The 230,686-nt window shown below is 52.0% G+C and carries 105 protein-coding genes (2 of these 105 running past the window's edge); 76 read left to right on the forward strand and 29 right to left on the reverse strand.

The window, feature by feature from the left end:
- Positions 1-295 carry the 5' portion of a glycoside hydrolase family 11 protein gene (locus B5D63_RS24715; RefSeq protein WP_078671550.1) on the reverse strand. 464 nt of this gene lie to the left of the window's left edge, so only the first 295 of its 759 coding nucleotides appear in the window; it begins with the start codon at positions 293-295; its stop codon lies beyond the left edge, outside the window.
- Positions 296-672: 377 nt separating this feature from the next.
- Here B5D63_RS24715 and B5D63_RS24720 point away from each other — a divergent pair, with 377 nt between their 5' ends.
- From B5D63_RS24720 to B5D63_RS24750, 7 genes are all read left to right on the forward strand, one after another.
- Positions 673-2,625, forward strand: coding sequence for a family 43 glycosylhydrolase (locus tag B5D63_RS24720; protein WP_235021622.1), 1,953 nt, complete (start codon positions 673-675; stop codon positions 2,623-2,625).
- A 94-nt stretch (positions 2,626-2,719) separates the two neighbouring features.
- Entirely contained in the window at positions 2,720-4,639 is a 1,920-nt protein-coding gene (locus tag B5D63_RS24725) for an alpha/beta hydrolase-fold protein (protein WP_078671552.1), read from the forward strand.
- A gap of 405 nt (positions 4,640-5,044) precedes the next feature.
- Positions 5,045-8,182, forward strand: a complete 3,138-nt coding sequence (locus B5D63_RS24730; protein ID WP_200817094.1) for a SusC/RagA family TonB-linked outer membrane protein — start codon at positions 5,045-5,047, stop codon at positions 8,180-8,182.
- A gap of 11 nt (positions 8,183-8,193) precedes the next feature.
- Positions 8,194-10,071 (forward strand): RagB/SusD family nutrient uptake outer membrane protein, encoded by a 1,878-nt coding sequence (locus B5D63_RS24735; protein WP_200817095.1) that lies wholly within the window; start codon positions 8,194-8,196, stop codon positions 10,069-10,071.
- Positions 10,072-10,126: 55 nt separating this feature from the next.
- Complete coding sequence (locus B5D63_RS24740; protein WP_078671815.1) at positions 10,127-12,937, forward strand: SusC/RagA family TonB-linked outer membrane protein; 2,811 nt, start codon at positions 10,127-10,129, stop codon at positions 12,935-12,937.
- A 31-nt stretch (positions 12,938-12,968) separates the two neighbouring features.
- Positions 12,969-14,738, forward strand: coding sequence for a RagB/SusD family nutrient uptake outer membrane protein (locus B5D63_RS24745; protein ID WP_078671554.1), 1,770 nt, complete (start codon positions 12,969-12,971; stop codon positions 14,736-14,738).
- A 52-nt stretch (positions 14,739-14,790) separates the two neighbouring features.
- Entirely contained in the window at positions 14,791-15,741 is a 951-nt protein-coding gene (locus B5D63_RS24750) for a DUF5627 domain-containing protein (RefSeq protein WP_078671555.1), read from the forward strand.
- An 81-nt stretch (positions 15,742-15,822) separates the two neighbouring features.
- Here the strand turns inward: B5D63_RS24750 and B5D63_RS24755 are convergent, their stop codons facing one another.
- Positions 15,823-19,935, reverse strand: a complete 4,113-nt coding sequence (locus B5D63_RS24755; protein WP_078671556.1) for a hybrid sensor histidine kinase/response regulator transcription factor — start codon at positions 19,933-19,935, stop codon at positions 15,823-15,825.
- 278 nt (positions 19,936-20,213) lie between these two features.
- On the opposite strand from B5D63_RS24755, the gene B5D63_RS24760 reads away from it, so the two are divergent.
- On the forward strand, positions 20,214-23,120 hold the full coding sequence (locus B5D63_RS24760; RefSeq protein ID WP_078671557.1) for a family 43 glycosylhydrolase: 2,907 nt from the start codon (positions 20,214-20,216) through the stop codon (positions 23,118-23,120).
- A gap of 35 nt (positions 23,121-23,155) precedes the next feature.
- Positions 23,156-24,256, forward strand: a complete 1,101-nt coding sequence (locus B5D63_RS24765) for an endo-1,4-beta-xylanase (RefSeq protein ID WP_078671558.1) — start codon at positions 23,156-23,158, stop codon at positions 24,254-24,256.
- 35 nt (positions 24,257-24,291) lie between these two features.
- Here the strand turns inward: B5D63_RS24765 and B5D63_RS24770 are convergent, their stop codons facing one another.
- Positions 24,292-25,293 carry a beta-ketoacyl-ACP synthase III gene (locus tag B5D63_RS24770; protein WP_078671559.1) on the reverse strand — a complete coding sequence of 334 codons (1,002 nt, stop codon included), beginning with the start codon at positions 25,291-25,293 and terminating at the stop codon, positions 24,292-24,294.
- A 202-nt stretch (positions 25,294-25,495) separates the two neighbouring features.
- On the opposite strand from B5D63_RS24770, the gene B5D63_RS24775 reads away from it, so the two are divergent.
- From B5D63_RS24775 to B5D63_RS24790, 4 genes are all read left to right on the forward strand, one after another.
- Positions 25,496-26,941 carry a hypothetical protein gene (locus B5D63_RS24775; protein WP_143313075.1) on the forward strand — a complete coding sequence of 482 codons (1,446 nt, stop codon included), beginning with the start codon at positions 25,496-25,498 and terminating at the stop codon, positions 26,939-26,941.
- Positions 26,942-27,112: 171 nt separating this feature from the next.
- A complete protein-coding gene (locus B5D63_RS24780; RefSeq protein WP_078671561.1) occupies positions 27,113-27,691 on the forward strand; it encodes a methyltransferase family protein in 579 nt (192 codons plus the stop codon).
- Positions 27,692-27,847: 156 nt separating this feature from the next.
- The gene (locus tag B5D63_RS24785) at positions 27,848-28,999 is read left to right on the forward strand and encodes a M23 family metallopeptidase (protein WP_078671562.1); all 1,152 of its coding nucleotides are present in this window, start codon (positions 27,848-27,850) and stop codon (positions 28,997-28,999) included.
- 468 nt (positions 29,000-29,467) lie between these two features.
- The gene (locus B5D63_RS24790) at positions 29,468-30,673 is read left to right on the forward strand and encodes an autotransporter outer membrane beta-barrel domain-containing protein (protein WP_078671563.1); all 1,206 of its coding nucleotides are present in this window, start codon (positions 29,468-29,470) and stop codon (positions 30,671-30,673) included.
- 228 nt (positions 30,674-30,901) lie between these two features.
- Here B5D63_RS24790 and B5D63_RS24795 read toward each other — a convergent pair whose 3' ends face one another.
- The 8 genes from B5D63_RS24795 to B5D63_RS24830 all read right to left on the reverse strand — a co-directional run bounded on the left by B5D63_RS24795 (position 30,902) and on the right by B5D63_RS24830 (position 41,402).
- Positions 30,902-34,621, reverse strand: a complete 3,720-nt coding sequence (locus tag B5D63_RS24795) for a glycosyltransferase family 2 protein (protein WP_078671564.1) — start codon at positions 34,619-34,621, stop codon at positions 30,902-30,904.
- Positions 34,618-35,955, reverse strand: coding sequence for a glycoside hydrolase family 2 TIM barrel-domain containing protein (locus B5D63_RS24800; protein WP_200817096.1), 1,338 nt, complete (start codon positions 35,953-35,955; stop codon positions 34,618-34,620). Before B5D63_RS24800 ends, B5D63_RS24795 begins: the two co-directional genes overlap by 4 nt.
- 86 nt (positions 35,956-36,041) lie before the next feature.
- The gene (locus B5D63_RS24805) at positions 36,042-36,536 is read right to left on the reverse strand and encodes a damage-inducible protein DinB (protein WP_078671565.1); all 495 of its coding nucleotides are present in this window, start codon (positions 36,534-36,536) and stop codon (positions 36,042-36,044) included.
- 220 nt (positions 36,537-36,756) lie between these two features.
- Positions 36,757-37,509 carry a hypothetical protein gene (locus tag B5D63_RS24810; protein ID WP_078671566.1) on the reverse strand — a complete coding sequence of 251 codons (753 nt, stop codon included), beginning with the start codon at positions 37,507-37,509 and terminating at the stop codon, positions 36,757-36,759.
- Positions 37,510-37,557: 48 nt separating this feature from the next.
- Positions 37,558-39,177, reverse strand: coding sequence for a DUF4139 domain-containing protein (locus B5D63_RS24815; protein WP_078671567.1), 1,620 nt, complete (start codon positions 39,175-39,177; stop codon positions 37,558-37,560).
- A gap of 65 nt (positions 39,178-39,242) precedes the next feature.
- Positions 39,243-39,794: a hypothetical protein gene (locus B5D63_RS24820; protein ID WP_078671568.1), complete on the reverse strand. Its 552-nt coding sequence runs from the start codon at positions 39,792-39,794 to the stop codon at positions 39,243-39,245.
- 31 nt (positions 39,795-39,825) lie between these two features.
- Positions 39,826-40,512, reverse strand: coding sequence for a hypothetical protein (locus tag B5D63_RS24825; RefSeq protein ID WP_078671569.1), 687 nt, complete (start codon positions 40,510-40,512; stop codon positions 39,826-39,828).
- 131 nt (positions 40,513-40,643) lie between these two features.
- Positions 40,644-41,402, reverse strand: coding sequence for a hypothetical protein (locus tag B5D63_RS24830; protein WP_143313076.1), 759 nt, complete (start codon positions 41,400-41,402; stop codon positions 40,644-40,646).
- 248 nt (positions 41,403-41,650) lie between these two features.
- Between B5D63_RS24830 and B5D63_RS24835 the strand changes: the two genes are divergently transcribed.
- The 11 genes from B5D63_RS24835 (at position 41,651) to B5D63_RS24885 (ending at position 94,666) form a co-directional block, all read left to right on the forward strand.
- Positions 41,651-41,857, forward strand: a complete 207-nt coding sequence (locus B5D63_RS24835) for a helix-turn-helix transcriptional regulator (RefSeq protein ID WP_078671571.1) — start codon at positions 41,651-41,653, stop codon at positions 41,855-41,857.
- A gap of 1,040 nt (positions 41,858-42,897) precedes the next feature.
- Complete coding sequence (gene sbnA, locus B5D63_RS24840; RefSeq protein ID WP_078671572.1) at positions 42,898-43,863, forward strand: 2,3-diaminopropionate biosynthesis protein SbnA; 966 nt, start codon at positions 42,898-42,900, stop codon at positions 43,861-43,863.
- Between the two features lie 5 nt (positions 43,864-43,868).
- Positions 43,869-44,837, forward strand: coding sequence for a 2,3-diaminopropionate biosynthesis protein SbnB (sbnB, locus tag B5D63_RS24845; protein WP_078671573.1), 969 nt, complete (start codon positions 43,869-43,871; stop codon positions 44,835-44,837).
- Positions 44,838-45,098: 261 nt separating this feature from the next.
- Positions 45,099-46,715, forward strand: coding sequence for an MBL fold metallo-hydrolase (locus B5D63_RS24850; protein WP_078671574.1), 1,617 nt, complete (start codon positions 45,099-45,101; stop codon positions 46,713-46,715).
- Positions 46,716-46,819: 104 nt separating this feature from the next.
- Entirely contained in the window at positions 46,820-61,258 is a 14,439-nt protein-coding gene (locus B5D63_RS24855) for a hybrid non-ribosomal peptide synthetase/type I polyketide synthase (RefSeq protein WP_078671575.1), read from the forward strand.
- A 34-nt stretch (positions 61,259-61,292) separates the two neighbouring features.
- On the forward strand, positions 61,293-67,877 hold the full coding sequence (locus tag B5D63_RS24860; RefSeq protein ID WP_078671576.1) for a non-ribosomal peptide synthetase: 6,585 nt from the start codon (positions 61,293-61,295) through the stop codon (positions 67,875-67,877).
- A gap of 23 nt (positions 67,878-67,900) precedes the next feature.
- A complete protein-coding gene (locus B5D63_RS24865) occupies positions 67,901-88,810 on the forward strand; it encodes a non-ribosomal peptide synthetase (RefSeq protein ID WP_078671577.1) in 20,910 nt (6,969 codons plus the stop codon).
- 87 nt (positions 88,811-88,897) lie between these two features.
- Entirely contained in the window at positions 88,898-90,565 is a 1,668-nt protein-coding gene (locus tag B5D63_RS24870; protein WP_078671578.1) for a cyclic peptide export ABC transporter, read from the forward strand.
- A gap of 25 nt (positions 90,566-90,590) precedes the next feature.
- On the forward strand, positions 90,591-91,301 hold the full coding sequence (locus B5D63_RS24875; protein ID WP_078671579.1) for a thioesterase II family protein: 711 nt from the start codon (positions 90,591-90,593) through the stop codon (positions 91,299-91,301).
- A 20-nt stretch (positions 91,302-91,321) separates the two neighbouring features.
- Positions 91,322-93,799, forward strand: coding sequence for an outer membrane beta-barrel family protein (locus B5D63_RS24880; RefSeq protein ID WP_078671580.1), 2,478 nt, complete (start codon positions 91,322-91,324; stop codon positions 93,797-93,799).
- Positions 93,800-93,829: 30 nt separating this feature from the next.
- The gene (locus B5D63_RS24885; protein WP_078671581.1) at positions 93,830-94,666 is read left to right on the forward strand and encodes a hypothetical protein; all 837 of its coding nucleotides are present in this window, start codon (positions 93,830-93,832) and stop codon (positions 94,664-94,666) included.
- Between the two features lie 191 nt (positions 94,667-94,857).
- Here the strand turns inward: B5D63_RS24885 and B5D63_RS24890 are convergent, their stop codons facing one another.
- Complete coding sequence (locus B5D63_RS24890) at positions 94,858-95,103, reverse strand: hypothetical protein (protein ID WP_078671582.1); 246 nt, start codon at positions 95,101-95,103, stop codon at positions 94,858-94,860.
- 208 nt (positions 95,104-95,311) lie between these two features.
- Here B5D63_RS24890 and B5D63_RS24895 point away from each other — a divergent pair, with 208 nt between their 5' ends.
- Together B5D63_RS24895 and B5D63_RS24900 are read left to right on the forward strand one after the other, a co-directional pair.
- The gene (locus B5D63_RS24895; protein ID WP_078671583.1) at positions 95,312-95,635 is read left to right on the forward strand and encodes an antibiotic biosynthesis monooxygenase; all 324 of its coding nucleotides are present in this window, start codon (positions 95,312-95,314) and stop codon (positions 95,633-95,635) included.
- A gap of 170 nt (positions 95,636-95,805) precedes the next feature.
- Entirely contained in the window at positions 95,806-96,186 is a 381-nt protein-coding gene (locus tag B5D63_RS24900) for a VOC family protein (RefSeq protein ID WP_078671584.1), read from the forward strand.
- A gap of 173 nt (positions 96,187-96,359) precedes the next feature.
- On the opposite strand, the gene B5D63_RS24905 is transcribed toward B5D63_RS24900, so the two are convergent.
- On the reverse strand, positions 96,360-97,118 hold the full coding sequence (locus B5D63_RS24905) for a basic secretory protein-like protein (RefSeq protein ID WP_078671585.1): 759 nt from the start codon (positions 97,116-97,118) through the stop codon (positions 96,360-96,362).
- A gap of 130 nt (positions 97,119-97,248) precedes the next feature.
- Between B5D63_RS24905 and B5D63_RS35500 the strand changes: the two genes are divergently transcribed.
- Positions 97,249-97,497, forward strand: coding sequence for a helix-turn-helix domain-containing protein (locus B5D63_RS35500; RefSeq protein WP_235021623.1), 249 nt, complete (start codon positions 97,249-97,251; stop codon positions 97,495-97,497).
- Here B5D63_RS35500 and B5D63_RS24915 read toward each other — a convergent pair.
- Positions 97,489-98,865: a B12-binding domain-containing radical SAM protein gene (locus tag B5D63_RS24915; protein WP_078671587.1), complete on the reverse strand. Its 1,377-nt coding sequence runs from the start codon at positions 98,863-98,865 to the stop codon at positions 97,489-97,491. The genes B5D63_RS35500 and B5D63_RS24915 overlap by 9 nt on opposite strands.
- Before the next feature lie 349 nt (positions 98,866-99,214).
- Between B5D63_RS24915 and B5D63_RS24920 the strand changes: the two genes are divergently transcribed.
- Entirely contained in the window at positions 99,215-100,297 is a 1,083-nt protein-coding gene (locus B5D63_RS24920) for a hypothetical protein (protein ID WP_078671588.1), read from the forward strand.
- Positions 100,298-100,411: 114 nt separating this feature from the next.
- On the opposite strand, the gene B5D63_RS24925 is transcribed toward B5D63_RS24920, so the two are convergent.
- The 3 genes from B5D63_RS24925 to B5D63_RS24935 form a co-directional block, all read right to left on the reverse strand.
- Positions 100,412-101,089 (reverse strand): hypothetical protein, encoded by a 678-nt coding sequence (locus tag B5D63_RS24925; protein WP_143313078.1) that lies wholly within the window; start codon positions 101,087-101,089, stop codon positions 100,412-100,414.
- Positions 101,002-101,367 (reverse strand): hypothetical protein, encoded by a 366-nt coding sequence (locus B5D63_RS35140; protein ID WP_159456148.1) that lies wholly within the window; start codon positions 101,365-101,367, stop codon positions 101,002-101,004. Before B5D63_RS35140 ends, B5D63_RS24925 begins: the two co-directional genes overlap by 88 nt.
- Before the next feature lie 124 nt (positions 101,368-101,491).
- On the reverse strand, positions 101,492-103,849 hold the full coding sequence (locus B5D63_RS24935; RefSeq protein WP_078671591.1) for a metallophosphoesterase: 2,358 nt from the start codon (positions 103,847-103,849) through the stop codon (positions 101,492-101,494).
- Positions 103,850-104,080: 231 nt separating this feature from the next.
- Here B5D63_RS24935 and B5D63_RS24940 point away from each other — a divergent pair, with 231 nt between their 5' ends.
- From B5D63_RS24940 to B5D63_RS24955, 4 genes are all read left to right on the forward strand, one after another.
- Positions 104,081-105,910, forward strand: coding sequence for a cytochrome c peroxidase (locus B5D63_RS24940; protein ID WP_078671592.1), 1,830 nt, complete (start codon positions 104,081-104,083; stop codon positions 105,908-105,910).
- A 60-nt stretch (positions 105,911-105,970) separates the two neighbouring features.
- Positions 105,971-107,554 (forward strand): hypothetical protein, encoded by a 1,584-nt coding sequence (locus B5D63_RS24945; protein WP_078671593.1) that lies wholly within the window; start codon positions 105,971-105,973, stop codon positions 107,552-107,554.
- Between the two features lie 363 nt (positions 107,555-107,917).
- Entirely contained in the window at positions 107,918-108,250 is a 333-nt protein-coding gene (locus B5D63_RS24950) for a hypothetical protein (RefSeq protein WP_078671594.1), read from the forward strand.
- A gap of 175 nt (positions 108,251-108,425) precedes the next feature.
- Positions 108,426-111,479 carry a sensor histidine kinase gene (locus B5D63_RS24955; protein WP_078671595.1) on the forward strand — a complete coding sequence of 1,018 codons (3,054 nt, stop codon included), beginning with the start codon at positions 108,426-108,428 and terminating at the stop codon, positions 111,477-111,479.
- Here B5D63_RS24955 and B5D63_RS24960 read toward each other — a convergent pair.
- The gene (locus B5D63_RS24960; protein WP_078671596.1) at positions 111,442-112,107 is read right to left on the reverse strand and encodes a response regulator; all 666 of its coding nucleotides are present in this window, start codon (positions 112,105-112,107) and stop codon (positions 111,442-111,444) included. The two genes, B5D63_RS24955 and B5D63_RS24960, sit on opposite strands and share 38 nt — an antisense overlap.
- A 563-nt stretch (positions 112,108-112,670) precedes the next feature.
- Here B5D63_RS24960 and B5D63_RS34755 point away from each other — a divergent pair.
- From B5D63_RS34755 to B5D63_RS25065, 3 genes are read left to right on the forward strand one after another with little or no spacing between them, the layout of a single operon-like run.
- The gene (locus B5D63_RS34755; RefSeq protein WP_159456150.1) at positions 112,671-137,369 is read left to right on the forward strand and encodes a DUF8202 domain-containing protein; all 24,699 of its coding nucleotides are present in this window, start codon (positions 112,671-112,673) and stop codon (positions 137,367-137,369) included.
- Positions 137,370-137,406: 37 nt separating this feature from the next.
- The gene (locus B5D63_RS25060; protein WP_078671597.1) at positions 137,407-138,408 is read left to right on the forward strand and encodes a PorP/SprF family type IX secretion system membrane protein; all 1,002 of its coding nucleotides are present in this window, start codon (positions 137,407-137,409) and stop codon (positions 138,406-138,408) included.
- Between the two features lie 20 nt (positions 138,409-138,428).
- Entirely contained in the window at positions 138,429-140,264 is a 1,836-nt protein-coding gene (locus tag B5D63_RS25065; RefSeq protein ID WP_078671598.1) for an OmpA family protein, read from the forward strand.
- Positions 140,265-140,336: 72 nt separating this feature from the next.
- On the opposite strand, the gene B5D63_RS25070 is transcribed toward B5D63_RS25065, so the two are convergent.
- Both B5D63_RS25070 and B5D63_RS25075 read right to left on the reverse strand, forming a co-directional pair.
- Positions 140,337-140,867, reverse strand: a complete 531-nt coding sequence (locus tag B5D63_RS25070; RefSeq protein ID WP_078671599.1) for a Crp/Fnr family transcriptional regulator — start codon at positions 140,865-140,867, stop codon at positions 140,337-140,339.
- Between the two features lie 10 nt (positions 140,868-140,877).
- Positions 140,878-141,261: a nuclear transport factor 2 family protein gene (locus B5D63_RS25075; RefSeq protein WP_078671600.1), complete on the reverse strand. Its 384-nt coding sequence runs from the start codon at positions 141,259-141,261 to the stop codon at positions 140,878-140,880.
- Positions 141,262-141,458: 197 nt separating this feature from the next.
- On the opposite strand from B5D63_RS25075, the gene B5D63_RS25080 reads away from it, so the two are divergent.
- Positions 141,459-142,601, forward strand: a complete 1,143-nt coding sequence (locus B5D63_RS25080) for an alkene reductase (RefSeq protein WP_078671601.1) — start codon at positions 141,459-141,461, stop codon at positions 142,599-142,601.
- A gap of 8 nt (positions 142,602-142,609) precedes the next feature.
- On the opposite strand, the gene B5D63_RS25085 is transcribed toward B5D63_RS25080, so the two are convergent.
- Positions 142,610-143,554 carry a hypothetical protein gene (locus tag B5D63_RS25085; RefSeq protein WP_078671602.1) on the reverse strand — a complete coding sequence of 315 codons (945 nt, stop codon included), beginning with the start codon at positions 143,552-143,554 and terminating at the stop codon, positions 142,610-142,612.
- Between the two features lie 22 nt (positions 143,555-143,576).
- Positions 143,577-144,266 carry a hypothetical protein gene (locus B5D63_RS25090; RefSeq protein WP_078671603.1) on the reverse strand — a complete coding sequence of 230 codons (690 nt, stop codon included), beginning with the start codon at positions 144,264-144,266 and terminating at the stop codon, positions 143,577-143,579.
- A 461-nt stretch (positions 144,267-144,727) separates the two neighbouring features.
- Here B5D63_RS25090 and B5D63_RS25095 point away from each other — a divergent pair, with 461 nt between their 5' ends.
- The 8 genes from B5D63_RS25095 (at position 144,728) to B5D63_RS25130 (ending at position 162,271) form a co-directional block, all read left to right on the forward strand.
- Complete coding sequence (locus tag B5D63_RS25095; RefSeq protein ID WP_159456151.1) at positions 144,728-151,438, forward strand: type I polyketide synthase; 6,711 nt, start codon at positions 144,728-144,730, stop codon at positions 151,436-151,438.
- A 220-nt stretch (positions 151,439-151,658) separates the two neighbouring features.
- Positions 151,659-154,862 (forward strand): zinc-dependent metalloprotease, encoded by a 3,204-nt coding sequence (locus B5D63_RS25100; protein WP_078671605.1) that lies wholly within the window; start codon positions 151,659-151,661, stop codon positions 154,860-154,862.
- A 95-nt stretch (positions 154,863-154,957) separates the two neighbouring features.
- Positions 154,958-155,785: an AraC family transcriptional regulator gene (locus tag B5D63_RS25105; protein ID WP_200817097.1), complete on the forward strand. Its 828-nt coding sequence runs from the start codon at positions 154,958-154,960 to the stop codon at positions 155,783-155,785.
- An 83-nt stretch (positions 155,786-155,868) separates the two neighbouring features.
- Complete coding sequence (locus B5D63_RS25110) at positions 155,869-156,978, forward strand: agmatine deiminase family protein (protein WP_143313080.1); 1,110 nt, start codon at positions 155,869-155,871, stop codon at positions 156,976-156,978.
- Between the two features lie 207 nt (positions 156,979-157,185).
- Complete coding sequence (locus B5D63_RS25115; RefSeq protein ID WP_078671608.1) at positions 157,186-157,581, forward strand: barstar family protein; 396 nt, start codon at positions 157,186-157,188, stop codon at positions 157,579-157,581.
- 144 nt (positions 157,582-157,725) lie between these two features.
- Complete coding sequence (locus tag B5D63_RS25120) at positions 157,726-158,685, forward strand: peroxiredoxin family protein (protein WP_159456152.1); 960 nt, start codon at positions 157,726-157,728, stop codon at positions 158,683-158,685.
- 26 nt (positions 158,686-158,711) lie between these two features.
- Positions 158,712-159,500, forward strand: coding sequence for a hypothetical protein (locus tag B5D63_RS25125; RefSeq protein ID WP_078671610.1), 789 nt, complete (start codon positions 158,712-158,714; stop codon positions 159,498-159,500).
- A 5-nt stretch (positions 159,501-159,505) separates the two neighbouring features.
- The gene (locus tag B5D63_RS25130; protein ID WP_143313081.1) at positions 159,506-162,271 is read left to right on the forward strand and encodes a TonB-dependent receptor; all 2,766 of its coding nucleotides are present in this window, start codon (positions 159,506-159,508) and stop codon (positions 162,269-162,271) included.
- 61 nt (positions 162,272-162,332) lie between these two features.
- Here B5D63_RS25130 and B5D63_RS25135 read toward each other — a convergent pair whose 3' ends face one another.
- Positions 162,333-163,304: a phosphatidylinositol-specific phospholipase C gene (locus B5D63_RS25135; protein WP_078671612.1), complete on the reverse strand. Its 972-nt coding sequence runs from the start codon at positions 163,302-163,304 to the stop codon at positions 162,333-162,335.
- Between the two features lie 310 nt (positions 163,305-163,614).
- On the opposite strand from B5D63_RS25135, the gene B5D63_RS25140 reads away from it, so the two are divergent.
- Complete coding sequence (locus B5D63_RS25140) at positions 163,615-165,783, forward strand: DNA/RNA non-specific endonuclease (RefSeq protein ID WP_078671613.1); 2,169 nt, start codon at positions 163,615-163,617, stop codon at positions 165,781-165,783.
- A gap of 50 nt (positions 165,784-165,833) precedes the next feature.
- Here B5D63_RS25140 and B5D63_RS25145 read toward each other — a convergent pair whose 3' ends face one another.
- Complete coding sequence (locus B5D63_RS25145) at positions 165,834-166,721, reverse strand: helix-turn-helix domain-containing protein (protein WP_078671614.1); 888 nt, start codon at positions 166,719-166,721, stop codon at positions 165,834-165,836.
- Between the two features lie 213 nt (positions 166,722-166,934).
- Between B5D63_RS25145 and B5D63_RS25150 the strand changes: the two genes are divergently transcribed.
- The 20 genes from B5D63_RS25150 (at position 166,935) to B5D63_RS25240 (ending at position 200,908) form a co-directional block, all read left to right on the forward strand.
- Entirely contained in the window at positions 166,935-167,945 is a 1,011-nt protein-coding gene (locus B5D63_RS25150) for a zinc-binding alcohol dehydrogenase family protein (protein ID WP_078671818.1), read from the forward strand.
- Positions 167,946-168,161: 216 nt separating this feature from the next.
- Positions 168,162-168,362: a hypothetical protein gene (locus B5D63_RS34760; protein ID WP_143313082.1), complete on the forward strand. Its 201-nt coding sequence runs from the start codon at positions 168,162-168,164 to the stop codon at positions 168,360-168,362.
- 127 nt (positions 168,363-168,489) lie between these two features.
- Positions 168,490-171,648 carry a SusC/RagA family TonB-linked outer membrane protein gene (locus B5D63_RS25155; protein WP_078671615.1) on the forward strand — a complete coding sequence of 1,053 codons (3,159 nt, stop codon included), beginning with the start codon at positions 168,490-168,492 and terminating at the stop codon, positions 171,646-171,648.
- A 26-nt stretch (positions 171,649-171,674) separates the two neighbouring features.
- Complete coding sequence (locus B5D63_RS25160) at positions 171,675-173,246, forward strand: RagB/SusD family nutrient uptake outer membrane protein (protein WP_078671616.1); 1,572 nt, start codon at positions 171,675-171,677, stop codon at positions 173,244-173,246.
- Between the two features lie 18 nt (positions 173,247-173,264).
- On the forward strand, positions 173,265-174,479 hold the full coding sequence (locus B5D63_RS25165) for a glycan-binding surface protein (RefSeq protein WP_143313083.1): 1,215 nt from the start codon (positions 173,265-173,267) through the stop codon (positions 174,477-174,479).
- A 24-nt stretch (positions 174,480-174,503) separates the two neighbouring features.
- Positions 174,504-176,591 (forward strand): beta-galactosidase, encoded by a 2,088-nt coding sequence (locus B5D63_RS25170; protein WP_078671618.1) that lies wholly within the window; start codon positions 174,504-174,506, stop codon positions 176,589-176,591.
- 85 nt (positions 176,592-176,676) lie between these two features.
- Complete coding sequence (locus tag B5D63_RS25175; protein ID WP_235021624.1) at positions 176,677-178,191, forward strand: GH39 family glycosyl hydrolase; 1,515 nt, start codon at positions 176,677-176,679, stop codon at positions 178,189-178,191.
- 10 nt (positions 178,192-178,201) lie between these two features.
- Positions 178,202-180,049, forward strand: a complete 1,848-nt coding sequence (locus B5D63_RS25180) for a cellulase family glycosylhydrolase (RefSeq protein WP_078671620.1) — start codon at positions 178,202-178,204, stop codon at positions 180,047-180,049.
- Between the two features lie 95 nt (positions 180,050-180,144).
- Complete coding sequence (locus B5D63_RS25185) at positions 180,145-181,677, forward strand: alpha-N-arabinofuranosidase (protein ID WP_078671621.1); 1,533 nt, start codon at positions 180,145-180,147, stop codon at positions 181,675-181,677.
- A gap of 85 nt (positions 181,678-181,762) precedes the next feature.
- A complete protein-coding gene (locus B5D63_RS25190) occupies positions 181,763-183,412 on the forward strand; it encodes a ribulokinase (protein ID WP_078671622.1) in 1,650 nt (549 codons plus the stop codon).
- A gap of 1 nt (position 183,413) precedes the next feature.
- Entirely contained in the window at positions 183,414-184,118 is a 705-nt protein-coding gene (araD, locus tag B5D63_RS25195; RefSeq protein ID WP_078671623.1) for an L-ribulose-5-phosphate 4-epimerase AraD, read from the forward strand.
- Positions 184,119-184,128: 10 nt separating this feature from the next.
- Positions 184,129-185,604: an L-arabinose isomerase gene (gene araA, locus B5D63_RS25200; RefSeq protein ID WP_078671624.1), complete on the forward strand. Its 1,476-nt coding sequence runs from the start codon at positions 184,129-184,131 to the stop codon at positions 185,602-185,604.
- 18 nt (positions 185,605-185,622) lie between these two features.
- Positions 185,623-187,305: a sodium:solute symporter family transporter gene (locus B5D63_RS25205; protein ID WP_078671625.1), complete on the forward strand. Its 1,683-nt coding sequence runs from the start codon at positions 185,623-185,625 to the stop codon at positions 187,303-187,305.
- Positions 187,306-187,357: 52 nt separating this feature from the next.
- Positions 187,358-188,074 carry an NUDIX hydrolase gene (locus B5D63_RS25210; RefSeq protein WP_078671626.1) on the forward strand — a complete coding sequence of 239 codons (717 nt, stop codon included), beginning with the start codon at positions 187,358-187,360 and terminating at the stop codon, positions 188,072-188,074.
- Between the two features lie 331 nt (positions 188,075-188,405).
- Positions 188,406-190,052, forward strand: a complete 1,647-nt coding sequence (locus B5D63_RS25215) for an alpha-L-fucosidase (RefSeq protein ID WP_078671627.1) — start codon at positions 188,406-188,408, stop codon at positions 190,050-190,052.
- 247 nt (positions 190,053-190,299) lie between these two features.
- Positions 190,300-193,155, forward strand: coding sequence for a TIM-barrel domain-containing protein (locus tag B5D63_RS25220; protein WP_078671628.1), 2,856 nt, complete (start codon positions 190,300-190,302; stop codon positions 193,153-193,155).
- A gap of 42 nt (positions 193,156-193,197) precedes the next feature.
- Positions 193,198-196,320 carry a SusC/RagA family TonB-linked outer membrane protein gene (locus tag B5D63_RS25225; RefSeq protein ID WP_078671629.1) on the forward strand — a complete coding sequence of 1,041 codons (3,123 nt, stop codon included), beginning with the start codon at positions 193,198-193,200 and terminating at the stop codon, positions 196,318-196,320.
- Between the two features lie 17 nt (positions 196,321-196,337).
- A complete protein-coding gene (locus tag B5D63_RS25230) occupies positions 196,338-197,930 on the forward strand; it encodes a RagB/SusD family nutrient uptake outer membrane protein (RefSeq protein WP_078671630.1) in 1,593 nt (530 codons plus the stop codon).
- A 23-nt stretch (positions 197,931-197,953) separates the two neighbouring features.
- A complete protein-coding gene (locus B5D63_RS25235; protein WP_143313084.1) occupies positions 197,954-198,826 on the forward strand; it encodes a hypothetical protein in 873 nt (290 codons plus the stop codon).
- Between the two features lie 222 nt (positions 198,827-199,048).
- Positions 199,049-200,908 carry a sialate O-acetylesterase gene (locus B5D63_RS25240; protein ID WP_235021625.1) on the forward strand — a complete coding sequence of 620 codons (1,860 nt, stop codon included), beginning with the start codon at positions 199,049-199,051 and terminating at the stop codon, positions 200,906-200,908.
- Between the two features lie 3 nt (positions 200,909-200,911).
- Here B5D63_RS25240 and B5D63_RS25245 read toward each other — a convergent pair whose 3' ends face one another.
- Positions 200,912-204,997, reverse strand: coding sequence for a hybrid sensor histidine kinase/response regulator transcription factor (locus tag B5D63_RS25245; protein WP_159456153.1), 4,086 nt, complete (start codon positions 204,995-204,997; stop codon positions 200,912-200,914).
- A gap of 251 nt (positions 204,998-205,248) precedes the next feature.
- Here B5D63_RS25245 and B5D63_RS25250 point away from each other — a divergent pair, with 251 nt between their 5' ends.
- The 9 genes from B5D63_RS25250 (at position 205,249) to B5D63_RS25290 (ending at position 220,384) form a co-directional block, all read left to right on the forward strand.
- Positions 205,249-207,243, forward strand: a complete 1,995-nt coding sequence (locus B5D63_RS25250) for an alpha-L-arabinofuranosidase C-terminal domain-containing protein (protein WP_078671634.1) — start codon at positions 205,249-205,251, stop codon at positions 207,241-207,243.
- 138 nt (positions 207,244-207,381) lie between these two features.
- Entirely contained in the window at positions 207,382-210,513 is a 3,132-nt protein-coding gene (locus B5D63_RS25255) for a SusC/RagA family TonB-linked outer membrane protein (RefSeq protein ID WP_078671635.1), read from the forward strand.
- A gap of 18 nt (positions 210,514-210,531) precedes the next feature.
- Positions 210,532-212,352 (forward strand): RagB/SusD family nutrient uptake outer membrane protein, encoded by a 1,821-nt coding sequence (locus B5D63_RS25260; protein ID WP_078671636.1) that lies wholly within the window; start codon positions 210,532-210,534, stop codon positions 212,350-212,352.
- Positions 212,353-212,435: 83 nt separating this feature from the next.
- Entirely contained in the window at positions 212,436-214,985 is a 2,550-nt protein-coding gene (locus tag B5D63_RS25265; RefSeq protein ID WP_078671637.1) for a hypothetical protein, read from the forward strand.
- A gap of 52 nt (positions 214,986-215,037) precedes the next feature.
- Positions 215,038-216,255, forward strand: coding sequence for a glycoside hydrolase family 27 protein (locus B5D63_RS25270; protein ID WP_078671638.1), 1,218 nt, complete (start codon positions 215,038-215,040; stop codon positions 216,253-216,255).
- A gap of 90 nt (positions 216,256-216,345) precedes the next feature.
- Positions 216,346-217,224, forward strand: a complete 879-nt coding sequence (locus B5D63_RS25275) for an aldo/keto reductase (protein WP_078671639.1) — start codon at positions 216,346-216,348, stop codon at positions 217,222-217,224.
- 10 nt (positions 217,225-217,234) lie between these two features.
- Positions 217,235-218,407 (forward strand): enolase C-terminal domain-like protein, encoded by a 1,173-nt coding sequence (locus B5D63_RS25280; RefSeq protein ID WP_078671640.1) that lies wholly within the window; start codon positions 217,235-217,237, stop codon positions 218,405-218,407.
- Between the two features lie 16 nt (positions 218,408-218,423).
- A complete protein-coding gene (locus tag B5D63_RS25285) occupies positions 218,424-219,974 on the forward strand; it encodes an SLC5 family protein (protein ID WP_078671641.1) in 1,551 nt (516 codons plus the stop codon).
- A complete protein-coding gene (locus B5D63_RS25290) occupies positions 219,974-220,384 on the forward strand; it encodes an L-rhamnose mutarotase (RefSeq protein WP_235021626.1) in 411 nt (136 codons plus the stop codon). The genes B5D63_RS25285 and B5D63_RS25290 overlap by 1 nt, the downstream gene beginning before the upstream one ends.
- On the opposite strand, the gene B5D63_RS25295 is transcribed toward B5D63_RS25290, so the two are convergent.
- Entirely contained in the window at positions 220,371-221,255 is an 885-nt protein-coding gene (locus B5D63_RS25295) for a helix-turn-helix domain-containing protein (RefSeq protein ID WP_159456154.1), read from the reverse strand. The two genes, B5D63_RS25290 and B5D63_RS25295, sit on opposite strands and share 14 nt — an antisense overlap.
- Before the next feature lie 186 nt (positions 221,256-221,441).
- Between B5D63_RS25295 and B5D63_RS25300 the strand changes: the two genes are divergently transcribed.
- Positions 221,442-223,724, forward strand: a complete 2,283-nt coding sequence (locus tag B5D63_RS25300; RefSeq protein ID WP_078671644.1) for a hypothetical protein — start codon at positions 221,442-221,444, stop codon at positions 223,722-223,724.
- 114 nt (positions 223,725-223,838) lie between these two features.
- A complete protein-coding gene (locus tag B5D63_RS25305; protein WP_078671645.1) occupies positions 223,839-224,234 on the forward strand; it encodes a DUF4240 domain-containing protein in 396 nt (131 codons plus the stop codon).
- Between the two features lie 37 nt (positions 224,235-224,271).
- Here the strand turns inward: B5D63_RS25305 and B5D63_RS25310 are convergent, their stop codons facing one another.
- The 3 genes from B5D63_RS25310 to B5D63_RS25320 form a co-directional block, all read right to left on the reverse strand.
- Entirely contained in the window at positions 224,272-225,978 is a 1,707-nt protein-coding gene (locus tag B5D63_RS25310; RefSeq protein ID WP_078671646.1) for a RagB/SusD family nutrient uptake outer membrane protein, read from the reverse strand.
- A 24-nt stretch (positions 225,979-226,002) separates the two neighbouring features.
- A complete protein-coding gene (locus tag B5D63_RS25315; RefSeq protein WP_078671647.1) occupies positions 226,003-229,128 on the reverse strand; it encodes a SusC/RagA family TonB-linked outer membrane protein in 3,126 nt (1,041 codons plus the stop codon).
- Positions 229,129-229,356: 228 nt separating this feature from the next.
- Positions 229,357-230,686: the 3' portion of a glycoside hydrolase family 95 protein gene (locus tag B5D63_RS25320; RefSeq protein WP_078671648.1), read on the reverse strand. It continues 1,166 nt past the right edge of the window; the window shows 1,330 of its 2,496 coding nt (coding positions 1,167-2,496); the start codon falls outside the window, past its right edge — the gene reads right to left on this strand; it ends in the stop codon at positions 229,357-229,359.

The raw sequence follows: 230,686 nt of genomic DNA on the forward strand, positions 1-230,686 counted from the left end.
TGCCATTAAATCCGTTCCAGTTAACGCTGTAGTTGCCTCCCGGGCCGTTTGCGTAATTAACAATACCGGTAGCGCCATCACTTTTCCAAAGCGACCAAAAGAAGCCGTTATGTGTGCCCGATTGGTAGGATTCGGTCTTGGCTTTGGAATGGCGCTCATTACCAGCTACCCCGGTCTGGGTCTCCGCCTCTTTTTTGCAGCTTGTTAAAATTGCGGCAGCTGCGAGTACAATAATTGCTGCAGTGCTAAAAGTAACCATCCCGGTTACGCTTGTTAGTGGGTTTTGTTTTTTCATATCGTGGTTATTTTGTTAGAGAAGCAAAAAAAACATATTTCAAAATGGAACTATGCTAATAATCTCCAAATCTGTTGCACAAATGTTCATATGCTGTGCCTATGCTCCAAAACGTCACATTATTCATTGAAAGCATTGAGATTTCCACAGTATGGGAAAGGGCTTCCTGGGGTGTACCTGTCCATCCATGCGAAGGTTGGTCCTCTGGTATTTAACCGGGAGCGTTTGGGCCTGTTATGGTCCCGGACAAGACATTTTTACGCTTCATTTCAACATTTGTGGCAGTCTGCTGAAGGGGACAGGGGTATCTTGTCGTCACAAAATTTGTTTACCAAATGTTTTTAAGACCTGTTGCTTTTGTCTTTGTATGTTTAAATTTGATAATACAAAACGGCCTTGCCCGACAAAGTTACCCGGCACGGCAAGCCAATCCCGAACCCGTGGCGGATGCCGGCACTGCAAGTATTTACCCGGGGGTAAATACTTATGTCAATCCGGTGTTGCCTGGCGATCACCCGGACCCAACGTTGCTAAAAGTGGGTAATGACTTCTATCACTGCGGTTCCTCTTTCCATTTTAACCCCTATCTCCCCATCTATCATTCCAAAGACCTGGTACACTGGAAAGTGATTGCCCGCGTTTTGACGCCCTCCAATACGGGTATGGTCACGGACCGTCCGGGGACAGGCGTATGGCAGGGGGCCCTCACGTATTTTTACGGTTCTTATTGGATCTATTTTTCTTCACATGGACAATGGTTTGCGAAGGCGCCCTCACCGGCAGGGCCATGGTCCGCTCCGGTGCGGGTACAGGAAAATGTTCGTACTGGTCCGCTTGGTTATGATAACTCTATTTTTGTTGACGATGATGGAAAACCCTATATGTTGATTAAAAATGGCCAGAAAGTAAACAGGATACAGGCACTTGGTCAGGACGGCCAACTCACTGATTCTGTGATCAATCTGGACTGGATAAATGCCGGGTTACAGTACAGTTGGGCGGAAGGCCCTGTTATGTGCAAGCGTAATGGATATTATTATTATTTCCCTGCGGGCGACGTGTCCGGCGGTCAGTACGTTTTGCGGACAACAGCACTAACGGCAGATTCCTCTAAGTGGGAACGACTGGGCGATTTTTTCAAACCCATTACAGACCCGAATAATGTTTTCCCTCGCCCCAATCATATTTCGGCGCCTGTGCAGCTGGCGGATGGTACCTGGTGGACATTAGGTCAAAGCTATGAAAAGCATGGCGACGACGACTGGTCCGGTATGGGCCGGCAAACCTCCCTTTATCGTGTAGTCTGGGAAGGGGACCGCCCCTGGGGGGAGGCGCCGGTTAGCGGGCCTGTGGCAAAACCCGCACTGGATAATAATAACACACCCTGGCGTAGTGTGCATACGGATCGTTTTGACAGCGACAGTCTCGGCCCCTGGTGGCATTTCTTAACACAACCCGCCGCCGCAGCCTATTCGCTGGCACAGCGCAAAGGGTGGGTCCGCCTATCTCCTGATAGTGCCGGCGCACACCTGCTGCAAAAGGAAACAGACCATTATTATACGGCCGTTACCCGGGTAAGTGTGGTTTCCCCTGTTCCGGAGGCGCATGGCGGTATTTGTCTTACCAACGGAAAACAAAGTGTGGTTGCCCGTCTTTATTATGATCATGGCAATAGCCCGCGTATTGTATTGCAATTGGATACTGCACTGCGGGAAATGCCATATCACAAAGGAAAAGATGTGTGGCTGAAACTGGAACGGTTCGGGCACCGGTTGACCGGCTTCTTTAGCACCGATGGCAAACATTGGCAACAGGTTGGTCCGCCGGTGAATGCAACGCCTGTCGATAAAGCGCAGCCTGATTTTAACAGCTGGGTGGGGACCAGCGTCGGTTTATTTGCGGAAAAAGGCCCGGTCGACTTCCGTTTTTTTGTTTGTAAAGATGGATTCTCCCGACTGCCTGCGGTGGGAAGCAGCAATTATTACGGCATCAGCAAAATAAAACACGGGGACGAAATGACAGTTACCAATTCTTCTGTACACGGTGGATGGCTGATGATATCGGGTGTGGATTTTGGCGCTGCAGGTGAAGCAAAGACCGTTGAAATAGCGGCCAGTGCTATCAAAGGCGGCAAATTGGAGCTGTTCACCGACGACCTGGAGAGGGGCCGGCAAATCGCTGTGGTGCAGGTGAAGCCAGGAGGAAACAGGTTGCATACGGGCAGTTTGCGCCAGGTAACCGGGCAGCATGATCTTTTTATCCGGTTTCCCACCGGCTCCGCCGGAGATGTCATCATTCAAAACATCCGCTTGTTAAGAGCAGAAAAATAACAGGCTACCACCCGTTTTTGCTTTAATTGAGCAGATGATTATTTTATTTGTTTGAATGACATTTATTATTTTAACAACAGAAAAATTCCACGATATGAAAACTACAGTACTTGGTTTTTCCCTTTTTCTATTATTTACCATGCCGGCTTTTACACAAAACATGGTTGAACATGCAACGCCCGGTTTTGACACCCCGCGTGCAGCTATACCGCATGGCAGGATTGATACTGTCAGGTATAACTCCACAACAGTAGGTAACCAGCGCAAGGCATTGATATATACGCCCCCCGGATTTTCAAGACAGAAGAAATACCCGGTGCTATACCTGCTGCATGGCATTGGTGGCGACGAAAAGGAATGGTTAAACGGTGGCTCGCCCCAGGTGATCCTGGACAACCTGTATGCCGAAGGGAAAATTAAGCCTATGATCGTTGTTATGCCCAACGGCAGGGCTATGAAGGACGACAGGGCCATCGGTAACATCATGACGCCCGACAAAGTGCAGGCATTTGCTACTTTTGAAAAAGATCTGTTACATGATCTCATTCCCTATATACAAAAGAACTACCACGTGTATTCCGACAGGGACCACCGGGCCATTGCAGGACTGTCGATGGGAGGTGGGCAGTCACTGAATTTTGGCCTCGGTAACCTGGATAAGTTCGCCTGGATAGGTGGTTTTTCATCTGCCCCTAATACAAAAACACCGGAAGAGCTGGTGCCCGATCCCGTAGCAGCAAAACAGCAAATAAAGCTGCTGTGGATTTCCTGTGGCGCCAGTGACAGATTAGTTACCTTCAGCAGACGTACCCATGAATACCTGCAGAAAAACGATGTACCACATATTTATTATATAGAGCCGGGCGTACACGATTTTAAGGTGTGGAAGAACGGTCTGTATATGTTTTCCCAACTGATCTTTAAACCGGTGGATACCGCCACATTCTCAAAATATCCGGTGGCGGGCATGCCTGCTGAAACCAACGTGCGTACTGCGGGATATCCGCAGATATTGCCGGACCACCGCGTGATCTTCCGCGTAAAGGCGCCGGAAGCGCAGAAAGTGCAGGTCGACCTGGGCCGCAGGTACGACATGATGAAAGACACCGGCGGTTTATGGACGGTGATAACAGATTCCGTCAGCGAAGGGTTCCATTATTATTCACTGCTGATTGACGGCATGGCAATAGCAGATCCTGCCAGTAAAACTTTTTATGGCATGGGCAGAATGGCAAGCGGTATTGAAATACCCCTTACCGGCGATAACTATTATGCGTTAAGAGATGTACCGCACGGGGATATCCGTGTCAGCAAATATTTCTCGAAGGTCACCCGCTCCTGGCGGCAGTTGTATATCTATACACCTCCTGGCTATGATGTAAATACAAGTGGAAAATATCCTGTGCTTTATATTTTACACGGCGGCGGCGAAGATGAAACCGGCTGGGCCACACAAGGCAAGGCTGACCTGATCATGGACAACCTGATTGCTGCCAAAAAAGCCGAACCAATGCTGGTCGTGATGCCGGATGCTAACGTAGGCGGCGCTGCTTTCGATGAGTCCGGGCTGAAAACATTCGAGTCGGAGCTGAAGGATGTTATCATTCCCCTGGTAGAAAAAAAATTCCGTGTTGAAACCGTAGCGGCCAAAAGGGCATTGGCCGGTTTATCCATGGGAGGCATCCATACACTTTATACCGGTATCAGGAACACAGAACTGTTTTCCAGCCTGGGGGTATTCAGCTCCGGCTGGATACAACCCCGGCAGGGCGGTATTGCAGCAGCCCAGTACGATTTTATGGGCGCTAACGCAGCCATGATCAATAACAAACTGAAAGTACTGTGGATTGCAATGGGGGGAAAAGAAGATATTGCCTATAAGAACTGCCAGCTGATGCTGGCAAAACTGGATGAGCTAAATATCAAACATACTTATACCGAATATCCCGGTGGCCATACCTGGCCGGTATGGAGAAATAACCTGTTCAATTTTGCGCAGCAGCTCTTTAAATAATGGTAGTACAGGACATTAATATATACGGGAGGATATGCTGTTTATCGGTTATTTAAACATTATTGCTATCCTTTTGGAGATTCGTAGCATTGATATATACGTCTCTATTGTAGATTCGACTGTTGTTTTTTTAATTTCAATGTCTTCTGACTGATCTTCGACTGTTACGTTATGAAAAAAATTCCACTTAAACGTTAAATGATTACTTATGAAATTTCAATGCGCCCGGGTACCACGTCCCGCATCAACCAATATCAGTTTCATTCCTGACCAGGTAGTATCCACATCTCTGTAACGATACTGTCTTTTATAGCATTGTGATTTTTCTTGCCGGTATCCCGGCGTGACGGCCTTTTACCGGCTGTCAGGACCCGTATTGCCCTAACATTAAATATTCTGAATTCCATGTTTAAAATGATTCTTTCGCAGATGTCATGGAAATGGCTGGCAGTGACGGCGCTAACGCTGTTGGCTGTACCCTGCTATTCACCATTACAGGCCCAGGATGCAGGTGTGGTCCGGGGAGTAGTACTGGATGATAAAAAGACGCCCATCCCGGGTACAACGATACTGGTAAAGGAAACGAAGGTCAGTACCAGTACTGACGGTGATGGTAAGTTTCTTATTCATGTTCCTTCTGGCAAACAAGTGCTCGTTTTTAGTTACATAGGAAAAGTCACCCAGGAAGTAAATATCCAAAACCGACCGGAAATAACTGTTACCATGAAAGGCAAGGTGGTTGGTCTGGAAGATGTGGTAGTGGTGGGGTATGGCCGTCAGAAGCAGGCCAGTGTAGTCGCTGCTGTCTCGCAAACCTCCGGCAAGGTGCTCGAACGGGCGGGCGGCGTATCAAATATCGGTGCTGCCCTCACCGGAAATGTGCCCGGGTTGATTACCGCCCAAAGTACCGGCCTGCCCGGTGAGGAAGATCCTCAGCTGATTGTCCGCGGCCTCAGTACCTGGAATAACAGCAACCCACTGATACTGGTGGATGGGGTGGAACGTCCTATGAACAGCGTGGATATTGGCTCTGTAGAAACCGTAACAGTATTGAAAGATGCTTCGGCAACCGCTGTATTTGGTTCACGGGGCGCCAACGGCGTTATCCTTATTACTACCAAACGAGGAAAAACAGGTAAGGCAGCTATCCGTGCAACGATCAACACAACGCTGAAAGCTCCTTCTAAACTGCCCGGCAAGGTAGATTCCTATAACGCCCTGCGTACCGTCAATGAAGCGATCGAGTACGAGCTGGCATTAAAGCCCGAAAGCTGGAACAACTATTACCCTCAGGCTATTTTGGATAAGTACCGGTATCCGGCTAACCTGGAAGAAGCAGAACGTTATCCGAATGTAGACTGGGCGAAGACCTTATTCAGAAATTACGCGATGTCACAAAATGCCAATGTGAATATCAGCGGCGGAACACATTTTGTCAAATACTTCACCAGTGCGGATTTTCTGCATGAAGGCGATCTTTTCAAAATTTATGATAACAGGCGCGGATATAAACCCGGTTTCGGCTTTAACCGCCTCAATGTCCGGTCCAACCTGGATTTCCAATTAACGCCTTCCACACTCTTTAAAGTAAATCTTGCCGGCTCATATGGCGTAAGGAAAAGCCCGTGGGGGTTTTCAGGAAATCAGTACGGATCGTGGATTGATGCCTATACCACTGCGCCGGACGTATTCCTGCCGGTATATGCCGACGGCTCCTGGGGATATTATGCACCTAATGAAGGAAGGGCGGAGAATTCGGCGAGAAGCCTGGCAGTGGGCGGTATTCAATATCAGACCACTACCCGCATTACCACCGATTTTACTGTTGAACAAAGTCTCGATATGCTCCTCCGTGGACTGAAGTTTAACGGCACGCTTTCTATGGATAATACTTTTGTGGAAAGTAACAGAGGCGTAAATGATCTTTATAATGATGTGCAACGGAAATGGATTGATCCGGCTACAGGAAATGTGTTTTACAGAAGCGCCTTCGACGGCGTTACTAATTTCGATTTCCAGGAAGGGGCAAAATGGTCGCCCGCGGCCGGTGCTGTGACCGATAACCAGCGCAGGTTATTCTACCAGTTGCAGCTGAATTATGCCAGGACAATTGCGAAAAAACATAACGTAACTGCCATGGGGCTGCTGAATCGTAATGTTACAGCTTATGGCAGCATGATACCCTCGTACCGGGAAGACTGGGTATTCCGCACCACTTATACCTACAACGACAAGTATACATTTGAATACAATGGCGCCTATAATGGCTCCGAGAAATTTGCGCCCAGGTACCGCTTTGCCTTTTTCTCATCCGGTGGCGTGAACTGGATCGTATCCAATGAGAAATTTATGAGGAACATCCCGTTCCTGGACCTGTTGAAGGTCCGTGCTTCTTACGGGCAAACAGGTTTTGATAACGTGGCGGGGCGTTTCTTATACCTTACTGACTGGGCATATGGAGGTCAGGCACGGCTGGGTACCTCTGGTGAAGGCGCTGAGCGAAGCCCGTACAACTGGTACCGGGAGGCTACTGTCGGTAATCCCAATGTGCAATGGGAGCAGGCGGAAAAAATCAATGTGGGTACCGACTTTGAATTATTTAACGGATTTATAAAAGGTAAGGCTGATTTCTTCCAGGATAAACGCTCTAAAATATTATTGGCCAACCGTTCTTCTGTACCTTCCTATTACGGCGCCACGCCACCGGTGGCTAATCTGGGCAGGGTAAACTCCCAGGGATATGAACTGGAACTGCATTTCAACTACCAGGCATCCAAACAAACCCGTGTTTGGGCCGATCTGAATATGACCCATACAAAAAATAAAGTCATCGAGGCGGATAACCCTGCATTGCTGCCGGCTTATCAAAAATCAGAAGGCATGCAGATCGGTCAGGCTTATTCTTACGTGAGCCAGGGATTTTATAACACGTGGGATGAGTTGTACGGGAGCACTATGCATAATACCAACGATAATCAGAAGTTGCCGGGAAACTACTATCTCGTGGACTACAATGGCGATGGGGTGATTGATGCACGGGATAATATCCCTTACGGGCATAGCGGTTGGCCTGCCAATACCTATAACGCCACTTTGGGCGCAGACTGGAAAGGGTTGAGTGTCTTTGTGCAATTCTATGCTGCCAACAATGTCACCCGCCAGGTGGTTTTTAACAGCCTGTCGTCCCAGGGACACACTGTCTATAATGAAGGTACTTACTGGTCAAAGAACAACACCGGTGCAGACGTGCCAATGCCCCGCTGGTTGTCAACACCGGCAGATTATTACCGGGGGACGCAATATATGTTTGATGGTTCCTACGTGCGATTAAAGAACGCTGAAATTGCCTATACGTTTAATACAGGGTTTATCAAACGAACGGGGCTTGAATCGCTGAGAGTATATCTCAATGGTAATAACCTGGCGGCCTGGAGCAAAATGCCGGATGACCGCGAGTCGAACTTTGCCGGCACCGGTTGGGCATCGCAAGGAGCATATCCTACTGTAAAACGTTATAATCTCGGCGCCAATTTAACCTTCTAAACATGACCGTTGTGAATAAATATATAAAGCTGTTATGGGCCACCTTTGGTTTAACTGTCCTTCTTGGCCTGGCATCCTGTACAAAGTTCCTCGACAGGGAACCTCAATCTGTCGTATCGGCAGATAATGCCTTTAAAACCTTCATCGGTTTCCAGGGGTATACGGAAGAACTCTATCATTGTATACCGGATTTTACCAACGCCTATTGGACAAATTCCTGGAACTGGGGCGAAGACGAAATCCAATCGACCTCGCGCGATTTTCACTTCATTATAAAAATAGATAACGGTGATTTTTGGGGTTGGCAGTCGCAGTTTGACGGCTGGCAGGCAGGTTGGATGGACCGGAACAATACCAGCACGAATGACGACCGCTTTGCAAAATCACTGTGGAAGCTGGGCTGGTATGGTATTCGTAAAGCCAACATGGGCCTCGAAAACCTCCATAATCTCACCGATGCCACCCAGGAAGAAAAAGACCTGATCAAAGGCCAGTTGTTGTTTTTCCGGGGATGGTTTCATTTTATGTTCATTCAGTATTTCGGTGGCCTGCCTTATATAGATAAAGTACTTCCGGGCGATCAGAAGTTAACACTGCCCCGGCTCAAATACAGTGAATGTGCAGATAGAGCAGCCGCCGATTTCGCTGAGGCGGCAAAACTATTGCCGGTGAACTGGGATAATACGACCGCCGGTAAAAGGACGCTGGGAAAAAATCAGTTGCGCATTAATAAGATCATGGCGCTGGGTTACCTGGGCAAAAATTATCTGTGGGCAGGAAGTCCCCTGATGAACTATGTATCTACCGGCAGTAAAACATATAACGCAACCTATTGCCGGAAGGCGGCAGAGGCCTTTGGTGAACTATTGCAACGCTGTGAGTCGGGCGACGCGCCTTATAGCCTCGTGGATTTTTCAAAGTATTATACTAATTTCTATAGCGTGGGCCAGAACTGGTTAATGCCGGGAGGCACGGAGGCTATTTTCCGCGGCCCTTACTACGGCGCCCATGGTTCTACCTATGGCACCGCCAAACAGTATGGCTCCGCTTTGCTGACAGGGGAAACCATCACCTTTGCGCCAACTGCCAACTATGTAGACTACTATGGCATGGCTAACGGGCTACCCATTAAAGACATCACACAGGCAGATCCGGAATCGGGTTACGACCCGGCATACCCCTGGAAGGGCAGGGACCCCCGTTTTTATAATGATATCGTGTTCGACGGTGTGAAATGTGTGCAAGGCGCCACCACGGATGAAAACAACCGCTATGCGAACCTTTACACCGGTGGCAGTTACCGCGATGTCAGCAGCGCCAGCCGGTCCGGTTATTTGCTCCGCAAGTTTGTACCCATGACTGCCAATAGATTTGATAACGGCTGGAGTTATGATAAGGCGCTCAATATCCATCTGCCCTACATGCGCCTGTCAGACGTGTATCTGATGTATGCAGAAGCGGCAGCTGAAGGGTATGGTTCTGCCGCGGGAAAGTCCGGAACTTATAACAAAACGGCATTAGACGCCATCAATACGATCCGCGACAGGGCGGGAGCAGGACATGTGGCTGTACGCTTTACCGCCACGCTGGACGAATTTATGAGCGAAGTCCGGCGCGAACGGGCAGTGGAACTCTCATTTGAAGGCCATCGCTTTAATGATCTGAGAAGATGGCTGTTGCTGATACAGCGACCGTATACCCTGAAAAAATCAGTGAATTTTGATCGGTCGCCAACATTCAGTACGGCCGATCCGAGGAATAATAAGGTGCTCAACTTACGTGAAGCCGTGATCCTGGAGCGGAGGTATTCAGAGAAACACTATTGGCTGCCGCTGAAAAATGCCGATGTAAATATGTATCTGGAGTTTCAACAAAACCCCGGTTGGTAAAATGCGCAGCTCCTGCTTGTATCGTTTCCGCTAATTACAAAAATTCATGTACCAGATGAAAGCATTCATAACCGCTATTGTATTGACAGGCCTCGTGCAGCTGGCACAGGCACAGGATACTACAGGCACCGTTATCTCAAATGTTCCTGACAGCAATACTGCGCAGGCAGCATTCCGCAGCGTGAATAGAAATGAACTGCCAGGTGGTATTTCAGTGGTGGACGTAGCATCACAAATGACACAAAACTATATGAACTACAGCCTCGAAAATATGGAGTGCTGGGCCAATGGGTTTAATGGCAATAGTATGTGGGGGATGGGAACTTACCTGCTCCTGATCGACGGAGTGCCCCGCGATGCCACTAATGTATTGCCCGCAGAAATAGACCAGGTTTCTTTTCTCAAAGGGGTAAATGCAGTAGCGTTATATGGCAGCCGGGCCGCGAAAGGCGTGATATATATTACTACCAAAAGAGGAAAACCCGGTAATCAGCGGATAGCTGTGAGAGCAAATGGGGGAATCACGGTCCCTAAAGGATACCCCGAATACCTGGGATCAGCCGAGTATATGACGCTCTACAATGAAGCACGCCGCAATGACGGGCTTGCAGACCTGTATACCCCTGAAACTATTGACGGATATGCCTCCGGCAAAAATAAATACAGGTACCCCGACGTAGATTATTATTCAGATGAATACCTCAGAAAGTTCTTTAGCCGTTACGATGTAACGGCGGAGATATCCGGTGGAAATAATAAGGCCCGCTATTATACCAATATCGGTTATCAGACTTCCGGATCGTTGCTTAATTTTGGGGAGGCTCGCCAAAATGGAAAATCGGACCGCCTCAATCTGCGCGGTAACGTAAACGTCGACCTGAATGATTATATTTCCTGTAACATAGATGCCGGCGCCATCTTTTATACCGGAAGAGGCGTAAATACCGATTATTGGAGCAGTGCGGCCACCTTGCGCCCTTATCGTTTTGCGCCGCTTATTCCCATAGACATGCTACGGCAGGATGATGAGGCATCCAATGTACTGGTGAAAAACAGTAACCATATTATTGACGGGAAGTATTTGCTGGGCGGCACGCAGCTGGACCAGACCAACCCTTTTGCCGCTATCTATGCCGGTGGCAACAATCGGTATATAAGCCGGCAATTCCTGTTTAATACCGGTGTGAATGCAGACCTCAGGAATTTGCTGAAAGGTCTTTCCTTCCACGCTACATTTGCCGTGGATTATAATACCTCCTATAACCTTGCCTATAATAATAGTTACGCCGTATATGCGCCAGCGTGGAACAGGTCTTCCGGTATGGATGTCATCAGCAGCCTTACCCAATATGGACAGGATGCGACGTCCGGCGTACAGAACGTGAGCAACAGCTGGTACCGTCAAACTATCGCTGCCACGGGTCAGTTCAATTATCTGAATACTATCGGCGGTAAGCATCATCTCTCTGCTGTTTTGCTGGTAAATGGTTTTCAGCAGTCCGAATCTGCCGTTTATCACCGCACCAGTAATGCTAACCTGGGTTTGCAACTGGGCTATGATTTCAACAATACCTATTACGTTGATATGAGCAGTGCTATGGTCCATAGTGCGAAACTGCCGGAAGGAAACCGGAGTGCTTTTTCCCCGACCGTGTCGCTCGGCTGGCGAATCAGTAATGCACCCTTCCTGCGGAGCATATCAGTGATCGATAATCTTCGTTTGACTGCTTCCGCAGGGGTGTTGCACACTGACCTGGATATTTTATCCTACTATCTGTACCAGGGGGCCTATACAACCCAGGGGAGCTGGTTTGGCTGGAAAGACGGTACCGGTGTGCAGGCCACCGAGTCGCGCCGGGGAGCTAACCCTGATCTGCGTTTCCCTAAGAGAGAAGAATTCAGCATCGGCCTGGATGGTTCTTTCTTTCATCAGTTAATAAAACTGAACGGTAATTTTTTTATCAATAAAATCACCGGCAACATTATACAGCCGGATGTACTTTATCCTTCCTACTTTGCCACCGGGTTCCCGTTATCCTCTTTCATACCCTATATCAATTATAATGATGATAAGCGGGTGGGCTTTGACTTCAACCTCAGTTTCCATAATAAGTTGAGGGAGGTCAGTTATTCCATTGGCCTGGTAGGCAGTTATTACAAAAGTATAGCCACGAAACGCGCAGAATTATATGCTGACGATTATCAGCGCCGCCAGGGAAAACCGCTGGATGCTATATGGGGATTAAAAAACCTGGGGTTTTTCCGTGATGAGAATGATATTAAAAATTCTCCTGCCCAGGCTTTTGGCCAGGTAAAACCGGGTGATATCAAATATAAAGACCAAAATGGGGACGGCGTCATTGATGCCCGTGATGAAGTGTACCTGGGCCGTGCCGGCTGGTCTGGTTCTCCGCTTACGCTGGGCATAAATCTGGGCGCCAGGTGGAGGAATTTCTCCTTTATGGCACTGGGTGTGGGCCGCTTTGGTGCATACAGTATGAAGAATAATTCCTGGTTTTGGGTTGCAGGAGAAAACAAATATTCTGCTATCGTAAGAGACCGATGGACACCGGAGACCCCGGAATCCGCCAAATATCCCCGTCTGACTACGCTCTCCAGCGACAATAATTTCCGTAATTCAGATTTCTGGTTGTATAAAACCAATCGCATAGGCCTGGAGAAAGTACAGATTTCTTATGATATGAGCGGTTTGCTGGGTAAGAAGAAAGTGGTAAAGGAAATGGGAGTATACGTCAGTGCTTTTAACCTGTTAACGATATCGGCAGAACGAAAAGTGCTCGAAATGAATGTAGGCAGCGCTCCGCAGACACGCCTGTATAATCTGGGTATAAAGGGTTCCTTTTAATCTTTTATTCGCATAATTAAGTTCCCGTTTTATGAAAACAAATATTGTTATTTTGCTGGCCTGTCTATTAATGGTGGCTGGTTGCAAAGATCTGCTGTTGCCGGAAATTGAAAATATCCGGGACCTGGATTCAAATAAATATCCTCCCAATGACGCTGCACTGCCATTTGGCGTATTGCTCAACGGCTATAACCGGATACCCACCAATTCCTGGTCATTTAATGATGTAGCCACCGATGACGCGGTGACCAATGACCAGGGTAATGGTTTCCTGAAAATAGCGAACGGGCAGTGGACGGCCAATAACAATCCGTTGAGCCAGTGGACCAATGCATATGCGGCTATCCAGTACCTTAACATTGTATTGCGGGACGTGGACACAGTACGTTGGGTGTCGGATCCTGTAGTAAGTAAATTATTTGCCATGCGGATAAAAGGGGAGGCCGCCGGTTTGCGCGCCCTTTTCTATTATTATCTGCTGCAGGCCCACGCCGGCGTGTCTGAAAGCGGTATTGTGCTGGGGGTGCCCCTTATTACCGCAGTGCAGGGGCCTAATGCTGATTTCAATACACCCAGGGCCACTTTTGAAGCTTGTATGAAGCAAATTTACAGTGACCTGTCGATGGCGGATGATTTGCTTCCGCTGGATTACGAAAATATTACAAGTGCCGCATTCATTCCTGCTAAGTACGGCACTATTACCAAAGAGCAGTATGACCGCGCTTTTGGCTCCGCTTTCCGGGGATTTTTCACGGGGCGGATAGCAAAGGCTATCCGGTCAAAGGCCGCATTACTGGCTGCCAGCCCGGCTTTTAATACAGGTAACACTAATAGCTGGGCCGATGCGGCCGACTACGCGGCAGAAGTACTTTATCTGAAAGGAGGCGTAAGCGCTTTGGCTCCCAATGGCCTTACCTGGTACGCCAATGCCAGTGAAATTGCCGGTCTCGCTGATGGCGCCAACCCCGCTGAAATACTCTGGAGGAACAATTACGGCGATAACCGCGACCTGGAGCAGGCTAATTATCCACCGGGATTGTTTGGTAACGGACGCATCAATCCAACACAAAACCTGGTAGACGCTTTCCCTATGGCTAACGGTCTGCCTGTTACCAATGCCGGTAGCGGTTATGATGCAACAAACCCATACGCCAACAGGGACCCGCGGTTGCGCATGTTCATTTTAGTGAATGGTGGTACCGCCGGCCCGAATAATACAGTCATCAGTACTGCCGCAGACGGTGGTACAAATGATGGGATCAACATAGTGGAAACATCCACCAGGACCGGTTATTATCTCCGCAAACTATTGCGGCAGGATGTGAACCTGAATCCTAATTCCACCAACAACCAGCGGCACTACAAACCACATATCCGGTATACAGAAATTTTTCTCAACTACGCAGAGGCGGCCAATGAAGCCTGGGGGCCATTAGGAGCCGGCAGGTATGGATTCTCCGCCTATGACGTGATCAGGGCAATCCGTAAAAGAGCTGGTGTGGGCACTACCAATGGCGATACCTGGCTCGAAGAAGCAAAAGGCAGTAAAGACCGGATGAGAGACCTGATCAGGAACGAGCGGAGAATAGAATTGTGCTTTGAAGGGTTTCGCTTTTGGGACCTGCGCCGCTGGAAAGTTAATCTTGGTGAAACAGCCAGGGGGGTGAGCATAAAAAATAACGTTCCCGCGGTGATAAATGTGGAGCCCCGGCAGTTCCGGCCTTTCATGGTTTATGGTCCCATACCTTATGGAGAAATACTGAAGTTTGGCGCGCTGGAACAAAACAAAGGCTGGCGCTAATGAAAAGCAGGTCAGGCGATCATTTTTAATTGATTTTTTGAAAACAGCAAAGATGAAAAAGTTTTTAATGCCCGTGATATTACTGCTGCTCGCAGCATGTAACAAAAACGTAACGTTTCCCGACTATCCCTATCAAACGGTATACTTCGCTTATCAATACCCTGTACGCACCATTACGTTTGGAGAAGATATCTTTAGCACAGAACTGGACAACCAGCGAAAATGTAAAATTATGGCGGCCACAGGGGGTGTTTATTACAGTAAAAACGACGTGAGCATCGGTATTGCAGTAGATAATTCCCTGTTGGGAAACGGGTTGCTGTTTGGCGCCGGAAAAGATGAAATTCTGCCAATGCCCGCCAAGTATTATTCACTGGCAGACAACAAAATTATAATCCCCAGGGGGAGTCTGGCCGGTGGCGTGGAAGTGCAGTTGGCCGACACCTTTTTTAATGATCCAAAGGCAATTAAGAATACCTATGTTATTCCGTTACGTATAACCGGTAAGTCGGGCGCAGATTCTGTCCTGAGCGGCAAGGATTTTATCCTGTATGCCGTCAAATACGTGAATACCTGGCATGGTAACTACTTGCGCAGGGGGAAAGATGTAGTGTCAGGAAGCGTACATCAAACCATCATACGGCATAGGGAGTATGTGGAGAAAGATGAGGTAAATATGCTAAGTACGAGGTCCATGAAAGAACTGGAGTTTCCGGTAGTATACAAAGACAAAGACGGCAATAACATCAACTGTACGTTGCTGCTCACCTTTCATGATGGCGGAAAATGTACAGTTTCTTCAGCAACTGTCAATATCAGTGCTGCCGGGGATGGACAATTTGTAAAGAGGGGAGAGAAAAACAGCTGGGGAAACAAAGATCGTGATGCGCTTTACCTCACATACCGGGTTACCCTGCCCGGCATGCAGGTGTCTTCATCGGACACGCTGGTACTCAGGGACCGGTCTGTCACCATGGAGACATTTACGCCTGTGAGTAAATAATTTTTCATTTCGCCTGTCCGCATTGACGCCAATGCCCCAAAACAGCCCCATGGTAAGCAGGGGCTTGTTTTTACCGTATCATTACTCAAGAGCTTCATCTCTTTGCATCTTTGCCATAAATTCGGAAGGCAACAGATTGTATTTTGCCTTGAATGATTTGGCGAAATAGTTAGGCGTGGAAAAGCCTACCTGGTAGGCAATTTCAGCAATGGTCAGATCACTTTTTTTCATCAGCATGGCTGCTTTTTCCAGCCGGTAAGACCGGATATATTCTACCGGGGTCTGACCGGTTAGATCCAATAATTTATTGTATAGCGAACTCCGGCTCATTCCTAATTCTTTGCTCAGGCTCTCCACCGAAAGTTGGGAATCTGTCAGGTTTTCTTCCAGGTGGGCCGCGATACGCACCATGAGCTTTTCTTCCGCCGATACCTTCTCAATTTCAGGCGATAGTAATTTTATTTGTTTAGTATACGTTTTTTTCAGGGTGTAGTTAAGATGCAGGAGGTTTCTGATCTTGGCATGGAGTATTTCGAAGTTAAATGGTTTGGTGATATAGTCATTGGCGCCTGTTGCCAGTCCTGCGATCTGTTGGACCTCATGGGTGAGTGCGGTGAGCAATATGACGGGGATATGATTGGTTCTTTTATCCGACTTTAACTTCTGCAATAAGCTGATACCATCCATTTGCGGCATGGTGATATCGCTGACAATCAGATGCGGATGCTGTAACAAGGCTTTTTGCCAGCCGTCTTTTCCATTATTGGCTTCTATTATTTTGTAGCTCCTGCAAAGGTTATCTTTAAGATAGAACCTGAAATCGTCATTGTCTTCCACGATGAGCACAACAGACTTTTCCTGGTTATCCGGCGATTCCTCGCTGGCCTCTGATGTGGCTGCTTCCTGTTCCTGCAGCATTACTTCAGGAACGGATACCTCAGATGGCTCCTGTTTTACCGGACTTTCTGCCGCAGCCTTTAATGGTAGTTCTATGATAAAAGTTGCGCCCTGTCCCGGTTCGCTGTCTACTTCAATTGTACCGCCATGTATTGTTACAAATTCTTTCGTAATAGATAAGCCTATACCGATTCCCTGATTTAATATGGAGGAAACGGTATTCGTCTGAAAGAAATGTTCGAAGATCCGGTCTTTTTTATCTTTGGGGATGCCGATGCCGGTATCTTTTACTGTTATTTGGACCCATTGCCGGCAGGTAACTTCCTCTTTTTTCAACAGCTGTAGCGTTACGGTGACCGCGCCTTTTTCTGAAGTAAACTTAAAGGCATTGGAAAGCAAATTGAAAAGAATACGTTCTGTTTTATCATGGTCAAATAGAACATTGAGTACTACCGGGGCACTGATAAAGCTAAATTGTATGTTTTTCCTTTCAGCAAAATCGCGGAAAGAGTCTGTGACCTCTCTCACAAAAGCTACAAAGTCTCCTGCTGTCGGCTGTAGTTTCAGTTCATGTTCTTCCATTCTCCTGAAATCCAGTAATTGGTTGACCAGGTTAAGCAACCGCCTGGAGTTTCTTTTGATCATGTTTAGCCTGTCGAGGCGTGGGCCGGCTTTTTCTCCGCTAATGAGCTGTTCCACGGGGCCCATGATCAGTGAAATGGGCGTCCTGAAATCGTGACTGAGGTTGGTGAGGAATTTAATTTTAAGCCGGTCGATGTCCTGCAGTCTTTTTACTTCCATCCTTTCCTGTTCCAGCACAAATTTTTTCCTTATCCGCTTAATCCCTAGGTAACGGCTATATAGCAATAGCAGGCAAATGGCACAACCATATAAGACGTATGCATAAATAGTACGCCAAAAAGGCGGGCGGACGTGGATTTTTATTGTGGTGTCCCGGCTGCTCCAGATTCCATCGTTGTTAGCGGCTTTGACATGGAAGGTATATTCTCCGGGATCAAGGTTCGTATAGGCTGCACTGTTGGCAGTGCCGGTATAGTTCCAGTCTTTATCAAATCCATCGAGTTTGTAGGCGTAATGGTTTTCTGTGGGAAGCGTGTAGTTGAGTGCCACAAAACTGAGGACAAAGTTTTGTTTGTAGGCCAGGCGGATGTTGTCGGCTACAGCGATATGTGCTGTGATGGGGCCATCCTCATCAGGAAGTATCGATTTGTTGGACACCTTTAAATCCGTGAGCAGCACACGCGGAGCATGTTTATTGAGGGTAAGATCAGAGGGCGTAAAGTAATTAATGCCCTCCAGCCCGCCGAACATCAGGTCTCCGTCAGACAAGCGTATCCCGGAGTTATGAACGAAGTTGTTATTTTGGACGCCGTTATAGCGCGTATAGTTTCTGAACTTTCTGGATTCAACATGAAAACTGCTGATGCCCATATTGGTACTTAGCCAGATGATACCACTGTTATCTTCCAGGATTTTATAAATAGTCACGTTTTGCAGGCCGTCTTTTTCGGAGAAATTGACAAACCGCTGTTGTGTTTTATCAAAAAAACTCAGGCCGCCAAAAGTGCCTGCCCACATACGGCCTTTACTGTCGCAAAGCAATGTTTGCACTTTATCACTGGGCAACAGGCTGTTGCTCTGGGTATAGATCTTCCACTGACCGGTACCCGGATGATAAACGCCGACGCCGCCTCCATGGGTGCCAATCCAGATATTGCCTGCTGTATCTTCCTCAATAGCCCTGATATATCCGTTAAACGGCAGCTTTTTCTCGTTGGGCTTTGCGGGGTCCGGATGAGGTGTATGCCTGGTAACAATCTGCTCATTTTTGAGGACGTTCAGCCCTTCTCCGTTGGTGCCAACCCAAACGTAGCCTTTACTGTCTTCCTTTATGCAAAAAATATCATTGGCGCCGGGATGCTCTCTCCCTGCAACTTTTGTAAGGTATTTATAGCTGCGGGTAACACCGTTTATGATGAGCAAACCCAATGCATAAGTGCCTATGTATAATTTTTTGTCGTGGGTGTACTGGAGTGCCATAATGGCCACTTTATTGCCCGTTACCGGAAGCGGGATGTCAATGGGATGGACTTTCCCCGTTTGGCGGTTGAATTCAAACATACCTCCGCCATCAGTGGCCACAAAAACGTTGCCTTCGCTGTTTTCCGCAAAGGCGGTGACAATGGACGACTGACGGCTATTTTCATGGAAGGCGCTACCCGGTTTGAAATTAAAGAGGTGCAGATTCCTGTCATATTTATTGATCCCACCTCTGAAAGTGCCTAGCCAATAAATACCCTGTTGGTCGTTATAGATACATCTTATGGATTGATTGGTTAGACTATAGATGTTTTCATCGGAGGGAAGATAATGATCAACGGTGCTTGTCCGGGTATTTAGCACCATAAGCCCTTCTTCGGTGCCAATCCATAGCTGGTGGTCTTTGTCTGGCCTGATGCAGTTGATTAATTTATTGTGCAGGAGCGGGATAGCATGATATGGGGCCATGCTGGCGCCATTGGGTTGCAGCGTATACAATCCTGTAGCGGTGCCTATCCAGATCTGCCCGTCACTGTCGCCTGTAATTGCCTTGATCTCGTTATCCTGGGCTGTACACCCGGTTTTGTTGTTGGCTATTCGTTTTATGGCACCGGTGGAGGGCGCATATCGGTACAGGCCATGAGCCGTACCAATCCAGATTTGTTGTTTGCGGTCAATAAAAAGGCAGCGGGGGGTAAGCTTTGTCTCCTGGTTTTCTTCTCCTGCTATCAGGTTAATTTGGGAAATATGGCGGCTGCCAGGTGTTAGCTTAAATAAATGTTCGAACTGTGCGATCCATATGTTACCGGACGTATCGCTGGAGATATCCAGTATTACCGCGTTTGGTGGCAATTGGGGGGCATCTGCGTGCAGGGGGAAGTGAACGAAGGCGTCCTTTTTACGGTCGTATAAGCTAAGACCACCGCCGCTGGTGCCTATCCAGAGGTTGCCGGCTTCGTCTTCATGGAGTGCCAGTATCTCATTGGCTCTCAGGCTGGAAGCGTCATCCGGATGGTGCCGGTAAACAGTAAAGTGTGTACCGTCAAATTTATTTAAACCATCATCGGTAGCAAACCACATCAAACCATAATGGTCTTTCGTGATGGCATTCACCCCATTGGATACCAATCCGTCTTTAGCGGTAAGCGAAGTAAAGTTGAGGTGTCCGGTTTGGGTCCAGCCGGTTTTAGCGAGGCATAGTAAACAGCACAGGAACGTAAATGTATATTTACACATATGGAGCGGTCATTAAAGCAAGATATTGGTTGAATGATAATAACGTGGTTCTTTGTACCTCAATTTAAGTATTGTAATGAAATTTATAAACATCATGATACTAAATTGCCTGAATACACTGGTATTGGACTATAATAATTGTAAAAAAGACATTTTTCACATCAATTTCAACAAATGAGCTATCCGGAAAGTACCGGCCCCTGTATTTTTGTTTCCATGCAGTTTTATCCGGAATCAATTACGGGTAATGCTAATATGACTGAATAACGGCTTTAAAAATGTATAAGAAATTTTTCGTTATAGCGCTCCTGTTCTTTTGTAGTGCTTCGCTTTATGCGCAGCAGTCCGATAATGAAGACGGGACCTATACCAATCCGGTTATCTGGTCCGACTTTCCGGACAACGACGTAATCCGCGTGGGAGATACATATTATATGGTAGCTACCTCCATGTATTTTTTTCCCGGTGTGCCGCTGCTGCAGTCGAAAGATCTGGTGAACTGGACGTATGCAGCCAATGCGGTGCCGCGGTTCAGGCAGCACCCCTTTTATGATCTGAAAGGCGGAAACAGATATGGGAGAGGGCAGTGGGCCAGCAGTATCCGCTACCACAACGGAAAGTTCTACATACTTTTCATGACACTGGACGAAGGTGGTTTTTTGTGCACCGCCACAAAGGCAGAGGGCCCCTGGGAGATACGAAAGCTGGTAAGGCCCTACTATGACCCCGGGTTGTTTTTTGATGAGGATGGGCGCATCTACATTGCTCACGGTTATTCTAAACTGTCTGTGACAGAAGTGGATGCTAACCTCGCTCCTGTCGGCAGGGACAGTATCGTGTTTGATAAGGTGCAAAGGCCGGGGCTGGAGGGGTCGCATGTCTATAAGGTAAACGGGTACTATTATATTTATGCTACCTATGGTGGTGGAGATGGTTACCAGGTTTGCCTCCGGTCAAAAAATATATATGGCCCATATGAGGAAAAAACTGTGCTGAAAGACGATATGAACCTCTATGGTAAAGGTGTTCATCAGGGAGCGCTGGTCGAAACGTCCCAGGGGGAATGGTGGAGTATTATCTTTCAGGACAGGGGAGGGGTGGGAAGAGTGCCGACTTTGCAGCCGGTGCAGTGGATAGATGGCTGGCCGGTCCCGGGGAAAAATGGAAGGGCAGTGGTAACCCATGTTAAACCACGTACCGGATCAGTTACCCCGGTACAAATGCTTCCCTGCAGTGATGAGTTTGGTGATGACAGGCTTGGCATGCAATGGGCCTGGAACCATAATCCTGACGACAGCGCGTGGTCTTTAAGTAAGCGGAAAGGTTATCTGCGGCTCACTACTGTCAGCGTTGCCGCTGATTTGTTTCATGCACGGAATTCACTTACACAACGGATATTTGGACCCTTCTCCGAAGCTACCGCAGCATTCGATATCAGCGGAATGAAAGCCGGCGATGTGGCCGGACTTGCTGTTTTGCAGTTGCCTTATGCCTTTATCGGCGTGAGCGCTGGCGCGCCGGTAAAGTTTATTGTGATGGAGCGTGCCGGCAGCAGGAAAGACAGTGTTGCCATAGGACAGCAAAAAAGGGTGTTCTTCAGGGCTTCCGTTAATACTGTGAAAAATCTGGCTTACTTCTCCTATAGCTTCGATAACAGGACATATATCCCCCTGGGCGATACGCTGAATATGCAGTTTGACCTGAAGATGTTTACTGGTAACCGGTTTACACTGTTTAATTACGCCACGCTTAAAAGCGGCGGTTGTGTCGATGTGGACTGGTTTCACATGGATACCCGGAAGGGGGCCCCCAATCTTTTTAAGGCATCCTCCCGCATTGCTGCGGAAATGTATGATGACATTTACGGCGCACGAGTGGCTCCCGGAAAGGATGGAAGCGAGCCGGGGCAGCAGGAGGTAACCCATTTGACAGCCGGTTCATGGGTACGCTTTAACCAGGTAGATTTTGAAAAAGGATATCCATACCTGTTATTGCGGGTGACACCCCGCGGAGGGCGTATAAACGTGTATCTCGATAGTGATTCATTGCATCCCTATGCTACGGTGGCCGTGCCCGAACAGCCGTTGCTGAACTACACGACGGTGAGCGTACCTGTAAAGCCAGTTGCCGGCAGACACCGGCTGACATTTACCTTTGCGGGAGAAACGCCATCCACCGCCCGTTTCAACTGGTTTACCTTCACAGATGACAGCCAGCAAACGTATACATCGCCTCCGTTGATATCACATATCTATACCGCGGACCCGTCTGCGCATCTCTTTAACGGAAAAATATATATCTATCCCTCGCATGATACTGCTACTGAGACGAAGGAAAGTGATAATGGGGACCATTTCCAGATGGAGGACTACCATGTTTTTTCCATGGACTCCATCGGCGGGAAAATAACAGACCATGGGATTGCGCTCCGGGTGCATGACGTGCCATGGGCGTCGAAACAGTTGTGGGCACCGGATGCAGCATTTTCGAAAGGAACATACTATTTGTATTTCCCAGCGAAGGATAAAGAAGGGGTATTCAAAATAGGCGTTGCTTCTTCAAAACAGCCGACCGGCCCTTTTGTGGCCGAAAAAGAGCCGATGGCAGGAAGTTATAGCATTGATCCCTGCGTGTTCAGGGACGACGATGGTTCTTTTTATTTGTACTTTGGCGGTATTTGGGGAGGACAATTACAGCACTGGGATAATAACCGCTATGACGCCACAGCAACGCTGCGGAAAAAAAATGAAGTGGCTATCCTTCCCCGGGTGGCAAAACTTGCCCCGGATATGAAAAGCCTGGAAAGCGCTCCGTTGACTATAAAAATTACAGACAGTACCGGCCGGCTATACCTTGAACAGGAGAACGACAAACGCTTTTTTGAGGCGGCCTGGATGCACAAATACAACGGCAAATATTACTTCTCTTATTCAACCGGCGATACACACAATATCGTTTATGCGATCGGAGACAGCCCCTATGGCCCCTTTACCTACCAGGGCGTTATCCTGAAACCGGTTGGCGGCTGGACCAACCATCATTCGATTATTCAAATCGGACATAAATGGTATTTATTTTATCATGATACGCAGCTGTCGGGTAAAACGCACCTGAGAAACGTGAAGGTAATGGAGTTGAAGTATAATAGCGATGGTACTATCCAGACGTTAAGCGCATTCAGATAACCCATTTCGTAAATTATTAAAGAACCAGGCAATATATGAAGTACATCCGCCATGTTATTATTTTTTTGCTGACCGTCGCCATAAGTTTTTCCTGTGTGGCTTACCGGGCTCATTCCTTTGCCGGGCCGGAGGTACGGGGACTAAAAGATTATTACAAGGACTATTTTCCTATAGGCGTGGCCGTTTCAGCGCGTGCGCTGCACACTGAGGAAGCAGGATTGGTGGTCCGGCAGTTTAATAGTATTACCCCGGAGAATGCTATGAAAATGGGCGTGATTCACCCGGACGAGCAGCTGTATAACTGGAGGGAGGCTGATGCTGTCGCAGCTTTTGCCAGCCGTAACGGAATGAAGCTCAGGGGGCATACCTTAGTCTGGCATAATCAGGCCCCGGGATGGATTTTTAAGGGAGCCAACGGACAGCAGGTGTCCAAAGACGTGTTGTTACAGCGCCTGAAACAACACATTACAACTGTTGTAAAGAGATATAAGGGCATCGTATATGCCTGGGATGTAGCCAATGAAGTGATCAGTGACCGTAAGGAAGAGTTTTACCGGAATTCACTGTGGTACCGGATCTGTGGCGAAGAATACATAGAGAAGGCATTTCAGTGGGCCCATGAAGCAGACCCTGATGCGTTGTTGTTTTATAATGATTACAATGAGATAAACACCGTAAAGCGGGAAAAAATTATCCATATGCTCAATGGCCTTATCAGCAAAGGGGTACCGGTCCATGGAGTGGGGTTGCAGGCGCATTGGGCCGTAAATGAACCATCAGCAGAACAGCTGGATAAAACGATGGCAGATTTTGCAAAACTGGGGCTGAAAATACAAATTACTGAATTTGATATTTCCGTGTACCATAAGGAACATGAGATGAGGGAACGCGAGGCGGGCGACAGCGCTACGGCGTTTACCGCAGCAAAGGAGCGGCAACAGCTCGAGCAGTACCGCCAGTGTTTTGCATCTTTTCGCAAGTATCGTGATGTCCTGACAGGTGTAACGTTTTGGAATATCTCCGACCGGTATAGCTGGCTGGACAACTTTCCGGTGCGTGGCAGAAAAGACTATCCATTATTATTCGACAGGGAGCTGCAACCCAAGAAAGCGTTTTGGGCGGTCGTTAAATTTTGAAATCACCTGGTAACGGCAGGCCTCTCCTGTAGATACTAGCCCTGACCATCATAGCCCCAGACCATATACAATGCTCCCCAGGTGAACCCGGCGCCGAAAGCGGCAAGCAACAGGCGGTCCCCTTTCCTCAGGCGCGACTCGTAGTCCCACAGGCACAAAGGAATTGTACCGGAGGTGGTGTTCCCGTAGCGGTCAACGTTTCGCATTATTTTTTCAGCGGGAAAAGACAGTATTTCTGCGGTACGGTCAATAATCCGCTGATTAGCCTGATGGGGTACCAGCCAGGTGATGTCTTGTGCTGACAGGTTGTTTTTTACCATCGTATGGGTGATGGCCTCCGTCAGGTGTAATACTGCATAATCAAAGATAGCTTTGCCATCCATGTAGAGATAATGTTCCTGGTTATTGACCGTAGCTGTAGAGGAGGGCCAGCGCGAACCTCCGGCTTTTACATAGAGCAGGTCGGCGCCGCTGCCGTCTGTACGAAGGAAACAGTGTTGAATCCCGCTGTCCGCGGGGCCGGGCTCCAGCAACACACCACCTCCGCCATCGGCAAACAGACAAGTGGTGATACGGTCCTGGCCCCCGATAATACTGCTCATTTTATCTGCTCCCAGTACCAGCACGTAACGGTATATTTGCTGCTCTATATACCGGGATGCAATATCCAGCGCGGAGAGAAAACCGCTGCATGCCCCATTGATGTCGATAGCCCAGGCTTTGCTGGCGCCGATTTCACGGGCAACAATATTGCTGGTGGAAGGCGTGATCATATCCGGCGTGGCTGTGGCCAGTACAATGGCATCCAGTTCTGATGGCTGTATGCCGCGTTTACGGCAAATTTCAAGGGCTGCCTGCACGCATATGGCAGAAGTACCGACGCCTTCCTCCCGGATATGCCGTCGCTCGTTAACGCCAAGATATTTGGGAATCCATCCGGATGGGATATCCATTTTTTGTTCCAGCTCTTCGTTGTGAACGATATGTGGCGGTACATATCCGCCGACTGCTGTGACAACCGCATTGCACTTTTTCATAGTCAGGATTTTTAAGATAGTAAAAAGGGGTAACAATTAGTATGTCTAACAAAATGGATATGGACGGTAACTTGTTCAAAGTTATCAACAGCTGCTGAAGTGGCACGGCATATTTCAACTGCTGTCTAAAGTGCATGGTGTGACTATAGCTTCGCAAGACGCCTGTTGTTTCCCTATTTTTTAATGTCTAATATTTGTGACCATGTCTCTTGAAAATTATTCATTGTCCGCGCTTGCGCAGGAATTATCCGCTCTCAGAAAAAAGGACAGTTATCATCCGGACATGGATGCAGCTGCTGTGTTCAACCGGTATTCCCCGGGGAGTTTACAGCAGCTGATGCAGGGCATGTCGGAGATCACCGCCTCCTTTTATGGTCTGCTACTTCAGCAGGCAGTTGCATTGGAGGGGCCTGATATGGCGGAAGCCCTTTCTTCTTCACTGATTTATACGCTGGGAAAAAACAAGGCCGGCAGAATAATGGAGATGCATCCTTTGCTGGATCGGGATGCCAGAGGCACCATCGAAATTGTTATTGCTGCCATCTTTACCGCCAGCCCTGAATTTAATTTTGAAGTCGATAGCTTCACGGCAACTGAAGTGGCTTTCACTATCCGCGGAACAGACCGTTATCATCGGATTAGTCGGCAGCTGCAGATAACCCATCTCCTGAAATGGCCGGTGATACTGCCGTTCCTGGAAGGGATACGCGATGTGGTTGCACCCGGCTGGAAGGTGGCAACGCTTGCATCTGCGGTAGATGAGAATAGCAACTGTGATTATGTTTTCAGGATATACCAGGAGGCAGCTGCGCCGGCAGAGGACATTCAGACAGGCATGCGACCTCCCTTTTTCCGGTTGCCCGCAGCCGCTCTGGTGACCAGGGGGAAATATCTCGAGGTGGACCTTGGGCCTGCCGGTGATTTTCAGGATAGTCAGTTTGTTACAATGATCCAGCAATGCCTGTCGGCCGAAGCGTGGAATGCCTGCCGCCTGTATCCTACGGGGACAGACCAGTATATGCTGGCAGAGCGGTTCAGGTGCATGCGCATCGGCAACTTTTTGGCAGATACATCTTTAAAAGCGGTACTCCATACACAGGAAGTCAGTAAAAGAAAGCGGAAAAGTATTATACGTATTTTGGATAATAGGGGAGATATGATCTACCAGGTGCTTTTCGATTATTACATGTGGAATGAAGCGGACTTTAAAAATAAATTTACTTTCCTGAAAAGTGAAGGAAAACCAGCGCCGGGAGAATCATTGCCGCTTCCTGTTATCAGCCGTATTTCTTTTGACAATGCCTGGCATTATATGTCCCGGCTGGCTCCTGTAGATGAAATACATTGCCTTGGCCATTTCGGGGGGTATCCCTGCGTGCCGGCGTTGTTTCTGTTCCGGTTATTACACCTGGAAGCGGAAAAATGGATAAAGGACGTGCTGGGAGAGCTGCCGGAAACCAGGCTGGTGGTAGATAGCGTTGCTGTTCATCCCTCGCGTATTATGCCCGCCGGTGTGCCATATGACATTGTAACCACTGTACATCAGTTGTCAGATAATATACTGCAATTTGTGTATGACGTCACGCAGGCGGATGGACCTGGTACCAGGTTCTGCTGCGTGGTATTGGATATCAGGTTGCAGCGGTAAGCCGGTGCGTTTTATCGGGGCTGCAGTCTTTCCGGCATCAGGACCATATCCGCGTCTGCTGGAGTAAATTTTGAGCCATTAAGCCGAAGAGTAACATCTCTTGGAATTGTCTGAATTTAGTATATTTAAGGGTACTGTGTCATTTTAGGAACAGCAATTAAGAATAGTAATATGAGTCAATATATTAAAATTGGACTTAAAGTATTATGGTTGATTGTTTTGACTTACTGGTTCATTTCGGGGCTTATTGCCAAAAAGGCCGAACATCAGGAACCTTTTATTAAACGATTTGTTCAATACTGGCTGCCGTTAATTATTGCCATGTTGTTTTTAGGGCCAGGAGAGTGGTTTGGACGTAGCTGGTTAAGGGAGAATTTTATTGAACATTCTGATCTGGTTGGGACCATTGGACTTTCTATTTCCGTAATTGGCGCAATAATAGCTTGCGCATCCCGATATAAACTTGGCAGGAATTGGAGTTTATCGGTACAAAAAAAAGAAGACCATCAATTAATACAAGACGGAATTTATAGAATTGTCCGGCATCCGATTTATACAGGACTATTGTTACTATTTATCGGAAATGCATTAATTGTTGGTGACTACAGAGCGATAATAGCTGTATTAATAGTTTTTGTATCGTTATGGTTAAAGCTCAAAAAGGAAGAGAAATTGCTGATCGAAATTTTTGGAACGAAATATACGGAATACCAAAATCGCACAAAGGCAATTATCCCATATTTATTATAATAAAAAATGACGAATTCGCATGATCTTTATGATCAGTTCTACAGGTGTTCCGGCTAAAAAATCATTGATACAGCATGAACGGCTGTAGGTGTGAGAGCGATCCAAAATATCTATCAGTAAGGGTTAAGGCTAATAGCCCATCTAAAAAAAAAGAGCATGGCAATAGTCAAAAGATGGTTCTGCTTCTTCATAATCATTGCCGTAGGCATTGAACCGTGTTTTAGCCAGGAATACAGGCAATCTATCGATATGCGTACTTCTTTTGTACCTGGCACGGTAATGATAAACGGAAAACCTATTGTTTACTATGAGCTTCATTTGACTAATTTTTCAAATGATTCCATAAGCCTGGAAAAGATGGAAGTATTGGAGGGTGTTGATTCTTCGGTTGTTGTTTCCTTTGACAAGGATGACCTGATGAACAGGCTTAGCAGGCTGGGATTACAATTGAAGGATAAAGAAAATATAATTGCGCCGGGTAATTCAAGGGTAGTCTATCTTGAATGGCAAAGTGATAAAACGGATGTGCGACTGATGCATCGTCTTAGTTTCGTATTATCTCAGGGTCATAAAAAGCAAACATTTTCAGTTCAGGGCGCAGGCATTAACTTGTCTGAGAAGCCACGAATAGCGCTTGGAGCGCCTTTACGGGGCGGCCCATGGGTGGCGGTTTACGATCCTTCCTGGGGCCGCGGGCATCGCAGGGTCATTTATACTGTTGATGGGAAGGCCCGGATTCCGGGACGTTTTGCCATCGATTTCATCAAGCTTGATACGTTGGGACGGTATGCGAATGGAGACAATAATCTGGTGAAAAACTGGTACAGCTATGGGGAGGAGGTGCTTGCAGTGAGTGATGGCGTTATTTCAGCAACCAGAGATGATTTTCGGGAAAGCAGCACTTTGTCGAATCATCCTGAATACCCGGCTGGGAAAGCAACAGGAAACTACATTTCCTTAGATATAGGAGATAGCTGCATCGCATTTTACGAACATCTGAAACCAGGAAGCATCAAAGTGGTGCCCGGGCAACGGGTAAAAAAAGGAGATGTCATTGCAGTGGTCGGGTTTACAGGTCAGACTACCGGTCCACATCTTCACTTCCATCTGGCAGACCAGCATTCAGCGCTGGGTGCGGAGGGGATACCTTTTGAATTTGAACGTTTTACGGTTCTGGGCGCATATATTGATTTCGGTAAGTTTGGAAAGGAGCGCTGGACAACCGTAAGAGATGATTCCCCATTGATAATTACAGCAGAGCGCCCTGCACCAAATTCCGTAATAAAATTCGACGTGGAAGATAATTGATAAGCGTACATGCGACATGTTTAGTACCCCTCTCTTACCCCCTGAATAAACCCTCATGATGACTGTAAAACAGCAACATAAACTGCACATCGGACTATTTGACAACCCCTGGATTTTAAGAATCGTTTTAAAGAATTGGTTATCCCAAGATGTTGACTGTAACGTAGTGATTGATGCCGGTAATGTTTTAAGCCGGCTGATAAAGTGAAATGTAGATCTGTGCTTTCAAACAGGTGCGTCAATTCCGGCAGACACAGTTGCCTGGTTTCCATAGCGGAGTAGTTTTCGGCAAAAATAGTATCCGCTACTGCGTTGTGGTTTCAATGGAATGAGATCTTCTCTTGAAAGTATTTTATCTTTGTCTCATCAACGTCCGGCAGATTGAACGTTTAACCCGTGATCCCTATCGCCAATACTACGATATGCCAGACAAATCATGTGTACCCGTATCTAATAAATTATTTTGTCATGAAGAAAGAAACACTATTTACCCTTATCTGCTGTTGCGGACTGGGCGCTGTTGCTCAAGCCCAGGATTTACAGACTGTCACCAACGCCGGCAATACCACTAACCGGTTTATTCAAATTACCGGTGCCAACGGTCTACCAGCCACCGGTGCTGGCCTGGAGTTATATGCAAACCCTGCTAACGCCACCGGGTATCTGAAAGCATATAACCGTGGCGCCGGCGTTCCCGGGCTCCTGAAGATCCAGGACAGTGGGGGAGATACCCACATCAATCCGGCAGGCGGTAATGTGGGTATCGGGACCACCACCCCCGCAGCCAGACTGGATGTTGCGGGGAATATAAAGGTCTCCGACGGAATGCAGACCATCAACCTGGTCAATGGAACTAATACCGCGCCGTACAACCTTTCACTGGGCTTAAATGATGACGGCGTTAACTTCTCCAATAATTCAGCTACCAGGGGCTTTAAGTTTAACAATGCAAACGGAAACCTCTTCCTGGTCAACAGCAGGGGAAATATGGGTATTGGCACACTGACTCCGATGAATGGCACGAATAACCTGGGACTGCATATCAGTAAGGGCAACCATTCCACGATTGTGTTGGGAGAGCCGGCCGATGGCTATGGCGGCTTTGTACAAACTTCCGACTCCAGGCACAGGGTATTCATCGGGGCCAACGCATATGACGATGTCGCCAGCAGCTGGCGGACGGTACAAGCCGGAAAAGGAATAGCAGGAATAAGCATCGTGGCCGACGAAGGCGGGTGGGGCACTTCTATAGACTTTTTTACAGATACCGGCTCAACATTTACCAAAAGCATGACGATACTGGGCAACGGGAACGTGGGTATTGGCACCGTTACGCCAGGAGCCTGTAAACTGGCGGTAGACGGCTTAATAGGCGCCCGCAGGGTAAAAGTGACACAGGGAGCATGGGCAGATTTTGTATTTCACCCGGAGTATAAACTCCCTTCTCTCCGGGAAGTAGAGCTGTTCATCAACCAACATCAGCACCTGCCCGATATACCGGCTGAAAAAGAAGTAGTACAGGACGGCCTCGACCTCGGCGACATGAATAAAAAACTCCTGCAGAAAATTGAAGAACTTACCCTCTACATGATCGAAGAACACAAAAAGAACCAGCAACAGGAGCAACTGATCCGACAACTGCAAGAGGAAATAAAACAGTTGAAAAATAAGTAATATAGCAGTGAGGCATTGAACAATCAACTTTACATCGGCCGGCACCCTGTATCTCCGCTTCGGCATCCCCTGTTACTTTTTTCATCTCAGCGGGTCGTTGCAGATACGTTCATACTGGCGGGTGCTCAGGCAGGCGTTCCTGGCAATTTCGTGCCGGACTGCGTCAGGCCGCAGATACCGGCATAGAACTTCCGTTACTGAAAATAGCAAGTAATGGCTGATATATCCTCAATAAAGCGGTGTATTCAGCGTAGTTATACCAGTGACCACGCTACTATCGCGCGCGGCCTCCAGGTAAAGCCGGTATTGCATTGGCTTGTCGGGGACCGTCAGCGTGAAAGATGCGCCTTTCCCAACGGGTTGCAGGTGGAAGGGATTGCCGTAGCGGTCTGTCTGCACAAGGTACCATTCAAACTGCAGCTGGTCTTTACCCGGGTCTGCAAACCGCCAGCCGGCGCCGGTGCTTACGAGTGCGTGATAGGTGAGCCGGCTGCCGGGCAACGTTGTACGGGAGGGCCGGAGTATTTTCACTTTGGGCAGCGATGGCAATGCAGAGCGCTGGCTCCATAGGCCCGAGAGCTGCTCCCAGGCTGGTTTATGGCGGCCACGATGATCGATAAGGCCGTCGAATGTAACATAATCGCGGGTCTCCAGGTCCTGCCACGTGGTGATGAATGCGGGTACCGGTGACAGCGCAGCATAAGAGGCTACCGGTATTTTGCTGATGAAGCAGGGTACATTTCCGGAAAGAAGAGCTGCGAGACCGGTGGTATCGCCGATGGTCTCTATGCCGAATGCGTCGATGGCGGGTAGTTGCTGCCGGAGCCAGGGTAGCAGGGGGGCGGTGGCTGATTGAAAAAGAACGTCTGTTGTCACCGGTCGGGACGGATCGGTGGCTTTGATAGCCCTGGCAAGTCCTTCCAGCCAGCGCAGGTAACGTTGCTGCTGATAGAGCAAAGCCGGCTTAAAGTGATATTGCCCCAGTTGCTGCCATGCGTTATTGCCGATCTGCCATGCGGTGATGACGGTGTCGTTGCGGCGCCTGGCGATGTTACGGAGGATATCCCGCTGCGCCCGCGCGAGCATGACGCTGTCCTTGTCCATATCCGTGACGTCGGGCAGCCAGAACCCGTAATGTATGTGAATACCGTGGCTACGGGCTTCCGAAAGCACGTTCCTGTCATATACGCCCGGACCGTAACGGCGGATGGTGTTTACGCCCAGCTGCTGCATTTGCTGAAGGTCATGGGCCGTTTCCCGGCGCGTAAGGGCGTACCGGTTTCTGAACCAGTCTTCTCCTTTCTGATAGCGCAGTCCGCGGAGGTTGTCCGGCAGCGGATGGTGTGGGACCGGAGCAACGGTCGCTGCACCCGCGATGGCTGTAACATTAAGGGCTGCCGGTCCCCGCAGCCGCGGAAAACTGTCCAGTACTGCCAGCAGTTGTCCGGGTTGACGAATAGACCAGTCGAGGTACCGTGCGGTGTCTCCTTTCACGACATTGACATCGTGCCCGGTATTGAAAAACACCTGTGCATGGACTTCAGGGAAACGGTTGCTGATAGCCAGGAAGGCATCGCTGAACCAGCGTGCCTGGTCGCCGGCATCGGAAGCGGAGCCCATTTCTGCTATCATCACGGGCAGGCCTGAACGGAAAAGCGGTAGCTGGTGAAAAGGCTGGTATAATGCCTCGAAGGAATACCATGCACCACCTCCATGTGCAGGGCCATAGTTGAGGGCGGTAACACCTATCCAATCTACGAATTCCTTGCCGGGAAAATATTTTTCAGCGTTGGAGGCTTTCCATGGGCTCCATACCCATACGGCGTTTATGGCGCCGCGGCGAAGGAACAGTGTATGCACATACCGCCAGGCGCGGCCGTATTCTTCGGGTGTATTGCCACCAGTGGGCGACCATGGGTAAGCAGGATTGTCCGGTTCATGCGCGAAGCGTAAAAACAGCGGCCGGTTCAATGCTTTCACCTGGTCTGCGAACTGTTCGAGGTAACTGTCAAAAATACCGGTGGGTATCAGCGACATTACTTTGCGTTCCTGCTGCACTTGACCAGCGTTATGGGTAAAGCGGGAGGTCCAGGGTTCCCAGGTAACCATGGGAATAGAACCGCTGTTGTAAATTGCTGTCAGAGAGTCCGGCAGGAGGTGGTCCTGTCCGTCGCCCCACGCAATATACAGCGAGGTAATCTGCGTGCGCGGGAGCCCTTCGCCGGATGGGTTGTATGCGCCGGTATAGAAAACGTCCTGTCTTGAGGGTAGTACGCTTACGGGAGCTTGTCGCCGTCCGGCGGTAAAGTACCAGCTCAGCACGATGACAACCAGCAGCAACGGGAGGCCGAGTTTACGGATACCGGTGTACAGGTGCAGGTGCCGGAATATCCAGAATTGTCTTTTCAGAAATAGTGGTAGCGTCAGGATTGTTTTCACCCATCCGTATCGTGCCGGTATTTTCTTCAGCTGGAGACTGGCCATGATGTTGAATACCATAATGAGACAGTTGATGCCTGCAATGCCAGCCATAAAAAGCGAATAAGGGTTCCAGTCATGAGATAACCCATATATGATTGCGGCCAGCGAAATGACCAGTATGACTATGTTGGGTAGGTTCAGCCGCCAGTCGTCCGGCCCGGAGTCGTCTTTCGGGGTGGGGAGGTACGGTACTCTTTTGCGCGCAATAGTGTATATGAGGCCGAGCAGGTAGATCCACCAGGTGCCGATAAACAGCAGGCCGCCTACCACGTGGAAGCCGCGTTCCGTCTCCTCCATTACCCAGCGTTGCACGTAATGCCGAATGAGGATGATGGACGCGATGGCAGGGAAGGCGAGCAACGAAAACTGCACCAGGTCCGCCCGGAAAGGAATGTACCCGGTGACCAGCGACAGCACGGGCACGAGGAAATTAATGAGAAAAACAACTCCGGATAGATAATGCAGGGGGATGGTGCCGTAATGCAGACGTTGCAGCCAGGTAAACTGTCGGAACAGCCGCGGATAAGTGGTCACCAGCAGCTCGAAGGTGCCTCTCGCCCATTTCAGCTGCTGCGCATAGTACGCCGAAAGGGTATTGGGTACCAGCCCGCGGGTAAGCACGGCAGGCACGTAGATAGATTTCCATCCTTTGGCATGCAGGTGCATGGCAGTATGCATGTCTTCCGCCAGCCCGCTGGCGTGTCCGCCGATGGAGTCCAGGGCGGCTCTCCGAAAGGTGCAGTTGGCGCCGATGGCCAGCACGGTGCCGTAGCTGTTCATGGTGGACATAATAGGTCCGTAAAACTGAAATGTTTGCTGGGCGGCGCCTTTGGCGATAAGGTTGTCGCCGAGGTTGCTGTATGCCTGTACGATCTGCACGAAGCCGATTCCGGGATCGTTGAAATGATGTACTACGGCATCCAGGAAATCCGGCGCCGGCACATGGTCCGGGTCCATCACCACACAAAGCTCTCCCGTGGCGTATTGCAGGGCATTGTTGATATTACCGGCTTTGGCATCCTTGCGGTTGGTACGGGTCACATGCCGCACGCCGAGGCGTGCACACACTTCGCGGAGATACGGGTCGTTCGCTTCGTCGCATAGCCAGGCGGTATGCGGGTAGGTCATGGCCCTGATGGCGGTAAGCGTGTTAACGATCATGTCATACGGTTCGCCCGGGAAGTAGGTGGTGAGTACATCTACCGTGAAGGGATGCTGCGGTGGCGGCGAAGGAGGGATGCGGATAGCGGCGTAATGATACCATTCATGCAGAATGGTCAGGCAGTTAAAGGTGATGGCTGCCATCAGCACCCAATATAGCGGGGCGTAACCGATTTGCGTGCGCCGGAACAGCACGGTGAGCAGCACACCGATGCTGACGGTACCCAGCAGGATCATCAGCCTGAGGGTAAACAGTTCCCGCCGTGACGGCGGTGTGACCGGTGCCGGTTGTTCCTTTTCTCTCATGGCGCGACTACATAAAAGGGTGTATTGGTGGAAGCGAAATTGCCGTATGCATCATATACGGTCACGAATATACGATAAGGTCCTTCCCGCAGGGGGGCACGGAAGCGGGCGCCGGTGCCCTCATGGGAAAGCAAAAGGCTGTCCGCTGCCGGCGGCTTCACTTTGTTCACATCGCTGCGGAAACGGATGAACCAATCCTCCGGCAGCACTTCCCATGTAAACCGGAGGGAGTCGTTACCAGGATTTTCCAGCAAAAGATTGGCGGAATGGACGGTGCCGGGCGGCAGCAAAATATTGTCCCTCGCACCCTTGCCATCCAGCAGCATATACCGTAATGCAGGCGCTTTATGCGCAGGGAGCCGCCCCGTCCAGATATATTGCATGGTCTGCACGGTGGCGGAAGCGGCGCCGTTTTCGGCGAACAGGCTGAACCAGGTATGCGTCACTTCCTGCTTCTGGCCCCAGTAGAATACACAGGCCCCCAGGAAGCGCGGATCATCTACCGGCATATAAGCTGTATAACGTTTAAGATATTGTTCCGCTTTTTTATTGCTGGTATTTTCAATGGGAGCGCCCCACGCGGCGGTTTCGGCTTCCCAGGGTCCGTTGATGCCCCATTCGGTGATCAGGAACGGGCCATCCCAGAACCAGGAGAATGACCGCAGCTCCTGGCGAAGGTGGTGCAGGTCTCCAAATATGTTTAGCGAGATAAGGTCCAGTTGCGGCACTTTCCAGCGGATGTTGTAAATATTGCGCCGGTTAAAATTAATGAGGGTGGTGGTCACAGGATGATCCGGATCGTGCGTATGGATGATGTCCACCAGGCGGTTAAAGGTTTTGTAAAACGGGCGGTAACGGGGCCTGTAGGGAAAATCCACTTCGTTGCCGAGGCACCACATTAGCAGGGCAGGATGGTTTTTGTACCGTTCCACCACCCGCTCGTAAGCCAGGTATAGTGCGGAAACGGCGGCGGTATCCCGGTAGTATGCAAGGGATTCGCTGCTAGGGATGTGTAAACCGGCGATGACAGCGATGCCCGCTGCCTGTGCGCTGTCCAGCAATGCACCGATCTGCACGGTATCCCAGGTACGGACAGTGTTGCCGCCCGCTGCCTGCAATGCCTGCAGCTGTCCGTCGCCTGCCGCGCCTTTGACGATAAAGGGCTGTCCATTCCTGAAAATAGTATACCGGTCTCCGGATTTTCCAATGTAAACTTTGCGTGGAGCAGAAGGGGAGGGCGTCTGCCGGCAGGCCGCCATCGTACAACCCAGCAGAGCCAGGACAATAAAACCGAAATACACAGGAGTATGGCGTGTCTGTAGGCGTTGTATCATTCGGAGCACATCGGACTACCTAAATATAGTGAAATCTTTTTAAAGTCCGTTGATCGGACTACCAGGCACGCCTGTCGGAAATGATATCAGGCATCGGAACGGAAGCGAAGCTTTATTTTCTCCAGTTGCCGCTTGTGCCGCAGGATGTGCACAATAGCGTGCTCGGTCATTTGCTCGATGTCGTACACCTGCCCCCAGCGCGCCTTTATCTTTAGTGAATCGTCAAATTGTTCCAGTTCATTATCCTCAATGGAACTAAAAACCTTTTCAGTATAGGCGAAAACGTTGGTCAGGTCGTGCACATATGCTTCGATGGTCTGATGAAAGACTTTGCTTTTTGTTTCAACAGTATGTCCTTTCAACCGGTCGATACTGGTAGCATAGTTAAAGCCGGAGCTTACCACGTGGGTTAAAATGGTCTGCACAGACCTGCAGTTTTCGTCCGCTGTTACAGGGTCGGTGATGACCGTCAACATGCCGTCCGGAATGTCTTCAATCACCGCTTTAAAGTCTGAGATCGCCTGCTCGTATATATCAAGCAATGCTCCCACTGCGCCTGGTCGGTATGGTTTGTTTATCATGGTCTGGCAGGATAGTGGCTACCCGGCAAGGGCGCCTGGTTGTCGATAAATCTAAATATACATCATACGGCGGGATAAAAACACGAAGCTGCCTCATAAATAACGAGGCAGCTTCGCAGGCTTTGCAGTGTATCCCCGGGCGTTAGTGTACGTACTTCAATGGCCCTGGCAGTGTTTTATGATACCCGGCCGGGGCATATGCCGGATCGGCTCATACCCGTCAGTTGGCGGGCTTCTTCTTTATCTGGTGGAGATCTTCAATTATTTCAACACTTCTTGCATCCCCGATAAGGGCTTTATATGCGCTCTCCAATTTACGGGGCCAGCTATCTTCCACCTTAGATTCGTCGTTTAAACAGGCATACAATTCCTCTTCGGAAATGCCTATCTGCTGTGCCATATCTGTGATCGTAATACGCTTCCCGACAGCAAGTCCGTGATTTCTGATCCAGACTACCGTACTTTTAAGATGATTCCGATTGTTTTCCAGCTCGATGGTATCTATCTGTGGTTGGTAGGTGGACAATAATCTTCCTGTCAGATCATCCGGTATCGGTTCTTTTTGATTCAGGTAACGATATAGCTGGTCCCGGGTAAGCCCGGTCTTATCGGCTATGTCTTCCGGTGTAATGGTTATCCCCCTGGTTTCTCCAATCATTTTAAGGTAAAAGATGGTAGCTTCCAGGGACTTTCGTTTACTTTCTTCCGTGTTTACCTCATCTTCCTCCGGATCGGGAACCGCCACTTCCTCTGTGACTTGAAACATCACCATTTTGGGAGCATAGGCCGACCGGATGTTGGATAGAAAATCTTCGGGCATCTGCTCTTTGCCTTCCAGGTAACGCTGTAATTGATCTTCAGGAATGTTAATTCTTTCGGCTATTTCCTTTAAGGTGATAGTACGGCCTTTCGCTGTTCCTGCCACCTGTATGGAGTCGATCAATGATGATAAAGCGATGTTAATGTTATTCATTATCCGAAATTTTGTGGAAGTTAAACCAGGGGGTATTTCGTCCGGAAACTACTCCCGTACGTAGATCTGGTAAGTGTATTGAAAAGACTTTTTCTGCCCGGGTGCCACTTCCTGCTCGAAGTTCAGCGTCCGGTTGGGGTTCTCTTCATGTTTGTTCTCCGTGTTAAGGAATTGTTCGTAGGCGATGGTGGCGGATACAGGGGTACCCCAGATATTTTTTTGCACCTGCATGTTCACCGGTTTGGACTTGCTGTTATGAATGGTGACGGTTCCCCTGACGGTGGCTAAGGCGTATTTGTAGCCGTTGCTGTTTGTTTTCGCTTGTTTTTTAAGCGATATTATTTTTTCCTTTTCGAGGATGAGTATGTCCGGTGAAGAAGTGATGAACACCGGTGTGGATGCGCCTTTAGGCGTAAACTTCAATACGTCCTGCCCGGCCGGCTTTTGGGTGTTCTTTTGCAGTACTATCATGGAGCCGGAAGAGAAGGGACTTTCTGTATTATTGTATACCTCTACAAAATGATCCACCTTGTTCGGTTTCGTAGTGCCTTCTCCGGTAGTGGTGTCCTCATCGTCTGTTGTGTATGTTTCCTCTGCGCCTGCGCGGTAAGTGTTGAGCGTGGAAGGGGGCAGCACTGATTTGTAAAAGTGTTTTATCCTGACAGGCCTGCTGAAGATAGGGAAATGCGCTCTTTCTCCTTTTTTCAGGCTGATGTTTTTAAGCGAATAGAAATACAGATCTTCACTTTCCGCTGCGGAGAGGTTTTGCGGGGTAAACGTTTCTGCCATTATATTTTTTTCGTTCCGGGCATACCGTGACTCCATTATCTGGGAAACATTGCTGTACTGGTCGTCTGCCTGCGAAAGATGGGTGGCTCCGGAAAAGTGGAGGAGGGTAGCCAGTTTCGTAGCTTCTGAGAAATTAGGGACGCCGGCCACCACTTCTATATCGGTGTTGGCGATGTCTTCCACATTATTGCTGAGCTCGGCCTGGAGGTTGAGGGTAGCCTCTGTTTCGGAAGTCAGCAGCAATTGATAGACCGGCGTCCAGGCAAAGCCGTTTTGCAGATACATCACTTCGAATGTCTGTACGCCGCTTTTAGCAAAATGCACGGTCACTACCGGTTTTTGCACCGCAATATGGGCGGCTACGGTACGATTGGGCTTGTCTTCGAAGCTGAGGCTTCTGATAGTGCTGGGTGGTATGCTAATCCATTTACCCTCCATCTTTAAAAGCAGGGCGGGAGCATCAGCGGTAAAGATCCGGTCAAAGTTGTATTGTCCCTGGTAAGACGCCGTCAGTTGCATTTGCTGCAATTGCAGTTTGCTGTTGATTTCTTCGGGCAGTTCAAAGTCTTCCACCACGCCTTTGTAGATGTCGTTGTAGATGGTGACCAGCGTGATGGCGCGGCCTTTATTGGCGTGCAGCAGTTCCGGGAAGGTGTTGGCTTTACGTTCCTTGATTTCTGTCAGCTCTTCTAAACGGCTGCTGACCTGTGTAACGGGATTGCTGATGCCGGCGAACCAATAGGTGCCGAACAGCGCCTGTGGGAGATTGGTAAGACGGTAGCCGCTGTCGGTCACCCGTGCTTTTATTTCTTTGATTACAAAGGATTGTCCGTTTTTAAAGACGGACAATGATTTAATGTTGGGGGTCTCCTGTGCCATGGCAATGTTGCTTATAAGTACAAATAAAACAGATGGGTATAACTTCATGTTTATCGGAAATTTAGTTATTTAGGTAAAAGTGGTGACACGCTGTACGGGTCATCGGGTTGATAAGGACGGGTGAACCCGGTCTGGTGCATAAAACGAAAAAGGACGATCAGGTTGGCAAACGGCAGCAACAGCAGTTCGTATCGTTTGAGAGAAATGGCCATGGGGACCACCGCCAGCAAAAAGACGGCTATCAGGGCAATGAGTAACCACATTTTGACACTATTGCCGCAAACGAAAGCCACGCTTTGTTTCGAGACTTTATCCTCCGATAATTTTTGATGCAGCGTCTCTATAAACCGGCGGTAAGCAACCAGCTGCTCGTTCTTTACGCGCACTGCTTTGAGCTGTATATCGATACTGCTGATGGAAAGGACATTACTTTTTCCCTGAAAGAAAACGATGCATTTGCAATTGTTGCCGTTGGCCAACAGGTGTACTTTTTTGACTGCGGTATAGTCGAAATGCCGGACTGTTTCCTGTTCTTTGTTTTTCGTAAGAACAACGATCTGGCTTGGTTCCAGTGTGATGGTAAACTGTTGGCTGAAGCGGGAAAACTGATAAGTCATTTGTGTTTTTTATCAATGTCGGGTTGGGTTATTAACGTGTTCTGCGTGTGAGCGTAATGTATTTGCTGTCGTAGAGCAGCCGCAATTGCTGCGTATCGAAATCGGCTGTCAGAAAAAGACCATATTCCGGTATCAGGACATCGGTACCGTATATCGTCCACCGGTATCTTCGGGCTTTCCGGCTTTCGTCGCTTTCCGGCTGTGAATTTTTTGAGGTGATGTTTTTCATGTATGCTATCTCCGCGGTGTCTTTGCCAAACGTCAATACCAGGTAATGGCCGGTGTCAATAGGAGCGGCGTAGCTGTTGCCAGGAAGGAAGCCGGCCGGTGGCGGTGTTAATTGCTCAAACAGGATGTTTTTGTTTTTAACGCTTGTCAGTGCATGCGGCCCTGGTTGCAGGGTGGCCCATGCTGCACAGGAGGGCGGCAATCCGGCTATTGACAATCGGTTATGCTTTTTTTGATATTTAAAATATTGCCAGTCGTTATAGATCAGCGTGTTACTGAGAGCTGCGTTTTGCTGTTCGGTGATAAGCGTATAAGTACAGAGGCCGGCCTTGCCCGCATCAAAGCGCAGTACATAGTAAGTCCGCTCATGGCGGCCACCGTCTATCGTTTTGACGTGTAACCCGGCAGTCGCCATCCGGTACACATTGCCTTCCTGCGCCGCGGCAGTCGCAGCGGAAAGCATAAAAGCACCGAAAAAAATTTGTTTCATATAAAACGGTTTTAAGTCGACCCGCCTGAATGGAACAAAAATAAACTGTGGCGGGGTAAATGTAACTACCTGTTTCCCGGTATATATAGAGCAGGACAGGGGTGCCGCGTCTTCTGTTTGTTGCCAGTTATTTACAGCTTCGGCGGATAAAAGATCCGGATATCTTTTGACGGCCTGAAAAACGATGCAGGTAGCTGCTGCAGGATAACTTCAGTAGCCTGGTAACATACTTTTGCACCATCTGTCGTTTCTATGCAGATCATCAGGGCGGCGCCGGGTATTTTTTGAAGGCAGGTAAAGGGAGGCAGGCAAAAGGGCGGCAGTTCACGACTGTACCAGATCGTCGTCTTGCGGATAAGGCCGTCCGTGCATGAAGGAGGGTAGGTGTAATAGATCACCGCTTTGCTGGTGGCGTATCCTGCAATCGTCAGCGTGTCTGCTGCGAAGCTTATGCGGCCAATTCCCGGGCCGTTGTATTCGTTGGGGTTGTCCCACTCTCCGGAACGTTTGATGGCGGTGGTCGCCGTACTGTCAATCTTTTCTCCCGGCAGGTACACATTTGTTTTTAACTGGATGTCGTAACTGAGTGGGAGACCTTGCTGACCATCGATTTGAAGCAGCATTCGCCGTTCATGCCAGATAAGCCAGGTGGTTGCCTGCCCGTCGCCCCTGTTTTGTGTGGCCCGTAAATAGTCGGCGCTGTAGATGACTGTCAGGGAGGGCGTCGGCGTTTTACTGCCGGCTGTTTTTTCAGACGATGTCAGGGTTATCTTGTATGCCTGCAGAGAATCCGGTGGGAGCTGCGCCCGCGACAAATGGGCGGCCATACACAAATAAAGAACGATGCCGTATCGTATGATGGTTTTGAACGTATTGTTTTTCGTAAACATGAAGCAAATATAGGAATGGTAAAAACCAGACGCATCCCTGAATGCAGGTATATTATCCTCATCGTCGAAAAAAATTCTTTTTTTTGTAAAGTTTACTTTACATTTAGACAATTGAACTATACTAAACTAAGCCTTTGCGGGTGTTACTACCCGTCTGACCAGCATTAATCTTTGCTGGTGATCGTATTGGCACTGGCTAACATTATCCGTTACGCAAGGCTGTATATTTTTATGGCATAACTGACCCAATGAAGAACACAATTAAGGTAGAACGTGCCCGGCATGATCTTTCGCAAGCGGCATTAGCCGGGAAAGTTAATGTGTCACGGCAGACTATCCATTCCATAGAGATAGGGAAGTTTATTCCGTCAAGTCTGCTGGCACTAAAGATCGCTGCGGTCTTTAATGTTAAGGTGGAAGAAATCTTCCTGCTGGAAGCGGACGACTGGAAGTGACTGCTTTGTGTCCGGCCGTTCCTCAAAAGAACTGCTGTATTTTCCGCAGCGCAATGTGGTGCGGCAGCAGTGATGTATTGTTCGGTTTCCTATTATTCTTATAAACGTAAATAGTACCGCAGTAGCAGCCTGCTGATGGACAACAATTTTAAAAACATGCCGGCAGCATACAGTGAAGTAATATTTCATGGTATTTGCTGAAAGGGCCGACATTACTGGTTTTTTTGGTCGTTTCCGTATGTTACGGGAAAAATAATTTTTTATTTTTTCTTGATAAGACTTTTTGTCGTTTGAGAATTATTCGTTTACTTTACTCTACCAACGAATACATTTCTATCACGAACTGAAAAGTATTTACGACAAACAAGAAAAAGTTGTTTCCACCACAACTGAATTCTTTGAACCCTATTTAATTGCTTATTTATTGGTCCCATGAACGTTTAGAAACTAATAGGAGATACGGGCAGCGAAGTTTATACCCTTTTGTGTAAATGGGTTTGTCGGTAATCCTTAAAACCTGTTTAGAACGACCCTAAATCAAGTTGCAAAGCTTGGTTTATCATTTGTATTGTCGGAAAGAGAGCTTTTCCACAAAGGGATTTAAGAAAAAACTGCGCGTCTGGTTTTTCCAACCGGTGTAACTGCTGTTTCACCGGAGGATCTGCTATTCATGCCTGCTAATAAGCTAAAAACGGAAAGTCGTGTTAATATAGCTATCGCTACCCTACAATTGTCACACCGGGGAGTAAATTGCATGCATAGCATATGCAGTTGAGGGCAGTTTAACAGCACGCCTTTTGGTATTCGTCGTTAAGATTGTTGCGCCCGGATTTCCCTTTATATGAATTTAAATAACTGTCACACACCTGCACGGAGAATTTTTCTTCCCTGCGGTGTAGCGTCGGTTTTGTGTCAACTAAAGTTTAAGAAAATAATAAGAAAACGCAAACTATATATAAAACAACAACGGATAGATGAATGGAGAACACTTTGTTATCCTGTGTGCCATTGGAATAAACCAATTTGAAACCTAAGAGTATATGTTAGCTTCCCTCCAAAAAATCAGCGGCCTGATCGGAAATACCCCGGTTGTAGAACTTAACATGCCCGGTATTTCCCTTTTTACAAAACTGGAATACAGAAATTATTCCGGCAGCATCAAAGACAGAGCTGCCCTCAGTATTCTCTCCAACGCCATCCGAAATGGTAAAGTAAACAGCGAAACACTGATCGTTGAATCCAGCTCTGGTAATTTCGCCATCGCACTGGCACGGATCTGTAAAGACCTGGGTCTGTCGTTTATCCCTGTTATCGATCCCAACATCAATCGTGAAAACGAAGCGATGTTACGCCTGTTCACCGACAAAGTGGTGAAAGTCGAAAAAGAAGACAGCACGGGAGGGTACCTCCTCACCAGGATCGAAACGGTAAAAGCGCTGTGCGCCCAGCATCCCAACAGTTTCTGGACTAACCAGTACGACAATCCCGACAATTTCAAAGGGTATTATAATACCCTCGGAAAGGAAATTTGCGACAGGTTTGATCGGCTTGACTACATGTTTATTGCAGTAAGCTCCTGCGGCACCATCAGCGGCATCTCCCAGAAAGTAAAGGAGAAGTTCCCGGACGTTACCATCGTCGCAGTCGATATTGAAGGCTCGGTTATTTTTAACATCCCTCCGCAGAAAAGATATGTTTCCGGCCTCGGCTCCAGCAAAGTTCCCTCCATTTTAGAACACGCTATCATCGACGAGGTAATGATCGTATCCCACGAAGAACTGGTAACCGGTTGCCACGAACTGGTGAAAGAACAGAACATATTCGCAGGCGCCTCCTCTGGCGCAGTGTATGCGGCCATCAAAAACTATTTTAGCTCACATGCTGTTCAGGGTACGCCTGTAACGCTTTTCTGTTGTGCGGATCGCGGAGATTCATATGTCAACAACGTATACGACAGAAAATGGGTGAATAATATGATGGAAAAGCTGTCTAAAATAAAAGCATAATAAACATGTACTATTTAAGTAAATCTGACCTGTTACAACTGGGTGTTAAATGGGAAGAAATGATCGAAAAGATCCGCGAAACCGTTTACACCCTGAAGGATGGAGACTTCGCCCAACCCATCAAACCATATCTGAGATATCGTGACCTCACTAACCGTATCATTGCCATGCCGGCATTTGTGGGCGGTAAAGTTTCTTTTTCAGGTATAAAGTGGATCGCCAGCTTCCCCGATAATATCAAAAAGAATATTCCACGGGCCAACTCTGTGACCATATTGAACGAAGCAGATACCGGTATCCCCGCCTGTATCATCAACACCAGTCATGTCAGCGCCGTTCGTACCGCCGCGGTAACAGGACTGGTAGTGAAAGAATACCTGCAGCGCAATCAGCAGAAAAAATTAAGCGTGGGCATCATTGGTTTCGGCCCCATCGGACAACAACACCTGGACATGGTCAGCACCTTGCTGGGCGACCGGTTGGACTATGTCAATATCTACGATCTGAATCCGCTTGACAACGCACTGGTCCCCGCTCACCTGAAAGAGAAAGTAAACATCGTTAAGACCTGGGAAGAAGCTTTCGAGAACGCGGATATCCTGATGACCTGTACTGTATCTAAAAAACCATATATCAATAAAGTACCTAAAAAAGGCTCGCTGCAGTTGAATATTTCCCTGAGAGATTATGTACCTGAGTTCATCAATTACACAAATCATATCGTGGTAGACGACTGGGAAGAGGTATGCCGGGAGAATACAGACATCGAAGTGATGCACAAAACACAGGGCCTGACTAAAGAAGGCACCCTCTCCCTGGTAGATATCATCTGCGAAGAAAGGCTGCGGCACACAGGTACGGAAGAAGTGGTCATGTTTAATCCTATGGGAATGGCTGTCTTTGATATTGCCACTGCTGTCTATTTTTATGAGAAGGCAAAAGCAGATGGCGTTGGCACCGTGCTCGCCGACTAACAACCTTTGCTCACCACCAGATCATGGTTCTTTTGGTTAAAGAGTCTGGATGTATGCAGGAAACAATTTTTTATCCGGTGACGGCTGGTATGGGTGGAACTTGCCAGTCTTCCGGAATAATCGGATCCTCCTGTAGCATTCATGATACACAAGTGTTTCCGCCGGGGGAAGCTTGGTTTTTACGTCGTGGTAAAAACTGCTGTACCCTGGAGGGAACACTTTTATGATCCTTCTTTTTTGTAAATACGAAACTTAATCATCATGAATGGCAATAAATTTTACTTAAAGCCTAACGTCGTAATAGAACCGCTGTTTGACAGATGGTACGCCTGGAGCCACCTGATTTCACCTGCTACCGCCGCTATGAACGTAGTCGGCCGGCATCTTAATATCATGGACTCCTTTATCATGGAACCCTCCGTGCATGCGGAAGCAGTGCTCAACCCCAAAATGAAGGGTGGCCCTTTCATGGATATACCGGTTGACCGTGTAGACGAAGTGAATGCCCTGTATGAAAAAACCATGAAACAACAGGACACTTCGCTGAAATTCGCCAAGGCGGTGAAAGAGCTGGACCGCTTACTGGAAACGGAAGGAAAAGGGATGGGCATGGAAACGCTGTATGAAAAAGTACCTCCCATTCTCAAAGGATATGTCGAACTGTTTTACGACCGGAATAACAACGCGGATTTTCGCTTTTTTGAAGCGCTCCTGTATAAAAGCCGGTTCTATAACAAGACTTCTCAGAGCATTGCCTTATGGGTAACGGAAAACGACCATCGTCCTTTCTGCCTGAGCACTCCCCGGCTGGATGAACCCGGCGTACTGCACCTGGAAATTCCTTTCGATCATGCGGGGATCGATGAACTGGCGAAGATGAAACGCAGCCCGCAAAGCCTGGAATATATAAAAACCTTGTTAGGGATAGCCCCGGCAGACGAGGCCCTCTTCGATACATTTTTTACCACCACACCACCGCCCGTTTATAAGAAATATACCGGGGATAAAATCCGTATGCGCTACTTCGGGCATGCCTGCATCCTGGTGGAAACAAAAGACGTGAGCATCCTCGTAGATCCCCTGATCAGCTACTATGGCTACGATACGGATATCGAACATTTTTCTGATGCCGATCTTCCGGATGTTATTGATTACGTGCTGATCACCCACAACCACCAGGACCACATCCTGTTCGAAACATTGCTGCCGCTCCGTCACAAGATCAAACACCTGATCGTGCCCCGTACCAACTCCGGCCAGCTGGAAAACCCCGACCTAAGGCTAATGTTCAGCAATATCGGGTTCCACCAGGTAGAAGCCATCGAGGAAATGGAAACGATCACGTTTACCAACACCACCATCACAGGATTACCTTTCACCGGAGAGCACAGCGATCTCAATATCTTGTCCAAAGCCTGTTACCTGGTACAGATCAGTGGCTTTAAACTGTTGTTCCTGGCCGATTCCCGCATCAGCGAGCCGGCGCTGTACAAACATATTCATGACAGCATCGGCGATGTGGATGTGATGTTCCTCGGCATGGAGTGCGACGGTGCGCCATTGACCTGGTTATACGGACCGCTCATGACGAAGAAGATTACCCGCGAGCAGGACAGCAGCCGCCGGCTGGCAGGTTCTGATTGCGTGAAAGGAATGTCGCTGGTAGAAATCTTTAATCCCCGGGAGGTATACGTATATGCAATGGGAATGGAGCCATGGCTGGAATTTATCAGCAGTATCAAATATACCGACGCCTCTAATCCCATCATCCAGTCCAATAAACTGGTGAAGATGTGCGAGGAGAAAGGAATGATCGCCGAACGCCTGTTTGGTGAAAAAGAACTGCTGTACGAACGGAAGTATGCGGCCGCAGAATAAGCATTATTAGCCTATGCCGGTATAAGCAAGGATGTAGTCAGGTGGCAGTCCCATCTTACTACAGGGTAAACTATTGTTATTACTGAACAAATAAGCGAGCACAAATGAGAAACGAGCTGTCCCTGAAGACCCTGCCAGCGCTGCTGATAAATCAGAAAGACCAACACGATAAAGGCGTGAGTTTTATCGTGGCAGCCAACAGGACCAATTTTCTATCCTATCATCAGTTGTATCACAATGCACTGCAATTGCTTGGATACTTGCAACATAAAGGATTGAAGCCCGGTGATGAACTGGTGTTGCAGCTGGACGACAGCCAGCAGTTTATTCAGTATTTCTGGGCCTGTATTTTAGGTGGGATCATACCTGTACCGGTATCGGTGACGCACTACAGCGAAAACGCCCGGAAACTGTATAAAATCAGGGGTTATCTGAAGAACCCCTATATGATCACCACGCCGGAACATTACGAAAAACTCTCTAAACAGGACTACAGCGACGGTGCTGCCGACAGGACTTTTTATGACCAGGTATTGTTCCTGCACGAAAATAAAGAGAACCTGCCGGCGGGCATTCCAGTGGACATCACTCCGGACGATATCGCTTTCCTGCAGTTTTCATCCGGCTCTACCGGTAACCCCAAAGGCGTTGAGCTCCGGCATCGGAACCTGATCGCCAACACCTTCGCGGTATTGGAGGCTTATGAATGCACCCACGATGATATCTTTTTAAGCTGGATGCCCCTCACGCACGATCTCGGATTAATTGGTTATCATATTAATCCGTTGGCGGCGGGTATACAGCAATACATCATGCCTACTGACCTGTTTATCAGGCATCCGTTGCTATGGCTGCAAAAGGCTTCTGATTATCGTGTTACTATTACCTGCTCTCCCAATTTCGGGTATAAATACTATCTCAATCATTTTTCGGATGAGAAAGGCGAAACGCTGGACCTTTCTTCCGTACGGATCATATTAAACGGTGCTGAGCCCATTTCAGCCAACCTGGCGCGGACTTTCAACGAACGCCTGGCGAAGTACCGGCTCGACCCGATGGCCATGCGTGCCGTGTATGGCCTGGCGGAAGCCACGCTGGAGGTCACTTTCCCAAAGATCGGCGTTCCTTTCAAAAGCGTCTTTGTAAAAAGAAGCGCGTTGACCATCGGTAAACGTATCAACGGCAAGTCGTTGCTGCAAAAAGCCGGAGCAGACACGCTGGAAGTGGTGGCCGTGGGCACGGTGATAGGAGACTTCGAGTTGCGGATCGTCAACGAAAAGGGCGTTCCGCTGGAGCCCGGGCATGCCGGTATCATCTGGGTGAAAAGCGCCTGTGTGGCCGGCCGTTATTACAATAACGACGCTGCCAGCGCCAATACTTTCAGAGACGGATGGCTGAATACCGGTGATACCGGTTTTGTACTGGATGATGTGCTGTACATCATGGGCAGGGTGAAGGATATTATTTTCGTTAATGGCGGAAACGTATATCCGCACGATATAGAACATACGCTGGAAACGCTCGATGAAATCGATACCGGCAAAGTAGTAGCCTGCGGCATCCCGGATGAAGTCAGCGGATCGGAATCCATCGTCGTTTTTGTCGTACACAAAATGTCGGCAGAGAAATTTTTGCCGATGATCTCACTGGTGAAGAGGACCGTGGCTTCCCGGTTAGGGCTGGAAGTAAAACAGGTGATCCCGGTGAGAAAGATATTCAAAACCACCAGTGGGAAAGTGAGGAGGCATCTTTTTGTAGAAGAATATATCAAAGGTACTTACAAAGATGCGATAGAAGAGATAGCTGCGGCGGAAAAGGCCGCTGCTGCAGAAGAAGTAGCAGCAACGCGTACAGAAGCCGCGGAAACTACCGTCAACGCGCATACGTTGTCGCTGCTGAAAGTATGGCTGGAATCCTGGCTGAAACAGCAGCTGCACATAACCCCCGCAGCACTGTCTGCCCAAAGGACTTTTGCGGAATACGGTCTTACTTCCATACTGGCGGTGCAGCTGGCCGCCGACCTGGAAACGTTTCTGCAAACGCCGGTAGAAAACACCGTCGTGTTCAATTATCCTACCGTACAGGCGCTGGCTGCCCATTTTGCCGCGAGAACGCTTCCTCAGCAGGAAAATAACGACACCCCGCAATCATCCGGATTGGCGGGCAACCAGGTGGCGGTGGTCGGTATAGGCTGCCGTTTCCCGGGTAATGTCAACTCCCCGGAAACAATGTGGGCGTTGCTGCAATCCTCGCGGGATGCGGTGAGCGTAGTACCGGAAGACCGGTGGGACATATCCGCCTTTTTCGACAGCGCAGAAGATGCGCCGGGAAAGATGTATACCCGACACGGCGGCTTTATTGACCAGGTGGACCAGTTTGATCCGCTGTTTTTTGGAATTTCACCAAGGGAAGCGGCTGCCATGGACCCACAGCAACGACTGTTGCTGGAAGTTTGCTGGGAAGCACTGGAACATGCCGGGATAGCGCCATCTGCATTAAGAGGTACGGACAGCGGCATTTTTGTGGGGATGAGTACCGACGATTATCAGCAGGTGATCCGTGACAACAGCGACGTTACTTACTATGAAGACGCCTTTACCGGCCTCGGAATAGAAAGAAGCATCGCTGCCGGCAGGATCGCTTACCTGCTGGATTTTCACGGCCCGGCGCTGCAGCTGGACACAGCGTGCTCGTCGTCCTTGCTGAGCATATACCAGGCGGCCCAGAGCCTGTTGCGTAAAGAGTGTTCGCTGGCGCTGGCCGGTGGTGTGAACCTGATGTTGTCGCCGGACACGACGATTAAGTTGTGCCGCATGAAAGCACTTTCTCCGACGGGAAAATGCCAGACCTTCGATGATAACGCAGACGGCTATGTGAGAGGGGAAGGGGCCGGCGTAGTGGTGTTAAAGCGCCTGGAAGATGCGCTGGCAGCCGGTGATCATATCCTGGCCGTGATAAAGGGAGGCGCCGTTAACCATGACGGGCAAAGCAACGGTCTTACCGCTCCTAATGGCATTGCGCAGCAGCAACTGATAACAAAAGCTTTGAAAGATGCCGCCGTAGCGGCAGACAGCATACAATACGTAGAAACGCATGGCACCGGCACCCGCCTGGGTGACCCGGTGGAAGTACTGGCGCTGAACGCGGTGTATGGCAGCTCCCGCAAAAAGGAACAGCCTTTGCTGCTGGGCGCTCTCAAGTCCAATATCGGGCACCTGGAAGCGGCGGCAGGCATCGCCGGGTTTATTAAAACAGTGCTAAGCCTGCAACACCGCCAGATTCCGGCCAGTCTGCATTTTAATACCCCCAACCGGTTTATTCCCTGGAAAGAGATGTCCGTGAAGGTGGCGGACGCCCCTATGCCGTGGCATTCCCCGGCATCTCCGCGCAGGGCGGCCGTCAGCGCTTTCGGTCTGAGTGGTACCAACGTACACCTGATACTGGAAGAAGCGCCCGCGGTAACGGTACAGGAAGAAAGGCAGTCGCCCGCCTATCCTTTACTGTTATCAGCCAGAACGCCTGCCGCCCTGGATGCGATGATAGCCCGTTATATCGCTTTCCTGCCGCAGACAGGGGCTTCCACCGGCGCTATCGCCCGCAGCATGGCCATCGGCCGCGATGCGTATACCTACCGGTTTGCATGGCAGGCGGTGTCCAACGAAGATGCAGCCCGTCAGCTACAGGCTTATGCCGCCGGCAGGGGAGAGCACAGCGTTTGCACCGGCGATACATTACAGGCGCCACGCAAAATGGCCTGGCTGTTCACCGGTCAGGGCGCCCAGTACTGGAACATGGGCAGGGAGTTGTATGACAACAACGACGTGTTCAGACGTGTGATAGATGACTGTGACGCTTTCCTGAAAAAGAGCTGGCCATTCTCTCTGACAGACCTGCTCTATAAAAAGAATAAAGAAGAAGCCAATACCCTGTTGCGGCAGACTGTTTTCACCCAGCCGGCTTTGTACGCGGTGGAATGCGCGCTGGCAGAAGTGTGGCGCTCGTGGGGCATTGTACCCGATATGGTGCTGGGGCACAGCGCCGGCGAATACGCTGCAGCCTATGCTGCCGGTGTGTTCAGCCTGTATGATGGCCTGGCGCTGATTACAGCCAGGGCGGCGCTGATGAATGCCGTGACGGAAGAAGGCGGCATGGCAGTGGTGTTTGCGTCGGCCGCTGTAGTGACCGCCGCGATTCAGCCATACGGCAGCGACTTGTCTGTTGCAGCGATCAACGGGCCGGAGCTGACAGTGATCTCCGGGAAAAAGGAAGCGCTTCGCAGGGTGATGCAGTCCCTGAAACAGACAGGCGTGGGCAGCCGCGAAATGCAGGTGTCGCACGCTTTTCACTCTCCCCTGATGGAGCCGGTACTGGAGGCGTTCCTGCCTATCGCCTCCGGGGTGAAATATCATGCGCCGTCCATTCCGCTGGTATCCAATGTCACCGGCGCTATCGCCGGTAAAGAGGTGACGGAAGCGGCCTACTGGTGCCGGCATATCGTCGCGCCGGTGCTGTTTGCACAAGGCATTCAAACGATACAGGCCGCCGGTGAGTTCAGCCTGATGGAGATGGGCCCTCAGCCCAGCCTGCTGTCTATGGCCCAGCTGACGCTGAAGTACCCGGAAGAACATTTGTTGCCCGTGATGAGAGAAGGCCGCTCGTCCTGGACCACGATGCTCAACGCCCTGATAGCATTATATGTAAAAGGAATTACGATTAACTGGTCCGCGTTTTACGCCGCCAGCACCCCTCATAAAGCGATCCTTCCCGGCTATCCGTTCCAGCGTCAGCGCTACTGGATAGAGAAAAAGACCCGTCAGCCGAAAGAAAGTTTACCTGCCCGGGAGGAAATAACCATCCCTAAAAACAACGACATGAGTCAGAACAACCACTTACTTCCCAATAGTGCCGGGTATATCGCCGATTACCTCGCCGCTAATCTCCGCCGGCTGCTGAAGATGTCGCCTTCGGAAGTGCTGAATGTCCGTGAGCCCTTCCTGACACAGGGAGCAGATTCACTGATCATGGCCAGCCTGGTGAGGAAAATAGAGAATGAGTACGGGTTGAGTTTTTCGATGCGACTGATCTTCGAAGAACTTACTTCTATCCAGCTGATGGCGGAATACATCGCGGCCAACGCCACGGTATTTGTTACCGCCGGTGATGCCGCAGCGGCTACAGTGCCTGAAGCAGCTCCGGCAGCTGTGCAGGCGCCCTTGCCCTTACAGCCATTACCTGTACAGTCATTGCCCGCGCAGCCGTTCCTGCCGCAGGTACCGGCGCCGGGAGGATACAACGTGTTCCAGGATACTTTCCAGCTGATGCAGCAGCAACTGAATGTGATTGCACAACAGTTCCAATGGATGTCGCAGGGGATGCAGCCGGCGATCTCCAACGGCAACGGTCATGCTGCTAACGGTCATCACGCTGCTCCGCCGCCGGTATCCAACGGCAGTACGACCGCCCCGGCCAATACCGTGCCCGCTGCTCCTAAAAAGGGCGCTTCTATTTTCCCGAAAATAGAAACCAGTCCGGGACAAAAATATTCACCGGAGCAACAGGCCTATCTCGACGCTTTCATAAAAAAATATACCACCAAAACGAAGACCTCCAAAGCGCTCACCGAGAAGTACCGTCCGGTACTGGCAGACAACCGCGTGTCGGCAGGGTTTAAGTTCGCAACCAAACAACTGGTGTATCCTATTGTGGCAGCTTCTTCCCTCGGATCTAAAATGACGGACGTGGACGGCAACGAATATGTGGACCTGACCATGGGATTTGGGGTGAACTTATTAGGTCACCGTCCGGAAATCGTGACGGCAGCCATCCATAAACAGCTGGAAAAAGGTTACCAGCTGGGGCCACAGACCTATCTTGCCGGAGAAGTCGCCACCCGCATCGCTGCACTCACCGGGATGGAAAGGGTGAGCTTCCATAACTCCGGTACCGAAGCCGTCATGTCTGCCATGCGGCTGGCGCGTACCACTACCGGCAAAAAGAAGATCGCCATTTTCCTCGGTTCCTATCACGGCTATTTCGATGGTACGCTGGCCATGGTGGAAGATATTGAACACGATCATAACGGCATTCCCATCGCCCCGGGCGTTATTCCCAACATGGTGGCCGACGTGCTGGTGTTTGACTACCTCAATCCCAATGTGGTGGAACAGATCCGCGCACATGCCCACGAACTGGCCGCCGTACTGGTGGAGCCGGTGCAGAGCAGAAGGCCCGGGTATCAGCCCAAAGCATTATTACAGGAGCTGCGTGCCATGACGGAACAGGAAAAAATCATCCTCATCTTCGATGAAATGATTACCGGCTTCCGTATCCATCCGGGTGGGGTACAGGCACATTTTGGTATCCGTGCGGACATGGCCACCTATGGCAAGATTGCCGGCGGCGGCATGCCGATAGGTATCATTGCCGGGAAAGACTGGTGTATGCAGGCCTTTGACGGTGGACTGTGGAGCTATGACGACGCAGACTCTTACCCAAGGGCGGAAACGACGTTCCTCGCCGGTACCTTCTGTAAACATCCGCTGAGCATGGTGGCTTCGCTGGCCGTTTTAGGTGAACTGGAAAGACAGGGGCCCGCTCTGCAGGAAAAGCTGAACGCCCGCACCAGCCGCCTGATCAGCAACATCACCAAACTCTTCGACGAAAACAAGGTCCCCATCAAAGTGAACAACTTCGGCTCCCTGTTTTATTTCTCAATCTCCGGCAACATGGACCTGTTCTTCTACCACCTGCTGGAAAAAGGCGTGTACATCTGGGAAGGAAAGACCTGTTTCCTTTCCGCTGCACACACGGATGAAGATGTCGACTTTATAGAAAAATGTTTCAGAGACAGCGTAACAGAACTACAACAGGCGGGGTTCTTACCGAAAGTCGCCCCCGCTAAAAAAAATACAGCGCCGGTAGCAGACACTGTGTTGAATGTACTGCCGACGGTGATTGAAAAACAACAGCTGCCTTCCCGTATCCCGCTGTCCTTCAGCCAGGAACGTTTATGGTTCATCGACCAGCTGGAAGGCAGCGTGCAGTATAACCTGCCGGCCATCGTGAGACTGAAAGGCAGACTGGACAAAGAAGCGCTGGCAGCTGCTTTGCAGACCATCGTGGACCGCCATGAGATACTAAGGACCAATATCGACCAGGAAGAAGGACATGCTTACCAGCGGATACAGGAAGTAGTCAACTGGCAGATGACAGTCGTGGACGATCCTTTATACCAGGACAACGCCGCCGCTTTACAGGCGTATATCGCCGGGCTGGTGAACACACCTTTTAACCTGTCTGAAGACAATATGCTGCGGGCGCACCTGATCCGTATTTCAGATGCAGAAAGTGTGCTGGTGCTCACCATTCATCATATTGTTTTTGACGACTCCTCTGCGCACATCTTTTTCCTGGAACTGATAGAAATTTACAATGCCCGGCTGGCCGGCCGCCAGCCGATGTTACCGGCATTAAAAATTCAATACGCGGATTTTGCCGTGTGGCAGCGCCGCTTTCTCCAGGGACCGCTGGTAGCACAGAAACTGGCTTACTGGAAAAAGAAACTGGATGGCGTTACGCTGTTGCAGCTGCCTACAGATTTCGAAAGGCCGGTAGTAAAAAGTACAAGAGGCGCGGTGATTACCATGCAGCTTGACAAGGGGTTATCTGCACAGGTAAAACAACTGGGCCGGCAGCAGGGCGTTACCCTGTTCACCACCCTGCTGACCGCCTTAAAAGTATTGATGTACCGCTACAGCGGGCAGGAAGACATCTGTATCGGATGCGCTACCGCCGGCAGGGCGCAGGTGGAACTCGAACCGTTGCTGGGCTTTTTTGTCAATACCCTCGCCCTGCGCAGCAACCTGAGTGGCAATCCTTCTTTTGCCACTGCACTGAAAGAAGTTCAAAATACACTGTTTGATGCCCACGACAACCAGGAGGTACCTTTTGAGAAAGTGGTGAGTGAAGTGATGGGAGAGCGGGACATCCGGAAAAATCCTTTGTTCCAGGTGATGTTCACCCTGCAGAATATTCCGCTGATGTCGGAACTGCGCCTGGGTGAAGCCACAATGACGCCGGAGCCGGTGATCCGCAGTACCAGCCTGTTCGACATCTTCTGGACGGTAGAAGAAAGACCGGAAGGGATTGCCCTCGAAGTGGAATATTGCATCGACTTATTCCAGGAGGCGACCATCCGGAGAATGATGCATCACTATACGGCGTTGCTGGAAGCAGCAGTGCAACATCCGGCAACAGCCATCGGGGAACTGAAGATGCTGAGCGCAGCAGAAACCCATCAGCTGCTGGTGACGTTCAATGACAACGTGGTGCCTTACCCTGTCAATAAAACCATTACGACGCTGTTCGAAGAACAGGTGGCAAAAGCGCCGGACGCCATCGCCCTGTCTTTCGGAGAGCAACAACTTACTTACCGCGAGCTGGAAGAGCAGTCCAACCGTGTTGCGCACTATCTCCGCAAGCAGGGCGTGAAAGAGGGCGTGATGGTGCCGCTGTGTATGGAGCGTTCCATACACCTGATCGTGAGCATTCTCGGCATCCTGAAAGCCGGCGGCGCTTATGTGCCGGTAGACCCGGCCTACCCGCGGGACCGCATCGCTTATATGCTGCAGGACACAGGCAGCAAGCTGGTGGTGACCACCACCGATCAGCAGGCATTGCTGGCGGTGGAAGCGGAACACGCCACACTGATCTTCGTAGACAATATCCTCGACCTGCTCGCCGCCATGCCGGCATATCCGCTGGGTGTAAAGACAAACCCGGATTCACTGGCATATGTTATTTATACCTCCGGTTCTACAGGCCGCCCCAAAGGTACCATGGTGATTCACCGCAATGTGACCAGCCTGGCGCGGGGCGGCAACTTCGTAGCGCTGAGCGCCGAAGATACACTGTTGTCTACCGGTTCTCCTTCCTTTGACGCTACCACCATCGAATACTGGGGCATGTTACTGAACGGAGGACAGCTGGTGCTGTGCCCGGAGAAAAAGCTGCTGGACAACCAGCTGCTGAAACAGGAGATCCGCCATCGTGGCGTCACTAAAATGTGGTTTACCGCCAGCTGGTTCAATCAGCTGGTAGACGACGATATTACCATTTTTGAAGGATTGACCGCTGTGATGGCAGGAGGCGAAAAGCTATCGGAAGAGCATATACGTAAATTCCGGGCCGCCTACCCTGCCACCCAGGTCATTAACGGTTACGGTCCTACGGAGAATACCACTTTCTCCCTTACCTGGAACATTACTGCGGTAGTGCCGGGAAAAAGTATTCCTATCGGCCGGCCACTGGCCAACCGCACTGCCTATGTGCTGGACAGCGCCATGCAGCTGCTGCCGGTAGGTACGCCGGGCGAGCTGTATGTAGGCGGCGATGGCGTTTCCCGCGGCTACCTGAACCAGCCCGAGCTGACAGCGGAAAAATTTGTGACCGATCCGTTCAGCGAGCAACGGGGCGCCCGTTTGTACCGTACCGGCGACCGCGCCCGCTGGCTGCCGGATGGAACGGTGGAATATCTGGGACGTATAGACGACCAGATCAAAATGCGTGGTTACAGGATAGAGCCCGGAGAAATAGAAAGAGCGCTGAACAACGTGGAGGCGGTAGCCGCCAGTTGTGTGGTGGTGAAAGACCAGCAGGGCGCTGAAAAAAGACTGGTGAGCTACTATGTGCCCGACCAGCAGGCCGTGCTACGTACCGAACAGGAGCTGTACCTGCAACAGGTGGCCACCTGGAAAGAACTGTACGAAACGGCCTATAGTAAAGCGGATGAAGTAAAAGACCTGGATGAAGAATTTAACATCACCGGCTGGAACGACAGCTTCACAGGAGAAGCGATACCGGCAGAGAACATGCGCGCATGGCTGGACGATATTACCAACGTAATATTGGCCACCAACCCGCGGAACGTACTGGAAATAGGCTCCGGTACCGGCCTGATCTACTTTCAGCTGGCCGGTCATATCGAAAAATATATCGGTACCGATTTCTCGCACGTATCTATGCGGCAGCTGCAGCACCATATCGACAAAGGGCTGCGCCGCTATCCCGAAACAACCCTACATATATGCGCCGCCCATGAGGTGACGCTGGCAGAAGGTGAAGCCGTGGATACCGTGATTTTAAACTCCATCGTGCAATACTTCCCCGGCGCGCAATATATGGCCGATGTAGTGGCCAACGCCATCGCGCTGCTGAAAGGCAAGGGGCATATCGTGATCGGGGATGTGAGAGACCTCCGTTTGCTGCCTTCTTTCAAACGCAGGCTGCAACTGGATAAGCTGCAAAGCAAGACCAGCCTCCGGGAATTCGAATGGACGGTAGACCAGGAAGTATGGAAGGAAGAAGAGCTGTGTTTTTCACCCGCCTGGTTCTTCCAGCTGCAATCACTGTACCCGGAGATCACCCATGTGGATATTCAATGGAAACAGGGAGACTATATTAATGAGCTGACACTCTACCGCTACACGGTGGTGTTATCGATAGATGTGGAAAAACCGGTATTACAGCCACAATGGCAATCATGGGATGAAATGGCAGACAAAGACAGTATCTTGTCCCGGTTATCTGCCGGTCACCCCCGGATTGCACTGCAACGGGTGCCCAATCCCAGGTTATGGAAGGAAAGACTGCTGGAGCAGGCACTGGCTGCCGGTAATATCAACCAGGTAGGCGATCTGGCGGATTATATCCTGACGCCCGATAACGAGACCAAAGCAGTGAACGAACTGCTGGCCGCGGCTAAAGCTGCAGGTTATCACCCCCGTTTCCTGCTGAATGAAGATCCGTTTACCATTAACCTGCTGCTGGAACAGACACCGTTCAACGGTTTTGTGGAGCCTTCCTACAGCAAAGCCGCCGGATATACGGACGGGGTGAAAACCAATATTCCGCTGTTCCCCGATATCTGCGAAGTGCTGGAAAAAGATATCCGGGCGCAGCTGCAGCAACGTTTACCGGAATACATGTTGCCTTCCGCTTTCGTAGCGTTACAGCTATTGCCGCTGACCAGCAATGGTAAGGTAGACCGCCGGTTTTTGACCGAATGGGAATTCATCCAGCGCAAGCGTTTACTGAATTATCAGGCCCCCGTAACCGCTACAGAGCAACAACTGGCGGATATCTGGCAACCGCTGCTGGGACTGGAGCGTATCGGTACGCTGGACAACTTCTTTGAGCTGGGCGGGCATTCGCTGCTGGCCACCCGTGTGGTGTCTGCTATCCGGAAAGAGATGGAAGCGGAGCTGACGGTAAAAGACTTTTTCCTGCATCCCACTATTGCCTCATTAGCCGCCTACCTGCAGCTGCAGCAGAAAGGACTGCTGCTGCCAGCGCTCCTTGCTGCAGAAAGACCGGCAAAAATGCCGTTGTCCTTCAGCCAGGAACGCCTGTGGTTTATTGACCAGCTCGAAGGCAGCGTGTCTTATCACATGCCGGTGGTATTACGACTGAAAGGGGTGGCAGATAAGGCTGCGCTGGGTTTTGCGATCGCACAGATCGTACATCGTCATGAATCGCTGCGGACCGTCATCCGGCAGGAGCAGGGCAAACCTTATCAGCAGATTTTAGATAAAGAACAGTGGCAGCTGACCATCGTGGAAGATGCTGCTTTTAGCGGGGACCCCGCTGCGCTACAGGCATATATTACCGGTCTGGTATACAAGCCTTTCGATCTGGCCAACGATTTTATGCTGCGGGCGCACCTGTTGCAGGTGTCTGAAGAAGAACACGTGTTGGTGCTGGTTATGCATCATATTTCTTCCGATGGCTGGTCTGTATCGATATTGATCAACGAACTCATTGCATTGTACCGTGGGCACAGCACCGGCAGCGCGGCGCATTTACCTGCGCTGGACATCCAGTATGCAGATTATGCGATCTGGCAGCGTACGCACCTGGAAGGCGCTGCGTTGAAAAAACGCCTGGTGTACTGGCAGGAAAAACTGTCGGGCGTAACCGTGTTGCAGCTGCCGACGGATTATTCGCGTCCCCCGGTACAGAGTACCCGCGGCGCCATCAGCCGGTTCCGGTTGGATAAGGAACTGCGAGACCAGCTGCAGCTGTTATCGCGGCAGCAGGGCACCACGCTGTTTATGACATTGCTGACGGCCTTTAAAGTGCTCTTGTACCGCTATAGCGGTCAGGATGACATCTGCGTGGGTACTTCCATTGCCGGCAGAACGCAACAGGAAGCGGAGAGCCTGATCGGCTTCTTCGTAAACACCCTGGCGCTGCGCAGTGACCTGAGCGGCGATCCTACCTTCATCACGCTGCTGCAACAGGTAAAAGAAACCACCCTCGACGCCTACGACCACCAGGACGCGCCTTTCGAAAAAATAGTGGAGCTGGTGGAAAAAGAAAGGGACATGAGCAGAACAGCCTTGTTCCAGGTGATGTTTGAGCTGTTTAACATGCCGGACGCCCCCGATCTGAAGTTAGGCGAATTACATATTGCGCAGGAAGAGATACCACATACCGTTACCTTGTTTGATCTCAGCTGCTGCATGCAGGAAGATGCGGACGGATTAAGCGGTTATATTGAATACTGCGTGGACCTGTTTACGGAAGACAGTGTCCGCCGGCTGGTGAAACACTTCGAGCAGTTGCTGCAGTTTATTGTGCAGCTGCCTGCGGCGCATATTGGCTCTATTCCCATGTTACGACAGGAAGAAGAGCAACAGTTGCTGGTTGACTTTAATAATACCGTGGTAGCTTTCCCGCAGGACAAAACCTTTGTGGACCTCTTCGTATTCCAGGCGGCCATCAGCCCCGATGCGCCGGCTGTCATCGCAGGGGATACCGTACTGAGCTATAAAATGCTGGACGAACGTTCTAACCAGCTGGCGCATTACCTGAAAGGAGAGGGCATCACCGGAAACGCCATGGTGCCTGTTTGCCTGGAACGCTCCGCTGACATGCTCGTCGCCATACTGGGCGTCCTGAAATCCGGTGCGGCCTATGTGCCTGTTGACCCTGAGTACCCGGCTGCCAGAATAGCCTTTATACTGGATGACTGCGACGCATCGCTGATGATAAGCAGTACCTACAGCAGTGAAAAGCTACGGGACATCACCGTGCTGAATACTTTCCTGGTAGACGGCGATGCGGCCACGCTGGACGCCCAGCCGGTGACGCCGTTGTTCACCGCGCCGGCGCCTAACGACCTCGCCTACGTTATTTATACCTCCGGGTCCACCGGTAAGCCCAAAGGGGTGATGGTGGAGCATGCCGGTATGCTGAATCACTTGTTTGCCAAAGTAAATGATTTGAAGATGGATGCCGCTACCATCATGGCTTATACGGCGTCTTATACTTTTGATATTTCCGTATGGCAGATGTTTGCCGCTTTGCTGAGCGGTGGACGTACCGTTGTATACACTGAAGCGCAGGTCCATCAGCCGGCAGCGTTGCTGCGTAGCCTTAGCGCCGACGGCGTTACCGTGCTGGAACTGGTGCCTTCTTACCTGGCCGCGTTACTGATGGAAGACAGCAAGGCGCCGCTGGACAGCCTGCAGTACCTGCTGGTGACCGGTGAACCGGTGAGCCAGGCGTTGCTGTCGAAATGGTTTAACCATGAAGCCTACGGCACTATCCCTGTGGTAAACGCCTACGGGCCAACCGAAGCATCGGATGATATTACCCACCACTTTATGTATGCAACGCCTGCACGCAACAATGTGCCGCTGGGCAAACCTATACAAAACCTCCGCATATACATTCTGGACACCGCCAGGCAGTTATGCCCCGTTGGCGTGGCCGGAGAGATATGCGTTTCGGGGGTAGGCGTGTCCAGGGGCTACCTGAATGATCCTGAAAAGACAGCGGCTAAGTTTATCAAAGACCCCTTCCATGCAGACGGCGCGATACGCATGTACTGCACCGGAGACCTCGGAAGATGGTTGCCGGATGGCAGCATTGAGATGCTGGGAAGGATAGATGAACAGGTGAAAATACGCGGATACCGGATTGAGCTGGGTGAAATTGAAAACGCGCTGCAACAGTCTCCCGGCGTAAAAGGAGCCGTGGTGCTGGCCAAAGGAGACCACGATAAACGGCTGGTAGGATATATCACCACCAATGGAGACTTCGACCGTGATGCGCTGGTCATGCATCTGAAAGACCGTTTGCCGGATTATATGGTCCCTGAACAAATCATTGTGCTGGACCGCATCCCGCTGACGCCAAACGGGAAAGTGGACAAAAAGGCCCTGCCCGAGGCTGCTACGCTGGCATCACAGGTGGAGTACGAAGCCCCCGGGAATGAAACAGAACAGGTGTTGGAAGACATCTGCCGGAAATTACTCGAAACAGAACGGGTAGGCATCAACGACAATCTTTTTGTCCTGGGTATGCACTCTTTGCTGGTGATGCGTTTATCCGCGGCCGTACAGGAACAATTCGGACTGCATATCTCCGTGAGGACATTCTTCAAACTAACCACCATTAAAACGCTGGCAGCCTACATAAAGGTAAGCCAGGCGGCCGTGCCGGAAACGTCTGAAGGATTGCAGGAAATGAGGTTGTAAAGGCTTTTTTCTCATTATTTAACACATTAAGTATATGCCGGGTTTTAATTTGTCGGAGGTCGTCCTGATACTGGAACAGGCACAGGACCTGGGAATAGGCCTCTCCCTCGATGGAGACGAGCTGTTACTGAAGACAGCGCAGCAAAAACCATTTGCACCGTCTTTTCTGCAAACGCTGAAAGAAAACAAGACGCAGCTGGTAGCCTACTTTAAAGCATCCGCCGCCGCCGCGGCCACAGCCCCTGCTACTGAAAAGATCCGGGTGGCAGAAAGACCTGCCGGCTCCAGGATACCACTTTCGTTTAGCCAGGAGCGTTTGTGGTTTATCGACGCGCTGGAGGGTTCGGTGCAGTATCATGTGCCTGCGGTTTTAAAACTGAAGGGCACCGTCGATACAGCAGCACTGGAGCAGGCGCTGCGCACTATTGTGGACCGGCACGAAGTATTACGTACAGTGATCGGCGCCGATGAAGACGGGACATGGCAGCAGTCCGTACCCGGCAACAACTGGCGGCTGGACATCATAGACGGCGCCGGCGATGCCGGCGATACCGCTGCCTTGCAGGCCCGCATAGCGGCGCTGATCCATCAACCATTTGATCTTGCCACTGATTATATGCTGCGTGCCCACCTGGTCACGCTCCGGAAGGAAGAAGCGATACTGGTGCTCACCATGCACCATATCGCCTCCGACGGATGGTCGTCTTCCATTCTCGTCCATGAGCTGATGGAAGGTTACAGCGCTTTTACCAAAAAACGCGATCCCCGCTATACGCCACTGGACATCCAATATGCGGACTACGCCATCTGGCAGCGTAAGTACCTGTCCGGCGCCACCCTGGAACAAAAGATCGACCACTGGAAAAATAAATTACAGGACGTTACGATGGCCGAAATTCCTGCGGACTTCGAACGCCCTGCCACCGGCAGCACGCACGGCGCATTTGTGGTGTTCAACATAGCGGGCGCACTGGCAGCCGCGTTACGGCAACTGGCACAGCAGGAAGGAGCTACCCTGTATATGGTGCTGCTGGCTGCGTTTAAAGTACTGGTACACCGCTACAGCGGACAAGAGGATATCTGCGTGGGCGGCGCCGTTGCAGGAAGAACACGCACAGAGCTGGAACCGCTGATCGGCTTTTTTGTCAATACCCTCGCGTTACGTACAGACCTTGGCGGGAACCCTTCTTTCCAGTCTGTACTGCAACGGGTGAAAAATACCCTGCTGGATGCGTTTGAATATGAAGACGCCCCCTTTGAAAAAGTAGTGGAGGCAGTCGTGAAAGAGCGCGACAGGAACAGGAACCCGCTGTTCCAGTCCGTGTTTGTATTACAGAACGTGCCGGCTGTCCCCGAATGGCGTATAGGCGACGTCGTGATCACCGAAGAACCGGTCATCCGTAATGCCAGCCTGTTTGACCTGACCTGGATAGCGGAAGAGCGCGGCGAGGAGATCAGTATCTACCTGGAATACAGCACAGACCTGTTTCGGGAAAACACCATCCGGAAGCTGTTCTCCCACTATGAAACGCTGCTGGCGGCCATCGTGAAAGACCCGGCGCAGGCCATCGGGCAGCTGGAGATGCTGGCAGCCCATGAAAAACAGCAATTGCTGACAGACTTCAACGCTACGGCTTTTCCCTATCCCGCGGAGAAAACAATCACCGCTTTATTCGATGAACAGGTGACACAGACGCCGGAGGCTATCGCACTGGCCTTCGGAGAAACGCAACTCACATACGCGCAGTTACAGGCACAATCAGATAAACTGGCCGCATACCTGCAAAGCAAAGGCGTAAAAGCGGAAACGATGGTGCCGCTCTGCATGGAACGTTCCGCACAGCTGATCGTCAGCATACTGGCCATTCTCAAAGCCGGTGGCGCCTATGTGCCGGTAGATCCGGCCTATCCGCGCGACCGTATCCGGTTTATGCTGGAAGATACGCGCCCGGTGATCATACTGACAGAAAGCGCGCAATTACCCGCCTTGCGGGAACATGTACCCGCCATAGAGATGGTATGCGTGGACCAGCTCATGGAGACACTGGCGGATGCACCGGCGCCGGTAACATCTGCCAACCCCGGATCACTCGCATATATTATCTATACTTCCGGCTCTACCGGTCAACCGAAAGGTGTGATGGTTACCCATCGTAACGTCACCAGCCTGGCCCGTGGCGGCAATTTCATGACGCTAAACGCCGAAGATGTGTTACTGTCCACCGGTTCCCCTTCCTTCGACGCTACCACCATCGAATACTGGGGTATGCTGCTGAACGGCGGACAACTGGTATTGTGCCCGGAGAAACACCTGCTCGATAATCCATTACTGAAGCAGGAGATACGCCGCAGAGGAGTTACGAAGATGTGGTTTACCGCCAGTTGGTTCAACCAGCTGGTAGACGATGATATCGCCATCTTTGAAGGGTTGAACGCGCTGATGGTAGGCGGAGAGAAACTATCGGAAGAGCATATACGGAAATTCAGAGAAGCCTATCCTGCCACGGCCATTATTAACGGCTACGGTCCTACGGAGAATACCACTTTCTCCCTCACCTGGCATATCACCGCGGTGGAGCCGGGCATAAATATCCCTATCGGGCGCCCGTTGGGCAACCGTACGGCTTACGTCCTTAGCGCGGAAGGGCAGCTACAGCCCGCAGGCGTAGCGGGCGAGCTGTATGTGGGAGGCGACGGCGTGTCCCGCGGATACCTGAACCAGCCCGGGCTGACCGCTCAGAAGTTTATACCGGACCCTTTCAGCAGCGCTCCCGGCGCAAGGTTATACCGCACCGGAGACCTCGCCTGCTGGCTGCCGGATGGCGCCGTGGCTTACCTGGGCCGTATCGATGATCAGGTGAAAATACACGGTCACCGTATTGAACCGGGTGAGATCGAAAGCGTGCTGTTGCAGCATCCCGGCGTCAAACAGGCGGTGGTACTCATGCAGGTGAAAGCTACCGGTGATAAATACCTCGCAGGATATATCGTGCCGCAGCGGGCTTTTGATAAAGCCGCACTCGCCGACTACCTCAAAGGCAGGCTGCCGGCCTATATGGTCCCTGCTCAACTGGTAGTCCTGGATAAAATGCCGCTTACCTCCAATGGAAAGGCGGACAAGAAGGCGCTGCGGGCGTTGACAGACGATAACACGGAGACACAGGTCTACACTGCGCCGGTGAATGAAACAGAACAACAACTGGTGACCATATGGGAAAGATTTTTACAAAAGCAACAGATCAGCACCACCGCTAACTTTTTTGAGCTGGGAGGCCACTCCCTGCTGGCGTCGCGGGTGGTGACCGCTATCCGTAACACGCTGGGAGTGGAACTGAGCATTACCCGGTTCTTCCGGTATCCCACCGTTTCGAAACTGGCGGCGCATCTGACAGGTAAAGCAAAGGAGAGTGGATGGCCCGCGATCGTTGCCGGAAAAAGACCCCCCAGGATACCGCTGGCTTTCAGCCAGGAACGGTTGTGGTTCATTGACCAGATGAATGGCACCTTGGCTTATCACGTACCGTTGGCGGTCCGGCTGAAAGGAACGCTGGACGAAGCCGGCTTGTCGTTCGCGCTGCAAACCATCGTGGACAGGCATGAAGCGCTACGTACCGTCATACGGCAGGAGCATGGTGTGCCTTACCAGCAACTGCTGGAGGTGGACGGATGGGAACTTGCAAAGATTTCCGGAAATAAGTTCAGCACCCCCGAAGCGTTGCAGGCTCATTTGATAGAACTGGTCAACACACCGTTCGACCTGGCGGAAGATTACATGCTACGTGCCAGCCTGGTGCGCCTGTCGGTCGATGAACACATCCTGCTGATCACCGTGCATCACATCGCCTGCGATGGTTGGTCTGTTACCATCATGGTGAATGATATCGCCGAATTATATAATGCTTACATAGAGAAACGGCCCGCCGCGCTGGCGCCGCTACCGCTGCAGTTTGCAGACTATGCCGTATGGCAGCGAAGCCTCGCGGAGAATGAACGCCTGCAAAAACAGTTGTCCTATTGGGAACAACAACTGAACGGTGTGGAAGTGCTGCAACTGCCGACCGATTTCTCCAGGCCGGCCATACAGAGCACCAAAGGCGCCGTACAGCGGTTTGCCCTGGACGCCGCCTTGTCGGAACAGCTCCGTCAGTTCTCCCTGCAACAGGATGTAACCCTCTTTATGACGCTGCTGGCAGCCTTTAAGGTATTGCTGTACCGCTACAGCGGGCAGGAAGATATCTGCGTGGGTTCTTCCATCGCCGGCAGAACACAGGAGGAAGTGACAGGCCTGGTGGGTTTCTTTGTCAATACGCTGGCGCTGCGCAGTGACCTGAGCCGGCAACCTACGTTCCTGACGCTGCTGCAGCAGGTGAAACAAACCACGCTGGCGGCCTATGACCACCAGGAAGTGCCTTTCGAGAAAGTGGTAGAGGCGGTGAATACAGACCGCGACCTTAGCAGGACCCCGCTGTTCCAGGTGCTGTTCGAATTGCAGAACACGCCGGCAGTGGACCAGGTGCAACTGGGAGCGCTCGATGTAACGAGAGAAGACCTGAAATATAATACGGCACAGTTTGACCTGGTAGTGTCCATGGAAGAAGGGCCCGACGGGTTGACGGGCTTTGTGGAATACGGTACCGAGATTTTCCGGGAAGAAACCATCACACAGCTGATGACACATTTCAGTCAGCTGCTGGCGACCGTCCTCTCGTTACCGGATACACGCATTAACAAGTTACCGCTGCTCACGGAGGCCGAAAGGCATCAGCAGCTGGTGACCTTTAACAACACTACGGTAGATTTTCCTCACAATAGCACATTAATCGATCTGATCACGTTGCAGGCGCAATGTACACCGGCTGCGCCGGCCCTGGCAATGGGAGACGAGGTTATTTCCTATGCCTCGCTGGAAGAGCGCTCCAACCAACTCGCGCACTACCTGCGGGAGATGGGGGTGAACGACACCTCGCTGGTGCCTGTTTGTTTAGACCGCTCTCCGGAGATGGTCATCGCCATCCTCAGTATTATGAAAGCTGGCGGCGCGTATCTGCCCATAGACCCCGGGTACCCGGAAGACAGGGTGGCTTACATGCTGCAGGACAGTAAAGCGAAGATGGTGATCAGCCGCAGCGCTGACAAACAAAAACCGGCGCAGGCCGCGGCGGTGCGCATTATTTCCCTCGACGAAGAAGCCGCTGTTATCAGCGGGTATCCGACAACTGCTTTGGCAGCATTGCCAGTGCCTTCCCAACTGGCCTATGTGATCTATACTTCCGGCTCCACCGGTCTGCCGAAAGGGGCTATGATAGAACATGCCGGCATGTTGAATCACCTGTATGCCAAAGTAAACGACCTTCGGATGGATGCCACCGCCATCGTGGCTTTCACCGCTGCCTTTACTTTCGATATTTCTGTATGGCAGATGTTTTCCGCGCTGTTGTGCGGCGGTTATACGATCATCTATCCGACAGATACCATCTTACAGCCTGTGTCGCTGATGCAGGCGGTAGAGAAAGATAAGGTGACGATCCTCGAAGTAGTACCTTCTTATCTCTCCGCGATATTAGCTACCGTGAAAGGCGTATCGCTCCGGCAACTGAAATACCTGCTGGTAACCGGCGAAACATTGCCCCGCCAACTGGTGGCGGAATGGTTTCAACACGAAGCGAACCGTACTATCCCTGTGGTAAACGCCTACGGACCTACAGAAGCCTCCGACGATATTACCCATCACGTTATGTATGAAGCACCGGAGCAGGGCAATGTGCCGCTTGGCAAGCCCATACAGAACCTGCAGATATACGTGCTGGACGCCTCTATGCAGCTTTGTCCCATCGGTGTTGCCGGGGAGATCTGCGTGTCAGGCATTGGCGTGGGCCGTGGTTATCTCAACCGGCCGGAACTGACAGCCGAAAAATTTGTACACGATCCCTTCCGTGAAGAAGACGGCGTGCGCATGTACCGCACGGGAGACCTGGGCAAATGGCTGCCGGACGGCACGGTCGTACACCTGGGAAGAATAGACGACCAGGTGAAAGTCCGTGGCTACCGTATCGAGCTGGGAGAAATAGAACGAGTGATAGAGAAAAGCGGAATGGTGAAACAGGTGGTCGTTATCACAAAAGCAGATCAATACCAGCAACTGCAACTGGTGGGTTATGTGGTAGGGCAGGAGCATTTCGACAAGGATGAACTGCTGGGGTACCTGAAAACAAAACTCCCTGAATACATGGTGCCGGTGCAGTGGGTGATGTTAACGGAAATGCCGCTTTCCGCCAACGGAAAAATCAACAGGAAAGCGCTGCCGGAAACAGAGATGGCCGCCACGTCAGCAGATCTGTACGTCGCCCCCACGAATGAACTGGAAGAAAAACTGGCGGACATCTGCGCCAGGCTGCTGGAAGTACAACGGGTAAGCATATACGACAATCTCTTTGAAATTGGTATGCACTCGCTGCTGATCATGCGCCTCGCCGCCACCGTTCATGAAGACTTCGGGTTGCAGGTATCTGTACGGACCTTCTTCCAGCTGACGACCATCGCCGCATTGGCCAAATACATCGGTGTCAATAAAACGCCGGTGGCCGCCCCGACTGCCAAACAGAAAAAAATTATTCTATAATCCTATTTTTTAAACCATTCACGATGTTTGATTTTAATCTCAACGAAATAATTGATCTGTTAAACGAGGCCCACGATAGCGGAATAAAAGTTTCCTTCGAAGATGATAACTTATTGGTGGAGGCTGACGAAGATAAAGAGATCGATGCCGGCTTTCTGGATAGATTGAGAAATAATAAACACTCCCTGATAGCCTATTTCAAGAAACATAAGTCCGGTACGCAGGAGAAACATTTCTCCGGCAGTATACGTGACGCCCGTAATAATGACGACGGCCCGGTTCCTTTGTCCTTCAGCCAGGACCGCTTATGGTTTATCCATCAGCTGGAGGGCAGCGTGCAATACCACATCCCGGCGGCGTTGCGGCTGAAGGGCAAACTGGACGTTGAAGCACTGAACTTTGCATTACGCACCGTAGTAAACCGGCACGAGGTATTGCGTACCGTGATATACCAGGCTGACGGCAACGTCTGGCAGCGGGTATTGGAAAAAGACCAATGGGCGCTGGACAGGATCGATGGCACCTCCGGCTATGAAGACCCCGAGGTATTGCAGGCGTATATGGACGAACTGGTACAGATACCATTTGACCTGTTCCATGACCATATGCTGCGCGCCCACCTGATACAGCTGGCGCCGGAGGAATTTTTGCTGGTGCTGGTGATGCACCACATCGCTTCCGATGGCTGGTCTACCGCCATCCTCGTGAATGAGCTGAATGAGGCGTACACCGCTGCTGCCGCCAAACGTGAACCTGTCCTGGAACCACTGGATGTTCAGTTTGCCGACTACGCCGTATGGCAGCGTAAATACCTCGCCGGCGATATGCTGGACAAGCAGCTGTCCTACTGGAAAAAACAGCTGGATGGCGCGTCTTTGTTAAATCTTCCCACTGACTATGAGCGTCCGGCGGTAAAAAGCACCCGCGGCGCTTTGGTGGCTTTTCATATTCCGCAGCAACTGACGGCGGCGCTGGAAAAGCTGTCGCAGGAACAGGGCGCTACCTTGTACATGACATTGCTGGCGGCCTTTAAGGTATTGCTGTACCGTTACAGCGGCCAGGAAGATATCAGCATCGGCGGCGTGGTGGCCGGCAGGATGCGGACAGAAATGGAGCGGCTGATCGGTTTCTTTGTCAATACCCTGGTGCTGCGTACGCATCTGGACGGTAACCCGGATTTTATCACGTTGCTGCAGCAGGTGAAAAATACCCTGCTGGATGCTTACGAACACCAGGAAGTGCCTTTTGAAAAAGTGGTGGAAGCCGTGATGGGAGAGCGGGACATCAGTAAGAACCCGTTGTTCCAGGTGGTTTTTGTATTGCAGAACGTGCCGCCTACCAAAGAGCTGAAAATGGGAGAGGTGGTGATGCAGGACGAAAAGATTATGCGTACCACCAGCCTGTTTGACCTTTCCTGGTCCATGGAGCAAGGTCCCGACGGCATCGATGTGGAAGTGGAATATTATACCGATATCTTCACCGAAGCGACCATTCAACGAATGGTGGCGCATTTCCAGTTGTTGCTGCAAGCTGCCGTGGATAACCCGGCGCAACCTATCGGTATGCTGAATATGCTCAGCGAAGCAGAAAAAGATCAGCTGCAGGTATCGTTTAATGACACCGCTACTTTATATCCTTCCGCAGAAAGCGTTGTGTCTATCTTTGAAGGGCAGGTGGCGTTTTCACCGGAAGCGCCGGCCGTAACGTTCGGAAAACGTACGCTTACCTACCGGGAACTGGATGAACAGGCCAACCAGGTGGCCAACTACCTGGCGGAGCAGGGCATTCAGCCGGGCAATACCATCGCCTTGCTGTCGAGGCGCGGGATAGAGATGATCGTCGCTATCTGGGGAATCCTGAAAAGCGGCAACGCCTATGCGCCCTTTCATACCGGTTACCCGGCAGACCGTTTGCACGGCATGATGGAAGATGCCGGTATCACCACCTTGCTGTACACCAGCAGGGAGTTGTTTGTTTCTTCCGGGATGGGGGAATTTACAACAGGACTGGACATCGCCGCAGCGCGCAACAGCGCTGTAACGCCGACGGGCATACGGACCAGCAGCGACGCCTGCATCAACGTGATGTATACTTCCGGTACTACCGGTCGCCCCAAAGGGATCGCCATCACCAATAAAAATATTATCAACCTGGCCTTCGACCGTGGTGCCACTTCCGTGCTGCCCGGCGACCGGCTGCTGCAATGCTCCAACTATGCGTTCGACGGCTCCACCTTCGACATCTACAGTGCGCTGCTCAACGGCGCCTGCCTCTGTATGGTGGAAGATGATGCGGCCATAGATGTGTTTGAATTATCCAGGATCATCGCTGCGGAGAAAATCAGCATCGCCCTTTTCCCCACCGCTTTGTTCCACAACTTTATCGATAACCAGCCCCTGGGCCTGAAGACCATGCGGAAAATTCTGTTTGGCGGTGAAAAGGCCTCGCTGCCGCATTTGGAAAAAGCGCTGGCGGTACTGGGACAAGGGAAGCTCGTTAACATGTACGGCCCTACGGAGGTGACCGTGGCCGCCACCTGTTACGAAGTCAATGACGTGGCCGGAAAACTGTCCGTTCCCATTGGTACGCCGATGTCCAATGCCCGTATCCGCATCCTGGATGAAAACCGGCAGCTGGTGCCGCTGGGCGTAAGTGGCGAAATTTATGTAGGCGGCGACGGTGTATCCCTGGGGTATGTCAACAGGGAAGACCTGACCGCGGAAAAATATGTCACGCTCGATGACGCACCGGGCCGCTGGTACCGTACCGGCGATAAAGGCCGCTGGCTGCCGGATGGCACAATCGCCTACGCCGGCAGGATCGACGACCAGGTGAAAATCCGCGGTTACCGCATCGAGCCGGGTGAAATAGAACGCGCGCTGAACAACCTGCCGGAGGTGGGTGACAGCTGCGTAGTGGTAAAACAACAGCATACCGGCGAAAAAAGACTGGTCAGCTATTTTGTTCCCGAACAGGAAACGCTGCAACAAAAAGAGTATGAACTATCGCAGCTGCAGATCGCCAGCTGGCGCGCCCTGTACGACACCGCCTACAGCAAAACAGACGAGATAGAAGACCTGGACGAAGAGTTCAACATTACCGGCTGGAACGACAGCTTCACCAGCGGTCCTATCCCGGCAGAAAACATGCAGCAATGGGTAGACGATATCACGCGCCTGATCATCGGCCTGCAACCGAAGCGGGTACTGGAGATCGGCTCTGGTACAGGGTTGATCTATTACCCTATTGCCGATCACATAGAACGATACATTGGTACTGACTTCTCCCGGGTATCTGTAGAACAGATCCTGCGCCGCATCGCCAAAGGCGAGCGCCGTTACCCGGATACGGAAATGAAACTCTGTGCCGCACATGAAATTATCCTGGATGAAAAGGAAGAGATCGACCTGGTGATCTTAAACTCCATCGTACAGTATTTCCCGGGAGCCGCTTATATGACCGATGTGCTGGCGAAAGCCATCACGTTGCTGAAAGGTAAAGGCCGCATTGTGGTGGGCGACGTCCGCGACCTGCGCCTGCTGCCTTCTTTCAAACGCCGACTGCAGCTGGATAAACTGCATGACAAGACCAGCGTCCGGGAGTTTGAATGGAGCGTGGACCAGGAAGTGCTGAAAGAAGAGGAACTGTGTTTTTCTCCTGCCTATTTCTATCATTTGCAGACCCGCTTCCCGGAAATTACCAACGTGGAGATTGTATGGAAACAAGGAGATTATATTAATGAGTTGAGCCTTTACCGTTATACGGTCATCCTGCACGTGGGTATTGAAAAGCCTGTATTACAGCCCGACTGGCAGCCGTGGGACGCCATTGCGGACAAAAGTACCATCATTGACCAGATCACGAACCGTATCCCGGTAATTGCCTTGCAGGACGTGCCGGGCCATCGGGTATGGAGGGAGAGAATGCTGGACCATGCGCTGAAAAATAACCTGTGCAACAACGTAGGCGACTTGTCTGACTACATCGGCGCCCCGGACAAGGTGACACATACGGTGAATGAAATACTGGACGAAGCTGCAGCTGCCGGCTACAGCTACCGTTTTTTGCTGGATGAAGATCCGCTGAAAGTAAACCTGCTGATAGAACGCGACCGCTTTGACGGTTTCGTGGAGCAATCCTACAGTAACAGTATCAGTTTCGCCGATACGGTGAAAACCAACGTGCCGCTGTTCTCCGACATTTGTGAATCGCTGCAGAAAAATATCAAACAGCAGTTGCTGGACCGCCTGCCGGATTACATGGTGCCGGCGGACTTCGTTGCACTGCAGAAATTGCCGCTCACCGGCAACGGTAAGGTAGACCGTAAGTTTCTCGCCGCCTGGGAAGACATTCAACGGAAACGGTTGATCAATTATGTAGCCCCCACCAACGCCACAGAGCTGCATCTGGCTGGTATCTGGCAGCATCTGCTGGGCGTGGAGCGTGTAGGCATTGAAGATAACTTCTTTGAACTGGGTGGTCACTCCCTGCTGGCGACCCGCGTGGTGGCTGCTGTCCGTAAAGACATGGACGTGGAGCTGACCGTGAAGGACTTTTTCATATATCCTACCATCGCTTTGCTGGCGGTGTACCTGCAGCAACAGGAAAAAGGCTCACACCTGCCACCGCTGACTGCCGGCCCGAGACCCGCCAATATCCCGCTGTCTTTCAGCCAGGAGCGGTTGTGGTTCATTGATCAGCTGCAGGGCACCGTGCCTTATCATATGCCGGTGATACTGCGTCTGCATGGTAACCTCGATGTACAGGGACTGGAGTTTGCGCTGCGTAACATTGTGAATGGCCATGAAGTATTGCGTACGGTTATCGCACCCAAAGACGGTATTGCATGGCAGCACGTGATGGACAAAGACCAATGGCAACTGGCCCTGGTGCCGCAGTCCCCCGAACTGTCTGATGAAGCTACCCTGAAACAATTGCTGAGCGGCCTGGCAGATATGCCTTTTGACCTGTGCCGGGACCATATGCTGAGAGCGCACCTGGTCACCTTGTCGGCGCAGGAGCATCTGCTGTTGCTCACCATCCACCATATTGCCTGCGATGGCTGGTCTATCTCCATACTGGTGAAAGAACTGGTGGAACTGTACCGTGCCTACGCGGAAAAACGCGCTCCCATCCTGGAAAAACCGGAGATCCAGTACGCAGACTACGCCCTCTGGCAACGTAACAGTTTTGACGGCGCCGTCCTCGATGAAAAGATGAAGTACTGGAAGCAGCAGCTGAACAACGTGCTGCCACTGGACCTGCCTACAGATTATGCCCGTCCTGCCGTACAGCAGTTCAATGGCGCTATCAGCTGGTTCCATATCGATCAGCAGCTGACGGACCAGTTGCAGCAGCTGTCCAGGGAGCAAGGCGTTACGCTGTTTATGACCCTGCTCACCGCCTTTAAAGTATTGCTGCAGCGCTATAGTGGCCAGGACGATATTTGTGTAGGTTCACCGGTATCCGGCAGAACGCAGCAGGAAACGGAAGGTCTGATTGGCTTCTTCCTGAATACCGTAGCGTTAAGAGCGGACCTCAGCGATAATCCTTCCTTCCTCTCCCTGTTGCAACAGGTGAAAAACACTACGCTGGATGCCTATGAGCATCAGCAGGTGCCGTTTGAGAAAATTGTGGAAGAGGTGGTGAAGGACCGCGATATGAGCCGCAGTCCGTTGTACCAGGCGATGTTTGTTTTACAGAACACGCCGCCGGTGCCGGAACTTTTGTTGGGTGATCTGCACCTGGCCTACGAAGAAGTGCCACACAAAACCACCTTGTGCGACATCACCATGTCCCTGGAAGAACAGCCCGATGGTATCCGCGGTTATGCTGAGTATTGCACCGATTTGTTTAGTGCCGGACGGATCAAACAGATGATGAAACACTTCGAGCAGCTGTTACGTGCTATCGTAGCAGCGCCGGCCAGCGAAATCAACACACTGCGTATCACCACACCGGCGGAAGAAGAGCAGCTGCTGAGCGCTTTTAACGACCGGATAGCGGACTACCCGAGGAATAAAACCATCATCGACCTTTTCGACAGACAGGTGCTGCTCACACCGGAAGCGGTGGCGGTAGTGTTTGAGTCTGTAGAGATCACCTACGGTCAACTGAATAGCCGGGCCAATCAGCTGGCACATTACCTGAGGAAGCTGGGCGTCCGGGAAGATACACTGGTGCCGGTGTTCCTGGAGCGGAGCGAACAGATGATCATCGCCATGCTGGGTATCCTGAAAGCCGGCGGCGCTTACGTGCCCATCGATCCGGAATATCCACAGGAGAGGGTCCGCTTTATGCTGACGGATACCGCAGCACAGTATGTGGTGAGCAATAAAGAAAGCGCCCATTTGCTGGAAGGATTAACCTCTGCCACAATAGTATCCCTGGACGGTGATCAGCATATCCTGGAAGGATTCCCCGAACATAACCCTGAAAGTTTTGTACAGCCGCATCACCTGGCTTATGTTATCTATACCTCCGGTTCTACCGGTCAGCCGAAAGGTGTGCTGCTGGAGCACTACAACGTAGTGCGGCTGTTTGAGACCGATACGCCGTTGTATGACTTTAACAGCAGCGACGTATGGACACTGTTCCACTCTATCTGTTTCGACTTTTCCGTATGGGAGATGTATGGCGCCTTGTTCTATGGCGGCCGCCTCGTCATCGTCTCCAAACAGGTGGCGAAAGACGCTTCTCTCTTCGGACAGCTGCTGTTGTCAGAAGGGGTGACAGTGCTCAACCAGACGCCTGCTGCCTTCTATGTGTTACAGGAATACCTGGTGGCCAATGCGCCGTCGGTACCGGTGCGGTATGTTATTTTCGGCGGAGAGGCGTTGAACCCGGCCATGATCCGGCCGTGGAAAGAGGCGTATCCGCACTGCAGAACGATCAATATGTATGGCATCACCGAAACAACGGTGCATGTGACCTACCAGGAGATCGGTGTTGAACATTTGCAGAGCAGCAGCAGTATCATTGGTACGGCTATCCCGACGCTGGGCCTTTATATTTTAGACGCTAACAGGAGCCTGTCGCCCGTAGGCGTGCCGGGAGAACTGTATGTGTCCGGCGCCGGGCTGGCGAGAGGGTATCTCAACCGCGAAGCTTTAACGGCAGAACGTTTTCTGCCGAACCCATTCAGCCGGGAAGGGGACTATAGCCGGTTATATAAAACCGGTGACCAGGCCCGCTGGCTGGCGGACGGCAATATTGAATACCTGGGACGTATAGACCAGCAGGTGAAGATACGCGGATACCGTATAGAGCTGGGAGAGATTGAAAATGTGCTGCTGCAGAGTGGATTTATAAAACAGGCGGTGGTAGTGGCGGCCAACGACAGCGCCGGTAGTAAGATACTGGCCGCGTACGTCGTTTCGGAAGAACGTTTCGACCGTGATCGGGTGATCGCTGCGCTGAAAGAGCGATTGCCGGATTACATGGTGCCTGCCCTGTTTATCACTTTAGACAAAATGCCGTTGACCTCCAACGGGAAGATCGACAGGAAAGCATTACCGGATGTGCACCAGGGCGCTCCGGCTGGCAGTGAATATGTAGCTCCCCGCAATGACATGGAGCAGTTGCTTGCCGATGTATGGCAGGAATTGCTGCAGGTACCACGGGTAGGGGTATACGATAATTTCTTTGAACTGGGAGGCCACTCCCTGCTGTCAATGCGTATGGTGGCAGTGCTGCGGAAAAAAATAGCCGTGGAACTAACGGTAAGGTCTATATTCCTTTACCCGGTGATTGACCAGCTGGCGGCTTTCTTACAGGGAGAAACCAGTCAAACCGCCGTGCCGGGAATAAAAGCCGTAAAAAGACCGGCGCGCATACCGCTTTCCTTTGCTCAGGAACGTCTCTGGTTCATTGACCAGCTGGAAGGCAGCGTGCAGTACCACGTACCGGCCGTATTACGCCTGCGTGGCTCACTGGATGTTACCGCTTTGTCCACCGCCCTGCGCAGTGTGGTCAACCGGCATGAGATATTAAGGACCGTGATCCGGCAAAATGACGGCCGCGGTTATCAGTACATCCTGGACCAGGACAACTGGACATTAAACATCACTGATCTGCCCGTCTATAAAGACAACCCTGCTGCACTGCAGGACTTTATTAAAAAGATAACGGACGCACCGTTCGATCTGTCTGCTGATCATATGCTGCGGGCGGACCTGGTGGTGCAGGGGCCCGATGAACATATCCTTATCATCACCACCCACCACATCGCTTCTGACGCCTGGTCTACCGGTATCCTGGTGAAAGAGCTGGTGGCGTTTTATATGGCCGCATCTGCCGGTACGGAGGCACATCTGGAGAAGATGGCCATCCAGTATGCGGATTATGCCATCTGGCAGCGTACCTATATCACTGGTGATATACTGGACAAACAACTGGCTTACTGGAAAGAGAACCTGACGGGCATCACGCCGTTGAACCTGCCCCTGGACTATCCAAGGCCTCCGGTGAGAAGCACAAGGGGAGGCGCTGTCAGCTTCCAGCTACCTGCTGAACTGACGGCGCAGCTGCACCAGTTCAGCCGCCAGGAAAGTGTGAGCCTGTTCATGACGTTGTTCTCCGCGTTCAACGTGATGCTGTACCGTTACAGCGGACAGGAAGATATCTGCGTAGGCAGCCCGGTCGCCGGCAGAACGCAGCAGGAAGTGGAAGGCCTCATCGGCTTTTTCATCAACATGCTGGCGCTGCGGGTAGACCTGAGCCGGCATCCTTCTTTCCGCGCCCTCCTGCAACAGGTAAAACAAACGACGCTGAATGCCTTTGAACACCAGGAAGTGCCATTTGAAAAGATCGTAGACCAGGTGGTAGTGGATAATGACAGAAGCCACCGGCCGGTGTTCCAGGTAGTATTTGGTTTGCAGAACAACGTGAACCAGCCGGATCTTCAGTTTGGTGATATTGTTTTATCCGAGGAAACAGTAGCGCATACTTCCGCCAAATTTGACCTGGTATTTAGCATGGACGAAGATGAAGACGGACTGAATGGTACCGTGGTGTATTGTGCGGACCTGTTTACCGAAGCCACGGTAAAACGGATGGTAGGCCATTTCCAGCAGTTGTTGCAGGCGGTGGTGGTGTCGCCGGACCAGCAGATAGGGTTGTTGCCGATGCTTACTTCCGGAGAGGAACAGCAATTGTTGACCGTAAAAGGAAACTACGAGAAGGAATATACGCAGCAGATCACTTTTGTAGATCTGTTTGAGGCGCAGGCGAACCGTTCACCGGACGCGATAGCGGTAGCTTTTGAAAATACGGTCCTCACTTACCGCGAACTGAATGAGCGTGCGAATTGTCTTGCCCATTACTTAAAGAGCAGACGGGTGAAAGCGGGCACGCTGGTGCCGGTTTGCATGGAACGCTCACTGGACATGATGGTGAGCATCATGGGTATCCTGAAGGCCGGTGGCGCCTATGTACCGGTTGAACCCGATTTTCCGGAAGACCGTATCCGGTTTATGCTGGAAGATACCGATGCGTCTAATATCATTACCCTCAGCAAATACGTAGACAGGGTACAGGCAGGTGCCGCGGATATTATTTTACTGGATGATGATTGGAACGATATCAAGGTCAACGGAAAAGACAATATACCCGGCGCTACCCGGGCGGACCATCCTGTTTATGTGATTTATACATCGGGCAGTACCGGCCAGCCGAAAGGCGTGGTGGTCACCCACGGCAATCTGGCCGACTACATCGGGGGGCTGACGAGTGCGTTGCCTGTGAAAGAATGTCATTCTTTCGGGCTCATGTCCAGCATGGCAACCGACCTTGGCAACACCGTGATTTTTGGTGCGCTGGCCAATGGCGGCGCACTGCATATCTTCTCTAAAGAGATGGCGCAGGATACCACGCTATTGTATAACTATCTGGATGAACATCCGATAGACTGCATCAAGATAGTGCCTTCCCACTGGAAAGCGCTGTGTTTGCAGGATAGGTTACTGATACCGGAGAAGCTGCTGATCTTCGGCGGCGAAGCGCTGGAATCGGCAGTAGTAGCGTCGATCTACGAAACAGGTACGGCCTGTACGGTGGTTAACCACTACGGGCCTACGGAAACGACGATCGGCAAACTGCTGCACGTCGTTGACAGGAACGCTGCTTACGGTGAAAGTATCCCGGTAGGTAAACCTTTCTCCGCCACACAGGTATATGTGCTCAGCCAGGAGCTGCAGCTATGCCCGGTAGGTGTTCCCGGCGCCCTGTATATTGGCGGGGAGGGCGTTGCCAGCGGATATCTGAATAACGAAGAACTCACCGCTGCAAAGTTCATCGCAGATCCATTTGCCCCGGGTACGAATAAACGTTTGTATAGCACCGGCGATATGGTGAAATACCTGCCGGACGGTAATATCCTCTTCATGGGCCGCGTGGACGACCAGGTGAAAATACGCGGTTACCGTATAGAGCTGGGTGAGATAGAACGAGCGCTGAACAACTGCGCTACCGTGAAACAGGCGGTGGTCGTCGTGAAAAAAGATCATCTCGATAACAAACGGCTGGTAGCGTATGTAGTGGCAGAAGCGGAAGTGGAGGTAGATAAGGAAGATATATTACAACAGCTGACAGCCCACTTACCGGAATACATGGTACCATCCCTGTTGATGGTGCTGGATTATTTCCCCCTGCTGGCCAATGGCAAGGTAGACAAGAAAGCGTTGCCCGAAGCGGATGGCAGCAGCCTGCAGACAGATACCTATGTTGCTCCGCGAAATGAAGTGGAACGCACATTGGCCGGTATCTGGGAAGCACTGCTGGGTGTGGAAAGAGTAGGTATCAATGACAATTTCTTCGCTTTAGGCGGTGACTCTATCATCACCATACAGGTAGTGAGCAGGGTGAGGAGAGCCGGTTATGAGTTACAGGTCGGTGACCTGTTCGACTATCAGACCATCGCCATGTTGTACGCGGTAATGTCTGCCCGTAAAGGTGCGGCTACCGCCGTGTCTGCGGACCAGGAGATACAAAGCGGCAGCTGTGGTTTGTTACCGGTGCAGCAATGGTACTTTGAAAAAGAAGGCGCTACGCCTTCCCACTTTAACCAGAGCATGTTGCTGAAAATAGACAAGCGTATTCCTTCGTCTACCTTGTCTGCCGCTATTATGCAACTGGTACAGTACCATGACAGCCTCCGTTTCAAATACACGCACGGCGTCAATGGATGGGAGCAGACATACGGCACAGCAGAGGCGATGCTGAACATCGTGAACCTGCAGGCAGAATCTATGCAGGAATTCCCGGAAATGATGGTGACTTATGGCAACGGCTATCAGCGCAGCGTGGATGTTACCAAAGGTAACTGTATCAGCGCTGTCCTGTTCCTGACGCCTGCCGGCGATGCGCATAACCGCTTGCTGCTGGCGATCCATCACCTCGTGGTAGATGGCGTGTCATGGCGTATCCTGCTGGAAGACCTGGAACGGCTGATCGACGGCTTGTATAATAATGAGCCGGTATCATTGGGTAAAAAGAGCAGTTCCTACCGCCAATGGTATGACGCACTGGTGAAATACAGCCAGACCGACCGGCTGTTGAAACAAGCGGACTACTGGTCCGGCATGGTGCAGCAATACCGGCCGTTGCCGGTGGACAAAGCTTTTGACGGCGTGCTGCGTATAAAAGATATGGAGCACTACCAGGTGAAGCTGACACCGCTCGTTACGCAGCAGCTGTTACACGAAGTACCTGCTGCCTACCGCACGGAGATAAACGACGTGTTGCTGAGTGCTTTAGCCCTTGCCCTGAACAGCTGGGCCGGCGGCGCCGTACTCATCGGCCTGGAAGGGCATGGCAGGGAAGATATCGACAGAAGTGTGAACGTAGGCGATACCGTAGGTTGGTTTACCAGCCTGTACCCGGTATTGTTACCCGGTCACACGACAGGCGACGCCGGGATGTTATTACGCAACATGAAAGAACAGCTGCGCCAGATTCCGGACAAAGGAATTGGTTTTGGCATATTGAAATACCTCAACAAGCTGGCGGGGCTGCAGGGCGGTGATCCCTGGGATATCACCTTTAACTACCTCGGGCAGTTTGACGCCGTGACCAGCGGCGGCAGATGGTTCTCCGTTACCGACGAACCTGCCGGCGCGGAAACAGGCGATGATTACACCGTGCGCCGTAAGATTGCGGTGAACAGTATGGTGACCGGCGGCGAGCTGGTGCTGGACTGGAGTTTTAGCAGTCAACACTACAACAGCAATACTATTACTACGCTGGCGCAGCAATATATTGCACAACTGGAAATAATCATCGGACATGCTGTAGCGCAGGCAGCACAACAGCCGCTGCTGACGCCGTCAGACTACGGTTTGGGCGGCCTGGTGAGCAATACGGAGCTGGACCGCTTCCTGGACATGCCGATGGCCGGCGGCGCTAAACGCCGTGAGGAAATTACGGCGATGTACCGGCTGAGCGGCCTGCAGGAAGGGATGTTGTTCCATGGGTTGTACGATAACGCGGTGGACGCCTATACGGAGCAGTTTACCTACTTGCTGCATCAGACAGACATCAACGCATTCATAGAGACCTGGGAGTACCTGCTGCAAAGACATACTATTTTACGCAGCGCCTTCTATCATGATGCTTTCCATGTGCCGGTACAATGTGTGTACCGTTATGTGCAGCTGCCGGTGACGCAGCTGGACTATCGTCATCTGGATGCGGCAGCCCAGGAAGCAGCATGGACGGCCCACGAGGCGGAAGTGTTGCAGCAGCCTTTCGATTTTACAGCGCCGCCGCTGATGAAGATGAGCCTGATACGTTTGCAGGACGACACCTGGCGCATGGTATGGACCTACCATCACCTGTTGCTCGATGGCTGGTCAATGCCCGTGTTGCTGGAAGAACTGCTGCGGACATACGAGGCGCTGGCATCCGGAAAACAACCGGAAGAAGCGGCCACAGATCACTACGAGGAATATATCCGCTATCTTGACCGCCGAGATAAAGACGAAGAAAGTGCCTACTGGCGCGGATATCTCGCTGACGTCAGCAATAGCACTTTGTTGCCTTTCATCAGCAGTACAGACAGGACAAAGGCTGAAGGGCGCTATAAAACGACGCCGGTAGTGCTGGATGCTACCCAGACAAGACTTATTACCGCGTATGCACAGCAACAGCGCCTTACGGTCAATACCCTGATGCAGGGCGTGTGGGGGTACCTGTTATATCGTTATACCGGTAACCAGCACGTCGCTTATGGCGCTATCGTATCCGGCCGCCCGGATGATATGCCGGGTATCGAAAGAAAGGTGGGCATGTACATCAACACCCTGCCGGTGCATATCGCCGTGACGCCAGAACAGCCGGTCACCGACTGGCTGCGCGATATACAGGCGGCACAGGTACATAGCCGCAAGCACCAATACACCCCGCTGCGCGATAGTCAACGTTACACCGGCGTTACGGGAGACCTGTTTGATACGCTGATGGTATACGAGAATTATCCCGTAGACGAAGAGACGCTCTCTTATCCGTGGAAACTGCAGATAGAACAACTGCACGTAGAAGAACATACGAACTACCCATTGAGCATTACGATCGGGGTGGGACAGGAGATCACTATCCTGTTGCAGCACAATACCGCCCTGTTGTCTCCTGTTTATATCACACAGATCAGTGAGCACTTTAAACAGGTGCTGGAATATATTGTCCGGAACCCGGCCGCAAAAACTGCCGACATCGTGCTGTTGAATAACGAAGAGCAGGACCGGATAGCCGTTACGTTTAACAAGGCGGCCCAACCGCAAACAACGACGGGCAAATCTGCTATCGACCTGTTTAAAGAGCGGGTGGCGCTGGCGCCGCAGCAGACGGCTGTTGTGTTTGAGACGCAGGGCCTCACCTACCAGGAACTGGACAAACGCTCCGATCAGCTGGCACTGTACCTTGTCAGCAAAGGCGTACAGAAAGAGACGCTGGTACCTGTTTGCGTGGAACGCTCCCTGGAGATGGTCATTGCCATACTGGCCATCCTGAAAGCAGGTGGCGGCTATCTCCCGATAGACCCCTCTTATCCTGCGGGACGTATCAGCTACCTGCTGGAAGACAGCCGCGCTACCATGATGATCAGCAGTGCGGAGGTAGCAGGCCGTCTGGACATACCCGCTCATATCCATGTCATTAAAACGGACGAAGACCAGGCAGCGATTGCAGGCCAGCCCGGTATCAGCCTCAGCACCATGCCGGCACCGGACGATCTCGCCTATGTGATCTATACCTCCGGCAGTACCGGTCAGCCGAAAGGCGTAATGATCGAACATAAAGGCCTGGTCAACCTGGCGCTGAACATGGAAACGGTGCTGTCATTAAGACCTGGCATCCGGGTACTGCAGTTCTCCGCTTTCGGTTTCGACGCCTCCTGCTTCGAGATCTTCAGCACGCTGCTGAGCGGTGGCTGCCTGGTGATCCCGCACAAAGAAGACCTGCTGTCGGCTGACAGATTTGGGGAGATGGTGCGTCAACATGCCGTGGAGCTGCTGTTGCTGCCTCCGTCTTACCAGCACACTATCCGTGAGGAGCTGGGTACCATCAAAACAATAATATCCGGTGGCGAAGCGCTGAACCGCGAAGACACCAGGTATTTCCAATCCAAAGGTATCCGCGTGTTTAACGCATATGGCCCTACGGAAAACAGCGTCATTACCACGATCACGGACAGCCCGTTGCAGGGTGACACCGTGGTGATCGGCAAACCGCTGGCCAACGGGCAGGTATATATCCTGGACGCGCAGGGCGAACTTTGCCCCGTAGGCGTAGCCGGCGAAATCTGCGCTGGCGGCGTTGGTGTGGCGCGCGGTTACCTGTATCGCCCGGCACTCACGACAGAGAAATTTATCCCCGATCATTTCAGCGAACAGCCGGGCGCCCGCCTGTACCGCACCGGTGACCTCGGTCGCTGGCTGCCGGACGGCAATATCGAATACCTGGGCAGGATCGACGACCAGGTGAAGATCCGTGGTTATCGTATAGAGCCGGGTGAAATTGAAAATGCCCTGCTGCAAAGCGGCTTCGTCAGCCAGGCCGTAGTACTGGTGAAAACGGACGATAACGGCCATAAACGTTTAGTCGCCTATGTGGTACCACAGGGCGCCTTCGACAAGGAACCGCTGTTAACTTCGCTGAAAGACAAGCTGCCGCCTTATATGGTGCCTTCCTTACTGGTGCCATTGGAAAAAATACCGGTCACCGCCAACGGAAAGGTAGACAAGGCCGCATTGCCTGAACCTTATACAACGGCCACCCATACCCGCGCCGTTTTAAATGGCGAAGTGGAACAGACGCTGGCCGTTATCTGGGAAGAATTGCTGGGTGTGAAGAACATCGGCAGAAATGATAACTTCTTTGAACTGGGCGGCGATTCCATTATCACCATCCAGGTGGTAGGCAGGGCTAAACGTTTTGGTTATGACCTGAAACCGAAAGACCTGTTCGTGCACCAGACCATCGCAGGACTGGCCGCGTCGCTGGCCTCCGGCAAGGAGAAAGCCGTTCGCGGAGAACAGGGCATACTCACCGGCAACAGCGGCCTAACGCCTATCCAGCAGTGGTACCTCGAAGAAGAAACCATCGCGAAACACTTTATTCAACAGTTGTTTGTCGGTATAGATAAACAAATCAGCGATACCGTATTAAACACTGCCGTACAACAATTGCTGCTTCGCCATGACAGCCTTCGATTTACGTATACCCGTAAAGGTGGGCAATGGCAACAGCACTACGGCAGCTACGCCGGCGCGCTGGACGTGGTGGACCTGCGGGAGGTGGCGACCAAAGATTACGCCGCTGTTCTGGCGGCCCACTGCGACCGCTACCAGGCTTCTTTGAAACCCGAAGAAGGTATCCTGTTGCGCGCCGTATTGTTTTTAACACCTGTATCGGAAGCCGCCAACCGCCTGCTGATCATCGGTCACCACCTGGCGGTGGATGGCGTGTCCTGGCAGATTATGCAGGACGACCTGGAGCTCCTGCTGGACCAGCTGCAAAATAATGAACCGGTAACGCCGGCGTTGAAGACCAGCTCCTACCGGGAATGGCATCAGGCGCTGGTAGCATACGGTCAGCGTAAACAGCTGTTGCAGCAGCGCGACTACTGGCTGGACATCGCGCAGCAATACCAGCCGCTGAAGGTGGACAAAACTTACCATGGCGAGTTGACCGGCAATGATATGGCCACGCATGAAATGCACCTGGACGCCGCCCTGACGCAGCTCCTGCTGCAGGAGGCACCGAAGGCCTATCATACCGAAATCAACGATGTGCTGCTGGCCGCCCTGTCGGCCGCGTTGTATGCCTGGAACGGCGCCGGCGTGGTAGTCGGCCTGGAAGGCCACGGCCGTGAGGACATCGCCGCCAGCATCGATATCAGTAATACGGTGGGATGGTTTACCAGCCTGTATCCCGTAGGACTCAACAACAGTGTTCATACAACACCGGGCGCTTTACTGAAAGCAGTCAAAGAACAACTGAGACAGCTGCCCGATAAAGGCATCGGCTACGGCGTGCTAAAATATATCAATAAGGAAGAAGCCTTACAAGGCAAAGATCCATGGGATATTACGTTTAACTACCTCGGACAGGTGGATGCTGCCAGGAGAAACAGCAAATGGTTCAGCACTGTGCCTGAAGCTGCAGGAACGGGCAGCACCACGGATGTGAAAATCCGCCATAAGATCGCTGTCAACGGCGCGGTGGAAAACGGAGAGCTGATCCTTTACTGGAGCTACAGCACCCATCATTATAACAGCAGCACCATACAGGAGCTGGTGAACAACTACCAGGCGCAGTTGCAGCAGCTGATTCATCATGCGGTGGCCCAGGCGGCAGTACAACCGGTATTCACTCCGTCGGACTACGGTTTGGGTAGCCTGGTGACCAACGCAGAGCTGGACCAGTTCCTCGATGCCCCGCACACCGGCGGCGGTACCCGCAGAGATCATATCACCGGTCTGTACAGGTTGAGCAGCCTGCAGGAAGGCATGTTGTTCCATGGCCTGTACAATGGCAATAACGGCGTATATATCCAGCAACTTTGCTGCACGCTGGACGCACCGGACATCCCGGTATTAAAAGAAAGCTGGCGGCAGCTGTTACAGCACCACACTGTGCTGCGCAGCAGCTTCTTCGCCAACGTGTTCCGCATTCCGGTGCAGGGCGTGCAGGCGCAGGTGGTCATCCCGTTCGACGAGCCGGACTACCGGCACATGAACGCGGCTGCACAGGAAGAAGCATGGACAGCCTATGAGGCGGCCGACCTGGTGAAAGGCTTCGACTTTACCACACCGCCACTGATGCGTATTGCCCTGATCCGGCTGACCGATGAACAATACCGTATGGTATGGACGTTCCATCACCTCCTGCTGGATGGCTGGTCAGGCTCCGTGCTGGTAGAAGAGTTACTGCAAACGTACGATCTGCTGCTGGCCGGCAAAAATGCGCCGGCGCCGGCAGAAGAGAAATACGAAGATTATATCCGTTACCTGGAGCGCCGTGACCAGGAAGAAGAGGTGCTGTACTGGAAAGAATACCTGGCGTCTGCAGGCAGCGGCACCCTGTTGCCGTTTATCAGCGCCACCGCCGAACGTACCAAGGGCAAGGGCGTGTATGAAGTACAGGAGATGCAGTTGACCGGCGTTAAAGCGAAGCAGCTGCTGGCTTACGCGCAGCAGCACCGCATCACCGTCAATACTGTGGTACAGGCCGTGTGGGCTTACCTGTTATACCGCTATACCGGCCAGCAGCAGGTAACTTATGGGGTGACAGTATCCGGCCGTCCGGACGACCTGCCGGGCGTAGAGAAAAGAGTGGGGATGTATATCAATACCCTGCCTTTCCATACAGTCGTCGACAGGGAACAGGGTATTGCCCCGTGGCTGCAGCAGATACAGCAGCAGCAGGTGCAGAGCCGTGAACACCAGTACACCTCGCTCAATGATATACAGCGCTGGCTGGAAATACCGGGAGATCTGTTTGACAACTTCCTCGTATTCGAAAACTACCCGGTCAGCGATCTGTTGAATACCCACCAGTGGCAGCTACAGATGGATAATATTGAGATGCGCGACCATGCCAACTATCCGTTGGGCATTGCGGCCGTAGTGGGTGAGTCGGTAGCGGTGCGGTTTAAATACAATACCGCCTTGCTGGACCGAGCCTATGTGACGGCGCTCCGTGGTCACTTCCGGCAGGTACTGGAATTTATGGTAGACCATCCGGCCGCTAAAACAGGCGATATTATCCTGATGAATAAACAGGAAGAGGAACATATAGCCGTTGACTTTAACACTGTCCCCGTGGCGTATAACGGTGCCGGCAAAACGATCATAGACCTGTTCAGGGAGAGGGTGGCTGCAGCACCGGAAAGTATAGCCCTGCTGTTTGAAGAGCAGGCGCTGACCTACCAGGAGCTGGACATCCGCGCCAACCAGCTGGCCCATTACCTCGCCGGTAAGGGCGTGCAGCCGGAAACACTGGTGCCCGTCTGCCTCGAACGCTCCCCGGAAATGATCGTTGCGATACTGGGCATCCTGAAAGCAGGCGGCGCGTATCTGCCGATTGACCCGTCTTACCCGGCAGCCAGGATCACCTACCTGCTGGAAGACAGCCGTGCCACGATGCTGATCACCAGCCTTGCGCTGGCAGGGGAACTGGACATTCCTTCATCCATAAATATTATCAGAACAGATGCAGACCGCAGGAACATCAGCAGCCAGCCAACAACGGCGCCGGCTGTAGCCCCTGCACCGCATCACCTCGCATACGTTATCTATACATCCGGCAGTACAGGCAACCCCAAGGGCGTAATGATTGAACACAAAAGTGTCGTAAATCTGGCGTTAAGTCAGGCCGCATCCCTGAGATTAATACCTGGTATGAGAACCTTACAGTTTGCAGCTTTCGGCTTTGATGCATCCTGTTACGAAATTTTCAATACCCTGTTAAGCGGTGGTAGCCTTGTACTCCCCCGGAAAGAAGACCTGCTGGCCGCCGACAAATTCGGCGATATGGTGCGGAAACAACAGGTGGAACTGGTGGTATTGCCCCCGTCTTACCAGCACACCATCCGTGAAGAGCTGGGTACGATCAGGACCATCGTTTCGGCGGGAGAGCCGCTGAACCGGGAAGATGCCAAATACTTCCAGTCCAAAGGCATCCGGGTCATTAACGCTTACGGGCCTACGGAGAATACGGTTTGTACCAGCCTCACCGACGACCCGCTCCGCGGCGACACCATCGTGATCGGTGAGCCCGTCGGCGGAGTACAAGTGTACATACTGGACCAGTACAGCGCGTTGTGCCCGGTAGGTATCACCGGTGAAATATGTGCCGGCGGCGAAGGGGTGGCGCGTGGCTACCTGTACCGCCCGGAGCTGACAGCGGACAAATTCATCCCGGATACTTTCTCCCGAAAAGAGAACGCCCGCCTGTACCGCACTGGTGACCTCGGCCGCTGGTTGCCCGACGGTAGCATAGAATACCTCGGAAGGATAGACGACCAGGTGAAAATACGTGGCTACCGCATAGAGCTGGGTGAAATCGAAAACGCCCTGGAGCAATTTGAAGGCGTCAGCCAGGCGGTGGTAGTGGCCAAAGGCGCCACCGACAACAGAACGCTGGTAGCCTATATCTTACCGGACGGAACGTTCGACAGGCAGGCGCTCAGCGCTTACCTCGAAGCGAAGCTGCCGGATTATATGGTGCCCTCCCTGTTTATAAAGATTGACAGGATACCGGTAACGCCTAATGGTAAAGTGGACCGCAAAGCATTGCCCGATCCGGACGCCGGCGCGCTGTCTGAAAATGCTTATGTAGCGCCGCGTAACGAGACAGAAGAAATACTGGCAGAGATCTGGCAGCAACTGCTGGAAGTGGAGCAGGTGGGTATCCATGACGACTTCTTCGCCCTCGGCGGTCACTCGTTGCTGTCTATCCGGCTGATCGCTGCTATCCGCAGGAAACTGGGCAAAGAAATAGCCCTCAGCAATATCTTCGACGCACCTACGATCGCTGCGCTGGCCGCCAGCCTGACAGCGCCGGATGCGGAAGAAGAGACAGCCGCTGCTGCCGGAGAACATCATATCATCCCCTTAAACAAAAGCAACAGCCGGACAACGGTATTTATCATTCCTGGTCAGGACGGCCTGAGTGATGGCTACGATGAACTGGCCAAAGCGCTCACCGCTACCGCAGCAGTATACGGCATCCAGATGCCGGGTGTGCTGGAAGGAGAACGGCCGCTCTATACCATCGCAGCGATCGCCGCGCAAAATATCCGCTGGATAAAAGCGCTGCAGCCGCATGGCCCTTACCGTTTCATCGCTCACTCCTTCGGTGCGTATGTGCTGTATGAAATGGTCCGCCAGCTGGAAGCCGCCGGGGAAACAGTGGCCTTTGCAGCTATCCTCGATGCAGACGCCCACCCGGGGCATATAGATGTGCTCAGGGACGGCGCTACCAGTTACCAGGATATCTTCTTCGAATCGGTAGTGGAAGTACTGACGGAGAATAATATCATCGCCAACACACCGCCGGCATGGGTGACGGACCTGCAGCCACTGGTGCAACCGCTGGAGATGAAAGCCGTTGTGCCATTTATTTCAAACTATCTCAAAGGAAAGATCAATGATGATAAGCTGGCCCATGTGGATTTCATTATGCGGTTGACGGACATCAAGGTGAGCAACATCGAGGTGCTGAACAGCTACCAGGTGGAAGGAAAGACCAATGCCGTCCTGCATATTGTGAAAGCCGCCGGCGCCCAATGGAAGGGTAAACCGGAAAGCCTGGGATGGGATGCGCACGCAAAGGTAACCGTCCGTACGGTGGACGGAGATCACTTCTCTATGTTAAAACAGGAGCATGTTGGTCCGCTGGCGCAATACCTCAGCGAACAGTTATCAGCACAATAGGCGGAACACGCTGCTCCGGGCCCCGGGCCCGGAGCAGCATTCCTTTTGATATTTATTCATCCAATCATTTTTAGAATCCTGGATCGTATGAGATTAATCAGTTTGCTTCAGAAAAAATCGAAGTTGTTTTACATCCTGTTGTTGTTGCTTGGGTTGATCAACAGCGTTTGGTCCATGGGCCTGCTGTTGCTGATCAATAGCAGGATCGCAGGGACAGCGCTTCCGTTTGTAAAGGACTATGACTGGCAGATATATGCAGGCATGATCCTCGTGTCATTTTTTACCGCCAGGGCTTTTCAGTCCTACACCATCCGGCTGACCTACGAATTAGGGAATGACCTGGGGCTGTCTGTTTTTGACAAACTCCGGTTTTCGGATTATGAAGAATATATCAGGCTGGGAGAGGAGAAAGTACGTACGGCCACGGCAGACGTAACCACCCTGCAGCGTTTCCCGAATGTCTTCATAGAAGTGTTTAACGCACTGGTCATGGTGCTGATAGGGATGGGGTATCTGTTTTATACCAATTTCTTCGGCGCCCTCCTGATCCTGGGCGTACTCTCAGCGCTGGCCGTGGTGTACTATGTCCGGAATATGGCCATCAGCAAGGACCTTAATACCGTCCGTGACCTGGCCAATATTTACCAGCAGAATGTCAATGATTTCCTGCGTGGGTTTAAAGACGTGAAAATGAGCATCACGCGAAGCGATAATATCTTTCATAAATACATCTCCCAAAACAGGAACCGGGTAAAGGAACTCACCGTAAAAACGCTGATCAAATACATGGGGAATGAGCTGATGGGAAATTATTTGTGGTACCTGCTGATCGGCATTATTGTGTTCCTGTTACCGGTTATCCTGCATATGACCAACGAGGTGAATAACCAGTTTGTGGTGACACTGTTGTATCTCATGGGGCCTGTAGGCATCGTGGTGGCCCGTATCAGCGAGTTTACACAGATGCAGATAGCGGTAGACCGCCTGCATCAGTTCCATGACAAGATCAATGCGTCCAAAGCCATCGCTATCGGTCACGGTGACCTGCCAGCTGCGGGCGATAAGTTTGAAAGCATCCGTTTTGAGGATGTTACGTTCGAATACTACGACGAAAGGAGAGCGGAGACTTTCCGCTTAAAACCGCTTACGCTCGATATTAAGAAGGGAGAAAGCATTTTCATTACCGGCGGTAATGGCAGCGGGAAAAGTACTTTCGTGAACCTGCTGACAGGCCTGTATGTGCCGCATAGCGGCACGATATCGCTGAACGGCCGGGTAATCGGCGAAAGGACTTATCCGGGCTATCGCAACCGCATTGCGGCCATCTTTACCGACAGTATCCTTTTTAACGAAAATTACGACGGCCTGGAACTGGCGCCGGACAACGAGCGGCTGATGTTCTGGCTCCGTAAAATGGAGCTGGAGAACGTCGTCACTTTTGATCACGAAAAGAAATCCATTAAAGCCGATTTATCAAAAGGACAACAGAAGCGGCTGGCGCTGATCTATGTGATGCTGGAAGACAAGGATGTGATTGTGCTGGATGAGTGGGCGGCAGAGCAGGACCCTGTGTTCAGGGCATATTTCTATAAGATAATTATCCCCGAGTTAAAACAGATGGGTAAGACCGTTATTGCCGTGACGCATGACGACGCCTATTTCAATTGCGGGGACCGGCTCATAAAATTCGACTATGGCACCATTGTCAGCGATACGTCTGTCAATACCGCTACAGACCTGCATTATGCCGTATAGCTAACGAAGTCAAAAAGTATTTGAGATGTTACAGAAAATTAAGCTGATATGTATTCCGTATGCCGGCGGAAATGGTTACTCTTTCCGCGATATGCAGCCTTTTTTGGGCAGGCATCTGGATATGGTGACCCTGGAACTGCCGGGCCGCGGAAAAAGGATGACGGAGCCGTTGTTGTCCGATATACATGCGATGACGGATGACCTTTACAGGCAGGTATTGCCCCATATAAGATCTCCCTACATCCTGTACGGCCATTCCATGGGCGCAGTGCTGGGCAACCTGCTGCTGCACCGGTTGCAGCAGGAGTGGAAAGCACTGCCGCTGCATTTCTTCGCTACCGGCTGTGCGGCGCCTGTCTTTAATCACCAGCGCAGACAGCTGCATCTGTTGCCGGACGAGCAGCTGATGGTAGCACTGAAAGAAATGGGCGGGATGCCGGACGCGTTACTGGAAGACCTGGACCTGATGGAGTTTTTTCTGCCGGTGATCCGGGAAGATATGAAAGCGCTGGAATGTTACCAGTATCAGTCCATGGACAGGTATAACACCGGTATCACCGTCATTACCGGTACCCATGAAGAGATTACCGATGCCCAGACGGCCGGATGGGCCCGGGAATCAGAGCGGGAGGTACGTATTCTCCGTTACCCCGGAAACCATTTCTTTATTTTTCATCAATTCCAAAACATAGCTATGCTCATCCGCGATGTAGCATTAACCCCGCACCATAGCTGAAAAACAACCCTTTTCATAAGATGTACACAACTATAGAAAAAACGACGACGACAGCCCGTTTCGGAAAACGGCTGCTGCGACTGCTGCTGCTTTTGCTGGTCCTTTCTTTGGTGGCCCGGGCACAAACCGGTAAAATAACCGGACGGATACACGACGAGGCGCAGCAACCGGTAGTGGCTGCCACGGTACTGCTCAAAAAGGTGGCCGATTCGTCGCTGGTGAAAGTGGCATTGTCAGATACGACCGGCGGCTGGCAGCTGGAAGAGATCCCGTTCAACCGTTATTTTATTGCCATTACCTATATCGGGTACAAAGAATGGAGTGGCCCGGTTTTTAGCCTGGACCAGCCTGTGGCGGCGCTGGAAAGCGCCACCCTGCAGTCAGGGGCCAGTAACCTGAAAGGGGTGACCGTAGCGGCTAAAAAACCGTTTATAGAGCAGCAGCTGGACCGCACCGTCGTGAATGTGGAATCGTCTATCATGGCGGCGGGCGGCAGTGCGCTGGAAGTGATGGAAAAACTGCCCGGCGTGCTGGTAGATAAAAACGGCAACATCTCCATCAAAGGAAAACAGGGGGTAAAAGTAATGATAGACGACCGGCCCGGTTACCTGTCGGCCGCCGAGCTGACCGCCTTCCTCCGCAATATGCCCGCGTCCCAGCTGGACCAGATCGAGATCATGTCCAACCCGCCGGCGAAATATGACGCCGCCGGCAACGGGGTCATTAACATCAAAAGGAAAAAAATGAAGACCGGCGGTTTCAACGGCACCCTCACGCTTACCGCCCTGCAAGGGAGGTACCCGGGCACTACGCAGAACCTCAACTTCAACTATAGCAACAAACATGTTAATTTTTATGGTAATGCGGGCTTTAGTTACCGGAAGAGTTTTGAAGATTATTATATTGTCCGTAACTTCCGTAACGGCGCCAAGGAAATTACCAGTATTTATGACCAGCATACTTACACCAAAACAACGGGAAAAAGTATTACCGCCAAGCTGGGACTGGATTATTACGCCGGCGCCAAAACGACCATTGGAGTGGCATTGGGTGGATTTCACAATCCCTCTGATGCCGTTAATACCAATAACACGCTGTTAAAAACCGGTGATGGCGTGATGACCACGCGGGTAGAGGCACCTGCTACCACAAAAGGTAAATGGGACAATATGGAAGCGAATGTTAGCCTGAAACACGTGTTTGCCGCCGAACGCGAACTGCTGCTAAATGCCGATTATTTGTCGTACAACAGTACCAGCGAACAGCTTTTCGATAATCGTTATTTTAAACCCGACAGCAGCGAAGCGGCGCCGCGCAAATCATTCCTGGCAGACCTGCCGGCGAAAATTAACATTTATAGCCTGAAAGCAGATTATACGCATCCGTTTTCTGACAATACACGCTTCGAAGCAGGCGTGAAAACGTCGTTTGTGAACACCGACAACAATGCACAGTATTTTGACGGGGTAAGCAACAGCTGGAAAAAGAACGATTCCCTGAGTAATCACTTCCTGTACAGGGAAAACGTGAATGCAGGCTATCTGAACCTGCGGCATAAATATGCCCGCTGGGAATTTCAGGCCGGTCTCCGCGCAGAACAGACCTGGCTGAAGGGAGAACAGAAAAACAACGGGCAGACATTCTCCCGCAGTTACCTGCAATTTTTTCCTACCGCCTTCGTGGCCTACGATGTAGACAAGGAAAGTAAAGTGACGCTGTCCTACGGCCGGCGGATTGAAAGACCGGACTACCGCAGCATGAACCCTTTTCGTTTTTACCTCGACCAGTACACCTACAACGAAGGAAACCCTTATCTTAACCCGCAATACAGCCATAACATAGAACTGGGCTACAGTATATGGGAAGGGGCGCTGACCACCACGCTGCTGTATAACCGGACGACAGACATCATCCAGGAGGTGATACTGCAGGACGCCGCGAAAAACGAAACCTATCAGCGACCGGAAAACCTGAACACCCGGAAAGTGCTGGGCGCCAATCTCAACGCGCAGATACCGATAGGCGAAAACCTGACGACGGTGATCTACATGGATTACAATCACTATGACTACTCAGGTACCATCAACAATGAGCCCTTTGAATTGAAAGCCGGTGTATTTACCGGTCAGCTGATGCAGCAGGTGAAGCTGAAAAATGGCTGGGGCTTCCAGTTTATGGGCACCTGGTCGTCCCGCAGCATTGATGGTACGTTTCTGCAGCAGCCTATCGGCACCCTGCATGCGGGCGTACAAAAAGATATCCTGGGCAAACAGGCTACGGTCCGCCTGAGCGCTTCCGATATCTTCGGCTGGAACCGCTACAACGCCATCAGCCGTTACCAGAACATTGACATCCATATCCGCGGTCAATGGCAGTCGCAGGTATTGAAACTGGCGTTTACCTACCGCTTCAATAAAAATGATAAAAAAGAAGTGACAGACAAACGGGAAAGCGGCGCATCGGAGGAACGTCAGAGGGTTAAAACAGAGCAGAAATAACACAATTTTGAAAACCCTAATATTTGTATCATGACCAAAACTTTGAAATTTTTTGTGGCTGTTGCAGGTGTGCTGCTGACTTTTTTTTCTGTACTGAAAGCGCAATCCGGAAAAGCTTCCCCCGGAAAAGAAGACGTAATTCTTATGCTGAGCGGGGAAGAAAAGCATGGTAAGATCACGGAAATGCATGTCAACACCATTAAATTTGTTCATACCGGGGAAACGCTCGTTTACGAGTTGAAAAAGGCGGATATCAGCAAGATCACCTTTTCCAGCGGCAGGGTGGAAGTTGTCAGCAATCCATCTGCCAACGCCGGCAAACCGGCCGCTGATGCCGGCCGTCCCATTGAATCAGGCCTGGTGGCTATTCTGCCATTTAAATACATTGCGGTGAATGAACCGCTGCAGCAGGTCATCGAAAAAGGAGAAAAGCTGCAGAACGATACTTACGTATACCTCAGCAAGCGGAACGGGCAATACAAATTCCAGGACCCCAACACTACCAACGCACTGCTGTATAAAAAAGGCATTGATGCCAATACCATCAAAGGTTATACCTACGATGAACTGTGTAAAATATTAGGTGCCGAATTTGTGTTGCAGGGGACCTTGTCCCGCAGCGTGAAGGAAAGCGTGAACTCCTCCAGTACCACTACCTCCCAATCTGAAGGCAATAAACGGCAACATGATAATTCTGCCAATACCACCGTGGAAAACCAATATGAGAACGAGGTGACGCTGGGTATTTTCAATAAACAGAACGAGAAAATATTTGCCAACAGGCGTACGGCGTTTTTAAACAACGAAGGGTCTTACCACGACGCCCTGTTTTACATGCTGAAAAGAAGTCCCGTTTATAATAAATAGTAACGAAGAGATGGAGGTGGTTTACTGCCTCCATCTTCCTATCAGGTTCTCAAACAGTCTTTTTAAAATACTTCTGTTCTCCGTCAGTATTTCTCCGGTAGCTTCCAGCTGCGGCCCATAACCCCCCTTTAACATCCCGTATTCCTCAAACGGATAAGACGACAGCTTAATAAGCACCCGCTACCCCGGCTTTATTTTCCCCGCGCCGCCAATAGGAATGGTCTCTCTTGCCACGCATTGCTGAACAGGTGGGATAATAGTGAGACATTTTCGCCGGAGACCGCGAACTGGTTTTCTTTCCGGAATTTAAAGAACGTGATCTTGCCGGCGAACGGACTTTTCATGACGTAGGTGCGTAACCATACTGCATATTCGCCGTGGAAGCGGCGCGCCACATCGCTGATGCGTTGCTTCAGCGCCCGGTCTTCCGCCAGCACCAGCAGCTCCGTTTCGGAAATACGAGGAGCGGGATATAACGGTGATCAGGAAAATTGAAAAAGCCGTGGACTGTCGGTTTATGCCTCGCTAAGGCAAAAAATTGAAAATAAAATCCAAAAGATGTCTTAAATGTAAAACATCGGTTGTTATATAGGTGTAACTGGGCCGGAAGGCCTTCGACTTAAAACCGATAAAAACATACAAGACATGATAACAGTACAGGTTACCTACACCGTAAAACCCGGGTTCGCAGCAAAAAATCAGGAAAATATCCAGCGATTCCTGGCCGATTTCAAAAAGTTGGACGATACTGCCTTTTGGTATCACGTATCCCTGATGGATGATGGCGTGACTTTCTCCCACTTTTCCGCTTACCGTGATGAAGAAATCCAGCAGACAGTATTGAATGTTCCCTCGTTTAAAGCTTTTCAGCAGGAAAGAGATGAAAGTGGCCTTAATGGTTCACATGCGGTAAAGATGCTGCAGTTTGTGGGCGCTTCTTCGGCTAAGCTGATACCGGGCCGCCCTTGATAGAACAGGAGTAAACCATTAAAAGGCCGCTTGCATCCGGGAGGTGCGGGCGGCTTTCCTGTTTTTTGGGTACTGCGAAAATGTACTAATATTGCTTACCGGCATATGAATATCTTTCTGTGCCGGTTTCAGTTTCAGTTCATTATTGTCCACGACCAAAAATCAGTAAAATGAAAAGGGTAACGGGTATCGGGGGCGTCTTCTTCAAATGTAAAGACCCCGAAAAAATCAAACAATGGTATAAAACCCATCTTGGTTTCGACACCGACGAATACGGTGCAAAGTTTGAATGGCGGCAGTCCGGCGATTCCACGAAAAACGGATCTACGCAATGGAGCCCTTTCCCCGATAATACCACATATTTTGAGCCTTCGGAAAAGGACTTTATGATTAATTACCGGGTAGAAAACCTGGAAGCGCTGGTGGAGGAGTTTAAAAAAGAAGGTGTCACGGTGTTGGACGATATAGAAACATATGATTTCGGAAAGTTCGTTCACATCCTGGATGTGGAGGGAAACAAAATTGAGCTGTGGGAACCTGCCGGCGAGTAGCAGGCGATACACCGGCCACCTTCCCGGTCAGAGCGGTCAACAGCAGGGTTACCGGCGTGCCTGACCGGCAGCCGGTAACCGATAAAACACAACATTGCCTGAATAGTTGATCGACTGTCCATCATTCCCTGGTTAGAGAATAATAACGGCAATGTTATGATGACTTCAATGAATTATAACGCCGGGTTATTGGAGTAGTCTGTCCACAGTTGGTCGACAGACCTGCCGGTGAGCTGGTTCCAGGTGTTGCCGGAGTAGGTTTTGTTGCGCAGCGCGGTATTCAGGTCGTCCACAATGGTAGCCCTCACATGACGTTCCAGCCATACGAGGAAGCGTGCGGTTACCCGGTACGCATCTGTATAGGACTGGGAAGACGACCAGGCGGGGAGTGACCAGCCTGCCGGTCCGTTGTTGACACCATACTTATAGCGTACATAGTCGGCAATACCTTCTGTCAGCCAACCGGGTGTACCGCCGGTGTATGCCTGTACTACGTGCATGACTTCATGGGTGAGCACGTCTACGTCCTGCGGATGGTTGGCCATCCAGGCAGCGCTGTAGGTGACTGTGGTGCCTGACGTATAGGCCACGCCGTTGTAATTTGGGTCGATTACAAAAGTGACCTGTTTGGTGGCGTTGTTATAAAATCGATTTAGCAATTTTGGATAAATACTAAAGTACATGTCCACGAATTTTTGACGGGTAGCATCGTCGAAACCGCTGGCGTTATTGCTAAACGTAAGCTTATACCCGTTGCTGGTATAAATAACTGTGCCAACGGGAGTAGTGGCGGCGGCGGTTACCTGCTTGCCGGATAACGTGGTTTGTGCGTTTTCTTCCGCGGGAGGAGTGAGTGATGATTTGCTGCAGGCGGAAAATGCGAGAATGGAGGCTGCACCGAGTGCAATGCATAACGGGTTTGGAAATCTCATCAGATGTTGGGTTTCGTAGGGGCAGATAAACGGTCGATCAATAGTAAGATATTCATATCCCCGGAAATATCCTATATGCACGGCCTAAACATGACAATTTGGTGATACTGTTGAATGGCCCTTTACTGCCTTGTTTCAGGGATTGGTCAACTGCTGCGCGGCCATCGCATTGAAAGAGGCGGAGGGATATCAGGAACCGCAAAAAGTATACAATCTCCCCGGCGAAAAGCGGCTCATGACTGTGAAGGACCTGGCGGAACAAGTTCACCTGTCTCCCGGGTACCTCAGCGATCTGCTTAAAAAAGAAACCGGGCAAAACACGCAGGACCATATCCATTTCCATCTGATAGAAGTAGCTAAAATTTTCATATCATGCTAAAACGCCGTGTTCAAAACGGGGAACCGGCTCCACTGCTTTGACGATATTATGCCGTTGGGTCATGTCTATGGGGTAGTTTTTCCGGACGCGTTTGTAAGCATAGAAACTGTTCATAAACAGCGACAGCAGGAAAGCGCCCCAGCGGAGGGTAAACAGACCACGGAGTATCCTTCTGCCGGCATGCCAGGGAGAGAATGACTTCTTCCATAATGTTCTGTGGGCCTGCAACAGCTGATCGGCATCGATCTTTTTAGGGGTAAAAGCCACATTATAGCCATTGTAGTAATTCCAGTTCCTGTCCTCCATAATCCTTCCTTCCTGGCGTAGCGTATGATAGATGGGCGTACCTCTGAAAGGCGTCATGATACTCAGGAAAGGAACATCTATGCCTATTTCCATCAGCTGGTCGGCCATATGGATGATGCTTTGTTCATCGTCGTGATCGAAGCCGGCGATAAATCCTGCCATGACCGCTATACCGCGCTGGCGGATAGCTTTGACGGCCGCGCTGTAATTGGCGATTTTGTTTTGCCGTTTGTTGGCGTCGGCGAGGGAGTCTACCCCGAAGGATTCAATGCCGAGGAACACGCCGATACAGCCGGAGGCCTTCATCAGGTCGAGCAGCTCCGGATCTTTGGCGATATCCATACTGGCCTGCGTAAGCCACCATTTCTTCAACGGGATCATTCCCTGCAGCAGCTCACGGATGTAAGGGCGTTTGATAGTGAGGTTGTCATCCCAGAACCAGACCACTTTCCGCTGCCACCAATAGTCAAATTTATCGTAGCCCGCATCGCGGAGCACATCATTAACAGGTCTTAGCCGGAAGCCGGGGTTCAACGAAGGCACAGTACAGAAAGAGCAGGAGAAGGGGCATCCCCTGGTTGCCTGTATCACTTTCCGGATAAAAAATTTGTTGGGCAACAGGTCATACCTGGGGGTGGGCAGGTCTTTCATGTCACAGGGGCCGCCGGTATACACCTGTTTCAGTTGCCCGTTGGCCGCATCCCTGAGCAGCTGCGGCCATACACTCTCTGCTTCACCGGTGACGATGGCGTCGAAGTATTCCAGCGCTTCGGCCTGGCAGTAGGTGACGTGTGGGCCGCCGGCGACCACTGTCTTTCCCTTTTTTCTGAATTCCACCGCCAGTGCATAGGCGGCCATGGCAAAACCGCTGAAGAAGGAGATGGCAATGAGATCAGCGTCCGTTTGGGTGTTGATACGGTCCACCTGCTGATGGTAAACCGCTACCGTATGTTCCGCCGGGGTGATGGCGGCCAGGTGGATGCCGGTGATGGGCGGCACAAAGTCGTATTCATGGCCGAATTCGTATCGCTGAACATACGCAATGATAATGTCTATTTTCATAGCATGTTTTTTAGAAGGCAATACAAAAATACAAATATACTTTGAAATACAAAGTACTTTTTATTTTAGAGAAATAATATAAAAATGATTATCTCTCTGGCGGGGGCAGAGGGTGGGAATCGAAGAGAAATGCCGTGCCGGAAAAGCTGCTTCGGAACGATGATTTTAAAAAATCTGTACAGCAAATCCGGAAACAAGGCCGATAAAGTTTAGCCTACGTACATCTACGGAGTTGCCAAATTCCCTGTTTCTACGCTTATCCACATGCGGCGAAGCGCCTACTTTTGTATTGTAATTAACCGGTTAACCCAAACTTAAATTAATAACCAATTTAAATTAACCCTCATTTATGGACAGACTTCTACCGGGACAATCGCTCCCAGTGGGCGGAACATTGACTGCCCCCAACGGAAAAACTACTTTAATATTACAAGGAGATGGCAACCTGGTGTTATACCGCACCGGCAACATACCCCGGTGGGCATCCAATACAGACGGCCGCCAGGTGGACATACTGGAGATGCAGGAAGATGGCAATCTCGTGATGTACGGACCAGGCCACAGCTACGTATGGGATTCCGGTACCGACCGTCACTACGGCGCCTGGTTGATATTACAGGATGATGGCAACCTGGTGATTTACGACGCCAACGGTCATGCGTTGTGGTCCTCCGATACCTGGATCAGACAGCATAGCGTACCGGGATTTACACCCAGCACCCATGCTTTTCACTTTAATAACAGCAGTTTCCCCAGCTGCCCGTTATTTAACCTGATACCTCCCATTCCTTTCGCCGATATCAAAATACCCATCGGCAACGCCTCTAATGGTGTATGCGGCGGAATGGTGTTCGCGGTGCGTGACCTCTTCGAAAGCAACCAGCTGCCCCCGGCCACCAAAGTATCTCCCTGTGGCGGTGGTTTGTACAACTACCTGGTAGACCGCTTTATGGCCAGCTTTAACCTGCCCGGCGGCATCGCTACGTATATGATGTTGATGAACCCCGCGCTGCCGGACCACGAAACAGACATGAGCAAAATAGGACTGGCGCCGCGTGGCAGGGCATGGCGAATGATCAAAGATGAATGGCCTAAGATGAAACGTAAGCTGGACAGTAACCAGCTGGTACCCCTGGCACTGGTACAAACCAAGTCCCTCAATCCTTTTGATCTCGGCAAAAACCACGTCGTGCTGGTCTATGGATACGAACTCGATGGCTCCGACCTTTCTCTCAAAATATACGATCCCAATCATCCGGACGTGGATAACGCTACTATCAGCCTTTCCATCGCCAACCCTGATCACACAACGGAGGTATTCCGTTCACACAGCACCAGTAAGCGGATCTGGTGTTTCTTTCAGCCTTATTACAGCTTCAGCCGCCCTACTTTTATACATGCCGCCAGCGCGGTGGGAGAAGAACATCCGTGAAAAGCATAGTATGAAAGCTACGTGCTGCTGGTTCGTACGATGTGCATGGCACACATAAAAATCCCGGAGCAATGGAGCGCTCCGGGATTTTGTCTGTATAAAAATGCTAATAGGTTACATCCCGCATATTTTACCCGCGCCTTCCACCATACAGCTATAAGGATTAAAACCGCTCAGTTCCATTGAGCTGGACACAACACCGAGAAAAGCGCGTCTGATCATCAGGCCGGAAGCCGGATCGAGCAGATAGGTACGCCTGAAATGGCGATCCACATCAACGAAAAGCCTGGCGTCAGTGTCACCATTTTTACCCTGGTCTCCAATGATGAGATGTACCCATATTCTTTCAACCAGCTCACCGAGAGTGGTAAGCTGATCGTAGTGTTCCTGCCCGGCATCTGCTGTCGCTTCGTTAAACAAAAGGCGCCACTTCAAGGAAAGGGATAACAGTTGCGGATGCTCATTTTCAATGGCCATGCAGTCGCAGAGAACATCGTATGCTGCTTGTTGGCAACGTTGATGTTTCCGTTCGTTATACGAGCCTTCCAGCAGGATTCTGCGGACCGCTTTTGCTACCAGCACGGAGACATCTGCCGGTGTGGTCGTCCATAGCGGTTGCCAGTCCCTGGTGTGCAACTGTGACCCGGGTAATGTGTTGCAGATAATATTTCTATTTCCCGGCGCCGGCGGTGCGAAGGCCTGTTTCAGCCGCGGATTGGCCTGTGTGAGCGTATCCAGCTGGGACCTGAGGAGGTACCGGGGAATAAGCGTATACCAAAGGCAGCTGGCCATGGACATTTATCATCACCTGTAGCGGTGACAGGTACCTTTGCGGAAGCATAAGGAAGATAGCCCGGCTCCCTGATGAGTTGCGTATATGGCCGGCTGCCCGGCAACGGGTTACCCGGTCTTTTTTCGCACATATCGATCAGTTTTTTGACAACGGGCTCATTGTCGCCGATCAGCAGACATTCTTTCGGGCTCCATATGTCGGGGCGGGAAGTGTCAAGGTAAGACCTGTGGCGAAAGACCGATGCGTTCGCGTTTGCGTCAATAGTATTCGGTTTCATAGTGATGGTTATTTTGAGTACATCAAATCTAACGCTTATTTTCAGGGAAATGAACTAAAAATAGCCCGGCCCGTGAAATGCAGGGTGGCATTTTTCACGGGCCGGATAATAATGCAACGATAGGTTACTCCACCACTATCTGCTGTGTTTGTCTGTCGCCGTTAGTGTTCACTACCGTCAGGATATAATTGCCCCTTGGCAGCGTGATCGTCTGTGTGGTGGTGCCCAGGGACACCTGCCATACATTTTCCTGTATCCTTCTGCCGGAGAGGTCTACAATACTGTATCTTACCACTTGCTGCTGTTTGCTGCTGATCTCTACCTGTAGTTTATTATTGGGAGATGGATTGGGATATATCTTACAGGTGAAAGCCGTCGGTGATGCCGTTGCCTTATTCTCCGTAACGGCTGTCGCCATCAGGGCGCCGGTCACCACTTTGAATGTGTCGGTGACGCAGATGGCGGGCGTAGCGTTGTCGTTAACAGTATACACGGTAGTGCCTCCGGGGGTAACGGTCCTGTCACGGCTGGTAGAGCCGTCATCCCATTTATAGTTGCCCGGCCAGGAAGCGCTGAGGGTAAGCGGTTGCCCGGCGGTGGCATTTACCACAGTGGTTTTGTTGACATCTTTCATGATCGTGAAGCGGTCTTTGACGGTTTTGTCAGCCGCGATGAACTTCGCGTCCAGCCGGTTGCCTTCTATTTCCAGCAACAGCGAACCACCGGTGGTGGCGTTGGAATAATAGGAAGATGCGTGCGGGAAAGAAGAAGAAGTGCCGCCCACCTGTCCGGCGGAACCGGCCACCACGTATACGGTGCCATGATTGGTCTTCGCGGACTTAGACACATAGGGGCAGGAACTGGCGGTGTTGTCATATTTCGCGCTGCTGTTGCTGACGGCATGCTGGGAGAAAGAAAACGTATTTTCCAGTCCATAGTGGCCGCGGATAAAATAGGAGCGTTCATAGTCATGACTATGTCCGTTGAGGATGAGGTCTACCCCGTTGCGCTCCAGGATGCGGATAAGGTTCTGTCTTACTTTCACCAGCTCGCTTTCTGTATCGGAGTTATGGCTGCCCATGGTGTACGGAGGATGGTGCCAGTAGGCGATCGTCCATTTACGGGTATTGGCGGCGAGATCGTTTTTAAGCCACTGTATCTGTGCACTGGTGGTATCGTAGAAGCGCTTGCTGCTTTCTTTTCCGTAGGAGTCCAGGCAGATAAAGTGGATATCGCCGTAATCGAAAGAATAGTATTCTTCCTTACCGGAAGCAACGCCACCACACTCGCCGTTTTTCGGAAGGGTGAAGTTGGTGAGGTAAGGGATATTGTGGTCATCCTGCCGGGATGGATCGTTGTCATAATCGTGGTTGCCCAGTGAAGGGAACAGCAGGATATTTTTCAGCAGGTTGTCTTTGTATATATTAAAGAAGTTGGATTGATACTCATTGTCAAACCCGCCATCGTAGGCATTATCGCCAAGCAGTAGCCAAACGTCGGTGTGGCCTGCGCCTACATAGTTCATATAGGCGTCGCGCACTTTTGTCTGGTTGCTGGAGTTGTTGCCACAATCGCCATAAGCGGCAATCCTGATTTTGCGCGTAGTATTGGTGGGAGGGGCGGTGTTAAAATAGTTTTTGTCGGTAGCTTCGAGTACGGCGGTGGTGGTACCGATGCTGTAGTAATAGCGGGTGTCCGGCTGCAGGTTGGTAAGCCTCACTTCATGTTCGGTAGAGGAGGTGGTGTTTACCACACTGTCGGTGAGGCTGCCATAGGTGGTGCCGTACTTCACCTTGGTGTTGCTGGCCGTGGCGGTGCGCCAGCGGACAGTGACGGCTGTCTGGTTGCCCATTTGCAGGTAGGGGCCTCTTACCACGGAAGCGGAGGAGCTTCCGGTATTACCTTTCAGTTGCAGGTCGAAGGAAATGTCGCTGCTGGTGACCACTTCCTGGTGGATCTCCACGGCGATGGTGTTGCTGCCTTCCACGAAGGCGGAAGTGGGGATGGTGGCCGTTTGCGTGGAAGCGCCGTCGTCGCTGGCGTCGTTGGAGGCCTTGGTAGTGTAGGAGATAGTGCCGGTGGGCATGTTATCCCGTTTTACTTCGGTGCCGTTTACATATACTACGATACCGTCGTCCCTTCTGAATTCAAGTGTGAAACTGGTGTAGTTGCTTAGGCCGGTGAGGTTAAACTTCTTCCTGAAATAAGTGGTGACGTACTTGTTGGACGAGCTGCTGCCGTAGCTGACAGTGGTGGCTTCGTCGCCGTCGCCATAGCCCAGCTCGGCAGGGCCTTCCTGCCAGGAGGCGTCATTGAACGAGGCCGATCGCCAGGAAGTGCCCTGGTTGGAGCCGTTGTCGAGGTATTTCCAGGTAGAACCAAAAGGGACCAGTGTGGTCTGCGCCTGTAGGGTGAGGCCCAACAGGGCGCCACAACAGGTAGCGATGCACGATTTCGCAATAGTGGACAAGCATGGGATCATGGGATGAGATTTAAGTGTTTGGATTTGATAGATCGATTTAGATGGATTTAGATGAATTGAGATGTGGATTAATCGTCTGAAACAGAATAGGTTGATGCATGAAGCTCAGGGTTTCCGGGGCGCGCATAGCTGCTTCATTACAGGTCTGGCGTTAAAACATGTTCCGGTATTGAAATTAATTATAATTTTCATATTTTACAATACCCGGTTTAAAAATCCTGTTAGCGCCATATGAAAACCATGTTGTCCACCCTCTTATTAGCCACACTAACGTTTATGCAGCTACGTTGGTCGCCCGCCCCGGTAGCTGTCAAACCCGCTGCCACACTGGAAACCTGGTTCAGCCAGCAGATGGGCGTTGTGGCGGACAGCCTTCAGCTGTTACAACTGGCGATCCGCCGCCATGCGCCGGCTGCCACCCAGCAGCGGTTATTCCGTGCTGCCAGGCAGGCGTACAAACGCACCGAATTTCTCACGGAGTACTATTACCCGCATTTAATCCGCAGTATCAACGGTCCGGCTTTACCGTTTGCGGACGGGGAGAATTCGCGGGCCATATTGCCGCCGCAGGGTTTCCAGGTGATGGAGGAAAAGCTTTGGGCGCCTGCGATACCGGCCAAAGAACTGCTGGCAGCCGTAACGGCCCTTCGGGAACAGTTTACAGCGTTGCAATCCCAGACAGACCCTTACGGTTTTATGGATGCTTATGTGCTGGATGCTATGCGTTTTGAGATCTATCGTATCATCGCACAGGGCATTTCCGGTTTTGATTCACCGATAGTGCTGTTATCTATGGAAGAAGCGGCGGCGGCGCTGGAAGGGGTAAAATATGCCGCCACCCTCTATGCGGACAGGCTGGCGGATACAACGCTAAAGCATACACTGATCACACGCTTTACATCGGCCCGGCAATACCTGTTGCAACATACGGGGTTCAATGCCTTTGACCGGCTGCATTTTATTACCACGTATGCCAATCCCATCAGCACCTCGCTGTTGTCGCTGCAGCAGCAGCTTTCCCTGCAGGTGCCCCAGGAAAGGCGGATATTGTCGCCCGAAGCGCCGCACCTCTTCGCTATGCGGTACTATAACGCCAACGGCTATTCGCCTAACTACGAATCAGATCCTACAGCCGAAAGGATACAGCTGGGGCGACGCCTTTTCTATGATCCCGTATTGTCCGGCAACCTGCAGCGTTCCTGTGCTTCCTGTCACCAGGCTTCCAAAGCTTTTACCGACGGGATAGCAAGGAACACAGCGCTCGACAGTAAAACGCCTATTGCCCGTAATACCCCCACGCTACTAAACACCGCGTTCCAGTCTAAACAGTTCTACGATTCCCGCGCCATCTTCCTCGAAAACCAGGTGTCGGACGTGGTCCACAACAAGCGGGAGATGAATGGTTCCCTGGAGCAGACTGCCCGGGCGTTGAAGAAAGACAGCGCCTATATACGTCTCTTCAGCAAAGCCTTTGCGGCGGGTAACAACAATATCACTGAAGAGAACATCGCCAATGCACTGGCGTCTTTCCTGCGGTCGCTCACCAGCCTGCAATCCCGGTTTGACGGCTATATGAACGGGGATACCATGGCGCTGAACGCTACGGAGAAAAAGGGCTTTAACATCTTTATGGGAAAGGGCAAGTGCGGTACCTGCCACTTTGCCCCACTCTTCAACGGCGTGGCGCCGCCTTATTTCGCGGAGCCGGAATCGGAAGTGCTGGGCGTTCCGGCGAGCAATCGTCCACATGCACCACTCGACAAAGATCCCGGCAAGTACGTGCTGTATAAGATCAGCATCCACCGCTATGCCTTCAAAACGCCTACGGTACGTAACAGCGCACTCACCGCTCCGTATATGCATAACGGTGTGTTCCCTACGCTGGAATCGGTGATCGACTTCTACGATAAAGGCGGCGGGGCGGGACTGGGCATTGCGCCGCCCAATCAGACATTGCCCGCTGACAAGCTGCAACTGACGCCGCACGACAAAAAAGCGCTGGTAGCCTTTATGCAGGCGCTGACAGATACCAGCAGCTGGAAAGCTGCCGCACGGTATTGACTGGCTTTTTAATTACGGCGCTTTCCTTATCTTACAGCCTTATTTATGGCTTTAAATACTATGAAGTGTACATTTTTCAAAGGGCTGACTCCCGGCCTGTTGTTTTCCATTGCTTTGTTGACCGCCTGTAACTGGGGCCAGAAAAAGAAGGACCAGCCACAAGACACTATCACTACCGCGAAGGTAGATTCGCTGTCTCGCCCATCAGCGGGAGAAACACTTTCCACGCAAGCCTATGTCGATGGCATCATCAGCAGGATAAAGGCGGTCGAACGGCAATTGCCCGGCATCAGCGCGGAGGCTGCGGTGTCGTTGTATCGCTCTTTGGCGCTGTATGCTGATACCGCGGTTGCCGGCATCAGCAATAATGAAAGCGGCTGGCTGGACAAGTATGTCAACTATTTCTCCGAAGAAAAAAATAAAGTGGTGCCACCTGACAGCGTACAAAGGGCCATCGATCTGCTGGCCACCGCCGGTATAGAACCATGGGGAATAGGCGAGGGATATACCGTGCTGCGCACCGTTCCCGATTTTTATACAAGGCTTTTTAAAAATTCGTTGCCGCCCGATTACCGGAGTTACCTCCAGCTAAATGCAGATGAAGATACGGTGTTGTACAGCGCCGATGCGGGGCTGGCCGTACCTTTTAGCCATGTAGGTCAACGGGCGCTTCACTGGGAGCAGTTCGTAGACGCTTATCCCAACAGTATCCTGGTGGCCAACGCCAGGGAGAACTATGAACGCTATTGTGAAGACTATCTCTTCGGGCAAGACAATACCCCCAGCTTTGACAGCCATCAGGACATCAGTTCACTGGTCGCTGAAAACAAAGCGGAATATCTCTCCTTTGTACAAAAATATGGCAACACGCGGACTGCGGGTGTTGTAAAGCTCTTCCTGGAAAAAGTGAATACCGAAAAATCGGTCGACGGCCTGCGACAGATAGTCCGCAATGAAATCAAGCAGCTGTTCGACGAACGGGTGGAGCTGTTACCGGCGCCTGCCGGTTTCGGTGCTGCACAGATAGCGCAACTGACCAAACCGGTGTATGACACGGTTCCAACGGAGGCAGGTCCGGACGAGGTGGTACGCGGGCTGGACGCTATCGTGTATTTCCGGTTGGATGGTAACGTATACTGTACGGCCGTATTCACCAACGGAGTGCCGAACGGCGGAGCGCCTGCTACCGGCTGGATGGACGTCTGGGTGTTTAAGCAAGCGGGTGACAGCTGGCAAGCCGTGGCGCATCAGCTGAACGCCGGCGGTGGCGGTATGTACGGCAATTCCGGCTATTTCAGCGGCCTTGTGAAGCTGGGTACACATCGTATAGGCATTATGGTGTCCGGTGGTATTACCCACATGGGCAGCAGCATTTCCTGGGACGATGTACTGGCTTTCTCCAACGATCAGTTGACAGCAGCTTTCACGATTACCACCAGCGATGCTTATGATAATGCCAACGGTATACAACATTGTAAGTTTAATAAATGGCTGATGCGCCCTGCTGGACAGGAGGAGAACTACCAACTGCTGATTATCAGCGGCAGCTGTATGGATGGGAGCCTGCCGCTGGAGAAGACGATCGTTCCGTTTAAAAACGGTGGCTACAACGTGCCGGAGAAATTTCTCGACAGGGGAATTTAATGTAACACCCGGTGTAGAAAGCCGAAGCGAATCGAGTATTCCCGCGTGGAAAATACTAATGAATATCATAGTGTTTAACTGATTTAAAACAATGCTCCCATCCTCTTTTTTTGTTGATCTGTTTTTTTTCCTTAATTTCATTTCGAGAATGCTGAAGGATATGATAGCGCTGTAGTGCCCATCGGTACTGTGTTATCTTTTCTGTGAAACCCATTGATACTCAAAATAATCGTATTGATAAGTTTGTAGTCCTAACTATTAATTAAATCCGGACAATTAACCATTTTAATTTATTAATACACCTTTTTCCTATTTACAGGAATGATTCCTCCTTTTTATTATTTCACCTCAAAACGCTATTTTATGGGTATTATCGTATTCTATGAAGGCAACAATGGCACTCAGAACATTGTACAGACCGTTGAAGACACCCCTGGACAGAACTTCAAGCCGGTAAAAAATGATGAAATCCGCTCCATGAAACTGTATGGCGTGCGGCAGGGATGTGAGATCACGGTGTATGACTCACCTGATGGTTCTACAAGTGACGATTTTACCATCGTCAATGTAAAAAGGGTATCTCCGGAGTATACGGTCGATACCTTTGAACGCAGCTATGAAGATGAATACGTTGTTGTGTCTTTCATCCGTAATAACGGACTGGATGGCAAGATCTCCCGTATCAAGGTCAACTAAAACCGGTACATTACAGTCAGGCTGAACACGGACAGACAGGGTTCAGCCTGGCTACTTTTCCCGGCAGCCTGTTTTTTAATCCTATTTTAATTCGCGCGCTATGTATATATTTGTGGCGAGTTAAGTCAGGATTGCGGAAGTCCTGTGGTCATGTTGTTCGTGCTTTATCTTTACGATGAACCTTATTGTCTGTCTTCACCTATGCTTGCTTCATTTTGTACCGGCGACGCCCAGTCTCCCGGCAGATACGGCAGCGCGTTACTTTGTCAGGCACTTCACGGATGAAGATGGATTACCCCAGAACAGCATCAAAGGCATCGTTCCGGATAAGAACGGATTTCTGTGGCTGGCCACGGAAAACGGCCTCACGCGATTTGACGGCAATTACTTCTTCAATTTTAGCACCGACAACCTGCCGGGACTGAAAAGCAGCAGGATGGCGCGGATATATCCCAGCGACACCGCCATCGCCGTGGAAAATGATATCGGGGAGATACTGACGGTCACCCGGAGCAGCGTAAAGCACATAGGACAAACGATGCCTGGCTACGGATATCAGCAATACAAAGCCAGCAACAAAGACTATTATCCTATCCGCGGATGGCCCGACGACTACGGAGCACATTTTGCCAGGATATGCCCGGTAGTCTTGCCGCAGACAACAGAAAGTTATTTTTCTGTCAACCAGGATACCATCACCCATATAAAAAAAGGAAAAGCAGACTATCACATTGTCCGGCCGCAGCTCGATCTGCTGCGTTTGTTCGTTTGCGATAGCCGGCTATTTTACCTGAACAAAGACGGAGACATCTTCGGGTGGGACAAAGACCAACCGACAAAGTTAACGCTGACAGGCGACCTGCCGACAGACTCCGCTTTCAGCAAATGCAAAATGCAACTGTTCTGGAACATCGCAGCACGGCAGGTCTTCGTATATACGGACCGCGCCTGTTATCTGCTGCAGCCCCAGGGACATGGAAGAATACACAGTTCACTGGTCGTGAAAGGTTTCAATCTGCATCAGGCTTACATCACCGCTATCTATTATGATCAGGCAAACAGCCGCGTTTTCCTCGGCAGCTCTACCAAAGGTCTTTATATCTATACAAGACAGCAGTTTACCGTCCGGAAATCAGATGCTTCGGGAGAGGAAGTTTTTTACGCCCAGGCACCCTTTCCCGGTAATGGCGTGGTAACCGCCACCGGCCTCTCTTTCGGGAAAAACGGAAAATACACCTGGTTGCCCCTGTCGTTTGGTGCCGAAAACATACTGGAGAAATATGCGCTGGCCCGTGACCAGCAGGGCAGATACTGGGGCCGGAAAGGATTTTCTCTGATCGGTGTATCTCCCGATTTTAGTAAGGTGGTACGCAAAATGGAACTACCTTATCTCGTCGGCCCGGTCTATGCCGGTCCTAGTGGAAATATATGGGTAGGCGGCCAGTTTCCGGGGCTGTATTACCTCAAAACCACTTCACCGGATGATACCTTACAGGCGCTGCCGGCTAAAGTAGAGGACGTTACCTGCATCAAAGAAGGACAGATTCCCGGCCTGCTGTGGGTAGGCACCGGCAAAGGCCTGTTCCGGGTACACCTGCCTTCAGGGCGTACAGACACCATCCGTGGATTGGAACAGGGGAACATAAGAAGCATCTATGTGCCCAGGCAAAAAGAGGTCTGGATCACTACGTATAATAAAGGTGTTTTCCTTTACCGTAATGACCGGCTCGTGCCTCTGCCATTGGACGGACAGCACTATATGGCTACCACCCACTGTATTACGGAAGACTACCAGGGCTATTTCTGGCTCACTACCAATAAAGGGCTGTTCCGCGTCCGCCGGCAGGATGTGCTGGACTATGCCGACGGTAAGCAGCGCGACCTGTTTTATTATTATTTCGGGAAAGACCAGGGCTTTAATACCAACGAGTTTAACGGTGGTTGCCAGCCCTGCGCCTTTAAATATGAGAACGGAGATATCTCTCTGCCCTCGCTCGACGGACTGGTACAGTTTACACCTTCATCCGTCCGGATGGAGATGCCGGACCAGAAAATCTTCGTCGACTGGATGGAGCATAACCTCAAACAAGCGGTTGCCGGCGATCACTTCGAGCTGCCCAACGGTTTTAAAACCTTCCGGCTGCACATCAGCTCTCCTTATTTCGGCGACCAGCGGAACCTGTATTTTTACTATTGCCTGGATAAAGACGACTGGCAGGAAGAAGAAATTTGGTTGCCTGTTACCAGTGACAGGACCATCACACTGTCATCGTTGCCATCAGGAAGCTACCGCATCCGCGTCCGGAAACTGAAAGGCTTCGGCAGGGACCAGTACATTGAAAAAGTGATTGGCATCCGTGTGCAGGAGGCCTTCTACGAAAAAGGATGGTTCAGGTTAGCGGTATTGTTCGCCCTGGTCTGTCTTATCGTACTGATTTATAAAATACGTATCAGGCATATTCAACAGCAGAACAAGTTGCTGGAGCTGAAAGTCCATAACCGCACGCAAAAGCTGGAGGAAACAATGGCCATTTTACAGGAATCGGACGAGCAGCTCCGTAAGCAGGGCTTAATGCATAAACACCTGCTGACCGCCATTACCCATGATATAAAAACGCCGTTGCGGTTTTTGCTGCGCGTCAATAATAATGAACCCTCTTCAGACAGGCTGAAGGAGACCGAAATAAAAACGGTGACCTATGAGAGCTTGTACCGTATGCATTATCTGGTGGATAACCTGATCCATTATATGCGGACTACCTACCAGACAGGGGAATTCTCCGAAGAAGTCATAGACCTGCCCTGGCTGGCAGAAGAAAAAATGGCGATCTTTAAACCGGTGTCTGATTCAAAGGGCATACGGTTGATGAATCACATCCCGCCGGGAACGACGGTGGTAGCTAATAAGCTTCTGCTGGCAGTGATACTCCATAATCTGCTGGATAATGCTGTTAAATATACCGTCCACGGGAGCGTGGAAGTAACGGTTGAAAAAGATGCGGGGTTATTGACCATACACGTTGCAGATACTGGTAGCGGTATGCCGCAGGCGGTCAGGGACTGGATGAACCAGGCGGAAAATGACGGTACCGGGCATTCCATCAGCACCGGGATGGGCCTGATACTCATCAAGGAATTACTCCCGGCCATCAACGGCCGGTTAATCGCCCGCCCGGGAAAGGAGAGGGGCACTATACTTTCATTACAGCTTCGCCGACATGACTGGTAGCCTGGTACATATGTGCTTTCTCCACTAAAGCGATCACATTTTTTACCCCCGTTTTTTCAAAGATGCGCGCTTTATAGGTGCTCACAGTGGTGAGCTGCAGGTGAAGCATCTCCGCAATCTTTATTAACGGAAGGCCTTTGGTCAATAGGTTCATGACTTCAACCTCACGGCCGGAGAGTACGGCGAACGGATTCTGGTGAACTTCCTGTTGCCGGGTATACTTGTTGATCAACTGTTCCCTGACGGCTCTGCTGATATACTTTTCACCCCCCAATACCGTTGCGACGGCTATTTTAAAGTCTTCGTCCGGAGAGTTTTTTTCAATGTAGCCGTCGGCGCCGGTCTGCAGATAGCCGAGCGCGTACAGGATTTCTTCATACGCCGAACAGATCAGTATCCTGATATCAGGCTGACGAAGCTTTACTGCCTGTATCATCTGCAGGTTGTTGCCGCCGGGCATATTAATGTCTAAAATCAGCAGGTCGAAATGCCTGATTTCAATAAAAGAAATGGTTTCGTCAAATGTTTTTGCTTCTGTAACATGCATGTCACCAGGCAGGGAGCAGACAATTTGTTTTACGCCAAGTCTTACTATCGAATGGTCATCTGCTATCAATACGTGTGTCATTTCCGTTCAGGTTAGGGCAGGAGGGTAGCATAGATCTTTTGTCAACACTAAAGTAATATATTTTTCTTCTGATGTATATAATTATTTGAGAATTTTTTTAGAATGGTCTGACAGCCGGACAGTGGCAATGTAGTATAACTACTACATCACTATTACAGTAACAACTACAACCGTGCTTGAATAGTTTTTATACTTTCGTTAGCGGAATTGTTCCGTTGAGTCATGTGAACATTCTGTGAATTGTAGGATGAACCAATGAGGCCCATGTCCTTTTCTAAAACTTAATACTTTCCTATGGGGAAACTTTACGCGATTACCACAACATGCGGACTTTACCGTTTTGCAATGTCTCAAATACCATTTTCGTAAGACCAAATATCGTCTGTGTTTGATCGTCGGCGCAGTGAGTTGTTGCCGGTTGTAGCAAACGACCATATCACGTCCTGAGCATATGAAAATTAAAGATTCCTGATAGAATCTTTACTGGCCTGCCGGTTGAAAACGGTGGTCCCGGACCCTTATTACCCAATGTTTATTGCATGATGTCCCTCTTAAATAATGTTATGAATCCCGATTCAAGGTTTTTCAGCTTTAGCTGTAAGCGGTTGCTACTGGCACTGTTTGGCATGGCAACGGCATTTGCCGCCTCCGCGGGCACTTTCCCCGTTACCAATACCAACGACGCCGGGCCTGGCTCGTTCAGACAGGCCATCCTGGACGCGAATGCGGCGGGCGCGGGCCCGCACAATATCGTATTCAACGTGCATGGCCAGATCACACTGGCTACCACGTTGCCCACCATTACAGCAAAGAAACTGACGATCGACGGGCAGAACAGGATCACGCTGTATTCCACCGGCACCAACTCCGTCATTAATCCGTTTGTGATCAATGCAGATAGCGTGACCGTCCGGAATTTCACCGTGCAGAACAACGGGGATATCAATGTGGACATTTTTCCGAATACAACAGGGATAACCATTGAGAATATACGCTCCTTCAGTACGGTAGGGAACACGTTGAATTCGTTTATACGGGTACAGGGGGCCTCTACCAGGCTAACGATAAGAAATATTGCGTCCACCGACGTCGAACCCGCCGGTTCCGCCAGCCTCGCTCCGCACATCGGGCGGGCTTTTTATTTTACTGGCGGCATGCAAACAGACCTGGTCATGGACAATATCCAGCTCAGCTCTGCCAACAATACCCGCGGGGGAGAAGGCATCGTATTCCGCGATGCAGGTGTGAACGGATTGACGTTCACCAACAGCAATATCAGCGGCTTCCAGAACGCGGTGATGTTTGATAACACCGCCGGCGCAGTGGAAACGGCCAACAATGTGCTGTTCAGAAATGTGACCATCGATAGTTTGTGGAGCGGCGTATCATTGGGCGTTTATTGTGATTACCCCGCCACCAATTTTGATATCAACCAGACAACGATAGATATGAATGTGATCGGCGCGGATGATGATGGAGACTATGCCATCCGTTTCGACAACACCGCCAGCAATATTAAGCTGGACACCATTAATATTAATGAGAACGATATTCACGCCATCTGGTTCAACGGCACAGCCAGTAATATCACTATCAATAAAGCTTTGGTGGAAAACCGGATACCCGGACAATTCGGCGGGAATGCATGTATACGGTTTGAAGGCGCCGTCAACGGATTTACCTGCACCAACTCCACACTCAATGGTGATAAGCCCTCCAATGCAGATGACGCGGATGTCGGTATCGGTTTTTATGCTGCCGCCTCCGGAGTGACCATTGACAAGGTCACTTTTAGTGATTTTGATGTAGACGGGATTTATGTTATAGGAGCAGCCACCAATTTCCAGCTGACCAATTCCAGGTTCGAACGGAGTGTGGACGGTATCGAGTTCTATAGCAATGCTGCCAGAACAAACGTTGATATTGTCAATTCTGCTTTTTACGATCAGACACGATCAGGAATCGTGGTGAACGGCGCCAACGCGGTGACTGACGTAGACCTGAAAGGCGATACCGTGGTAAACAATGCCAGCAACGGTATCTGGTTCCACGGCGGCGCAGGCGTCACCGACGCAGAAGTCAGCGGTTCCGTAATATATAATAATGGTGGCGCAGGTATTATTAACGAAGCCCCCAACAAGGTGCTGATCACCAACAACAGCATATTCAATAATAAAGGACCGGGCATCTCCCTGACGGCAGGGAACTGCACCTACTCGGCTGCTGCCGGTAAAACGCCGGTACTGGTATCATCCAACGCGCTGGGAGGAGGGCAATACCAGCTAAAGCTTACGATACCCAATATCACCGCCGGAGCACAATACACGGTCGATATCTATGCAAACGATCCCGCTGCGAGCAAAACAAGCGGGCAATATTATGTTACGTCATTAACAGGACTCTCCGCAGGTACTTCTACGCAAACGATTACCTACAATGCCGGTCCGGGCACTACCGGCCTCGGTTTCTGGACGGCCACCCTGCGCATCCCCGCCAACAACTGCGGTACTTCGGAATTTGGCAATAGCATCCCGATGAACTTTACCGGTCCGGCCTGTGTAAACAACGGCGTAGTGGCCTGGTACCGGGCAGATCAGGCGGTGAACGGGGGCAACTGGGGTGATATCTCCGGTAACGCCAATCACATGAAAGTGATCGGAGATCCCGACAATACCACTGGCATGGTCAACTTCAACCCTGCTATTTATTATGATGGTAACGATGCGCACCAGGTGCCCGCTTCGGCAGCGGTATCAGGCGCCTATTCCATAATTGGAATGGGACTGCTGGAAGGTTCCCAGACGGGCCGCGTTTTCGCCAGCTCCAGCAGCAATAAGCTGATGGGGTGGCACGCAGGGTCTGAAAACCGCCTGTACGTGGAAGGCTGGCTGAACACCGGTAATGCAATTACTACCAAAGGAAAACTCTATTCTTTTGAAAGGGGTGCCAGCGGCGCCTATGAATTTAAAAGCAACGGCGGACTGGTGAAAAATGGTCCCACCGCAGATGGCACCGTCTGGACGCTGGAATTGGGAGGAGCTACCTACTCTGAATATTCCAAAGTCTTTGTGCCGGAAGTGTTCATCTACAACCGCGATCTTTCGCCGGCAGAGATGCAGCGCATCGAATCCTACATGGGACTCAAATATGGCGTTACGCTCAACAACGGCGCCACCGATTATATCAACAGCGACGGCACTGTGCAAATGTGGACGGCTGCCATCAACGCCGGTTATGGCAGGCGCATCACCGGTATCGGCCGTGAGGATTGTACCATGCTGAACCAGAAACAGTCCCTTAGCCAGGACACCGGTCTGGTAACCATCGCGCTGGGAAATGCCATCGCACTTTCCAATATTGCCAATACCAACAACATCACACAAGATAAGGCATTTTTCGTCTTCAGTGACAACGGCGGCAGCACCAGCTACTTCACCGCTGTCACCAGCACCAATGCCAATCAACGTATGGACCGCGTATTCCGCGTACAGAAAACCGCCACCTGGGACAATACCCAGCAGCTCACCCTGCAACTGGCCGGAGGCAATGGTGATAACTACCTGCTTGTCAGCACCGACGGGGCTTTTGGCACGATTACCAAAGAACTGAAACTGAGCAGCACGGGAACGGTTACACTGAGCAGCAACGATCTCGCCAACGGCGCCTACTTTACCTTCGGTCAGAAACAACGCTTCCCCGGCGGCGTTGCCAACAACTTACAGGCATGGGTAAAAGCCGACGCTGGCGCTACCGTGGTGGATGGCAACATCCTCAAATGGAGTGACCAGGCAGTGTCTCGCGAATGGCCGCTGGCACTTAGCAATGCGCCGCTTGGCTGGCAAAAGAATGGCCTTAACTATAACCCTGCGATCAACTTCCAGGCCAACAACTATTTCAGTGTACCGAAATTTACGGATGCTTATACAGCAGGCGAAATATTCTCCGTGCAGGCTTCTGCGCTGGCAGCTACTTCCACTACGCCAGGCTTCCCGTTTGAATTTGGTGGCGATCCCGCTACGCTTACCCAAACATTCTATGTCTATAACGGCTCCCACTATACGCATTTTGGTACCAACACAAGACCGGGATACTCCCTGGGAGGCATTAACATTCAACAGGCACATATATTAAATAACTGGAGCGCTCCCGGTGACTGGGCGGTGAACTTCGATGGTAAAAACATCGGCAACAATTCCACCTTCCCCGTCACTTTCAGTAGAGGGGCCGCTATGAACTCCGCCATTGGCGCAGGACATGGTTCCATTTTCAATGGCCGCATCGCCGAAGTTATTCTGTATAACAAGCAGTTGACCGCTGCCGAACGGGCGCGGGTCAACAGCTACCTGGCGCTCAAATATGCGCTCACGCTGAAGACAGCCGCGGGCGCAGCGACCGACTACCTCGCCAGCGATGGCGCCACGAAAATGTGGGCCGCCGCCAAAAACACCGGTTACGGCGAACGTATCACCGGTATCGGCAGAGACGACAACGGTACTTTGCTGCAAAAACAAAGCCTGTCGCAACTGGACGGCGCCAATGTAACCATTGGCATCGGCAACAGCCTGGCGGCCGCTAATGCGGAGAATACCACCAGCATCGCCAATGACGCATCTTTCTTTACTTTCAGCGATAACGGTCGGCCCGCCACCTACACACAAGCCGTTTATGGCCTGGGCAATATGACGCTGCGCATGGCCCGTATCTATAAAGTAGACCGCACCAACTGGGCCGACGTACCTACTACACTCGCGCTGACAGGAGGCAACACTACCAACTACCTGTTAGTAAGCAACGACGAAACTTTCGGCGCCGGAGACAAATCCTTTGCGCTGGACGCCAACGGTCAGCTTACACTGAATACCAGCGAGCTGCCTGACGGCGCCTACTTTACTTTTGCCTATGTACAGGCGGCCCCGGCCGGCGTGGCTGCGGGGCTGGAAGTGTGGACAAGGGCAGACAGTGCTGTCGTGGGTGGAGCAAGTGCCACACACTGGAAAGAGCTGAGCGCATCCCGCCGTACATGGACAGCTATTGTGCCCGCGTCATGGAAGGAAGCTGCTCTCAACTTCAACCCGGCCGTTGGTTTCGCCAATAGTTATTTTATACTGCAACCGGAGATCGCAAATACCTTTGCAGCTGCTGAAGTATTCTCTGTGCAAAAAAACAACGGTGATAATACCGCTGCTGTCGCCAGCTATCCTTTCGAGTTCGGAGGTACTTATGTTAGCGATCAGTCGTTGTACACATGGAGTAATAATAACCAATATACCTATTTTGGTTCCGGCACGGCACGCAGGAACTTTGCTTACCCTCCTTCTGTAAATGTACGCAACGCGCATTTGCTGAACATATGGAGCGCCACTAATGACTGGGCGGCAGGCATTGACGGTAAAGTATTACTGACAGCCAATGTTAATGCGGTGAACTTCGTCTCTGCGGCTGGTAATAAAGACTACATCGGCGCCGGTCACAACGCGCCTTTCTATGGAGATATCCCCGAAGTAATACTGTATTCCCGTAAACTGAGCGCTGTCGAACGCCAGCAGGTACAGTCTTACATGGCGCTGCGCTACGGCCTCACACTGGGTATAGACGCTCCCATGGACTACCTCGCCAGCGACGGCGCTACCACCATGTGGAAAGCGGCAGCCGGCGGCACTTACGCGAAACATATTACCGGCATTGGCCGAGACGACAGAGGTATGCTGTTACAGAAACAATCTGTAAGCGCCGACACCGGTATGGTAACCCTCGCCGCCGGTACCGCGATAGCTGCTTCCAATAAAGCCAATCCCACCACTATTACCAACGATCTTTCTTTCTTCACCTTTGGAGATGACGGAGCAGCAACCACCTACCTCACGCCGGTAGCTGGTATCAACGGCCTTAACAGCCGCATGGCCCGCATTTTTAAAGCACAGAAAACCAACTGGGCAGACCAGGATATTACCATCAAACTCGCCGGCGGTAATCAGCGGACTTACCTGGTCGTGAGCACCGACAATACTTTCGGGGCAGGAGATGCTTCCTACGCATTGGATGCAGACGGTACTGTTACCCTTAACAGCAGCCAGCTGGCCGATGGCGCTCACTTTACCTTTGCAAGAATGGTTTCCGGACCAAATGGCGTTAAAGACGGTCTTTCCTTCTGGTTGCGTGCCGATGACGGAATGTCTTCCGGCAGCCGGTGGAACGACTACAGCAACTTCGGAAATGATGCCTCACAGGGTCTGGTAGGCAGTCAGCCTGTTACGGATGCAAAAGCACTCAACTTCAATTACGGTCTTGTGTTTGATGGTACCGATGATTTCCTCGATATTACCACTACCCGTATCGACCCGTCTACCGCTACCATTTTTGCGGTGGCCAGCGGCGCCGGCTTTGCAAGCGGCAGAGAACTGGTGAGCAGCGGCGCCGTGGGATCGCCGCATGGCATGGAATTCAGGCTTATCAACTCAGGACAACAGCAATACCTGGAGAACGCTGCAGCGGTAGTCGCAGTAGGTGGCGCATATACCTTCCAACCCGGTAAACCATACATTTTCAGCGTTACACAGGCCAGCAATACGCCCAATGGCATACGCATGTTTGCAAACCACAAACTTGATATGCAGGGTACCATCAATTTATCACCGCTTACGGCCAATCTGATAGCTATCGGCTCCCGCACCATCGCTGCCAGAGGACTTTACTGGATGGGCTCCATGGGTGAGGTGGTGGCCTACAACCGGGTATTGTCAGACGCAGAGCGCCAGTCCGTGGAATCCTACCTCGGCCTGAAGTATGGTATCACCATTAATAATGGTGCGACCGACTACCTCGCCACCGACGGCACCAAATACTGGACAGCTGATCCGACCTATAAATACCGCATCACCGGTATCGGTCGTGACGACTCCACCGCGCTGAACACCAAACAGTCCCTCAGCGTGGATACCGGCTTTGTGACGCTTTCGCTGGGCAGCAGTATTGAACTCACCAACGAACGAAATACCAATACTATTTCCAACAATAAATCCTTCCTGGTATTTGGAGATAATGGCCTGTCGGCTTCCTCCTATACCACGGTGGTAGGTGGCGCCAGCGCTACCCGCCGGCTGCCGCGTGTGTGGAAAGTGGATAAAACCAACTGGACCGACCAGGATATTACCCTGAAAGCGGAAGCAACCGGCACGAAAGTATACATGCTGATTAGCACCGATCCAACTTTCGCTACCATCGATAAAGAACTGCCACTGAATACTGACAAAACCATCACGCTCAACAGCAGCCAGCTGGCCGATGGTATCTACTTTACTTTCGGTGCGGCAGTAAAATACCCCGGTGGCGTAGCCAGCGGCAATCTGTTATGGTTGCGCGCGGATATCAATACGTCGGCTTCCACAGATAATACGCCGATCAGCAGCTGGAAAGACTACAGTCCTAACGGCAATAACGTGGCGCAGGCTACTCCGGCCAACCAGCCGATATATATGGACAATGCCACGGCCAACATGAACTTTAACCCTGTGGTGAAGTTTAATGGTGCACCGCATGCCATGACGGGCGGCTCTTTCCTGAAAAACGGCACTTACAACTCCGCCTATGCTTTTTATGCAGGCAGCCAGGCGGTAGCCAATCAAACTGTTATTTTCACAGAAGTGGCGCCAGCGCTCGGTGTTAACCAGTTTTCATTACATGCTACCTGGGATAATAATATAGTGTATTGGGACCCTCCTTACAAAAACAACCGCCTCCTTTTCAATGCCGGCGACATCAATAATCAGGTAATTCTCTGGACAGCCACCAACAATGTGAGCCTCCCGGCTAACAAACAATCTATTTTCAAAAATGGAGTGAATGTGCTCAATGGTAATAACACTGACATTATCACCGGAGGTGTTCAGGCGTTCCAGCTGGGCTGGAATAACGGCGTTTCATATAACGGCCGCATGGGAGACCTGATCGTTTATACAAGCCCGCTCACACCAACTGAACAACAGAAGGTGAATAGCTACATGGCCATTAAGTATGGTATCACGCTCAACAATGGCGCCACCAATTACCTGGCCACCGACGGCAGCACCGTGTGGGACGCCACAGCCAACACCGGTTACGGTAACTATATCACCGGTATCGGTCGTGATGACGCGGAAGATCTGAACCAGAAACAGTCCCGCAACACCATGAGCGGAATGCAACTGGCTATCGGTCTTACCAGCCTCGCGGAAACAAACATCAGCAATACCAACAACTTCACTGCTGATAAATCATATATGGTATGGGGCGACAACGCCGGTAGCCATCTCTTTAAAACCGCACTGTCGGGCCACCCTGTGGCCAACTACCGTATGGGAAGAGTGTGGAAAGTACAGAAATCCGGTACGGTGGGCGCCGTACAGGTAGCCGTACCTTATGATGCGCTGCCCAATGCGGCACAGACCTACCTGATCGTCAGCAACGACGCCACCTTCGACGGCAGCGATACTTTCATCCCGGTAACGGCGACGACCCTCAACGGCGTAAAACACTACGCCGCCAATGTGAACCTGAACAATGGCCAGTACTTTACCTACGCGGCATCTATTAAAACGCCTGGTGGGGTAGTGGGTACTTCCCTCTGGCTCCGGGCAGATGCAGGTACTTCCAGCACAACGGACAATACTACCGTCAATGGCTGGACCGATTACGCGTCTGAGCTGAACAATGCGAAACAGGTTACTGCGGCGAATCAGCCGCTATATATGAGAAACGGTGCTGATAATGCCAACTTTAATCCGGTGGTGAAATTTGATGGTTCAGATTTTCTTGATCTCGATTTCACTAAGCTACCGGCAGGCACAAGCGCCAGAACAATATTCGGCGCCGGCCGCCCGGTATCCATCAGTACTGGTCAATATATACTCTCATATGGAGCTGCATCCAACAGCAACGGCACAGGTATTGCCTCGGCAGCTGGTAGCGGGAATGCTGCTTTTGTAGGATATTTTAATGATTTGTCGAGCACTGTCGGCCATTGGCAACCGGGCAGGTTTGATGAAATGGTCGCTACATGGGCCGGCAGTGGCGGCAATGCTTCGTTATATAGCAAAATGAAATTGCTGGGCGGACCAGTAGCCAAAACCTGGAATACACTTGCTGGTGGCGCCAAGATCGGCACCGCTTCCTGGAATACTCCCGAGGCATGGAATGGCACCATAGGCGAAGTGATCGTATACCCGACCGCGTTAACTACCACCGAACGGCAACGTGTGTCCACTTACCTGGCTATCAAATACGGCTATACGCTGGACCAGACCACCCCGACAGACTACCTGGCGACCGATGGCACCACCAAAGTGTGGGACGCTACCGCTAACGCCACCTATAAAAATAATATCACCGGCATCGGTCGCGACGACGTGGAAGGCCTGGCACAGAAACAAAGCCAGAGCATCAACACCGGCTTACAGCCCATCGTGGGCCTCGGTAACATCGCGGCCGACAACCTTAGCAATACCAATACCTTCTCTGCAGATAAAACTTACATGGTATGGGGCGACGATGGCGGCAGCACCGCCTTCACCACCGCTGTCACCGGCAACCCGGCTGTCACCACCCGCATGGCGCGGATCTGGAAAGTACAGGAATCCGGTACCGTAGGTAGCGTAACCCTCGCCATCGGCAAAAATCAACTGCCGAAGGTGGCTACGGCACCGTACCTGATCGTCAGCGACGATGCTACGTTCGATGGCGCCGACCAGTTCATCCAACTGGCCGAATCCGACGTGAACGGCGTAGCCAGCTTTACCGCCAACATAGACCTGGCCAACGGACAATACTTCACCTACGCCAGCTTCGTGACAGCACCGGGCGGCGTACCCAATGAAATGCTGTGGGTGAAAGCCGATGCTGACGTTCAGGTGAACGGCAGCAACCAGGTAGAGCAGTGGCTGAACCAGGCTGGTTCCATGACGACTGAACTGCGGGCGGCTGTTCAGGCGCACACAGACCCTGTCACTACCTCGGTCGATATCATCAAAGTACCCAACGGCATCAACTTTAACCCATCGATTGATTTCACAGGTGTTGCTACCAAATCCCTGAAAGGTGATGCGGGCGTCAACTGGAATACATCCGCAAACCTATCCATCTTCTCTGTCACGTCATCTGCAGGAGTGCCCCCTAATGGCCTGACAGCCATTTTTGGTTCCAATGGGGCCTGGACCACCCAGATTTCAGGCAGAGGGCTGGTATACCAGACCAACGGTACTTTTGGTCTTGATGGCGGGGGATGCGTGGTGGGAGAATCTACACCTGCTTATGCAGGCCCTGTTATCGCCAGAGGTATTTATTTACAGGCTGCCAACGCCCTGGGCGGAAGTACCTGGCTGAATGGTAAACAAGGTAACATTGGCACCTCCTGTGCGCCACAGGCAGACGGCTCCTTCTTTGAAATAGGTGGCCGCACCACCGGACCATACGATGCCCGCATCTTCAACGGCAAAATCCCCGAAGTGATCGTCTACAAAGCTGCCCTCACCCCAACAGAAGCGCAGCAGGTGGAATCTTATCTCGGTATTAAATATGGCATCACCCTCGATCAGAGCACCGCGCAAAACTACCTGGCCACAGACGGCTCCGTGATCTGGAACGCTACTGCCAACAGCACTTATAAAAACAACATCTTCGGTATCGGCCGCGATGACCGCGAAGCACTGACACAGAAACAGTCCCGCAGCATCCACACCGGTTCCATCCTGACAGTGGGTATGCGTACCATCGCCGCCACCAATGCAGAAAACACCAATACCTTCGGTGAAGATAAAAGTTACCTCCTGCTGGGCAGCAACAGCAACGCCCTCACCGTTGGCGGTACAGACCTGCCCCTGGGCAGCTGTATCCCCGAACGCCTCACGCAGGAATGGAAAACACAGTTCACCAATTACGATATCAGCACCCAGCCGCTGAGCATGCAGTTCGATCTGAACGGCATCACCGTGAAAGGTACCGCCACCGAAGACTTCACCATCATGGTGGACGAAGACGGCGACGGTAACTTCACCACCGGTACGATAACCGAAATTCCAGCCACCAGCTTCAACGCAGGCATCGTGAGCTTCGACAACGTGAGCGCCCTGAAAGACGGTGTGGTATTCACCCTCGTGACCAGCCACCTCCGTCGTACAGCTACCCTGGTACCCGATGCGACCACCAGGACAGTGGCTGCTACCTGTATCAGCAACGACACGCTGTACTTTATCGATCCTACAGATGCCGATAAATACATCGCTTCTATCTCCCTGAACGGAAATACCATGGACGTGAGCAAACTGTCAGCCCTGGTGGACGTGAACAGGGACATGAACGCCGCCCTGGGTAAAAACAGCGGTACCGACTACGGTACGCAGCTGATGCGCAGACTGGTGCAGATCAATTACACCGGCGCTGCCCTCACCCAAAACGGCGGTGTCACCGTTCGCCTGTTCTGGAACCCTGCGGAAAAAACGAACGCAGAGAATATGCTCTCCGGTACCCGCGGCGTACCCGGTACCCAGCGCTGGACATGGTTTAAACACACCGGAGATATTACCGCCACACTGGCCGACCTGGCGCCGGAAGGACTGACGAATATCACCGAACTGGTGCCAACAGCTACCGGTCAGCAGGACGGCGTGGAATACGTTGAGTTCAGCGGTATACAGAGCTTCTCTACCTTCGGCGGGGTGACCGCTGTCAACCAGACCCTGTCTATCACCAAAGTTCAGGATGGTAAAGAAGGAACACCGGACGGCGCCTTCAAAATCAGCCTGCCTGGCGCTATAACAGCCACAGAAGACATCAACGTTAACTATACGGTGACAGGTACCGCTGCTAACGGTACTGACTACACGACACTGACCGGCACAGTTACCTTCCCGTCCGGCAGTAACAGTATATCCCTGCCCGTAATAGTGACAGACGATAATATCCTTGAAATAACAGAAAACGTGACCGTTACCCTGAACAACGCCCTCGGCGCCATCAGCGGTAATGCCTACAATATCAGCAGCACTCAGCCAGCCGCTACACTGGATATCGCTGACAACGATGCCAACGACCCTGCTAAAACTACGGTAGGCATTGTCTGGAGCAGCGATGCCAGAGAGCCCATCATCAACGGCGCGTTCAATATCAGCCTGCCTGCAGGGGTGACTGCTGCTGAAGACAATCTCGTAACCTATGCCGTTGCCGGTACCGCCACCCCTGGTGCCGACTACCAGGCGCTGACCGGGTCCGTCGTGATTCCTGCCGGTTCAGGCGGCGTAATGCTGCCGGTACTGGTCATGGATGATCAGCTGCTGGAGAAACCGGAAACTGTTATCGCAACGGTAACAGGCGGCAGCTCCGCCAACTTTACGCTGACACCGCGCACCGGCGCCACTACGGCTACGGTGAACGTGATCGACGATGAAAACACGCCGGCTAACCTCACGCTGAGCGTGACCAAAACAGCCGATGCGGCTGAACCGTCCACCCATGGCGGATTTACCATCAGCCTGCCGTCTACCGTTAAACCGACGGAAGACATCACCGTCAGCTATACGATCGGTGGTACAGCCACAGGTGGGTCTGATTACACCGCGCTTACCGGTACGGTGACCATACCGGCAGGCCAGTCGGACATCGCATTACCGGTGAATGTGATCGATGATCAGATCATTGAAAACGCAGAGACCGTAGTGGTAACGCTCACCGGTGGTACCAGCCCTAATTTTACCTACACCGTCAGCACTACCAATGGTAATGCATCCCTGGCAATAGCAGACAATGACAACACCGCGGCCAACCGCGTACTGAGCATCAAAAAAACAACGGATGCCGCAGAACCGGCTACTCATGGTCAGTTCACCATTAGTTTGCCTGCCAATATCAAATCTTCTGAAGATATAACCATAGCCTATACATCCTCCGGTACCGCTACCAGCGGCACAGACTACGCTGCCCTGGGAACATCGGTGGTGCTGCCTGCGGGACAGAACAGCATCACCCTGCCAATCACCGTTACCGATGACAAGATCATCGAGAACACTGAAACTGTCATCACAACGGTGACTGGTGGTACCAGCACCAGCTTTGTTTTCACCGTCAGCAGTACCGAAGGCAGCGCCACTGCCGACATTGCCGATGACGACAATACAGCGGCCAACCGCGTGCTCGGCGTCCGCAACGCAGGGGGAGATGCATCCGAACCTGCTACCCACAGTGCGTTTAAGATCGGTCTGCCCGCAGGCGTGACTTCTTCTGAACCGGTGACCGTAACGTACACCATCAGCGGTACCGCGGTTAATGGCACCGACTACACGACGTTGCCAGGCACCGTGATCATCCCTGCCGGTCAGGACAGTGTAACCGTACCCGTGACCGTGAGCGATGACCCGTTGATGGAGAACACCGAAACCGTGATCATGACCATCTCCGGTGGTACCAGCACCAGCTTTGCCTTTACGCCAAGCGCTACGAACGGTAACGCTACCGTGAACATCCTCGATGACGATAATACCGCGGCCAACCGCGTGCTGAGCATCACTAAAACAAACGATGGGGCAGAACCGGCTACCAATGCGGCATTCAAGATCAGTCTGCCGGGGACGGTAAAACCGTCCGAGGACATCACCGTGAATTACACCATCGCAGGAACCGCCACCAACGGTACCGACTACACTACTTTAAGCGGCACAGCAACCATCCCTGCAGGAACGAACAACATCACCCTGCCGGTAGCCGTGACCAATGACCTGGTGATAGAGAACACCGAAACAGTGGTGTTGACGCTGACCGGCGGAAGCTCTGCGAACTTCACCTATACCGTCAGCGCTACCAATGGTAATGCTACGGCCAATATTACCGATGATGACAACACCGCGGCCAACCGGGTGCTGAGCGTGGTGAATGATGCCAACGCCGCCGAACCGGCTACTCCCGGCGCATTTAAAATCAGCCTGCCGACAGGTATTACTGCTGCTGTACCTGTTACCGTGAATTATACGATCGCGGGAACAGCCGCCAGCGGCACAGACTACACCGCTTTGACCGGCACCGCCACCATTCCGGCGGGCCAGCCAGATGTGTTAGTGCCTGTAACGGTGGCAGATGATAAGATCATCGAACTGACAGAAACGGTTGTGATGACCATCACCGACGGCACCGGCGGCGGATCTGCCTACACGGCATCAGCAGCTGCTAAAACAGCAACGGTGAACATTGCGGACGATGATGATACGCCAGCCAACCGTGTGGTAAGGGTACAAGTGGCCCGTGACGGCGCCGAAGGCGGCAGTACACTGCGGTTCAACTTCCTCCTGGCTCCGGGCATCACTGTCTCTCAGCCGGTGACGATCAACTATAGCGTAGGAGGTACCGCTATCCTGGGTACCGACTACAATGGTCTGACGCCATCCCATTTTGACGGAACGGCTGTCATTTCAGCCGGAGCCACCGCCACCGCCTCAGTAGGTAATGTGGTGGATGACCAGATCATAGAAGGTACCGAAACCGTGATCATCACGCTTAACAGCGGTTCGTCCACCAACTTCACCTTCACCCCGGATCCGGTAGAAGGCATTGCTACCGCTAACATTATCGATAATGACGACATCCCGGCCAACCGCGTGCTGAGCATCACCAAAAACGGCGATGCCGCCGAACCGGGCACTAACAATACTTTCAATATCACCCTGCCTGCCGGCATTACAGTGCCTGAACCTATCACCGTAAGTTACACCGTGACCGGCACTGCTACCGGCGGCGCAGATTACGCTACCCTGACCGGCACCGCTACTATCCCCGGCGGCGCCAATGGTACCACACTGCCTGTCAACGTGATCAATGATAACCTCATTGAGAATACAGAGACCGTGGTGGTAACTATCACCGGTGGTACTACCAGTACGCTCACGTTCACGCCGAGCACTACCAACGGCGCCGAAACCATGAATATCGCGGATGACGAAAACACGGCCGCTAACCGTGTACTCAGCATCGTGAAAGTATCTGACGCTGTAGAACCTTCTACCAATGGCAGCTTTAAAGTAAGCCTGCCGGGAACGGTAAGAACTTCCGAAGCTGTGACCGTTAACTATACTATCGGTGGTACCGCTACCAACGGTGCAGACTACACGACGCTGACCGGCTCGGTTGTACTGCCTGCAGGTCAGAACAATGTGTCCATCCCGGTCCTTGTCATCGATGACAAGATCATAGAAGGCACGGAAAACGTGACGCTCACGCTGACCGGCGGCAACAGCACCAGCTTTGTCTTCACCGCCAGCACCACCAACGGCAACGCAACCGTGGACATTGCCGATGACGACAACGTGGCGGCCAACCAGGTACTCAGCGTGACCAAAGGCACAGATGGCGCAGAACCGAACACCAACGGCGCGTTCAATATCAGTCTGCCTGCCGGTTACACCGCAGCAGCACCGATCACTGTCAACTATACCATCGCCGGTACAGCCACCAGTGGGTCCGATTATGTAGCGATGACCGGTACCGCGACCCTGCCTGCGGGGCAACCCAGTGTATCCGTTCCGGTAGTAGTGAGCGACGACGACCTGATAGAGAACACCGAAACCGTGATCATGACCCTGACCGGCGGAACAGGCGGAGGTCTTACTTACACCGCCAGTCCTACCAACGCGACGGCTACCGTTAATATTACCGACGATGAAAATGCCGCGGCCAACCGCATCCTGAGTGTTGCCAACAACGGCAATGCCGCAGAACCGACTACTCCTGGTTCATTCCGCATTAGCCTGCCAACAGGTGTTAAACCATCTGAAGACATCCAGGTGACTTATACCATCAGTGGAACTGCTACCGGCGGTAAAGATTATACCGCATTGACAGGCACCGCGACCATCCCTGCGGGACAGAACAGTATAGACGTCCCTGTTACTGTTACCGACGACAAGATCATCGAAGGACAGGAAGACGTTATCCTGACCATCAGCGGCGGCGCCAGCACTAATTTCGCTTACACGGCCAGCGCTACCAACGGCGCTGCTACGGTGAACATCGCAGATGACGACAACACCGCTGCCAACCAGGTACTGGCTGTCACTAAAGGTGCAGACGCCGCAGAACCGGCCACCAATGGTCACTTTGTGATCAGCCTCCCAACAGGATACACTTCTGCGAGAGATATCCAGGTGACTTATGCCATAGGCGCCGGCACTGCCACGCCAGGTACCGATTACCAGGCAATTACCGGCACTATTACCATCCCTGCCGGTAAAGAAAGTGTAACCGTACCCGTGAATGTGATCGATAATAAAGTGATAGAACCTGCTGAAACGGTGATCCTGAACATCAGCGGCGGTAACGATACGCAGTTCGCCTACACCGTTGCCAGTGGGGGAGGTTCCGCTACCGTCACCATCAACGATGATGATTACACCACCAACCGCAACGTAGTGCTGCTGACCAAAGTATCCGACGCCATAGAAGGTGGTACCAACGGTCAGTACAGGATCGCGCTGCAACCGGGTGTGACCAGCTCAGAGGATGTGGTCATTAACTTCGCCCTGACAGGGACAGCTATCAATGCAACAGACTACAATTTACTGGGCCTGTCCGCCGGTACGATCGTTATACCGGCAGGCGCCAACGAAATATTTATTGATGTCGATGCCGGCAACGACGGCATTATTGAGGGGCCTGAAACAGTGATACTGACCCTCACCAGTGCAGCTTCTTCCAGCTATCCGTTTACCATAGACCCATCCGGTAACGGGGCCACCGTGAACATCGTAGACGCCAATGCGGCCAGCAGTACGCCGATACAGGTGATCACCGGTACCAACGCCGCCGAACCGGCCAGCAACGGTACCTTTACCGTGAAACTGGCAGGTGTGGCTACTTCCGCATGGCCTGTCACCGTAGGTTATCGTGTATCCGGTACCGCTATCTCCGGAACGGACTACGAAGCCCTGGGCACTATCGTGATCCCGGCCAGCACCAACGCTGTCCCGGTAACGCTCAAAGTACTGGACGACAAGATCATTGAGGCGACAGAAACCATGACCATTACACTCCTGTCAGGCAGTGCTACGGACGGTGGTGGAAACGCCTTTATCTTCCCGCCGGACCCGGTTAACACCGACGTTACCGTGAATATCGCTGATGACGACGCCACTGCCGCCAACCAGGTACTGAAAGTGGTGAAAGATGCAGACGCGGCTGAGCCTAACACCAACGGTTCCTACACCGTAAGCCTGCCTGCTGATTATACCTCTTCAGCCAATATCACGCTGAATTATACCATGACCGGCACCGCCGTGCGCAATACGGACTACGCCATCTTTACCATCACGTTGCCGGCCAACAGCAATAGTATCAGCCTGCCGCTGCGCGTCACCGATGATAAGATCATCGAGAACACGGAAACGGCTATACTGACCCTTAACGGCGGTACAGACGGTAACTCCTTCACTTATACGGCAGACCCGGCCGGTAACAGCGCCACTGCAAATATTGCCGATGATGATAACAACGCGGTCAATAACGTATTGTCAGTTGCAGCTACCGCCCATGGCGCCGAACCAGGTACCCCTGGTGAGTTCACTATCAGTCTGCCTGCCGGATATACTGCGGCGGAAGAGATAAATGTTACTTATACCATAGGAGGCACCGCGACTGCCGGCGACGATTATACGCCGCTGACAGGTACGGCAAAGATTCTTGTCGGTCAACCTGGTGTGACGGTATCCGTACCGGTAAACGACGATCAGATCATAGAAGGTACAGAAACTGTTCTAATGACGCTGACTGGCGGTACCAGCACCAACTTTACCTTCACCCCGGCCACCGGTAACAGCATAGCTACCGTGAACATCACCGATAACGACAATACCGCCGCCAATCAGGTGATCAGCATCGTGAAGAAAACAGATGCAGCTGAACCGTCCACCCACGGCGCATTTACGGTAAGCCTGCCGGCTAATATAAAATCTGCGCAGCCTGTCACTGTGAACTACACCATCGGTGGCACTGCCGAAAATGGAAAAGATTACAATACCCTCACCGGTACCGTAGTGATACCGGCGAATACCAACGGGGTAGACGTGCCCGTGACTGTGATGGACGAGAAGATCATAGAAGGTACGGAAACGGTGGTCCTCACCGTTACCGGCGGCGCTTCTCCGGACTTCACCTTCACTGCCAGCACCACCAACGGTACGGCTACCGTGAACATCGCCGATGACGATGATATCGCCGCCAACCGCGTGCTGAGCGTGGAAAATAAAGGCAATGCCGCAGAACCGGGTACCAATGGCCTGTTCCGTATCAGCCTGCCTGCCGGTTATACTGCCGCAGTGCCCGTTACGGTGAACTATACCGTTGCCGGGACCGCCACATCCGGCGACGACTACACCGCACTGACCAATACCATGATAATACCTGCCGGTGAAAACGGCGTGCCGGTAGCAGTGAATGTGGAAGACGACAAGATCATAGAAAATACAGAAACCGTTGAACTGACCATCACCAACGGTACCGGCGGCGCTGCCTATACCGCCAGCACTACCAACGGTAAGGCTACTGTGAACATCGCGGATGACGACAACACACCGGACAACGTGGTGCTGAGCGTAACGCGTATTGCAGATGCAGGAGAACCTTCCACCAACGGAACATTCCGTATCAGTCTCCCTGCCGGCGTGACCGTAGCAGAAGATGTGACTGTACATTATACCATCACCGGTACCGCTATTAACGGCACCGACTATACCAACCTCGGAGGCACGGTTGTACTGCCGGCCAACCAGGAAAGTGCAGATGTGACAGTAGCAGTGACTGACGATAAGATCATTGAGAACACTGAAACGGTGATCATGACGCTGAACAATGGCACCAGTGCCAACTTCAGCTTCTCTGCCAGCGCCACCAGCGGTAACGCGTCCATGGATATTGCGGACGATGACAATACGCCGACAGCCCTGGTGCTGAGCATTAATAAAAAAGCAGATGGCGCAGAACCGTCCACCAATGGCCAGTTCTCCATCAGCCTACCTGCGGGCTATACCGCCTCACAGAATATCACGGTGAACTATACCGTGGCGGGTACCGCTGCCAGCGGCAATGACTATACAGCCCTTGGTGGTTCTATTGTACTGCCGGCCGGTGAAGACACCGTATTCCTGCCGGTAACCGTCAAAGATGATAAGATCATCGAGCCGACAGAGACCGTGATCGTTACCCTGACCGGCGGCACCAGCACCAGCTTCAGCCTGGTGCCCAGCAGCAGCAACGGCAACGCCACGGTTAACATCACCGATGATGAAAATACCGTTCCGGCAAACCTCGTACTGGGTATCGTACGGAACAAAGACGCAGCAGAACCGGCTGCCAACGGTGCCTTCAGAGTGGGACTCCCAACAGGCATCACCGCTGCTGAAGACATCACCGTGAATTATACGGTAACAGGCACCGCTGCGGTAGGAGCGGACTATGTTGCCCTGAGCGGCACGGTAGTTATTCCGGCAGGCCAGGACAGCGTTGATATCCCCGTGACCGTAGCCGACGACAAAATCATCGAGCCCACGGAAACGGTCATCGCCACATTGACCGGCGGTACCTCCGGCAGCTTCACCTTCACCGGTACCGGCAACGCTACCGTGAACATCGCTGATGACGATGCGGTGGCTGGCAACCTGGTGCTGACGGTGGCCAAAGCAAGCGATGCTGCAGAGCCTAATGTCAACGGTTCCTTTACCGTAAGCCTGCCGGCAAACTATACCGCAGCAGAAGACATCACTGTCAACTATACAATCACCGGCACCGCTCTCAGCGGCACGGACTACACGGCGCTCCCGGGCACCGTAGTCATCCCGGCCGGTCAGCCTGGTGCCACCGTACAGGTACCGGTGATCGATGATCAGCTGATAGAAACGACAGAAACCGTGATCATGACGCTCAGCGGTGGCAGCTCTGCCAGCTTCACCTTCACCGGTACCGGTAACGCTACGGTGGACATTACCGATGACGACAATACAGCAGCCAACCGTATCCTGTCTGTCACCAGAATGACCGATGCGGCAGAACCGGGCACCAGTGGCGTATTCGCTATCAGTCTGCCTAAAGGCATCACTGCGGCAGAAGCCATCACGGTGAATTACACCATCGGCGGCACCGCCACCGGTGATAAAGATTACACCGCGCTGAGTGGCACCGCTACCATCCCGGCAGGTAAAGACACGGTATTCGTGACGGTGCCGGTCATCGACGACAAAGTGATTGAAACCACTGAAAGTGTAGTGATGACCCTGACCGGCGGCACCAGCGCCAACTTTACCTTCACCGCCAGCACCACCAGCGGCATCGCAACGGTGAACATCGCTGACGACGACAACGTGGCGGCCAACCTGGTAGTGAGCGTACTTAATCCTGTGAACGGCGCGGAACCAGCCACTAACGGCTCCTTCTCTGTGAGCCTGCCTGCGGGGTACACCGCATCAGAAGATATCACGGTAAACTACACCGTAGGTGGTACCGCCACCGCGGGCGATGACTACACTGCCCTGAGCGGCAGCGTGGTGATCCCTGCCGGCCTGACAAACATCACTGTACCAGTGAATGTGAAAGACGACAAGATCATAGAAAATACAGAAACAGTAATATTGACGGCTACAGGGGCTACATCCACCAGCTTTACGCTCGTGGCAAGCAGCACCAACGGCAACGCTACAGTGAATATCGCAGATGACGATAACACCGCCGCTAACCGGGTGCTGAGTGTAAACAATGCAGGTAATGCCGCGGAACCGGGTACTAACGGCCGCTTTGCAATCAGCCTGCCTGGAGGAGTAACCTCGGCCGAAGATATTACCGTGAACTACACCATCGCCGGTACCGCCACCAGTGGCACCGACTACGGCGCCCTCGGCGGCACGGTAGTCATCCCGGCAGGAAAAGACACGGTGTTCGTACCGGTGAATGTGATCGACGATAACATCATCGAAAGCAACGAAACAGTGGTCCTTACCCTCACCAACGGCGCCAGTACCAGCTTTAACTTCACCGCCAGCGCCACCAGTGGTAATGCTGCAGTGACCATCGCTGATGACGATAATGTTGACGGCAACCGCGTGCTGCAGGTAGTAAGAACGGCAAATGCCGCAGAACCGGGCACCAACGGCAGCTTCTACGTAAGTCTTCGTGCAGCTGTTACCGCGGCAGAAGATATCACCGCCACCTACACCATCAGCGGCACCGCTAAAAACGGCACTGACTATATCAGTCTGACAGGCTCCGTTGTGATCCCTGCAGGTCAACCAGGAGTGTCTGTACCAGTAACGGTCACCGATGACAAGATCATTGAAGGTACCGAAACGGTGATCATGACACTTACCGGCGGCAGCTCCACCAGCTTCAGCTACACAGTCAGTGATATCACCGGCATAGCCAACCTCGACATCGCTGATGACGATGCTACCACCGCTAACCGCGTACTGGTGGTGACCAAAGGCAGCGACGCCGCAGAACCAGCCACCAACGGCAGCTTTAATATCGGTCTGCCTGCAGGCATCACTGCTGCTGAAGACATCACGGTAAACTATACCATTGCCGGTACCGCCACCGCGGATACAGACTACAATGCCATCACCGGCACCGTAGTTATCCCGGCAGGCCAGAACAGTATAGCCGTCCCCGTAACAGTGAAAGACGACAAGGTGATTGAAACGACAGAAACCGTGATCATGACCCTCACCGGTGGAAATTCTGCCAGCTTCACCTATGCAGGTAATAACAACGACACCGTGAATATTACGGATAACGATAATGTGGCCATCAACCGCGTGCTGACAGTAGCGAAAACAACCGATGCCGCAGAACCGGCCAGCGACGGCGCCTTTACTATCAGTCTGCCAGCAGGTATTACCGCAGCAGAGCATGTGACCATCAACTATACCGTGGCTGGCACTGCCACCGCCGGTACAGATTACGCCACCCTGGGCGGCGCCGTTATCCTCCCGGCCGGTCAGAACAGCGTGACCGTACCGGTTCCGGTGATCGACGACCAGATCATAGAAAATACAGAAACAGTGGTAATGACGCTGGCAGGCGGCGCTTCGGCCAACTTCGCCTTCACCGGTAACACCAGCGCCACCGTGAACATCAATGACAACGACGACGTCACCGCCAACCGTATTATTACGGTGACCGCAACCAGAGACGCGGCTGAACCAGGCACGAATGGTGAATTCACCATCGGTCTGCCTAACGGTATCACCGCCGCTGAAGCAGTAACCGTGAAATACACCATCGCAGGTACAGCCACCAGCGGTGTGGACTATACCGCCCTCAGTGGTACCGTGGTCATCCCGGCTGGTCAGAACAACGTGACGGTACCGGTACCGGTGATCAACGATCAGGTCCTGGAAAATACCGAGACCGTAGCGATGACCATCACCAGCGGCGCATCCACGAGCTTCACCTTCACCGGTGGCAGTAGCGCTACCGTGAACATCACCGATGATGAAAACACGGCGGCCAACCGCACGCTGAACATCGTGAAAACGACAGATGCGTCCGAACCGGCGACCAACGGCAGCTTCACCATCAGCCTCCCGGCCGGCATCGTTGCCTCCGAAGACATCAAAGTAAACTACACCACCGGTGGCACCGCCACCAGCGGAACAGACTATACCGCCATCACCGGGACCATTACCCTCCCGGCTGGTCAGAATAGTGTAGCCGTGCCAGTGACAGTGAAAGACGACCAGGTGATTGAACAGACAGAATCCGTGATCATGACGTTAAACGGCGGAACGTCTACCAGCTTCACCCTCACGGGTAATGGTACCGCTACCGTGAACATCGCGGACAATGAAAGCATCACGCCTGCAAGCATGTCACTGAACATCAGCAAAGGTGCAGACGGCGCAGAACCGGCCACCAACGGTAACTTCAAGGTAAGCCTGCCGACAGGTATCACTTCTTCGGAAGATATCACGGTCAACTACACCGTAGGAGGTACCGCCACTGCCGGTACAGACTACACCGCCCTCACCGGCACGGTAGTCATCCCGGCAGGCCAGAATAGTATAGCCGTTCCGGTGACCGTCGCCGACGATCAGATCATAGAAGTAACAGAGACGGTAGTCGCTACCCTCAACGGTGGCGCATCGGCCCACTTTACCTTTACCGGTAATGGCAACGCCACCGTTAACATTGCGGACGATGAAAGCAAGACGCCGGCTAAAATGGTACTGACCGCCGCCAAAGGTGCGGATGGTGCAGAACCGGCTACTAACGGGGCCTTTACCATCAGTCTGCCGGCTGGCGTCACTTCTTCCGAAGCTATCACCCTGAACTACACCGTGGCAGGTACCGCTACCGCCAATGCTGATTACACAGCGCTCGCAGGTACGGTGACCATTCCGGCAGGTCAGAACAGCATCAGCATACCGGTGACCGTACAGGACGATAAAGTAATAGAAGGCACAGAAACCGTGGTCCTGACGCAGACCGGCGCTACTTCCGCCAACTTTACCTTCACCGCTGCCGGCAGCACTACCGTCAATATCCTCGATGATGAGACCATTGACGCCAACCTGGTGCTGAACGTCACCAAAGGGGCAGACGGTGCAGAACCGGCCACCAACGGCAGCTTTAATATCAGTCTCCCTGCCGGTGTAACTGCCGCCATGGACATTACCGCCACCTACACCGTGGCAGGTACCGCCACCAGTGGCACAGATTATACCGCCCTCAGCGGCACCATAACCATCCCGGCAGGTCAGAACAGTGTAGCCGTACCGGTTACCGTCACCGACGACCAGCTGATAGAGGGTGACGAAACCGTGATCATCACTGGTACCGGTGGCCAGGCAGGCAGCCTTGCCTTCAAGCCGGGAACAGCTGTCACAGCTACAGTGACCATCGCAGATGACGATGATGATAACCTCGACCTGATGGTCAGCGCCAGCAAAGCTAATGCAGCTGAACCGGCGACAGCAGGTGAATTTACCATCAGCCTTGCCGGTGGCAAGATACCGGCCGAAGACATCACGGTGACCTACACCGTAGCCGGCACCGCCGCGCCGGGCAGCGACTATACCGCCCTCACAGGCACGGCAGTCATCCCGGCAGGTAAAAACAGTGTAGCCGTAGCAGTGAACGTATCTGACGATGATCTGATAGAACCGGTGGAAACAGCGGTACTCACCATCACCGGCGGTAAATCAGCCCGCATCAGCTACACCGTAGGTGCTAACAAAACAGCTACTGTCAACATCGCGGATGATGACCATACAGATCTCAGCCTGCTGGTGACCGCCAGCAAACCGGACGCCACTGAGCCGAACGTCAATGGTGAGTTCACCATCAGCCTGGCCAGCGGCAAGCGTACCGCCGACCCGATCATCATACAATACATGATCAGCGGCAGCGCCACACCGGATGCAGACTACACGGCGATCACAGGCACCATCACTATCCCGGCAGGCGCTAATCGTGTAACCGTTCCGGTGAGTGTGCTGGACGACAGCGAAGTGGAGTCTCCGGAAACTGTGGTGTTCATGCTCACCGGCGGAAAATCGGCCAGCTACACCTTCACCGCCGGCGCGGCCAAAGAAGCGACCGTCACTATCACGGATACGGATAAACTGGCAGGCGACCTGGTGATCACCAAAGAGATCGTCGCACCGGCCACAGGACCTTACCGCATGGGACAGAACCTGACCTACCGTATCACCGTACGCAACGCCGGCAACATACCGGTGACCAGCGTGAGAGCGGAAGACCGCCTGCCTGTGCAGCTGGACGTGCCGACCAACACTTCGGCAGAAAAAGGAGAGGTGACCGTATCACCGGCAACCAAACTGGTAACATGGAATATCGGCGACCTTGCGGTAGGCGCTTCCGTTCAGATGACGCTGACCACCCGCGTAATAGAAGGTGGTCAACTCATCAACGAAGCCAGCGCTTACAGCACCAACATGCCGGATGCAGACAGCACCAACAACGTGGCGGCATCCAGCGTGGCGATCGAAGGGTCTGACCTGTCATTCCCGAACGTCATCACTCCGAACGGCGATGGTAAGAACGAAAGGTTCATCATCGGCGGTCTGGAAAAATACCCGGGATCAGCTATTTATATCTACAACCGTTGGGGTAGCATGGTATATCAGTCCAAAGATTACCGCAATGACTGGGACGGTTCTAACCTGAACGAATCGACTTACTACTATATCCTGGAAGTAAGGAAGCCGGAAGGTGTGAAGAAGTATAAAGGGTGGATCACCATATTACGGTAAGAGCTAACAATTATATCTGCTACAAAAAAAGTATAAGATGCAAACAGTACTCAGAGCGGGAATAATGGTCTTGCTACTGGCAATAAGTATGCACGGCGTGGCGCAACAGAACATACAGTTCAGCCAGTACATCTTCAACGGGTTAAGTGTTAACCCTGCCTATGCAGGCTACAAGGAAGACCTGTATGTGAACGCCATCTATCGTCACCAGTGGGCCGGGTTCCCCGGCGCACCCCGTACGGGCGGGATTTCGCTCGACGGAGTGACACCCGCCAGTGACAACAAGGTGGGGTTGGGAGTGCAGATGTTGTTTGATAAATCAGGGCCGCAAGACGCCCTGTCACTCTACGGTTCTTACTCGTATCGCATTCCGCTGGATGATGAAGATACCCGTCGCCTTTGCCTCGGTATAGGCGGCGGCGTTACCCAGTACTCCATCGACGGAACGGCGCTGCAGTATATCGATAACGAGGATGCGGCCATCCCGTTGGGCAAAAAGAGCGTATGGGTGCCGGACGCCCGTTTCGGGATCTATTACTATACGCCCCGCTTTTATGCCGGCGCGTCTGTGATGGACCTGTTTTCGCTGTATACCGACGCCACGCGCTACAACTGGAAAGGCAACAACTATTCCACGATCAGGAAAACACAGCACTTGTATATCACCACCGGTGCCATGTTTCAGCTGAGTGAAAACTTAGCGCTGAAACCTTCGATCCTGATCAAGGAAGATTTTAAAGGTCCGACCAACGTAGACATCAACGCTTTCCTGCTGATAGGCGAGAAGCTGTGGGTAGGCGCCTCCTACCGCACCGGTGTGGGACTGTGGCGTAAAACCAATCTGCAGAAAGATCTCAGTGAGCTGGACGCCGCCAGTGTGATGGTGGAGTTTTATGCCACGGAAAAACTGCGCATCGGGTATGCCTATGACCTGACTATCAACAAAATGGCCGGTTACCAGGGAGGATCACATGAAATATCACTGGGCTTTCTGATCCCGTCGAAAAATTACACCGTGAAGAACCCCCGGTATTTTTAAACCTTAGTTACTACCCGTTTATGATACGTTGTACCAGAATAATCATTCCGCTGATGTTGCTGACTGCCGTCAACCTGCACGGCCAGGAGCAGAAAAGCGTGTTGCAGTTGGCTGAAGCGGCCTATGCAAGGCAGGAGTATGCGGTGGCCGGAGCGCTCTATAACAGGATTGCCCGCCAGAAGGGGGATAGGATGCCGGTAGAGCAGCTGATGAAGATGGCCCGCAGCTTCCAGGAGATCGGTTATTACAAAGAAGCTACGGATATATTCAAGGAAATTACCAGTCGTGCTGACCGCCCGGCAGCCGCCTATTACGCCTACGGCGAAGCGCTGCGCCAGCTGGAGCAGTACGAAGAAGCCAAAGCGCAATACGCATTGTTTACCACCGCCAACGCGGACAGCCTGCAATTAAAAAGTATCGCACTGAAAAGCTGCGACAGCGCCGCTGTTTGGGTTAAACAAAGCGCACCTGTGCAGTTAAAGCCCGTCAAAGAGCTGAACACTTCCAGCTCTGACCTGGTGAGCGGCGTGGTGCAGAAAGGATTGCTGCTGATGTCCAACGGGTATCGCTCCCTGGCGCTGAGCAGCGGTTCGCAGGCGAATCCGCCCATCGACAAACGAACCGATCAGCCTTATTACAAAGCTTATATTTACCAGCAATACACCGGTGGTAACGGAGCATATCTGGAAGAACTGGTGCCTAAACTGCTGGGTAAATTTGACTACCATATCGGGCCCGTATGCATGAACCGCACAGAGGACACGCTGTACGCCACCATCAATATACAGGGCAAAGGCGTGCCTTACACAGGGAAAGGGCCTGTGAACGGCGTCCGGCATCTGCAGCTGTACCAGTCCGTGAAAAAGGATGGTAAATGGGAGCCGCTGGTCCCCCTGGCAGGTATTAACAACGAAGCCTATTCTTCCAGTCACGCAGTGCTGAGTTCCGATGGCGACATCCTGTATTTTGTATCCGACCGCCCGGGCGGACAGGGACAGACCGATATCTGGTATGCCGAAAAGCAGACCGATGGCTCCTGGGGCACGCCGGTCAACTGTGGCAGCCAGATCAATACGGTTGCGGCAGAAACATTTCCCACGGTCAATGAAGAGGGTATACTTTATTTCTCCAGCAGGGGACATGCCGGTTTAGGTGGATATGACATCTACCGGATAAAAGGAACAAAGTCAACCTGGGAAGCACCGGAGAATATGAAGTTACCGTTTAATTCCGGTGCAGACGATATCGGCCTGATCTTAAAACGCAACGGCTATGAAGGCTATATGGCATCCAGCAGACAAGGCGGTTTAGGCAGGGATGATATCTATTATTTCTCCGACCCCGATTATTTCAGCAGGGTAGGTACCGGAGAAAATAGCAGGCAGCCATCTGCGGGGGGCAATACGCAACCACCTGCCGGAGGTAACACGTTGCCGCCGGCCACGGGTGAACGTCCACGCCCGGTAGAGAGGAAACACACCGCAGAAGAGGAAACAGATAAAAAGAAACTGGAAGAGCTGAAATTCCTGTACGATTACAACAGCGCCGTGCTGCTGACAGAATCCCGCCGGATACTGGACGAAGTCGCGGCCGTGTTGAAGCGTCATCCGGAGTGGAGAGTGGTGATCGCTTCCTTTACGGATAGCCGTGGCAGTGATCAGTATAACGTCGATCTGTCTGCCCTGCGTTGTTATGCCGTGATAGACTATCTGGCCAATAAAGGCATCGATCCCAGAAGGCTCTATTACAGCAATAAAGGCGAAAAAGAGCCGGTGAACGGATGTAAGGACGGTGTGCCTTGTAAAGAAGAAGATTACAAACAGAACAGACGTTCCGAACTGCGCGTGAAGTGGTAGTTTAACGCGCTTCAACCGTAATATTACCCTGTGATATCATGACCCTGCCACCTATGGGCAGGGTCGCCTTTTTTACCTGTTTCTTATTCTGCTCAGGCTAACCGCCGTGATACCCAGGTACGACGCAATATAATGCTGAGGTATACGCAGGAGCATTTCAGGATGCTCCTGAAGCAATTTTTTATACCGGACTTCAGGCTTATCCTGTATCCGTGAAATCAACAACTGTTGATAGGCAGCCACCCGGCTGATTAAATACTGATTGAACAAGTTTAGAAAGGTGGTGTCTTTTTGCAATAAATCCATCTGCGCTTTGTCCACGGACAATAACACTGAATCTTCGAGCGCCTCAATGCTGTAGGAGCAGGGGGTGTTATAGAAAAAACTTTCGGCTGAACAAAACACATGATTTTCGAAAAGAAACTGGAAGGTAATTTCTTTTCCGTCGTTATTGGTCCATCCCCGGAGCAGGCCTTTCTTTAAATAATAAAACCTGTTGGAAGTGACGCCTTCCTGTATGATGGTGCTGCCTTTTCTGTGTTCCTCATCGCTGCCCGCTTTGAATAAAAGATTTTTTAACAGCTGTAGTTCCTTTTCATTCATGTTTGTCAGATTATACTGCTGATCCTAAATTGCTTTCACTTTTATTTCCTTCCATCAGCATGGTTAATTCATCACATTGGACCACCTTACCATCCTTTATCTGAAATTCTGCCAGCACTTTATGTTTTACCCATTCCCCGTTTTTAAGCATGCTCTTCACATAATGTCTGGTGAATACGGATGTTTCATTGCTGGCTATCCCGGCAAATTGGACTTCTGTCTCCCGGACTTTTTCCTTTAGGTTACGAATATGCTTTTTAAAGGTATCAAAATTTAACGTCTGGTCATCCACGATCTGAACGTAATCCTCGCTGAAATACTGATGAATCAGCGTTTCGTCATAATTGTTGTTTTCGATGATATCCCGGAACAATGCTTTTATAAAGTCTTTCATGCTGCTTTTTTTACAAAATTATCATGGGTACGACGATTGAAACGATAACAATTGTAAAGAAATAGCCTGCCCTGTTTTTTATCTATTATAATAATGATAGAACATTACTAATTATCTTATTTTGATGATGATTAAATTCAATGGAAATTTGCACCATCGATCTTCCCATAAGCGGCTGGTCGTAAAAAGCAAATACCATGAACACAAACATTTTTGAACCGGCAAGGATCGGTTCGCTGCAGCTGAACAACCGCATTGCGATGGCTCCTATGACAAGGGCCAGGAACGCTGACGGTATCCCCAATGACAACAACGCCCTTTACTATTCCCAGCGCGCAGGCGCCGGGCTTATTATAACTGAAGGGGTCGCTATATCCGATACCTCCAAAGGGGTACTGTACATCCCCGGACTATACACACCCGAACAGGTGGAAGGCTGGAAGAAAGTAACGGCAGCCGTGCACGCCAAAGGCAGTAAAATATTTGCCCAGCTATGGCATGTGGGCAGGGTGTCCCACACGTCCAACCAGCCTGGCGGGCAGGCGCCGGTAAGCTCCTCAGACATACAGGCGGCGCAGTCCAAAGCCTGGGGATATGATGAAAACGGCCGGGAAGGTTTTGTGACCGCCTCCAAACCCCGTGCGCTGGCGACAGAAGAAGTCGGACAGATAGCGCAGGATTTTGCCAATGCGGCGAAGAATGCTATCAAGGCAGGCTTTGACGGGGTAGAACTGCACGGCGCCAATGGTTACCTGATAGAGCAGTTTTTAAACCCGCATATCAACAACCGGACGGACCAATACGGCGGCAGCGTGGAAAACCGCAGCCGATTCCTCCTGGAAGCGATCGACGCCAGCATAGCGGCGGTAGGCGCTGCAAAAGTGGCTATCAGGCTGACGCCGTATGGCGGGCTGCATGAACTGCCGCACTATGACGATCTGGAGGCTACCTACCAGTATCTTGCGAAGGAGCTGTCCGACAGGAAAATCGCTTACATCCATATCATGGACCAGCAGTCACGCGGCAGCTTCGCGCTGCCGGATGGTTTCCTGGAAAGGTTCCGGCAGTGGTACGATGGCGTTATTATCCTGGCAGGCGGCATGGACCGGGAAAAATCTGAACGGTTGATCAACGCCGGCACCATCGACATCGCGGCTTTCGGAGAGCCGTTTATCTCCAACCCCGACCTGGTGGACCGTTTGCGGCACAACTGGCCGCAGACTCCTCCTGAAAGAGAGCTGCATTACGGTCTGACGATGCACGGTTATATTGACTGGAAGACGTACAAAGAGCAGGAAGCCTTATGCGCGCAGGAGGAACAGCAGGTATTCGGGCGTTAGAATTTCCATTAAAGGGTAAAGTCATCGATCCTCCAGCCTTGTTCCGTGTTGACAAGGCTGAGCTTTACCGCTTTTTTTACTTCGCTGCCATCAGCATAAGTGATCTTCCAGTTCTCTTCCATGGTCACTTTCGCAGTAGAAAACGTACCTGAACCGCCCAGGGAGGAGACCTTACTTATTTTCTGTCCCGTCAATAATGCGGAGAGTTTCTCCAGCGCAGTGCCATTGCAGTATTTTCGGGCGTCTTCAGGGGTATCACTTTTCAGGGTATACATAAAATATTCGGCTGTTTCCCGGGCAGACAGGTTGGAATAATAAGCGCCCGGTTCTTTCACCGGCACCAGCTCACATCGCAGTACGCCGTTGGCGCTGCTGACAATAACCTCATTCTTTCCGTATTCGGCCCGGACTATTTCTTCACGGGTGGCATTTTTGTGCTGGCTGTCTTCGAAACGGCGGATGATCTTCACCACCCTGTTCTGATGGTCGAATTCATTGATAGTGCTTTGTGTTTCTATACGGCCGGAAGACAAGAAAGTCCTTTTCTTTTCCTGCAACAGCATAAACCCCTTTGGATTGTAAACTGTTTTCACATCGCCATGCAGCTGTATCATAGAATCATCATAGCTGTATGATTCGGTCATGTTGCCGTCTGAAAACGTATAGGTAAGATCGGGATTGTCTTTCCGGTAGTCGGCGGCGGTTTCCTGCGCTACTTTATGCCAGTCTTTTCCGCCGTATGATTTTTTTACGTTCATTGTTTCATACAATACCGTATCTATATACTTTTTGATCACGTCCACATCTTTGTAGTCGAGGAACTTGTTGGTGCGGAATACCTGGAAGGCATCCACGCCGAGCAGCTGTTCTTTGGAAAGCGTGACGACGCTCTTTTGCCGGGCACAGAGGGAAACAGGGAGGCTAACGAGTAATAAAATAAAAATGTGTTTCATGTAAGGTGCAGGTATCGGTGTTTTAGTTTTTGATAAGCTCAATGTTGCCGTCTGTTCCGAATATCCGGGTGCCTTCAGGATCGGTGACGAAAAATTCCTTTTGATGTTTAACGGCACACCGGGAGAGATAGTCAAGGCAGCTCCGGCACATACTGCTGGTAGTGCCAAAAATGTCGTTACCCGAAGCGGCCATTTTCTTGGGGGCGTGGCTAAGGAAAAAAGCATTTTCGATAGGCCCCCAGTGTTTGACCGCCGGGTACCAGAAAGTGTTGCCGCTTTTTACTTGCTGTTCTTTCCACGCATCGAGGCGCAGGTTTTCGGCCACCGGTGTGATACCGGAGTCCGTCAGCAGCCATACTTCTCCCTGATGCCTGCCCGTGGTGATCAGGATCCAGTACATGCCACAGCCTTCCCTGGCGATAGGGATATTGCCATATAGCACGGCATTGATCTTTTCTTCTGCTACCTGTTCATCGTCGATATCTTCCCACACGCAGGCAGTGTCAAACGGGAAATCAACCAGTAATGTCTGTTCATATGGTGCAGTATGAAAAGGCGTACTGTTGTTTTCTGTGTATGGAATAAGTCCATAGAAGGCGAGGGGCTGCGATTGGTTCGCGTCATAAAACTGCCGGTATTGCGCGACGGTATCTAAGTAAACTGGCTTTGAAGAAGATGGGTCCTTCTTTTTAAAGTAATCAAACAATCCCATGACTTTCGGTTTTGGAGCATTCAGGTTAGGCTGATTGACAGCAGGGGCCAACAAGCTACCGGGCGTTAAGGTAGAATATAATCACCAGATATTTTTTTTTGGCTTGATATTTTTTCCTATTTTTAGTTCCGACCTGCATATTTATCTCACCGGGAAAAATGCAGGAAAAAAAGAAAAAAACTCAATAATAACCGTAACAGCCTGCTGCCTATTCTGACGCGGGCCTTTGACCAACTTGATTTGCCGCGGTCACGGATTGTTTCAACTGTAATATATTCAAGTGCTAAGTGACTGGATTCAGTATAGCGACAGCTATATCCTGTACGGTCCGGCGCCACCCCTTGCTGTCGCTGCGTTTCACGCAGCGCAGATAAATACGTATACCATCATTCAGCATGCCGCCGTTCGGAGACTGTAAGATACAGTCCTGCGGCGAAGCTATTCCCAAAAATGTATTGTTTATGAAGTACACATTGCGTCCGGATACCTTGCAACAACTGTTGACCGGACTCAAAGATGAACCCCACAAAGGCGTCACCTTTGTCGCGGGCAGCAACAACGAGGACTTCCTTTCTTACCGGCAGCTGTATGAAGACGCCTTATCATGGCTCGCCTATCTGCAGGCTAAAGGCCTCACGCCGGGGATGGAGCTGGTATTGCAGATAGAGGACAACAAAACCTTTCTGCAGGTTTTCTGGGCCTGTATCCTGGGCGCCATCATTCCTGTGCCGGTGGCCGTCACCTATGAGGGGGAAAACGCGCAGAAGCTCTTTAAGATCAGGAATGTCCTCCATAAGCCTGCACTGGCTGTGAGGCGCGCCCATGCCGAAAAACTGCTGTCAGGCGCCGCTGCCGGCCAGGATTTTGACAGTATTATTTTTACGGATGAAAAGGAAGATAACGGTCAACAAGGAGTAGTCGTTCCCGTTACCCCTGAAACCATTGCTTTCCTCCAGTTTTCATCGGGATCTACCGGCAACCCCAAAGGGGTGGTGCTCACGCATAAGAACCTTGTGACCAACGTATGGGAAGCAATTACAGCTCATCGGTTGACCGATCGGGACTGCCACCTGAGCTGGATGCCGCTCACACATGATATGGGATTGATCGGGTTTCACCTGTATCCTTCTGCCGCGGGATTAAACCATTATATCCTGCCGACGGACCTGTTTATCAGAAATCCGTTGTTATGGATGCAGAAAATAGCGGAACACCGTGTTACGGTGACCGGTTCTCCCAACTTTGGATATAAGTACTACCTGAACCAGTTTACCCCGCAAAAAGGCGAGGGGCTTGACTTCTCTTCGCTGCGGATCATCCTCAACGGTGCTGAACCGATATCCGCGCCGCTGTGCCGTCAGTTTGTAACGGTACTGGGAGATTATGGACTCGATCCCGCGGCAATGTTCCCGGGCTACGGCCTGGCGGAAGGCACACTGGAGGTCACCTTTGGGGATATCGGCGCGGCGATGACCAGCGTGTTCGTTCGCCGGGATTCGTTGGTAACCGGGCAGCCGGTGACGATCAGCTACCAGCAGGACGAGGCGGTGGAAAGTATCGAAATTGTCAACCTGGGAAAAGTCATCGGCGGCGTAGCAGTAAGTATTACCAATGATGCCGGCCGGCCGCTGGAAGACGGTCACCTGGGCCTGGTACAGATCCGGGGCGATGCGGTGACCGCGTGTTACTACAATAATGAAGCGGCAACAACGGCCGCTATCCGGAATGGCTGGCTCAATACCGGCGATACCGGTTTTATGCTGGATGGATACCTGTATATCACCGGACGTTCCAAAGACATCATCTTCGTCAACGGGATGAACGTTTTTCCGCATGATATCGAACATACGATAGAACAATGGACAGGGGTGGAAACCGGTAAAGTGGTGGCCTGTGGCGTGCCGGACGAGGACACCGGTACGGAAGCCATTGTGGTATTTACCATCCATAAATCGTCTATAGAGAAATTTCTGCCCGTTATCGCCGCTATCAAGAGCTGTGTGGCTTCCCGCCTTGGTCTGGAGGTGAAGTATGTACTGCCTGTACGGAAGGTACCTAAAACCACCAGCGGAAAAGTGAAGCGATACACTTTTGCGGAAGACTACCGGCAAGGGTTATATGCAGACGCTATCGGGGAGATAGCTGCCGCCCAACAGAAAGCGGTGTTGCTAAAGGAAACGGATACACGTAGCTTTCAGGAAGTCCGTGACTGGCTGCAGCAGTGGCTGCAACAGCGGTTTAAACTGTCAGCCGACATGCTGTCGGCCGACAGGGTATTTGCGGAGTACGGGCTCACCTCCATGCAGGCGGTCATGCTGGCGGCCGACCTGGAACAATGGCTGGGCATACCGGTGGACAAGACGCTAATCTATAACTATACAACCGCCACCGCGCTGGCGGCGTACCTTTCAGGAACATCTGATACCGGAAAAGAAGCACAGCGGCAGCAGCAGGGCGCCGATGAAAAAATTGCGGTTATCGGTATGGGATGCCGCTTCCCCGGCGCGGCAGACAGTCCCGCCGCCTTTTGGGAACTGTTGCAGCAGCAACGTAGTGGCGTTACCGTAGTACCTGAAGACCGCTGGCCGGTGGACCGTTATTACAGCACCGATGAAGACGAGACGGGGAAGATGTATACCCGGCACGGTGGATTTATCGCGCAGGCGGACCAGTTCGATCCGGTGTTTTTTGGCATCTCTCCGAGGGAGGCTGCCGCGATGGACCCCCAGCAGCGGCTGCTGCTGGAGGTCTGCTGGGAAGCAATGGAGCATGCCGGTATCCGTCCTTCTTCCCTGAGGGGCACCGACACCGGGGTGTTTGTAGGACTTGGGACCGATGACTATCAACAGATCGTGGAAGACCATACGCCGCCGGCGCTGTTCGAAGATGCTTTCAGCACGCTGGGCCTGCAGCGGAGCGTGGCGGCAGGAAGGATTGCCTACCTGTTCGATTTCCATGGTCCCGTGCTGCAGCTGGATACTGCCTGTTCCTCTTCGTTGCTGAGCGTGCATCAGGCCTGCCAGCATCTGCTGCTCGGCGAATGTTCGCTGGCACTGGCCGGCGGAGTGAACCTGATGCTCTCGCCGGACACCACGATACGGCTGTGCCGTATGAAAGCATTATCGCCCACCGGGCAATGCCACGCCTTCGATGAAACGGCGGACGGTTATGTCAGGGGGGAAGGGGCCGGTATGATCGTGCTGAAGCGCCTCAGCGATGCACAGCGGGACGGTGATACCGTGCTTGCTGTCATCAAAGGATCGGCTGTGAACCATGACGGGCAAAGCAATGGTCTTACTGCTCCCAACGGCATCGCGCAACAGCAGGTGATCCGGAAAGCCCTGCAGCAGGCAGGGGTGGAGCCGCATACCGTGCAATACGTAGAAGCGCATGGAACAGGTACCAAACTGGGCGACCCCGTGGAGGCACAGGCGTTGCATGCTGTCTACGGGCAGTCCCGCATAGCCGGTAACCCACTGTTGCTGGGCGCTGTGAAATCCAATATCGGTCACCTCGAAGCCGCGGCCGGCATCGCAGGGCTTATCAAAACAGTGCTGTCATTGCAACAGCGGCAGCTGCCCGCTACTCTCAACTTTAACACCCCCAGCAGTTATATCCCCTGGAAAGAGATGCAGTTGAAGGTGGTGGACCGGCCGACCGCCTGGCCCACCGTTAGTACCCCCAGACGTGCGGCCATCAGCTCTTTCGGACTTAGCGGCACCAATGTGCATGTGATACTCGAAGAAGCACCCGTGCTAACTGCCAAAGACGTAGTACCGGCGCCGTTAGTACAGCGACCCTCCTGGCCATTGACATTGTCCGCCAAATCGCCGGCGGCCTTACAATCACTGGCGGCGCGTTACGCCGCTGCGCTGGAAACTACGACAGATACATTGGCGGATATTGCCTGCAGTACTTTCACCACGAGAGATGCCTTCCCTTATCGCATCGCCTTTTCTGCGGCGGCGATAGACGAAGCGGCGCGCCGCCTCCGGGCTTACCACGAAAACGCCTATACGGAGGAGGTGCTGTCCGGCAGGGTGCAGCCCCGCGATGGACAGCTGGTATGGCTTTTCACCGGCGGCGGCTCGCAGTACTGGAACATGGGCATCGAATTATATGAACACAACGCTGTCTTCCGCCAGGTGATAGATCATTGTGACAGCTGGCTGGAAGCACGGTGGGGCATCTCCCTGACTACCCTGCTGTATAAAATGGAGAGAGAGGCGTCCAATGAGTTGTTGTTGCAGATGACCTATTTCCAGCCGGCCATCTATGTTATTTCCTGTGCGCTGGCCGAAGTGTGGAAGTCATGGGGCCTCTCGCCGGCGATCGTTGCCGGACATAGCGTAGGCGAATATGCCGCCGCCTATGTGGCAGGCGTGTTCAGCCTGGACGATGGCCTGAAGCTGGTCACCGAAAGAGCGCGGCTGATGCAGGCGGTGAAAGAGCCGGGCGCTATGGCGACCGTCTTCGCACCGGTGGAAGAGGTGGCCGCCATGATACAACCATACGGAAATGATCTGGCGATTGCGGCAGTAAACGGACCGGCGCTGACAGTGATCTCCGGAAAAAAACAGGCGGTAGCCGACATGCTGGTATCGCTGAAAGAAGCTGGTGTCGACAGCCGCCCGCTCCTGATAGCCCATGCTTCCCACTCTCCGTTGATGGAGGTGATGCTGGACGAGTTCCGCGAAGTGGCCCGGCAAATTGATTTCCGGCCGTCACGGCTGCAGCTGATTTCCAATATCACCGGGGAGGTGATGACGGAAACAGCAGACCACCGCTACTGGTGCGATCAGATTGTTTCGCCGGTGATGTTCGCCAAAAGCATACAGACGATCTCCCGGCTGGGTGGCGATATCCTGATGGAGTTGGGGCCACAGCCCAACCTGCTGTCGATGGTGCAGCTTACCGCGGAATATGCAGAGGACTGCCTGTTGCCCTGTATGAAGATCGGTCATTCCGCCTGGGATATGATGCTGCAGGCACTGCTGACACTGTATGTGAAAGGACTGCCGGTACAGCCGCAACTGCTGTTTGCTCAACAGGGGCACCGCAAAGTCAGCCTCCCTGCCTATACGTTTAACCGTCAGCGTTACTGGGCCTTTGAAAAAGAAATATCACCTGTTACTCATCCGCCATACGAACAAAAAAGCAAGATTATGACCGACACTCCTCACGCATCTTCCCAGCGTACCGCCATACTGCGGGATGTTACCGACATCTTCAGCAGTCTGCTGAAGTTGCCCGCCGCTGATATTGACATACACGCCCGTTTCCTGGAGATGGGCGCCGACTCGCTGGTGCTGGCGAGCGCCATCAGAAGGATCGAGAAAAAATATGACGTCAATTTCAGCATCCGCCAGCTGTTTGAAACACTGACGACTATCCAGCTGATGACGGATTATATCGCCGCAGGTATACCGGAAGCCGCGGCAGCACCGTCGCCGGCGCCGGGCGCCGTAGTAGCGGAGGTGCCAGCCGTGACATCGGTGATAAAACCGGCCGCGCCGGCTCCTGCTAAAACCAATGGCGCAGTACCTCATTCCTCCCCGGCAGATCCGGCCGTGTCGCAGCGTTTATTCGATTTCCTCGAACAGCAGCTGGTGCTGTTGTCGCAGCACCTGGGCACGACGGGGCATCTGCCGCAGGAAACAGTAACAGGCGTAAAGACCAACGGGAACGGCACAACGGCGCCGGCCACAGTAGTAGAAGTAACGAAAGCACCGGTGCAGCACCGTTCTATCTTCCCCAGGATGGAGACCCGCCCCGGGCAGTCGGGCTACAGCGCGGAACAGCAGCAATACCTCGATGCGTTCATCCGCCGGTATAATCTTAAAACACAAAAATCAAAAGCGCATACACAGCAATACCGGCCGGTGTTAACAGATAACCGTGCTTCCGCGGGGTTCCGGTTCTCTACCAAGGAACTGGTATATCCCATACAGGCGGCCTCGTCGGCTGGCGCTACCATCACGGACCTGGACGGTAACACCTACATCGACCTGGCGATGGGCTTCGGCGTGGACCTGCTGGGCCACTGCCCGCCGGTGATCATCAATGCGCTTCAGCAGCAGCTGCAACAAGGCTTCCAGCTGGGGCCGCAAACGCCGCTCGCCGGCCAGGTAGCTGAACTGGTGACATCGCTCACCGGCACGGAACGCGCCAGCTTCCATAACTCCGGCACCGAAGCGGTGATGACCGCCGTGAGGCTGGCCCGCACCGTTACCGGCAGAAAAAAGGTCGCCGTTTTCGCCGGCTCCTATCACGGTCACTTCGATGGCACTTTAGCCGCCCCTGAAGACCTGGAGAGAAGTCACGCAGGCGTGCCTATGGCCGCGGGCATCGTTCATAATATGGTGGCTGACGTACTGGTGTTTGACTATCATCATCCCGATGTAGTGGAGCAGATACGCGCCCATAAACAGGAACTGGCGGCCGTACTGGTAGAACCGGTACAGAGCCGCAAGCCGGGGTATCAGCCCAAAGCGCTGCTGCATGCGCTGCGGGATATGACCGCCGCAGAAGACATCGCGCTGATCTTTGACGAGATGATCACCGGTTTCCGTATTCATCCAGGCGGCGCACAGGCGTATTTTGGCGTACGTGCTGACCTGGCCACCTATGGCAAGATAGCGGGCGGCGGGTTACCGATAGGTATCATCGCCGGCTCCCGTAAGTATATGGACGCGCTGGACGGCGGTATGTGGCAGTATGGCGATGACTCCTATCCTGCCACCGATACCACCTTTTTTGCCGGTACCTTCTGCAAGCATCCGCTGAGCATGTCGGCCACGCTGGCACTACTGAAAGAACTACAGCAGCGGGGCCCTGCGTTGCAGGAACAGCTGAACGTCCGCACCACTAAGCTGGTCAGCGAGTTATCGGCCTTCCTGAAAGAAAACAACGTGCCTATGGACGTACATAATTTCGGGTCGCTGTTTTATTTCGCCATCACGTCCAATATGGACCTCTTTTTCTATCATCTGCTGGAGAAAGGCGTATATATCTGGGAGGGAAGGACCTGCTTCCTGTCAGATGCCCATACGGACGAACATGTGCGTCAGATCACAAAAGCCGTAAAGGAAAGTGTACGGGAGCTGCAGCAGGCAGGATTCCTGCCGAAGCCTGCAAAAGCGGCGCCCAAAGGGAAAACGGTAGTCTTATAATATAAGATCCCCCCTTCATATACAGGCGGTTGTCTCCAAAATATGGAGACAGCCGCTTTTTCTTTGGAGAAAAAGCAGTCGTGTATTTCTGCCGCAGAGAGTTCTGCTACATTTATGTAAACAACCATCAACAACCATTATTCACAAAAACCGATTCAAACCCAGAGCACTAAACTATATCTATATAAACAACCCTTTTTTACCAAAATCTGAACTACCAATGAAAAAAGTTTTACTTCTCGCAACAGCATTGTTGTGTAGTACCCTATCGTATGCGCAGGACTACTGGCGGCCGCATACCGATGTCGCCAGGATCGCCACCGACAAGGCCGTGGCGCGCCTCGCCTTTCCCGCTCAATACAAATTGTTTGACCTGAACATGACGCCACTGCGAAGAGACGCATTCAGGACAGTAGGCAACGCCGCATCACAGGCGGTCATCATTTCCTTGCCGAATGCAGATGGAGAAATTGAACAGTACCAGATAGTGGAAGCTTCCAATTTCGAACCGGCGCTGCAAGCCCAATTCCCGGAGATAAGAGCATTTTCCGGAAAAGGTATTACCGACAAAAACGCGACCCTGAAGCTGAGCATTTCCCCGCAGGGGTTACAGGCCATGGTTTTCCGTACGGAAAAACAAAATGAGTTCATTGAACCTTATTCTGCTGACCATACGGTGTACGCCGTATTCAAAAAACAACCGAAGACTTTACCGTGGAAATGTTCCACGCCCGAGCAGAAGCTGGCGTCCAGCATCGGTAACCAGGTAGGTACTGTGGCGCGTTCTACCGGCGATGCCAAAACGATGCGGCTGGCGCAATCGGTAACGGCGGAATACTCCAACTATTTCGGGGCTACCAGCGCCTCACAGGTATCACTGGTACTGGCAGCGATCAACGCCACGCTGACCCGTTGTAACGGCGTTTATGAAAAAGACCTGGCACTGCATCTCAACCTGATTGCGGCCAGCACCAACGTGATTTATTACGATCCGAGCACAGACCCCTATTCCTCCGCCAGCTCAGGCGCGGGAGGAGCATGGAACAGTGAATTACAGAACACCCTCAACACAAAAATCGGAGCAGCGAACTATGATATCGGCCACCTGTTCGGTGCATCCGGCGGTGGCGGCAACGCCGGTTGCATCGGCTGTATTTGTGTCGACAACTCCAAAGGCAGCGGTTTTACCTCTCCTGCCGACAACGTTCCACAAGGCGATAATTTCGATATCGACTATGTGGTGCATGAAGTGGGTCACCAGCTGGGCGCCAACCACACTTTCTCCATGAGCAACGAAGGCACCGGCGTGAACGTGGAACCTGGCTCCGGCATCACCATTATGGGGTATGCCGGTATTACCAACCAGGACCTGGCGCCTCACTCCATCGCTTTCTATCATGCCGCTTCCATCGCGCAGATCCAGTCCAACCTTTCCGGTAAGACCTGCCCGGTAACGACCAGCATCTCCGGCACCAACGCCACCCCGGTGGTGAATGCCGGTGGTAACTTTACCATTCCCATCAACACCCCGTTTGCCCTCACCGGCTCTGCAACAGATGCCAATGCCGGCGATGTGCTGACGTATTCCTGGGAACAGAACGATAACGCCACGTCTTCTCAGACAGGCAGCTCCAGCGTAGCCAGCGCCGCCAAAGCGTCCGGCCCCAACTGGATTTCCTATGCGCCTGTTACCACACCGGTAAGGTATTTTCCCAAACTGGCAACCATCCTCGCCGGCGGTTTAATATCCGGTCCCTTGACCGGCGGAGATGCCGGCGCTAATACAGAAGCACTAAGCTCCGTTTCCAGGACATTGAAGTTCCGTTTAACGGTAAGAGACAACGCGCCGTACAGTTCTACAGCGCCGGTGAGCATCGGGCAGACCAACTTCGCGGATGCCACGATCACCGTTAGCAACACCTCCGGGCCTTTTACCGTGACTGCCCCCAATACCAACGTATCATGGGCCGGTAATTCATCGCAGACCGTCACCTGGAACGTGGCCAATACAACAGCGGCGCCTGTCAGCACCGCCAACGTAAAAATATCTATCTCTACCGACGGCGGTAACACCTTCAGCACCCTGGTGGCCAGCACTCCTAACGATGGCAGCGAAGCGGTAACGATTCCCAATACGCCCACCACCACCGCCAGGATAAAAGTGGAAGCGGTAGGTAATATCTTCTTTGATATCTCCAATACCAACTTCACCATTACCGCCGGCTCCGGTTGCGCTGCCCCGGGCGGACTGGCAGCTTCCGCTATTACCACCACCTCGGCTACCATAGAATGGACCGCTGTGAGCGGTGCGGTATCGTATGATGTGGATTACAAAGCCACTACCTCCGGTACATGGACCAACGTGGCCACCGGAACGACAGCCGTTTCTGCCAGTCTCACCGGTCTTACCACCGGGACCACCTACGATTACCGGATAAGGACCAATTGCAGCAGTGGTAGCAGCACTTATTCAACGGCGCAGTTTACCACTACGTCAACAGGCAGCTGTAACGCACCGACCGGCTTAACCAGCTCCGGTGTGACCGCTGCCGGCGCTACCGTTAGCTGGGCAGCTGTGAGCGGCGCCGTAAGCTATGATGTGGATTATAAGCCCAATGCTTCTTCCACATGGACCAATGCCGCCACTGCCACCACTTCCTTGTCGGTTAATTTAAGCGGTTTAACGTCCATTACCTTGTATGACTGGAGAGTAAGGACCAACTGCTCAAGCGGCAACAGTAGTTATGCAGCGGCGCAATTCACCACTTTAACGTCCTCCGGTTGCGCCAACCCGTTGGATAATTCCACCAACGATACCCGGCCTGGCGCTGCCACTATTCCGTTTAATACCGATGTTACCGGGCTGATCAGCCCAAGTGGTGATATCGATCACTATAAATTTGTGATCACCACCAGAGGTACTATTACTATTACTCTGAAGACGCTGCCTGGCGACTATGACCTGAAACTGTTGAACAGCGCAGGGTCCCAGGTGGCCATTTCGCAGGCAGCGGGTACCAGCAATGAAACCATCAGCAGAACAGTAGCCGCAGGTACTTACTATGCACAGGTGTACGGTTACAGTGGCGCCAACAGCCCCACTTCCTGCTATACCCTGCGGGTACAGACAGGTACCGCCAGCCGGGGAGAAGAAGCTGTGATTGGTAAAGATGTGATCACCAAAGAGCAGAAAGTGGATGTATTCCCTAACCCGGTCAACAACATTATGAACATTAACCTGACAGGGTTTACAGGAAAAACAGAAGTGAGCCTGCTGGATGTAAATGGTCGCGAGGTATTGCGTCGTGAAGTAGGCATCGTTAATACTCAGCTGGACATTTCGTCCCTGCCTCCGGGTGTGTACCTGGTAAGAGTGAAGAACGGCGTAAAACAGGTGTATCTGAAAAAGATTGTTAAACAATAGAACACACAGGATCTGATAAACAAACAGGGCGCCTCTTTACGGGAGGCGCCCTGTTTGTTTATCAGAATTATTTTAATTTTAGGAAAATACAGGAAATGGATACCGGTCATCTGGTCAGGGTATATGATACCCTGCATTTTATCGAACAGCACTATCACCGGCTTATTTCCATCAAAGAGCTGGAACAGGTATCTCACTACTCGTACCGGAATATCCAGCGGATATTTAAATATACCTGCGGAGAAACCATCGGCGCTTACCAGCAGCGGTTGAAGGTAGAGAATGCGTATAAGATGATCCTGTACACCCGGGAAACGCTTTCTTCTATTGCGCTGGAGGTTGGGTTTGCCAATGTAGCTTCGTTTTCCAAGGCCTTCCGGCAGCATTTCGGGATGGCGCCCAGTGAGGCCAGGGAGCGTAAATTGCCGCTGCTGGCCCGGGCGGAGATCGTGCCGCTGGAAACAGAAGAACGGCTGATACCGGAAATCATCTACGTACCGCCGGTTACTGTCTATTATCAAAGCGCTTTTATCGATTATAACCATGCAGCGGTGGAAGAACTGTGGGAGCAGTTGATGGCGCATCAGTTTACCGCGCCCGGAACGGAATTCTATGGCGTTGTGGCCGATGAACCGTTGATACGGGAAAGCCTGGCATGCCGGTACGATGCCTGTGCCTCCAGGCAGGCAGAGAAAGGCGTACTGCCATCAAAAACAATTCCGGCGGGCAGATATGCCTGTTTTATGCACTATGGCAGTTATGAAACCATAGAGGAGACCTATGGGAAAATTTACGCTGGCTGGATACTGGAAACCAGGCTGGAATTCGCCCCGACGCCCATCATCGAAAAATATATAAAACACCCCGATAATACTACTGCCGTAGAAGAACAGGAAACAGCGATATGGCTGCCGCTTCAATAAGATTGTCAATTCCGGACAACAGGATGGGAAAATGCTGTGATAGTTTTGTGCTATCAAAATTTTAGCTTTTAATGACAAACAAAATGACAACAACACTGATGGTCCTTTCTGCGCTGATAATGTCCTGTGGCAAGGAGGATACCGGCGCTCCCGTGTCCCCGGCGGACACCACTGTTTTGTACCGCATGCCGGAAGAAGCGGCGCCACATGAAGGCACCTGGTTGCAGTGGCCGCACGAGTATCAATATGGAAAAGCCTACAGGAACAGGCTGGACGCTACCTGGACCGCCATGACGCAGGCGCTGGTACCGGGGGAGAAAGTGCACCTGATCGTGTATGACCAGGATGAAAAAGAGCGGGTCACCGAACTGCTGCAAAACGCACAGGTGCCGCTGACAAACGTGGATTTTACCGTCCATCCCACAGACGACGTATGGGTACGGGATAACGGGCCCATATTTGTAAAAGACAAACAGGGGCGGCTGGTGATGGAAGACTGGGGTTTTAATGGATGGGGCAACAAAGCCGCTTTCGATAATTGCGACAGGATCCCGGAGGTTATCGCGGCCAACAGCGGTATACAGCGTATAGACCTCAATAAGGTAATGATCAACGAAGGCGGCAGCGTGGAAATGGACGGCAGCGGCGTGCTGATGGCCTGCAAAAGTTCCATACTGAATACTAACCGTAACCCTGGCATGACACAGCAGGAGGCGGAAGCGCTGTTTACGAAGTACCTGGGCGTTACCCGGTTCATCTGGCTGGAAGGGCGTGCCGGCCTGGATATTACGGATATGCATATTGATGGCTTTGCCCGCTTTGCCGACGGCAACACGATCATCACCATGTCGGAAGAAGACCTGGATTACTGGCAGGTGCCCCAGCAGGACATCCGCCGGCTGTACCAGGCGGTCAACAGCCATGACGCTGCTTACAAGTTCGTGAAGGTACCGCTGACCCGGAATAATGTGGTGACCACCTACGGGAAAAATGTAGGAAAAGGATCGTATATCAATTTCTATATCGCTAATAATACGGTGCTGGTGCCCAATTACAATGACCCCAACGATGCTGTGGCGAATAATATTATCCAGGCGCTGTATCCGGGAAGGAAAGTGGTAGGGATAGATTGCCGCAACCTGTTTGCTAACGGAGGAATGGTACACTGCGTAACGCAGCAGCAACCCAGGTAGTGTTCAACGGTCAGCTGTGTTTAAACAGTTGGGCAAGCAGCTCGACAATGATACAGGCAACAAATATAACAGCTTTCAGGTTCTTTCTTAAATACGGCATGGATAGTAGTTTAAACAGCTAAAAAGCTTTCGTTTTCCCAATATACAAAAAAAATCCGGAAAACCAAAGTGCCTGTATTTCACTACCTTGGCTGCAGAATACTTCGTATGCAGCAAAAACAGTTCATCATAGAAGGAAGCCGGATCAATACCATTACAGACTTCTATACGGAAATAAACCGTTTATTCATGGCAGGGGAGGACTGGAAACTGGGCAACAGCCTGGATGGCTTTAATGACCTGCTGCACGGCGGTTTTGGGGCAATCGCCGGAGAGGAGGCGATTGTGCTTGTCTGGAAAGACATCGCGCATAGTAAGGCGGCATTGGGAGTCGACGCCACCCGGAAGTATTATGAAGAGAAGCTATTGCCGGACTCACCGTTTAACCAGCGGCATTTTAAAGAAAAGCTGACGGAATTGAACATGGGCGGCGGCCAGACTTATTTTGATATCCTGATGGAAATTATTGCAGACCATCCCAATATCAGGATCGTTACTGCCTGACTAGACAATTAAAATAACGCTGAAAGCAGTGTAAAAAAGGATTTCTTCCTTTTTTTACACTGCTTTTTTTATTGCCTTCACCCTTTTTGTTATCGCCGGTGCCTGTATAATTTATATCAACCATTATCACATTTAGCGATGATTATGAAAAGAATAGCTCTATGGGGAATGCTGCTGCTTCCTCTGGCAGGAATTTGCCGGCAACAGGACACTAAAGACAGCACGGCAGGAATGTTCGATCTGGAACCCGGTTTGGTGATGACTTTTTTATCCAAAGACAGTGTTGACAAAAAAGAGGTGCTTCGGGACATTGAGGTGTTGAATATCCTGTTGCGGAAGGACATCGGAGAGGCGGAAATGATCAGACAATTGCAGGTAATAGACCGGGTAAAGGACAGCGTGGCCTTCTATAATTTTGTTACAACGAAGCCTGCGGCCCTCTACCGTGAAAAACGTATTATGATGCAGCAATTTGTGGAAGCGCATCCCGATTCTTATGTCAGCCTGTATGAACTGGACTACAATCACGGAATGTACAGCGCAGACAGCTATGCTGTTGCTTATGGAAAGTTAAGCAACAGGCTGAAGAACACGCAGGCGGCGAAAAAAATCCGGGACAGGATCGCGTATTTAAAACAGATAGCACTTACCGGTATGCAGGCGCCGGATTTCACCCGTAAAAATCAATATCGTAAAACCGTTCGCCTGAGCGATTACAAAGGGAAATTAGTCATTCTGGACTTCTGGGGCAGCTGGTGCGGCGCCTGCCGCCAGAGCCATCCTCATCTAAAAGAGTTGTATGCTGCATATAAAGACAAAGGGTTGGAGATCGTGGCTGTGGCCAACGAAAACGTACATGGGGATAAAACACCGCTGGACAAAGCGACCTCCAACTGGCTGGGGGCCATCAAAAAAGACGGGGTGGACTGGGTACATGTACTGAACGACGAAGGATCGGGAGGGATAGATATTGTGAAAGCCTTCCGGGTAACTTCTTATCCCACCAAGTTTCTGCTGGACAAGGACGGTAAAGTGCTGTTGCGTATAGAAGACGGGTTGAACGTGGAAATAGACCAGCTGGTCAAATCTATGCTGGAGAAGTAGACTCATTTAGAACCTGATACTGTACCATGAAAAAATTACACGTTCAATTGTTGCTCCGGCGTCTCTGGTGCCTGTTATTTTTAGGTTTTTGTCTGACGGATGTCTGCCGGGCACAATCTTCTCCGCCGGGCAACGTGGTCATTGATGGCCAGCTGAAGGAGTGGGGAGATACTTTACGCTACTACGACAAGGCGGCCCGCCTTTACTACGATGTACATAATGACCATGATTTCCTGTATATCGCGCTGCGGCGTCCTAAGCATGCCTGGAAGATAGTACTGGCAGAGCGGATGTCATTTGAGATCAGCAAAGACAAGGACGATAAGGACGGCCTTAAAATTTTTTATCCGGGACACTTTACTTTGAATAAGGACGATATGTGGAACTTTCTCGAAGTTAAAAGAGCGGGTGGGCAGTCCTTTGATACATTGACGATCTACAATGATTACGGGTTACAGGCTGCTGGCGGATTCTGGGAGCAGGAACAGAAAACCCGCAAATCGTCGGCCGGTGATATGTTGTTGTCTGCCGTCCCTGCTTCGGTCAATGGTATGCCGTCAACAACAGAAGCGCCCAAAGAGACGGTTACCGGTATTGTGGGAGCCGATTGTGAGTTGGCCATTCCCATGAAACTGCTGCCGGCAACAAGCGGTGCGGTCTATATACAGATTGTTATCCCCGGAGAAAAAGATATTGTGGCCGCGCTTAACGGCGTGGGGTACCTGGCCGGGTTTAACATGGAGCGAGGTACACCGGAAGCTGTCGATGATCTCATGGTCGAATCAAAATTATCCATTACCTATCGCCTAAAATAAGTCGCTTGCAGAAGAGATTACTACTCGCTCTATTTTTATTGCTAATGCCTGTTGCCGTACTGCTGGCGCAGGTGTACGAAAAACCGCCGGCTAGGTTGTTGCCCGTCCGGAGGGTGAATGGTGTCGTCCGGGACAGTTTGGGCAGAAACATCCGTGCGGCGGCAGTACGGTTGGTATCCCCGAAGGATACCCTGCATGTGGTGACGTCTGAACATGGGGTTTTTAATTTCCCGGTGGTACGGAGTGAAAGCTTTACCCTGGAGGTGCAGGTCATGAGCTACCGTCCTTACCGCAAGAAATATTTCCTGAACGATACCAAACCTATCCTCGTATTACCGCCGGTAGTGATGGGATCCGGTATGGTGCAGTTGAAAGAGGTGGCGGTGACCACTACGAGAGGGCCGCAGGAGAGAGGCGATACGACCGAGTTCTGGGCAAAGGATTACGTTGTGCGTGACTTTGCCCGGCTGGAAGACATGCTGAAGAAGATGGAAGGCTTCCGGACAGATGCCAACGGGCAATTGACTTTCCGGGGTAAACCGATCAACAAGGCACTCTTTAACGGCGCCAGGTACTTCAATGGCGATGTTGCCGCTGCCATCAAAGAACTGCCGGCGGACATAGTGGAACGTATACAAGTGATCCAGGATAATGAAAGCGGAACGGGGCCAAGGTTGTCCAAATCGGAGCCTGCCTCCCAGACGTTGAACGTGGTCACCAAAGCCGATAAGTCCGCCGGCCGGATGTACCAGGTGGTGGCAGAAGGCGGCACGCAGGACCGTTACCGGGCGGGCGGTTCCGCCAAATCCATCGACGGATGGAAACAATGGAGCCTTTCAGCTTCGGCCAGCCAGGAGCCGCTGGGCATCATATCCGGAGACCCGGTGGGGACCATCAGCGGTATGGGAACTCCTTTTTCAGCAAGCGGCGGCGGTTCAGGAGGAAGAGGGAAAGTCCTGGCAGCACAAATGCATTATGGCAATACAGTCGGCAAATTGAATTTTGGCGTGAACTACGCCATTGCACGCAAACAAAATGTGAGTGAAGTGGAAAGCATCTCGGAAGAGTTTTATAAAGAAGGCAGCCTGAAGAGAAGTACCAAGAGGGCCGCCCACAGCACTTTTACGGACCAAACGCTGACGCTCAGCGCAACTGTCAACAAAAGTGATTTCAATATGATGACAACCGCCACCGCCACCATGTCCCACAATGAAAATGATAATGGCAGCGAAATACGCCAGTCAGGAATACTACGGAATTTGCAACGGATGTCGTCCGGAAATACAATAGAGATGCCTTCCTATAACGTGGCTTCTTTTATGACATTTTTTTCCAGCCGTAAAATTAAACTAACGCTGAACGTCAGCAGCGGCAATAAGGGGATGACAAGCGCCGGCCATGATAATACGGATACCTACGGGGACAATACCGCTAAAGCAGATAGTTCCCTCTACCTGTTGCAACGGCAGAAAAGCAACACATGGTTTAACGCCATAAGGGCAACACTGGCTTACTCATGGCGGCAGCAATTCACTTTCCTGCTAAACGTAAACCCTTCCCAGAGTAAAACTACTGATGTCAACTACCGGGACCAGGTAACACCTGGACAGGAGATAAAGCAGCTGAACGAATTGAGTAACGACAATATGCTCAGAGCGTACAAGTTGCCGGCCAGCCTGTCTGTGAAGTACAACTACAAGGAGAAAATTTCACTGGAGCTGACAGGCAGGTACGAGATCAACTGGCAACGCACGAAGTTATATTTAAAAGAACTGGATCTTTCTACCCGCACCGGCGCTTTCCTGCCATCGCTGACGCTGGATTACAGGCCATCTGCAGCAGGAAACGCGTCGGCCGGCTACAACCGGGAGATACGCCTACCCTCCCTGTTGCAGCTCAATGACAAGCCTTACTTCGTTACACCGTTCGATGTGGTGATCGGTAATAGGGCGCTGGTGGCCGGGATGGTAGATAACTGGCATCTGAGGGGAAATTATACCTTTTTCAAAGTGGGCATATCCGTTTCAGGAGAACTGAGCTATAGCCAGCTGCACAACGATATCGGAACAAACAGGCTGGTTAGGGTAGATACGGTGACCAGGACAATACGCACCGAAACCTATTACCTCAATATGAAGGGAGGCAATACTAAAAACGCTTCTTATTCCCTGTCGAAAAATTTAAGAGGGATGAATGTGACCCTGGGCCTCAGCGGTCACCTGATGTGGGGAAAACAGCTATATCTGGCCGACGGTCAGCTGGCGACTACCCTGCAACGGAATATGTATCAAGGGCTCACGGCTTCCTTTACGCCGGTAAAATGGCTGGATGTTGCTTCAGGAGTGATATATAACGGCTACAACAACATCAACTCGTTGCAAGCCGGCCGCCCTTTGTATAACAATGAATTTAACGTATTGCTAAAAGGAGGTGTTTTTTTGCCGGCAGATATTAAAATCAATATCAGCGGCAAACAAAATATCGTCAGGGCCAGCAGTCTGCCCGGCACATTGCATCCGCTGGTGATCAACGCTAACATTGAAAAACGTTTCCTGAAGAAAAAAGACGCTGTTGTTAGTTTTGTGGTGATGGATATGCTACGGCAGAACAACTATAACGTTATCGCACAAACGGTCACTGGTTATTCCAATGCGGTGTCTGCTGTGGACAGCCGGTATTTCCTGGTGCAGCTGGCATGGTACCCGCAGCGTTTCACTAAGAGCAAAGCCGCAGGCGGTGCGAGAAGGGGAGATGGTAGTTTCGTAAAATAAACCTTTCTTAAAATCTATAAGGCTGCCCTGAAAGTAAAACACTCTCAGGGCAGTTTTTTTATCAGAAGTTGGTGCTGATAATAAGGTTGTTCCTGCCGGAAGTGGCAAAGTCCATGGGGAGGATACCATACCGGCCCTGGGTATTGCTGGTGAAATAGCTATTGACCTGTGGGTTGATGGCGTTAGATACCGTAGTGATGCTGGGTATGCCGAAGATCAGTGGTTTATAGCCGCTGGTGAAATTGATATACAGGGTCGCCGCGTTGCCGGTTTTGGCTTCGCTCAGCAGATGGGTAATGTTGGTCCACTTGGTGTTGTTGTCAGGTACCTGGTACTGGTCCTGCACCCGTAGTGTGGAGTTGCTGTTGTTGATGGTAAAGGTGGTGTTGTCGGCCCAGTTGGTAGCCTCAATGCCTTTGGGGGTAGAGGACGCGCCGAATCTTCTGAGCAGCACTATTTTTCCGCGTACGTCGCCGAGATTGGGAATAGAGGAAGAAAGATACCATTTGCCGGGCTGCTGGGCGGTATAGCTGTCGAAGGTCTGCTCAAAAGAGCGGGTGTTGTTGGTCGGGTCGTATTCTTCTTTCACGCACATGATGATGGTCTCTGTGGGATTGGCGTTCAGGAAGGCATAACAGGCAGTCACCACGTCGTTGAAGTTAAGGTTCTGGTAGATGCTGCCGTGGTGGATGGCGAAAGCATCGCCGATGTGGCGGCATCTGATGTCGAGGAACCGGATGCCGGCGTCCAGCTGTTGTGCGATGGTAAGGTCCTGGCATTTGGCGGTGCCGCCTATGGGCTCAAAGCGGGCGCCGCTGTCATGCGTGCCGGGGATGCTGATGGCAGCCAGGTTACGCTCGTTGGCAATGCTGCCCATCCAGTTGTTGAGCGAAAAAGCGACCGTGGCGTTGCTGTTGGCAAGCTGATGGTTGTCTGCCCCTGTATTAACAGGCAGCGTATTGTCGGCAGCATCTTTCTTACAGCCAAACAGGCCACAGATGGCCAATGCCATCAGGAGTTGAGGGTGTTTCATGGGAGTTTGTTTTTTTAAAGTGAGTGAAAAACTTCGGACTTTACAGGTGATAGGCGTGGAATTAATAATTTAATAACCATTTTACGACAAAACACCGGAAAAACGACCGCAGTGGACCAGCCTGGATAACATAAAATTAATTTGGCAGCGGTGCAGGTAAACTGTACTTTTAACATCGTAAAAACCCCAATGTTACCGGTGATACCGGTTATTCCGCAGACAGTTCAATGATATCGTTACTTATTTGGAAATAGCCCTACTATCTGTAGAGAGGAAATTAATTTCTATACCAGTTTAAATTCCTGTCATTATGATGCAAGTACCCCTTGACCAGCTGGCCGAATCGGAAAGCCGATATACAGCGCTGGAACAAATTCCCGTCAGAGACGCTTTCCCTGGTCTTGCCGAAGAGATGGTGCCGGCAGATGTGCCTGCCAGCGTGGTCGCCGGCAATATCCTGGGCGCCGATGAAAACATGGAACGAAGAAAACAAATGCTGGCCACTGTAAAGCAGGAGCCGGTAGACTTTGCCTTCGAACGTGCTATTGGTAAGAATGATTCCGTTTACAGCAATTTCGTGGAACTGATCAGCCAGGCCAAACAACGGGTGGGACGGATCGCAATTAAACAAGGCAACAGGAACGTTGCCTTTGCGACCGGTTTCATGGTGTCCTACAACCTGCTGCTCACCAACTGGCATGTCTTTAAAACAAAAGAATCGGTCGCCGACAGCGAAGTACAGTTTTTCTACGAGCTGGATATTCACGGTTCCCCCGGCAGCGCCGTTTCTTTTGCGTTGGACGTTAACCGCTTTTATTGCGCTTCCAAAGAACTGGATTATTGTTTTGTGGCAGTCGCACCGGTAGATACTACCGGAACGCGCAGTATCAATGATATCGGTTACCTTTTCCTGGACCCCGCCCTGGGTAAACTGGGCAACGAAGAGGAGGAAGCGCTCAATATCATTCATCATCCCAACGGAGATTACAAGCAGTTGTCCCTCCGCGAAAACCTGTTTATAAAAATTGCCCCTACGTCTATCTGGTATAAAACAGATACCGCACCCGGCAGCAGCGGCAGTCCCGTTTTTAACGACCAGTGGCAGGTGGTGGCCCTGCACCATATGGGGGTGGGACAAAAGAATGCCGCGGGCGACTATATCGATAAAGAGGGGAAGGTGATTCCGCTGGTGAATGGGTCTGTCGACGTCTCCCGCGTGGTGTGGATCGCCAACGAAGGCATCCGCATCAGCGTGATCCTGAAGGATATCGCCCTTAACTTCCCTGAAGAACCACTGGTAAAAGACCTGTCATCCCCCAAACAAACAACACTGTCGGCGCAGGAAAAACTTCCTGCGAAAGAAAATACAACCCCTTCACTCACCCCTAAAACTCCTGCTATGGAAACGAACAACCCTGCCGCTAATGTCAATATTTCTTTTCCTGCGTCGCTGATAGAGCGCAATGGTATGATCAATATTCATATCAGTCAGGGGGAAGGCATACCGCCGGTTACACCCCCGAAAGCAGCACTGTCGGCTGCCGAAGCCGATTTCGAAGAAATCAAAAAGCTGGAGCAGGACACCGATTTTTCTGCATGTAAAGGTTATATCTCCACATTCCTGGGCCGTGGATTGAACATAGCCCTGCCACAACCCAAGGCCGCGCTGAAAAAATTCGCCGCCAAGCTGGAAGGAACAGACAGTATCGTCCTGAAATATTATAACTACAGCACCATCCTTCATGCGGTGCGAAGAATGCCTATCATCAGCGCGATCAACGTGGATGGAGATCCGGGCAAACGGCTGGACGACAGCAAGCGGAAGGACGTATGGCTGCGCGATAACCGGTTAAGCTTCGACCTGCAGCTGGACGACAGTTACTATAAAAACAGCGGTTTTGACAGGGGCCATATGAGCCGCCGGGAAGATGCCAACTGGGGCGCTACCGCAGACGATGCCAAACGCAATGCCGACCTGACCTGCATGTATACCAATGCCTGTCCGCAGGTGGCGGCCATTAATCAAAGCAGTAAGAAAGGCCTATGGGGTATCCTGGAAAAAGTGGTCCTGGAGAAAGGCGCCACGCTGGAGGAGGGGAAAACAGCACGGATCTCCGTTTTCAACGGCCCTATTTTCAGAGAAGACGACCGGGTGTTCAGAGGGGTGCAGGTGCCGGTGGACTTTTTTAAGATCGTGCTGTGGCTTACCGATGAGGGCGACTTAAAAGCGACAGCCTTTAAATTATCCCAGCAGTCATTGGTAGATGACATCGACTGGGAACAGCTGGACCTCGATCAGAACGTACAGTTTAAAGAATACATGTGCAGTATTGAAGACCTTCAAAAGGAGACAGGTATTGATTTTTCAGCGATTATTCCTTTTGATACCTTTGAAGGGGAAGCGGATGAACTCACTTCTACGGAGATGGTGGCAGCACACATCAGGAAGCATAATATGCGTGACACGCAGAAAGTATAGTCTTTTTAACGGGTGGTGGCCCGCCGGTTCCATTGTGAAACCGGCGGGTTTCAACGATGGTGTGCGCTCTCTTTCTCCAGTGCCCGGATTTTCTTTTTATAACTACCGGGGTTCTCGCCGGTCATTTTTTTAAAGAAGCGGTTAAAATACGCGTCGTTCTCGAATCCCAGGCTGTAAGCCAGGTCTTTCACCGGTATGTCCCGCGTCATGATCATGCGGCGGGCTTTTTCTATTTTCTGTTCCTGGATGTATCTGCCGGGAGTGTTTCCCATGTCTTTTTTGAATAGCCGGATAAAATGGTCTTTGGTGAGAAAACAACTCTCTGCAAGGGTGTCTACGCTGATGGGCCTGTCGAGATGGGTGCGTATGTAATGCAGCGATTGCCGGATACGCTTGTCTATCCGGAGATTTTTATCGGCAGCCTGCTGCAGGAACCGGGATATCAGCTGCCGGATAATGCCCTGCGCCTCCATTTCATAGCCCAGCGGCGCCGCTTTTTGGCGCGCGATGCTCCTGACCAGCGTCGGACCGTTGTCATAAGACCATGGATCGAAATGCGGCAGTTTCCTTTCCGGGTGGATGGCTGTCAGCCGTTTAATCAGCTGTACCATCAGCGGGGCGGCCTTTATTTCAACGGGAGCGTCTACCAGGTCAAATACACTTTGCTGGTTGCCCGGTTCTTCATAAATATGAATATAGTATAAAGACAAAGGGCCTTCGCATTGATACCCATGGGAGGTGTAGGCAGGGGTAAGATACAGATGACCTTTTTTCAGCTCGTACGTTTTATCCTCGCGGATCAGCCTCGCTGTACCGCTTTCGATATAGTGTATCCGGATAAACGGGCTGCAAACGTTCCGCCAGTTCCAGTCGGCGTTGTGTACCGCGCGTCCGGTGTTCAGCAGCATAAAGTGCGGATGGGTAAGTTCTTTGCTCATACCGGTATTGGTCTGAAAATTAAAATATCGATAAAGTACAATTTTTTATCGATATCTGTAAAGTCTTCCAACCGGGTGATAGGTACTTTTGAAAAAAAATATCAACGGTATTTTTCAGGGAGGGATGGACCTACCGGTCCTATCCTGTCGTCTTCAGTCATCTATGCCGACGACTACCGTTCCGGAACAATGTCGCTTTTTAAACAGAAGTTCATGAAGGTAATTTCTTGTAGTAAGCCGGGGAAGCTGGAATACCGTGATGTTCCGGAGCCGGTATGTTTACCAGGCTATGCCATTATAAAAATCCGGCGTATCGGGGTATGCGGGACCGATATCCATGCTTTCGGCGGCACACAGCCTTATTTTACTTATCCCCGCGTGCTGGGACATGAGCTGGCAGCAGAATATGTAAAAGGGGATGCGCCGCGGCTGCGCAGCGGGGACCTGGTGACCGTTATTCCTTACCATCATTGCGGCAGCTGCATCGCCTGCCGTGGTGGTCATACCAATTGCTGTCAGCAGATGCAGGTCATCGGCGTACATGCCGACGGCGGCATGGCAGAGTTGCTGGCGGTGCCATCGCATTTATTGCTGCCGGCGGCCGGAATGGCGCCTGACCGGCTGGCATTGGTGGAACCTTTTGCTATCGCGGCCCACGGTGTCCGGAGGGCTGCCATATCTCCGCGGGAAAATGTGCTGGTGGTGGGAGCAGGGCCTATCGGCCTGGCGGTGATGGAGATGGCTGCCATTGCAGGGGCGCAGGTGATAGCGATGGATGTGAACAGCTACCGTTTGACGTGGGCGAAGAAAATCACCGGCGTAAAAGCAGCCCTCCATGCGCGCGATGAGTATGTGGACGAGCAGCTGAAAGCCCTTACTAACGGTGAAATGCCTACCGTAGTGATCGATGCTACCGGCCATCTGAATGCTATCAACAACGCGTTCCGGTGGATGTCACACGCTGGCAGGTACGTGCTGGTGGGACTGCAAAGAGAGAATATCACTTTCAGTCACCCTGAATTCCATAAACGGGAAGGTACGCTGCTCAGCAGCCGTAACGCTACCCGGCAGGATTTTGACTGGGTGCTGGAGCATATCCGTACCGGCAGGATCATGCCTGAAAAATATATCACCCGTTATCTGCACTTTGACGATGTGGCGGAGGAGTTTCCTTCCCTCGCTGCCGATGCCAATATCGTAAAGGCGATGATCAACCTGGATTAAAACAACTTTAGTTGTCACCACTACCACAGCAGCCCGCCGGTACTTCGGTACCGGTGGGCGGTGTTATGGCGCATGGAAGCCGGATCACTGCCATCGTCCTGCATGTTGTAAGCCGCCGCAGCAGGTAATTGTAACAAATGGACCCTTTAATTGAAACAATCAGGCCCCCTTCATCCAAATGCCTGCCCCTATTTTTACAATACCTAATCCACGTATATGAAACTTGAACTGTTACAAGGCCGTCAGGGCCTGAGATTATTTATTGCACTGTTGAAAGCGTTTCGCCGGCCTGTGCCGGATGAGCTGTTTATCCCGTATCTGTTTTCCGGAGACATCGTCGAATGGTGCCGGCTTCCCGGTAAAGATGCGGTTTGCCGGGAGCATTTGCCGCACCACCGACGATATCCTCTTTCATGACCCTCTCTTGCTGCACCAACAGAAACCCCCCTGAAGTACCTGACTATTTAAGCAACCGGATGTCTATCCGGCCGCTTTCAGGTGCGCTTATGTGAATACCAGAAAATTTGCTGTCTAAAAAATTATTATGCGCTCAACCAGAATTAATCGCTGCCAGGCATCGCTGCCTGTATGGCTGCTATGGCTGCTCCTGTTCAGTACAGGCAGCTTTGCCCAAAATGCCGGCATAAGCGGCATCGTCGTTAGCCGGAAAAACGCCGCTCCTGTCCCCGGCGCTTCTGTCACCGTAAAAAATACCAACCGCCATGCCGTGACCGATGCGGCCGGCCGGTTCACCATCCAGGCGTCGGCAGGAAATGTATTGGTGGTCGCTATGATGGGCTTCCAAAGGAAAGAAGTAACAATTGCGGGAAACAATCCTGTCAGGGTGGAACTGACAGAGAACGTCTCTCAGCTGGAAGATGTGGTGGTGATCGGCTATGGTAAAACAAAACGTAAAGATGTTACCGGCGCTATCTCTTCCGTTACGGGAGACGAGATCCGGAAAACGCAGCCGGTCACTTTCGATCAGGCCCTGCAGGGAAAGGTACCGGGACTGGTAGCGCAGCAAATATCCGGTCAGCCCGGTGGTGCTGTCTCAGTTCAGATCCGCGGTATCTCTTCGTTCGGGAACGCCGCTCCGTTATATGTCATCGATGGGGTGATCATCGGTGGCACAGCGTCGCCGGGTGCCGGTACCAATCCCCTTGCAGGTATCAATCCCTCTGAAATTGAATCCATCGATGTCCTGAAAGATGCTTCCGCTACGGCCATCTACGGGTCCCAGGCTACCAACGGCGTGATCGTCATCACTACCAAAAGAGGGCTGATCGCTCCGCCGGCTGTCGCCTATGACATGTACACCGGCTTTCAGCAGCTGCCGAAGCGGCTGCCGCTGATGAACCTGCGCGAATACGCCTCGTTTATCAATGAACGCAACAAAGGCCTCGGCTGGGGCTTCGATACCCGCCCGGAGTTTGCCAATCCCCAGTATCTCGGCGAAGGGACCGACTGGCAGCGGGAGCTATTCAGAAATGCCCCCATGTATAATCACTCGCTGACGGTCAACGGGGGAGACGCCCGAACACAATACCTGCTGTCAGGTAGTTATTTCAAGCAGGAAGGTATTGCCCTCGGTTCTGACTTTAAACGGCTATCGGTACGGCTCAATCTCGACAATAAAACGACCGACTGGCTGAAGATCGGCACCAGCCTGCAACTGATCAATATCAAAGAGAATGTGAACGCCACCAGCTCCAACGTGATCAATACGGCGCTGAGCCAAACGCCGGACATCGCGGTGAAAAATACCGACGGCAGCTGGGGCGGCGCCTATAATCCCAACGGATGGGTTAACAGTACGGTGAATCCCTATGCCATTGCGCAGATCAATAAAGACCAGGTGAACCGCAACCAGCTTTTCGGTAACCTGTATGCGGAAATCTCTTTTCTGAAAGACTTCGTCCTGAGAAACGAGGCTACCGTGAGCTTTTCTATGGCGACGGAAGACCGCTTTAATCCTTCCTATACTTTCGGCCTGGTGAAAAATATCAATAACAGCGGCGCCTATCTCTACAATCAAAGCCTGTTTACCACCGTCAGAAATTTCCTGACCTATTCACATCTCTTTAAAAACAGGTACAATGTAAATGTACTGCTGGGCCACGAGGCACAGGCAAGCACCAACGAAGCCTCCAGTGCCACCCGCTCCAATTTTCCCTCCAATAATGTACAGGTGATCAGCAGCGGCGATCCCACCACGGCCGCCAATACCGGCATTAAAGGACAGAGCGCGCAGGAATCATACTTCGGTCGCCTGAATGCAGGCATCAATGATAAATACCTGTTCACTGCCAATGTGCGTGCGGACGGATCTTCAAAGTTCGCCCCGGAAAACCGTTGGGTGACTACCTGGTCAGGCGCGTTTGCCTGGAAACTGAAGAATGAGGAATTTATGCAGCAGTTCAGGAAAATGAACGACCTGAAACTAAGACTGGGATACGGGCTCACCAACAACCAGAATATCCGGGACTATGCCTATACCTCTACGCTCACGACGGTAGCAACGGGCCTCACCGGTGTGGCGCAGCTGACGGTCAATGTCGGCAATCCATACGTACAGTGGGAAAAAACCAAATACGCGAACATCGGCCTGGATGGAACTTTTTTTAACTGGCGGCTGAATTTCTCAGTGGACTTCTACAACCGCAGAACAGACGGCCTGGTAATGCAGATACCGTTACCGTTATATTCCGGTACGGCTATCGGATGGGCCCCCGGCTCGCTCGATGCTCCTTTCGTGAACATAGGAACGGTCAATAACAAAGGCTTCGATTTCCGGATCAGTTCCACCAACATCCAGGGTAAAAAATTTACCTGGAAAACAGACCTGACAGTTTCCCGTAACATTAATGAAGTAGTTAAACTGAATACGGACGGTGCTTCACTGGACCGGCCATACAGTAAAACGGTGGTGGGCCGTTCCATTGGGGAGTTCTATGGCTACGTGATCGACGGCGGCGTATTCGCCACACAGAAAGATTTTGAAACCCATGCGCTGCCAGTGAAGAATGGGGTACGTTTACCTGTGGGCGCTGCCGGTGGCAGCATCTGGTATGGCGACCTGAAATTCACGGATTTTAATGGCGACGGTATCATCAACGAAGCAGACCAGACCTTCCTCGGCTCACCAATCCCCAAATATCAGATTGGCCTGAATAATACGTTCTCGTATAAAAATATCGATCTCAATATTTTCTTCAACGCCAACATCGGCAATAAAGTATTTAACCAGCTGCGGATAAACGGCGATTATCCCGGTACCAGCTTCGGCTATCTCCGCTCGCTCATGAACTACGCACAGCTGACGCTCATCGACCCGGCAGGCGCTGCGACGGACATCAAAAACGTCTACGTAAAAAACCCGGATACGAGGATCGTAGGACTGAGAAACGACAACACCAACGATAATAACCGCAATTCCGACAAGTTCGTGGAGAGTGGCACGTTCCTGCGGTGTAAGAATATCTCCCTGGGCTATACGTTCCCTGATAAACTGCTCAGCAAAATCCGTATCCACTACCTGCGGTTGTATGTCAATGTCTCTAATGCTTTCATGATCACGAATTATTCAGGCCTGGACCCTGAAATAGGCTCGTGGGACCCGCTCAATGCCGGCATAGACAACGGATTTTATCCGCAGCCACGGGTGTTTACTGTGGGCGCCAACGTGAAACTGACCAAATAAAGTCATTCATTTTAATACGAGAAGTTATGAAGTCCATCATAAAAATATTACTGTTTCACATAGTGGTGATCGTACTGGCAGGTTGTTCAAAGAGCTTCCTGGACCGTCCGCCGCTGTCACAGATCAGCGCCGATAATTTTTACCAGTCCACCAGCGACCTGCGGCTGGCCACAGCGGCATTGTATGCAGGATCGCCCTGGGGTGACTGGAACTACAGTTGTTACCTGCCCGTAGGCGATGTGCTGAGCGGCAACCTGGCGGTGGGCTACTGGGGAGATGCCGTGCAGCTGAACACGTTCTCCGTTACCGGGCTGAATGCGATCATGGTGTCCAACTGGAAGTCGATGTACAATATCATCGCTCACTGCAATGTGACCATTAATGCCATTAAACAGAAAGCGCCGGACAGTATCTCTGCCGCCAATAAAAACGCTGCGGTCGCCGAAGCCCGCTTTATACGTGGCTTTGCTTACTATAACCTGGCGGTGCACTGGGGCGCGGTACCGGTAATTGAAGACAACAGCCAGCTGGTAATCTCTCCGCTGGTCAACCGTATCAAAACAGAAGACGTGTACCGCTTCGTTATCAACGACCTGAAATTTGCCGCGCAGTACCTTCCGTCCGCCGATGTCGCGGGAAGAGTGACCACCTGGTCGGCACAGGGTATGCTGGGCAAGGTGTATCTGACCGTGGCAGGACTGAACCGCTCCGGCACCCGCGATCAGGCGCTCCTCGACAGCGCACGGAAGTACGCAGGTAATGTCTGTAAGAACAGCGGACTGTCCTTGTTGCGCAACTATGCGGACCTGTTTAAAACTCAGTTCAACGACAATCCTGAATCATTGTTTGCCCTGCAGTGGGCGCCCGGCGGCGCCTGGCTGGAAGGGAATATGCTGCAGATCTACTCCCCGGGCGGTGCGGAGATTTCTGCGAACGGGCAGGCAGGGTGGTTCAATATCCGTCCTACGGTGGACCTGTTCAAAGGCTATACCTCAAAGGACTCTGTCCGGCGTAAGGCTACTTTCATGCTAAAGGGAGATTATTATCCCGAGCTGAATGCAGCCGGCGGTGGATATCAGTTTACGGGTGACTGCGGATTAAAAAAACACATCATCGGCACCAACAAGGACAATAACGCGCCCACCATGACATTATCGTCTTCCACGGAGCACAATGCCTTGTTGAGGCTGGCAGATGTATATCTCGTGTATGCGGAAGCGTTACTCGGCAACAATGCGTCTACCAGCGATGCGGACGCGCTGTTGTATTTCAACAAGGTACGCGAGCGGGCGGGCATGCATCCTGCGCCCCGGATAGACGCCGACAGCGTACTGATGGAGCGCAGAATAGAACTGGCGGCGGAAGGGCAGTACTGGACAGACCTGGTGCGTTTGTCCTATTACAATCCTTCAAAAGCTGTCGGCAAATTGAACGGCGAGGCAAGGGTGACCTTCACCTATGCCAACGGTGTGGTGACGCCGGCCGATCCTTATGGCGTGATCACACCCGCCACGGCCCGCAGCTTTTTCTTCCCCATTCCTTCCTCCGAAGTGACCGCCAACCCTAAGTTGCTGGAACCTCCGGTAGCCTATTACTAAACATTAAAACTTACTCCAGTGAATATATTGATCTCAAACACAGGTAGCAGAGGGTTATTATGGTGGCTCGCCGGGATGATAGTACTGGTGGCGACTGCCTGCAAAAAAGAACGGGACGGAAACGGACCTGTTATCACACATGTCAGAAATTATGCGGCTTCGCCTGATGATACCTTGCTTACAGCAGTGTTGCCCGGGCAATGGGTAGTGCTGTCCGGCCATCGGCTGCAGGGAGCGCTGGAAGTGACGTTCAACGGTGTCCCCGCCAGTATTAAAAATGTGATGTTTTCCGATACCAGCGCCGTGGTGCAGGTGCCGGGAGTGATACCATTTCCGGCGGTAGCTGCCGAAAACCTGAATGTTATCCGCTACGTGACGCCACAGGGCATGACTACGTTTTCCTTCAATATTGTGGCGCCGCCGCCGGTCATCACCGGCGTGTCGAATGAAAATGCCCAAACAGGCGATTCTGTGTATGTATACGGCACTAACTTTTTCTTTACGGCGCAGGTAACTTTCGCCGGTGTGCAGATCAAAGACTTCGTAGCCGCGGGAGACGGGACGTCTGTGGGTTTTGTGCTGCCGCCGCTGAGCCAGAGCGGCCAGGTGAAAATAGAGACAAAGTCCGGAGCAGACTCCACTAAATACAATGTCAACGATCTCGCCACCGGTATGCTCTGCAACTTTGATAACATCAATCCTTTCGACTGGGGCGCCACCCTGGAAAGTAACGGCGCGGATTTTCCGGGCGGCCGCGGTACCTATGCCGTGCTGAAAAACGACATACTCGCCGGTGGCGACGGTACGTGGTGGGGGAGTCAGCGCAGTATCAACACGAAAGAAGTGCAATGGGTACCCAGAGACAGTCTGACGGCGCCGCTCGATCAGTACGCGCTGAAATTCGAGATCAATGTGCCTGCCGCGTGGAACGGCACGACCATCTATGTGATCAGGAACTACAGCCGCGACTTTGTCGCCCGCTATGAGCCCTGGCTGAATGCCAGCGGCGCCACCGCCAGCTACGTTACCAAAGGCTGGCGGACGGTCACCATTCCCTTCTCCGGTTTCCGTTCCAATGACGGCAAAGGCGTCAGCGCTGCCGACCTGACCGCCTTGCTGACCAATACCGGCGCAGGGCCCGTCAATATCCAGACCGCCAATTTTTCAGCCGGCCCTACGGCTACCGGGCTGTATGCAGCCATTGACAATATCCGGGTCGTCAAAATCAAATAATCGTTCAACTATAAAATCTGGTAAATGAAGAAGTGTATTTTGTTGTTATGGCTATTAGTGATACTCGCGGTATCACAGGCATTTTCCCAGCAGGACCACCCGTTTTTTCCGGCCAAACGCCTGGTCACGACAGGCATTTATTACTATCCCGAACACTGGGACCCGCATCTCTGGGAACGCGATATTAAAAGAATGTCGGAGATGGGATTTGAATTTGTGCACCTCGCGGAGTTTGCGTGGAGTAAGATGGAGCCGGAAGAGGGCAGGTTTGACTTCACCTGGCTGGATACCGTGATGGACCTGTGTACAAAGTATCACCTGAAAGTGGTGTTGTGTACTCCCTCGGCCACGCCGCCGGCATGGATACGCTATCAATACCCCGAAACATTCCAGATGAACAGCCAGTATATCCGCGGGGAGCATGGTACCCGTGGCCTGGGATCTGTGGCAAGCCCGGTATACCGCCGTCTCGTGGAAACGATCGTCACTAAAATGGCGCAACGGTACGGTAAACATGAAAACGTGATCGGATGGCAGCTGGACAATGAGCCGGACGCAAAACCTGATTTCAGTCCCGCTTCGCAGGAGGCGTTCCGGCAATGGCTGAAAAATAAATACCATTCCATTGATGCGCTGAACACCATATGGGGCAACGCTTTCTGGAGCCAGTGGTACAACAGTTTTGACCAGGTCCTTATTCCGAATGTGAACCTCGTCGGCTGGTGGGGCAGCAATCCGCATGCGATGCTCGATTTCAAACGCTATATGGCAGACATCCAGGCGGAATATCTCGATTTTCAGTCGCGTACGCTGCGCGCGAATATTTCGGAGCATCAGTTTATTACCACCAATTATACGGCCGTATCTCCGGGGGCCGATCCGCGACGCACAAAGCAACTGGACTTCGCTACCTATACCGCTTATCCGAACGGGGGTACGCATAACATCGGTCAACAGGGATTCCGGTTGGGCAATAGCAATGTGATCCTTTTCGCTGCCGAATACTATAAATCGGTAGGAGGGGTCACAGGCGCCATGGAGATACAGCCGGGAACGGTCAACTGGGGCAACTTTACGCCCCTGCCTTTGCCAGGCACTGTGCGCATGTGGCTGTACCACATTTTTGCTGCCGGTGGTAAACTGGCCTGCTCTTACCGTTTCCGCCAGATCAACTACGGCGCGGAACAGTATCATTCCGGTATTATGGAAACAGACGGTGTGACGCCATCGCCGGGCGGTTACGACTATATGCAGTTTATGAAAGAGATGAATGTGCTGCGAAAAGAGGCTGACATCAAAGCGCCATTACCTGAAAAACTGGCCAGGCGCTCCACCGCCATTCTGTGGAACCTGGAAAACTACTGGTCTTTCGATCAACAGCGGCAAACCAGGCAATGGGATTCCTGGAACTACCCGATTAAATTTTTGCAGATCGCTAAATCCTTCGGCGCCCCGGTCGACGTGATCGCAGAGACGGCAGATTTGTCGAAATACAACGTGGTGATCATTCCCGCTTATGAGCTGGTAGACAGCAGCCTGATAAAGAAATGGGAGACATATGCCGCCAATGGCGGACAGCTCATCATTACCTGCCGTACGGCGACTAAAAACCGCGACGGTTACCTGTGGGAGAAAGGCTGGGCTGCTCCGTTGTCTGCACTGACAGGGGCCCGTATTACCACTTTCGATATGCTGCCGGACCAGTACTACGGGGATGTACAAACGAAAGCAGGTCATTACCGCTGGAACAACTGGGGTGATCTCCTGCAGCCGGATAAAAATACCGAAGCGCTGGCTACGTACAACGATCAGTTTTATAAAGGCGCTGCCGCCGTGGTTAAACGCAGGGTTGGCAAAGGTACGGTTACCTACATCGGCGTAGACACCGACGATGCAAAACTGGAGAAAGATGTATTGCGGGACATCTACACCGGTACAGGCGCCACTACCGAGAATTACCCGCCGGGCGTACTGGTGTACTGGCGCGACGGCTTTTATGTGGCGGTCAACTATTCATCTGATAACTACACGATGAACATGAGCGGAACAACGAAAATACTGATCGGCGAAAAGACAATAAAACCAGGCGGCGTCCTTGTCTGGAAAGAATAACCTGAGAGCAGAAAAAATGAAAAGATATTGCTATGTAATCACAACGGCGCTTATAATCATCGCAAAAAGCGCTGCTACACAGAGTTTGAGAGCACATAACCAGGATCGCGTAATAAATGTTGACCTCAAAAAGACGGCCGGACCGCTGCCCTCCATGCTGAATGCATGTGTGGGCGCGGGTCGTGCTGCCGAAGGGCTTCGTGCCGACTGGCAGCAGCAACTGGCGTATGTCAGGAAAGAATGCGGCTTCCGCTATATCCGTATGCACGGCCTGCTGAACGATGAAATGGCGGTATACTCACTGGACGAAAATGGTCATCCGCAGTACAACTACATGTATGTGGACGTGTTGTTCGATTTTCTCCACAGTATCGGTATGAAGCCTTTTGTGGAGTTGGGGTTTATGCCGTCGGCGCTGGCCAGCGGGCCTAAGACTATTTTCTGGTGGCGCGGCAATGTTACGCCGCCGAGGGACTATACGCAATGGGAAAAGCTGGTCCAAAACCTGGTGGCACATTTTACAGAACGCTACGGGGCAGAGGAAGTGAAAAGCTGGTACTTTGAAGTATGGAACGAGCCTAACCTCGATGGTTTCTGGGCCGGCAGCCAGGCGGAGTATTTTAAGCTATACACGTATGCGGCGAGGGCGATAAAAAATGTTAACCCCGCTTATCGCGTTGGCGGGCCGGGTACGGCCGGGGCAGCCTGGGAGCCGGAGATGATAGATTACTGTTATCAAAATAAAGTGCCGCTGGATTTTATCAGCACACATGCCTATGGCGTGAAGCAGGGATACCTGGATGAATTTGGCCGTTCGGGTACCGTGCTCGATAAAAATCCGGCGAGCGTGAGTGGAGAGGTCCTACAGTCCCGCGCTGAAATCACGGCGTCGAAGATGCCGGGACTGGAGTTGCATTATACCGAATGGAGCGCTTCGTATACGCCCGCTGATCCTGTTCATGACAGCTATCATGAGGCGGCCTATGTACTGCAGAAATTGAAGCAGGTAGGTACTGCCGCCAACTCGATGTCCTATTGGGTGTTCACCGATATTTTTGAAGAACCGGGACCACGGTTTACGCCCTTCCATGGCGGTTTTGGCATGCTGACCATCCAGGGTATCAACAAACCGGTGTTTTATGCCTACCAGTGGCTGAACCGGCTGGGCCATACGGAGTTGGTCAACCAGGATGCTTCGTCCTGGATATGCCGTGACGGTTCAGGAAACGTACAGGCGTTAGTGTGGGATTTTACCAATACCCATCCGGGAGACTCCGTACATAATCAACGCTATTATATTCGCGATCTGCCCTCAAAAGCAAAGGGTAAACTGCAGCTGAACATTACCGGCATGGCAGCGGGGCGGTATGCAGTGGAATTATATAAAACGGGCTATGGCAGTAACGACGCTTACACCACCTATTTGTCGATGGGTAAACCTGCGCAGCTCAACAGGCAACAGGTGGAGTTGATAAAGCAGCAAAATAACGGTGCGCCGGTCTCGCGCTCGATCATTGCTGTGGAGGAAAATATGCCTTTTATCAAAACAATAGATATCCATGAAAATGATGTCTTTCTGATAAATATCCTCAAACTTTAACCAATTTATTATGCAACGTACAAATGTCAAACATTATGTCCGCAGCTGTATCCGCAGCGTAGTACAACTGCTGGTCCTGCTATTCGCAGGCCTGCAACTGTCAGCCCAGTTGCCAGCGGCGCAAACAATCGCCAGCCGGATGAAAGTGGGCTGGAACCTTGGTAACACGCTGGAAGCCATTTGCGGGGAGAATGCCTGGGGCGGCGTTGTTACGCAAACCACCATCGACGCCGTGAAAGCTTCCGGCTTTAACACCATCCGGCTGCCCGTAGCCTGGGACTGCCACAGTACCAACGGTGTGATAGATCCCGCATGGATGGCCCGCGTAAAGGAAGTGGTGGACTACTGTATGCGCGATAGCCTCTATGTCATCGTTAACATCCATTGGGATAACGGCTGGCTGGAAAATAATATCACCCCTGCCGCCCAGGCGCAGGTGAATGCCAAACAACAGGCCTATTGGACTCAGATTGCCAATACCTTTAAAAATTATAACGAACACCTGTTGTTCGCCAGTGCCAACGAGCCTGCGGTGAACGATGCCACGGGCATGTCGGTATTATTGTCTTACCACCAGACATTTATCAATGCCGTGCGGGCCACCGGGGGCAACAACAGTTCCCGTACGCTGATTATCCAGGGGCCGTCCACCAACATCGATAAGACGAACACCCTGATGAATACGATGCCCACAGATCCCATTGCCAACCGGTTGATGATGGAGATACATTATTATGAGCCTTCCCAGTTTACGCTGATCACGAAGGATGAAACCTGGGGCCGGATGTTTTACTATTGGGGCGCCAACTACCACTCCACTACAGACGCCTCCCGGAACGCCACCTGGGGCGAAGAGCGTTTTGTGGACGCTCAGCTGGACCTCATGAAAACGAAGTTCATCGACAAAGGAATACCGGTGATCATTGGGGAGTTTGCCGCTATCAGGAGAACGCTGAATCCTCCTTCCGAGCAGGCGTTGCACAACGCTTCCCGGTGGCATTTTTATGATTACCTGGTGAGTCAGGCAAGGGCAAAGGGACTGATCCCCATCTGCTGGGATATCAATAAAGAGATGTACGACCGTGGTACCGGCGCTGTGCTGGACCAGGAAACTATTTCCACCATTATAAAGGCCGCGGGCGTAACACCGGGGCATGTGCGGCTGGCCAACCGTGCTACCGGCCTGCTGGCCGACGGCATGTACAGGAGCGCCAACGGCTCCAATACAGGGCAGTGGAGTTATAGCGGTAGTGATGCGCAGCTATGGGCCGTGGAAGCTGCCGATGGCTATGTGCGGCTGAAAAACCGCGCTACCGGCCTGTATCTGGATGGTATGGGCAGAACGGCTGACGGGTCGGTGGCCGGCCAATGGAGTTTCAGCAGCAGCTACAACCAGCAATGGAAATCCGAAGTGACAGGCAATTATATTAAACTGAAGAACCGGGCGACCGGACTTTACCTCGATGGACTGGGCCAAACCGCCAATGGTGCGGACCTGGCGCAGTGGTCGGGCAGCAGCAGCAATAACCAGCAATGGACCATGACCGGTGTTGCTTTGCCCGCGGCGGCCATGACGGGGGCGGCTGTCACCGCTGATATGGCCCGCCCGTCCGCCGATGAGCTGAACGTGTACCCCAACCCGTTTACCAATACCTTCCGCATTACCGCCGGCAAACAGGAGAAAATAGAACGGATTACAATTATCGACGCTTCCGGAAAGCCTGTGGCCGTAAAGGTCCGGCCGTCGCCGGCTGACCTCCTGTCTATGGGCGCGGCACTAAAAACGGGTACATATGTAGTGGTAGCAACGGGAAGAGGCTGGACGAAAAAGTCCAAGGTGGTCAAGATTATTCCATAACGGTAGTTTTTTGTTTGGAAAATTATAATTGTAAATTTGACAAATATTGTTTTACTTTGAAGCAATCAATCAAATTATTGTTATAATTCCGCGTCATGAAAAATAAGTTCCGTTCTGTTTGTATGGGCGTATCGTTGCTGCTGACGGCTTCACCGGCTCTGCAGGCACAAAATAAGATCACCTTCCATACAGATGCGCCAACACAAACGATCAACCGAAATATTTACGGCCACTTTGCCGAACACCTGGGAAATTGTATTTACGGCGGCTTCTATGTGGGAGACACTTCCCGTATTCCCAATATTAAGGGGGTAAGGAAAGATATCATTGCTGCATTAAAAGCGCTGAAAATACCGAACCTGCGCTGGCCGGGCGGTTGTTTTGCTGATACCTACCATTGGAAAGACGGTATAGGCCCTAAAGAAAAAAGGCCCACGATCGTTAACACCTGGTGGGGCGGCGTGACGGAAAACAACAGCTTCGGTACGCATGATTTCCTGGACATGTGCGAGGAGCTGGGCACAGAGCCTTACCTGGCAGGCAACGTCGGCAGCGGCACCGTGCAGGAGCTGGCGGACTGGGTACAGTATGTCAATTTCTCCGGTAAAAGCCCCATGTCTGACCTGCGCCAGCACAACGGCCGGCAACAGCCGTGGAAAGTGCAGTATTGGGGCGTAGGCAACGAAGCCTGGGGCTGCGGCGGCAATATGCGACCGGAATACTATGCGGACATCTACAGGAAGTACGCCACCTTCATGAGCGGCAACCTGTTCAAAATCGCTTCCGGCGCCAATTCATCCGACTATAACTGGACGGAAGTCCTGATGAAAAACATTCCGCTGCACATGCTGGACGGCCTGGCTTTGCATCACTACTCGGTCATCGACTGGAATAAAAAAGGATCGGCAGTAGATTTTTCAGAAGAGCAATATTTCCGGACCATGCGCAGCGCTTGTTTTATGGATACGCTGGTACGCCGCCACTCCGCTATCATGGACAAATATGACCCGAAGAAAAAAGTGGCGCTGGTAGTAGACGAGTGGGGTGGCTGGTATAACGTGGAAGCAGGTACGAACCCGGGCTTCCTCTTCCAGCAAAACACCATGCGCGACGCGATGATCGCCGGCGTGACCTTAAACATCTTCCACAACCATTCCGACAGGGTACGCATGGCCAATCTCGCACAGACGGTCAACGTGCTGCAGGCGGTGGTGCTGACGAAAGGAGAGCAACTGATACTGACGCCTACCTACCACGTGATGGAAATGTACAAGGTGCATCAGGATGCAACGCTCATCCCCATTGATGTGCAAAGCAATAAGTATACTTACAAAAACGAGCAACTGCCTGCGGTTTCGGCTTCCGCCTCCAAAGATAAATCGGGCGTAACCCATATCTCGCTGGTCAATATTGACGCGTCCAAAGCGCAGGAGATCACCGTGCAGACAGGCGCCGCCTATAAGTCTGTCGCGGGCCGCATACTATCTTCCGCCAAACTGCAGGACCATAACAGCTTCACGCAGCCTGACAAGCTCAGGCCCGTAGCGTTTAAAGGCGCAGTGCTGAAAAATAATACGCTGACCGTTAAGCTGCCGCCCTTCTCTGTGGTGGTACTGGAACTGCAATAAATACCCGCTGCCGGGGGCTGACGACGACTGCATGTCCTTGTAGTCCGGCTACCGGCATGCCTTTATAAAAAAGAAACCTGATCACATGAGTGCATCCTTTGTAATAGGAGTTGACTTTGGAACTGATTCTGTGCGTTCGATTATCGTAGATACCCGCAATGGCCAGGAGGTGGCGGCTGCGGTGTTTCACTATCCGAGGTGGAAGGATGGGTTATACTGCAACGCCGCCCGTAGCCAGTTCCGGCAACATCCGCAGGATTATATAGAAGGGCTGGAAACCACTGTCCGGCAATGTCTGCAACAGGCCGGCAGTACGGTGGCCAGGCATATTAAAGCAATATCGGTAGATACGACCGGCAGCACGCCGGTAGCGGTAGATGAAACAGGCATGCCGCTGGCGATGTTGCCTGCTTTTAAAGATAATCCCAACGCCATGTTTGTGTTGTGGAAAGACCATACGGCCATCCGCGAAGCTGCAGAGATCAACGCGGTGGCGGCGGCTTTTCCGGGAAATTACCTGCGCTTCGTGGGCGGCGTTTATTCTTCGGAGTGGTTCTGGGCCAAATGGTTGCACATATGGCGTATAGACGAAGACGTTAGAAACGCCACGTATACCTGGGTGGAGCACTGCGACTGGATTCCTTTTCTGCTGACAGGCGGCACACGCGCCAGTCAACTGAAACGCGGCATCTGTTCTGCTGGCCATAAGGCGCTGTATGCCCAGGCGTTTGGCGGCCTGCCTCCCGACAGCTTCTTTGCGGCCATCGACCCGCTGTTGCAGAACGTGAGCAGGCGGCTGTTCAGTAAAACCTACACTTCCGGCGAGGCGGCGGGTTACCTGTCTCCCGCATGGGCGGAGCGCCTCGGGCTGAGCACGGACGTCGTGATCGGCATCGGTGCGTTTGACGCCCACATGGGCGCCGTAGGCGGACAGATAGCGCCTTACCACCTCAGCAAGGTAATGGGCACTTCCACCTGTGATATGCTGGTGGCGCCGCTGGAAGAGGTGAAAGACACACTGGTGAAAGGTATCTGCGGACAGGTACCCGGCTCCGTGATCCCCGGTATGATGGGCATGGAAGCAGGGCAATCGGCCTTCGGAGATGCTTACGCCTGGTTCAGTAATTTATTGTCATGGCCGTTGCGGCATCTTTTTCCGCATGACAGCGCATTGCTGCACGAGGCCAATAGCAGGATGATCATGGAACTGTCTCAACAGGCAGCCGCCATCACACCAGATGAACACAGCGAATGGGGTATTGATTGGTTAAACGGTCGCCGCACGCCCGATGCCGACCAGTCGCTCAAAGGTACGCTCACCGGCCTGAACCTCGCCTCTGATGCACCGAGAGTATTCAGGGCCGTGGCGGAAGCCACCTGCTTTGGCGCCAAAGCCATCGTGGACCGCTTTGAGCGCGAAGGGGTACCGGTTAAAGGACTGATAGGTATCGGCGGGGTGGCCAAAAAATCTCCCTTTATTATGCAGATGATGGCCGACGTCATGGGCATGCCTATACGTATTCATCGTTCTGAACAGACCTGCGCGCTGGGCGCCGCCATGTTCGCCGCTACGGCGGCAGGCATCTTCCCTAAAGTGGAAGCGGCCATGGAAGCAATGGGACAAGGATTTGAAACGACCTATGCGCCTGACCGGCAACGGATAGGAATATATGAGAACAGGTACCGGAAATATATGGCGCTCGGCGCTTTTACCGCTAACATGAATATTGACTAAGATGGGCATACATACCTACCAGGACATCCGCGAGGCTGCCTATGAAGCCAACATGCAGCTGCCCGCACTGGGACTCGTTATATTTACCTTTGGCAACGTGAGCGCGGCCGACAGGGACGCAGGCGTGTTTGCTATCAAACCCAGTGGCGTGCCCTATACGGAACTGTCGCCCGATAAGATGGTCATCGTGGACTTCGACGGGAAAGTAGTGGCAGGGGACCTGCGTCCTTCGTCCGACACGCTTACCCATGCCGTATTATATAAACACTGGGCGCATATCGGCGGTATTGTGCACACCCATTCCACCTACGCTACCGCCTGGGCGCAGAGCCTGCGCGATATTCCTATTTACGGCACTACCCATGCAGACCATAACACCCTCGACATCCCCTGTGCGCCGCCCATGCCGGATGAACTGATCGCCGGAAACTATGAATACCAGACCGGCTTTCAGATCATGAACGCTTTGGCGGAAAGGCAGCTGACGTATGAAGACATGGAGATGGTCCTGGTAGGTAATCATGCCCCTTTTACCTGGGGCAGCACCCCGGCGAAGGCCGTGTACAACAGCGCAGTGCTGGAATCCATCGCCCAGATGGCCTACCTTACTGAGTCCATCAACTTACGCGCGTCCAGATTAAAAGACTCCCTGATAAAAAAACACTACGAACGTAAACACGGCCCTGATTCATATTACGGCCAATAAACTATATGGTATGACCGATCTGAAAAAATTGGAGATCTGGCTGGTAACCGGAAGCCAGCACTTGTACGGAGAAGCCGCCCTGCAACAGGTGGCGCAGCACAGCAGGGAAATAGCGGCTGCGATCAGCGGGGATAGTCATATACCCGTTACCGTTGTCTGCAAGCCGATCGTTACTACGCCGGAGGAAATATATGCCGTATGTATGGACGCCAATGCGGCGGCCAGCTGTATCGGCGTGGTGGTATGGATGCACACCTTTTCTCCCGCCAAGATGTGGATACGGGGCCTGAAAGCCCTGAAGAAACCTGTTTGCCATCTGCATACCCAATACAACAGGGACATCCCGTGGAACGACATAGACATGGACTTCATGAATCTCAACCAGAGCGCGCACGGCGACAGGGAGCTGGGATTTATGATGAGCCGTATGCGTATGAACCGGAAAGTGATCACCGGTCACTGGAAAGATCCGGAGGTACTGGCAGAACTGGGCGCATGGTCCCGCGTGGCTGCCGGTTGGCACGATTGGCAGGGCGCCCGCTTCGTCCGCTTCGGCGACAATATGCGCTACGTGGCGGTGACCGACGGCGATAAAGTAGAAGCGGAATCCGTATTCGGCTTCGCCTGCAATACACACGGTATCGGCGACCTGGTAGCCGTGATCAACAGCGTTCCGGACCATGCCGTGAAGGCGCTGGTGGACGAGTACGCGGACGCCTATACGATCTCTGCGGCGCTGTTAAACGACGCAGCCCTGAAAGATGCCGCCAGGATAGAACTGGGGCTGAAAGCTTTCCTGGAAGATGGTCGGTACAAAGGTTTCTCCGATACGTTCGAAGACCTGCACGGGATGATACAGCTGCCGGGCATCGCGGTGCAACGGCTCATGCAGGCAGGCTACGGCTTTGCCGGCGAGGGTGACTGGAAGACGGCGGCGCTGGTGCGCGCCATGAAGGTGATGGGTAGCGGTCTTCCGGGTGGCAACTCCTTCATGGAAGATTATACTTATCATTTTGATCCGCAAAACCCTATGGTGCTGGGAGCCCATATGCTGGAAATATGCGCCTCCATCGCGGATGGTAAGCCTTCCTGTGAGAAACATCCGCTGGGCATAGGGGGGAAAGCAGACCCCGTAAGGCTGGTGTTCAATACAGCGGCAGGTGCTGCCATCAATGCATCGCTGGTGGATATGGGCAACAGGTTCCGGCTGCTGGTAAATGAAGTAGAGGCGGTAACGCCGCCGCACCATCTGCCAAAGCTGCCCGTGGCCCGCGTATTGTGGAAGCCCTACCCGGACATGAAAAAGGCCTGTACCGCATGGATATTGGCTGGCGGCGCACATCATACCTGCTTCAGCCAGAACCTCACATCTGTTCACCTGCAGGATTTTGCGGACATGGCCGGCATTGAAATGGTGCTGATAGATAAACATACGGAGCTGAGGACTTTCCGCAACGAGTTGCGCTGGAATGATGCTGCTTATTAAACTGATATATCCCCCGTTATGAAAAATGTACTTTCTGCCAACGATATACTGGTATTTGTCACCTATTTTATTGTCGTAGCCGGCTATGGCTACTGGGTCTATAGGAAAAAGAAAACGGCCAACCCCGATGCCAAGGATTTTTTCCTGGCGGAAGGCTCGCTGACCTGGTGGGCCATCGGCGCTTCGCTGATCGCCTCCAACATCTCTGCGGAGCAGTTCATTGGTATGAGCGGTGATGGCTTCTTTGTAGGCATAGCCGTAGCTGCCTACGAATGGATCGCCGCCATCGCATTGATCATCATCGCGGTCTGGTTTATTCCCATTTACCTGAAGAACAAAATCTACACCATGCCGCAGTTCCTCAAAACGAGGTACAATGAAACGGTGGCGCTGATCATGGCTGTGTTCTGGCTGTTTTTATATGTGTTTGTCAATCTTACTTCCATCCTGTACCTCGGTGCGCTGGCCATCAACGGCTTGTTGGGAGGTGAGTACCTGCACATCGTGATGATCGCGCTGTCGGTATTTGCCATTGTGATCACGCTGGGTGGCATGAAAGTAATCGGCTATACCGACGTGATCCAGGTGAGTGTGCTCATCATCGGCGGACTGGCCACGACTTACATGGCACTCACTTTGGTGAGTGAACATTTCGGGCTGGGAAGGAATGCACTGGCGGGTTTTACGGCGTTGATGAAAGATGCGCCGGACCATTTTCATATGATCCTGGACAAACCGGATGCCACCTCTTCCCAGGAATACATCAACAAATACCTGGTATTGCCGGGCGTCCTGATGTATGCGGCAGGACAGTGGATCGTAAACCTGAACTACTGGGGTTGCAACCAATATATCACGCAACGCGCATTAGGCGCTAATTTGCAGACAGCGCGCAACGGCATCCTGTTTGCCGGGCTGCTGAAAATCATGATGCCCATTATTGTGATGCTGCCTGGCATTGCTGCGTATGTGCTGCATAAAAACGGACAGCTGCCAGGGCTGGAGAATAAAGACGGCGCTTATGCCGCAATATTGGGCTTTCTGCCGTCTGGCCTGAAAGGACTGTCCATCGCGGCGCTGACAGCTGCCATTGTGGCTTCGTTGGCCGGGAAAGCCAACAGTATCTCCACGATATTTACGTTGGACATCTACCAGAAATACATGAATAAAACGGCTTCCCAGCAGCAGCTGGTGTGGACAGGCAGATGGGTGGTGATAGCGGCTATGCTGCTGGCGATCGGGTTTACCTGGAACGACCTGCTGGGCATCGGTGGGGCAGGAGGCTTTACGTTTATACAGAAATACACGGGCTATATCAGTCCGGGTGTATTTGCCATGTTTCTGCTGGGCATGTTCTGGAAAAGAACTACCGGCGCGGCAGCCGTGGCAGGTATTATCACCGGTTTCTCCCTGTGCGTGTTCTTTAATCAGTTTGCACCGGCGGTGCTGGGACACGAAAACTTCCTGTATACGGCTTATCCCAATGGTAGCGGCGGATACGAGATCCCTTTCCTGATCTGTATGGGACTGGCCTTTATGTTTACCATGATCGTGATGGTGCTGATCAGTATGGCCGGGCCACGGATTAATCCGCGGGCTTTTGTACTGGATAAGGAAATGTTCAGGATATCACCGGCCACTACAGTGTTGATCGTTATCACGCTGTTGCTGATTTCCGCCCTGTATATCCGTTTTTGGTAAGAAGATGGAGATTCGGGGTCTGATTTGTACTTTTGTTGTCTAATTGTTTTGTATGAAGAGATATGCACAGCAAACAAGGTTGTTAGTCGCTGTTGACTGCATTATATTTGGTTTCGACGGACAGGAGATAAAATTGCTGCTCATCCAGCGTGGCTTCGAGCCATGTAAGGGGAAGTGGAGCCTGGTTGGCGGCTTTGTGCAGGAAGAAGAAAGTGCGGAAGACGCAGCCACCCGCGTGCTGAAAAATCTTACGGGGCTGGATGGCATTTATATGGAACAATTACATACTTTCAGCTCCCCCGACAGGGATAGCGTGGAAAGGACCATCTCCGTAGCGTACACGGCCCTGATTGATATCAAACGTTATAAACAGCTGCATGAAGATTTCCACGCCGTATGGTTTCCGATCAATCATCATCCGGAGCTGATATTCGATCACGATGCAATGGTGAACCAGGCCAAGGAGAAACTACGCTATAAGGCGGCGCTGCATCCTTTGTTGCTGGAGCTGCTGCCTCCCAAATTTACGCTGCCCCAACTGCAACAGCTGTACGAGTCTGTTTACAATACCTCTTTCGACAAAGGTAATTTCAGCCGGAAGATCCTGTCCACCGGCCTGCTGGTGAGACTGGCCGATAAAGACAAGCTGAACTCCCGCAAAGGTGCGTTTTATTATAAGGTGGACAAGAAAAAGTATAATGTCAACCTGCATGCTTTCCTGAACTTCGTGCCGGAGGCGCTGATGAAAAAATCAGCCGCCGCAAGGTAACCGGTAACCTCTCTAAATCCACTGCTGTGCGCATTGTTTCCGTGTTTCAGCGTGGTATGCCTGGCGGTGAAAAAATAATTGTAAAATTGACATTTTTTTATTTTATTGCATACAGATAGAATTCCACGTTATGCACACAGGATATTTTCCTGCAACAGGGACCGATGGAAGGATGTTTGCCAACTTACCGCGCTGTTGCAGGAAAATTTCTCACCGGTTTGCAAAATATATCCCGCTTCCATATAAAGTCCGCACCATCACTATCGCATGGCAAAACGGAAAGCGATGATTTTGATACTATTTCCCTTTCATACATAAAAATTAGCCACCCGTGAATAGAAGATCACTTATCAAATACCTGGGGTTGACTGTTCCTGCTTATATATTGTCAAAGCAGGCAGCTGCGTCCATCGGTGGGCCGCTGGCCCCACATACAGCGCCGGGACCTTTTACGGCCAGCTGGGAATCCCTGCAGCAGTATAGCGTTCCGGAGTGGTACCGTAATGCCAAGTTTGGCATATGGGCGCACTGGGGCCCGCAGTGTGAGCCGGAATACGGTGACTGGTACGCGCGCGGCATGTATGTAGAAGGCAGCGACCAGTACAAATACCACCTTCAAAAGTATGGCCACCCGTCAAAGTTTGGGTTTAAAGATGTGATCCATCAATGGAAAGCGGAACAGTGGGACCCGGAGCAGCTGGTAGCCTTGTACAAACGGGCCGGCGCGAAATACTTTTTCGCTATGGCCAACCACCACGATAACCTGGACCTCTGGAACTCCCGTCATCATGCATGGAATGTCATGAATGTAGGGCCTAAAAAAGATATTATCGGCGGTTGGGCCAAAGCGGCACGCAACAACGGGCTCCCCTTCGGCGTCAGCGTACACGCCGCCCACGCCTGGACATGGTACGAAGTAGCGCAACGCGCCGATAAAAACGGCCCGCTGGCAGGCGTGCCTTACGACGGAAAACTGACCAAAGCAGACGCAAAAGGCGCCTGGTGGGAGGGACTGGACCCACAGCAGCTTTACGCACAAAACCATCCGCTGAGCGAAAACAGCCTGGATAATGGCGCCGTTTTCCGGCAGTGGGACTGGCATAACGGGGCGGTACCACCGTCAAAAGCTTACTGTGACCTATTCCTGAAAAGGACCCTCGACCTGATAGACCGCTATGAGCCGGAGCTGGTTTATTTTGATGATACGGTGTTGCCGTTGTACCCGGTCAGCGACGTAGGCCTGCAGATAGCTGCCTATCATTACAATAAAAGCATCAAACGTCATAAAGGCAAACTGCAGGCGGTATTGAACGGTAAGGTATTGAACGAAATGCAGCGCAAGTGCATGGTATGGGACATAGAACGCGGACAGAGCAACGTGATTGAACCATTCGCCTGGCAAACAGACACCTGTATCGGCGCCTGGCACTATGACAAACGGTTCTTTGACGGCAAATGGTATAAATCCGGCAAAACCGTTATCCAGACGCTGGTAGATGTGGTGAGCAAAAACGGTAACCTCCTGCTCAACATCCCGGTGAAAGGCAACGGCACTATCGACGACCAGGAGAAAGCCATCCTGGAAGAAATAGCTGCCTGGATGGCGGTCAATGCGGAATGTATATTCGACACCCGGCCCTGGAAGGTGCTCGGCGAAGGCCCTGCCATGGAAAATGCCGCCCCCATCGCTGCGCAGGGGTTCAATGAAGGCAAAGGCAAACCTTTTGGTGCAGGCGATATCCGTTTTACCACCAAAGCTGATGCGCTCTACGCGGTTTTACTGGGCTGGCCCGATAACGGAAAAATAAACATCAAAAGCCTCGCCGCCGGAAGTCCGCTGAGGCCCGAAAAGATCCACAGGATCGATCTGCTGGGCGGCGGGGAATTACACTTTATGCAACAGGCGGATGCGCTGGAGGTTTCATTACCGGAAAATAAACCCCCATTTCCCTATGCAGCGGTTTTAAAAATCAGGTAATAAAGCCCTCCTGGTAATACAGCATTGCGATTGTGCCCAATCAATTATACATCCATGTAAGAACACCCATTTCCGGACCGGCCCTTTGGAGCCGGTCCTCTTTATTTTCCGGATGTTTAGATTTTTACGCTGAAATTCAACCTGTTGCAACATTTGATACCCCAGAACGCAACATACAATACCCCTCTCATTCCCCCACATTGACCAACTTTACGGCATTATTATCCACGTAAGACTACATCACGTTATGAAGAGGACGATTACTGTCGCCTGGCTTTTGCTTATGCTTATTTACCACGTTTCGATGGCAGGCACGCCGTTTTATTTACAAACTAAAGAAGGGGTCGTTGTTTATACAGACCCTTCTTTTACTGGTTCTTCCCATGCTGTCCGGCTGTATGTGGTGACCGATGACATTATCAGGGTGGTGGCTGCGCCGGGGAAAGAAACGGCGCCTGTCCACAGCCTGATGACAGTCAATACCAACCGGCCGGCGCCGATATGGAAGCTAACAGCTTCCAATGAAGCGGTTACACTGAAAACACAAAAGCTCACCGTTGTTGTACAGGCGAAGACAGGCGCCGTGTCCTTCCTCGATGCCCGGGGCGAAAAGATACTGGCGGAGAAAACCATCGGTGGACGGACCTTCCAATCCGCCATATTCGACGGACGCCCGTATTACCATCTTACCCAGCAGTTTGAAGGGGCGGACGATGATGCCTGGTACGGCCTCGGGCAGCACCAGGACGGCGTGTACAATTATAAAGGGCAGCAGGTCACTTTTTTCCAGAACAATACGGAAGTGGCCATTCCTTTCCTGGTCTCCCATAAAAATTACGGTATCCTCTGGGACAACTATTCCCTGACCACGGCGGGGGACATACGGCCGCTTCACCCGCTGTCTGCCTTACAGCTGTTCGATAAAAACGGCGCCGAAGGCTGGCTCACCGCCACTTATGCTAATAATGCCCGCCAGCCACAGGAGGTGACCGTTACCCGGGCGGAATCAGCTATCAATATGGAGTTTTTGGGAGACTCAAAGGTGACGCTTCCGCCAGGGTTTACACCGGCCACCGGGGTGGCCGCCTGGGAAGGTAGTGTGGCCAGTCAATTTTCCGGGCTGCATCAACTGCGGTTTACCTTCGGTGGCACCCTGAAAGTGTGGCTGAACGGCCGGCTGGTACTGGACCACTGGCGCAAGGCATGGAACCCGGCGCCCGCGCTGGTGCCGGTCAACTTTGAAAAAGGCGTGAAGGTCCCGGTGAGAATAGAATGGACGCCCGAAAGCCCGGAATCTTACCTTTCACTGAAATGGCAGGCGCCGTTGAGCAAAGCGGAGCAGCGTTGCTTTGGCTTTTCCTCAGAAGCAGGCCGCCAGGTAGATTATTATTTCGTGCATGGTGGCAACATGGACGAGGTAATTGCCGGCTACCGCGAACTCACAGGCAAAGCGCCGATCGTCCCTAAATGGGCGATGGGCTTCTGGCAGAGCAGGGAACGGTACAAAACGCAGGAAGAAATACTCTCGACCGTCGATGAGTTCCGCAAAAGGAAAATACCGCTGGACAACATTGTGTTGGACTGGAGCTATTGGAAAGAGGCCGCCTGGGGCAGCCAGGAGTTCGACCCGGCCCGCTTCCCGTCGCCCGACAGTATGATCGATGTGCTGCACAAAAAATACCATACGCAAATCATGATATCGGTATGGCCGAAGTTCTATAAAGACATTCCCGCCTATAACGCGTTCGATAAAAAAGGATGGCTCTATAAACGGAACATCGCCGATGAGCAGCGCGACTGGATCGGTAACGGCTACGTCTCTACTTTTTACGATGCCTTTAATGAAGACGCCCGCAAAGGTTTCTGGGACCTGATCCATCAAAAGCTCTATACCAAAGGTATCGACGCCTGGTGGATGGATGCCAGCGAGCCGGACATCCTCTCCAACGTAAGCCCGGAAAGAAGAAAACAGCAGATGACGCCTACCGCCCTGGGCCCCGCAGCTGAATACCTGAACGCCTATCCGCTGCAAAACGCCAAAGGCATCTATGAGGGACAGCGGCAAACAGACCCCGGCAAAAGGGTGTTCCTGCTCACCCGCTCCGGTTTCGGCGGCTCTCAGCGATACGCAGCAGCCATCTGGAGCGGCGACATCGGCGCCACCTGGAAAGACATGCAAACGCAGATCTCCGCAGGCATCAACTTCTCCATGTCGGGATTGCCTTACTGGACCATGGACATCGGCGGCTTTGTCGTACCGGCGAAGTTTGAAAAGCCGGATGCCGAAAACCTGGAAGAATGGCGGGAGCTCAGTACCCGCTGGACACAGTTCGGCGCGTTTGTGCCGCTGTTTCGCGCTCACGGCCAGTACCCATACCGCGAAATCTTCAACACCGCCCCGGACGATCATCCGGCGTATGAAAGTTTTCTCTACTACGATCAGCTCCGGTACCGGTTGCTGCCTTACAGCTATTCGCTGGCAGGCGCCGCCTACCACGACGACTATACGATAATGCGCGGACTGGTCATGGACTTTGCCAAAGATACCACCGTGCTGAACATAGGAGACCAGTTTATGTTCGGCCCGTCCATTCTTGTTAACCCGGTTTACAAGTACAAACAACGCAGCCGCGAAGTGTACCTGCCTGCCGGACAGGGCTGGTACGACCTGTACACCGGCGCCCGGCATGCCGGCGGCCAAAGGATTACGGCCGACGCACCCTATGGCCGCATGCCGCTGTATGTAAAGGAAGGCGCTATCATCCCGGTAGGCCCCGCCCTGCAATACGCTTCCGAAAAACCTGCCGACACGATTACACTGTACGTCTACACCGGTAAGAATGGCGCTTTCCGGCTCTACGAAGACGACGGCAGTTCCTATAACTATGAGAAAGGACAGTTTACCATCATTCCAATCAACTACCAGGAAGGCTCAAAGACACTTACCATAGGCGACCGCAAAGGGTCCTACAACGGTATGCTGCAGCGACGCATATTCCGGATCATCCGGGTGAGCGCCGCTACGCCCAAACCGCTGGACCCCGCCGCGAAAGCCGATCAGGAGGCACGTTATGAAGGAAAGCAATTGACCATCAAACTGTAAGCGCCGGTTTTATCACTACCAAAATCCAAATGCCCGACTTTTATGAAAAGATCATTAAGAAAAGCAGGACAGTTGTTACTATTAACATGGCTGACGGCCCTGTTGATAAGCTCTTCCGTTATTGCGCAAACGCATCCCGTAACGGGCCGTATCACTTCCGCGAAAACAGCCGCATCGATCGCAGGTGCATCAGTGACCATCAAAGGCACTACTAAAGGTACCACGACTGACAATGGCGGATTTTTTAAGATAGATGCCGCTCCCGGCGCCATACTGGTGGTAACCTCCGTGGGTTACGTGCCGCAGGAACTAAAGGTGACCGGTACTGAAATGAACCTGCAACTGCAGGAGTCGGTCATACAGATCGAAGACCTGGTGGTCATCGGCTATGGCGTACAAAAGAAAAAACTCGTCACCGGCGCCAACCTGCAGGTAAAAGGAGACGACCTGCAGAAACAAAGCACCACCAATGCCCTGCAGGCATTGCAGGGACAGGCGCCCGGCGTGCAGCTGACCAGCTATTCCGGTCAGCCGGGTTCGGCGATGAACGTGGTGATCCGCGGTAAAGGTACCGTGGGTAATTTTGCACCGCTGTATATCGTCGACGGGGTACAGACCAGCGACATTACTTATCTCAACCCGGCGGACATCGCCTCCATCGATGTGCTGAAAGACGCAGCCTCAGCAGCGATCTATGGTTCACAGGCAGCTAACGGCGTTATCCTCGTGACCACCCGTTCGGGCAAAGCCAACCAGAAAGCGCAGGTCACGCTGGACGTTTTTTACGGCCTGCAAAATGTGGCCCGCAAGGCGAAATTGCTCAATGCAAAAGAGTATGCGGTCATCATGAACGAAGCGGCGGTCAACTCCGGTAAGACACCCTATTTCACCAATGAGGTGATCGATAACCTGCCGGTAAATACTAACTGGATGGACCAGATGTTCAAAAAAAACGTGCCCACCCAGAACTATGTCCTCGGCGTACAGGGCGGCAGCGCCGCCTCCGTGTATTCCTTATCGTTAGGTTATACCAGCCAGGGCGGCATCGTAGGAGGAGCCAGCACTTCCAACCTGGAACGTTATACTTTCCGCATCAACTCCGAACACAAGTTATATAAAGACATCATCAAAGCAGGGGAGCACCTGACGTTCAACTACCAGAACACCTACGGTATCGGGGTCGGTAACCAGTACAACAACTCCCTGCGCGCAGCCTTTACTACCAGCCCTTTCCTGCCGATGTACGACGGTGACGGCAATTTCTTCCCGGCGGACAAAATCGGCTGGTACCCCGGAAAACCCGACAGGGCCTGGAACAACGGAGAGTCCAACCCGTATGCGGTGATGTACTATTCCAACCAGAACCGCAGCAGCAGCCAGGGATTATTCGGTGACGTGTATTTACAGGCAGAACCCATCAAAGGACTGAAATTCCGTACCAGCCTGGGCCTCAACTATTACGCCAACCAAAGCCACGGCTTCACGCCGGTATACCACCTGTCTGTCTATTCGTTCAACGATACTTCCAGGGTGACACAGTCCATGGGCAGCGGTCAGACGATCCAGTTCGATAACTCGCTGAGCTATGACTTCACCCTTGGCAACGATCACAGCTTCAGCGTGATGGGCGGGACGTCGGCACTCAAAGCTACCGGTGTGAGCATGACCGGCAACAACCGCGATCTGCGCGTCGCGGATTTGTGGCATGCCTATCTGTCCGTAGCGCAGAACGTGACCAAAGGCGCACCTTATATGAGCGTGAGCGGCGGCCCCTTCACCAACGCGCTGGCGTCTTACTTCGGCAGGCTGCAATACAACTACAAGGAGAAATACCTGCTGAACCTTACCTTCCGTGCCGATGGCTCCTCCCGATTTGCTCCGGATAACCGTTGGGGCTATTTCCCCTCCGTATCTGCCGGATGGGTGGTGTCCAAAGAAGGGTTTATGGAAAGCGCCTCCTGGCTGAACTTTTTTAAGCTGCGCGGCAGCTGGGGACAGGTGGGCAACCAGAACGTAGCGGCTTATCAATACTTGTCACCCATCGCTTTCAATAATGCATCCTATATCTTCGGACCGGTGGAAGGCGTTAACACACAAGGCGCTTATCCCAGCCGGTTAGCCAATCCCAATGTGAAATGGGAAACATCGGAACAGACCAACATCGGTTTTGATGCAACGCTCATGAAAAATCTGAGCGTTACGTTCGACTACTATATCAAAAAGACAAAAGACTGGCTGATCAGTGCGCCGATACTGGCTACCGCCGGGGCGGACGCGCCGCTGATCAATGGCGGGGACGTAAGCAACACCGGCGTGGAACTGGCGCTGTCCTATCAGAACAGCATCGGCAGGGACTTTCATTATACGGTGGGAGTGAATGGCGCCTATAACAAAAACACGATCGGCAACATCCCCACCAACGATCACATCATCCACGGAAACACCAATACGCTGTATGAGAACTCACTCGAGTTTTACCGCGCCGCCAATGGTATGCCTATCGGCTATTTCTGGGGACTGAAAACGGCCGGTATCTTCCAGACGGAAGCGGAAGTGAATGACTATAAAAACAAAGGCGGTAAGCCTATCCAGCCGGATGCCAAGCCCGGAGACGTGCGTTTCGTGGACCTCAACGGCGATGGCGTCATCGACGCCAACGACAAAACCATGATCGGCGACCCTAACCCGCGCTTCACTTTTGGGTTTAACATCGCGCTGGATTACAAAGGCTTCGACCTTCAGGTACAGGCCTCCGGCGTATCAGGCAATGACATCGTACAATCATGGAGGAACCAGTCCAGCGCGCTGGGCAATTATTCCGCTGCCATCCTCGACCGGTGGCATGGTCCCGGATCTTCCAACAAAATGCCAAGGGTAACGGAAGATAACCGCAACTGGACGCAGTTCTCTGACCTGTACATCCATGACGGCAGTTTCCTGCGCATCAATACCATCACACTGGGATATGATTTCTCCAAACTGGTGTCCCGCAATTACCTGGGCAGACTGCGTGTATACGCCTCCGTACTGAACGCCTTCACCTTTACGAAATACAACGGCATGGACCCTGAAATCGGCTACAATGAAGGTTTCTCCACCGGCGTGGACATCGGTTATTACCCAAGGCCAAGGACCATGATGATAGGTGCTAATCTCCGCTTCTAACCAAAATCTACATGAAGATGAAAAAGCTACGCATATATACACTGCTCTTCGCGCTGGCATCCCAGGCGGCCTGCAGCAAAAGTTTCCTCGATACGGAAGACGTTACCACGGCTACCGAGCAAAATTTCTATAAAACACCCAACGATGCTTTTAAAGCGCTGGTGGGCGTTTATGATGGGCTGCAGACCGTATGGGCCGGCGGCGTGTCCATGCCGATAGCATCGGAAATACTGTCTGACAACGCTTTTGGCGGTACCGGTAATGCAGACGGATTCGGCTACCAGATGATCGACGAGTTTGACAAGCTCCGTTCCCCGTCTGACCAGAGCCTGTTCGGTGATAACTGGAGCGCTTACTATAAAGCTATCTACCGGGCCAACATGCTGTTGACCCACCTCGACCAGGTGGATTGGAAAGGCAGCGAGAACCTGCGGCCGGTGTACGAATCCGAAGCCCGGTTCATACGCGCTTACCTGTATTTCGACATGGTAAGATTGTGGGGTAATATCCCGCTGCTCGCCAAACCTACGACAGACAACGTTCCGCAGGCCAGTGCCGACAGCGTGTATAAACTGATTGCAGATGACCTCGTGTTTGCGGCCAACAATCTTCCGGCAGTCAATTATGGCGCTCAGCCAGCCGCTACGCGTGGCAGGGTCACTAAATGGGCGGTGGAGTCGCTGATAGGAAGAGTGTACCTGTATTACACCGGTTATTATGGTAAGACGGACCTCGTCAGCACTGTGTCCAAACAACAGGCGCTGGCTTATCTCGAAGATGTGATCACCAACGGCGGATTCGGGCTGGTAGAGCAATTTGCCCACCTGTGGCCGGCTGCGTCGCTCAATGATTACGTGGGAGAAGATAACAAAGAAACCATCTTCGCCATTAAGTACACGTATACCAGCGATTACAACGGGAATACAGACGGCAACCAGTGGATGGTAATGAACGGCCTTCGTGGACAAAGCATCTTCCCATACGGTATGGGGTGGGGCGGTTGTCCGGTCAACGCAAAGCTCTGGAGCGCCTACGCCGCCAACGACACCAGGAGAAAAGCCACGATCATTTCTATCGCAGACGAAGGACTGGCTTTTACGAACAGTAAAGACCAGCGGGAATACACCGGTTACTATATGAAAAAGTACACACCGCTGGTAGACGAGGCGGGCAACAGCCTCGCCGTGAAAATGGGCGGTACCAACTTTATGATCGGGCAGTTCCAGGATTATGTGTCCATCCGTTATGCAGATGTGTTGCTGATGGCGGCGGAAATGGGTTCTCCCAATGCGCAGCAGTATTTTGACAATGTGCGCAAACGCGCCTTCGGCGCTAACTTCACGGCATTGCCTGTAAATAAGGCCAATGTCCTCCAGGAAAGAAGGTTTGAATTTGCCGGAGAAGGCATTCGTTATTGGGACCTGCTGCGCCAGGGTATCGCCGCCGCGGCAGCTGCCATCGCGGAAACCACCACGGTGCAAAATGGTGATGTAAATACAACGAAGACCATACAGGCGGGAAAAATTACAGAGACAAAAGGACTGTCACAGATTCCTTATTCACAGGTGACCCTGTCCAACGGCGTACTGAAACAAAATACAGGCTGGTGATCATCCCACAAAAATATACCACTATGTACAAGCTGTCATACCTGAAGCAGGCAGTATTAGTATTGCTGCCGCTCATCACTATATCCACTATACTTTCCTGTAAGAAGAAAGAATACAGTCTTTCCCCGTTGCCTGACAAATCGGCCATTAACATGGAGGTGAAGCAGGACCTGACTGTGGACCCCGGAGGCAATACCCTCTACCTGATCAATCATACCGCGGAGGTCATCCCGGTGTGGGACTATGGCACCGGCAGATCGGGCCGGCAAACGGATACTATTCACTTTGCCTTCAAAGGCGACTATGTAATCCGGCGTTCCGCGCTGACAGGCGGAGGTATCGTGCAACTGGATTCTATTAAGGTCCGTGTCACCGCCGATAATCTGAATTACGTCAACGATCCCTTGTGGAATGCGCTTACCGGTGGCGTTGGCCAGGAAAAGACATGGGTGCTGGACATGGAGGCTACTGTGTTTGACGGTCCGCTTTTCTTTTATGGTACCGACAATGGCTGGGGAGGCGACTGCATGAAAACCGGCGGCGATTGCTGGTCATGGGCGCCCAAATACGCAGACAATACCTGGCTGATGCCCGCCGGCGATTATGGGACCATGACGTTTAGCCTGAAGGGAGGTCCGTTCGTGAAAGTAGTGCATCAACAGGTGCCGGCCAGAGGTACCGAAAACGGGACTTTTTACCTGGACATTAATACTAAAAGACTCACTATGACGGATGCCACGCCTATTCACGATATGGGCCGCGACGCCTGTGTGGCGGCATGGGGCAATATCCGGCTGCTTTCATTAACTGAAAAATCCATGCAGCTGGGCGTGCTGAGGACCTCGTGCGACGGGCCGGCATTGCTGGTATATAACTATGTATCGAAACAACAGTAGTACCGTGGAAATTGACATAATGCTACCGCATGAAACCCTATTTGCCGGCAGCGATCATCCTGATGATCGCTGTCGTTGTTTCCTGTAAAATGCATAACAGAGATGTTATGTTACAGGGATTGAACCAAATGTTATCGCTATCTGATTTTTATGCTAAAGAAATTATTTTTTATATGGGCATGTTGTTGCCTTTTTTGTTCCGGCGCCTTTGCGCAGCTTACCATGTCTAAAGTGTTTGGTGATAGCATGGTGTTGCAGCGTAACCAGCCCATCCCTGTTTGGGGATGGGCCCCGCCCGGAACGTTGATAACGGCCGTGCTGGGAACAGCGCAGGCGAAAGTCATAACAGGCAAAGACGGTAAATGGACGCTTCGTTTCCCGTCACGTAAAGCCGGGGGGCCTTTTACATTGAAGGTATCCGGCGCCGATACAGCCGTTGAATATAAAAATGTACTGATCGGTGATGTATGGCTGGCTTCCGGTCAGTCCAACATGGAATGGCCCGTGAAGGACGCTAAAGACGCCGCCAAAGAAATAGCGGCCTCTCACTGGCCACAGATACGATTTTTGGTGGTGGACCATCACAAAAGCCTGACGCCACAGCAAGACATCCCGGGTGGAAAATGGAAAGCCTGTGATACAGCCAATACCGGCGGCTTTTCTGCAGTGGCTTATTATTTTGCGCGCAAGGTCCACCAGGAGCAGGGCGTTCCGGTCGGCATCATCCAGAGTACCTGGGGCGGCACGCCGGTGGAGGCATGGACCGGCAGGGAAGGACTGCTGGCATCTCCCATCACAAAGTCCCGGGTACTGGCCAACGACACGCTCACGACCGCCGATTTTGTACAGGATAGCATAGACCTGGTACGCTTCTGGGAGGTAGTATATCACCCGCAAAACAATGCGGACCGGGAAGTGCCGTCGGAAACATTCAGTGACGCAACATGGCCACAGGTGCAGATGCCCGGGCTGGTGAAGGACTTTGGCGGGCCATACGAAGGGATCGTATGGATGCGCAAAAAGATCACGCTGCCTGCCTCTTTTACAGGAAAAGCCCTGACGGTGGAATTAGGCCACCCTGAAATGAACTATTCCCTGTATGTCAACGGACACGAGATCTGTAAGAACATCTGGAACGCCAGTCCGTCTCATCATTACACTGTCCCTCCGGAAATGCTGAAGACGGGAGAGAACGTCATCGCGCTGCGGATCGCCATGCTGTGGGGCGGGGGTGGGTTGAACCCGCCGGCGGACAGCATCTATGTAACGGATGGGGCTACACGCATTTCGCTGGCAGGGCCGTGGCGATATAAAAAAGATGTGGAAACAACAGCATTGGCTATACGAAATTATCACTGCTATCCAGCTATGTTGTACAACGCCATGGTCCACCCGCTTGTGCCTTATGCGATCAAAGGCGCAATCTGGTACCAGGGGGAAGCCAACGAATACGCTGCCTTCGATTATCGGCAGTTATTCCCTAACCTGATCAAAGACTGGCGCCAACGCTGGCAGCAGGGGAATTTTCCTTTTCTGTATGTGCAGCTGGCCAACTTTAAGAAGATAAAGCCACAGCCTTCGGAGAGTGAATGGGCCGAGGTGAGGGAGGCACAGTCCATGACGCTGTCGCTTCCCAACACGGGGATGGCCTGTATCATCGATTTGGGAGAGGCAGGTAATATTCACCCTGCCAACAAACAGGAAGTGGGCCGCAGGCTGGCTTTAGTAGCAGGTAAACAGGTATATCATCACAAGGGCATAGCGTCAGGGCCTTCTTTTGCCGGCTTTACAAAAGAGCCTCATCGCATCCGCGTCCGTTTTACAGGTACGGGGACCGGCCTCGCAGCAAGCGATGGCAAAGCGGTGACCGGTTTCGCCATTGCCGGCGCTGACAAACGCTTCTATTGGGCTAACGCCATCATCGAGGGAAATGAAGTGGTTGTTTATGCAGACGAGGTGGCAACGCCAACGGCTGTACGTTACGCCTGGGCCGACAATCCGGTTTGTAACCTGGTTAATTCCGCAGGTCTTCCCGCCGTTCCGTTCAGGACGGACAACTGGAAAGGGCTAACACAGCCATAATGGTCAGCTGTCGTTTTCCTTTTTATTCGCCACATACTGCGAAGGCAGCACCTTGAATTCTTCCTTAAAAAATTTCGAGAATTGTTTGGGGTTATTAAACCCCACGTTATAGGCGATCTCCGCGATAGTCATACCGCTTTTTTCCAGTAGTTGCGCTGCGCGCTTCAGCCGGATGGAGCGGATGAACTCCAGCGGGGATTTGCCGGTAAGCGCTACGATCTTCCGGTAAAGCGTCACCCGGTTCATATGCATGGCAGCGCTGAAATCTTCCACGGAGAAGTCCGGATTGTCCATCTGTTGCTCGATGATGTCCAGCGCATTTTGCAGGAAGGCGGCATCTACAGAGGTAACGGTTATTTCGGCGGGATTTACTTCAATTTGCTTCTGGAATCTTTTCTGCAGTAGTTTCTGTTGCGCCAGCAGGTTTTTTATCCGGGAATCCAGTATCTCAAAAGTAAAGGGCTTGGTGATATAGTCATTGGCGCCCGCTGCAAAGGCCTGCAGCTGCCTGCCTTCGTCGCCTACGGCCGTGAGCAGGATCACGGGGATATGCGCCGTCCCGGTTTCCGTTCTGATATTTTTGACCAGGTCAATGCCGTCTGACAAAGGCATCATAATATCGCTGACCACCAGGTCCGGATTACATGATTTCACCTTTTCCCAGCCTTCCTTGCCATTGGTGGCTTCCTCAATATGAAACTGACCTCTCAGGTTATCTTTCAGATAGAAGCGAATGTCTTCATTGTCTTCCACTACAAGGATGGTTTTCAGCTTGCTGTTTTTTCGCGTTTCCCCGGACAACATTTGCGTCGTGTCTTCCCCGGTTAACATTGGCGTGGTACTGCGTATAACGGGATCGTATATTTTTTGGGCCGGAATACGTACGGTAAAGCAGGTGCCGAGCCCAGGCGCGCTCTTCACTGTGATTACGCCGTGGTGAAGTTTTACAAACTCCCGGGTAATGGCCAGTCCTATGCCCGTGCCCTGGTTCGCCATTTCTGCCGGTACATCTGTCTGGAAGAAACGTTCAAAGATTTTCTGTTGCTGGTTTTCGGGGATGCCGATGCCGGTGTCCCGGACTTCGATGATGAGCGTTGCATCGCCTTCATTGCCGGAAGGAGGGTCCGTGGAAAGCTGTAAAGTGACGGTACCATTGTCCGGCGTATATTTAAATGCGTTAGACAGCAGGTTGAACAGGATTTTTTCAATCTTGTCTTTATCAAAATAGATTTCAAGATGGTCAATAGCGGACATGACATTAAAAGTGATCATCTTCTTCTCCGCGATGTCTGTAAAGGAGCGGCTGATGTCCCGGATAAACTGCACAATGTCTCCCATAGCCAGGTGCAGCCGGATGGCCTGTACTTCCATCTTTCTGAAATCCAGCAGTTGGTTGACAAGGTTCAGTAATCTTTTGGCATTACGGAGCACCAGCCCCAGCTGTTTTTGCTGGGATTCGTTCTCCGTGTTTTTGATGATGGTGTCCAGGGGAGAGATGATCAGGCTCAACGGCGTACGCAGTTCGTGACTGACATTGGTAAAGAATTTAGTTTTCACCTGTTCTATGGCATGGGCCCTTTCCGCCTCGCGGCGCTGTTGTTCCACTTCGTACCGCATATGTATCCTGTCCAGCGTAATACGCCGCGCCAGCGCGAACAGTCCGGCGGCTGTCAGCAGATAAAGAACGAAAGCGAAGGGGGTTCGCCAGAAAGGGGGCTCCACACGAATCTTCAGCGATATGGGCTCGCTCCAGGAACCATCGCTGTTGAGCGTTTTGACTTTAAACGTATAATGCCCCGGGTCCAGGTTGGTGTAGGTGGCTTTGCGCTGGCCGCCGTCTGCGTAAAGCCAGTCGGTGTTAAATCCTTCCAGCGTATAGGCGTACCGGTAATGTGCCTTGTGACCATAGTCGAGGGAGGCAAATTCGATGGAGAATACGTTCTCCCGGTATTTCAGGTCAATGTTTCCGAGTTTGGAAAGGGATTGCTCCAGCACAATGCGGCCGTTGAAGATTTCACCCGGCCTGATGTTGCTGTTCAATATCTGCAGGCCGGTGAAGATAAGCTTGGAACGATTAACAGTTTTGGCTACCTGGTTGGTATTAATAATGTTGAAACCGGAGGGACCGCCGAAGATCAGTTCTCCGGCGCTGGTTTTGAGGGCCGCGTTGTCATTGAATTCGCGGTTCTGGAGGTTGTTGGATTCATCGTAACCGACAACCGACAACGTAATGCCCTTGCCGTTCTGCCGTGGTGTGGCGCTGCATAGGCCGCTGGGGGTGGACAGCCATAGCCTTTGCGTGTTGTCTTCCAGTATATTGAGTATGATATTGTCCGGGAGGCCGTCAGCCATGGTGAACAACTCAAAGTCGCCGGTCTGCTCGTTGAACAGGTTGAGCCCTTCATGAGTGCCTACCCACACGCGGCCTTTGCTGTCTTCCAGGAAACAGATGACGTTATTGCTGCTCAGGCTTTTTTTATCGCTGCTATGACGGTAGGTAGTGATTTGTTTTTTGTCCGGGGAAAAGACCATGATCCCATAGGTGGTGCCGGTCCATAGATTGCCTTTGCGGTCGTCCATCAGCGCGGAAATGTAGTTGGACGACTGGTTGCCGGTCCTTTCCCGGAAGAAGTGGGCGAAACGGCCGGTCTTCCGGTCCAGCAGGTCCAGCCCGGTTCCCCAGGTGCCTACCCACAAGCGGCGGTCTTTGTCTTCATAGACTTCCCATACCTTATCGTCCGCGAGGGACGACGTGTCCTGATCGTTGTGCCGGTAACGGGTAAATTTTTTTCCGTCGAAGCTGTTGAGTCCTCCGAAGTAGGTGCCTATCCACAGCACGTTCTGATGGTCCAGGCAGAGGCTTACGATGACGTTGTTGCTGATGCTGTTGGGATTGCGGGGATCATGCTGATATTGCCGGAAGGTATTGGTTTTCCTGTCAAAATAGAGGAGACCGCCACCGTTGGTGCCTATCCAGAGGTTGCCCTGTTTGTCTTCCACGAAGCGGTTCACATCATCATAGGGAAGACTACCGGCATCCGACTCCTGGTGATGATAATGCGGGAATTGCAGGATATTGCTATTGAGATAATTGACGCCCTGTTTGTAGGTGCCCGCCCACAGGATGCCGTTATCATCCTTGTACAAGGCGTTGATGCTGTTTTGACCCAGGCTCTGGGGATTCTTAGGATCGTTGAGCAAATAGGTCGTATGGAAATTTTTCTTTTTATCGATCAGCGCAATGCCGCCATGATCGGTGGCTATCCATATGAGGCCGCTGTTGTCCTGGACGATCTGGCTTACAAGGCCGGATGACAGGCGGGAAGGAGCGGAGTTTTCATTGAAAGGTCTTACGGAATTGTCTTGCGGACGGAAGAGGTAGGCGCCATAGGCGAAACTCCAGAGCCAAATGTCGCCATCGCTGTCAATAAAAAGGTTGGTAGGCGGGCGCTCTTTGGCCTGTTGCTGAACGGCAGTACTCGTGGAGATGGTTTTGCCGGAGGTGATGTCATAATGTTGTAAGACGCCGTTCTGTTGCAGCAGCCATATAGTGCCGGCGGCTGCTTCCCGGACGGCTATGATTTTATTTCCGGCATTGATGTTCATTCTTTTCGCCTGTTTGTTGACATACAGGAAAAGATCGCCGTTCTCATATAAAAACCAGTATCGCCCATTCGTTCCTTTGGTGATATTGTACACAGTACCTTCGGGTAGCCCCAGTGATTTCAGATAGTCGTTGGCGTTAGCAGAGAAACGTTCGGTATGACTATCGTAGACCGACGGGCCGCCTTTTGTTGCCACCCACATTTTTTCATCCGGAAGTTCATACAGCGAAAGCACATAGTTGTCGGTCAGTGAAGTGCTGTCGTTCTGACGGCTGCGCAGCACCTTGCAGGTATAGCCGTCGTAGCGGTTAAGCCCCGATACCGTGCCGAACCACAGGTAGCCGTCCGGGTCCTTGAGGATCGCTGTCACCTGGTTATGCGACAAACCGGAATAGATATCCAGTTTGGAAAAGTTGTAGGGAGCTGTCTGTGCAAAAACCTGGAAAGGTAATGCCAGTATAGCCATTAGAACGAAAACGCGCATCATAACGTGTTGAACTTAGAATTTATTACTGCAGCATAGGAACGCCATCTGATATCCTGTGTCGCCATAAAAAAAGAAAACGCAGCGAAACGACAGCAATGTTTGGAAGGCCCCGGCCCCAAAGGAACTAAAATCCTGCTAAAACGCTACCCCGGCCAAACTACGAGTCTCTGCACGTAAGTTAAAAATAATTGTAGTAATGACAAATAATATTTTTAAATTGTCCGTCGCTAAGTCGCAGATGCAATGTTATGAAGAAAAATAAACTGATCAAAAAATGGAGATGGTGGTTGCCGGCGTGCAGCCTGATGCTGGCAGCTATACCGGCTGTCTGCCAGCAGGTATTTACCGTACAGGCCGACAAACCCGGCGCTGTTATCCAGCCAACGATGTATGGCGTATTCTTTGAAGATATTAATATGGGCGCTGACGGCGGACTATATGCCGAGCTGGTGAAGAACCGCTCCTTTGAATTCGACAACCCATTAATGGGGTGGACGGTCAACGGTAAAAAGGACGAAGGTGATATACTGGTGCTGAATAGTACTGCTTATAACAAAGCCAACCCTCACTATCTGCATATCCGCGTCAACAACCGCCGTAAAGGGGAGTGGGGGCTCACCAACGAAGGCTTTAAAGGCATGGGTATTCGGAAGGGCGTAACGTATTGTTTTTCTGTCAAATACAGTACTAACCAACCAGGTGTGACGGTGTACGCCGAACTGACAACACCTTCCGGAAAGGTGATCGGTGCCGGCTCATTCACCGCTGCGCCCACCGGCGCTGACTGGTCAACGAAGGAAGTAACTTTTACCGCTTCGGCGGAGGAGCCGTCGGCCAGGCTCACAGTGTGGCTGGAGGGCAACGGCAGTATCGATATGGACATGATCTCGCTGTTTCCCGGTGACACCTGGAAAAACAGGCCTAAAGGCCTTAGGGCAGACATGGTACAGATGCTGGCAGACATGCAACCGGGATTTGTTCGTTTCCCCGGCGGTTGTATTGTGGAAGGCCGTAACCTGGCCAACCGCTTTCAGTGGAAAAAGACGGTCGGTCCCCCGGAAGACCGTGAGCTGATCATCAACCGCTGGAACACGGAATTCGGTCACCGCCTGACGCCGGACTATTATCAGAGCTTCGGCCTCGGCTTTTTTGAATACTTCCAGCTGGCAGAAGACATCGGCGCGGCGCCGCTGCCCATCCTCAACTGCGGCATGGCATGTCAGTTTAATACTGCTGAACTGGCGCCCATGGACGCGCTGCAGCCTTATGTCCAGGATGCGATAGACCTGGTGGAATTTGCCAACGGTCCCGCTGACAGTAAATGGGGAAAGGTGCGTGCTGACATGGGACATCCGGCCCCTTTTCACCTGACGATGATCGGGGTGGGCAACGAAAACTGGGGACCGCAGTATGTTGAACGCGCCGCGGAATTTGCGCGTCAGCTGAAAGCCGCGCATCCCGAAATAAAGCTGGTGTTCAGTTCCGGTACAGATCCCGACGGTCCGCGTTTCAACTATCTCAACGATACGCTCCGGAAAATGAACGCCGATTTTATTGACGAACATTACTATCGCAATCCGGAATGGTTTCTCGCCAATGCCGGCCGTTACGATCATTACCCGAGGGAAGGTGCTAAGGTGTTTGCAGGGGAGTACGCTGCGCATGAATCAAAAAATTTCACCGGCGCCAGCCGTAACACGCTGCGGGCGGCCATTGCCGAAGCAGCATTCCTTACCGGCCTGGAAAGAAATGCGGACGTGGTACACATGGCTTCCTACGCACCGCTTTTCGCCAGTGCAGAACAGTGGCAGTGGGCGCCCGATCTTATTTGGGTGAACAGCCTGAAGGTTGTTGGCACGCCCAGCTACCAGGTACAGAAATTATATTCGCGCAATAAGGGGACGCATGTACTGCCATTACACCAGGGCAACGAGCCGGTAAAGGGGAAGGACAGCCTCTATGCCAGCGCTGTCTTCGATAAAAATACAGGAGATGTGATTGTCAAGATCGTTAACGCCAGCCAGCAAACTACTGTCAGAACGATACAGGTAACCGGCAGCAATAAGGTTGCTGGCAGTGCAACGCTGACCACGCTCACCGCTAAGGACCCGGTCACCGTCAATACATTTGACGAAATGCCTGTACAGCCGGTCGTGTCTACGGTACCGGTACGTCGGCAAGCCGTCACGCTCAAGCTGGCGCCCAATTCCCTGAGTGTATTACGGATCGGCGGCAAAAAATAAGATACCCCTCGCGCAAATAAAACATCAAAATCCGGCAAATCCGTGGTGGTTTGTGGCTGTATAAAGATGGAGATTTACAACACGTTATGAATCGGTTTTTTCCGACAGTAAGTCAATCAAAATCTAATTACAGTCACAATGAAAGTAAAAAGCAAAGCACTAATAGGATCTGCTTTGGGGTTGTCATTTGTGTTCCTCTCTATGCAGTCAGCCGAGGCGCAGCGAATTGTCAGGGCAAGCGGCAAGGTCGTGGACACCAAAGATCTTACCCCGCTGCCCGGTGCCACCGTAGTACGGGTAGGCGGTAAAGAAGTCGCCGTCGCCAACAGCGCAGGTTTTTTTGAGATCGGCGTACCGGAAGGAAGTACGCTCAGGATCTCGCAATTAGGTTACAACAACACGCAGATGAAGGCGGATACAGGCATACTGGTAAAGCTGCTGTCCTCTTCCAGTAACCTCGATGCGATAGTAGTGGTGGGTTATGGTGTACAGAAAAAATCCGCTATTTCCGGGTCTATCGGCGTTATTAAAATGGACGACGTGAAGCGGGTAACGCCTACTACTTCCGCCGGCAACCTTTTGCAGGGACAGGTGGCGGGCCTGAAAGTAAACACGCCCGCGGGCGTGCCGGGCGCGAAGCCATCCTTTTTTATCCGGCAGGTAACGACGTTCGATAAAGACCCTAAAAAAGGGCCGGCACAACCGGTGCTGTTTGTCATCGATGGTATGGTGACCAGCAATGCAGATGATTTTAATAACCTGAGCCCCAACGATATCGACAACGTTTCCGTACTGCGGGATGCGTCGGCAGCAGCGGCCTATGGCGCGCGGGCGGCAGGCGGTGTTATTGTGGTGACAACGCGTAAAGGTGTGAAATCCGCCCGGCCGGTCATCAGCTACTCCTTCAATACCGGCGTCGATAAGCGTACCAAAAACGCGCCATTGACCAGCGCGGTGGAAGCAGGGCTGTTGTACAACCGTATCAACCCCAACGCTACCGATCTGTGGACGCAGCAGGAACTGGATTTCTTCAAGACCGTCAACAATGGATGGGGCTACGATCAACTGGCCACCATATGGCGTGACCCTTCTACCACCTCCCACAACCTGAGTGTTTCCGGCGGGGGAGACAAAGTCCGTTATTATATGGGCGGATCTATGGTCTCGCAGAAAAGCTTCGTGGAAAATCTCGACTACAAAAAATATAACCTTCGTTCCAACGTCACCGCAGATATTACAGACAGATTGCAATTGTTTGCCGGTCTTGCTTTGAACACCACCAACCGTTATTCTCCCCCTACGGCAGATGATTTTAACGACTGGTACGGGAAATTGCGGATATGGCAGCCCGAACAGCCGGTGTGGACCGACGGCGGACATCCGGTAGACTATGGCTGGATCATGAACATGGGCGCCCAGGTACGCGGCGATGGCGGATACAAAAAGAATACCGTGGTAAACCCCACCATCAATCTGAAACTGAGTTATAAAATACCGGGTATCGACGGGCTTACTGCCAGCGCGCAATACAACCGCAACTGGTCCAATACCCGGTTTAAATACTTCGAGAAAAAGTACGATGTATGGGTGATGAAGCGCACCGGCAACAGGATACTGTCCCTCGATGAAAAAGATCTCGTAGGCCTGAAAAAAACGAACCAGGTCAGCAACGATTATCTGGAAGAAGATTACCGCTGGTCTGACTACAGTCAGCTAAACCTGCAACTGAGCTATGATCGCAATTTCAGACGGCACCATGTAGGCGGATGGGTACTGATGGAAAAAGCACAGACGGAAGTCGGCGGCGCAGACGCTTACCGCCAGAATTTCCCGGTGTATACTACCGACCAATGGTGGGCGGCCAGCAAAGAACCGAACGATAAAGATGCGGACGGCATCACCAACGAAAAAGTAGGCCGCAAGTCCTGGGTGGGACAGTTCTTCTATGATTACGATGGAAAATATCTCGCCACTTTCTCCTACAGGTATGATGGCTCCTATAAGTTTCCGATAGATTCCCGCTGGGGCTTCTTCCCGTCTGCTTCTGCAGGATGGGTAATTTCCAAGGAGAACTTTTTCCGTAACGTCAAAGGTATAGACTTCCTGAAACTGCGTGCCTCCGCTGGTCTTACCAGCTCCGACAATATTGACGCTTACCAGTGGATGCAGGTGTATAAAATCGGAGAATCTGCTTATTTCGGCACTTCGCCTATCACAGGGACGGGTATACAGTATGGCAACATTACCAACCCGATCGTTACCTGGGAGAAAACAAAATCGTATAACGTAGCGGTGGACGTGGATTTCCTGCGTCACTTCAATGCAACCGCCGAATATTATTTTATTAACACCTACGATATCCTGGCCAAAAGAATACAGACCATTTCCCCAACCTTTCCCCGCGAGATGCCCGCAGAGAACTACGGAGAAGTACATGCCAACGGGGTGGAACTGACGGTGGGATATAACAACAGGGTAGGGAACGTGAAGTATTATGTAAATGCCAATGCGTCCTATGGTGGCGCCAGGTACACCGTCAAAGACCAGAACATTACCTATCCATACCAGGATGAAATAGGCCGCTCTACCAGCCGCATTGTAACACGCGTGGCCGATCATATTCTGCGTACGCAGGCGGACCTCGACGCATGGAACGCCGCGTATCCCAATTACAAATATTACGGCATTGCACCGCAATTAGGGCAGATGGTATACCAGGACCTCAACGGGCCGGATGGCAAACCTGATGGCCTCATCGACGACTGGGACAAGGTAGAAGTGAAGGGCAATAATAATCCCATCCTGCTGGGCGTTAACCTGGGATTTGAATGGAAAGGCATTTCCGTAGACGCTACTATCAACGGTAACCTGAAACAATACAAGTACGTGAACAATCTCGCACAGAACGTGGAATGGAACCGTAACTGGAAGGAATGGTATGGCAACAGCTGGACGCCGGACAATCCCAATGCTTACCTGCCACGGCGTTATTCCAGTAACGATGGCAACAACCGCGTAACTACGGATGAAAGCACTTTCTGGCTCACCCGTTCCGATTTTCTGCGTTTGCGCCTGTTGAACGTCGGTTACAGCCTGCCGTCAAAACTGATCAGCAGATGGGGCGTGAATGGCTTCAAAATATATTTCAGCGGCTCCAACCTCCTTGTGCTCAGCAAATTCAACAGCAAATACTACGATCCGGAAATGGGAGGGCATACCAACTACCCGGTAATGAAGACATTCAACTTTGGGGCAAATGTAACCCTCTAACCGACTTAAAAAGAGAAGATGAAACTTATACATAAACTCAGTATCGCTATTGCGTGTGCTGCGCTGGCTGTCGTTCAGCTGTCGTCCTGTAAAAAAGGACTGGACTACGACAACGTCGGCGCCATGTCTCCTGAAAACGTCTGGAAAGACTCCACCATGATACAGGCTTACCTGTCTGATATTTACGGTGGGTTGCTGCCTAAATGGCCTTTCAATGGCAGTGCTTCGGACGAAGGTATTTCCACGCCGAGAAGTCTTGGCGACTATCAGCGGGGGATCATCAGCGCCAGCAGTGAAGCATCCAATACAAAGCTGGATTACAAATACATAGAGAAGATCAATTATTTCCTCGATAACCTGGCGAAAGCACCAGCCACTGTCATCTCTGCGGAACGGAACAGCCGCTTTGCTGCGGAGGCGAAGTTCTGGCGGGCATGGACGTACTGGGGAATGGTCCGCCAGGTGGGCGGTGTGCCGCTGGTCCTGCATACGCAGGATTACCTGAACAAACCGTCACTGTTTGTGCCGCGCAATAAAACGTCTGAATGCATAGCGCAGATCGTAAAAGACCTGGACGATGCCATACAGGTATTGCCCGCCAGCTATCCCAATGCCAGCCAGGATTACGGACGTATCACCAAAGTAGCGGCGATGGCTTTCAAAGGCAGGGTACTGCTTACTTATGCCAGCCCGTTGTTTAATCCCGGTGGCGACGCCGCCCGTTGGCAGTCGGCCTACAATGCCTGCAAAGCCGCCGTGGACGCTGCTGTCAGCGCCGGACATGCCCTGCATCCCAACTTTCGTAACATCTGGTACCAGGAACGTAACAAAGAGGTGATCATGGTCAACCAGTTCTGGTATCCTATTCATGCCAACACGTTTAACGGCATCCGTGCGGAACCTTTTACCCGCGACGCCTCCAACAACAACCAGCCGTTGCTGTCGCTGCTGCTGGCCTTTCCGAAGCGGGATGGATCTCCCATGCAGTTTGATAAAAACCAGCTGGGCGATCCGGCCTACAACGCTGCTTTCATGAATGATTTTTATACCAACCGGGATGACCGTTTTTACGCAACCGTGTTCTATGGTGGTACGCCGTACCCCACGCCCGACCAGATACCGCCTTCCTATGTGAGCGGTAACAGCTACTGGAACGTCTGGAAGTATGATGCAGCCAGCGGACGCTATACCAACGCTTCCCTTGTCATTCATCCGGGGATACCGGGCAACCCGGGTATTACCGGTTTCTTCGATCGTAAGGGCCTCGACACGACTGTTACCAGCGCACTGGTGTACCAGTCCGGCACCGACTGGCCGGAGATCCGTTTTGCAGAAGTGCTGCTGAACTACGGCGAATGCGCCAATGAGCTGGGTAAGTCCGGCGAAGCCTTGCAGGTATTGCACGATATCCGTCAACGTGCGGGTATCACCCCGGGCGCGGGCAATACTTATGGCATCACCGCTACTGCCACAGCAGGCATCCGCGACGCCTATATCCGTGAAAGACAAGTGGAGTTCGCATTTGAAGGCAGGCGCTTCGATGACCTGCGCCGCTGGAAACGCTACGATATCCTTAACAGCCAGGGCGGCCGCCATGGCCTGTACATCACCCTGAAAGACGGACAAATGGTGACCGCTTCGGAAAATATCATGGACCCCGCTACCAGGGCTAAATTCACCGCCCGGTATGTCGATAACCTTGATGGCGATGCCGGTGTGAAGTTCAACCTGGACCTGAACCACTGGTTCTTCGCCCTGAAACCAGACCAGATCTCACAGTCTCAGAATGTACTGCTGCAAAACAAAGAATGGGGCGGCTCTTTTGATCCGTTGCAATAATCAGCGTTATATTGGTTAAAAACCGGCAGCTGTCCTGGCTGCCGGTTTTTGAATGTATGTTTTTTTAAAAAACTTTTTCTTTCATGAATAGTAATGGGTTTAGACTGATCTCCCTACTGTTGATATCAATCCTGTATACCACCAGCCTTAGCGCGCAGCCTGTCAGGCTACAGACAAAGTATGCGACGGTAACGATCGATGGCAAAGGATTTATTACGTCTGTCCGCAATAAAAAGAATGGCCGCGAATATTGTCCCAAAGGGCTTACATCGGCGCTGATGAGCCTCTATGCAGGTAAACAATACCTGCTGCCGCAACAGGCGGTATACAACCCTCGGCAGCATGAAATGCGGCTCCGCTATCCCAATGGCTCGGAAGCGCTGGTCCGTATTGACCAGCAGCCGGAATACCTGAAACTGAAGCTGCTGTCCCTCACGAACAGAGAAAACGTGGACAATATCGTCTGGGGACCATATAAAAGCACGATCTCGACACTGATCGGCGATGTGATCGGCGTGATACGGAATAAGGAATTTGCTTTCGGTATGCTGGGACTGGACGATAACACCACCGGGGGGCCGCCCAGTGAGGGCGACCTGTCTTTCATGTATTACTTCATCCATTCCCCGGACCCCGTAAAATATCCGCTGCCGGCACACCTCAAAGAAGGGCAGACGTTTAGCATCGGCGGTGACGGCGTAAACGATGTGGCCTTCTATTCCCAGCCGGAAGAGTATTTCCGGATGAACTACGGCAACGGCGCAAAGCTGGAACCAGCCTATGGCGCCACTATCTGTATGCATTCCCGCAACCGGCGGAAGGAGCAGATGATCCGCTTTCCCGATTACCCCGACGGGCTGGACGGAAAGGCCAACTCCGCCCGCTATCAACTGGTGACGCCCGTTGAAGCGGACTTCATCGGTTCAGCCATCGCGTTATATGCCTGTCCTGACTCGCTCGGCCTTCATACCATAGAAAAAATTGTACTGGCGGAAGGCCTGCCGTATCCTACGATTGATGGCAAATGGATCAAAGATCCCTCGGCCTACTGTCCGGATATCGCCTGGTATGGCCCGCATGACAGTCTCGTTGCCTATGCCGGTCGCCTCGGGATCAAAGGTGTGCAGGATGAAGGATGGGGAGAATATTACCCTAACCCGGCCAATCCCTGGAAAAACAAGAAGGTCAGTTTTAGCGATAAAACAGGAATGAGCATTCCTGCCTTTGGCGCATTGATGAAACAACATGGCATCCGTTATGGGCTGCATACGCTTTGCGAATTCCTGCAACCCGGTGATAACAGCGATGTATCGCCCATACCCAGTGACAGTCTCGCCATTATGCAGCGTACCACCATTACCAAAGACCTTCAACCAGAAGATACGATCATCACCGTGGCGGATACCGCCTATTTCAACGAATTCGGCGGCTGGGAAGGCAATCATACCAACGTGCTGAAAATAGGGAAGGAGCTGATCGAATACGATGGTATCACCCGCACGCCGCCTTACACCTTCCTGCACGTGAAGAGGGGGTTTCATCGTACTACCCGCGGAAGTTACAAGGCAGGTACCACGATCGTAAAACTGCAACCCAACTGCTACCGCGGCTTTGCGCCGGATATGCACCTGCAGGATACGTATGCTGATTACTACGGAAAATGGCTGACAGCCGGCGGCATGGACTACATAGATTTCGACGGGCTGGAAAGCTGTATGTACCAGGGCCACGGGCATTATTCCTTCAAACGTTTTTTCCGCGGGCTTTTTGACAGTTACCACCGTAACGGCGGTAAATACCTGCGGGTAATGGGCAGCGCCGTACAGGAGGGCAGCTGGCATTACATGAGCGTGTGCAACGTAGGTGGCGGCGATCATATGTTCAGCCCCGTGAAAAATAAATGGGGCATCGAAGGGAAGGACATGCGTTACGTATTCGAGAGCAGCTATTTCCCGGCTACCTTTGGCATCCAGGGATACCAGGCAGACTGGAGCCTATACGATGCGGAAAACCTGGAAGCAAAATCCATCGGATGGAATGCCACCTACATGCTGGGGCTCAACCAACAGACAGTGGAAGCCAGCGGAGAAAAAGAAGCGATATTTAACGCTTTCCGGTGCTGGGAGGAAGCGCGTGCCGCCAACAAATTCAGCAACGCCCTGAAAGAAAAACTGAAAGACCTGGGCTATAAATTTCACCTGGAGAAAGCAGCCGCCAATATATACCTGTTGTATCCTATCCGGGAAAACAGGTTTTCTGAACAGCGCTGTTCCATCACAGGAACACATATATCATTGCAGAATGAGTTTGCAGAGCAACCACTGGAGTTCTCCTTCAGGATCATGGGGCCGAAAGGCACCGAGGTAAAGGGGGTGACGATCGGGCTGTCGGACAACACTGTGCTGACGATCGACAAGCCGCTCCGCGCCGGCCAGCACGTTATCTACAAAAAAGGTAAACTCTGTGTGGCGGACCATGGGCGTAAGCCGCTGGAACTATTACCTGCAAAAGAGGACCTGCGGATCAAAAAAGGGGTGAGCGATATGGTGGTGACGGTATTACACCCGGTGCAGGATGATAAAGTACGGTTTGAAGTGGTAGTGCCGGTGATGGGCGCACCGGTAAAATTCTGATCATTAAAAAAATGCGGATCTTTATCCTGAAACATCCCCTTATCCAAGAACAATGAGAACAATAATTTTGCTATTGACAGCTTTGATGTCCTGCCTGCCGGCTGGTGCGCAAACACGTTACTCCGCCTGGGATTCGCTGGCGCTCACCCCTCCGATGGGGTGGAACAGCTGGAATTTTTTTGAGGCCAAAGTCAGCGAGCAGGTGATCATGGACATGGCTGATGCCATGGCAACGAACGGTATGAAGGCTGCCGGCTACCGTTACCTGGTGATAGACGATCACTGGGTGGCCGGCCGCGATAAACACAACCAGCTGGTCCCTGATCCCGTACGGTTTCCTCATGGCATGAAGTACCTGGCGGACTACGTACATGGCAAAGGACTGAAGCTGGGCATCTACTCCGATGCAGCGATGCTTACCTGTGGTGGTGTTACCGGCAGTTATAATTTCGAGGAACAGGACGCGCGAACTTTCGCCGCCTGGGGCATCGATTTCCTGAAGTACGATTACTGCAATGCGCCGGAAGATGTGGCTACTGCTTTCAGTCGCTACTCCCGCATGGGCGATGCGCTGAAAAAGTGCGGCCGTCCTATCGTATACTCTATTTGTGAATGGGGACAGCGGAAGCCCTGGCTTTGGGCGAAAGCGGCCGGCGGGCATCTGTGGCGCACCACCTGGGACAGCCGCGATGTATGGGAGTCGCACAATACCAACCTCACCGGCATCATGGAGATATTCCGTCAGCAGGAACACCTGGCACCGTATGCCGGTCCGGGCGGCTGGAATGATCCCGACCTGCTCATGGTGGGTCTTTACGGTAAAGGCGCCTCTTCTTCTGTTGACGGCCGCTTTAAAGGTTGCACCGCCACAGAGTACCGCACGCATTTTGCGCTCTGGAGTATGCTGGCGGCGCCGCTGATGGTCAATATGGACCTGAAGCAGATCGCTCCGGAAGTATTACAACTGATCACTAACCGGCAACTGATCGCCATCAATCAGGACGCGCTGGGCAGACAAGCCACTACCGTGTTACAAAAGAATGATCTGCAGGTATTGCTGAAACCATTGCAGGACAAGGCTTTTGCTGTTTGTGTGTTCAATCGTGCTGCCAGCGGGCAGTCTTTTGAGATAGACCTCAAAAAAGAGCTGGACCTGTGGCAGCCCTTTAATGTCACGGAAGTATGGAGCGGTAGGCCGGTCAGAACGCTGAAAGGTACACTGGAAGCACATGACTGCGCCATGTATATTTTGACGCCCGGGCAAAAATAACATAGGTTTAAGTCAATTTAGGTGTTGTCACACCGTTGTGGCGACTTTACTTTTATTACGCGGATTTTTTTAAGGATTAGATTTTTTCGGATGAATGCAAAAAGTATAGTGTTGGGGACAGCAGGCCTTGGAGGCGTATGGGGAAGAAGAGACCGGCCGGCTTCTGTCCGCACTATACTGACTGCCCTGGAAAACGGCATTACCGCGCTGGACACCGCGCCGGCTTATGGTGATGCAGAGGAGATCGTGGGCGATGCGCTGAAACAGTGGAGGGGGCCGATGCCGGTCATCAGCACCAAAGCCGGCAGGCTGCGCTCTTATGCTGCCGAGGAGGCGCGCTACGACTATTCCGCTGCCGGCATCATGAACAGCGTTTATCACTCGCTCAAAGCGCTGGGCATTCCCGCTGTGGATGTCCTGTTCCTGCACGACCCTGAGGCAGTGCCGGAAGAGGAAGCGGATAACGTGATAGGGGTGATGCAACACCTGAAGCAACTGGGCCTGGTGAAGAAAATCGGTCTGGGAGGTAACATCCCTTTGTGGATGGAAGCTGCTATTAAGACCGGTGTTTTTGACGTGATCATGGAATTCAACCGGCTGAACGCCGGTAACGTGGCAGCGCTCTATGACCGGCTTCCTTTCTGCCAGGCAAGAGGTATGGCGTACTACGCCGCCAGTCCGCTGCATATGGGGCTGCTGGGAAGAAATTTTAATGTGTGGCAGCAGCAGCCACCGTCATGGTTACCTGCCGACCGCATCGCAACAGCGCAGCGGCTGCAGCTGATCGCCGACCGGCATCGGCTTTCGTTGCCGGTAATGGCACATCGTTTCCTGCTCAATATTCCTCATGCATTCAACATTGTGATAGGCGCATCCGCTCCGGACGAGCTGGAAGACAGCCTGTCGGCCTTCCGGGAAGGCCCGCTACCGGCGGCAGTGTACCAGGACATACTGGATTGTAACAAGTAAACACATAGCATTGTATACTATCGATCATCAAATCTTCAACATCACCAGCGTACAGCTGAGGGAGCTGGAACCCGCCACGGCGGTGACGCCCATTCAGGATGCTACCATGGGCCCTTTTCCTGCTTTCGGCCTGGCGCTGATCACACTGGAAGACGAAAACGGTTTTATCGGAGAGGCGCCCGTTTACAGCAGCTATATCAATATCCTGGAAAACTGCCTGTTGCCCATCCTGCTGCATAGTCACCATATTCCGTATCACCAGCTGTACCGGCTGCTTTACTGGTCCATCCGCAACGAGGGCTTCAGAGGCCCGGCATCGGCATTGGTAGGGCAGATAGACCTGGCCCTGCACGATCTGGCGGCCCGCCGGGAAGGAGTGCCGTTGCACCGGTACCTCAACGCGGAAAGAGACACCGTAAAAATGTATGGCAGCGGCGGTGGTACCAACTACACTTTGCCTGAGCTGGAAAAAGAAGTCCGTCTTTTCCTCGATGCCGGCGTGGATTGTTATAAGATGAAAGTCGGCAAGGGTTTCGGCACCAGGATGGAGGAAGACGCCGCCCGTGTGAAGTTTGTACGCGGCCTGTTGGGGAAGGATATACGGCTGGCGGTAGATGCTAACCAGATATGGAGCGGAGAAGAAGCATTGCGTTTTGCAGACATGATCGCCGCGGAGAATGTAGCCTGGTTGGAGGAGCCTATCCACTCCGCCGCATTTGAACAGATAGGGGCGTTGTGCAGCCGCACGCCGCTCTGTATTTCTTTCGGCGAGTCGGAACGGACCTCGCGTTTATTCCCTACATTGGTGAACATGGGAGTGCGGCATCTGCAGCCTGTACCCACGCACCTGGGAGGGGTGAACGAATGGAAGGAGGTGCGGGACCTGGCGGCAAAGAACGGCGTGGATTTTTCATCCGGTGGCTATTCATTGTTTACCGCAGCGCTGATGGCTACCGCGGATGCCGCCTGTGAAGTGGAATACCTGTATGCTATCATGTATGGGCTGGAGCGTTATTTCAGCGTGCGTCCCGAATGGAAGAACGGTACTTTTGTGTTGCCGGACACGGCCGGTATGCCGGTGCGGGTGGACTGGGACTACTGCCGGAAGGCGGATAAGATTGTAAAACATTATTCCTGGAACAGTCTGAATATCAGGAAGTATTCACCTATTGTATCATTATGATCTTTAACACGCGCCTGTGAATATATCACTTACCGGAGTTGACGGCATTGTGCTGGTGTTGTATATTATCGCACTTTTTGCGTTGGGTTTTTTCCTGGGCAGGAACAGCGGAAAAGATATTTTTTTAGGAGGCCGGTCGCTGCGTTGGTGGCAGATCGGTTTTTCCATGTTCAGTGCCAATGCTGGTCCTATGATGCTGATCGGCATGTCCAGCCTGGGGTTTTCCCAGGGGGTGGTAGGCGCCAATTTTGAGTGGCTGGCCTGGATATTCCTGCTGCTGCTGGCCATGTTTTTCCTGCCACGTTACCTGTCGGCCGGTATCAGCACTATACCGCAGTACCTGTTGCATCGTTATGGAAAAAGCGCTTATAATTTCCTGGTGATCTATAGCCTGGTATCCATACTGGTGGTATGGCTGGGCAGCGCTTTGTATGCCGGCGGACTGGTGATTTCGCAGGTGCTGGGCTGTCCTTTGCTGTACGCGGTGGCGCTGATTGCGCTGATCGCTACCAGCTATACCGCTGTAGGCGGCTTCAGGGCGGTCGTTCGCACCGGCATTTTCCAGTCGGTCATCATTATCGTGTCTTCGCTGATACTCACGGTGCTGGCATTCAACAGGATGATGGCTTCCGGCGTAGCGCACCACGAGGTGCCGCCGGATTTCTGGAAGCTATTGCATGGAGCCGACGACCCGGAGTATTCATGGGTAGCCATCCTGGCAGGTTACCCGGTAGTAGCGATCTACTACTGGTGTGCCGACCAGACCATCGTGCAGAAGTTGCTGGGCGCCAAAGACCTGAGGGAAGGGCAGTACGGGGCGTTGTTTATCGCGGCGCTGAAGATTATTACCCCGGTCATCTTTCTGCTGCCGGGCATTATCTGTTTTATATTGTTCAGGGATATCACCACCGCTGATAATGCGTACATTACGTTGGTGAAGCAGCTGATGCCGGATGGTTTCCGGGGCCTTTGCATCGCCGCGCTGATTGCGGCACTGATAGACACGGTATCGTCGGGACTCAATTCTTTCAGCACGGTATTTACGCTGGATGTGGTGGCACAGTTCAGCACAACGGACGAAGAGAGCCGGGTGCGCACCGGCCGGTGGGTGACGGTGCTGGCGGCATTGCTGGCCATCGGCATCGCAGGGATGTTTTTGTATTCAGGTAAAGGTTTGTTTGAAATTACGCAGGGCATGGTGTCTATCCTGGCCCCGCCGCTGTCGGTGGTGTTTCTCGCTTCTATTTTCTGGAAGCGGACCAACAGGGTGGCGGTGCTGACGGTCCTATACGGCGGGGGATCTGTTTGCCTGCTGATGGGGGTATGTTACCTGCTGAATTATCCGTACAAAGGGTTCTGGCCGCATTTCCTGCTGTTGTCGGTATATCTTTTTATCGGACTGGCGGTGCTGATCGTGATGGTGTCATTGCTGACGGCGCCGGTTGTAGCCACCGGGAAGCCGGCGGCCACAACAGAAAAAATTGGTGGACAGTCGCGCAGGGTGTGGGCCGGTTGGGCGGTACTGGCGGCGGTCATGTTGATTATTTATCTTTTATTGAATAAATGATGAAGCACCTATTATGCGTGTTTTTCGCGGTATGTTTAGTATCATGCGGCGGAAACAAAGAACTGAAAACAGAAGAGAAGGTGTTCGTGGTGAACATTGTGCCGGAAGAAAAGAAGCTGCAGGAATACCTTCGTTATCACCGGCAGGTATGGCCGGAAGTGGAAGCCGGTTTCCGGAAAGCAGGGTATAGAAAGATCGTTCTTTACCGGTATCAGTATTTACTGGTGATGAAGATCGAGGTGCCTGTGGGCGCTGACCTGGGGCAGATGGGAAAAACAGCGGAAGCTTACAGCCCGCGTTGTGCGGAATGGAACAGGCTGATGGCCGGCTACCAGGTAGGCGTGCCCGGCACGGCGCAGGGGGAAACCTGGGTGGAAGCAGTTCCTTTTTATGAATTCAGGAAGGAATAGCAACGACGGTGTGTTCGTTATACCGTTTTATAAAATCACGGGGAGATAACCCTTTGATATCCTTAAAATGTTTGTTGAAGTTGGAGATATTGTTATACCCGCTATCGTAACAGGCTTCTGCGACATTATGATGCCCTTCCAGCAATAGTTTGGCGGCATGTCCTATTCTCACTTCCTTTACAAAATCAATCAGCGTGCGGTTGGTCTTCCGTTTGAAAAAACGACAGAAGGCCGCCGAAGACATCGGGATGAGGTCTGCCACATCCTGTAACGCAATTTCTTCTTTAAAATGGCTGAAGATATAATCAAATACCTTGTTGATTTTATTGGCTTCGCCGGAATTGTCTACAGCGTTGAAGTAGGGGGAAGAGAGCACTTCAGCGTAGTCGGATTGCGCCAGCGCATCCAGCAGCTGTAACATCAGTACGGCGCGTGTGAGGCCCGATTGGCCCAGCATTTCCAGCATAAGGTTCCTGGCGGTGGTAATGGTTGGGCCGCTGAACAGCAAGCCCCTGGCGGCTTTTTCGAAGAGTGCATTCAGTTGCCGCGCTTCCGGTTTTTCCAGCAGTTGCCGGCCCATAAAGTCAGGGAAAAAGTGGATCACTGTCGCTACCGGTGGTTGAAAAGGATCTACCGCCTGGTAATACTGCCAGCAATGCGGCAGATAACTGCCCAGCAACACCAGCTCCGTACCTTCAAAGTCGCGGATATGATCGCCGATGAAACGTTTGCCGCTACAGTTTTCAATCAGCGCGATCTCAAAGTTCACATGTGACTTCAATGCCGTATATCTCCTGATCTCCAGCATTTCTGACCTGATGGTAAATGACTGGTCCGGAGGAAAGGTGAAGTTCTCATAAATGTACTGCATAGACATAGATATGTGGCATACTCCCGATGCCAAGTTAATAAAATTTAGCAAGGTTTTAGCAAATAATCTCCTGTTTTTGCGGCAGCAAAAAAAGCATCAGTATTGATCAAATAAGGGGTGGTAAATAGAAAGCCTATCATTGATTTTTGCACCATGAGATATTGGTGCAGCTTTAAATCCCTGATTATGATCCCGGCATTGTGCGCATGGCATATAGTGCCGGCGCAACAGCCGGCGGCAGATGATCTGCCGGGCCAACTGCAGGGTGTGTTACGGTACCGGATCTGCCAGTATGAAGGCACCACTTTAAAGACGGCACAAACCTTTCAGCAGGACAGGGTCCAGGCGGCCGGGGGCGACTGGCGCCTGCAGGTGAATAAAAGGGTCCTGCCCGACGGTGCTACCGATATACAGGCTGCCTGCAGACTGGAAAAGGGTAACGCGCGCCAATGCGCGCTCTCCATATCACTGGACTTCGCCCGATGGAGCCCGCAACATTATGTGCTGGTGCCGGCTTCCGTATACAACGGCAACCGCTATCGTGCCATCGGGGAGGGTTACAATCCTGACTATCCGCGGGATATGTATTATAATCCGCAGGTGCCGCTCACTATCTCCAACAATCCGCGTTTGTCAATTCAAACAGGAGAACCTTCCACGATAGCCTTACAAACCGGCAACGCTGCCACCCCGGCTATCTGTTTTTTTTCGCCACAGGAGAAGAAAGGTTTTATTCTGCTCACGACACAGCAGACCAGTCTGGGAAACAGCGGTCTTACGATAACAGAAAACGCAGCAAAAGACAGCTGCTCACTGTCGATTTCCGCACCAGCGGTACGCAGGCTGGCGCCGGGATTCGGCGATTTCCATGCCAGCGGTGACCGTGCGCCCGACTGGAAAGCCGGTGATGAAGTGACCATGCATTTCCGGACGTATGTATTTGATGCGGAAGATATACCGGCGCTGCTGCGCCGCCTGATGCAGGTCCGTAAAGCACTGAGCGGGCCCAATGCGCCCAGGAACATATTACCGATGAGCAAACTGTTGCAGTGTGCAACGGACATCTGCCGGCAGAACTTCATAGAAGTGAAGGCCGGCGCCTATTACAGGCCGGAGAACAATGATGATTTCCAGCTGGGATGGGTGAGCGGTATGATCAATACCTTTCCCATGCTGGCGCTCAATGATGCGAAGGAACGGCAACGGGTGGCCAGGGAGCTTGATTTTGTGACGGCGAAGCTGCAAGGCAAGAGCGGTTATTTCTACGGTGGTATTACCGCCGACGGTAAGCTGCGTCCCGAAAAAATGCATCCCGCATTCCCTGAGCTGCAGGCGATGGTGAGGAAGAACGGCGACGTGTTGTTCTGGCTGATGAAACACCTGCTGTTGCTGAAAGCGCAGGGATATGGCCGGATGATACGGCCGGAGTGGGAACAGGCTGCAAAGCGGCTGGCGGCAGCCTTTGCGGCCACCTGGGAAAAACATGGCGAGTTCGGACAATTTATTGCTCCTGCAACAGGAGATATTGCGGTTTATAATTCCACGGCGGGGGCGATCGTGCCTGCGGGCATGATCATGGCCTCCCGCTATTTTCACGTTACGGCATGGACGACGATGGCAAAGGATGCGTCCGCCTTTTATTACCGCCGGGATGTTGAAAAGCAGGGTCTGACGGGCGGTGACTGCGGAGATATTTCTCACGATGCCAACTCTGAGTCGGCATTCGGTCTCCTGGAGTCGCTGATGGCCGTGTACCACTATACAGGGGAGCAGCGCTGGCTGCATATGGCCGAAACGCAGGCTGCCCTCTGTGCTACATGGGTACTGTCCTATGATCCTGTTTTTCCTTCCGGTAGCGCTATCGGCAGGTTACAATGCCATATGGCCGGCGCTGTATGGGCCAGTATCCAGAACAAACATGCGGCGCCCGGTATCTGCACGTCTTCCGGCGATGCGCTGTTCAAACTCTTCAGGGCCACCGGCCATCGCCAGTATGCAGATCTGCTGCGGGACATACAACATGCCCATGCAGAAGCGGTGAACATGCCCGGACACCTGACCACGCACAACCTCACCGGTTCTTCAATGGAACGTATCCAGCCCGGCGATGCCGAAGGGAAAGAGAGTATCGGCAATTTCATCAATACGCGCAACTCCTGGACAGAAACCGCAGGCATGCTCATGGCACTGGAAGTGCCGGGTATCTATATCAACACGGATAAAAAAGAAGTATACACCTTTGATCATGTCGTTACTGAAATAATAGCGACGGAAAAATCATCGATGGTCATCGCCATCACCAACCCGACAGCCTACGACGCATCGGTGTCATTGCTGGCAGAAAACAACCGGCAGGCGGCCGCTCCATTGCCCTATACGGCATTTGTGAAATGGCCGCATGTGCGCGCCGGCGCCGGACAAACCGTGAAGGTCCGTGTAACCGCTGCGGGCATTGCCATCATACCATAACCAAGCCTCCCACAACTACAGTATAAAGCGAAAAGCGCCCTCCGGGATTTCCCGGGGGGATTTTATTGTCGGGGATACCGGTATTTTATTATCCTTGCAGTAAATCAAAAGATCATGGATAACGCATCGATTAAGTTGCCTGAAGACTTTAGTCATATCAGCGACTGGTTCTGGGGTATTATCAGCCACGCGAAGGAAGACAGAAACACGTTAAAAGAAACACTGTCTGCGATGGCCAAAGACGATATCCTGCGGTTTCAGGAACAGTTTGTAGATGCTGCTGCAGAGCTACAGGACGAGCCTTTTACGGATTATATGGAGGAATCAGAAGATGGCATAGAAGACATCTCTCATTGGATAGTTAGCAAAGGAAAAGCCTTTTACGCGGAGATCATTCATCATCCGGAAAATACCCCTCATTCGGTAACAGGTAATACAGAGCGTATTCTTTATGGGGTAGCTGATGAAGTTTGCCTGGATAAGTTTGGAGAAACAACTGGTATCTATTAAAAAATAGCCCGGGGCTTGCGTGCCCCGGGCCTGTATATTAATATCCCTGGTTCTGTTCCAGCACAGCGCCGGTATTCTGTGTGATTTCGGTGGCAGGTATCGGCCACAGGTTATGATAAGGCTCGATGGTTAAGCCCGACTTCGGATTGTATTTCTTATCCCGGTCGTACAGTTTACCCATACGGGTGAGTGTTACCGCCCTGAACTCTTCCATGTACAACTCTCTCAGCCGTTCGTCCAGCAGGTAGTCGATATTCATTTCTGCGGCGGTGGCAGGCGTGGCGCCGGCCCTGTTGCGCACCACGTTGATATCGTCTGCCGCTTTCTGTGCGTCACCTTTGCCGAGGTGTGCTTCGGCTCTCAGCAGATAGGTTTCTGCTAGGCGGGCCATATACTTCTGCAAAAACAACCGGGAGGCGCCGTTCAGCAGCAGGCCGCCAAACGGGTTGGTCACATTGGTGAGGATCGCCGGACCTGCCACAGACACGAAGTCACCGGCCGACGGAGAGGCTTTCCTGATCACCGGGTAGAAATTGCGGATGGTGTCCCTGAAGTCCGCAGGTGCTACTTTGTCTTTGTAACCGTCTTTTACGTACCATTTGCCATAGTCAGGAGAGGTGGCCGGTACGCCGGAGATGCGGATATCACGCACGATATTGTAGGAGGAGTTACGCATGTCGCCCGGTGTCCATATTTCGTAGAAGAAGTGGGAGGTGGGCCTTATCCAGCCGATACCGTTGGAGGAAACGCTGTCTACGAATTTAGCGTTGAACAGGATGGACATTTTGGTTTTGGTAACGGACTCCACGATCCGCACGCCTGTTAAGCTGGGCACTACGGCCCATGCGGTCTGATCGCCTACAGAGGCGGAGTTGTTCAGCGTGCTTTGTATCACCAGCAGCCCTTCGTGGTTGCCGGTGCTGTAGTTCTGGTTGTTGTATTCAAACAGGTCGCGGTAAACATCTCCCGGTAAATTGGACCTTCTGCCAAAGCGGCTGGTCATCAGTGATACACCGGAGAAGTTGATCACTTCCGATGCACTGGCAATGGCGCCGTCATAGTCTTTCAGGGAGATCAGCACCTCTGTCAGCATATGCTGGGCGATTTGTTTATTCACCGTGCCGTCGGGCACTTTGTTGATATCCGACAGTAAGGTGATCGCCTCCTGAAGGTCCTTTTTACATTGCTGGTATACAGCATCGCGGCTGGCGCGCACGTAATCGTAGCGGGGGCCTGACAGCTCGTTCAGCTCAATGGGCACGCCGCCGTACAGGTTGGCCAGGATCTTATAGGAATATGCCCGGAAGAACAGTGCCTGACCGAGAAACCCGTTTTTCTCGGCGTCGCTCAGGCGGGTGGATTTTGACACCTGGCTGATCACGAGGTTGGCGTTGGTGATAATTTTATAAAACGCGGTCCACAGGTTACCTGGAATAAAATATGTTGGCACCATGGTGGCCTTGTAGGCGTTCAGCTTAGCGGCAGGATCGTAGTCTGTGCCGTTAAAAGCGAAGTCGGTGGCGTAATACAACCCGAAATAGGTGTCCAGGTTGATATTACCCATGTAGATGTTCCTGACACCGTTGTACAGGTTGTTGGTCGCCTGTTGATATTGAGTGGCTGTCTGGAGAGAGTTGTCCGGTGTATAGATAGACAGCGGGTCTTCATCCAGAAAACTCTTGCTGCAGGAAGAAGATAACGCTGCACCGATACAAAGGAGGTATGCGAATATTTTTGGTTTCATGTCTTAAAGTTTACGGTTGAAGCATTAGAAGGACACGTTTACGCCGAGCGAGTAATTCTTCATCACGGGATAGCCGTTCTGGTCGAGGCCCAGGCCACCGGGGATTCTGAGCCCGAGGGAGGAGCGCTGTCCGGATGAAGGATTGGACTCCGGGTCCCAGCCGTCCCATTTGGTGATGGTCAGGAGGTTCTGCGCGTTGACATACACACTGGCTGATTTAATTACTTTTAAACGGCTCAGGAGGCCTTCAGGTAAACTGTAGGTCAGCGTTACGTCCTGCAGGCGGATAAAGCTTCTGGACACATAGGGACCGAAGTTTTCGCCCAGTGTGGCTACGTAGGCTGCGATGCTTCTGTAACGGGCGTCCGGGTTATTGGGTGTCCAGTAGTCATACACAAAGCCGTTGTTGTTGCGGATGTTGTCCGGATTCTGGAGCATGATGCCCGGCGCGCCGAGGTAACCTTTTTTGCCACCCTGGATGGTGTTGATAAAGAACTTCAGCTGGAACGCTTTGTACTGGAAGCTGTTGGAGATACCGAGGCTGTAGGAGGGGTCCAGCCTGCCCAGTATTTGTTTGTCGTCCGGCGTGATACGTCCGTCACCGTTTACATCCTCCACTTTGTACTGACCGGCTTTGAAGCCCTGTGCCGCGAGGCTGGCAGGCACCTGTTCGCCGATCTGGTACATGCCGGTGATCTTGTAATCGTATACCACGCCGTAAGGCTGACCGATAAAGTAGCTTAATATCGGGTCGTTGCCGTTGATCAGGTCTTTGCCGGTACCGTCGATGTCGAGTACTTTGTTACGGTTCCGGAAGAAGTTGGCCGTTACTTCCCATTTGAAGTTTTTATTGGATACCGGTACGCCGGTGATGTTCAGCTCCTGTCCTCTGTTCTGGATCTTACCGATGTTGATCAGGAAGCTGTTGAAGCCGGTGATGGTAGGCGTCGCGCGGGAGTTCAACAGGTTCACGGAATTGGAGAAATACAGATCGAGTGAACCGAACAGCCGGTTGTTGAAGAACGCGAAGTCCACGCCGGTGTTAAAGGAGCGGGTGGTTTCCCAGCGCAGGCCGGAGTTGGGCAACTGACTCAGGAAAGAACCCAGCTGTGCGCCGCCGGATGAACCGTACAGGTAGCCGCTGGATAAGCCGACGGTCATCTGGGCAAGCGTTTGGTAACGGCCTACTGTCCTGTTGCCGGTAGAACCGTAAGACAGCCTCAGTTTCAGATCGTTGATGGCATCCACTGATTTAAGGAAATTCTCTTCTTTCATGCGCCATGCAAAAGCAATGGAAGGGAAGGTGGCCCATTTGTTGGTCGCAGAGAAACCGGAAAATCCATCTCTTCTGACGGTACCGGTGAGGATATATTTTTTATCGAACGAATAGGAGAGCCTGGCCATCTGGTACAACGCCTGTTCCTGCCAGGGGAGGATGTCCATGTCGTTGGACACAGTGAGGCGTGCGGGATCGCCCACATCCAGCCTGTTGTAGGACAGTACGCCGTTGGTGATACCACCGGCGGACGTGCGGGTGCCATCGTGTTTGTTTTTTTCCGCGCCGTACAGCAGGGTGAGGTCTACCCCGTGTTTACCAAAATCCCTTTTGTAGGTCAGGATATTATCGATGGTCAGGAAATAATCGGTCATGTAGGTTTTGTAGGCGGTAGCCTCCACATTGGGCGCGTCGTAGTTGAAGCGGTTCGCGGAGATATAGTTGTTACCGAAATTCACGCGGTAGTTCAGGCCTTTGATATACGGAACGTCTACGCTTACGAAGAAGTTGCCGATCAGGTTCATGTTACGGTCCAGGTCTTTATTTCTTCTGAGCACTTCCAGCGCTGTAGGCGTAGTGGTTTGTGCGTAGAACTCCAGCATCTGCCCTGTTTTAGGGTCGAAAGGCAGGTTGTAGGGTTTCAGGAACATGATGTTCGAGAAGGACGGCGAAACGCCGCTGTAGTCGTTGATGGACAACCCTGTCTGTGCGCCGACGGTCAGCCATTCTGCGGGCTTGGCTTCAATGTTGAGGCGCAAGCTGTTTCTCCGGTAGTTATCGTTTTTGATAAGGTTCACCTGATCAAAATAACCATAGCCCAGGTAGAACTTGATCTTCCTGGACCTGCCGCTTAAACCGATGTTGTGGTTCTGAATCCTCGGTTTGGAATTGGTCATCAGGTTCCACCAGTTGGCTTCGTACCCGTTCTTATAGTTATCGCCTTCTATGCCCGGTATCTTGGTGGTAGGGTCCCAGTTGGGATTCATTTTCGTAGGGTCGTTGGGGTCACGGCTTTCAGACAGGTACCAGTCGCCCAGCTTCTGGATGTACTGTGCACCGGAAGCCGGTCTCATTTCTTTTTTTGTCATCTCCTGCATGGAATAAGAGCCGCTGTAATCCACGGTGAGCTTATCGATGCCGCTGGCGCCGCTTTTGGTGGTGATGAGCACCACGCCGTTGGACGCCTGGGAACCATACACCGCGGCAGCACTTGCATCTTTCAACAGGTCAATGCTCGCGATGTCTGACGGGTTAATGGAAGTGAGTGCCCCCCTGTATATGAGCCCGTCTACCACGATCAGCGGAGAGGTGGTGCCGGAAATGGAGTTCCGTCCGCGTACCATCAGTGCCGGATCGCTGCCCGCTCTGGTAGTTTGTCCTACGGTGAGGCCCGGAACAGTACCTCTCAGTGAAGACATCACGTTGGCGTTGGGAGACTGTTTCTGTACCTGTAGGTCCGCTTTGGCCACGGCGCCTGTTACGTCCTGTCTTTTCCGGGTGCCGTAGCCGATGACCACCACGCTGCTCAGTTCACTCACCGAGGACGTTAAGGTGAGGGAGAGCTCGGCATTCTGTCCCTGGCTGATCTTAAATCCTGCGAAGGATTTGGCGTCATAGCCGATCATGCTGGCATTAAAGGTATAAGTGCCTGCCGGCAGGCCGGTGAAGGCGAACTTGCCGACATTGTCGGAGATAGCTACTTTCACACGCTGCCCATTGGATACTGCTTCTACAGATGCGCCGGGCAGGGGCGTGCCGCCGGCGTCCTTTACTGTGCCGTTCACATGGCCGGTATTTTGTTGTCCGTACGTCTGCATCAGTACAGAGCAAATAGAGAGCATTGTCGCAATAGTTATTTTTACTATTCCTCCCATAAAACGATTTTTTGAATGATAGATGTTTGGTGATAAAGCGATACTAACCAGTAGCAAATTCTGCTACCCATTTTTTTCCATATTGTAGGTCTGAAATTTTTTCTTAACGTGTTTAAAAGGTAATGTGGATGTTGGTTTTGGTCGTTTGGTGAATTTATGCAAAGGTTTGCATAAACGGTGAAAAAATATTTTCGAATGACATGACTTTAATTAAAAAGTGTTTCCGGATTACATGACTTTGATCAGTTGGTCATTGAGCCTGATGATTTCTCCTTTGCGGGTAGCATAACGAACGGTTTTGCCACCTGCTTTGATATACAGGTCGCCGCCCAGTTTGGAGGTGACGGCAGCCTGTTGCAACTTTCCGTTTTTCCATTCCATATCGATGACAAATCCGCCGCGTGCGCACAAGCCGGAGACGCGTCCGCTGGCCAGTGCGTCCGGCAGGGAGGGCAGCAGTGAAAGTTCGAAAGCGCCGTCACTGTTGCGGTGCTGGCTTTGCAACAGCATCTCCGCGATAGCGGCGGTAGCGCCGAAGTTACCATCAATCTGAAAAGGGGGATGGTTGTCAAACAGGTTGGGCAGCGTTTTTTTAGTGAGCAGTCCGGACAACAGCCTGAAGGCATGATTGCCGTCGTGCAGGCGGTTCCACATATTAATTTTCCAGGCGAGGCTCCAGCCGGTGCCGTCATCGCCGCGGCCTTCCAGTGTTTTACGGGCAGCGGCGGCCAGTTCGGGTGTGCCGTCCATGGTGATCTGATTACCGGGATACAAACCAAACAGATGAGAGGTATGCCGGTGATGTGGTTCTTTTTCGGGGTAGTCTTCCGCCCATTCCATGATGCGGCCGGTAGCGGGACTGATACGTACCGGCGGCAGGCGTTTCAGCGTAGCGGCGCACTGTTCCCTGAAAGCAGGATCTATATTGAGTGCGGTGGCGGCCGAAATACAGTTGGTCAGCAGATCGTGAATGATCTCTATGTCCATCGTTGCGCCGTAGGTAAAGACCGAGGTGGTGCCATCCGGCAACAGGAAAGCATTTTCAGGGGAGTAGGACGGATTGGTGACCAGCATGCCGGGGCATACGGTGCCTGCGGGCGCTTCCACGAGGAAGTCCAGCATAAATTCCGCGGCGCCTTTCATCAGCGGGTAGCCGCGTTGTGACAGGAATTTTTTGTCGCCGGTATAGGTATAGTGTTCCCACAGGTGTTGCGCCAGCCAGGCGGCGCCCATAGGCCATATGCCTTGCGGACCGTCAGCAGGGGAGGTAAAGCCCCATGCATCGGTGAGATGGTGTACTACCCAGCCGCGTGCGCCATAGGTCTGCAGGGCGGTACGCGCCCCCGGTTTGGCCAGTGCTTCTTCCAGGTCGAACAGTGGCTCATGCAGTTCACTCAGGTGAGTGATCTCTGCCGGCCAGTAGTTCATTTGTACATTGATGTTGGTATGGTAGTCGGCATTCCAGGGCGGCGTCATCTGCCAGGCCCAGAGGCCTTGCAGGTTGGCCGGCATATGTCCGGGCTGTGAGCTGGAGATCAGCAGGTAGCGGCCAAACTGA

Source organism: Chitinophaga eiseniae (assembly GCF_900167135.1).
Classification (GTDB): domain Bacteria; phylum Bacteroidota; class Bacteroidia; order Chitinophagales; family Chitinophagaceae; genus Chitinophaga; species Chitinophaga eiseniae.

What these genes read in the sequence shown, in the direction of transcription:
- B5D63_RS24755 (WP_078671556.1), bottom strand. Translation starts at nt 19,935, where the DNA reads ATGTGTAAATATACATTTACGTTCCTGTGCTGTTTACTATGCCTCGCT.
- B5D63_RS25225 (WP_078671629.1), top strand. Translation starts at nt 193,198, where the DNA reads ATGAAAAGATCATTAAGAAAAGCAGGACAGTTGTTACTATTAACATGG.
- B5D63_RS24750 (WP_078671555.1), top strand. Translation starts at nt 14,791, where the DNA reads ATGAAAAAGTTTTTAATGCCCGTGATATTACTGCTGCTCGCAGCATGT.
- B5D63_RS24895 (WP_078671583.1), top strand. Translation starts at nt 95,312, where the DNA reads ATGATAACAGTACAGGTTACCTACACCGTAAAACCCGGGTTCGCAGCA.
- B5D63_RS24825 (WP_078671569.1), bottom strand. Translation starts at nt 40,512, where the DNA reads ATGAAACAAATTTTTTTCGGTGCTTTTATGCTTTCCGCTGCGACTGCC.
- B5D63_RS24870 (WP_078671578.1), top strand. Translation starts at nt 88,898, where the DNA reads ATGAGATTAATCAGTTTGCTTCAGAAAAAATCGAAGTTGTTTTACATC.
- B5D63_RS24815 (WP_078671567.1), bottom strand. Translation starts at nt 39,177, where the DNA reads ATGGCACAGGAGACCCCCAACATTAAATCATTGTCCGTCTTTAAAAAC.
- B5D63_RS25210 (WP_078671626.1), top strand. Translation starts at nt 187,358, where the DNA reads ATGAAGAGATATGCACAGCAAACAAGGTTGTTAGTCGCTGTTGACTGC.
- B5D63_RS25090 (WP_078671603.1), bottom strand. Translation starts at nt 144,266, where the DNA reads ATGGGATTGTTTGATTACTTTAAAAAGAAGGACCCATCTTCTTCAAAG.
- B5D63_RS25100 (WP_078671605.1), top strand. Translation starts at nt 151,659, where the DNA reads ATGAAAAAAGTTTTACTTCTCGCAACAGCATTGTTGTGTAGTACCCTA.
- B5D63_RS25305 (WP_078671645.1), top strand. Translation starts at nt 223,839, where the DNA reads ATGGATAACGCATCGATTAAGTTGCCTGAAGACTTTAGTCATATCAGC.
- B5D63_RS25315 (WP_078671647.1), bottom strand. Translation starts at nt 229,128, where the DNA reads ATGGGAGGAATAGTAAAAATAACTATTGCGACAATGCTCTCTATTTGC.
- B5D63_RS25220 (WP_078671628.1), top strand. Translation starts at nt 190,300, where the DNA reads ATGAAGAGGACGATTACTGTCGCCTGGCTTTTGCTTATGCTTATTTAC.
- B5D63_RS25075 (WP_078671600.1), bottom strand. Translation starts at nt 141,261, where the DNA reads ATGAAAGACTTTATAAAAGCATTGTTCCGGGATATCATCGAAAACAAC.
- B5D63_RS24880 (WP_078671580.1), top strand. Translation starts at nt 91,322, where the DNA reads ATGTACACAACTATAGAAAAAACGACGACGACAGCCCGTTTCGGAAAA.
- B5D63_RS24795 (WP_078671564.1), bottom strand. Translation starts at nt 34,621, where the DNA reads ATGAGAGAAAAGGAACAACCGGCACCGGTCACACCGCCGTCACGGCGG.
- B5D63_RS25085 (WP_078671602.1), bottom strand. Translation starts at nt 143,554, where the DNA reads ATGAAACACATTTTTATTTTATTACTCGTTAGCCTCCCTGTTTCCCTC.
- B5D63_RS25295 (WP_159456154.1), bottom strand. Translation starts at nt 221,255, where the DNA reads ATGCAGTACATTTATGAGAACTTCACCTTTCCTCCGGACCAGTCATTT.
- B5D63_RS24785 (WP_078671562.1), top strand. Translation starts at nt 27,848, where the DNA reads ATGGCAATAGTCAAAAGATGGTTCTGCTTCTTCATAATCATTGCCGTA.
- B5D63_RS25270 (WP_078671638.1), top strand. Translation starts at nt 215,038, where the DNA reads ATGAGAACAATAATTTTGCTATTGACAGCTTTGATGTCCTGCCTGCCG.
- B5D63_RS24760 (WP_078671557.1), top strand. Translation starts at nt 20,214, where the DNA reads ATGTATAAGAAATTTTTCGTTATAGCGCTCCTGTTCTTTTGTAGTGCT.
- sbnB (WP_078671573.1), top strand. Translation starts at nt 43,869, where the DNA reads ATGTACTATTTAAGTAAATCTGACCTGTTACAACTGGGTGTTAAATGG.
- B5D63_RS24925 (WP_143313078.1), bottom strand. Translation starts at nt 101,089, where the DNA reads ATGGCCAGCTGCCTTTGGTATACGCTTATTCCCCGGTACCTCCTCAGG.
- B5D63_RS24770 (WP_078671559.1), bottom strand. Translation starts at nt 25,293, where the DNA reads ATGAAAAAGTGCAATGCGGTTGTCACAGCAGTCGGCGGATATGTACCG.
- B5D63_RS24800 (WP_200817096.1), bottom strand. Translation starts at nt 35,955, where the DNA reads ATGATACAACGCCTACAGACACGCCATACTCCTGTGTATTTCGGTTTT.
- B5D63_RS25290 (WP_235021626.1), top strand. Translation starts at nt 219,974, where the DNA reads ATGAAGCACCTATTATGCGTGTTTTTCGCGGTATGTTTAGTATCATGC.
- B5D63_RS24905 (WP_078671585.1), bottom strand. Translation starts at nt 97,118, where the DNA reads ATGAGATTTCCAAACCCGTTATGCATTGCACTCGGTGCAGCCTCCATT.
- B5D63_RS25060 (WP_078671597.1), top strand. Translation starts at nt 137,407, where the DNA reads ATGCAAACAGTACTCAGAGCGGGAATAATGGTCTTGCTACTGGCAATA.
- B5D63_RS24865 (WP_078671577.1), top strand. Translation starts at nt 67,901, where the DNA reads ATGTTTGATTTTAATCTCAACGAAATAATTGATCTGTTAAACGAGGCC.
- B5D63_RS25095 (WP_159456151.1), top strand. Translation starts at nt 144,728, where the DNA reads ATGAAGTACACATTGCGTCCGGATACCTTGCAACAACTGTTGACCGGA.
- B5D63_RS25255 (WP_078671635.1), top strand. Translation starts at nt 207,382, where the DNA reads ATGAAAGTAAAAAGCAAAGCACTAATAGGATCTGCTTTGGGGTTGTCA.
- B5D63_RS25080 (WP_078671601.1), top strand. Translation starts at nt 141,459, where the DNA reads ATGAACACAAACATTTTTGAACCGGCAAGGATCGGTTCGCTGCAGCTG.
- B5D63_RS24945 (WP_078671593.1), top strand. Translation starts at nt 105,971, where the DNA reads ATGAAGTGTACATTTTTCAAAGGGCTGACTCCCGGCCTGTTGTTTTCC.
- B5D63_RS25125 (WP_078671610.1), top strand. Translation starts at nt 158,712, where the DNA reads ATGAAAAAATTACACGTTCAATTGTTGCTCCGGCGTCTCTGGTGCCTG.
- B5D63_RS24765 (WP_078671558.1), top strand. Translation starts at nt 23,156, where the DNA reads ATGAAGTACATCCGCCATGTTATTATTTTTTTGCTGACCGTCGCCATA.
- B5D63_RS25205 (WP_078671625.1), top strand. Translation starts at nt 185,623, where the DNA reads ATGAAAAATGTACTTTCTGCCAACGATATACTGGTATTTGTCACCTAT.
- B5D63_RS24935 (WP_078671591.1), bottom strand. Translation starts at nt 103,849, where the DNA reads ATGATCCCATGCTTGTCCACTATTGCGAAATCGTGCATCGCTACCTGT.
- B5D63_RS24855 (WP_078671575.1), top strand. Translation starts at nt 46,820, where the DNA reads ATGAGAAACGAGCTGTCCCTGAAGACCCTGCCAGCGCTGCTGATAAAT.
- B5D63_RS24740 (WP_078671815.1), top strand. Translation starts at nt 10,127, where the DNA reads ATGAAAGCATTCATAACCGCTATTGTATTGACAGGCCTCGTGCAGCTG.
- B5D63_RS24730 (WP_200817094.1), top strand. Translation starts at nt 5,045, where the DNA reads ATGTTTAAAATGATTCTTTCGCAGATGTCATGGAAATGGCTGGCAGTG.
- B5D63_RS24955 (WP_078671595.1), top strand. Translation starts at nt 108,426, where the DNA reads ATGAACCTTATTGTCTGTCTTCACCTATGCTTGCTTCATTTTGTACCG.
- B5D63_RS24950 (WP_078671594.1), top strand. Translation starts at nt 107,918, where the DNA reads ATGGGTATTATCGTATTCTATGAAGGCAACAATGGCACTCAGAACATT.
- sbnA (WP_078671572.1), top strand. Translation starts at nt 42,898, where the DNA reads ATGTTAGCTTCCCTCCAAAAAATCAGCGGCCTGATCGGAAATACCCCG.
- B5D63_RS25265 (WP_078671637.1), top strand. Translation starts at nt 212,436, where the DNA reads ATGAATAGTAATGGGTTTAGACTGATCTCCCTACTGTTGATATCAATC.
- B5D63_RS25235 (WP_143313084.1), top strand. Translation starts at nt 197,954, where the DNA reads ATGTACAAGCTGTCATACCTGAAGCAGGCAGTATTAGTATTGCTGCCG.
- B5D63_RS25110 (WP_143313080.1), top strand. Translation starts at nt 155,869, where the DNA reads ATGACAACAACACTGATGGTCCTTTCTGCGCTGATAATGTCCTGTGGC.
- B5D63_RS24850 (WP_078671574.1), top strand. Translation starts at nt 45,099, where the DNA reads ATGAATGGCAATAAATTTTACTTAAAGCCTAACGTCGTAATAGAACCG.
- araD (WP_078671623.1), top strand. Translation starts at nt 183,414, where the DNA reads ATGGGCATACATACCTACCAGGACATCCGCGAGGCTGCCTATGAAGCC.
- B5D63_RS25190 (WP_078671622.1), top strand. Translation starts at nt 181,763, where the DNA reads ATGAGTGCATCCTTTGTAATAGGAGTTGACTTTGGAACTGATTCTGTG.
- B5D63_RS24820 (WP_078671568.1), bottom strand. Translation starts at nt 39,794, where the DNA reads ATGACTTATCAGTTTTCCCGCTTCAGCCAACAGTTTACCATCACACTG.
- B5D63_RS25180 (WP_078671620.1), top strand. Translation starts at nt 178,202, where the DNA reads ATGCAACGTACAAATGTCAAACATTATGTCCGCAGCTGTATCCGCAGC.
- B5D63_RS24920 (WP_078671588.1), top strand. Translation starts at nt 99,215, where the DNA reads ATGGACAGACTTCTACCGGGACAATCGCTCCCAGTGGGCGGAACATTG.
- B5D63_RS24940 (WP_078671592.1), top strand. Translation starts at nt 104,081, where the DNA reads ATGAAAACCATGTTGTCCACCCTCTTATTAGCCACACTAACGTTTATG.
- B5D63_RS24790 (WP_078671563.1), top strand. Translation starts at nt 29,468, where the DNA reads ATGAAGAAAGAAACACTATTTACCCTTATCTGCTGTTGCGGACTGGGC.
- B5D63_RS25250 (WP_078671634.1), top strand. Translation starts at nt 205,249, where the DNA reads ATGAAGAAAAATAAACTGATCAAAAAATGGAGATGGTGGTTGCCGGCG.
- B5D63_RS25145 (WP_078671614.1), bottom strand. Translation starts at nt 166,721, where the DNA reads ATGAGCAAAGAACTTACCCATCCGCACTTTATGCTGCTGAACACCGGA.
- B5D63_RS25160 (WP_078671616.1), top strand. Translation starts at nt 171,675, where the DNA reads ATGAAGTCCATCATAAAAATATTACTGTTTCACATAGTGGTGATCGTA.
- B5D63_RS24875 (WP_078671579.1), top strand. Translation starts at nt 90,591, where the DNA reads ATGTTACAGAAAATTAAGCTGATATGTATTCCGTATGCCGGCGGAAAT.
- B5D63_RS34760 (WP_143313082.1), top strand. Translation starts at nt 168,162, where the DNA reads ATGAAACTTGAACTGTTACAAGGCCGTCAGGGCCTGAGATTATTTATT.
- araA (WP_078671624.1), top strand. Translation starts at nt 184,129, where the DNA reads ATGACCGATCTGAAAAAATTGGAGATCTGGCTGGTAACCGGAAGCCAG.
- B5D63_RS24745 (WP_078671554.1), top strand. Translation starts at nt 12,969, where the DNA reads ATGAAAACAAATATTGTTATTTTGCTGGCCTGTCTATTAATGGTGGCT.
- B5D63_RS24960 (WP_078671596.1), bottom strand. Translation starts at nt 112,107, where the DNA reads ATGACACACGTATTGATAGCAGATGACCATTCGATAGTAAGACTTGGC.
- B5D63_RS24780 (WP_078671561.1), top strand. Translation starts at nt 27,113, where the DNA reads ATGAGTCAATATATTAAAATTGGACTTAAAGTATTATGGTTGATTGTT.
- B5D63_RS25300 (WP_078671644.1), top strand. Translation starts at nt 221,442, where the DNA reads ATGATCCCGGCATTGTGCGCATGGCATATAGTGCCGGCGCAACAGCCG.
- B5D63_RS24900 (WP_078671584.1), top strand. Translation starts at nt 95,806, where the DNA reads ATGAAAAGGGTAACGGGTATCGGGGGCGTCTTCTTCAAATGTAAAGAC.
- B5D63_RS35140 (WP_159456148.1), bottom strand. Translation starts at nt 101,367, where the DNA reads ATGAAACCGAATACTATTGACGCAAACGCGAACGCATCGGTCTTTCGC.
- B5D63_RS24915 (WP_078671587.1), bottom strand. Translation starts at nt 98,865, where the DNA reads ATGAAAATAGACATTATCATTGCGTATGTTCAGCGATACGAATTCGGC.
- B5D63_RS25170 (WP_078671618.1), top strand. Translation starts at nt 174,504, where the DNA reads ATGAAGAAGTGTATTTTGTTGTTATGGCTATTAGTGATACTCGCGGTA.
- B5D63_RS25140 (WP_078671613.1), top strand. Translation starts at nt 163,615, where the DNA reads ATGATGCAAGTACCCCTTGACCAGCTGGCCGAATCGGAAAGCCGATAT.
- B5D63_RS25155 (WP_078671615.1), top strand. Translation starts at nt 168,490, where the DNA reads ATGCGCTCAACCAGAATTAATCGCTGCCAGGCATCGCTGCCTGTATGG.
- B5D63_RS24775 (WP_143313075.1), top strand. Translation starts at nt 25,496, where the DNA reads ATGTCTCTTGAAAATTATTCATTGTCCGCGCTTGCGCAGGAATTATCC.
- B5D63_RS25230 (WP_078671630.1), top strand. Translation starts at nt 196,338, where the DNA reads ATGAAAAAGCTACGCATATATACACTGCTCTTCGCGCTGGCATCCCAG.
- B5D63_RS25310 (WP_078671646.1), bottom strand. Translation starts at nt 225,978, where the DNA reads ATGAAACCAAAAATATTCGCATACCTCCTTTGTATCGGTGCAGCGTTA.
- B5D63_RS25150 (WP_078671818.1), top strand. Translation starts at nt 166,935, where the DNA reads ATGAAGGTAATTTCTTGTAGTAAGCCGGGGAAGCTGGAATACCGTGAT.
- B5D63_RS24810 (WP_078671566.1), bottom strand. Translation starts at nt 37,509, where the DNA reads ATGAATAACATTAACATCGCTTTATCATCATTGATCGACTCCATACAG.
- B5D63_RS25070 (WP_078671599.1), bottom strand. Translation starts at nt 140,867, where the DNA reads ATGAATGAAAAGGAACTACAGCTGTTAAAAAATCTTTTATTCAAAGCG.
- B5D63_RS24805 (WP_078671565.1), bottom strand. Translation starts at nt 36,536, where the DNA reads ATGATAAACAAACCATACCGACCAGGCGCAGTGGGAGCATTGCTTGAT.
- B5D63_RS34755 (WP_159456150.1), top strand. Translation starts at nt 112,671, where the DNA reads ATGAATCCCGATTCAAGGTTTTTCAGCTTTAGCTGTAAGCGGTTGCTA.
- B5D63_RS25135 (WP_078671612.1), bottom strand. Translation starts at nt 163,304, where the DNA reads ATGAAACACCCTCAACTCCTGATGGCATTGGCCATCTGTGGCCTGTTT.
- B5D63_RS24725 (WP_078671552.1), top strand. Translation starts at nt 2,720, where the DNA reads ATGAAAACTACAGTACTTGGTTTTTCCCTTTTTCTATTATTTACCATG.
- B5D63_RS25120 (WP_159456152.1), top strand. Translation starts at nt 157,726, where the DNA reads ATGAAAAGAATAGCTCTATGGGGAATGCTGCTGCTTCCTCTGGCAGGA.
- B5D63_RS25105 (WP_200817097.1), top strand. Translation starts at nt 154,958, where the DNA reads ATGGATACCGGTCATCTGGTCAGGGTATATGATACCCTGCATTTTATC.
- B5D63_RS24885 (WP_078671581.1), top strand. Translation starts at nt 93,830, where the DNA reads ATGACCAAAACTTTGAAATTTTTTGTGGCTGTTGCAGGTGTGCTGCTG.
- B5D63_RS24835 (WP_078671571.1), top strand. Translation starts at nt 41,651, where the DNA reads ATGAAGAACACAATTAAGGTAGAACGTGCCCGGCATGATCTTTCGCAA.
- B5D63_RS25065 (WP_078671598.1), top strand. Translation starts at nt 138,429, where the DNA reads ATGATACGTTGTACCAGAATAATCATTCCGCTGATGTTGCTGACTGCC.
- B5D63_RS25240 (WP_235021625.1), top strand. Translation starts at nt 199,049, where the DNA reads ATGTCTAAAGTGTTTGGTGATAGCATGGTGTTGCAGCGTAACCAGCCC.
- B5D63_RS25260 (WP_078671636.1), top strand. Translation starts at nt 210,532, where the DNA reads ATGAAACTTATACATAAACTCAGTATCGCTATTGCGTGTGCTGCGCTG.
- B5D63_RS25275 (WP_078671639.1), top strand. Translation starts at nt 216,346, where the DNA reads ATGAATGCAAAAAGTATAGTGTTGGGGACAGCAGGCCTTGGAGGCGTA.
- B5D63_RS25185 (WP_078671621.1), top strand. Translation starts at nt 180,145, where the DNA reads ATGAAAAATAAGTTCCGTTCTGTTTGTATGGGCGTATCGTTGCTGCTG.
- B5D63_RS25245 (WP_159456153.1), bottom strand. Translation starts at nt 204,997, where the DNA reads ATGCGCGTTTTCGTTCTAATGGCTATACTGGCATTACCTTTCCAGGTT.
- B5D63_RS24830 (WP_143313076.1), bottom strand. Translation starts at nt 41,402, where the DNA reads ATGTTTACGAAAAACAATACGTTCAAAACCATCATACGATACGGCATC.
- B5D63_RS24860 (WP_078671576.1), top strand. Translation starts at nt 61,293, where the DNA reads ATGCCGGGTTTTAATTTGTCGGAGGTCGTCCTGATACTGGAACAGGCA.
- B5D63_RS25115 (WP_078671608.1), top strand. Translation starts at nt 157,186, where the DNA reads ATGCAGCAAAAACAGTTCATCATAGAAGGAAGCCGGATCAATACCATT.